Raw genomic sequence first — 230,686 nt, 5'->3', positions numbered from 1 at the left:
CAAATAAAATGCAGGGTGCGGTCAACGCCTTTAAACTCGTCGAAGGCTAGATGCTCCGGCAAATAATCATAGCTGCTATTAAACTGATGCGAGCAAGAGCCCAGCACTCTTTGCACCGTATTGACAGAGACATTGTTTTCCCGGGCAATGCTGGTCATTGAACGGTCTTCTGTTAAGGCACTGAGAATTTTAAGCTTTGCAGGCTGGGAAATACAGCAGTATTTGCCTACCAGGTCAGATTGAGCCATTGAGCGTTTATTGCAGGTGCGACACCAGACTCTCTGCTTAAAAAGTCTAATAATGACTGGCTGACCGGCATTGGCAGCAGGATAGCGGATTTCGGTTTTCAAACGGCCATTGTGCCGTAGCTCCTGTGAGCCACAAAAGGGACAACTGGGCTGCAATAAGACAGCTTGGTAAACCTTCTGCTTATAGCCGTTAGCCAAACGGAAGAAATAATCTTCAAAAACAATGTTTTGATCTTTAATATCAAGAGCAAATTTAATATAATTATTAAAAGAGGACATAATTCAAACCTTCTATAAAATATTGGGTGAAGTTAATATTTTATTACAAGAAGCAAGAGGAAGATGTCCTCCTTTTTTATGCAATAAAAAACCTATTAACAGCTTACCACATGGATAAGTCATCAACAGGATAAATTATAGAGCCACTTAAATAATATAGTCGAGTTAATAACTCGGCTATTTTTATGCAAAAAAATCGATAGATAATGAAATGATATGAAACATAAACTGAATGTAAAACAACAAAAGTTTTGTGATGAGTTCAATTAGGAGTAGCAATGCAGCAAAAACCCGTTTCAGCTATTGGGGGAATGTTCTGTTGAAAATGAAAACCTTAAAAAACCAAAACGTTTTTCCTTAAAGCAAATTTAGTCTAAAGTAAAGGCTTAAAAAAAGTTGTAGTACACAGAATAGTATTGCAGCTTATTTTAGTAACTTAAATGAAGGGTTAAGATTCATACTTTTTTGAGCTCTAGTAAAATCGTCAATAAACTCATCAATCGCTGTGTGCTTTAAATAGTAATAGCATAATTGTTTATAACCAATATTCTCCACTTATATCACGATTGAGTTTATCAAGTATATAGACTCCAATTAAAACTCTTTTTTGATTTTCTGAACAACTTTCAAAGGACTTATCATCCCTCTAAATTACCGATGTATCAACGCCTTTTACTATGAAACTATTCTATTAGCTAAATATCTAAGATTAGCCCACTTGCACGTCTGCTTAAAAATATGAAGTCTAATATGAAGTTTTTTAGCTCATTTTGAGCTAGTTTCAGAAAACTTGAAAAAACAAAAATGCCTTTATACCAGCGTTTAAGCCATCTGATATAAAGGCAAAATCTTCTTTATCGGGAAAACAGGATTCGAACCTGCGACCTCTACGTCCCGAACGTAGCGCTCTACCAAGCTGAGCTATTTCCCGTTTATTAAAAAAACTCACCGCTTTTGGTGAGTCTTTTTTCTAGAGCGGAAGACGGGATTCGAACCCGCGACCCCCACCATGGCAAGGTGATGTTCTACCACTGAACTACTTCCGCAAGACAAATATCATTATAGCAAACCAATCTCATTTTGCAACCTTTTTTAGTAAAATAAATCCGTAAAATAAGTATTTTAACGGGAAAGCTTGTCAGCTTAGAGTTTATATATGTAACTTTTTTAGATTTTACGCTTTTTAGATGCAATTTTTTTACAAAAAATACTGGTAGTCAGCAAAATAAAAGTGAGTCTTAAAAAGTTTCTTCTAAGGCTCACTTGATTTTTAGGGAAATGTAATATGTAATACTAATTTAAGGAAATATAATTCTATAATCTACTGAATCATAATTGAAATCAAACTCAACTATAAAAAGTATCTTCTGCTGAATGGCTTTAAAATGTAAATAACTAAAAGTTGGATCAAGATAGCTAATTATAGTAGCAACAGCTAATCCATGACTGCCAATAATTATATCTTGATTATTATTTTGCGATTCAGTCAATCCTGTCGGTCATTATCCAATCTCATAGTATTTTATTATTACTCAATTTTAATTTTTGATTTGCTTTTTCAAATCTGGCCATTTCCTCTTTCCAGTTGATTACTTCACAATGTAGATTACCATCTGGTTCAGCGAAACAAGATACTATATCACCTTTGTAGCTATCGCTTATTTTTAAATTAGCTTCAATAATATCAAGCTTTAAACTTCTTTTCTGAAATTCTCCTGCCTTAACTACTTCAGGCTCTAGATTTTTCTCTCTGTAAAAAAGTTTATCACCGGCCTTCTTAACCCCATAAAATTCCAAACTTATTGATTTATCACTCAGATTGTATGCTATAAAATAAATTTTTTTTGGACCTGGTTCATCAATATTTTGACCATGATTTATTTTTAACCTTGACTTTCTTCCAGTTGCTAACCACAATGAAACAACTACAGCTGCCCAAGTACCCAGGCCACTAATCCACTCTATCAATAAACTAATTGAGTTTGATCGTGAAAACAACATGATTAAAATTCCAATCGATATACCAGTTGAAAAAACAATAGCAAAAATAATTATTTTCTTTTTATTAGCTTTAATATTTTTTCTTAAAGTATGATACTTAGCATATATTCCATCTTTAGAACTAATACCTAAAATAATTCCAAAGATTACGAAAAATATTGCCATGAAGAATATCTTTAAATCCAAACTGCTCATTCCTTTGATAAAAATATAGCTTAATTATAAGAAAAATCCCTTATTCATACAATTTAGCATGAATAAGAGACTATTTTTTATAGCTTTTTACAAATTATTTTTCTATTTGGTGTATTTTTAGTACGCACACCTCTTAATTTACAATAATTTGAAGACTAAAAGTAAACTTAAACTTCTCTTGTAAAATGCCTGAGAAGCATTAAGTTAGTATTAATCCCTCTTGCTCTTTTTCTTCAAATCTTCTTTAACTTCACGGTCAATATCTTCGACCTTCTCAGGACGCATTGTTGGGAATAAAAGAACATCCCTGATTGCAGGTGCATCTGTCAAAAGCATCACCAATCTATCGATTCCAATGCCCAAACCACCTGTTGGCGGCATACCATATTCCATAGCACGCAGATAATCTTCATCAATCATATCAGCCTCATCGTTTCCGGCTTCACGTTCTGCCATTTGCGCTTCAAAACGTTCACGCTGGTCATCTGGATCATTTAATTCAGAAAAGGCATTACCATATTCTTCGCCCATGATGTAGATTTCAAAACGATCGGTGAAGCGTGGATCATCGGCATTTTTCTTAGCCAATGGTGAAATTTCAACTGGATGACCATATACAAATGTTGGGTCAACAATTGTTTCTTCACAATATTTTTCAAAGAAAGCGTTAATGATATGACCAACTTTCCAGAAACTTTCAACCTTGATGTCGTGGTCTTCAGCAATCTTGGTAGCTTCTTCAACACTCATCTTTTGCCAGAAATCTACGCCAGTCTTCTCTTTAATCATATCTACCATATGAACGCGACGGAAAGGTTTGCCCAAATCAATGTTTGTACCTTGATAAGTAACCTTACCATCTTCTGATACGACTTTGGCAGCTGCACGAATAATGCCCTCGGCTTCATCCATGACATCATGGAAATCCCAGTAGGCACAGTAAGTCTCAAGTTCAGTGAATTCTGGATTATGGTGAGTATCAATTCCCTCATTCCTGAAAACACGGCCGATTTCATAAACTCTTTCCATATCACCGACAATCAAACGCTTTAAAGGTAATTCCAGAGCAATTCTCATGTACAAGTCAATGTCTAAAGCATTATGATGAGTGATAAATGGACGAGCTTCAGCACCACCTGGAATGTTATGCAGAACCGGGGTTTCAACTTCCAAAAAGTCCTTGCTGTTCAAATAATCGCGGATAGCTTGGATAATTTTAGTTCGATTTACAAAACGCTCGTAACTTTCACGGTTAGTAATTAAATCAAGATAACGTTGACGATAAATTTGCTCAACATCCTTTAAACCATGATATTTTTCAGGTAAAGGACGCAAAGCCTTTGATAAAAAAGTGACATGAGTAGCACGGATTGTCAGTTCGCCCGTGTCAGTTTTCATAACTTCACCGTCAATACCTAAGAAATCACCGATATCAGACTTCTTGAAAATCTTATAGTTATCTTCGCCAACAATATCTTTTCGAACATAAATCTGTATTTTGCCTGTGCGATCATAAAGATCAGCAAATCCAACTTTGCCCTTACCTCTTTTAGCCAGCATTCTGCCTGCTATTTTAGTCTTAGGCAATTCTTCATTCAGTTCATCTTTATCATCTTCAGCGTACTTTTCATTCAATGACCGTGCTAAATCTTGTCGATCAAACTTTCTCATTCCAAAAGGTTCGATACCGTTTTCTCTTAATTCATCTAACTTTTGGCGTCGAACGATTAATTGGTCATTCATTTCATTTTTAGCCAATTACATTTCCTCCATTATTAATTTACTTACTTCTGACAGCCCTTTGTTCTTGCCTTTTTTCATAGTCTCCAACAAAATTGTCAAGCAAATCATAAACTTCTTGTGCTGTCCAAACTTCATTTATTTTAGCACGAGTACGTGCAGAGCGGGGAACTCCCTTTAAATAATAGGCAGCTTGTTGACGAAATTCAGGTACAGCAATTTTTTCCCCTTTTAATTCAACCAAACCTCTAAGTTGGTGCTTGGCAGTTGCTACACGCTCACGCACTGTTTGTGGCTCTAGTTTCTCACCAGTTTCCAAATAATGCACCATGTTTTTAATAATCCAAGGATTTCCTAATGCGGCTCGGCCAACCATAACTGCAGTTGATCCGATTTCATCAAGCGCCTTCTTTGCCAGTTCTGGTGTTGTAACATCGCCATTAGCAACAAAGGGAATATCGAGCACTTGAGCTACATCATGCAATGTTTCCCAATCAGCTTCTCCCATGTACATTTGCTTACGGGTTCTGCCGTGCATTGCTATCATGCTGGCACCTGCTTCTTGAGCAGCTAAAGCATTTTCAACTGCAAAAATATGCTTGCGATCCCAGCCAATGCGCATTTTCACAGAAACTGGCTTTTGCACATTTTGTACAACTTTATGCACCATTTGGTAAATTTTATTAGAATCAAGGAGCCATTTAGAACCTGCATCTGTTTTAGTAACCTTGGGAACCGGACATCCCATATTAATATCAATAATATCAGCAGCAGTATGCTGGTCAATATATTGTGCTGCTTCAAGAAGAGTATCCTCAGTTCCACCGAATATTTGAATACTCATAGGATGTTCTCGCGGATCGACTTTCATCATTGACATAGTTTTCTTATTACGATAAATGATGCCATGATCCGAGATCATTTCACAAACAACTAAACCTGCTCCAAATTCCTTACAAATCATTCTAAAAGCAGAATTTGAAACTCCAGCCATTGGAGCAACCACAACACGATTGGGAATAGTTATATCACGAATTTTCCAACTATTATCCACTAAATCACCCTTTCAAAACACCATAATATCTTAACAAAAAGGATTCTATAAGCAAAATTCATGGTACTTTTCGTAACAAAAAGTTAACTCTTGATATATATATAAAGCTTTAATTACTTTTCGATAAAAAATTTTCCAGGTGCAACTCTATTATAATAACGCAAAAACGGTTTTTTGCTAGCTTCATCAACTGAAATGTTAATTACGCCAGCATTTTGTATTTCACCAACCAAAGTTATTTTGGGGATTCCTAAAACATTCTGAACCAATGAACGTGAAGCTGTTCCGTGAAAGACCAGTAAAACTGACTCGTCTTTGTGATTATTGATTAAGTCATGCCAGAAATCCATTAATCTGTCTGCTAAATGTTGATAGGTTTCACCAGTACAATAATCACTATAATTTTCTTTAAAATAGCCTAATTCATCAAATACTTGAGGATACTTTTCAATTATTTTGTGAACATCTTGACCATCCCAGTTGCCATAGTTCATTTCGCTTAAACGGTCATCAACAATAATTTCATGCTTGCCTTGATTTAAAATTTCTGCAGTTTCACGGGCTCTTTTTAAGGGGCTGCTATATACACAATCAATTTTATTAATGTCAAAACTATCTCTTAAGTTTTCAGCCTGTTTTTTACCTTTTTCATTCAGTGGCAGATTTGTTCCTGACCCGTTAATACCAAAAGTTTTATTAGTATCTGTTTGGCCATGACGAACAATATACACATTCAGCATTTAATATTCTCCTTTTCTTTTCATTCATCTCTTTCATTATAGCAAAATTGGTACTGACCGCATCTTTAATCTTAAAACACCTATGAACTATAATGCTATTTGGTTGAAACTTAAGTTAGTCTTTTTTAAGATTAACAACTTCATCATAATATTTCAATTCTGCAAAACGGTGTACAACACTAATTATTGTAGCATTCGGTAAATATTTTTTTATCATTTGGTAAACAATAGTGATTGTATTTTCATCTAAATTACTGGTAAATTCATCTAGCAGTATTATTTGTGGTTTTGATATAATTGCCCTTAAAAATAAAATTTTTTGCTTTTCGCCGCCAGAAATTTTATTTTTAAAATCTCCAGGTGTCTTAGCTGTTAAGTCCTTTTCAGTATGAATCAATGTCTTTAAATTGATTTCTTCAATCAATTTGAAGACTTCTTCAATTGCAACTTTATTATTTGGATAACAAATGTTAGCCATAATTGAGCGATTAAATAATTGAGCACTCTGAGGTAAATATAATAATTTCGGCTGCTTGGCAAAAGGCAAAATAATTTGTCCGGATTGTGGTTGATAGAAACCAGTTAAAAGTTTAAGCAGCGTACTTTTACCAGTTCCATTTGGTCCTCCTAATGCAGTCATTTTACCTTTTTTAAATTCTAAGTCCAAATTTTGGAAAACGTCTTGCTTATTTTTATAGGAATAGCTGATTTGCTTAAAAGCAATTGTTTTTGCATTTTGATCAAACTTAAAAGCTGACAAATTTTTAGTCGCATTTTCCCCGTATTCCAGTTCCGACAGACCAGAACGAATTCTGTTGAGAAATTCTTCAATCGCTAAATACTGGGTGCCAAAACCAGACAAATTAACAATAGAATATAACAGAATCAGGATCAAAGAGAGTGCCTGATTTTCTTTAGTGCCAATTAAAAATTGCCCTAAAACCGTAATAATGCATGCCAAAATCACAATTAAAAATTGCTGGAACAGAGAAGCCTCGTTAGTAATTTTTTGAACTTTGATAAAAGTCTTTTGTTCATCATTCAAGATTTTATCCATATTCTGTTCTTCAAAGTCTTTAGAATTAGTTGCTAAAATCGTTTCTATGTTACTGTAATAATCAGTGATATATTCATTGACTTTTGAAGCACTTTTTAATGATGCCGCAACATTATCCCTATTTTTTCGCGCCATCCACACCGAAATCAACATATAACTAACAAAGAAAAATAAATATAAAAAACCCACAAAGATATTTTGTATACCTAACATTATTGTGTACATAATAAGCATAACAGACATTTGCACTACAACTCCAAGTCCGGATTGCTCCAACTCTCGACATGCAAATGAAACATCTTTAATGTAGCTTTGAACCTTTCCCACTGGTTTATCAGAAAAGTAGCTAAAAGGCTTATTAACAACTGACTCCCATAAAATTTGTTTAGAAAACTTTCTTACAGCTTGAATAAATGAATTATTGCAACTATTTATTAACGGCATCATCATCAAAGAGACAGCCAGGGCGAGTACTAATAATATTTGACAATTTGTGCTTAAACGGGCCTGAAATAATTCAGTAATCAAATACGGTTGTGCAAAATACACGGAATAGGCAAGAAAAAGAAACACGCAAAAAAGTGCTATTTTTGGTATTCCAATTCTATTAATTACCTGTCGTAGATATTTCTCAACCAATTTTCTTTTCCTTCAAAATTCTAACTAAAATAAATCAAAACATACTTATCACTAATTTGACGATATCTTATTAATTAATTTTAGTCAAAATATTTTTTAATTCTTCTTCAGAATAATGGTACTTATTGCCACAAAAACTACAAGTCAGCTCGGCTCCGTGATCTTCATTTATCATGGCTTCTATTTGACTTTTCTTCATTGTTGCTAAAATCTTACCATACTTTTCTTTAGAACAATCACACTTGAAAGCAACTTCATCTTTTTCTAAAATCTTACAGTCATCACCTAAAATCATGGTTGCTAATTTTTCAGGAGTCAGGCCATCTAGAAAGGCTGTAGAAAGTGCAGGTAAATTGTTGATTCGATCAATAGTTTTCGTAATTAATTGGTCTGAAGCACCAGGCAAAGCTTGTAGCATGAATCCACTAGCTTCACCAATAGTATTATTAGGGTTAACAAATACAGATAAACCGACAGCTGATGGTATTTGCTCTGATTTTGCCAAATAATAGGCAATATCTTCAGCAATTTCCCCAGAGACAATAGGTACTTGACCCGTATAGGGTTCCTTTAAGCCCAAGTCTTTAGTTACTTCAAGCCAACCTTGGCCAACTGCTTTTTTAACATCAATATGACCATTCTTTTTTGGTGGTAATGCAATGTGAGGATTTTTAACATAACCCTTAACAGTTAAATCTGATTTAGCTGTCACAATCGTGGGGCCCACGGGTCCATTTCCTAATAGTCTGACTGTTAGCTCTTCCTTATCTGTAAGTTCTGCTCCTGCTAGTAAAACTCCTGCTATTAAACTACGTCCAAGAACAGCAGAAGAAGCTGACCAAGTATCATGACGAGTTTGTGCCTCTTGAACCAAACCTTTGGCAGTTATTGTTAGCAGACGTAAGTTTTTCGATTTATCAATGGCCTTAATTAAATAATCATTCATTTTATTCTCCTAAAAAAATAGAGCCCAATTGTAGGCCCTATTACTTATTCTTGAGGATGATCATGATCATTAGCTGACTGATCAGTACCGCTAGAATCTTGTTTTCCTGTAGAATCTTCATTTTCAGATTCTGAAGAATTTAACTTATGCTCTTTTTCTTCTCTATCTAGCTCTGATTCTGTTGGAAATTCATTCTTTTCCGGATTCTCAGGATTACTTTCTTCTGCTTCCTCATTCTTTTGGGCAGGTGATTCTAAAGAATTATCTCTTTCTTCCTGTGCCTTTTCAGAATTTACAGTGTTCTTTTTCTGAGATTGATTTTCTTTCTTTTCAGCAGCTGCTTTAGCTTCTTCATAAGTTGAAGCCTTGGATTCACTAGGATATTCCTGTTCGGTCTTTTCAGGCATCTTGCCAGTTGTGTAAAGAGACATAATCTGCTTTTCATCTAGAGTTTCATACTTAAGCAGAGCTTCAGCAATAATGCGATGTTTTTCGCGATTATTTTTCACAATCTCAACTGCTTTAGCGTGAGCTTCGTCAAGTAACTTCTTAACTGCCTCATCAATTTTAGCAGAAGTTGCCTCACTATAAGGTTTAAAGCCATACGGATTGGTTTCGCCTTCTTTTTCCAGTTCTACCATACCTAATGAATCTGTCATTCCGTAATTAACTACCATACTGTGAGCAATTTGTGTTGCTTGCTCAAAGTCGTTAGAAGCACCAGTTGATTGATCACCAACTACTACCTCTTCACCAGCACGTCCACCCATTAAGCCAACGATTTGTTCCATTAACTGCTTCTTAGTTAACAGGAACTGGTCATCTTTAGGCAACATCAAGTTATAGCCACCAGTTCTGCCATGGGGCACAATAGTTACTTTACGGACTGTTCTTGAATCACTTAAAACTAACCCGCAAATAGAGTGACCTGCTTCATGGAAAGCAACTCTGCGCCGTTCTTTTTGAGAAATCATGCTATTTCTCTTAGCAGGACCAGCAATGACACGGTCTTCAGCTTCATCCAAGTCTGCAGCAGTAATATTTGTACCATTGCGTCTTGCAGCAAGAAGAGCAGCTTCATTAAGTAAATTGGCCAAGTCGGCTCCGACAAAACCTGGCGTCTGGCGTGCAATTTCCTTTAAGTCAACGTCATCAGCCAAGGGCATATTCTTGGCGTGAACACGTAAAATAGCTTCACGACCGCGAACATCAGGCGTACCGACTAAAACTTTTCTATCAAAACGGCCAGGCCGCAACAGGGCTGGGTCTAGGACATCAGAACGGTTAGTAGCTGCAATAACGATTACGCCTTCATTACCTTCAAAACCATCCATCTCAACTAACAATTGGTTTAAAGTTTGTTCACGTTCATCGTTGCCGCCACCACTGGCATTACCGCCACGTCTACGCCCAATCGCATCAATTTCGTCGATAAATATAATACTTGGCGCATTTTTCTTAGCATTGGTAAACAGATCACGTACACGACTGGCACCAACACCAACAAACATTTCAACAAAGTCAGAACCTGAAATTGAGAAAAATGGTACATTCGCTTCGCCCGCTACGGCACGAGCAAGCAAGGTTTTACCAGTACCCGGAGGGCCCTCAAGTAAAACGCCGGAAGGAATTTTAGCACCAAGTTTAGTAAATTTAGCCGGGTTCTTTAAAAACTCAACTACTTCTACTAGTTCCTGTTTCTCTTCTTCTTCACCAGCAACATCAGAAAAACGAACTTTATTTTTCTTTGGATCCTCAGGTTTTACATGAGAGCGCCCAAAGTTCATAATGCCGCCGTTGCCACCTCGGCCACCGCCGCTTTGACTGACCATCATCCAAAGCATCACGATGAAGAGAATAGTCGGTACCAGCATCACGATTGTGGAAATCCAGTTTCCAGACTGTGACTCACCTTGAGTCGTCATCTTAGTGCTGCTCTTTTGAGCTAATTCTTGAACTTTAGACACGCTCGAATCATTTTGCAACATTGTAGTTGAAAAGCGTGATACTTTTGAGCCTGAATTGCCATTAAAAAAGTCAAAACTGTTTTTTGACTGGCTTTTACTTTCCTGTGTTTCCTTATAACTACCTGAAACAGTATAAACACCATTTGCAGGCTGAACGTTAAAATTTTTAACTTTTCCCTTGCGCAAATCACTGACAAATTCTGAGTAGCTGATATTTTCACTGCTACCAGAATTATCTGATCCACCAAGTGCCCAGTTGATTCCTCCTAATAACAAGAGAAAAACAACTATATAGAAAAGACCATTTGAAAACAGCCGATTCCGGTTATTTTTCATAAAAAACCTCCACAAAGTTTCTAGAGATATACGAATAAAAGTTTATCACAAAATTAGGTTGTGCTCTAATAATTTAAAATTTCTTATTAAATGTCTTCATACAAAAAGTACTTTGTCTCATTGGAGCCGACCATTTGATTAGAGTAAGTTCTCTCAATAAAAACGACTTTATCACCAACATAAATAGTTAAGCAATAGGGTCGCAATATATTTGGAATACTACTTTGAGCAAATTTTTTCTTACTCTTTGTGTGATTACCATTTTGCAATAACAATTTTGTTCCGGGTCTGATTGAACCCACCCAAATTTGTTTTTGATTTTCTGCAACAAACTGACCAATTAATTTTTGGGATCTTTTTGGTTCAAGTGAAATCAAAAATTTACGATTATTAAAAGAAAATTTTTGACCGATGCTGACTTTTTGGGATATTGGTAAAGAAGGTAATTTATTAAAAAGATAAAAAAAGCCTTGATAAGCAATTAAAGTGAAATTGGCCAAATTCTTATTAACTCGTTCATGCCATTTATGCCAAATAAAGTTCTGCCAAAATGCAGTTTTTTCGCCACTAGTCAAATCTTCTAATGCGCTTGTTTGCAAACGGTAAGCTATACCTAAAAATGGTTCCGGTTGCTTTAACTGAGCAAAGCTTTTATTTGCTATTGCAGTTAACAAACTAACTTGTTTACTAAATCTAAGAGCATTTCGACCAACTTGCTTGTTTTCCTTTTTGAGTAGTGGTATTACATGGTGCCGTAACTTATTTCGTAAGGTATCATCTTCATTGTTAGTCTTATCAATCACGTAAGATATTTGTCGTTTATGATCGTATAACAATAAATCCTCTTTTTTCTTACTTAAAAGTGGCCTTAATAAGGTCATACCTTGAATTTTGCTAATTGGCTTTAAACTGTTCATTTCACTAGGATAACCAGAACGTATAAACTTAAGCAAAATATTCTCAAGCAAGTCATCCATATGATGTGCTGTTAATAAATAATCACCCTGATGTTGCTGCATTACCTTTACCAAAAAATGATAGCGGTACTTTCTGGCAGCAGCTTCTATCCCAGTGGCGGGATGTAAATTTTGAGGCCAAATTTCATTGACTAACTGAATATTTTTATTCTTGCAATATACAGAAATTACTTTTTTCTCTTCCAAAGAATCTGACCTGAGCTGGTGGTCTAAATGGGCTGATATCAACTTAAATTGATATTGTTTCTTTATTTGATAAAGCAGATCGAGCAGAGCCAAAGAATCTGGTCCTCCGCTAACCGCAACAACGAGGGTTTTACCGGTTAATGACAAATGATTTTCTTTAAAAAAGTTATCAATTTGCATAACTAACCAAATCTTTTTCTAATTTTTTGATTTCTTTTTTAGCATCAGATACTGTTTTAGACAATACTCTAGTAAAATCAGCTTTTTTAGTGTCTGAAAAAGGATTAGTATGATCAATTAAATCAGGATCATTAACTCTCATTTTAGAGAGACCAATTTTACCTTTATAGTTATGAATAATCACTAGTCGTATCTGCTCACCAACATGATAATTGCCTTTTTCACGCAGCCAATTATTGCCAAAATCACTATGGTGAACTAATCCCGTCTTATGATGAGAAAGCGTAACAAAAATCCCTAAGTCACTAACGTTATTAATAGTCCCTGTCACTCTCTGTCCAACTTGGTATTTCATTAATTATTATTTTTTCCTTCAGGTAAATTGTAAATTGTTTCGTTTGGTTTAGAATACAAAAATTTGAACCGCACTAGTTTAGCCACGTAATCAGGATCTTTCAAATCGTTTCTTTTTGATATTAAAACTTGCTTTTGATTATTTATTTTTTTAAGAGACTTCTTGGAAGTTTGTACCTGACTATTAATATGCTCAGTTTGAGCATGAGTAACTCCAATTTGCACGCCTAAAAATGCAAAAATAGCCACAAAAACAGCGATAATACGATTTCGCCTAACACGATGTACTTCTTTTTCTCTTTTTTCCTGCTTACGTTGCAGACGAGCAACTTGCTCTTCCGGACTAAGTGAATTATATATCCGTGGACCGTTCATAATTTTGACCTCTATTACCAAAAACAAATATTATTTTAATTATAACAAGACCACTTATAAATGTCATTAAAGATAAAAACTAATTTAGCAATTCGTATAATTCACTTGCTTCGGCTTTTTTCGTAGTTTCTTTAATAGCGCAGACTTTTGCTTTGACTTCCTTTGAGCCATACCCAACTTCAATAGTATCTCCAATTTTGACATCATAGCTGGATTTTACTACATGGTCATTTACCTTGATTCGACCCTGATCTGCCATTTCTTTAGCTATTGGACGCCTTTTAACTAATCTTGAAACTTTTAAAAATTTATCAATTCTCATTTCATTCTCCTTATTTTTGTATGATATCACTGACTGCTGACATAAATGTTACTAAATTAGCAAATAATTGCCGGTGATGGATATTTTCGGGCAATTCCAACAATACAACTAGTCTTTTTGCTGGAGAGAGGCTGATTTTAGCCTTATATGATACATGTTCTAGAGCTTTAAAAATATTTGGTCCCTGCAACTCACTAGATGCTTCTTTAGCAAATTCAACTTTTACCTCATGATCATTAACTTTAGTAATGTTGCGTGCTTGAGCAAAATCTGCTTCAGCTTTTAGCTGTGAAACAGCTAGCAGATTTTCTACAGGCTCAGGATAATTGCCAAAACGATCAATTAATTCATCTTGAATTTGTTCGATATCAGCAGTACCAGCCGTTTTGATCTTTTTATAAAACTCTATTTTTTCCTCCTGGTCGCTAATGTAGTCATCAGGAATATATGCTTCAAGCCCTAAATTGATTTCAGCATTACTTTTTTTAACTTTCTTTTTACTTTTACGGTTTTTAATTGCATCAGACAGCATTTGAGAATATAAATCATAACCAACACTATCAATAAAGCCATGCTGCTGTGCTCCCAACATATTGCCAGCTCCACGGATTGATAAGTCTCGCATAGCAATTTTAAAGCCAGAACCCAGTTCAGTAAAATCGCGAATAGCATCCAACCTTTTTTCACCGACCTCAGTTAAAACTTTATTAGGCTGGTATAAAAAATAAGCATATGCTAAACGAGCACTGCGTCCGATTCTGCCACGCAATTGATACAACTGACTTAAGCCATAATGATCTGCATTTTCAATCAACATAGTATTGACATTAGGCATATCAATACCAGTTTCAATGATTGTTGTAGTAACTAAAATATCAAATTCCCTGTTTAAAAACCGATACAAAATATCTTCCATTTGATTTTTGCTCATACGGCCGTGGACACTAACAATTCTAGCACTCGGCATTAGATTCTCTAATTCTGTTACTACGTCATCGATGTCACCGATATGGTTATGCAGGTAAAAGACTTGACCACCGCGCGCAATTTCCCTCATACAAGCTTCTTTTACCACGCTCGGTATCTGTTCCATCACGTAGGTTTGAATAGGATAACGATTGGATGGTGGAGTTTCCATGACTGACAAGTCTCTCACGCCAATCATCGACATGTGCAGAGTCCGTGGAATTGGCGTTGCAGTCAAGGTTAAAACATCAATATTTGCTTTCAGTTCTTTTAGCCTTTCTTTGTGCTTCACGCCAAATCTTTGTTCTTCGTCAACAATGAGCAAGCCTAAGTCTTTGAATTTTACATCTTTTGAAAGCAAACGGTGCGTTCCTACCACTAAGTCAATCTTGCCTTCTTTTAAGCCTTCCGTTATCTTTTTAGCTTCAGCAGGGGTTTGAAAACGAGAGAGAACAGCATAATTGACGGGAAAATTTTTAAACCGGTCCTGAATCGTTTCATAATGCTGTTGCGCCAAGATTGTTGTAGGTACTAAAAAAGCCACTTGCTTGTTATCTTCTATTGCCTTAAATGCTGCTCTTAAAGCTACTTCAGTTTTACCAAAACCTACATCCCCCACAAGCAAACGATCCATCGGTTTTTCCTGCTCCATATCGTGTTTAATTTCTTTAATTGAGCGCAGCTGATCAGGCGTTTCAACATAAGGAAAAGCATCTTCAAATTGTCGCTGCAGGTCATCGTCTTTAGAAAAAGCAAACCCCTTTTCAGATTCTCTTTTTGCATACAAATCAATTAAGTCATCGGCTATATCTTCAACTTTAGATTGCACTCGGCTCTTGGTCTTGGCCCACTCACTACCGCCAAGTTTATTGACGTGTGGCCTCTTGCCCTCTGAAGAAACATACTTTTGCACCAGTTTCAGCTGATCTGCCGGAACAAATAACTGATCACCATGCTGGTAAGTAATGGTAATATAATCTCTTTTTACACCATTATTTTCTAAGGTTTTTATTCCTTCAAAACGTCCAATTCCGTGATTAACATGAACAACGTAATCTCCTGGCTTTAGTTCAGTGTAACTCCTTAATCTTTGAGCATTCTCCATAGTTTTGACTCGTCGACTATGGTGAGTTACCTTATTAAAAAGTTCTCGCTCAGTTAAATAAACTAAGTTATTATTAGGCAAACTAAAGCCGCTGGCAAAACCGCCAACGCAAATTTGAGTTTGCTTTTCCATTAAGTCGTTTGACTGTACAACGGGGACATCCATGCCGAACTCAGCCATTGTTTGACTGATTTGTTTGGCCCTTTTGTTGTTATCGGCTTGTAAAATTACTGTCTGCCTTTTTTTCTGATATGAATTTATTTCAGACTTGATCAAAGGCATTTGACTGAAAAATTGCTGAGGCTCTCTAGTCTGCCAATCAAATAACTGTCCTAGTTTTATACGGCCGATACTGCGCTGAAATAACGAAAAATAGATATGATTATGTTTGTCTTGTGACCAATTTTTATGAAAATCACTGCGCAATTCTTGTCCCGGAATCATTGCTCCTGTTTTCAATTCATCGTCAATGAAACCTGCATTTTGTTCATCGACAGACTTAACAGACTGCTCGATTAAAGGCCAGTCATCCAGCATTACTATGCCTGAGTCTGACAAATAATCTAATAAATTTTTAGGTTCAGCTATTAAAAAGTCTGTCAAAAAAGCATAGTTTTGCGGTAAAGACCCATTCTCCAAATCATCTAGGGATTCTGCAAAATGATTCTTAACATCTTTTTCAGGTGCAGGAGAATCTGCTATTGCTTTTCTTATCTTTTGTGCTGCTTGTTTAAAATTATTAGCAGAAAAAACTCGATCTTGGGCGGCAGTTACAACTAATTGGTCAATTTGTTTTTGACTACGTTGACTAGCTAAATCAAATTCCTTAATAGTGTCAATTTCGTCGCCAAAAAATTCAATTCTAACTGGATTTTCGCGATCAAGAGGATAAACGTCTAAAATGTCTCCTCTTAACGCAAACTCTCCCGGTTTAGCGACCAGATTTTCACGGCGAAATCCTACCTGCACAAGCCAGCTGGTCAGTTCAGCCAGGTCATATTCATCTTCTGGAGCGAATTTGCGTCTTGCTGCCTTATATTTTTTGGGAGCAGACAGCTTATATTGCAGTCCCTGTGGTGTAGCAACGATAATGCCCGGTTTTTGACTTAGTAAAAAATTAAGTGCTTGAATGCGACTGCTTAATTCATCAGGTGAAGTAACAGCAGTTTGAGTTGCAATTGATGCGTCTACCGGAAAAATTTGCACACTATCTTCTGGCATAATAGCATTTAATTCACTGTAAATTTTTTGTGCTTTATTTTCGTTTTCCTCCAGCAAAATTAGCGGCTTATTTAAAGTCTTTACTATTTGACATAAGAGCAAGTCAAAAGCACCGGCATTTGCTCCGGTGATTAATGAATTTTTTACATTGCTGACGTTGGAAATAAAATTTATCAGATCATGATCTTTTTCGATAATATTTGTTAAAAGCATTTTTAATTATATTTATTCATTAAATACTGCGAGCTTTTTCCAGCAATAAAGTCAGTTATGACTTCACTAGCCGTCGTAAAAGCTTCATCCATCAACTTTTTTTGTTCAGTATTAAATTGTGATAAAACCCAGGAAACAACGCTTGCTTCTGTGACATTATCAGGATGCCTAATACCAATTTTCAGCCTGTTGAAGTCGTTAGTACCCAAATCACGTATAATACTTTTAATACCATTATGACCCCCAGATTTGCCATTTGCACGGATGCGGATTTTCCCTAAAGGCATATCCATGTCATCATGAATAATCAAAATATCCTGTGGATCTACTTTGAAAAAGCGGGCAAATTGCGCAACTGACCTTCCAGAATCATTCATGAATGTTTGAGGTTCAAGCAGGATGACATCAACACCAGCAATCTTCTGTTTGGTATACTTTCCTTCAAACTTTTCTCTTTCAAGTGTTAGGCTATTTTTTCTTAAATAATAATCTAAAGCCATAAAGCCAGTATTATGTTTTGTTCCATCATATTTTTTGCCTGGATTGCCCAGACCTGCTATAATTTTCATCAAATTTCCCCTTATTTTTTATCGTAATAATAATAGCACAATCGACTGATTTAATTTTTGCAAAGACTATTACACTTTGATTTCATTAGCTAATTTAGCTTTTTAAATTGTACTGCAAGTGCTAAAATCATTTTGAATAGTTATTTTCCTTTCATATTTATTTAATCCCTGATTTGTTTATGATATAATTGTTGGGATTATTTTTACAACGGAGGCAGTTTCATGCTTATCAAATCTTTAGTTATTAAAAAAGATTACTTAACTACAGTTAACGAACACGCTACGCTTGAAGAAGCATTAAAAATTCTGGAAGATTCCGGGTTTAGATGTGTACCGATTTTAGATGATACCGGCACTATTTTCCGCGGTAATATTTATAAAATGCACATTTACCGCCATAAATCCCAGGGTAAGGACATGAGCCTGCCAGTTACGTATTTATTAAAAAATGCTACTAAAACCATCAAGGTTAATTCACCATTTTTTAAAGTTTTCTTCACAATCAAAGACTTACCTTATATTTCAGTTTTAGATGAAGAAAATAAATTTTATGGTATTTTAACCCACTCAAGACTGCTTGACATGTTATCAGACGCTTGGAATGTGAAGACAGGATCGTATGTACTTACAGTGCTAACTGATAATTCTCGTGGTAATTTGGCTAAAATGACCAAAATTATCAGTAAATTTTGTGCAATAGCAGGTGTGATGAGTTTGGATGCATCTACAGCCGGTGAAACAGAAACGGACAATGCTGTGAGACGTATCTTGTTTACATTACCGGCAGGACTTACTGAAGATACCTTAAAAGAAATTGTTAGACGGCTTGAACGTAAAAGTTATGTAGTTGCTGAAATTGAGGATCTTCAAGCTGGAATGACACTGATGAGCGATGAAAATCCTGGTGTTTATATCAATCAAGAAGATCAAAATTAAACCTCATCATTATAAAAAGCACATCACCTTGATGTGCTTTTTTGCTTGTCTCTGTAATTAATTATAGTATTTTCGCGGCAAGCGATCATCCAGTAAACACGCAACTTCATAATGAATGCTATCAACATAATCTGCTGCTTTTTTGATACTGTTTGGTGCATCTGGATCATTTGAAATCAAAACTACTTTTGTTCCTACAGGCATTTCATAAGGCAATTGCACCATCAATTGATCCATGCAAACGCGACCAACGATAGGACAATATTCAGTCCCCACCTTAATTTTAAAGCCCTGAAACTTACGAATGAAGCCATCCGCATAACCAACTGGTACCGTCCCGATATCCTCATCTTGCTCAGCAATATACGTTGAACCATAACCTACACCCTGACCCTTATGAATGGTATGAACTTGCACTAATTCACTTACAAAAGACATTGCTGGTTTCAACTTGATTGCGGTTTTTAAATCCGGGCTTGCCGGATTTGATGACGGGTTTAAGCCATAAATGCCAATACCAAAACGGACTAAATCACTATGAACTTTTTTATTAAAAAGACTGGCGGCAGTATTATCAACATGAATCCATCTTGGCTTTAATTTCAATAGTTTTTTAAAATGTTCGAAGCGATCAACTTGACTCAGAAAGTAGGAATCATCATTGCTGTCCGCAGAAGCAAAATGGGTAAACATTCCTTCAACGTTAAAATTCGGATTATTCAACAAAAAATTGTTTGCAGCAAGAAATTCTTCATCTTCGCTAAAGCCAATGCGTCCCATGCCAGAATCCACCGCTAAGTGAATTTTTAATTGCAGATGGTTCTGACTTAGTTCTGGTTCAGCTTCTTGCAGCCATTTTAAATTAGGAACTGCCAAAGAAATACCATTGACAGCAGCTAGCGAAGCATATTTTTCAGGAGTCACGCCCAAAACTAAAATGGGCTGGACTATCCCAGCTTGTCTTAGTTCTAACGCTTCATCTAAAATAGCAACGCAAAAGCCGCTGACACCGACTTTAACTGCTTCTTGAGCAACTCGTACTGCCCCATGGCCGTATGCATTTGCTTTAACTACAGCAAACAACTTTTGTTCAGGTTTTAAATGCTTAATTTCTTCTTTGATATTCTGTCTGATTGCAGCTAAATCAACATATACCGCTGCAGGTCTATGAATTCCAGGAACCATTTTTATTTCTCCAAAACAATTAATGTAACTATTTCATGTCTATCATGAGTGATACTGGGAAAAATCTTACCGTTAAATTTAGTCGATGTCGTGACGGGGTGCCCTAATTCATCCCACAACGTTTCTACATCCTGCAAACCAACACCTTTGCCAAAGCCTGTTCCGATAGCTTTGACAAAGGATTCCTTGATAGAAAAGCGACCACCTAAATATTCCGCTTTACGTCTACCTGAGAGTTTTTGGTACTGCTCGAATTCTTTGGGAGTTAATACTTTACGAGCAAAATTATCCCCTTTAGCAATAATTTTTTCTACACGTTCAACTTCAACGGCATCAATACCGACTCCAACAATCATTTTCTTTTCCTCGTAATATTAAAATATTATATAAAAAAAGAGTTGTAAATTACCACAGCTCTTTTTTAGTAAAAACATTAATCTTTTTTGTTTTTGATAACAAAACTTTTTCCATTACCTGAGCGGCGAGAATGTCCTCCGCGATAATTGCCACGGCCACGGCTACGGTTATGGTCACCACGATAACCACGACTGTTCCTTCCGCGGCTATAACGACCACGACCTCCACGGCCATTGCCCTTATATGGCAAAGGCTTTTCCGAACTGATTTTGACTTCAACATTTGAAGAGTCCTTAGACAAGTTCTTCAAAAAGGCAGATACCAAATCAACAGCAGAATAATTCTCTAATAATTCGTTGGCATCATCGGTATATTTGGATAAGTCCTCTTTCATAATGTCTTCAATCTTGGACTTAGCGACCTTCAATTGACCGCGTAAGGCTTGATCATCAGAAGGTGGCCGCAGAGGCGTCATCTTTTTCTTGGTTAACTGCTCAATAGTCCTCATATAGCCAATTTCATTTGGCGTAACAAAAGTGATAGAACTTCCATTTTGACCAGCACGCCCTGTACGACCAATGCGGTGAACATAAGAATCAGGGTCCTGAGGAATATCATAATTGTATACATGTGTTACACCGGAAATATCCAGACCACGTGCAGCAACATCTGTTGCCACTAAAATATCTAACTTGCCAGCGCGAAATCTCTTTAACACAGTAAGTCTGCGCGCCTGAGAGAGATCGCCATGAATTCCTGCGGCATTATATCCTCGTGCCTGCAAACCTCTGGTAACTTCATCAACGCGTCGTTTCGTTCTGACAAAAACCACTGCTAAATCAGGACTTTCAACATCAATCAAACGGCACATAATATCGAATTTTTCTGAATCCTTTGCCCGCACAAAGTACTGGTCGATCAGGTCGGCAGTTAATTCTTTAGTCTTAATGCGGACAATTTCTGGGTTATTCATGAACTTTTCACTAATGTTCAAAATTGGCTTAGGCATTGTGGCACTAAATAATAAAGTTTGTTTACGGTTTTTAACATAACTTAAAATACTTTCAATGTCTTGGATGAAACCCATGTCTAACATTTCATCAGCTTCATCTAAAACAATGGTATTAACATTTTCCAAATCAATCGTTTTACGTTTTAAATGATCAAGCAACCGTCCTGGTGTACCTACTAAAATTGCAGGCACATGGTTCTTAAGGGAACGAATCTGCCGACCAATGTCAGCACCGCCGTATACAACTTGCACCCGAGCATGCTCGTCACGCCCCAGCCTGAAAAGTTCCTCCTGAGTTTGAATAGCCAATTCACGAGTCGGTTCAATAATCAATGCTTGAATGACCTTATTATGTTTGTCTAAATTTTGTAAGATAGGAAGTGCAAACGCTGCAGTCTTACCAGTACCGGTTTGAGCCTGTCCAATTACATCCTTGCCCGCTAAAGCTAGAGGAATTGTTTGCTCCTGAATCGGCGTTGCTTCTTCAAAGCCTGAACGCTTAATCGCTTTTAAAAGCTCATCTTTTAATCCTAATTCTGAAAATTTCACTAAATTCTCCTTATCTAAGCCGTTCTACTACTTTTTCTAGGTGCATCCCGTGGGAGCCTTTCAAAACAACAATGTCGTTCGGCTTAATATCATTTTTTAAATCTGCAATCAATCGTTGCATCTGATCTTGTGGGTAATAATGCAAGTTTTTAGGCTGATAACTTTCCTTCAGCGCATTCGCCAAATGCGCCATTTCTGTACCATATAAATAAACTTCATTAATCACTTGGGGATCAAGACAATCTGCTAGACCAGCATGAAGATCAGCTGACCTGTGCCCTAATTCTAACATATCACCCAGAACAGCGATTCTGCGACTACCTGCAGGTACCTGAATTTGACCAAAACTGGTTATTACAGCACGTACAGCTGTCGGATTGGAATTATAAACATCACTCATAATGTCTTCTCCAACATCGCCTTTTTCCCATTCCATCCTATCAGCAGTGGGAGTAAATTTTTCCAAAGCACTAGCTATTTCTTCATCACTTTCACCAAAATGTCTGCCAACGCAAAGGGCCGAAAGTGCGTTAGAAACATTGTGCTTGCCAATCATGGGAATAGTAAATTTATGATCAGAGTTATTAATCGTAAAAGTAGCATGATGTTTGTAGCTGCGATAGCCCGTTGCATAGACTGTATCATTTTTGGCAAAACCAAAAGTAACTTTATTTTGTGATATTTTAGCTGCTCTTTCACGCAGAAGTGGTTCATCACCATTATATATTAGTTCGCCATCTTCACGTAAAAAGTCGGTAATTTCCATTTTAGCATCGGCAATTCCTGCACGTGAACCTAAAAATTCAATGTGAGCTTCACCAATCATCGTGATAACTGTAACGTCCGGATGGGTCAATTCACTTAATTGGTGCAGCTGTCCAGCATGATCCATACCCATTTCTAAAACCAAAATTTCTGTATTTGGTTTCATGTCTAAAATAGTCATGGGGACGCCAATTTCATTATTAAAGTTGGCATCAGTTTTATGAACATTAAATCTCTTGGCTAAAACAGCTGCCGTCATATCTTTAGTAGTGGTTTTACCATTTGATCCAGTAATACCAACAACAGTGGGGTTAACCTTATTTAAGTAGTATTGTGCCAGTTCCTGCATGCTAGTTAACGGATCATCAACTTCTAAAACTGCAATACTATCAGGTTTATTAGTATGGCCCTTTTGCCACAATGTAGCACTTGCCCCATTGCTAATTGCACTATTGATAAAATCATGACCGTCTCTATCGCCCTTTAGCGGTACAAATAAGCCGCCAGCGGCGATTTTTCTAGAATCAAAGGCAACAGAAGTAATAACGGTCTGATCATTGCCTTCACACTTTGAATTTATTGCTTTGGCTATTTCTGCCAGTTGCATTTTCATCTTTTTATCTCCTAGCCGAAAAGAGTTTTTTTGCTAAAGTATTAATTATACTCCTTATTTAAGTAGTATAACAATTATGCTTTACATAAAAAAGCAGCCCCAATGGGACTGCCTTCCACCAGATTGAAGATATTACTTGTTGTTCATGCCATACTTCTTGTTGAACTTTTCGATTCGACCATCGGCCTGAGCAAACTTTTGCTTGCCAGTGTAAAATGGGTGAGAATCTGAAGTGATTTCAACACGAACTAGTGGGTAAGTTTTACCTTCATAATCCACTGTTTCTTTTGGCTTTAATGTTGAACCAGCAACAAATTTAGCACCAGTTGCTGAATCCATAAAGACTACCTGTTGGTAATCTGGATGAATATCTTGTTTCATATTTATTACTCCTTTGCCATGACTCCTATTTCAAGTCATAGATTAATCGATTAACGTTTAATACCTTATCATTTTTGATAATAAAATTCAAGACTTATTTATTATAGCAGCTGCATCAATTTAAAACAATGTCGCTCGGCTTAACTTCTTTGCCAAAGTATGGTTTTAGTTCCTTATTGTAATCATCAGTAAAGAATTTTTTATTTGCTAACTTAGTAATTTCTTTATTCGTCCAATTTAAAAGAGACTTATTACCTTTTTTGACTGCAGGAGAAATGAATTGATTAGGTCCGATATTTTTAATTCCAACAGTGTAACTAGGATTCTTCTTTACCCAAGCATAAAGATATGAATTATCATCTGCTAAAGCGGCAGCACGCTTATTTTTAAAAGCGTTGAATTGCTGCGTTTTAGAGTCAAACTTGAGTAAATCACTGCCACCCTTTTTAGTAAAATAATTTTCTGCTGTTGTGCCCTTGTTAACAATCAAATTTTTACCCTTTAGCTGAGAAGCGCTTGTAATTGGTGCATTCTTAGGAGAAATAACTCCAACCGATACCTTCATGTATGGCTTAGCAAAGTCAACAACTTGTTTACGCTCAGGTGTTTCTGTAAAGTTAGCTAAAACGATATCAGCTTTATTTGAATTAAGAGTATCTACGCGATTATTGGCATTAACCTGGGTAAATTTTACTTTGACACCCATATCCTTAGCCATTTGCCGGGCAAGACGCACATCGTAGCCTAAGCGATTGCCATGATCATCAACCCAGCCGTAAGGAGGTAAATCGCCAAATACGGCAACCCGTAAAACGCCCCGCTTTTTAATCGTAGTCACGCTGCTTTCATTGGCATTACTGCTATTATTTTTTGATGACTTGATACCAAAAAATGCGGCAACCGCAATAATTAAAACTACTAAAACACCAATAATAATATTTCTGCTTTTATTTTTCTTCATTATTTACTCCTTAAAAGTCCATACTAGTCAAGAAATCACGAGCACGATCTGTTTGGGGATGTTCAAAAAATTTTTTACCAGGTGTATTTTCCAAAATTTTCCCCTCTTCTAGAAATAAAACCTGATCTGCTATTTGGCGTGCAAAGTTCATTTCGTGGGTTACGATAATCATTGTCATATGATTAACACGTGATAAATCAGTCATAATCTGTAAAACGCCTCGAACCATTTCTGGATCAAGAGAAGCGGTAACCTCATCAAAAAGCATTACTTCGGGATGCATTGCCAACGCTCTGACGATAGCAATTCTTTGTTTTTGCCCACCAGACAATTCACGAGGATAAGAATCAACGTATTTTTCCAATCCTACTCGTTTTAACAGTTGCAGAGCCTCTTTTTTGACTTCTTCTTCTGATCTTTTTTGTACTTTTACCGGAGCCAGTAAAACATTTTCAAGAACCGTAAAGTTAGGGAATAAATCATAACTTTGAAAAACCATGCCGATTTTTTGGCGTAAAACCTGCCAATTTTTAGCATCAGTCTTAATCTTTTGTCCTTTAAAGTAAAGTGAGCCACTTTTAAAATCTTCCAAGCCGTTTAAGCATCTAATTAAAGTACTTTTACCAGAACCGGAGGGACCTAATAATGTCAGCACTTCACCTTGATGAAGGGTAAAGCTAATATCATGTAAGGCTTGCCAATCACCATAAAACTTGTTTAGATGTTCAACGCGTAAAACTTCTTTTGTCATTTATCTCACCTGTCCTGCTTTGCTGCTAGCCGTTTAGACCATACTGATAATGGATAATCTATTACGAAATATAAAAAGAAAATCAGACCGTAAATCCAAAAAACAGCTGTCGGATATTTTTGGTTATTAGCTTCAATAATCTGTTGTCCAATCGCGATGACATCCATAATACTGATCATCATTAATAAAGAGGTAGTTTTAATTACTCTTGTAGCCAGATTAATAGTTGCCGGTAACTCAAGCTGCACGGCTTGGGGCAATAAAACGTAGCGAAAAAGTTGCACTTTGCTCAAGCCCAAGGCTAAACCTGATTCTTTTTGAGCAATAGGAACTGATTCTATTGCTCCACGAACGATATCACTAAACTCAGCAGCAACCCATAGGGCAAAGGCTAAAACTGCCATCCAACTGGCAGGCCAACTGATGTGAAAACTGCGCGGTAAAATATAGTAGAACAAAAATAATAGTACAATGGTGGGAACTATCCTGAAGAATTCCAGATATAGCCGCAAAATAAATCGAATTATTTTATTGGGTAAAGTGCGCAATACACCAAGGAATGTACCTAAAACAAGACCAATAACCAGACTAACGCCTGCAATCCAAACAGAAGTCCACAAGCCTTGTAAAATTCTGCTAAAGTTGTTGCCGGCAAAGAAAACATTAATCGCCGAATGTGCCATAGCGTACCTTCCTTTCTAAATAAGTTAACAGTACAATAACCGGAATTAAAATAATTGCGTAGGCAATCACCAAAATTAGCAAATACTCATTTGTCCGGTAATACATTCCAATTAGGTCCAGAGCTGTATTGGTTAATTCAGGAATAGCAATTACTGAAAAAATAGAAGTCTCTTTAATCAGGAATATAATGTTTGCTGTTAAAGCAGGCATACTTAGCGCAAAGCCTTGCGGAAAGACGACATAATGGGCTAATTGCAAATTGTTCATCCCTAAAGCTTTACCATCATCAATCTGGGTTGAACTAACCCCGGCAAAACCACCTGTAAAGCCTTCAGCCATATATGCTCCACCAAGAAATACCAGACCAATGATTCCGCATGTTTGAGCTGACATTTTTAGTCCAATAACTGGAAAAGCATAGTATAGGAAAAACAATTGAATTAATAAAGGTGTATTTCTTGCTAACTCTACATAAGCTGTTATTAGTTGACTCAAAATTGGTACTTTGAAATATTGGATTAAACTGCAGAAAATTCCCACTACAATAGAAAGAATTATTCCAACAGCAGACAACCAGATAGTCAACTGAAAAGCTTTTGCAAAAATAGGCAAACTTTGATTAATAATTTGCCAGCTCATTTTTAACCTCCCCTGCAGTACTTAAATGGACTCGTAAGTCTGCTTATTTGTCACAGTAGTTCTAACAAAACAAAAGACCTGCAAATACTTTATTCGCAGGTCCTAAATACTTATTGTTTTAAATTGGAGCGCGAATACTAACAAAAACAATTATTTTGCAAATAATTTAATGAAATACATTTCGTTTCAATTCTTTGCCTTTGTCTCATTAACTGCACTTCTTTCTAAAACAACTATCAGTGTTTCTTATGCTATGCTTTTACTTACTTTTTGTCAATGACTTTGCTTAATATTACTCTCATTTTCTATCTTTTGGCTAATAAAAAACGCGCTTGTTTAGCGCGTTTGGTCTATCTATTTTGATCTTTTTAAGCCTGTGATTTTTCTTTGATTGCCTCAGCAGATTTTTCCAACAATTTTTCTTCATTAGAAGTTAGTTGTAAATTAATTTTGTGAACTATACCTTTTCGGCCAACAATTGCAGGATAAGACATGTAAGTACCGTACTTTTCTTGGTAACTTGATACAGGCAATTCTGTCCGTGAATCCGTTAAAATGGCCCGCACAATTCTCACAGCAGCAGCCGAGACCCCATAATTAGTGTAATGCTTGCCCATAAAGACATTTTGACCACCAAATCTGATTTCATCTTCTAAATCACTGGGCTGCCATGATTCATTTTTAGCCAATTCAGTTAATGGCTGTTCAAATACTTTTACTGTTGACCAGGCTGTAAACTGAGTATCACCATGCTCACCCAATGCAAAACCGCTCACAGAACGAGGATCAACATTAAACTTTTTAGCAACAACTTTTTTCATTCTTGCTGTATCAAGTAAAGTACCAGTGCCCAAAACTTGTTCTTTGGGCAAACCAGTTAGTTGCTGGTAAAGACTGGTTATTGCATCTACTGGGTTAGAAATAACAATCAGAATACCGTTAAAGCCGCTATTTTTGATAGATTCAGTTATCGGGCTTAACTGTTTTTTATTATATTCAAGTTCTTGGAAACGGTCACCCTTTGTTTCTAATGATATTTTTCCTAAAGTACTAATCACAATGTCAGCGTCTTTTAGTGCATTATAATCATTAACAATGATGTTGGTATGGTATGGCAGGTTGGCCATTGCATCTTCAAAGTCAATTGCATCAGCGTTAACTTTGCCCTCATTAACATCGATCATTACTAAATCATCGACTAAACCTGAAATAATCAATTCATGAGCGACGGTACAACCAACATGACCGTCTCCAATAATACCTATTTTTGTTGTCATAATTAAGTGCCTTTCTTTTTAAAACTGTTGAAATAACTCAGCAAACTCTCAATTACTCTTTTATTATACTAAAGATAGAGTTAAAAAAGGCGTTTTCGCTATACCAAATAAAGTAATCTTAATTTCTGAAATTAAATTCAAAATCTAGTCGTTATTCATCAACTTTAATATCTTTTACGTAAGGAATAGCGGGTTGAGCACCGTATTTTTGCACAGTAAGTGACGAAGCTTTATTAGCAAAAAGAACCGCATCTCTTAAGTTAGAAAAATCTGGCTGCAATAAACTTGTCATTGCACCAATAAAAGTATCTCCAGCTGCTGTAGTATCAACAGCCTTGACCTTAAAAGCCGGAACAGGTTCTCTTTGATTTTGATAGTCGTAAAATGCGCCTTTAGCACCGATTGTAATAATAACTGTTTTTACGCCCTGATCATGTAGCTTGGCAGCAGCCACTTGCGCAGTTTTTTCATCAGTCACCTTAATTCCAGTGATCGTTTCAGCTTCTGTTTCGTTTGGAGTAATGATATCAGTAAGTTTTAACAAATCAGCAGGGATTTTAGCCATTCCAGGAGCTGGATTTAAAATTGTTTTTACACCGGCATCATGAGCAATTTCGAACCCTTTTACTGTTGCAGCAAGTGGAGTCTCAAATTGTGCAATAAGGAAGTCAGAACTTTTAATCAAATCCTGATTCTGCTCAACTTCAGCCGGGCCAAAGGCATAATTAGCACCAGCATAAATAGTAATAGAATTCTGACCACTATCATCTACTGTGATAAAAGCTTGTCCAGTTGATTCTTTTTTAGCTGTGATAATACCTTGGGTATTAATGCCTTCACTCTTAAGTAAGCTCAGCATTTCTTTTCCCGGCGCATCGTCACCTACACCACCAATAAAGCTAACTTCACATCCTGACCTTGCCGCAGCAACCGCCTGATTTGCTCCTTTACCGCCTGCAGCTGAATAGTGTCCGGAAGCATGAACAGTTTCACCTGGTCTGGGCATTTGTTTGACGCGTAAATTAGTATCTAAATTAATACTGCCAATAACTGTAACTTTATTCATTTAAACTCTAAAACCTCTTAATTAGCATAATTTTCAAATAATTTATTTCTACCAAAAATAATAACACATTTGAAATTACCCTCAAATGTGTTATTAATTTTATTTATGTATATCCCCTAAAATATTATTTAGGCAAAGATTTAATCTCTGTTTGTGAATTAACCTGACTCATACTAGTTTGATCAAATTCAATATTCTTATTATTTAAAATGATCACAATTACATCGGTTTCCTTGCCCGCTTCTTTTGCCTGCTTAAAGTCGAAATTGGCAAAAACTGCGTAAAGCTTTCAGAAAAGATTTTTTAATTTTCAAATCATCATCTTTTAATTTTGTCTACCAAAGCATATAATTACTTTTATCATTCAATTTAAGTAAGGTAAAAATATGAAGAGACAACTTAACTTTTTCGCTGCTTTAGCAACTGTCATGGGCACCATGATTGGTGGCGGGGCTTTTTTCAAAATTGCTAACATTTCGGCTTTAACTCATAATGCCTGGCTAAGTATCATAGTGTGGCCCTTTGCCGGCTTAATTACTCTAATGGCAGGATTAAGCATAGCTGAATTGGCATCAATATATCCCAAAGATGGTGGACCTGTCAGATATCTGGAAGAAATATACGGTCCCAAAGTTGCTTTTCTGTTTGGCTGGTCATTAATAATTGTCTATTATCCGGCAAATATCGCTGCACTTTCAATCGTGTTCGCGACCCAACTAAAAGAAATACCACATTTTAAAAACTTATCTACTACAGTGATCGCTTTAATCGTGATGCTGGCGATACTTTTAATCAATTGGATCGGGTCAAAATTGAGTGGTCAGGTACAAAAAATAACTTTGGTTATTAAGCTCTTGCCGATTGCTGCAATTATAATCTTTGCTTTGTTTTTTAGTGGGCCTAATCAGCTGGCAGGTGCCCCAGCGCCTAAAATAACATCTGCTTCAGGAGCAATGGCCTTCGGACAAGCTCTTTTAGCTGTGCTTTTTGCTTATGATGGCTGGTTAAGTATCGGTAATTTAGCTAGTGAAATCAAAAATCCCGCAAAAACTTTAGCCAAAGCTATTATTTGGGGACTTTTTGGAGTAACGATCATATACACGCTTCTTAACTGGAGTTATGTTAGAGTTATTCCGTGGTCAAAAGTTGTAGGTAATCAGACAACAGCTCTACTTACCGCCAAAAAATTATTTGGCAGTGTGGGAGGCACTTTGGTTGCTACCGGAATTTTAGTTTCAGTGTTTGGTGCGATTAACGGCCACCTTCTTTTAGGATCCAGAATGCCTTACGTTTTAGGCAAAGAAAAGAAATTGCCAGCTGCAAGCTTTTTCAGCAAATTAAATTCCAAAACTATTGTACCTACCAATAGCATGATTTTTGAATGCGTCATTGCAACCATTATGATTTTTTCTGGTACATTTGATTCATTGACCAACATGCTGGTTTACGTTTCCTGGATTTTTTCGATTTTATTATTTTTAGGTGTCCTTATCTTACGCAAAAGGCAACCAGATCTTTTACGACCGTACAAAACTCCCTGGTATCCCATTCCACCGATTCTAGCCATTTGTGGTGCTTTATTTATTGTTGTTACCACTACCCTAACCCAACCACTTTTGTCGCTTATAGGCATTTTACTGACTCTTAGCGGCTGGCCAGTTTATATTTATGTACAAAAGAGAAATCGAACTTAAAAGCATAGTTATATTGCGTGTAAGCACTTATACTTGGAACTCTCTTACTGAGTTAACAAAGCTTTTAAGTGCTTGAGAATGATTGTTTTTTAAGTAAATCATTTGCATAGAATAATTCTGATTTTGTTTTTGTGAATGAAAACGACGATAAACTATTTCTGAATCAGGTTGCATTATATGATCAATTAATCCTTTTGGTATATACGCTATTCCTTGATTTAAAGCTGTACTCGTCATTAATTGTTCAATTGATGATACCCTTTTAATTTCATATTTAGTTTCGCTTTTATGCAAAGTTGCTGTGAAAGTCTTTCGCATAAAATCTGAATTTTCATTGCTGTAATAAAATAAAGTTCTACCTTCTAAGTCCTTTTCATCAATATATTTCTTTTTACTTAAGCTGTTTTCTTTGCTTATGCCTAAAACCATCTCATTTGAGTAAACCGGTAAGAATTCATAAAGAGAAGCTTGAGGAATGTTATATGAACCATAATGATTGATGTAAGCACAATCAAGTTTATTTAAGACAAGATCAGCAAGAATATGTTCAACACTTTCTTCTACCGTAATAAATCGAATTTCAGGTAGAAGTTTTTTTCTTTTATAATTGATAATTTCTTTTTCCATTATATAAGCATCAAAAATGGAGAAATAACTCAGATAAAGAGTGCATTCGTCCGAATTTGAAATATTTTGCAACTCAGAAATTGTTGAATCGAAATTATTAAGATATTCCTGTGCCCTACCAGCAAAGTACTTTCCTGCTGCTGTGAGAAGAATACTATTAGTAGTACGGGTAAATAATTTTACTCCAATTTCGTTTTCCAATCGGGAAATCTGCCGTGAAACTGCTCTTTGAGTAACGTAACGTTCCTCTGCTACTCTGCCAAAACTGCCCTGTTGGACAACTGCCAAAAATACTTTTAATTGTTCACTGTCCATTTTACCTAACCTTTCACCTGTACATTTGTGTTCTACTCACGTCTAAATTAACTATAACACCACTTTGATGTAAGCGATTATAATTTTTATGTAAAGTTTAGGAGGATAAAAATGGAAGTTAAAGATAAATATGATGTAATTATTGTCGGTGGTGGTGCAGCTGGTTTTACAGCTGCATATGAAGCAAGCCACAACGGTTTGTCAGTTTTAGTAGTTGAAAAAGGCAGAAATACTGGAGGTAGTGGAGAATACATTGAAGGTGCTTTTGCAGTAGATTCATACTTGCAAAAGCAGCATAACGTAAAACTAACAAAAGAAGATGTCCTATCTGAAGAGCTTAATTACTCTCATTACCGCGCTGATACGCAAGTTTGGAAAGAGTATATCGATGCTTCAGCTGGAATAATAAAATGGCTAAAAGATTTGGGTGTCGAATATTTAGATGTTGCTCCCTTAGGTAGTGGTTACAGGACATGGCACTTATTCAAGGGCTTAGGTAAGTCGGTAATTCATGATGTTTTGGAACCAAAAGCTAAAAAGCAAGGAACAGATGTCATTACATCAACTGAAGTAACCAAAGTCAATTTGAGCAATAACGGACAGGTTGAAAGTGTGAATATTGAAAGTTTAGCAGATCACTCTACTAAAACTATTAATACTAAGGCTGTTGTTTTAGCAACAGGTGGATACCTAAATAACAAGGAACTAATCAAGAATGAAACTCATTATGATGTCGATCAGCTTATCCCAGTAAATTCTGAAAAAAATACTGGCGATGGTTTACAACTTGCCTGGAAAGTAGGAGCACAAAAATATGCAATGGGTACAGCAATGCTTTTTGGCGGTTATTTAAAAGACCATACTAAGCCGGGTTATGTTTACCGCTATTCCGAACTTAATGGCGCTGCTGATCAGCAATCATTACTTTGGGTAAACGAGAATGGCGATCGCTTTGTTAACGAAGAAGTTGTAGACAATTTCGCGTTGGCAGGAAATGCTTTATTTACTCAAGGTAAAGTATTTACAGTTTTGGATCAAAGTACGATAGATCATTTGGCAAATGATAAGTTATACAAGCCAATGGGCACTTGGGATTACCATGATACTAAACTGCCTCATCTCAAAGAAGAGATGCAAAAGGCATTTGCAGAAGGTGCAACTTATCTTACAAAAGCTGATTCAATAAATGAATTAGCAAATAAAGTCAATTTAACTAACCTAGAAAAAACTGTTGACCGTTACAATCAGCTTGCTCATAGTGGCGAAGATGTTGATTTTGGTAAAAAAGCGGATTTCATGATTCCAATTGAAAATGGTCCTTTTTATGCTATAGAACTTGGAATTGGAGCTTTTTGCACAATGGGAGGATTAAAGACAAATACTGAACACAATGTTATAGATCAAAGTGGCAAACCAATTTCAGGTTTATACGCAGCAGGAAACGATGCTGCTGGAATGTTGATTGGTGATACCTATGGACCTAACATGCCAGGTACTGAGGCAGGATTTGTCTTTTATTCTGGTAAACATGTTGCTGATGTTATTTATCAGCAAATAAAAGGATAATTAAAATATAAAAAACGAGTCATATTGATGTGACCCGCTTTTTGTATACCATTTTATATTATAATCATGCTAAAAGCAGTTTATTAGTTAAAAATTCTGGCTTTTATATATTTCAAAGTTATTTATTTTTTCGCATTTCTTTTTTTAATACTAGAATTTATTTCTTTTACAGTCTGCACCTGTGATAAAATAACGATCAGCCAAATAACAATATAAGCTAATATAAATACGCCAATCAGCCAAAAATTAATCGGCCACTTATTTATCCAGGACATTAACAACACTAATAAAAATGTTCCTATAATATGAACGCTAAAAGCAATAGCAGGCGGCACATCCATTGCAAAAATCATTGATAAAATTCCTATTAATCCAGAAATAATAAAAACGGAAATAACACCTAAACGAGTAGGAACATCAGGAGAAGCAAAAGTCAATATTATCAAATAAGTAGCCGCACCAAAGCCCACACCGGTAAAGAAATAGTTAATGAAATTACTTAATTTTCTCATTTTAAAGACCCAACTCTCTTTTTAATGCTGGCAAATACAATCTGGAAACATCAGCTTTTAGATTATTTTTTAAAAGTGCGATCATATTTCCTGCAAAACCTACTTCTATCGATTCCAGAAAATTAATATTGATAATGCCATGTTTTGAAACCTGGATAAACCCGTCACCCAGTTTTTCTAGTACCTGATATAATCTACCAGTTGTTTTTATCATGTTTTTAGTAGTATAAAACGTAATATCTGTTGTCTGGATTTCTACTTTGATAATTTCTGTTCGTTTAATAGTTACTATTCTGTCTTCCACTTTAACTGGTAAAAGATCATATCTTTTTTCACCAAATTTGTGCAAATAATTAACTAAATCATTAACTGCTTCACTTTTTTGAGCTGCTTTAATTTCAACTTCGATTTCCTGTTCATTTAAATCAGAATCCGTTTTAAATTCAATTTTCACTTTACTTATTGCTCCTCCTATCAGTGATAAAAGAAAGCAAACCAATTACTAAAATTAGTATTGCAATCATTAATAGTAAAACGAGCATGTTATTTAGCCGCCAATTATTCATCTTAAATTGTATTCCTAAATAATTTGTTAAATGCAGTTTTACATTAGCAGGAAAAGTGGCCAGTGTCTGCTTAAGTAAAAAATATCTTAAAGCAGCTGCTTCATAACTACTTGGTACTAATTTTACCAAACTTTGTGCTTGGGAGACTAATATCCCATATGGCAAATAGGTCGCTACAGCAAAACCAGCAGCAGCTCCTAAAACAGCGGAAAGTCTGCTAAAAGTAGTACTGGAATGCATGAAAAGCACGATTATTTCATCTAATAATGTAGCTGCAATTGCACCTACCAAGATATACAAAAGTCCGGGTAAATAAGCTGATTGAGGAATCGTAATATGATCAACTAATGAAAAGTATATTGCCATTACGATAAAGGTGATGATTTGCATAAAAAAGCTGACTGTTGTTCCTGATAAAATGTAAGCAAAATTTTCTGCAAAGCCTGATATGCCTGTTAATTCAAAATCAGCGTCAGCTCGACTTTCGCGGTCACTTACTTGTTGACCTAAGGCTTGAAAAGCCGTAGTAATACCAGAAACCGCAACTATACCCGCTATCATCCATAAATCCAATATCTTAGTCACATGAGGCAATTGCTGCCAATTACTTCTTAAATTATTTTGCAAAAAGCCAATATAGATAAAAAAAGAAATCAGTGCACCCAAGCATGACATGAATACAGCAGGAATGTTAGAGAAATAAATTTTCAAATTTCTACGAAATAATGCAAACATTTAATGTATCTCCTTTCCGGTAATCTGAAGGAAGGCATCATTGATTGTTCCTTTGCGATATGAAAAATCGATAATATTTTCTTGATTGTTTTTTAAAATTTCAATTGCTTCTTGAGGGGATAATATGTCAATCGCAACTTGATTTTGACTGAGTCGAATAACTTTTTGTTTAATCTGTAAAATTTTGGTTTCCTTAACAGTAAGAATCAATTTATTAGGGGCAAATTCCGTCTTAATTTCAGCTGCAGAGCCACTGGCAAGAATTTTACCGTTTTCCAAAATATACATTTGGTCAGCATTTTCTGCCTCCTCTAAATAATGAGTTGTCAAAAAAATAGTAAGGTTTTGTTGCTGCTGCAGTTTAGTCAATAATTTCCAAATAGCATTTCTTGTTTGGATATCAAGTCCTGTAGTTGGTTCATCTAAAAAAAGCAAATCCGGATTACAAATCAATGCTCGAGCTATGTCTACCTTTCTTTTTTGACCACCTGATAAAGTGCTAAATTTTTGATTTAAAAATTCTTTGATGCCGATCAAATCAATTAGGTGTTCAAGCCACTCATTAGAAAATTTACGATACATCTGTGCCCTTAAATAAAGGTTATCCTTGACTGTTAAAACATTATCTAAAACGCTATTTTGAAAAACTACTCCAATTTTAAGATTTGAGGCTTTTGAAATGATACCTGAAGTTGGTTTTAATAGTCCTGTTAACATATTTATTGTGGTTGACTTGCCTGCACCATTCGTACCTAAATACGCCACTAATTGTCCCTGCTTTATTTGAATATCAGCTTTATTAACGGCAATTTTATTACCAAATTTTTTAGTTAACCCTTGTGTTTCAATTAACATAGCGACACCTCTTCCTTAATTTGAATTAAGCATACTAGTTCAAATCAAATTTGTAGCGCCTATTACAATAAGAGACAAAATAGTAATCACAAAAAGATAAAATTAAGACACAAAAATAAAAAAGGTGTTGATCAAATTTTGGTCAACGCCTTTAGTGTTCAAAATTAACTTATTTACTTAAATGAATCTCGCGGTCAAATAAACTTTGCAGTTTTTCATCGAAATTATGCGCGATAAAAATGACAGTACTCGGCATTTTAAGGAGTTCTTGCAAGATTGCTCTGGTTCCCTCCTGATCAATTGCACTTGTGCCTTCATCAATTAACAGAATCTTACTGTCATGTATCTGCGCGCGCGCCAAAATAATTTTTTGCCTTTGGCCACCTGAAACATTCAGTTTTTGCAAATTTACTTTGGTTTCTATACCCTGAGCAAATTGAGCCAGATCTGGTTTTAACCCAACGGTAACTGCAGCGGGTTCAGCTAGCTGGTTTAACTGAGGGTCAAACATCGTAATATTGTTTTTAATGGTGCTGGGAAATAAAACAGGATCTTGTGCAATGTAGCCAATTTTAGCCAAATCAGGTTTAATCACTTTTCCCTCTTGATCCTTAAACACTATTTTTCCCGAACTCGGTAGCAAAATCCCTAAAAGCAGCTTAAATAAAGTTGACTTGCCTGCACCGCTGTCACCTGATAGCAAAATTTTTTCGCCATAATTGACAGTGATATCAGGGAACTTTAGAGTTTCACCATTAGGAAAACTAATTGCCAAATCTTTTGTACTAAAAGCAAAAGGTGCCACTAAGTTTTGCCCATCAGTTTTTACTGACAAAGTCGCTGCTGTAACTTTATTTCTTAAAGTTTTACTGCCCTTAATTAAGCCAAAATAGAATGGCAAGTATTCGATTGCCAGCGAAATATAATGACTAAAATTACCGATAACTGCAATCGCACCAAACGTGACCAGACCGCTTTTAATTAAAATACCTGTCCAGACGAACAAAATCAGGATCATAATTTGCGCAACACCGTTGGTAATAATGGACAGAACTTGTTGTTCTTGTGTCTGTTTGAGGTTGGCTTTTTCTAAATCCTGCGCGCCCTTATGCATCACACTAGATAATTTATCACCGGCAAGATAACGCTCTAATTCAGCAATACCGCTCAACCATTTTTCAATTAGATCCAAATACTGTCTATTTTGATGAGAAACCTTTTCCGTTGCTCTTTGCAACGGCTTTTCAATTATTTTAGGTAAAACGATGGAAACTGCTACCGAAATTAAGATGAGCAGCAACAAACTCCAGTGCATCGTTAGCAGGGCAATTACGGAGAAAATAACATAGCCCAGAAAATTGCAAATGACCGGAATTAAGTTAAAAGACTGATCATTAACCGTATTAAGATCATTGGTCAGGCGGTTTTTAACTTGCGAAGTTTGATGATTCTTACGATCATAATAGATGTGACTCACTATTTTGCTTCTTAAGTTGTGATTAAATTCTTGAACTTGTCGTGTCAGTAAATATTCGGAACCCCAGTCAAAAGCATACGATGAGAGATAAGCTAATGTAGTAAAAATGATGATTAACAGCCACACTTGACCGTCATGCTGGCGCAAGGCGGTAAATTCCCACATATTTAAGTAAGATGCCCCGATTAAAACAAAGGGTTGTAAGAAACTAAAAAGCACAATGAATATGAAACGAATTCGATTGGAATGAAAAAAGTTTTTAAAAGTCATCGTTTCTCTCCTTCTGGCTTGCTAACCGAATCGTTTTATCAAACATATTTTTAACCTCAGAATTAAGATTATGAGCAATCATGATCACGGTCTTGTTAGTGTGAGTCAGGTCAGCAATAATTTGCATAGTTGCTTTACTATCAATGGCACTTGTCGCTTCATCCAGCAAAATAATTTCATCAGCGAAAACTTCTGATCTGGCTAGGATAATCTTTTGCCTTTGACCACCAGATAAATTGTTTTTATCCAAATCAACTTGGGTATCAGTTCCTTGGGGAAACCTTGCAATATCGCTCTGCAATTGCACTTTATTAATTAAATTAGGCACTTGATCCAACAATTGTCGATGAAACATCACGATATTTTCCGCAATTGTTCCTGGAAATAATTGCGGATCTTGAGCAATGTAACTGATACGTTTTAAATTTGGTTGAAAAGCTTGCCCTGCTTTATTTCTGAAAATAATTTGCCCTTGATAGGGCTTGATCTTACCCAAAAGAGCTTGAAAGAGTGTTGACTTGCCAGTTCCACTGTCGCCTGCAAGCAAAACTTTTTCACCCTTATTGACCACAAAATCGGGATATTTAATTATTGGACCATTAGGATATTTAAGCGCCAAATTTTTAATTTCAATTTGGGCAATTTGAGCAGATGACCTATTCGGTTTGGTTTTAGTGTTAGAAATCAGACTAGCAGTAGTTTGATTGATATTTTTAGTGGATTTAATCTTGACCGCAGCACTTGTAATAGAGGACACAGCTGAAAAAATACCGAAAGCAAAAGAAGTCGAAGCTAATGCCGCCCCAATTTTTATTTGCCCAGTTAAAAACAGGATGCCCGCTAAAAAGGCGATCGACATTTGCCCTAAGGTATTGCCAATTCCATTAATTGTATTAGAAGCACAGTTTTTATTGGTTTGATTGACTTTAGATTTTTCTAACTTCTCAGCGTAGCTGCTCAATTCTTTATTTAGGATCGTCCATGCATGATACCGCCGCAGTTCATTTAAGCCATTGATCCATTCACCGATACCAGTAAAAAAAGCGCTAGTATTTTGCATCACTTTTCTACTTGCCTCTGAAGTCATGCGCGCCATTATTTTGGGTAAGCTTAAATCTATTAGAACAAAAGTTGCAGTTAGTAAAACAAAAGACCAATTTAAGCTAAAAAGGACGCCAGCAGAAAGCAAGATAATGAATAAATTGCTAAGAACATTAACCCACGGCAGAGCAAAATCGCTGGTCAAAGTATCGAGATTGCTTTGCAGATAGTTCTGCATTTGCGCCACAGTCGCATCGTTTTCAGTATAAAAATGGTCTACCATTTGCCCTCTTAATTGATCAAGATATTCCTGAATCTGAGCGTTAAAAAGGTAAGTCGCTAAAGGCAGAATAAATACACCACAAACTACTGGGATAAATTCAATTAATTGCCAGCGAATGTAAACTGGCAAATTGCCGACACTTAATCCATTAACTGCAAATTGAAAAAAATATTGGTCAAGTGAGCCGGTAACAGCGAAAATAAAATAAAGTAAAATAATAAAAATTGCTCGTTGTTTATTAGAGCCAATCAGTCCCCTTAATGTCATATGCTTGCGTCTTTCATTTAATGCTAAATCAATTTTATTAAATTTATCTAATAATAAAATGAATGAGCAAGGGTGTCAAATTAGCAAACAAAATATAATCGCTGGTTATAAATAAAAACTAATTCCAATGAAAAATTAGTTTGAAAGTGTTTACTTTTTGATTTGTTGGTTTACAGTAATGACGGTAATTAAAAGGTTTTTTACTTTTTTGGTAAATTCTTACTTTCTGAAGTGTATTGTTAAAATTATTAGCCACTCTATTTTTAAAAAATTTGAGTCATTAAAAAATGCTCAATTATAGTTTTAACTATAATTGAACACTCTTTATTTTATTTGCATATAAATTTATTCCGATTTCGAAATAACATTATCTAACTTGCTGGTGTCACTTAAATTCGCATTTAAAAATTCCTGATTATCAACTGGCAAATGCAATTCAAAGTTTTCTATTGGCTGAACGCTGACTGTTACATCTTTCATTGTAGCTGCCAAAACATGACCGCCAAAGCTTAAATCGTCGGCCAAAAAGTGATTGTGAAATCCTGAAACTCCAACACCTTGAAAAACAGTTGGTGTGTAATAAGTAATCATTGTGCCTGAAATATTTTCAGCTTCAAACTCTACTTGATTTTCAGCTATTTTTCCCAGAGACGGATAAGGCTTATGAGATTTTTTAGAAGACCTTGTACGAATTTTTTGGAAAACACCTTTAGTCAATATTGCGAAAAATTGATTTTGGACGTTATTTTTGGTTAAAACATCTTTTAGCATTTCTGTTAATTCGACATTTTGGTATTCTTTGAATTCGTGATAATCCGCAAAACTAACGTCAGCATAAGTCACTTTAAAATCATCTGGCAGTTTCACAGCTGGACCACTAACATCTATTTTGTAACCAACACCGTCTAATATCACTAATTCACCATCAACGCCATCACCAGTTCCGATACCAATATTGCCATGTTTTAACAATTCTCGCAGCGGTAAAGTACCTTCCAATAAACCTTCAACTAGCATTTGCATTGTCCCGTGTTGAAATAATGTGTTTTTTGTCATATTTGCTGCTCCTTTTTTCAAAAACTTATATATAAAAACAACCAGAACAAGATTAGTTTTTACAAATTAGTTTAGCACCAATTTGTTTTCAAATTATTATGTCTGATTGTTTTTCAACTCTTGATATTTTTAGTTTAGTAAATAATTAGCGCGGTCTAAAAATTCAAATGCACAAATTGATTTTTTCAAAGAAATCATTCATGTCAATGCAACCAACTTCTAAATCATCGCACACATCAGGTATTTTTGCAGCCTTATTACCATTTGGATTATGCAAATTAGGATTACGAATTTCGCTTGTTACAATTGTTAAATTTTCTTCTTTTGCAATAGCAATAAGCCAAGGATCTGCAATTTTCTCATGTGCCCATCCTCTGTCAGCTGATAAAGCTTCTTCTTTATAATATTCACAGTCATCAATATATTGTAGTACTTGTGCCCATTGCATTGCATAGTTTTTATGGTTTATTATTTCTTTTAAATAATTTTTGTCCAACCATTTTCTAAAATTAGTGTCTTGGTAGTTTTCATCAACCACAATTTCGGGAATGGCAACATATTTATTTAAAATGGCGGGTAGCTTAGCCCAAAAGCTTGGAAAATACTTTACCCGATAATACCGTTCATAAAAATTTATATAGATATTAGTATCCAGCAAATATTTTTCCATTACATTCTGCCCCCCGTCAGAATCTTAAACGACTTATAACTAACACCAACAATATTAAAAGCATCCGTATAAGTAATCTTATTTTGTTTTATGGCATTTTCAATATAATGCACAAAAGTCTGATCAAAGTGAAACCTGATATTATTATCATAATTTCCGCCCTTAGATTTTTTGCTTGGCGGAATTTTTGCAAATTCTTTTTCTAACTGTGAAACCTTTTCATCATATTCTTTTTTTGTCAAAATGTTCATATCATATAATCTACGTACAATGACAAATTTACTAACAGGAAATTTGTGAGCTAAAAATTCAATATCGTAGTTATTTAGTTTTCTAATTTCTTTATCTGGCAGCAATATTTCGGCTGTAACTTTATTAACAAAAGCTTCTGTGCGATCAAACTTGTATGATTCTGCATCAACTAAACTGAGTATTTCTTCCTGATCAAGAAAAAGATGAACTAATTCATGAACAAGTGTAAATAATCGACCTGCTTCGCTATCCTTAGAATTAACGAAAATAATAGGTGCTTTTTTGTCACTTAAGACAAAACCCCTGAACTCATCTAGCGACAAACTTCGATGCGTGTTGCTTTTTACCGATCCATTAAAGAAGATAAAAATGCCTATTTGACTCATTTTATCTCTAAAATATTTCAACGCATTCTTTCCCACATTTTTCTGATAGTTAATCGGAATATTGAGATAATTGCGAATATCATCTACAACTTGCTGATACTCACTTTTAACTGAATATTTTCCAATAAAATCAAGTTCATAATCTATTTCATTTCGGAGAAATTCCTGCTTTGTTTGCATTTCAATAATCGTATCTCTAAGTTCATTACTAATCTTTTCAATACGATTTGAATTAATCGTTCTAAATTTAAGTGTATTCTTATTGGCCTCAACTGGATCTGAAAGTAGCAGCAAACCAGTCGGCACATCAATAAGTTTAGCAATTTTTGAAAGTTGATTAAAAGTAGGGTTTTTACTGCCATCTAAAAAAGCATCAATGTTCTGAACTTTCATTTGTAAATAATCTTTGGAAACACCAGAATTATCAATATAATAAGACAAAGTATGTGGATTTATGCCTAATCTAGTTACCATTAAAAACACCTCCCTTATTAATACGCATTTATACTTTTATTTTCCTAAAAAATTCACATTAATGCAATCTTTAAAATTATTTTGTGATATTAAATTTGTTTTAAACAACTAATGAACTATTTTAACATTTTTTATAAATTAAAAATATTAAACACGCTCGCTCATAAAAATTATGAGTGAAAATAAAAAGCTTTGAAAGCCTAGTAGCTAGCAAAGCTAATTTATCTTATTATTCCCATTCAATCGTTGACGGTGGCTTACTGGTGACATCGTAGACTACGCGGTTAATATTTGGCACTTCATCAACAATACGCGTTGAAATCTTTTGCAAAACATCCCATGGCAAGCGAGCAAAATCAGCGGTCATCCCATCAATTGACGTAACGGCACGAATACCAATAGTATAGTCGTAAGTGCGACCGTCACCCATCACGCCCACGGATTTGATACCGGGCAAAACGGTAAAGTATTGCCATACTTTTTCCTGTAAACCGGCCTTTTTAATTTCATCCCGCAGGATTGCGTCACTGTCACGCACCAGTTTGAGTTTATCCTCAGTTACTTCGCCAATAACGCGAATGCCAAGACCAGGTCCTGGGAATGGCTGCCGCCAAACTAAATCATGCGGAATGCCTAATTTTTCGCCCAGTTCACGCACTTCATCCTTAAATAACTTGCGCAAAGGTTCAATTAATTTAAAATGCAGATCTTTAGGTAACCCACCAACGTTATGGTGCGACTTGATTGTCTGGGCAGTATTAGTGCCACTCTCAATCACATCGGTGTAAAGGGTGCCTTGGGCTAAAAAGTCCACATCCTTAATTTTCTTTGCTTCATCCGCAAACACCTCAATAAACTCTTTACCAATGATTTTACGCTTTTGCTCCGGATCGGTGACACCTTTCAGTTTATTTAAAAAGCGTTCTTGGGCATTTACCCGAATAATGTTAACGCCTAAATCACGGTTCAAGGCAGCCATTACTTCATCGCCTTCATTTTTGCGCAACATACCGTGATCCACAAAAATAGCCGTCAGCTGGTTGCCAATCGCTTTGTGTAAAAGGGTGGCAGTAACGCTAGAATCTACCCCACCAGATAAACCCAGAATTACTTTTTTATTACCTACAGTTTTTCTAATTTCAGCAATTTGCAAGTCAATAAAATCGGTCATTGACCAATCAGCTTTAGCGCCGCAAACTTTAAACGCAAAATTACGCAAAATATCAAGACCATACTGCGTATTGCGCACTTCCGCATGGAACTGAATACCATACATTTTAGCTTGATCGTTAGCAATAGCTGCAATCGGGCAATTCTTACTTGAAGCGACCGTTTCAAAGCCAGCAGGCGCACCAGTGACCAAATCACCATGACTCATCCAGACGTATTCATCTTTAGGCAAACCGGCAAATAAAACAGAGTTAGTATCTTCAACTTCGATGTCGGCACGACCATATTCCGAATTAGCAGCTTTTTCGACCTTGCCGTTTAAATAAGAAGCCATTAGTTGCATCCCGTAACAAATGCCCAGAATAGGTATGCCCAACTTAAAAATTTCAGGGTCAACTTTCAAAGCATTTTGGTCATAAATACTGTTAGGACCTCCCGAAAAAATAATGCCCTTGGGGTTAATCTGCCTTATTTGGTCCATACTAATATCATGGGGCAAAAGTTCAGAATAAATACCAAAATCCCGCAACCGCCGTGTAATTAATTGATTATATTGACTGCCAAAATCGAGCACAATAATCTCATCAAAATCACTAATATTCTTTTTCACCGACATCCAAGCTCCTTTACTAACCTTCTTCAATACAATATCAACTTTACTAAGAAATAGTTCAGTGGTCAACAATTTTTTAGCGTTATACTATTAGTTCACGAATATTTTTAAAAATAATTATATAAATAATTCGAGATTCACTTTTAAAATTGGTCTTGCACATATTATGCGACTCTGTTACAATGCTTGCAACAGGAAATTAAATATCTATATATTGCCGTAATGAGGTCGGCAGTTTCTACTCAGAACCGTAAATTCTGAACTATGGATAATTTGGCATTTTGTGTGGCTATTTGCTGCTTTAAAGGGCTTTTTTTACCATAGTTTTGGTAGAAAAAGCCCTTTTTGTGATGAAGGAGGAAAAAGTGAAATTATTAGAAGACCGGATTCGTAGTGACGGAGAAGTTTTACCCGGTAACGTTTTAAAAATCAACTCGTTTTTAAATCATCAGGTAGATCCCGAACTAATGAAGAAAGTGGGAGAAGAATTTAGCCATTTATTTAAAGACAGTGGCATCACAAAAGTTTTGACTTGTGAAGCTTCTGGAATCGCTCCCGGAGTAATGACAGCCTACGAATTGCATGTGCCTCTGGTGTTTGCCCGCAAGAAAAAACCTGCAACACTCAATGACGCGGTATATTGGGCAGATGTTTATTCTTATACTAAAAAAGTCACCAACCAGATTTGTGTTGAACAAAAATTTTTGGATCAAGATGATTGCCTGCTAATTATTGATGACTTTCTGGCAAACGGCGAAGCAGTTAAAGGCATGATTAATATTGCTAACCAAGCTGGTGCTGAAGTAGCTGGTGTCGGTATCGTAGTCGCAAAAACTTTCCAGGGCGGTAGCGACTGGATTAAAGAACACGGTTATCGCCTCGAAGCCTTGGCAGAAATCGACAGTTTAGCTAACAATCAAGTACATTTCGTGGGAGAAAACTAATGGCAGAAAAAGAAGTTAGCCAGCAAAAAGCAGCTGTTTTAGGTTTACAGCACCTGTTAGCAATGTATTCCGGGGCAGTCGCTGTACCCCTTCTAATTGGAAATGCATTAAAATTTTCTCCTGCACAAATGACTTACCTTGTTTCAATTGACATTTTCATGTGCGGCTTAGCTACGCTATTACAATTAATGCGCAATAAGTACTTCGGCATTGGTTTTCCAGTCATTTTGGGCTGCGCCATTCAAGCAGTTGCCCCATTGCAAATGATTGGTCAAAAATTCTCAATCAACGACATGTATGGTGCCATCATTGTTGCCGGCATTTTTGTAGTTTTAATCTCAGGCGTTTTTGCTAAAATTAAAAAATTCTTTCCTCCCGTCGTAACAGGGACTTTAATCACCACTATAGGTTTAACACTTGTTCCAGTGGCAATTCAAAATATGGGTGGTGGCAATTCTGCTGCTAAAAGTTTTGGCAGTGGTCAAAATCTCCTTCTGGCTTTTTGCACCATGTTCATTATCTTGGCACTGGAAATTTGGACTAAAGGATTCATCAGGTCAATCTCAGTTTTAATCGGCTTAGTTGCTGGAACAGTAATTGCAGCCTGTATGGGACTAGTCTCATTCACTCCTGTAGTGGAAGCATCTTGGTTTCACTTACCTCAACTGTTCTATTTTGGAGTACCGAAATTTGAATGGTCTTCCAGCCTGACAATGATCATTATTGCTTTAGTATCAATGGTTGAGTCTACTGGAGTATTCTTTGCAATTGGTGATCTTTTGCACCATGATGTGACCGAAGAAGACTTGAAAAAAGGCTATCGTGCTGAAGGCATCGCCCAAATTTTTGGCGGTTTATTCAATGCTTTTCCTTACACTACTTTCTCTCAAAATGTTGGTCTTCTGCAATTATCTGGTATTAAAACCAAGCGTCCGATTTATTGGGCAGGCGGCTTACTCATGGCTATGGGATTGTTGCCTAAAATCGGTGCCATGGTAACAATCATTCCTACCCCAGTTTTAGGTGGTGCCATGCTGGTCATGTTTACCATGATTGCTGTTCAGGGCATTAAGACTTTAGCTAAAGTTGATCTCAGTGATAACAATAATGTATTAATTATTGCCATCTCAATTGGACTTGGACTTGGTGTTACTATTTATCCTCAATTTTTCAAAAACCTGCCGGCTACTGTCCAATTATTTCTAAGTAATGGGATCGTAATTACCAGCCTGTCAGCTACTATCCTGAATTTCTTACTTAAAGGAGGTGATAGGAAGGCAAAACAAAAAACTCAAACTGCAAATATCATGTAAATAAAATTGTTTTTACCCTTGAGACAATTTTGTTTGCACCAAAAAAGTATCTTCTCTGTTAAGAAGATACTTTTTTAATTTGTAAATATCAAAGCATTCATGTTTGCCTTGTCGCTATTTTTCTTTCTGATGCCTAAAAATGAAAAACAAGTTGCCAGCATTTGTTCACCAATTTGCTTAAATGACTTGTCAGCAATTTTTTCAGTATATTTCATAATTCCAATCGCAGTTATAAAAATAAGAAAGATTGCGTCAAAGGAGTAACTGCTACTTCTTCACCACATTTCCTATATCCATTTATAAAGGAAGCAATTAGTTTTAGATTTAACCTGAAATCTTGGTAAAAGAGTTTAATGAAGTCCTGATAATTTACCCCCATGCGAGCGCGCTCAAAATCAATTAAACTCAGTTGACCCTCAACAATTTTATAATTACGTAAGCCTACATCCCCATGTAAAACAGTAGTGGCATGAGCCTTTAGGTCTTCTTCAATATCCGCTTTTCTCGTTGTAAATAAAGCTAACACTTGCAGCAGTCTGCTTTTAATTTATTCATTCTGCAAACTGTTACTGTCAAATTTTGCTTTCTCAAACAGCTGATTATTAAGGTATATTCCAGAAAACGGTTTGACGTTTTGGTGAAAACGAGCTAACTGCATTCCCATGTCAAATGCCATATCAGGAGTGATTTCTTCTTTAATATCAATTGGCGCCAAATCTTTCATGACTAAAACAAATTGTTTCGTCTGCTTGACAACAAAAGTGTCTAATACACGAGTATTCAGTTGCTCATTAACAGCTTTTTCGGTTAAGAATTTACCTTCTTGAGAAAAAACCTTAATAAAAATCACTTGTTTATAAATTTCACTATAACCAAAAAAGGTGCTGTTTAATGACTGATGTGTTATTTGGGTTAAGGTCACCTTTAATTTTTCCTTTAAAATTTCCTTAGTTTGCATATGTATATCTCTTTTAGTCTTTAGGCTTTCTATAATTCTTAATTCAAATTGGTTCACTCGCTTTTCTTGCCAATCGAGGTAGCAGTAAGCAGAGACAAAAGACCATTGACTTATAATGATTAGCCCGCTAATCACAATAATGCCCATAACAGAAACTGAAATAGCTATCACGATTGATTGTGATGGCAACTTTTCAATAACTATTAAAATAAGAAGTAAACCAACGGACAAAAATAAAGTTACTATACCACTAATATAGTTTGTTCACAGCATTAATTCCATTCACGTTCATCATTATGTTACATATTGGCTGGATAGCTATCGCTCTTTCAATCTCATATGCGTCTGTAGTTAAGATCTAGCTTTTTTCGCTCACACTTTTTAAAACTTTGCAAAACAATAGTAATAGTATGATAGTCAGTCTTAAAAAGAAAGGGAGATTTTAGGAAACCCCAAATAAAACTATCGAAGTAATCACAAATGTTTTTAAAAATGCATCATAAACAATGTTTTTCTTTGTATTAATCATTTTATTCTTCACTCTTATATAAGAATAATTCGTCAACCGTTACCTCTAATATCTTAGCCAACTGAAAAGCGAGTCCTAAAGATGGGTCATACTTATCATTTTCAATAGCGTTGATCGTTTGCCGAGTAACATGAGCAGCTTCGGCTAATTGGGCCTGTGAGTATCTCTGCTCTTTAGGCAATTGAGCAATTCTATTTTTCACTAGTTCACTCTCCTTTCAAACATATTTGACATTTCATTTATAGTAAAACATCTTTTACATATTGAGCCAACACCAAAAAATATATTTTAGTTAAAATCTTTAAATTGAAAAAGTAATAATAATTTAGGTTTAAGTTTACTTATTTTTTTGCAAACAACCCGTTTTTTTTAATACAATATAGATTAAGTAATTTTGAAAGGACAGATAAGATGAAAAAAGCAGAATGTACGACTATTCTTGTCGGTAAAAATGCCACCATTGACGGCTCAGCTATGATTGCCAGAAGTGAAGACGGTGGCCGTGAAATAATTCCTGAAGGTTTTGAACTTATTACACCGGAAAAACAACCCAAGCATTATGAAAGTGTCATTAGTCACCAAAAGATTGATGATGAGGACTTAGCAGAAAAGCCTCTGCGTTATACCAGTGCGCCTGATGTCTCCGGTGAAAGCGGCATCTGGGGTGCAGCCGGAATTAACTCAGAAAACGTAGCAATGACTGCTACTGAAACTATTACCACAAATGCACGTATACAAGGCATTGATCCCCTTCTTGCAAAAGGAGGTCTTGGTGAAGAAGACTTTGTTACTTTAACATTGCCTTATATTCACAGCGCCCTTGATGGTGTTAAGCGCATTGGTTATTTACTGGAAAAATATGGCACTTATGAAATGAACGGTATGGCTTTTGCCGACCACGATGAAGTTTGGTACCTGGAAACTATTGGTGGTCACCACTGGATTGCACGCCGTATTCCTGATGACGCCTACGTTGTTGCTCCTAACCGTTTAAACATTGATGAATTCCACTTTGGTAAAGATGGTTTCTTGGCAGATGATACCTTAGAAGACTTAATCAAGGAATACCATTTAAATCCTGACCGTGAAGGTTACAACATGCGTCATATCTTTGGTAGTTCAACTATTAAGGATGCCCACTACAACAATCCGCGCGCTTGGTTTGTTCACAATTACTTTGATCCAGAATTCGGCGGCAAGCCAACTGATCAGGATCAACCTTTTATTTGCCACGCAAACCGCAAAATTAGTATTGAGGATATTTGTTTTGTTGAAAGTTCACACTATCAAGATACCCCATTTGATCCCTATGGTGATCAGGGTACCCCTGAGCAAAAGAAAACCTACCGTCCAATTGCACTTAACCGCAACTTCGAAACCCATATTTTGCAAGTTAGAAATGATGTACCCGAAGAGATTGCAGGTGTGCAATGGCTTTGCTTTGGTCCAAATACCTTTAACAGCTTCGTCCCATTCTACACGAATGTCAACGACACGCCAGCCAGCTTCCAAACTGGTCCTAAATTTGATTTGAACAAGATTTTCTGGTTAAACAAATTAACAGCACAATTGGGTGACACTAATTTTAAAGTCTACGGTGAACTTGAAAATGACTTTGAACAAAAATCATTAGCACAGTGTCACTTCATTCAACACGAAACTGATAAAAAAGTTGCAGGTCTGTCAGGCAAAGAAGCTGAAGACTTATTAACTGAGGCCAACCAAAAGATGGCTGATCAAGTTTATAACAATACTATTGAACTACTGGGTAACATGGTTAATGAAGGTCATAACCTGGCAACACTTAAGTTTGACTTGTTAGACTAATCTAATATTCAATCTCTAAAGAAGACTTAAAAAGGCTCAATTACGTTAATTAACGCTGTTGAGCCTTTTATATTGCTTATTTTCGCAAAAGAAATACAAATTTTTATAGAATTGTCATTACCTAATTCTTATTTGATAAACATCAGGATCCACAAATTCTTCACTACACTGAACCATCTTGCCATCCTGATTTTTAAGTACATTGTCAATATTTAATAATGAACAGCCAAACGGCTTAGCCAACAAATCAGATAATTCTTTATCAGCTTCAGTTGCACTGACTAATGTTTCTTGAGGACTTAATTTTTTAATAAGTGGATTCTTTTTTAATGCTTTATATAAAGATACTTCAATGTCACTTTTTTGCAAAAATTCATAGAATGGAGCCAAAATATAACTATCATCAACAATTACTGGTTGTTCATCAAGAAACAAGACCCTTTTAATATTTAAACAAGTTGATGAATTTAAGCGAAAAATGTTTTGGATTCTGCGTGATGGAATAATTTGGGCAAAATTGATTATTTTTGATGAAGGTAAAAAGCCGTTCTTTTTAGCCGTGTATGAGAAGCCTTCTACAGAATTAAGCCGCAGAAGCTTTTTTACTTTTCCAGGTTTCCTGACATAGCTGCCATTACCTTGAATTTTTTCGATTAATCCTTCTGTTGCTAATTGATTAATTGCCTTTCTTAAAGTTACGCGACTAACCCCAAATTCACCTTGTAATTCACTTTCGGTAGGAAGCTTGGAATCGACCGGATATTCACCATCCTGTATTTTTTGCTTTAGTTTTAACATTACTTGATAATACAAAGTATTTTTTGCTTTCATTCTTTTGAAAACCAACTTCACTTCAATTAAAATTACTTAACGTTATTTGCTTTAGTTATTAAAACATCTTTTGTATCTGGATAATTCCTAACATTAAGGTCCTTACCTTGACTAGTATAAAGTAGATAAGCAAATAATTGTAATGGTATACAATATTCTAACGGACAGAAATCTGCATCGTTTAAAAATGATCCTTTTAATACGTGTTTAGAAGATATTCCCTCTTGTGAACCAATAGAATATGCATGATCAGTTTGTTCATTCAAGACTTTGAAAAGCTTATTAGCTCTTTCATAGCCATAATTTACTGATGCAACAATAATAGTATATGTTTCTTCATGCATTGAAGCAATAGGACCGTGTAAAAATTCTTCTACTTCGAAAGGTTGGAAATAATCTCTAACGGTTTCTAGAGATTTTAATGCACCTTCCATAATTGTGCCTTTATTATTACCATAACCCAATAAGTAGCCGTGATGGCAGTTTTTCAAATCAGCTGAGTTTTCTTCAAACCAATTCTTGCTTTCTTTGATAATTTCATTTAAGTTATTGACCGTTTTTTCCAGACGATCAATATATTCGTCATATTCTTTAACGGTCAATTGGCCCGCCTTTTTAGCCGCTTCAAGTGCAATTAAATAAAAGGTAAGAATTGATGCACTATAACCTTTTGTTTTAGGGCCAACGTGCTCAAAGCCGCAGGCCAAAACAATCTTGTTTTGCGCTACTTGTGAACAAGAATTATCCCGATCTTCAGTAATCACAAAATTATCACAATTCAGGCTGTTTGCTCTCTCTAAAGCTGCAATTGTGTTAGTGCTCTCTCCTTCTTGGGTAATAGCTATGACTAGATCAGCACTTGTGGCCAACTGTTCATAATGAGCAAAATTATATGAATTAACCGTTATTATATGCTTTTTCAATATTTTTTCCATAAAAGGCTGTGCTGTAATGCAAGAATTGAAAGATGTGCCTGAACCAACCAAATAAATATTTTGGTATTTATTCGTATTATCTGCAAAAGTTTGTGCAAAATTGCTATACAATTGCTCCCTATTGGCAATCATTTTTTTAAGTGTATCTTCTGTTTCAGCAATATAATCAATCATTGACCAAGTTTTCATTATTAATTATCCCTTTCTTTAATAGCAAGTTTTACTTAAAAATTCCGAAATATTTGAAAATTATTCCAAAGGCAAAACAACCGATCATAATCCAAGATGTTTTTACATGCTTTTTTTGCAGTAACCAGTATATGAAAAATGTAACTGCTAATGGCAATAAATCTGGACATATTTGATCAACAATACTTTGTAGATTTAAAACTGTTTTACCTGACTTAAAGACATAAGCAAACTTGATATTAACCATTGAAGCTATCATACCGCCAATTACTGTCAGTCCCATGACAGAAGCAGCATTAGTCGCCTTTTGGAAACCACTGCCACTAGATAAAGAATCAATTGCTTTAGTTCCCAGATCATAGCCAAGAAAGAGGCCATAATATCTGGTCAAAAAATGAGGAATATTGTACAAAATCAAAAATAAGATTGGGCCTAAGATATTTCCTTTTAAAGCTAAAGTAGTGCCGACACCAGCAGCAATAACTCTAAAAGTCCCCCAGAAAAATGTGTCTCCAATTCCTGCCATTGGCCCCATCAAGGCTACTTTGATATTGTTAATAGTCGAGATGAAAAAGTTGGAATTAGTAGCCGCCTCTTCTTCCATTGAAGCTGTAATTCCTAGTATAAAAGGAGACATAGCATAAGTAGTATTGTACACTTCGGACTCTCTGGTCAATGCTTTACTCAAATCTTTTTTATCAGGATAGAGCTTTTTTAACACAGGAATAATTGAATATGCGAACCCAGGAGCCTGCATTCGGTCCATACTATAACAAGCCGGTAACAAAAAGGCACGCCAAAATACTGACATTAAATCTTTTCTGGTTAGCTTTTTTCCTTTAAACATTTCTTCTTTAGATTTCATTGTCTTCTGTCTTCCCTTCGACTCCACTGCTGTTAGATAATAATATTAATGCTGCAATTACTGCACCAACCATTGCGACTCCAATGTTAGTAAGTTTAAAGAATGCTACCAAGATGAAACCCAAAAATAGGTATGGAGCAAATTTTTTGGTAAATGTCAGTTGCATAAGCAATGCAAAACCTAATGCTGGTAAAATACCTGCTGCTAAGGCAAAACCACCAGTAAGCCAATCTGGAATAAATTTCACCAGAGATTTAAATACTGGTGCACCTAAAAGCATAGCTACCAAAGCGATCAAGAATGGGAAAATAAAATAGTTAAATAATCCCAGCCATTGATTTCTTTCCATCGTTTTAGTATCGCCTCTGCCAGCAGCTTCTAATGACTTTTGACTTAAAATTTGATTTAAAGGCACATAGGTGATGTATTTTGTTGCCATTGCAAATGCAGCAATTGGCATTACCAAAGCAAGTGCAAGTTTAGGGTCAGTATGCGATTGCAATACTAGTGCAGTACTAAGTGCACCACCCAAAATAACATCAGGTGGTGCGGCATTGGCTCCAATTCCTACAACACCCATTGAAAGAAGTTCAATTTGAGCTCCCAAAATTAACCCTGTTTTAACATCTCCATAAACTAGCCCCACCAGCGTACAAATTACAAGTGGTCTTTCCATCATGGTCATACCGAAAAGTCTTTCATCAATATGTCCAATTCCTGCAATTAACGCAACCAAGAATGACTGAATCATAGTCTTCCCTCTTTCTTTTCAAACATAACTATTGTTTATCAGTAATACTTTTAAAAGTATCTGACAAATCTTCAAATTTATGGTTAGGCGTAGGTTGCATACCGACCTTTATTCCTTTAGCCATAATCCTTTCAAATGAACCAATATCCTCCAATGTTAAATTTAAATTATCACGAATCATTGGTGCATTTTTTCTTATTCCACCAATAGTAATCTTTTCAACCCCATTCACATGCTCACAAATTTTTTCAGCATCAAACGGATTATTAGTTAAAACCATCACACGATAAGAACTATTTTGCGGATTATTTAAAAATTCAATAGCGCCATCAATTGTTCTAAAACCGATTTTGGTACTCGTTGGCACAGCCAATTTCATAGTACTCCGACGAATTTTATCGTTAAAAACCGCATCATTCGCTACTAAAACTACATTTGCTTGTACTCTTGGAATCCAAGTCATGACAACTTGGCCATGTACGAGTCGATCATCCATATGCATTGCTACAATCAAAATAATATCCTCCTGTCTATAAATAATACCTTTTAAAACATATTATACATATTTTAAATGTTTTTACAATATTTTATTAATAACTATTTAATTTTAAGCCATAAAAACCCTCTAGATTGTGAAGTGCAACTAAAAAGTTAGACATTTTAATATTACGCAAGACTCAATGCACGATTTCGATATTTGATCGGGGTCGTGTATTTTAGTTTGTTTGATCTTCTAATATGATTGAACCAGTAAACGTAATCATGCAGTACTTCCCGCATTTCTGCTAGTGAACTGATCTTAATGCGGTTGAGCTTCTCCCGTTTCATTAGGTTGAAGATGGTTTCTCCCGGTGCATTATCGTGGCAATTACCCTTGCGCGACATGCTTTGCTTAATCTTCATCTGTCTTAGTTTGGTCTGATAGCCGCTGTGGCGGTATTGAAAACCCTGATCTGAATGCAAAATAGGCTGGGCTGTTTTAGGCAGCTTGTGCTTAAGCTCTGCCAGCATATCATAAACCAGCTTCATGTTAGGCGAATAGCTGACTTGACAAGCCAGTATTTCCAGTGAGGCCTCATCAATGACCGGTGAAATATAAACCTTTTTGCCTGTGGTCAGCTTGTATTCGGTAATATCCGTGTGTAAGACGTGGTAGGGTCTGGTTTCATTAAACCGCTGCTTTAAAATGTTTTCCTTGATTACGCCTGCAGGGCCCGCATAAGAACTGTAGCGTGCAGTGCGCCTACTGTAGACTCTGGTCTTTAGTCCCAGCTGCCGCATCAGCTTGCGCACGGTATTGGGCGCATAGCTAAAGCCTTGATCTAAGAGTGCACCATGCATACGTCGATAACCGTAAGTCTCATCACTTTCTTGGTAGAAGATAGACTTGATTACGCCTTTAACAGCAGCGTATTTATCTAATCGGTTCAATCGGTGACTGCGGTTGTCGTAATAAGTTTTGCGGTTAAGGTGCAGCTTGGCAAGCAAAAGCTTTAACGGCACCTCAGGTCGCTCAGCCCGAATCTCCACGACTATTCTGGTTTTTTGCCGGTTGGTGAGCGTGGATATCGGGCAGCCACTTTTTTTAGGATTAAGTTATCCAATTCTAAGTCGGCTTTTTGTGCCTCTAGCTCAGCAACCTGACGACGCAATTGTTCTACTTCGGTTAGCTTCTTAGTGGGTTTAAGCTTCTTCTGACGCTTCTTTTTAGTCATGGTTGGTGGTCTCCCCTTGGATTTTGGGAGCAGCCCAGAGTAGCCTGCAGCCTGATAAGCCGCCAGCCATTGTCTTACTACTGACCGCGAAAGATTAAAAACTGCAGCTACCTGGAGTACTCCCATGTGATGTTCATGATAGAAGCGTACCACATTTAGCTTGAATTCAGGCAAATAAGTTTGTCGGGTGTGAGTAACCTTTAAAGCGGCTAAGCCATGTTTACGGGCACGTTCTGCCCAGGCCCTAATCTCGGTATGATCAATGCCGTATTCGCGTTCTAGTTTAGCTAAAGAGGTTTGGTGGGATAAGTATTTACTGCAAATTTCCATTTTCAAAGTAGTTGAATATTTAGTCATGAAAAAAGTGCTCCTAATAGTCAGATTAATGTCTAACTATTATGGAGCACTTCAATTGTACAGATTTCATCTAGAGGGCTGTCTAATAACAATATTTTTTTAATTGGTTGATGTTTACTTCATTAAAAATATAACAGAACAAAATTTACAGATTTATTTAGTTATTTTGGTACCATGCCCAAATGACCCCTTTTGCCTAATCGTTTTAGCAGCTGCTAGAGCAGCTTTAGTTAGGCTCTCATTTATATCTTCTTCTGAAAGGTTTTTTAAATTTTTAGCTTTAGTGAGCAAATAGACAACTAAATTGGCAAAAAAAGTATCTCCTGCACCCATAGTATCAATAGGCGTAGGATCATACTGAACTTGGCCAACATACTTTTTCTTTTGATTACAGTCAAATAGTAAGGGAGGCTTACCGCCATTTGTAAATAAGACCAAGGCTGTATTAAGTTTAATGCATTGCTTTAATATTCTTTCCAAATCATCAGCTTTTGCTTCCGATAAAGAAAATTGCGCAATATCAACATTTTTAGCTACTTGATCTAAATATTCAGCAGTATGATATTTGGCCATTTCGGAAAAATCATAGGCAATTATAATTCCTCTTTGGTGAAGTTTAGCAATAACATTTTCAGAATTTGCATGGCAAGCACTATAAACTACAAGTGCCGAATCCAGCATTTTTAATAAACCAGGTTCATCTAGTGATGGCAACTGCCTGGTGCCTCTTATACTGTCAATAAATTGACGATCCCCATCCACAATGTTTACAAAAGTCTTTTCGGTTTGGGCATTAATTCGATTGCAAAATGATGTATTTACGTTTTCATCTTTTAAACTATTTAAGATTAATTCCCCATCATCATCTTTTGCCAGACTACCAACATAGTATGAATCAACAAGTTGCTTTGGTGCAAAAACAGAAAAGTTTACTGCATTGCCCCCAGGATATTTTACATTTTGGTTTTGATAGTAATCTACTACATTATCGCCTAACCCAACAACGTACTTCTTTGACATCTTAAGCAGCTCACTATCTAATAATCTACCACTCGATAATAGCGACGCTTAGTTAGAGGATGATTTCTAATATCTTCCAAATGTAAACTCACTCTGCGTAAAGCGGCCCACATTACTGAAGGTTCAACTATTGGTCTAAATTTCGCTGAAATATGGGGTAAAGTAAATTCTTTCATATCAAACTTGGTAAATTGGTCTGTATATTTAGTAGCAAAGTTAGCCACTCGCTCGTCTAGCGGCCTCGTCGCTCCTTCTGATTCAAGCAGCACCACTGGAACATCTTTATCAACCAATTCAAATGTACCATGAAAAAATTCCGGAGAACTAACTGATTTGGTTCTAAGCCATTGCGATTCTTCTAATACACACATTGAATAACTATATGTCGTTCCCCACAGGTCGCCAGAGCCAACCCATATTTGGTAGTCGACATTTTGATATTTTTCTGCAAATTTTTTTGCCTTACTGTCAACCTCTTGGGCAACAACATTCATATCTTCTGGCAATGACTTAAGTTCATTAGCAAATTTTTCATAATCATTAAATTCATTATTCACTTGCATAATTTTGCCAATCAAGAAATAAAAAGCTAATTCCTGAGGATGATAGCCAAAAGTATTAACGGCATATGTTGAGTGCTGTGCTAGTGGCGTATTATCTTTGTTAACAATTGAAATAGTTCGTACACCCAATTGTTCCATCTTTTCAGCCAAAGCAACAGTTTCCTTAGTATCACCTGATTTAGAAAGTAGAATAATTATACTATTTTTGTTTAGTTTCTTACTTCCTACAGCTAAAAAGTCCGCAGCTGTCAGCAAATAGCTGGGAATTGATGACTTACTTTCCATCCAATAGTTAAATGGCTGCATCACAGCATTTGAACCACCAGAGGCAGTGAAAAATATATTACTAATTCCTTCTTTTTGCACTTTCAGAGCAATTTGTTCAATGTCAGCCCGTAAGCTATATGCTTTTTTTCCTTCAGTTACAAACTTTTCAGCGTCAAACTTTAACATTACAGTTTTCCTTTCTTCTATGCCTTTAAAATTCCTAAATAAGCCATTAAAATGCCGAATACAAAAATTCCGACTAATATAGTAATTGTTGATACCTTTTTCTTTAATAACCAATAAATAAACAGCACACACGCAAGAGGCAACATATTCGGTAAAACACCGTTAATCATAGCGTTCCATGTTTGGGCATCATTTCCCTGACCAAGCTTACCTGCAACGGTGATTGTTACCATACTTGCCGACATTCCGCCAATAACCATCAAACCAAGAATTGATGCGCCATATGCAAATTTTTCAAGCAAACCAGAAGACTCGGCACTCTTTAGCATTGAAGCTCCCAAGTCATATCCTTTGACTAAACCAATCCAGCGTACTAAAAGTGCGGGGACGTTGTAGACTAACAAAAATAATATTGGACCTAAGATACTACCTTTTAATGCAAAAGAAGTTCCTAAGCCAGTGGCTAAAATTCTTAAAGTGCCCCAAAAGAATGAATCTCCGATTCCTGAAAGAGGTCCCATCAAAGCAGCTTTAACATTATTTATTGATTCCGGATCAAAATTATCTGGGTTTTTGGCATTTTCTTCTTCCATTGCTGTAGTAATTCCCATTACCAACGTAGAAAGTGGTGGTGAGCAATTGAAAAAAGCCATATGCCTTTGAAGGGCCTCACTTCGTTGCTTTTTTTCTGGATATAACTTGTCTAGAACCTTATTCATGGCATAGCTATAGCCCATATTTTGTTGTCTTTCAAAATTCCAAGAAGCTTCTAATGTGAGAGAACGCCAAAATATTCCTTTTAAATCTTTTCTAGTAATGGCTTTTGTAGCAGAATCAAAACTCATTATCATCATCCCCTCCTGGATTATTATTTAACTTATTAGCATCAATTTTATTTTCAAGATGCAGCACAATGTACATTAGGCAGAACGCAAAGATGGAAATTCCCAAAATTGGTATTTTTAAATAACTGTACAATGCAAAACCAAGTACAAAGTAAATCGCCACATTTTTCTTTAAAATCATTTCCAACAATAAAGCAAAACCTAATGCTGGCATTATTCCAGCTGCAACATTTATACCATTTTGAACAAAATCAGGGATCATATTGAGCAATTTTGTCATTACTGGGCCACCTAAGTAAAAAGCAAGCCCGACAAAAATCGCTCTCGGTATACATTTGACTGTGATAAAACCATACATGTTCATTCTGCTCAGATGTCTACTATCACCTTGTTCAGCATATTTATCGCCCTTCTTTAAGAATATAGGTAAAATTACAATCGTTAATAAATTGTCAATAATCAAATACAGTGCAGCAACCGGAAAGGCCAAAGTAATGGCAAAACCAGCTCCTTTGCCTGTTGATATTGCAAAGGCTGTACCCAAAACTCCTCCAGCAGGAACATCTGGTGGCCTAGAAGCGCCAATAGTAATTGCACCCATGAATGCCAGTTCAATAGTTGCACCCATTATGATCCCAGTCTTTAAATCGCCCAGTACTAATCCAGTTAGTGCTCCAGTAACAAGTGGTCTAGATAAGTTACTAGTTCCAGTTAACCAGTCAGCTGGAGCAAGAGCTGTAATTAAGGCCAGCAAGATTGATTGAGTCAATGTGTTCATTTTTTAAACCTCCTTTTTAGTATTTATAACCGTTTAATCAAATCTATTTTTTTATCTGTTGGTACCATTTGGGCAAATATTTCTATGTTTTTTTGTGCTAATTGTTTGAGATCAGATATATCTTTATCATTTAAAAAGACTGAAGAAGTTATTTGGACAGAACCAGTAGTTTTACTAGTTCCACCAACATTAAGTTCCTTTATTCGTGGGCAACCGTTTAACAATTGGTAAGCATCACTAACCGTTTTTAAAACGATGAAAAGACGGTATTTATCAGTAACACCTGAATTTATTTGCTTAACAGAATCAGCAATAGTTTTAACTACGACTTTTACACCTTGGGGTGCTGCTAATTTTAATGCAGTCATTTGCATATCATTATTTGCAGCTGCATCGTTCGCAACCAAAATACAATTAGCGCCAATAGCAGAAATCCAAGAAAATGCAACTTGCCCATGAACAAGTCTATGGTCTACCCTTGTCCCAATAATCATTGTTTTCTACTTCCTTTTTTAAAATTCATCTCGTTTGATATCAAGATTAAGTTCATTACAAAATTTAACGCTGTCTTTTGCGCTTTTGATTGATCTTTTTATAATTTTATTGATATTATCTTGTGACTTTTGTTCTATTTTTAAAACTAATTCAATAATTAAAGGCAAAGATAAACCAGCAATTAAATACAGATTCCCCTCTTTATTCAAATACTTCATCCAGTTATTATTAACGCTGCCACCAAAGATATCAGTACACACTATAATAGTTTGCCCACGATTTTGATTTAAGTAATCTACTATCTTCTTTTCAATATCATCATTGCCATCTACATACGCATTGATGTAATCGAGAAATTTTACATCACCAACTATCATCTTGGCCGACTGGACAACGCCTTGTGCCATTGTCCCATGACTCATGCATAAAATTTTCATTTTTACCATCGGCTCCTTACTAGATCTTTATTAATTGACTAACTAAAAACTGAGGTTTTAATCAAATTAATAAGGGATTCTCTTGTAATACCTACGAACAGTCAGGGGATGCTTTCTTTGATCTGAAAGATATGCACTAACTCTTTCCAAAATTGTAGCTAATACGATAGGGGAAATAATCTTTCTAGTTTCATTTGAAATATCCATTTGATAGTCTTTCGTATCGATCACAGTAATAGTATCTGTAACTTCTGGTAAGAAGTGACGAACACGATCTACAATTGGTCTTGAAAAATCCTCTCCTTCAAAGACAATGACACTAACACCCTTTTCAACTAATTCCAGTGTTCCATGGAAAAAGTCTGCAGCCTGTACAGGTCTGGTTTTTATCCACTGCATTTCTTCTAAAATACACATACCGTAATAATATGCTTCAGTAAATGAGTCTCCTGCACCAGTAATAATGTGATATGAAGTATCTTGAAATTTCTGAGCAAATTCTTTCGCCATAGGTTCTGCCTGTTGTTTTACTTTTAATAATTCTTCAGGCAATCTGGCAAAATCTTGGAAATAAGAATCATATCTTTCAGTTGTAATTTCACCCTTTTTTAACATTACTCGCAGAACTATCATCAAGCCCTGTAAATAATAACTTTCAGAACTCGTATCATCCAAAACATCATTATAAACAGTGTAGGTTGCCTCTTTTTCAAGTGGTGTATTTGGACTGCCAACAAGTGCTAATGTTTTAACATGCTTCTTATTGCAAAAATCAACTAGTTCTATTGTTTCTTTAGTTGTTCCAGATAATGATGGAATAACAACTAATGATTTGCTTGAAAAAGTTTTATTGGGAGATGCAATAAATTCAGCTGCTAAGACTCGCTGAAATGGAAAAGTACTTCTAGTCCTTGCAAATTCAATAGTAGAGTCAAACAAAATCCCCACACCACCAGAGCCGATAAAGAAGATATTATCAATTTCAGGTAGTAATTCATCAATAATATTATTGATATTATCCTTTTGCTTTACTGCCCCTGTTTGAGTCTTCAAAAATCTGTTTTTATCAAAGTTAAACATTTTATTCCTCCTAAAAATTACCTTTGGTTAACTTTTACGAGTAAAGATTAGCATTTATATTACAATGTGTCAATATTTTGTTGACAATATTATTTACCAAAGGTAACATATAATTCGTAAGCGATTACAAATTGAAGGGAGTAAAACATGATTTCACTATTCAGAATTGATGACCGTCTTATCCACGGACAAGTTGCAATGGCTTGGTCTAAGGCAGCTAACGCTGACATAATCATAGCAGTAGACAAGACAGCAGCTAATGATCAATTACAAAAAATGGCTTTACTTTTAGCCAAACCATCGGGGGTCGAAGCTAAAATAATTGATCCTAAAGATTTTGGTAAAACATACCAGGAGGTAAAAGAAAGTAAAGTTATGGTAGTAGTTGGCAATCCGATTGATGCCAGCAAAATAGTCAAAGAACTAAAAGGAAAAGAAAATTTTGAAATTAACTTAGGTAATCTAAAAAGTGGTGATAATAAAGAAAAAATTTCTGGATCTATTTATGTAACTCCAGAAGAAAAGTCAGCATTAGAAGAGATAAAAAAAGATGGCTTTAAGATTTACATTCAAGGCACACCAACTTCGAAGAAAGATTTTTATTAATTTAATTCTAAATTAAGTTGAAAGGGATGAATTTAAATGATACTAAAAAATTTACTTATAGCTCTTGTTGCTTATATTTCGCAACTTGATGAAAGATATCTCGGGGCATCAATGATGAATCGGCCTATTATTATTGGGCCTGTCGTGGGTCTTATATTAGGCGATTTACAAAAAGGCATTGTCATTGGTGCAGCTTTAGAAGCAATGTTTATTGGTATAGTTACAATTGGCGCAGCCTTACCACCTGATGTTGGAGTAGCCAGCGCAATCTCAACGGCCTTAGCAATTCAAAGTGGTGCTAGTACCAACGTTGCGGTAACTTTAGCAATGCCGTTTGCCATAGTTGCTCAAGGCCTTAACATGCTGGCCTTCACACTTAATTCTTACACTATCAAAAAAGGCAGAGACGCAATTAAAAGACATAATTTTAAGAGTATGCAAAGATGGCATTTTTTCCCATTAATTCTTAGATTGCCTTCTGGAATCTTGACTTTTTTAGTACTTCAACTAGGAACAAAAGCTGCGCAATCTTTGATAGCTTTATTACCAACAAAGATAATGATTTCTTTTTCAGTCGCGGCTGGTCTGCTTCCAGCAGTTGGATTTGCAATGCTAATACAAATGATGATGGATAAAAAAGTTGCACCTTACTTCTTTATTGGTTTCATTCTTAGTTCATATTTAAAGATGCCGGTAATTGGAGTCTCAGTATTGGCTTTACTTATTGCACTTTTAATAACTCAAAAAAATAATGCAACAAGGAATAATCAACAGTAAATAGAGGTGATTTTTTATGGCTAAAAAGAAATTAACAGTTAAGGATTTAAATCGGGTATTCTGGCGCTCTTTTGCATTGCAAGGATCAGAATCTTATACAGACATGCAGGGAATGGGCTATACTTTTTCAATTTTGCCAGCTCTTAAAAAGATTTATGCCGGCAATGATGATAAACTCTACGAATCTGCATTACGAAATACAGCTCTTTTTAATACGACTCCCCACATAGCTACATTTATTATGGGAATGTCATTAGCCCTGGAAGAGGAAAACTCTGTTGACCCAGATTTTAACGTTGAGGCAATTTCTTCCTTAAAAGCGGCATTGATGGGCCCTGTAGCAGGGATCGGAGATACTTTATATTGGGGAACATTTAGAGTAATTGCTGCAGGAATTGGTCTTTCTCTTGCTACTCAAGGTAATATTTTGGGACCGATTCTCTACTTTTTAATCTATACTACATTACACTTTATTGGCCGCTATGGTGGAATAAGGTTAGGTTATAGCATGGGTGCCAAGGCAATGGAAAAAGCTTATGAAGGAAATTATCTTGAAAAATTTACATTAGCTGCTTCTATTGTTGGTTTGATGTCCATTGGTTCTATGACCTCTTCATTAGTTAACTTTAAGATTTCTGCAATATTTAAAACTGCTGGTGGCACAATTAATGTGCAAAACATTCTTAATGATATCTTTCCTGGATTACTGCCTCTTGGCTTGACTTTTTTAATGTATTACCTGTTAAAGAAAAAGGTTAAGGTAATCTGGTTAATCTTAGGAATTTTCGTCCTGGCTATTACAGGAGTTTATCTAAATATCCTAAAGTAAAGAATTGTTATTAATAAAAAAATGTGCAAAACGCATTATTTGCTGTTTTACACATTTTTTTCTTTGTTCAATTGAAAATCACTAAATGAGTCTTATATATGATAGAATTAATATTTACTATATTAGTTTACCTTTGAAAAAGAGTATTAAAATAGGATAGAGCTAGTTATCTTGCTAGGAACTACTATTGAAGTATACACTTAAATATATAAGAAATTTTGCTAAAATTAAATGAAATTTGTTAGTTTATTTAGATTAACTGTTTTGTCAATAGCTATGCTTGTTATATAATTCTACAAGTTACAAAGCTGGAATCAGGTTCCAAAATTTATACTCATATTGGGTGTGGTTATTAATGATATATAAACAAATAAAAGAAAAGATTTTCAATCAATACATTAAAGTGGCAGACAAAACCGGTTTAATTCCTTCTGAAAGAAGTTTATCAGAAAAATACGAAGTAAGCCGGCCAACTATCAGAAAGGCCTTAACTTCATTAGAACAAGATGGTCTGATAACTAAAGACTATGGTCGAGGCTATATAATTAATCAAACTGCATCTGGCCAAGATAAATATGTAGATCATGAGCTAAGTACATTTATTGGCTTTTTTGAAGATGCCGAACACCAACAAAAACCAACGTCTTCGAAAGTTTTACAACAATCGGTAGAATATGCGGATGAAAATATTGCTAAAAAGCTAAATCTTGAAAAAGGCGATCCTATTTTTGTTCTGTCAAGAATACGTTATATAAAAGAAACACCAATGTGTGTTGCTAGGTCCTATATTCCTCTTAAATTTGATGGCAACTTAATAAATCAGGATTTTAGTAAAAAATCTTTATTTACAACTTTAAAAGACAATGGACTTAAATTAAATAAAGCTAAACGTACAATTGAAGTTGTTAGAGAGGAATCGCCAGACTATCTTTATTTAAAGATAGACAAAAGTGAACCAATTTTAAAGTTTACCAGCATAGGCTATACCAAAAAAGGTATTCCATTTGAATACGAGGAATCAAGATATCCTGCCTACAAAGTAAAATTTGAAAGTACTGTTTGTTAGAATTGATAATCACATAAAACAAAAAAGTTCTTAACATATGATATAGTTTCTAAATTTAGGACAAATTTGGGTATCATATCAATATTGTGTTTAAGAACTTTTTTTACAGTTATTCTCTTAATAATCTTTTTGCCAAAGCAAAGTCACCAACAGTAGCAGAACCATTATTCACAATTTCTGGCATAGTAATATATTGCTCTAATGGAGGTACGTGGACATAATCGTTTAGTAATTTCGCAAAATCACGTCGCACTTTTTCTAGAAACTCTTCACTGGTAACGCCACCGCCAAAGACGATTTTATCTGGACGTAAAATCAAAGTAACTTGCAAGGCAGCCTGTGCTACATAGTAGCTCATAATATCCCAAACAGGATCAGAAAGCGGCACATCTTTACCCGATTTATTTAGGCGTGCTTCAAAGGTGGGACCTGAAACTAAACCTTCCAGGCAATCTTTGTGAAAAGGACAAACACCAGCAAAATCTAAATCATCTGGATGGCGCTTAACTTTAACGTGTCCCATTTCGGGATGACCTAAAGAACCTACCAATTTACCGTTAATAATAGCTCCGCCACCTACTCCGGTGCCGATTGTGTAGTAAACAAGAGAGTCAACATCTTCATTTGATAACTGTGACATCACGTATTCGCCACAAGCTGAACCATTAACATCAGTAGTAAAAAATATTGGCACTTTAATTGTTTTTGTCAAAAATCCGACAAAGTCAGTATTACTCCAGCATTTTTTTGGAGTATCAGTAATGAAGCCATAATTAGGTGCCGTTTTCCGTATTTCAATTGGCCCAAAAGACGCAATACCGATGGCATCAACTTTAAACTGCTTAAAGTAATCTACTGTTTTCTGTAAAGTTTCTTCAGGTGTTGTAGTGGGAAAAGTAGTTTGATCCTTTATTTGATAATTCTCATTGCCAATTGCACATACAAATTTTGTACCACCGGCCTCAATTGATCCTAGTAACATTTATATCTCCTTAATTGACCTTTCATTTTAATTACTTTTTTATTATAACTCTCAATCAGAATCTAAAAAATTTTTCTCAAATAAAAAGCCTGCTCAATAGTATATTAAACTAATTTGCAGGCAAAAATTTTACAGTCTTTGGCAGACTTCAAAAATTTCTTTATTTGGTCCATAAAAATTAAAATATTTAATGCCATTTTCCCAATAAGGCAAACTTTGAATTCCGTTTTCAACAAACTGTACATTTAATTTTTTAACTTCAGCAAATGCACGATTTATATCATTAGTATCAAGCGCAATATGATTTATTGCTCCTACTTTTTCTGGAGCTTCTTGAGGGGATTCCCAACTCTCAAGCATTAATGATCCTAACTGATAAAAACCCACTCGACTACCTTGATTATCTTCAGTATTCACCAACTTAAAACCTAAGCTTTGATAAAAATCTCTACTTTCATCAAATTTTTTTGTTGGAATACCTACATGTTGCAAGCCATTAAAAATCATTTCATTACCTCAAACTATCTGACAGTATCTTGCCATTCAGTGTAATACTTAATATTAGAAACAGCAACTTTGCCCTCAGTTACAAAAAAGCTGAGTTCTTTTCCTGTTTTATGATACATTCTCGCACTTAGAGCGATATTGTTAACATAGATTATGATAATACTACCATCAACAATTAACTTAATATCATATGTTTTGCCTTTTTCAAGTGAAATTGGGCGCTCTAAACCAACATCAAAATATTGTGGCCACGGATAATTAGGAGTTCTGGAAAATTTAAGTGCATGTTCGGGCTTAGAAACCTTATACTGATATCCTTCTCTAGTTTCATCGTTAACAAAAGCTTTCATGCCAAATTCTTTAGTATCTTCTAATACTTCGACTTGTGCTTCAACTAAGAACTGCTCCGGAACTTCATTAATTACAGTATGCTCGTTTTTACCGTTGGCTTCTCCCATTTCAAAAGACGGAATAATTTCAACTTTTGCAAAATTATCAATTATTGTTTGCGGCAGGGTTACACCTAGTGTCTTATCTTTTCTTTGAACAATCTGATGAGGCACAAAAGCTCCACCCCAATCCCAATTGCCGAGATCATCATTATTCTCTTTTGTTGCCACCCAGCCACTCAAATATCGACCTGCTTTTTCATTGCCAACTGACCTGGCAGCATAATATGCTTTACCATCAAAGAACTCATCGTTTAACGAATGCCAGTTACCAAATAAATGTTGACTAATTCTATACTTTGTCCGCTTATCCTCTGAGTACTCTGAAAATAAAAGGTACCAATTATCTCCTATTTCAAATAAATCTGGCATTTCAATCATATTGAACTCATTAGGTGTCCAAAAGTCTCCTTTAAATGCCCAGTTTTTCATATCTGGAGATTCAAAATATACCAATCTTCCCGTTGGCTTCTTTTTATCACTCGGAAGTCTAGCACCCAAAACCAAAATATAGGACTTGTGCTCTGCAGAATAAACAACTACTGGGTCACGCCAGTCATTATGGTCATATCCAGATTGTGGTATTAAACTGCTGGCTTTACCCATTTTATTCCAATGAATTAGATCTTTACTAGTAGCAGTCATCAAGATTTCTGAAGTTTTTTTGGCTAACTTTGCCTGACGGTTATGCCCGGTATAAAAAGCTATTTTGTCATCTTTTCCCTGTGTGACACTACCAGCATATATAAATTGATCTGCAGCATCATGCGGACCTTTGGGTAAAACCTCGCCATAATCCTTAAAATTTACAAAATCTTTAGTAGTTACGAGTGACCAGCCAAAAGGATCAGTTAAAGGTTCAGGCTTACGAGTGTCTCTTTGGTGGAACAAGTAAAAAGTTTGATCTTCTTCATTAAAAAATGGCATACAGTCGCCAAACCAACGATCTTCTGGTTTATAAAATATTTTTTGCATATCTAATAATTTTCCTCTATTCGTCTTCAGCCTTTTTAGCATTTTCCATATTAAATCTGATTAAAGCAGACATAGCAGTAATTTTTACAATAACTTCGTTCATATTTTTACCCTGCATCCGCATATTTAATGTTTCCACAAGTACTGGTAAGTTTACCCCACCAAATAATGCAAATTGATTGTGCCAATTCATACTTCTTTTGGCTAATTCATTAAAAGGAGTTCCCCCAGCAATATCACAAAATATAATTGTGGGCTCATTCATGTTGGGTGCAATAACTTGGTCTATTTTTTGGGAAAAAGCGTTTATACCCTGATCACCTAGATTGATTGTTTTTAAATGATCTATTTTACCAAAAAAGGATTTCAATACTCTTTCAAACTCGGTAGCAAGATTACCATGTGTAGCAATGATAACGTTAAACATTAAATTCAAATCCTTTTTAAATATAATCTTTTAAATAAACGGTAGGACTCTGTGGTGTAGGTATTACAGTGACCTCAACTCCACGGTCTATCAACTTTTTAAATGCATCTTTTTCTTCTAGAGTTACATTAACCGAAGGACGTATACGTTCTGTTCCATCTCTTTGTGCCAGATTACCAACGTTTACTGATTTAATTGGTAAACCATTATCAATCAGGTAATTAACATCCATCGGAGATACACAAATTAATAAAACACGTTGTCCCTTATATTTTCCATTTTTGATATTAGTTAAAGCTTTCTGTCTGCCTAAAATTGATGTACTTACATTAGCTGGTGCAGCAAGTCTCACAACCGTTTTTCGCATATCATCATTTACAATACTGTCGTTAATTACCATGATTCTTGTGGCGTTCAATCGACCGCTCCACTGCGTAGCCACTTGGCCATGAATCATCCGATCATCAATTCTTACGTGAATAATTCCTTCCATGCTTTCTGTCATCTTGCTTACCCCTAAGCTAAAACATGCATAGCATTCAACGCTACAGAAACAACCAGTACAATTAGAATTACGTAAAGAGGTTTTACCTTTTTACCAAGCAGGTAATATATAAGAGCAACAACAGCTGCAGGCAACAACCCAGGCATAATCTGATCTAATATGCTGTTTCCAGTCATTGTCAGCTTTCCCTGTTTAAAGGTAAATGCCAAATTAACCTTAACCATAGTTGCAGCTAAGGCACCAACAACCATTAGTCCCAGCACAGATGCTGCGTTTGTCAGAGCTTTTAAAGTGGTATTTAATGAGGAAAGCATTTTGGTTCCAGATTTATACCCTACATTAAATAATGGATAAGCTGTTAGACGTAATAATATTGAAGCAACAACCCACATAATACAGCCAAAAGCATTACCATGTAGTGCCATATTAGCAGCGATTGCGCCAAAAATAGTCCAAGGAATAGTGACAAACAAGCTGTCTCCTATACCAGCTAAAGGCCCCATTAATCCAGTCTTTAAAGCACTTACTGCTTCAAGTGATTCAGTTTTGCCTTTTTCTTCCATACCTACATCAACACCCATAATAAATGGTGCTGTGTATGGGGTAGTGTTAAAGAATTGCAGCTGGGTTTTAATAGCAGTCTTCTTACCCTCTGGATCATCTTGATAATTTTCTTCAATGAAAGGCAACATAGCATATGTATACCCTAGACCTTCATATTTTTCATAGTTTAATGATGTTGCGCCGAATACTATCCAGCGATTCATTACTTTTCTATAAATGTTTTTCATTTTACTCATCTTCGTTAGCTCCCCCATTTACAGTTTCTTCAGTTGTACTTTGTTTTTTTGATTGATTTTTATATAGGATTAACGCAATGGCAAAACCAATTAAGGAAATACCGATAATCGGCATCTTTAAATAAATTGCTAAAACAAAGCCAATAATTAAATATGAGAAGTAATCTCTGGTCGGTAAATATTGCAATAGCATTCCAATACCAACTGCTGGCAATATCCCTGCAGCAGTCTTAAGACCTCCTGAAAGCCAAGCAGGAATATAATTAATGAAGCTACCAACAATTTTAGGTCCTAAAATTACTGTTAAAAGAACAGGAATACCGGAAACAAAACTAGTAAACAATGTAGCAAGATACTGCATCCAGTTAATCATGCGGTAATTTCCCTGATCGGCATATTTTTCGGCCTTCTGTTGACAAAAAATATTTGCTGACCATTTTAGAACATCAACCTGAACGATGAGCAAGGCAATTGGAATCGCAAGTGTGATACCAATTGCAGCAGACTGCTTTGTTGCAATAGCTAAGTAAGTACCAATTAAAGCTGCTGTCTGATAATCAGGAACAGAAGCGCCACCAAAACTGGTAATTCCAAGTGTCATTAACTGCAGGGTACCACCAATATATAGTCCTGTTTCTACATTACCCATAATCAAACCTGCAATTAAGCCAGCAACAACTGGTTGAGAAATTCCAAGCTTAGGTCCCTCTTTATCAAAGTTAATTATAAAACCGTATATCACGATTAAAATATTACGTAATAGCATTTTTCTCTCCTTCTCGAAAAATAGTAAATAATCAAATTAAATTTACTTCGCTCCAAAAGTTACTTAGCAATAACTGTGCCAAGATTGCAAGAGAAAAATAAACAACCCAATAATGCAGTTGTAACCTGGTTTTATTGTCTGTTAAATATTATTTGATCAACATAGATTAACTCTGACCTGGGAATTTTCACACTATAATTATCCTTTATCACACTAAATGCGGAATTAATTTTTTCAAGGTCCTGACCATGCTCCTTTGCAAATTGTTCTTCAAACTCTGGATTTAAATTATTTTCTTCCTTCCTGATTAACCGCTCAATCAAATAGCTAACATGAACGTATAGCGTAAATTTCTTTTGGTTTGATAGTGCTAATGAAAATTGCCGTTCAAGTTCTTGAATAAAAATAGTAATATTTTCAATAACTTTTGGTGCATCCAAAATAGTAACCATGTTGATTGTTTGTTCTAAAGAAAAATTTTTGACTAAATTATTTGAAATAGTATTAATTTCATCATTTGAAAATAAACCTGCAAGCCATTTTTTTAATTCCTCAGTCCCATTATCAGATAATATTTTTTCCAAAAGAATGAAATCAATCCCTTCAATTTCGGGATTTTCAGTGCCTATGATTCCCACAATGTCATACATTCTTTTGATTACCTCAACTTTATGGGCATCCTGCAAAGCCTGAAAATCATAAGGAATAATTTTAATTTTTTTCGTCGATGGCAGGCAGCGTCCCAGCAGTCGAGCAACGTGCGTGGCAGTTCCTATTCCTGAATAGCAAGTGGTCAATATTGCTTTAGTCTTATTTTTTGCAGGATATGTTAATTTAATATCCAGTTGACTTATTTTTCTAGCATTTTCACTTATTTCTCTAAAACTGCGTTTCTTTAAAATACTCTCTCCTACTTCTAGAGCCAGTGGAGTAGAAACATTGTTCATTAGCAAAATCGGAGCATTTATCTGACGGGGAAAGAGTTTTTCTATTTCTTTTAAAGATCCCATATCTACTAAAATAACTAGCCCATGTGAAATATCATTATTTTCACTATAATCAATAATCTGGTTAGCTATTTGTTGGGTACTGACATTAATTGGCATGTCAAATGCATCTAAAGTGTGTGCATTAAGCAATCTATTAACAACATTGGCAATACTACCCGCTGTGGCGTAGCCATGGGCAATGACAATTGCTTTAATTAAACCCGTTTTAGTAATTATTTCTAATTTATTCAGATAGATAGTTAATAAAATATAATCAATTTTATTTAGATCAATATCAAGATTATCCTTAATCAAAGTTATCAAACGAGTAACATACTGGTAAACATCAGAATATCTCTGCTGTACATCCTTATTAAGTTGAATCAAATCCTGCATGTTTTTCAATTCTGTATTATCTAAACGAATTTTTTGTCTTTCAAATAAATAATAGCTAACAGCATAAATTGCATTGCCACTAATTTTTAACTGATATGCATTTTTTAACTGGTCAAATAGTCTTTTGACGCTTTCAATAACATAAGATAAAAAAGGAATTTGTTTACTATTATCTTTTTCAAAAAGCAATGTATCAAATAACTGATAAACAATCTGTTTTAGTTTTGATTCGCACTTACGTAAATCATGGCTATTTTGCACATAAATCGATAGTATTCTTTTTAAACTATTCAGAAAAACCTTTTTTTCTGATGTGTTACGTGCTATTAAGTCTTCCAATTCAGTATCATTATTAATTACAATTGAACTGCTCTGCGCATGATAGGTATCAATCTTACTGTTACTCAAAACTTCATCAGGTAAAAATGAAGTCGTAATTGAAATTGCCTTTTTGCTTTTATTCTCTGCATTTGCTCTTGCAATTGTTAATTTAATTGCATTCTTTAAATCACCAATATTGCCTGTAGGTTCATAATTGGCAAGCATTTTCAAAACTTGACTACTTACATTAAGGGTCTTTCTAATTCTTTTCTGCTCATTTTTAAGTAAAGTGAAAACTAGATTTTGTCGTTCCTCTCTGCTTCTTTGACTTAGCGGTGGCAGAGTAATTTTAACTGGAATTCGGCGCATAAAAGTAGTCAAAAAATTAGTATCAAGGTCTGCTGTGGTGGCAAAGCATAATCTGACATTCACTTTTTTGCCTTTTTGCGTTTCTCCTACCGGATACACAATTCCTTGATCAAGATATGTAAAAAGTTTTTCTTGTCCCTTTGATCCCAATCTATGAACTTCATCCAAAAAGAGAATACCACCATCTGCTTCGACGAAAGCGCCATCATGATCAAAATCTGCACCGGTGAAAGCTCCTTTTTTATAACCAAATAAATTACTGGTTAATAATTCTGGATTATCTGCATACTGGGCACAATTTACAGTAATGAATGGAGCATTGGCCTCAATGAGCTTTTGTGTCCGACAAAATTGATTGATTAAACCAACTAAATAACTTTTACCAGTTCCACTTTCACCAGTTATAAGCAAAGGCAAACCGCCATTTGGATATAAAATGGCTGCCCGCACCCGTTCTATACTTTCTTTCAGGCTAGGATTTATTTGGGTAAGATTTTTTAAAATATCTCCATTATCATTTTCTCGTTCAATATCTGAAGCAGAATGATAGATATTTCTCTTTAAATGGAAATTATTCTTTTCAAACTCTACCTTATGAATAAAATGCACAGGTCGAGTTTCAATTTTGACTAATTTTTGTTCTTTTGTTAGTTGGTTTAAATACAAACTAACCGTATTGCGCTTTGCCTTCAAAGCCTTGGCAACTCCACCAGCTGTTAAATCCTCATCTAATTCTTGCAAATCAATTGTTTTGGTTTTAGCATCCAAATAACGTAAAATTTCATCTTTTAGCATGTTGACCTCTATATTTAAACAATTTGTTAAACCGCAAATACCTACAAACGTCATTGTAACTTAACTTTATTAATTCTTCAGAGCTTTTTTACTTCTAAAAAATGTGAATCATAGCTAATAAGAATTCTTTTGTCTCCTTTAACTAATTTTGGATGAATAGTAGTCGGCAAAAAAATTTTCTGATTTCTTTAGTGTGAAGAGGAGAGAATTAGTGTGAAAGAAAAAAAGACTTGAGACTCGAAAATCCCAAATCTTTGATTTATAAAATATTCTTATTGATAGCTCACCGGCTTATTATTTTTCAGGCACATCCTGAATTTTTACATCCGCACCAAGCAGGCGCAATTTTTCTTGGACACGATCATAGCCTCGTAAAATATTGCCAGCATTGTTGATAACAGTTGTACCATCGGCCATTAAACCGGCTATCATTAAACAGGCTCCCGCGCGAATTTCGCCAGCTGAAACCGTAGTACCATGAAGTTTAGCAGTAGGATGAACCAAAATAATATTGTCTTCAACCTTAATATCCGCACCCATTTTGCGTAATTGCTCAATGTGTCCAATTCTTTTGGGGTAAATTTGGTCGATGATGACACCTTCACCGGACTTAGCAGAAAGCAAAAGCGGTGTTACCGGCTGCTGTAAATCTGTCGCAAATCCCGGATAAGAAGAGGTCCGAATTTGGGTCATTTTTAAATCACCAGCGGGATAAACATAAAGCGAATCCTCTGTTGCATCAATTACCACACCCATTTCTTCTACTTTAGCTAAGTAAGAATCAAGGTGTTCTTCAATAATATTATGAATGCAGATGCCGTTGCCAATACAACCAGCAAGAGAAATATAAGTGCCTGCTTCGATTCGATCAGGAATAATAGTATGGGGAGTCTTAGCTTCAAGACGCTCAACACCCTCAATCCTAATAGAATCAGTTCCGGCACCTCTGATAACCGCACCCATATTATTCAAAAATGTGGCTAAATCAATTATTTCAGGTTCTTTAGCAGCATTATCAATAATAGTTTGTCCTTGAGCAGTAACAGATGCCATAATTATGTTCATTGTGGCACCCACCGAGGGCATTGCCAAATGAATTGTAGCACCATGCAGTCCATCTGCAGGTGAAGTAATTTTTATTTGATCATTCTCATTTTTTACACACGCGCCTAAGGCTTCAAATCCCTTAATATGTTGATCGATGGGGCGGGGACCAATATCATCTCCACCAGGGAAGCCCACAACAGCCTTACCAAAACGACCAAGAAGGGCTCCCATAAAGTAATAGGAAGCACGTAAACTCTTGATTTTACCACTTGGCAATGGGCTCATCTTAATGTGTTCTGGATTAATGCACAACGTCGTGTTGTGAAAATCACTTACGACATTCATTTCACTTAACAGATCCATTAAGTTGTCAACATCGGCAATCCTTGGAACGCCTTCCAAAGTTACTGGTGTACGCGACAAAATTGATGCTGGAATCAATGCAACAGTCGAGTTTTTGGCACCACCAATCCAGACATCACCCTGCAGGGGCTTTCCACCATGAATTATCATTTGCTTCATTGGCGAAAAAATCCTTTTCTATTTCGTTTAGTCATAATAATGTTATAGGAATTTAACAGAAAAAACAAGAGAAGACCTTCGCCTTCCCCAGCTCAAAAATCTGGTTTTTGTATTATCCAAATATGCCAATTAAAGCTTTTCTTCAGGAAGACCACTGGCAGCACCAATGAATGCTTTGTATAGACCTTCCGGTCTTTGAGGTCGACTCAAAAATTCTGGGTGATATTGGGCAGCGATAAAGAATTTATTTTTAGTCAATTCAATAATTTCAACTAAGTGGTTATCTGGTGATACTCCGGCAAAAGTCATACCAGCCTTTTCAAAGTCTTCACGATATTCATTATTAAATTCGTAACGGTGACGGTGACGTTCCTGAATAACATCTTGATTGTCATAAGCAGCAGCAGTCTTTGTCCCCTTCTTCAAAGTTGCAGGATAAAGACCTAAACGCAAGGTTCCGCCGATATTTTCTTCATCACGTTTGTCGGCCATAATGTCAATAACGTTATGCTTAGTCTTAGGATCTGCTTCAGTGGTGTTAGCATCTTGATAACCCAAAACATCACGCGCAAATTCGACAGTTGCCATCTGCATCCCTAGGCAAACGCCTAAAAACGGAATGTCGTTTTCCCGGGCATATTTAATTGCTGTAATCATACCTTCAAAGCCGCGTGAACCAAAACCGCCAGGAACGATTAAACCGTCTGATCCTTGCATGTAATCGGCAATATTGTCTTCAGTCACGTCTTCTGCCTGCACCTTATTAATTTTAACATCAGTATTGTAGGCGTAACCAGCATGCTTTAACGCGTCTGTAACTGAAATGTAGGCATCCTCAAGTTCAACATACTTGCCAACAAGAGTAATCGTGGTAGTGTGTTGTAAATTTTTAACCCGTTCATCAAGCCTTTGCCATTCCGCCATATCAGCTTCATCCTTAGGGCTCTTGAGATGTAAGAAGTCACACACTTTTTGGTCCATCCCTTGTTTTTGGAAAGCTAACGGCAGGTCAAAAAGGGATGGTGCGTTAATTGATTCAATAATGCGGTCAACCGGCACATCAGTAAAGTTAGAAATTTTATCTTTGTGCTCTTGATCAATTGGCATTTCTGCACGCAAAACCAACATATTAGGTTGAATTCCAATACTGCGCAATTCAGCAACTGAATGTTGGGTCGGCTTAGTCTTCATTTCTTGGGCCGCGTGTAAATATGGTACTAACGTACAATGAATGTACATTACATTTTCTTCGCCCACTTCACGCCGCATTTGTCTAATAGCTTCCATAAAAGGAGTTGATTCGATATCACCAACAGTGCCACCAATTTCTGAAATGACAACATCAGAATCAGTTGTCAGACCTGCGCGCATGATCTTTTGCTTAATCATGTCTGTAATATGAGGAATGACTTGCACAGTGGCACCGTGATAGTCCCCGCGCCGCTCTTTTTCTAGCACTTCTTTATAAATTTTACCGGTAGTAACATTCGAATATTTGCTCGTGCGTACGTCCACAATTCTTTCGTAGTGTCCTAAATCAAGGTCCGCCTCAGTACCATCATCAGTGACAAACACTTCCCCGTGTTGGTAGGGATTCATTGTTCCGGGGTCAATGTTAATGTAAGGATCAAACTTTTGCATTGTCACCTTTAAACCGCGGTTTTTTAATAATCGACCTAAGCTAGAGGCAGTGATGCCCTTACCTAGTGAAGAAACGACACCGCCAGTAACGAAGATATATTTTGTCATTAGCCCAAACTCCTTTGCAAAAAATAAGAATAATCAAAAATAAAAAAGCTCCCTCACGGGAGCTTAAACGCACATAACGTGCCCAAATAAAATACTATCTATTTTAGGACGCAAAGTCAAGAAAATTATTCGTCATCATCGTCGTCTTCATCATCATTCAATTCAGACAGCTGACCCTCAATGCCATCAGGCAGGTCTTCATCATCGTCATCATCGGTATTGACATATTCATCGTCATCGTCAAAATCATCCGGCTCATCATCAGCAGTAGCATCCAAGTCTTCGTCTTCCGGATCATCATTATCATAGTCAATGATATCATCACTACCTGTAGCACTTGCTAAAAAGGCATTAACTTTCTTATGGTGTGTCCGAGTATCTTCTTCATCCTCGTCTTCAGGGTGATTAACCTCTTCATCTACAGATTCATATGGAAACCATGAACGAAGAGCCCACACATTTTCACCCATCGAAATGAATTCACCATCGGTGTTCATGTCAGTGTAGAATTGGGGCAAACGTTCCCTTATTTCTTCATCGCTGACGCCTAAGTACTTTTGCACTGCATTAACAATATCGGCAAAAGCCATTCTCTTATTGTTATCTTCTAAAATTGCGCGAGCAACTTCAATCATTGATAATTCATTGCGATTTTTATTTTTAAAGTCGTTTAATCCCACAATGTATTCCTCTCTCTTAAACAGTCTTTCTTATTTTACTAGGCGTTCAAGTAAAAATCAATGTGACGGCATAATTACCTATTAAGTATAGACCACTATATAGGTTATATTCAATCTGAAGTTCTCTTGAACCATCATTTTTAGGGAAAAATTTAATAAATTCAGTCGTGCTTTGGAGATCCATTTGATAACCTTGAGCGACATAGCGACAGTCTTTGTGCTCACCAACAACAAAATGGAGTTGCGAGTAGTTATTTCTGTCAGTTCCCCGCCTAATAATCACATTATCTTCTTTAATTAATATCTTAACGGGAATTTTGTCATCTTCCAAATAAGAAACTCTGGTATTACCTGCAGATTCAATTAACTCGCCATCAGCTTTTTTCTTGAAAGTTTCACTTTCTTTGCCTTGAATTATTTTGCTAGTAAAATCGATTTTTACTTTAGTCATATACTTGATTCTTTGTAATAAAAAAGCCAACCATGTTGATTGACAAATATGTCTTGATTTTTTACTTAATTTTAGCAAAAAATATTATAAATCAAATTATTTTTTTAAGCCAGCAATTACTTTAATTAGTTTTTTTAGGTCTTGCCAGCAAAATATTTATGCCACCTATTATAATTAAGATCGCACAAAGAGCAATAATAAATTTTTCACCAACATAATCAAGAATTATGCCCGAAACAACAGACGAAATGGGGCCACCAATATTGGCAAAAGTTCTGACTGTGGTTAAGACGCGCCCTAAATAATTATCTGCTGTGGAAGTCTGAATGACAGATTCTGCGAGAACATTATGAATACTGGTAGCAGGACCAAAAAGAAAAAGTAATATACAAAGAAGTACCATGTTTTTTAAAGAAAACAACATTAAAATAAGCGGTATGGCGCTAATTGTCCAAGCCCAGCCAACTGTTATAATTCTTGCTTTCATTTTGCCGGCTATTATGGCTCCCAGTATTATTCCCGCCAGTATGCATATGTAGAAAGTACTATAAAGTGCCGGCTGCCCCGCTTTTGCGGCTATACGGGGTAAAATTAAAATCATTGCAGGTTGTGCAAACGAATAAAGCAAGCCGGACCAAAGATAGTGCAATAAAAAGGCATTTTTCTTAATGTAACTGTAGCCACTGAAAATCTTTTGCCAATATTTAGTTAGACCTTCTGCCTGGCTTTCTTTTTCTTTAACTGCATTATGAATAGGTATTTTTCTCAGAGCTGCAATTAACAATAAAAGCCCCAGTAAACTCAAGCAGGCACAAGCTAAAATAATGTCTCCGCTTGCCATAAAAGCCAGTAATGCACCAGAAAGTGCAGTACCACCAACATTTACCAGTTGATCCACGATATTAATCTTGGAAATAATACTGGTCATTTCTCTTTCATCCAGAAGAGATTCTTTTAAAATAGCGCGATCAGCGGGGTTAAAAAATTCATCACAAATTGATAGTAATCCAGCAATAATAATAGCTAAAATATAACTTTGGCTAAAATAAATAATCACAGCAGTTAGCATAAACAGTAAGACTACTTGTATCACCATGGAATAAATGCTGGTTTTCTTAAAAGAGTGACTGTCAATAAAAGGACCGTAAAAAATAGAAAGAGCAGCAGTTATTGTGAAAATAGCATTAGTAATGCCAACCATAGTTGAACTTTTGGTTTGAATTTGGATCCACCAAATAAAAACCATGCCGTAAAGCGAGTTGCCCAAGCCACTAACTAAGCGTGACAATAAGTATGGTTTTTTCTCTAACATGATTTTTCTCGTTTCGCACTAGTTCTGTTAAAATTCTATTTTAATTAAAAGCTAATTAAATATTTAAAGCAATATATTTTTTATTAATTAGGCTAAATTCTGTTAGAACTTGCGGTATCTTGCATGTCTTTTATCTAGTAAATCTACCAAATTTTCAATTTGAAATGTTTTTAGTTTTTGTCCTATTAAGTCTTTTAATCCCTGTGCTTGGTTTTCTAACACTTGTTCAGGTAAAACCCGTTCTACTATGCCCTGTTTCTTTAACCATTCCGGTTCAATGTGCATTATTTCTGCAGCCTTTGAGGCAAGTTTAGCATCCTTCCACATAATTGAAGCAAAACCTTCCGGTGACAAAACTGTATACATACTATGTTCCATCATCCAAACTTCATCACTGCAAGCAAGGGCCAAGGCTCCACCTGACCCAGCTTCACCAATAATAATAGTCAGAATTGGTACTTTTAATTGCAGCATTTCACTAATATTAGCAGCAATAATCTGGCCCTGGCCGTTCTTTTCAGCTTCTGCTCCCGGATAGGCGCCTGGAGTATTAATAAGAGTTACAATGGGAATACTCATTTTGGCAGCTGTTTTCATTACCCGCAGTGCTTTACGATAACCTTGGGGCAAGGGACTGCCAAAATTAGTTGCCATGCGTTCTTTTAATTCTTGTCCCTTATTAGTTGCAATGACGCAGACACTCATATCTTTTATGGTGGCAAAACCCGCGATTACTGCTGCATCATCACTACTTGTGCGGTCTCCGTGCATTTCAAAAAAATTCGGAAATAATTGAATTACCAGACGATGCATATTACTTTTATAGTCACTTCTTGCCCCATCCATAATGGCTAAAATTTTATCATTTGCCATGAACTTGAGCCTCCCATTTTTTTGCAGCAAAAATTTTAAGTATCTGACCTAGTTTTGCTACTTGCTTATCTCGGGGGACAATACTATCAATAAAGCCGTTTTGGTACGCATTCTCAACTGTCTGAAAATCTGGTGGCAGTTTCTTATTAATAGTCTGTTCAATGACTCTGCGTCCAGCAAAGCCTAATAAAGCTTTAGGCTCAGCTAAAATAATGTCTGCCTGCGAAGCAAAACTGGCAGTGACGCCACCAGTTGTTGGATCCATAATTACGCTGACATAAAGTAAATGTGCTGCGCGATGGTCATTAACTGCCTGCGAGATTTTAGCCATTTGCATTAACGAATGAATTCCCTCTTGCATTCTGGCACCACCTGAGGCAGTAAACAAAACAACGGGTAATTTCTTTGTAGTTGCTTTTTCAAACAAGCGAGTTATTCGCTCGCCAGTAGCTGTTCCTAGACTGCCCATTATAAACACCGGATCCATAATTCCCAAAGCAGTTTCGTAACCAGCAATATTTGCTTGACCGGTTAAAACCGCATCCTTAAGTTTAGTTTTGGACTGCATTTTTTTAATTGTAGCCTGATAATCAGGAAAATCGAGTGGATCAGTAGTCGCTAAATCCGCATCCCATTCCGTAAAGTCTTTTGTCAGCATCTTTAAGCGTGCTCTGGCAGTCACTCGAAAACCGTAGCCACAATTAGGGCACAGCTGATATTTACCGGCACGATGAAAATAAAATTTATTGCCACATTTAGGACAAATTCTAAAAATGCCTTTAGGAACATTTTCCTGATACTTTTTTAATGCACTGTGGGGATGACTTGCAAATCTAATTGCCATTAACCTGCGCTTCCTTTTCATTATGTCTTAGTTGCTGAAGATAATCGGGTAAAAATTCTTGATCTATATACGTTGTTAAATATGTACCGGTCTGAAATTTATCATCATTAAGCAAAGCAATCAAAAAATCGCGGTTAGTAACTAAACCTTTAATTTCAAATTCCGTTAGTGCATCAATCAAACGCTTAATTGCCATTTGTCTGTTAGCTGCATGTGCAATAATTTTAACAATCATCGAATCGTAAAATGGTGAAACGGTATCCCCACTGTTAACTCCACTTTCAATTCTAATGCCTAGACCACTAGGCAATACCATTTTTGCGATCTTACCAGCTTGGGGACAAAAATTTTTACTAGGATCCTCTGCATTAATGCGGGCTTCAATTGCAGCACCATGGACATGCACATCTTCTTGAGATATGCTCAAATCTTTGCCTGCAGCAATATTAACCTGTTCCTTAACGAGATCAATCTGAGCAACTTCTTCAGTAATTGAATGTTCAACCTGAATCCTAGTATTCATCTCCATAAAATAGAAATGATGGTCAGGATCCATTAAAAATTCGATAGTACCGACATTTTCATAATTTATTGCCTTTATTGCTTTAACAGTTATCTGTTGCAAATAGTCTCTTTCTTTTGCACTGATTTGTGAACAAGGCGTTTCTTCAATTACTTTTTGCTGGTGACGTTGCATTGAGCAGTCTCTTTCGGGAAGTGCCACCACATGTCCTGTTTTATCTGCCATGATCTGTACTTCGACGTGTTTGGCTGGGGAAATAATTTTTTCCAGATACATTCTATCGTCTCCAAAAGAAATTCTTGCTTCTTCTTGTGCCTGGTTAAATGCTTCTGTTAAGTCAGCAGCTTGAGTCACACGTCTTATTCCTTTTCCGCCACCACCTGCAACGGCTTTGAGCATTACGGGGTAGCCCACTTTATTTGCAATTTTGATTGCAGCTGCAGCATTTTTAACAATCCCATCACTTCCAGGAATAACAGGTATATCATTCTTGCGCATCATTTCCCGAGCGTTAGCCTTATTTCCCATTAAAGAAATGGTTTTTGCCTTGGGACCAATAAAAACTAAATGGCATTCTTCACACATTTGGGCAAATTCAGGACTCTCTGATAAAAAACCGTATCCTGGATGAATTGCATCTGCTTCCGTTAGGACAGCCGCACTGATAATATTTTGCATATTTAAATACGAATCGGCTGGTTGGGGAGAACCAATACATATTGCTTCATCAGCTTCTTTCACATGTTGGGCATGTTTATCGGCCGTTGAATAAACAGCAACTGACATAATTCCCATTTCGCGTAAAGCTCGAATTATCCTTATAGCAATTTCTCCACGATTCGCTATCAAAATTTTTTTAAACATAATGTCACACTTTACTGAATTGCAAATATTAGCTGAGCAGTACAGGCAACTTTATCTTTAACAGTTGCCTTGGCCTCACCAATCCCGGCATTTCCACGTAGCTTATCCAGCTTAACTTCTAAATTCAAAGTATCTCCCGGCTTAACCATTGTTCTAAAGCGAGCATTTTTGATACCACCAAAATAAACAGTTTTCCCTTTAAATTCCGGTAGTGTCAGCAATGCAACTGCACCAGTTTGCGCCAAAGCCTCAGTTATCAAAACACCCGGCATTACTGGATTACCCGGAAAATGTCCCTGAAAATAGCTTTCATTAATTGTGGTATTTTTTTGAGCAACAGCATATTTACCGGGCTCATAATCTAAGACCTGATCAATTAACAGCATTGGGAATCGGTGAGGCAAAATAGCCTGAATCTGCGCACTATCTAAAGTGTGTAACTTTTTTGGTTCACTCATATTTGCTTCCTTCATTCTGGAATAACCGTGATCAGTGGTTGATCATATTCAACCACTTGTTCATTTGTAACTAAAATTTTATCAATAGTCCCTGTAAAGTCGCTTTTAATTTCAGTCATCATTTTCATTGCTTCAATAACGCAAACCACATCACCTTTATTGACATGATCACCCGGTTTTTTATATTGAGGTTTTTCTGGACTTGCTTGTAAATAAACTATGCCAACAAGTGGTGCCTTAATTTTTAAAGTTTTCTCCTTGGGTGCAGCTATCTTGCCAAGTGGTTGATGAGCAGTTGCCTGCGTCTCTTTAGCAGCTGGTTGACCATTTGACCTTTCTTCCCCAATTTCTACCGGTGTAGCTTGACTTTTGTCAATCTTAATATGGCCACCTTTAAAGTCTAAATCCAGTTTGGTGATATCACTTTGATTAATTTCTGCGATTAATTTTTCAATTTCTTCAAAAGTCATTTAATCATTCCACCTTTTTAACGCAATCACCGCATTATGTCCACCAAAACCAAATGAATTGCTGATGGCATAATCTATTTTTTGTTGACAATTTTGTTTGTTGACCAAATTAACTTTGCACTCGGGGTCTTGCTGGGTTACTCCTACATTTATCGGCAATAATCCTGAATTAAGTGCCAAAATTGTGGCAATAGCTTCAACGGCTCCTGCTGCTCCTAGTAAATGACCCGTCATACTTTTAGTACTCGAAACTAAGACTTTGCTCTTTTGACCAAAAACCTGATTAATTGCTTTAGACTCAGCCCAATCATTTGCTTTGGTACTTGTCCCATGAGCATTGATATAGCCCACTTGCTCAGGACTAATTTCAGCTTCACTAAGAGCCAGTTCCATAGCTCTTGCAGCCTGGCTACCACTTGGATCAGGAGATGTAATATGGTATGCATCGGAACTAGTCCCATAACCGACAATTTCACCTAAAATATGTGCGCCACGACTTTGAGCATGTTCTAGCGATTCTAAAACAAGAGAGCCTGCACCTTCTCCCATCACAAAACCGTTACGATTTTGATCAAAGGGAATACTTGCTTTTTCAGGATCCGTTGTCGTGGACAATGTTGAAATTGCAGCAAAACCAGCTATTCCACTTTCATTGATTGCAGCTTCTGAGCCACCGGCAATCATGACATCAGCATAGCCATCTTTTATCTGTCTAAAAGCTTCACCAATTGCATTTGTACTGGAAGCACAGGCAGTCACAATTGTGGTACTGATTCCTTGGGCATGATAGCGAATAGAAATATTGCCTGCTGCCATGTTAGCGATTGAAGTAGGAATAAACATAGGCGAAACCCGATCCAGGCCTTTTTCGTGCCATTTAATGACTTGTTCCTGGATGGTAGTTAGTCCGCCAATTCCTGTGCCCCAAATTACGCCAAAACGTTCACTATTGGTATTTTTATCATCAATTCCTGCTTGTTCCATGGCTTGTGCAGTTGCATACATCGCGTAGAGTGTGAATGCATCCATGCGTTTAGTATCTTTTTTAGTTAAAAAAAGCAATGGGTCAAAATTGTCCAGTTGCCCAGCCAGGGTGACCCCACTTGAATCAGCATCAAAATAAGTAATTGGCTCAAAACCAATTTTTTGACTATTGAGTCCATCTTCAAAACTGACAACGTCATTACCAATAGGTGTTAAGGCACCCAAACCTGTAATTACTACTCTTGTCATTACTTACTCCTTACTGCATTGTCAATCCGCCGTCTACGGTTATTGTTTGACCAGTAATATAGTCATTTTGAGCTAAAAAAACGGCAGTTTGTGCTATTTCTTCAATTTGTCCCAAACGTTTCAGCGGAATTTCCTTAAGTAATTGCTGCTTTATTTTTTCACTAAGATTTCTAGTCATTTGTGTGTCAATCATCCCTGGGGCAATGGCGTTACAGCGCAAATTGCGCAGCGCTGCTTCTTTAGCAACAGATTTAGTTAAACCAATAATTCCTGCTTTACTAGCTGCATAATTAGCCTGACCAATGTTACCTGTTAAACCAACTACACTTGATAAGTTAATAAAACAGCCGTTTCTCTGCTTATACAGCGGTCTCAGTGACTGTTTAATGACATTAAAGGTGCCAATCAAATTGGTGTTAACTACACTTTGAAAGTCTGCTTTAGACATGCGATTGAGCAGTCCGTCTTTGACAATACCGGCATTATTGACCACAACATCTAGATGCTCAAAATGATTGATAATTTTGGCAATCATTTCTTTCACATCTTCTTCTTTTGTAACATCTGCGCTAATATCCATTACTTCAACATGATCTTTTTCAAACTGGTCGATGACTTCAGAACTAATTGGTTTGCGGGCATTTAAAACTATTTTTGCTCCCTGTTTGGCAAAAGCTTGAGCAATTGCCAGGCCAATACCACGTGAACTACCAGTGACCAAGACCACACTATCTTTTAATTTCATGAATTAAACTCCTTTAAAGCAGAAATCGTTTCTTGCATATTGGCCACGCTATCTGTTTGATAGGTGGGAACTTCTTTAAGAATTTTTCGTGCAAAAGAAAGCAAAGTTTTACCTGGTCCTAATTCAACAACAGCAGTTATATCTTGACTATGCTGAGCCAAAGTTTTTGCAAAATAGGTAGTCGAAACTAGCTGCTCCGTCAAAGTCGAAACAAGGTTGTCAGGTGCAAACTCTTTTTGGGTCGTAGTGCTATAAATTGGAAAAGTGCCATTATGCCAATCAACTTTTTGCAATTCAGTTTTCAAATCTCCTTGAATTGATTTCATTAATGGTGTGTGAAAAGCTCCGCTTACTTTTAGTGAAACTACACGCGCACCGTCTTTTTCAAGTTGCTCACGCAAATTTTGAACTGCACCTTTTTCACCACCAACAACAATTTGATTAGGAGTATTAACATTTGCTATCCCAATCAGACCTATTTTTTGGGCATCTTTTATAGCTAATTCAACATCTGCTAAAGAACTCTTCATGACAGCCACCATAATTCCTGGATTTTGACTGCTTGCTTGTTGCATAAGTTCACCGCGTCTTTTTATCAAACGAAGTGCTGACTCAAATTCTAAGTAATTGGCACAAGCAAGACCGCTATATTCACCCAGGCTAAGTCCGATACCTAATTTTTTAAAATCAGCATTTTCACTAATAATTTGGTACAAGCCGTAACTCATTGCCAAAATAGCGGGTTGAGCATAACGGGTTTGCGTCAGTTCATTTGCTTTATCTGGGTCAAATAGTAATTCGGCTAAGTCTAACTGCAATATCTTGCTTGCTTTAGCGATGATTTTCCGGTAGTGCGGTTCAGTTTGGTATAAATCATATGTCAGACCAGTTTTTTGAGCCCCTTGACCACTAAATAGTAAACAAATCATTTGCTTATCTTTCCCCACTTAGCAATTTGTCTGCTTGACTATAAACCTCAGCCAGAATTTCAGCAGCAGGTTGTTCCTTTTTTACCATACCGGCAATCTCGCCCGCCATAAATGAACCTGTTTCGCTATCACCGTCAATTACTGCTCTACGCAAACTACCAGTTCCTAATTCTTCCAACTTGTCATAATCAGGATGCGGCTTTAACGCCTCTTCCTTTTCAATTCCGATATACGTTTTAGCCATCTTATTTTTTAAAACCCGTGAAGGATGGCCTGCATATTCACCAGTAACTAAGGTACTGGCATCTTTGGCACGTAAAACAGCCTTTTTATAATTAGGGTGTATCTTTGATTCACTTGCTACTAAAAAACGAGTGCCCATTTGCACGCCCTCAGCACCCAACATGAATGCAGCAGCCATACCGCGACCATCGCCTATTCCTCCAGCTGCAATTACGGGAATTTTAACTGCATCTACAACTTGTGGTACAAGGGCCATCGTCGTTAATTTTCCGATATGACCCCCTGATTCCATCCCTTCGGCCACAACAGCGTCAACACCTACACGTTCCATCATTCTGGCCAAGGCAACGGAACCAACAACTGGGATTACTTTAATGCCAGCATCTTTTAACTTTTCTATGTATTTTGCCGGATTACCCGCTCCAGTAGTCACAACTGCAACACTGTCTTTATTTGCCAAAATAACCTTGACCACTTCATCTGCATAAGGCGAAAGCAACATCACATTGACACCAAAAGGTCTTTTGGTTAGAGATTTAGCTGATTCAATCTCGTCAGCCACTACATTTCCAGGTGCATTGCCCGAACCAATAATTCCTAAGCCACCAGCATTTGAAACAGCAGCTGCCAGCTTACCATCCGCAACCCAGGCCATGCCTCCTTGAAAAATTGGGTATTTAAGACCCAGTTCTTTCATAAATGGACTTAATTCCATTTGTTAACCTTCTTTCGCTGCCAGTTGTTTTTTAACAAAATCAACTAAATCCTGAACTGTTTCAATACCTTCTTCACTTTCAATCTTGATATCAAATTCATCTTCTAATTCATTAATCACTTCAAACACGTCCAGACTGTCAGCATTTAAATCGTTTTTTATATTGGATTGAGCTGTGACAGCACTTTCATCTTCTCCAGTTTGTGCAACAATAATTTCTTTTACTTTGTTAAAAATTTCTTCTTCAGTCATTTGATTTCTCTTTCTTAATAAATTATCTTTATCGTTTTTAAAAGCTTAAGGCAATACTGGCAACCGTCAGGCCACCACCAAAGCCACTTAATATTAGTTTTTGATTGCGTTTAATGATGCCAGAATTAACTGCTTCATCCAACAGTATTGGCACACTGGCAGCAGAAGTATTGCCATATTTTGCAATATTTTCCAAAAATTTTTCTTCCGGAATATTTAGATGCTTTGCTATTGCAGAGATAATGCGTCCATTTGCTTGATGGAGCAAAAACCACTGCACATCTTCCTTTTCCCAGTTTGCTTTTGTTAAAACTCGCCTAATGGAATTAGGTACTTCATGAGTAGCAAAGTCATAAACAGCTCTACCGTCCATCTCAAAGTATTTCTTGTGTTTTGCAATGCTATCTGAACTATACGGTGAACATAAAGGTTGGTATCCGGCAGTTAATTTTGTTCCCAGCTCTCCAAAAGTTGCCAAATCTTCAGCAACTATTCCTTCTGCTTGAGAATTTTTTTCAACTAACACGCCACCACTACCATCCCCAAAGAGAACAGCAGTTGAGCGCTCTTGCCAATCTATCAACTTGGACAAAACTTCTGCTCCGATAACTAATCCTCGTTGATAGGGGCCAGCTAGCAATTTATCCGCGATCGCCAAAGCATAGATAAAACCAGAACAAGCTGCATTAATATCAAATGCTAATGCATGACCAGCTTGCAGTTTGCCCTGCACAATTGCTGCAGTTGAAGGTGTCAGATAATCAGGCGACATAGTTGCCACAATAATAAAATCTAGTTGTTCAGGTTTGAGATTAGCTTTTTGTAAAAGCTGTTGACCTACTGCTAATGCCAAATCTGAAGTCTGTTCACCTTGAACTACATGTCTTTCTTTTATTCCTGTCCTTGAAGAGATCCATTCATCTGAGGTAGTCATTATCTCTGCTAAATCATCATTAGTAATTACCTTAAAAGGAACATAATGAGCAGTCTGACTAATTCTTAAGCCCATCAATTAACGCTCCTTTTATTATCAATTCGTGGCGGAAATTCAAGAAAAGCACGCAGGTTCAATAGCGCACGTTCGATAATTGCCACCTGTTCATTATCAAAGCCTTCAATAAACTTTTTTACCATATGGCGGTGAAATGAATCATGCGCCCGATAAATTAATCGTCCTCGACTAGTTAAACCCAATCGGATTATTCTGCGATCATCTTCACCATTTATTCGCATGACATAGCCCTTACGAACCAGGTTATTAACCATAGTTGACAACGAACCTGCTGTTACCATCAATTCACTTGCTACTTGGGAGCTGGTCTTATGTTCATACATGGTAATGGCATCGATCGCGTGCAATTCTCTTAGTGAAATATCTTTAAATTCACTTTTTCGCAATTCACGTTCTTCGACTTTCATAATATCCGAATAAACTGTGGACAAAAGATTATTGATGCGTTTTAAACTTGTCTCCAATAGCATCACCTCTTACTCAACTATATAATCTGTACTAATAAAATCTTGATACTCTTTTTTATAAACATATATAAAGCCATAATTCAAATTTTAATTCGAATAAAATCGCTTTATATCAACGACTAGCATCTCCTTTAAATACTTTTATATTCAAAATAAATTATTAGAGTATGATATGGTATTATTTACTAAATGTCAAACTCCTTTCTGCAATATTAATTTATTTGCGTTATCAAGGCAAGTGTTTCTTAAAAAACTCTAAAAATAAATAGTTTGAATCTCAAAGCATTTTTGCAAATTCAATTAGGTATAAGGATAGATTATTAATGAATAGTTCAAAAAAAGAAGCATATCTCAAAATATTGTTAAACAAATTTCAACTAGAAATTAATTGGTGGAGAAGTATTAATTCCACAAATTTGTATGCAAAACAAAAACTAGCTTCTAAGGGATATTTAGGTCCAGTGCTATACGGAAGTGATGAGCAAACCTCTGGCTACGGTAAACAAAGTCGTCACTTTATTTCACAAAAAGGTGGCATTTATTTATCACTTGTTATCAAAGTGCCGCAATTGAACTGGCAGAATCAAGGATTATTAACTACAGGTATTGCCTGGCAACTGCATTTAGCTATTAATGAGGTATTTCATGTAGAGACTCAATTCAAGTGGGTGAATGATCTGCTTTTTAAAGGTAAAAAAATAGCTGGTATCTTAGTTGAATTACCACAGCCCCAAGTTGCTGTTATTGGCATTGGCTGTAATCTTTACCAGGATCATTTGCATAATGAATTAAACACAGCTGGCAACTTACTAACAAAAATTCCCAGTGAAAAGCATATTTGCCAATTTATCGCTCAAATCATAAAAAATTTATTAGAATTTATTCCTCAATTTGATCAAAGCAATTTTCTGCCTGATTACAAAGAGAAGCTGGCACTAATGAATCATGACGTAGTACTGGCACTCGGCAAACAAAAAATAAAGGGAAAAGTGACAGACTTAACGCAACAGGCAAATTTAGTTTTAGAAACCGAAACAGGTTTAAAAAGTTTTAATGCTGGCGAGGTCACAAAAGTAAGAAATTTTTAGCAAACAAAAAAGACGAAATTCTTCGTCTTCTGATAAATCCTTATTAAAATTTCATAATCGATTTTAGCTTTTAGAATAGTAAAAAGATCTTTTACTTCTTCTTTGCTTTACTCAAGGAGTCTTTGACAGCTTCTTTTATTGCTCTGCTGGTTTCTGATGCTCCAGAAACAGCATCGACATCGTAGGTGTTTTGCTCAACCATTTTTTGAGGTAACTCTTTAACCGCTTTTGAGCCGTAGTCATCACTTTCAGTTTGCTTTAAAATTTCGACATCCACAATCTTGCCTGCTTCATCCAAGGTAGTTCTGACAACCACGCCATCTCCCATACCTTGATTACTGTATCCTAAATATTGATTAGGACCGACTTTAAATTTTTGAGCGCCTTCATCACTTGAGGCAACAAAATTATCATTAATTGGCGCACTAGTTAAATCCGTTGTACCGATTCTAGATAAATCCTGTTTAGTAGCAGCAGCATTTTCTCCAGCAATTTTACCAGAAATTAAGCAATCGGCAATATTACCACCGGTAGTATATTTATTAACAAATGGTGAACCTAATTCTCCTGCTTCAAACAAATGCGGAATTGGAGTCCCATTAGGATTTAGTACTTGAGCATGACCGTCACGCCGGCCGCCACCCTGAGTATTAAGCATATTTTGTCTCAGAGCAATTGCATAAAATGGCCCATTTTGACTAAATGCACGCAAAGTTGCAGGGTCGCGGTGATAAGCATAGTCTTTTCCTTGTTGCGCCATAAAATTGAACTCTGAAATTGTTTGAGACAAAATTTCGGGATCTTTACCAATTGCAGAAGCTAAATCAGCAATTGTATCAGCCTTAATAATATTATCCAAGAAATGAGGCACTTTAAGACCATCATTTGGTTCATTTTGAAGTTCTTCGTATTTTTTCTGATCAAAAATCATATAAGGATGGTTTTGATTCAACGGTACTACCCAATCACCATGATTATAAATATGACCATGTCGATTTAGTTCTGCTTCATTGAAGTAACGACTACCATCTTCACCAACAACGATTGCACTACCTTTTGCTATTTCTGACCAAAAGACATTTAAAGCATATGTCGAACGAATGCCTTCTTTTTGCCTTGGTGAAAGGCCATGAAATTGACCAAGTGATTCAAAAGACCGCATATTCCACAATTGAGCATTTACTTCTTCCAGCATTTTAATGCCATCACCCTTATTGTACAGAGAACCAATTGGTGACAAATAAGAAGACTGCAAAAATGTCTGGATCATTTCCTTATTATTTTCAAAACCACCGACCGCTAAAACTACACCGTTATTTGCTTTAATGTTGCGTAAGACATGATCTCGTTCAATTTGAGCACCTAAAACAATTTTTGAAGCTCCATCTTGAACTAAATGTTTAGCTGGACTGCTGTACCAAACAGTAATTTTTTCTGAACGATCTAATACTTTTTGGCGTAAAAGTTTCCACAAGGCGGCATCGCTTGTGCCATTATGAACTAAGTAATCATCATAAGAATCAGCACAAGGCAGTTCAGGATATTCAGTCACATATTTGGTTGAAGGAGTACCAGCCAACAATTTTTTCATACTTACTGGTTTAACACCCAAATATTTTTCAAAATATTCACTCATATTTGCCATCCCTTCAATTAAATTGTTGAAGGGTTCTTTGTCTGGCTTCAAAGGTGCCGCCAAGTTTTCATGGTACTTTTTTAAAGCCTCATAATCCGTACCAGCTCCTACCATTTGACCAGCGTAGCGTGTATTACCACCCTCATGACCTTCTGGCGCACTATCTACCAATAAAACTTTAGCACCACTGTCTGCCGCAAACCTGGCAGCTGTAGCACCAGCACCACCAAATCCTAAAACTATTACATCATAAACAGCATCCCATTTAAAACCGTGTTCATTATCCATTATTAAGCCTCCATATAAAAACCTCTGATATAGACAACTTAATTATAATTCTAAATTCAGATATTGTGAATAAGGTAACTAATACTTTTTTACATAGAAAAATAGGTAAATATGAGCATTTACCTATTTCGTTAATTTTTTATTTTGAATTAAATCTATGGTTCAGGTAAAATAATAATTACATTTCTCAACAAGTCCATATTTACACTCCCTTTCTAGTAAATTTCTTTATTAAATGATAGCTCTCAAATTAAAAAAAGTATCTATATTTTCATATTTGAAAATTTATTTTAACTATTCTTTTTACATTTACCTCATAACCAGATTCTTTCAATATATTCAAAATTTGTTTAGCTTCTTTTCTTTTTCCTGCAATTAAATCTTCATAAAATTTACCTAATATTTTTATAAAAGCTAATTCCATATTGCTTGGTAGCTGTTCAATATATAATAAAGCATCATGACAAAGTTCTTTTCTACCTTTTTTCATGCACCAGTCAATATAATTAATCATTAGGGCACTTATTGCTGATAGCATTTTTCTGTCCATTTTATTAAAATTCTGATATTTTCTAATCATATTCCTTACCAAAAATGATGCATCATCTACGTTATAAATTTGTATTAAATTTGCCATTAATATTATTCTATAATATTCATTTTCATCCGTGTCCTTTCGGAAAATCAATTTTTTAATCTTGCTTTTCTCAGCATTACTCAATCTTTTTAAAGCCTTATCATCATGAGTATTCGCTATCAATTTAGTAGCTAATACAGTATATTTTATGAAAGGAGTTTGTGGCTGAATTTTTTCAAATAATTTAATTATTGAATTAATTTCATAATCATCGTTGGCATAAGCAGCTTTCAAAAAACTATTCATTAGTGAAATTACTTTCCTTTTATTATCTTTTTCAAGCTTATAATCCCCTAAAAAACTTTGTGGACTCACATTATGCTTTTGCAAAATATCTAAAAAGTCATTTACTCCAATATCATTTAGTCCTCTTTCTACCTTTGAATAAAATGAAACAGAAATAACACCAGCTGCCATTTCTGTTTGAGTCAATCCTAATTCTTGACGTAAACTTTTTAATTTTTTACCTATATAGTTCATTTAATCTCCTATCTTTTTATGCTATATATGACTTCATAATTATGAGCACATTTGAGAAAGCTGGCAAAACTTATTATTTAATTTTAATAAAATAAGCTAAAAGAACAATGATGTTAAACTAATGAGTCTAAGTTTGTTATAATTTAAGGTATTAACAACATTTTAATATAACAGCTTTAGGAGATTTGACATGCCAAATTTTCATAACAGTAAACTTAAAAAAGAAGTAGTTTTAAGAGATCCAGTTCACGAATACATCCACATTGAAGACGAAGTTATACTTGATATTCTGAAAACTCAGGAATTTCAAAGAATGCGCAGAATTAAGCAACTTGGTCCTATTGCCTATGTTTTTCCTGGTGCAACGCATACTCGATTCGAGCATAATCTAGGAGTTTATGAGTTAACTCGCAGAATTTGTAATATTTTTGCAAAAAAATACCCATCGCAACGTTCAGGCGATGGACTTTGGGATGATAGTAACAGATTATTAGTCGAATGTGCTGGTCTCTTGCATGATATTGGACATGGCCCGTATTCACATACCTTTGAACACCTTTTTGGCACTAATCATGAAAAAATTGGGCAAAAGATTATCACTGACCCCAGTACAGAAGTTAACCAAGTCTTGCAAACAGTTTCACCGAATTTTCCTGCTCTTGTAGCAAGTGTGATAGCTAAAACTTATCCTAATCCCCAAGTAGTTAAAATGATTTCTAGTCAAGCAGACGCTGACAGAATGGACTACTTGCAACGCGATGCCTATTTCACTGGGGTTACTTACGGAAAATTTGATTTATCCAGAATTTTGCAAGAAATCCGTCCATACAGCGAAGGAATTTGCTTTACCATGGCGGGAATGCATGCTGTTGAAGATTATATTGTTTCTCGTTATCAAATGTATCAACAGGTTTATTTCCACAGAGTCGGGCGGTCAATGGAAGTTATTTTACAGCATTTGCTTGAAAGAGCAAAAATAATTTACAAGCAAGGTAATTTGCCGGTAACTCCTAGTTTAGCAAAATTTCTAGCAAATGACTGGACACTTGATGATTACTTGAAGCTAGATGATGGCGTAATGGAAACCAATTTTTCAATGTGGACGAAAGCTAATGACCCAATTCTCTCCGATTTAGCTATGCGTTATCTCTTCAGAAAGCCCTTAGCCAGCGTATGTATCAACCAAGAAACCAAAAATCTGTTGCCAAAATTAAAAGATTTAATCAAACAGGCTGGTTTTGATCCAAATTATTACACCGATACCAATTCAGCTTTTGATGAACCTTATGATGCTTATAAACCAACTGGTAAAAATGCTAACAGTCAAATTGAAATCATGCAAGACGATGGGCAATTAATCGAATTATCACATTTGAGTCCTCTCGTACGTTCATTGAATGGCACATTGCAGGGTGACGAACGTTTCTTCTTTCCTAAAATCATGATGTCAAATAGCGATGAACCCCAAATTTTTGACCCTTTATACCAAAAATTTCAGCGTTATGTTAAAAATGGTACTTTGCGATACTTGAGAAAGCCAAAAAATAAATAAACAGCTGAATCGCTGATTCAGCTGCTTTTACTACTTTTGTTATGATTTAAGTTAAAAGTATAATTCTTTTCAATCTTTAACATTTTTTACTAAATGAATTTCTCTGTCGAATAGCTGTTTCATTTGTTCATTAAAGCTGTGAGCGATAAAAATAACGGTAGCAGGAGTAGACGTCACTTCATGCAAGATTTGCATAGTAGCTTGCTGATCGATTGCACTAGTTCCTTCATCAATCAAAATTATTTCACTTTGATGAACTAAAGCCCGCACCAGAACAATTTTTTGTCTTTGCCCTCCTGAGATATTTAACTTGTTCAAATCGATTTTTTGATTTAATCCTTCATCAAATTTGGCAATATCACTTGCTAATTGTACTTTTTCAACCAATGACGGTAAAGCGCTCTTTAATTTGTCTACAAACATCGTCATGTTGTCAGCAATGCTCACCGGAAAAAGCACAGGATCTTGGGGAATATAGCCAATTTTACTCATATCTGGGTTAACCACAGCACCATACTTGTCTTTAAAAACAATCTGCCCTGAAGTTGGTTTGATTTGTCCGAGAATGAGTTTAAACAAAGTTGATTTTCCAGCTCCAGAATCACCAGTCAGAAGCACCTTTTCACCTGACTTAATATTAATGTCTGGAAAAATTAGGCTTTCACCATTAGGAAATTGCAAACTAAGATCATGGGTACTAAGTGATGCTGGAGTTGCTACTTCTTCAGCTTGCTCTTTTTTAACTGGCGCAGCCGTTTGGGCAATCTCCTGATTTAAAGTTTTGGAGCCCTTTATTTGCCCATATCGACTAACTATGATTTGAATACTTTGCCTTAAGTAGAGATTACAATTGCCTACTCCAGTGATTGCACCAAATGCTACTATTTTAGCTTGGAACAAATAACCCGTTAGTAAGAATAAAATTAATGAAAAAGAAACTGATACCAATCCATTAATTATACTTAGTAATTGCGTAATCCCATTTTGCTTGACATAAGCATCTTCTAGCTCTTTAGCTGCATCATTAGTTACTTTAAATAGTTTTCCTCCGGCAAAATAACGTTGTAGTTCTTCAAGGCCATTAAGCCACTTTTCTAAGCAATCGAGATATTGATTATTACTCTTTGAAATCTTGGTCATTGAATTTTGTAGTGGCTTTTCTAATAATTTTGGTAACAATAATGAAATAGCCACCATCAAAATAATTGTGAGAAGTAAACTCCAGTGTAATGAAATAAGCAGAACAATTACAGATACTAAATTAATAACACCACCAATTAGACCAAAAAATGGTGCAAAATAATTTTCTTGGCTCTGATTCAGGTCATTTGTTAATCGATTTTGAATCTGGGCAACAGAATGCTCTTTTTGATCCGCGTAAAAGTGAGATACAGATCTTTTTCTGATATGAAAATTAAATTCCTCTTGTTGTTTTGATAGAAAGAACGCATGCAGTCCTTGTATTAAATATTGAAATAAGAAAGGCATAAATGAAATGACATTTATAATTAAAAACTGTTGGAATTTCTGTTGCTGAATTGCTGTGGTTAAAAGCATAAGTATTTGTGTAGTTACAATTGGTAAAGTCCACTCTAAAACGGTAATCAAAATTAGTATCATGAAGCGTAAAGGGTTTTGCTTATAAAAGTCCTTAATTGTCATAATATCTTACCTCCTTTTTATTGCCTTATGTTTTCGTTAAGTGAATTTCTCTGTCAAACATTTCTTTCATCTGATCATTAAAGCTGTGTGCAATAAAAATTACTGTAGCAGAACTCGATGTGATTTCCCGCAAAATTTGCATTGTCGCTTGCTGGTCAATAGCACTGGTGCCTTCATCAATCAAAAAAATTTCACTTTGATGGACTAAAGCTCGTACTAAAACAATCTTTTGTCTTTGACCACCAGAAATATTCAATTTGTTTAAATCGATTTTTTGTTCTAAGCCATCATCAAATTTGGCAATATCGCCAGCAAGCTGAACTTTTTTAACTAATTGTGGCAGTGCCTGTTTTAATTTATCGGAAAACATAGTCATGTTATCAGCAATAGTTACCGGAAAAAGCACAGGGTCTTGCGGAATATAACCAATTTTACTCATATCTGGATTAATCCTTGCACCCTCTTTATCTTTAAATATGATTTGTCCAGAACTTGGTTTGATTTCTCCCAAGATGAGTTTAAACAACGTTGACTTGCCAGCTCCTGAATCTCCAGTCAACAGTATTTTTTCACCTTGTTCAATATTAATATCAGGAAACTGCAACCTTTCACCATTGGGAAATTGTAAATTCAGATTTTGAGTGCTAATCGCGACTGGTCTTACCTTTTTTGTAGTTTGCACCTTTTCTACTGGTGTCCCGGTTTTAGCAATTTCTTTATTTAGAGTTTCGGACCCCTTCATTTTCCCATAAGAGGTTACTATATACTGAATTCCCTGTCTCAAATACGATTGGCAGTTGCCCACTCCGGTAATGGCACCAAACACAACTAGTTTTTGTTGAAACAAATAACCAACTAATAAAAATAAAATCAAAGAGAAAATAGCCGATACTAGACCATTTATTACGGTTAGTAGTTGCATAACACCATTCTGTTTAACATTAGCATCTTCTAAATTTTTAGCAGCTTTACTCGTTACCTTAAATAATTTTGCACCACTAAAATAGCGTTGTATTTCTGCAAGTCCATTAAGCCATTTCTCCAAGCAATCTAGATATTTTTGGTTGGTCTTAGAAACTTGAATCATTGAATTTTGTAAGGGCTTCTCCAACAGCTTTGGCAAAAATAAGGAGATTAGTACCATTATTGATATGGTAACAAGCAAACTCCAATGTAATGAAACCAATAATATAATGGTAGAAATTATAATGACTACTCCTCCAATTAAGCTAAAAAAAGGAGTAATATAATTTTGCTGACTTTGAACTATATCATTCGTTAACCGGTTTTGAACTTGTGCTACTGCATGGTCTTTTTGATCTGCATAAAAATGTTTAGTGGTTTTATCTCTGATTGCAACATTATATTGCTCTTCCTGCTGAGATAAAATGTATTGTAACAGCCCTTGCAGTAGATAATCTCCCATTACACATACAAAAGCACATACATTAACAATTAAAAATATTTTAAAATTGCCTTGTTGAATTGCCGTAGTTTCTATAATACTGAATACAGTACCGATAATTAATAGTGCATATAAACAAATATTGATTAAAAGTAAAACAATAAAGCGTAAAGGATTTATCCTATAAAATTCTTTAATTGTCATTTTGATTACCTGATTTTTTATTTGATTTTAAATTGATTTGATAATCAAACTTGTCTTTTAGTTCCGGACTGAAGTTATGTGCAATCATTAAAAGTGTTTTATCGGTATCGAGCAAATTGCCAATAATTTCACTGGTAGATTTACTATCAACTGCACTAGTTGCTTCATCAAGTAACAAAAATGGTTCATCATGAATTTCGGCCCTGGCCAAAACTACTTTTTGTCTTTGTCCACCTGATAAATTGCCTTGATCTAAATCGACCGTTGTATTAATTTGATTTGGAAACTTGGCTAAATCTGGCACCAATTGAACTTTTCTAACAGCTTCTTTTAGTTTGCTAACCAGTTTGCTGTTAAACATCGTAATATTATTTGCAATAGTATCAGGAAAGAGCGTTGCATCTTGTGCTATGTAACATAGTCGAGCTTTTTGAGGCGATATTTTAGTCCCGTCTTGAGCAGTAAAGAAGACCTCACCAGTTTTGGGCTTAAGTTGTCCCAGAAGGACTTTGAATAGAGTTGACTTACCTGTGCCTGAATCTCCTGAAAGTAAGACCTTATCGCCTTTATTAATAGTAAAATCAGGATAAGATATACTTTCTCCATTTTGATATTGCACTTTCAAATTGTGACATTCAACACCATAAACAACCGTTCCAGGCTTCTTTTCAGGTATTGGTTTTGTTAAATCAGCAATTTCCTGACGTAACTTTTTGGTTGATCTCATTTGCGTCATTGCGTTGATAACTTCCCAGAGACCATTAAAAATGGTCGAAGCAAAGCTACCTGTTATAAACCAATCACCCAAAGTGATTATATGCTTAAAAAATAGTAGTCCACTGAATAAACTTGACCCAATTTGACCAATAGCATTACCTAAGCCGTTAATACTAATCGAGATCCCTTGTACTTTTTTTCTATAAACATTGGCTTCTGCCAGTTTCCGACTATCTTGACCAAGTGCTCTATCTAGTCGGCCACTTGCACTGTATCTGCGCAATTCACTTAAACCAGAAAACCAATTTTCAATTGTATTTAAAAGCTGCGCGTTTTTCTTGGCTGCTGCGGCTGTGGAATTAGATAACTTTTTTGTCATAATTTTAGGTAGAGTCAACACAATAATTGCCGCTACAGCAACAAATAAAATTAATGACCAGTGAAGAGTTATTAATGTACCAATTGCGAAGATAAGACTTAACAAGTTGGTCCAAATTTGAATCCAAGGCGTAGCATAATCGTCTGTTAAAATCTTGAGATTATTGCCTAACTCATTTTGTATTTCTGATACCTTATAACCGCCAGAATTGTAATACCGCCGCATTATTTGGGAACGAATATTATGTAAGCATTCTTGAACTTGCTTGTTAAACAAAAATGTTCCCAATGGTAAGGACAAAACAGTAAAGATTGAGACAATAAAATCAATGACTAACCAAAATACAAATCTGTCCCAGTTGCCTCTTGTTAAATCATTGATTGCATATTTAAAAAGGTATGTTGCCAATGTTCCACAAATGGCATAACATAAGAAAATAATTAGAATGAAAATTCCTCGAAAAATATTGGTTTTAAAAAGATCTTTAAGTGACATTGCTCTTTTATCCTTTCATCTTTGGTATGTTTTTATTAAACTTTAATTTTATTTTAAATGCAATAGGATTTCACTAAGGGGTCAATAAAGCAGACTAAGTGGTAATTTTGTCAAACTAAAAGATCTGCTTAAGTTAAGCAGATCTTGGTAAATTTTATAATTTATTAATGTTTATCTTTTTCGTATCTAGTGTTAAATAAAGGACTGAGTGGTTCATGTTTTTGAATGCATTTGATTGCATCCCCAATAAGCGGACCTACTGAAACTAGAAGAGTTTTTTCCAACTTCTTTTCTACTGGCTGATTAATAGAATCAGTTAGAACCAAATTTTTAATCGGAGAATCATTCAATCTTTGAATAGCTGGACCTGACAAAACTGCGTGCGTAGCACTGGCATAAACTTCAGTAGCCCCAGCATCTATTAACGCTTGTGCAGCTAGGGTTATTGTTCCTGCTGTATCAATCATGTCATCAATAATAATAGCGCGCTTACCTTTAACGTTACCAATGATATTCATTACTTCTGAAACATTTGCGCGAGGACGACGCTTATCTACAATCGCAATAGGTGTCTTCAAAAACTCAGCCAGTTTGCGAGCACGGGTTACTCCACCATGATCAGGTGAAACGACAACAGCATCTTCTTGCAAATTGTTTCTCAAAAAGTAATCAGCAAGTAATGGTGCACCCATTAAGTTATCGACCGGAATGTCAAAAAATCCTTGGATTTGTGGTGCATGCAAGTCCAGTGACAAGACTCTAGTTGCTCCAGCTTCTTGCAACATGTCAGCTACTAACTTGGCAGTAATTGGTTCACGTGGTCTAGTCTTACGGTCTTGTCGAGCATAACCATAGTAAGGAATCACGATATTAATTGTTTGTGCACTAGCGCGGCGCACAGCATCAATCATGATCAACAATTCCATTAGGTTATCATTAACCGGTACACTGGTTGACTGAATCAAATATACATCCTTACCCCGAACAGATTCATCAATGTTAATTTGAATTTCACCATCGCTAAAGCGTTGCACGCTGGACTTACTCAAGGGTACCCCCACCCGCTGTGCAATTTTTTCCGCCAGCGGAACATTGGAATTGAGGGCAAACAACATCATATTGTCTTTATAAGACATAATTTCCTCCGTATTAAAATTGTTAACAACTTATTATTTTACCAAAAGTTGTCTGAAAAAGTTACTTCTAATATTATTATTCAACTTTAACGAACGACATTCAAGCCCTGAATCTTAGTTTATGTAGTAAATTAAGGTAATTGCTATTCTGAAAAAATTATCCACATCAAATTTAGCCTTTAAGCACTTTTTGTGCTTGCAAATAAAAAATATTTTCATCAGACGTTTTAGCTATATGAATATTGTTTTATTGCCCATTTAGCCATTTTAGGATACTTTTACTTGATCAAAAAGTCATTGAAGAAATATTTTTACTTTGCTAAAATTCAAAATGTAAACAAATATCTATCTATATAATGTCGAGATATGGTCGGCAGTTTCTACACGTGAGCCGTAAATTACGTACTATAGATTAAAGATGAAGAGAGCTTTTACGTTCTTCGGGATCTTTTTCTATGCACTAGAAAAAGATTTTTTTGTATTTTACTTTTGAAAGGGAGGCAAATATGAATAGTAATTTCCTTTGGGGCGGCGCTACAGCATCCTATCAGTGTGAGGGTGCCTGGAATGTTGATGATAAGGCTGAATCCATGTGGGACCATTATTTACATGAAAATAATTTAGAAAACGGTGATGTAGCTAGCGATCATTATCATCATTTTGAAGAGGATATCAAAATGATGAAAGATGGTGGTCAAAATGCATACCGTTTTTCTTTGTCTTGGCCGCGCATTATCAAAAATCGTGCCGGTGACATTAATCCGAAAGGAATTGAGTTTTACAATAAACTAATTAATTGTTGCCTTAAAAATGGCATAACGCCTTTTGTGACACTTTATCACTGGGATCTGCCACAGTACTGGCAAGAAGTTGGTGGCTGGCTCAATCTTGACACCAGCCGTGCTTTTGCCCACTACGCTGAAGTTTGTTTTAAAGCTTTTGGCGATAAAGTTAAACTCTGGACAACTTTTAACGAACCCAAATGGTTTACTGTCAATGGCTATTTGATTGGCAACTATCCGCCGGCTGAACATGATTTACAACACACGATCACTTGCGGTTTTAACGTGATGTATGCCAGTGCATTAGCTATTCAAAAATTTCGTCAGGGAAAATTTCAGGGACAAATAGGTATTGTTCATAGTTATTCACCAGTTGATGGCATAGATGATACGATTGAAACCAAAATCGCTATGCGGAATGCTGATAATTATGCTAACAACTGGGTTTTAGATACCGCTGCACTAGGTAGTTTCCCTATTGATTTGATAGCTAAACTTAGTGAGACTAATGATATTTCTTTCATGAAGCCTGACCTTCTAAAAACAATAGCAGAAAATACAGTTGATTTTTTAGGCTTAAATTATTACGCCCGTACGTTAGTGAAACCATATACCTCCGGCGAAACGAAAATGGTATTTAATAATTCCGGTAAAAAAGGTTCAACTCAAATGAGAATCAAAAACTGGTTTGAACAGGTAATGGATCCAAATAGTGAATACACTGAATGGGACACTGAAATATATCCGAAAGGGTTAGAGGATGGCTTAATTCGTGCATACCAAAAATATCATTTGCCTATCTTTGTTACAGAAAATGGTGTTGGTTTTCATGAAAATATTAATGTAAGTGAAGTCAAGGATGACTACCGCATTTCTTTTATGAATGATCATATAAATGCTTTGATGAATGCACAAGACAAAGGAGCTGATGTCAGAGGTTACTTTACCTGGTCCCCATTTGATCTGTATTCATGGATGAACGGGGTCGAAAAACGTTATGGCTTAGTGGCTGTCGATTTTTCAACATTAAAGCGTAAGCCAAAAGCTTCCTACTTTTGGTACAAAAAAATTATTAATTCAAATGGTAAATTGATTGAACGTAGGGAATACTAAAGTAGGAGATTGAACATGGAAACTACAAAAATTACTTCTTGGATGGATAAACACATTACACCATTTGCTAATAAAATGGCCAATCAACGTCATCTTGCAGCAATTAGAGATACTTTTATGACACTTCTGCCAATCACATTGTTTGGTTCAATTTTTGTCATAATCGGTGCTGCGCCACCTGTTACCAAACATAGTAATGGCTTACTAATAGCTTGGGCTCACTTTGCTCAAAAGAATGCTTTAACACTTTCTTGGCTAAGTTCCGTTTCGATGAGCGCAATGTCTGTTTTTATTTGCGTTGGTATTACCTACTTTTTATGCCAGCATTACAAAGAAAATCCTCTATCGCCTATTATGTTTTCTTTAGCAGGATTTTTTATGTTAGTTTTTGATCCTAAAAAACTCGGCTTCACTGGAAATTTTGCAGACATTAGTTATTGGGATGGCCGTGGAATTATAATTGCCATTTTGATTGCTATTCTAACAACGGAAGCGTACCACGCAATGCGTAAACACGATTTTGGTCGTATTAAGATGCCTAAAGGAGTGCCATCAGCTTTATCAGAAAGTTTTGCTTCATTTGTTCCAGCACTAGTTATTTTAGCAGTAGATGCAATTATTTTTATAATTTGTCAAGCAAACCATACTACAGCAGTTAAAGCCATTTACAGCTTCTTATCACCAAGTTTTAAGGTTGCAGACAGCTTGCCAGCAACAATCTTTTTAACTATTTTAGTACAGCTCTTTTGGTTTTTTGGTATTCACGATGCTGCACTCGCTGGTATTCTGGGACCAATTCGTGATGGTAATCTCTCTATCAATGCTAGCGCTAAGTTAGCAGGCAAAGCACTACCGAGAATTTTCACTACTCCTTTTTGGGTTTACTTTGTTATTATCGGTGGCTGCGGTTCTGTCTTAGCTTTAGCGATTATAATGTCATTTTCGAAATCTAAGCAACTAAAAACAGTGGGCAGAGTAGGTTTAATTCCAGCACTATTTGGAATTTCTGAGCCTATGATATTTGGTACCCCGTTAATGCTAAACCCCATCTTTTTCATTCCCTTTATTTTTACTTCCACGGTTAACGCTATCTTAAGTTACCTTTCAATGTCATTTGGACTTGTGAAAAAGACATTTGCACTATTTTCATGGCAAATGCCAGCGCCAATTGGAGCATTTTTATCAACTATGGATTGGCGGGCTCCGATATTAGTAATATTATTGATTGTAATTGATGGCTTAATGTATTACCCATTTATGAAAATTTACGAAAGAAGCTTATTAAAAGAAGAAAACAGTTAGTAACAGAGCTTTAATTAAATTTCTTATTCAATTAAAAAAATTAAATTCTATTGAGAACTAATTTCCAATATGCAAGCGAAATTAGTTCTTTTTATTTGAAAACTTTCTCTCCTTATAGTTAACATTAGAAATTTTCTTTTATATATTATTTGGAATTAAAAAAAGTGTTCCTTATAATTATAGCTTTAGCTATTAAGGAACACTTAACTGAAATTTTTAATTCAAACTATTTAAAACGTCACTTACAATACCATGATGTTCAGTTAACAATTGTGCAGCTTCGTGCTTACTTTTACCCGTTTTAGCCATCACTATTGCAAGAGCAACATCATTGTCTGCTTTTTTTAAAAAGCTTAGAGCTTTAGCAGTCGGAATTGCTGCCGTTTCACTAATAATACGGCAAGCACGATCAACTAGCTTATCATTGGTTGGTTGCACATCAACCATCACATTTTGATAAACTTTGCCTTGTCTGATCATTACACCAGTTGAGATCATATTTAAAATCATTTTTTGAGCAGTACCGGCTTTCATACGGGTTGAGCCGGTTATCACTTCAGGACCAACCACAGCATTAATCGCAATTTCGGCGATTTGACCTATCACTGAATTTGGCACACAAGCTACAGCTATAGTTAGAGCTTGGACTTTAGCGGCATGTTTTAACCCGCCAATAACATAAGGAGTTCGGCCACTGGCAGCTAAGCCAATAACAATGTCATTTGCCGTTAATTTAAGATTTTTTAGGTCGGCTTCTCCCAGTGATGCTGAATCTTCTGCACCCTCTACAGCAGCAAACATAGCTTTTTTGCCACCTGCAATTAAGCCAATTGCTCTTTCCGGCTTAATACCGTAAGTCGGAACTAGTTCAGCTGCATCAAGCACGCCTAATCGTCCACTAGTTCCAGCACCAATATAGATTAAGCGTCCTCCAGCAGAGTATCTTGTGGAAGCTTGATCAATTGCTTTAGCAATTTGATCGCTCTCTCCTGCTACAGCAAGAGCTACTTTTTGATCTTCAGCATTAATTGTTTTGACCATTTCCAATGTAGACATCGTATCAATGTGCGCTGTTGCGGGATTTCGTGCTTCGGTTTCTAAGTTTTTAATTTCCATATTTTATCCGTAAATTAATTTGTTTTTACAGTTGCAACAATCTGATTTGCAGTTACCTTGCCTGTAGCAACAGGAGAAATACTTGCTACATCCTCCATATTGTTAATCATTACCATCACGTCTGTTGGCTTGCCCGCAGCTTTAATAGCTGGAACATCCATTTGAGCAATAACGTCACCACGTTTAACATACTGTCCACTTTTTACTTTTATTTCAAATGGAGCACCCTTTAATTCCACAGTGTCAATTCCAAAATGCAAGACTAATTCCAATGGACCTTGATCTGATTCCATTGTAACTGCGTGTTTCGTATCCATAATTGTTAAAATACGTCCATCAACTGGAGCAACAATTTTACCATCATTATCAGGAATTACAGCAAAGCCGTCTCCCAGCATTTTTTGAGCAAAAACATCATCTTTTACAGCAGATAATTCTTCCAATTCACCATTCACAGGACTGGCTAAATTAACTGCCACACTTTCGTGACTTGTTTTATTATCCTCGGGATTAACGAAAGAGCCATCTTCATTTTTAGCAACTACAGCGCTTTTAGGTACACCAAAGAAATAAGTTAGAATAAAACCGCCAATATAAGCTGCTAATAGACCAATACAATAATTTAATGCTTTATTGTGGGCAATTAACGGAATTAAGGCAATACCAGATGTACCAATAGCAATTGAGCCGACATTGCCGAAGGCTCCTAAAACGGCACCACCAATACCACCACCTAAACATGCAGTAATGAAGGGACGGCCTAAAGGAAGAGAAACACCATAAATTAGTGGCTCGCCTACTCCTAAAATTCCGACGGGTAAAGCTCCCTTAATTAGTTTAGTTAATTCTTTGTTCTTACGACATTTAACCCATAAAGCAATTGCAGTACCTACTTGTCCAGCACCAGCCATTGCTAAAATAGGCAATAACGGCGTATAACCCATCTTTTGAATCATTTGCAAATGAATTGGCGTTAAAATTTGATGCAGGCCAAACATAACCATTGGTAGGAACACTGCACCTAAAATAAAACCGGCAATAGGTCCACCAACCTTTAAGACCCAGTTAATTCCGCCAATGAGTGAGTTTGAAACCCAACCAGCAAAAGGCATAATGATAAAAATGGTAATTAGGCCCATTACTAATAAAGTTAAAAATGGTGTGAAAATAATATCAACTGAATCAGCCATGTATTTGTGGAAGAATTTTTCAACATATGACAATAGCCATACTGCAAGCAAAACTCCGATGATACCACCCTGTCCGGCAGCTAACGGCTGACCATTAAAAATATTTGGTATTACCATAGGAGCTACCACACCAGGCAGCATTACCACACCGCCGATGATACCACCAAGTCCAGGTGTGGCATTAAATTCTTTAGCAGCATTAATACCAACATAAATATTTAAGTAGGCAAATAGCCCATTAGCAATGACACCTAAAACGGTGATGCCTAAGTTCCAGCTTGCCGGCAGCATTTTGGCTGTCAACATATTTCTTAAAATACCTGATACACCAGAAATTAAACCGGCACCAACAAATGCTGGAATTAAAGGTATAAAGATAGCCGAAATATGTTGCAAGACAATACGCCACCAAGTTTGCTTTAAGCTGGCTTTATGGGCTGCGTGGACTTCTTCAGCTTTCTCCATAACTTCGCTCTTGTCTTTTTGATAAGAACTTTCCTTAGCTGTTACATCTGGAAAAGGATCATTTTCATTTACACCAGCTGCATTAACCATACTTTGAGCAACTTTGGCATTTACACCAGGACCTAAAACCACTTCCAGCGTTTCACCATCAACTACTCCCAAAATGTCTTTAACTTGTTTTAAACCAGCTAAATCCACTTTAGATTTATCCCTGACCGTAATTCTCACTCTGGTCATACAATGGTATAAAGATTTAACGTTTGCGATACCACCAATATGATCATAGATTTCTTGGCCTATTTTGGAATATTTATCTGTACTCATTTTTTCCTCCTTTTTTAAAGACAAAATAAGTATATTATTTATTAGACCAATTTGCAAATTATGATAATTAATTATTAAAAATCATGTTTTAATGGATTATACCAATTCAATAAAGATAGTAGCTTATTTCAAACACTAAGTAAATTTTATTCACCTGCAGCAATGAAAATGATGCTTTGCCCTGCACCTATTTGGTTCAAAAGTGGTAAATCTTCAGCTACCACGTGTCCTAAAACATTAATTTTTTCATCAGCAGGTAAATCACGCTTAGTTATTTGTAATTCACCTTGATAACGCAAATATAATTTATTATCACATGTAATTGTTCCTTTTGATCGAGCTTCAGGATTTCCCTGGGGTGCAACATCAAAAAGCTGACGGCTACGCCCCTCCGTTAACCTCACTACATCACGCGCTACATCTGGACGATTATGCCATTCAGAATTAAATAATTCAGGCAAGTTTTTATCAATGCGAAGTGTAATAATCTGCTGTTTAATATAATTTTTAAAACTATCAATCATTTGCGGTGATAAAGAGGCATCCCCAATAAAAACATGGTCACAGGCTAAGCGTCTTAATTCCAACATTGCAGCTAAAGGATTCTCTCCTCTTTGCTTTTCAAGAGTTGGCAATCCTGCATGAATTGGACCACGTAAAACAGCATCACCTGCCACAAATGCCATTGTTTCTAAATTCATGTGATGTAACCAATCATTTTTCGCTTTTAACCAATTTGAATCTAAACCGGTTTCTGGTCGCGGATAAAAATTATGCCAAGCTTGCAAATTTTCGAAGTTGGCACCATGCTCTCGTAAAGCTGTGACGTCATCTTCATTGATAGTACTGGCGTTCAGAGCAATTGGCATTTTCTGTGAAAGCTTTGCTATAGTAGCTGGTGAAACACCATCGTCTATTCTCAGGCCAGTCAAGCCCAAGCTGGCAATCTGCTCTTCATTTTCAAGTGCAAGTCCTAGCCTTGCCATACCACTTTCAGAAACGTCAGCAATGACAGAAGTTTCTAAGTTCTTACACCATTTAGTCAGCTCTGCTAATCTGTTTAATATTACTTTGGGATCATCTTCAGGAATATGTAATGAAGTAAAAATAGTTGTTAATCCCGCATTGCGCATCGCAAGTATATAATTATAATCATCAGCCGTTAGATCACGGTTTAGATAAATCGAAAAACCCAGCATTTATTCTATTTCTCCCTTAGTGTGAAATCACTTACATGGACCATTATACTATTTTATTTTGTTAAAACATGTACACAAACAAAAAGCCGTGAGTTAATTTGCTCACGGCTTAAATATTTAAGCTAAATGAATTAGCTTTGCTTCATTATAAACGTACTCCAAGGTTCAATAGATTTTAACAAGTCTAAGTCATCGGGATGTAAGTGTCCTACAAGATTACGTCTGCCATCATTAGCAAACGGCGTTAAAACAACTTGCAGTTCTCCTTTATACCGAGGATATTGATCATTAACAACAACTATATCTCCTCTCGCAAAAGAGGCTTTGTCATTATTATGAGCTGGAATTTTTTCTTTGGCATAAACAACACGAGGTTGGGTGTCGCGTAACAGAAATGCAGATGCATCACCGCGGTACAAATGAGGCTCTTTTAAGCAAATCGTTTGCTCAATTGGTAAGACATCATCTTCAAACACAATTTTCAAAGTAGGATATGCACTGTTAAAAGCATTTGCTGCAGCAGCCAACTCATTTTCACTGGCAAAAGCATTGCCAATAATAATGTCATCAATCATTTTGCTCAAGCGTAAGTGAGTAACCTGACTAAAAATATTTCGGTGACGATCGCTTTCAAGTGTCGGTAAACCCTCATGAACAGGCCAAGGACCGAATTTAGCGTTTTTAGATGAAATAAACGCAGCAGTATGCAATCCATAATCACGATACTTTTGTGAATATTCATTAAAAATCCTTTCACTTAAGCCCGTATATTCTTGTGGATAAAAGTTATGACAACCAATTAGGTTATCATTCTCCGGATCATAAGCCATAATACTGTCAAGATAATTTGTACCCCGACTCATATTTAGTTCAATCTTGAGTCCATATTGATTACGAGTCATGGCAGCTTCTTCCATGCCGCTAAAGCCCTCATCTAACCGCAAGCCCCAGACGCCTAAGTTATGGAAAAAAGCAAGATCATTATAATCAATTTTTAGTTCTTTAAACAAAACGGGATTAATATCGACTACAGTTTTAAAACCCAAATTGTTTGCATAAGCAACATCTTTTTTTAACTTGGCAAGTATATCTTCACCACTTGCACTTTTTAACTGCAAAAGTGAGGTAAAAATTCTCCTGTAGCCATATTTATGAGCTAAATACATATATTCTTTATCGCGCTCAAATGTACTTTGCTCGGGATAAAGTGAAATACCCAACTGTTTCATAAAATTATTGCTCCTTAAACTTTATTAACTTTTTCAGGATCGACGTTATTAGAAGCAATTACAAATGGTACATAAATCAAGAAACCAACGACCATATTAACAATTTGTAAAATAACTGAACGCCAGTCAATTGTAGCAATGATAGCATTAAGAAACGGTGGCATTGCCCAGGTTGTCTGTACAGCAACTCGATTAACCAAGCCAAGACTTAAAGCACCATAGGCAATTGATACCATAACTAATGGAGCAAGAACAAATGGAATAATATAAATTGGGTTTAAAACAATTGGCATACCAAACATCATAGGTTCATTAATGTTGAAGATCCCAGGTACAAGTGAAATCTTAGCAACGGCACGTTCATCTTCACGCTTTGAAAAGGCAAGAACGGCTAAGATAAGTAACAGTGTTGAACCAGCACCACCGATCCAAACATAAAGGTCAAAGTCACTTCGAGTCCACATGTAAGGTAATGCCTTTTGCATCTTATGGGCATTTGTATTGGCAATCAGTGCTGTAGTCCAAATACTTTCTGTAACCGGAGCCAAAACATTGGTGCCATGAATACCAAAGAACCAAAATAGTTGAACTAGAAATACTATCAGTAGCAATGAGCCATAACCTTGACCCATCTTCATTAACGGCTCTTGAATTGTCTTGGCAATTAAGTCAATCACTGTCGTGTTTTTAAGACTGAATAGATAGTTAATAATACCAACAACGAACAAACCAGCGGTTGCGGGAATAATGCCTGTAAAGGCATTGGAAACTGCGGGTGGAACGCTGTCAGGCATTTTAATAGTAATATGTTTCTTTACTAAAGCAATATAAACTGCTACAGAAATAGCGCCCATAATCATTATGGTAAAGAAGCCGTAAGCTCCAAAGTACTTGTTAAAGTTAAACCAGCCCCAAGAACTGATATTTTTACCAGTAACAGCTACATTAGCAGCAGTTAATGTTTTTAGATCGCCCTTGGTAAGAGTAAGAGCATTTTTCAAATCAACTGAAAAGCTTTGAGGCAAGCTCATAATAAAGGTACCTAATGTCAGCAGGCCCCCTGCGATCGGTTCAACTTTATATTGGACACACATGTGATAGCCAAATGTAAAGGCAAACAGCAATCCTAAAATTGCAGTTGAGCCTGTCCACACCAACGCATTGATATTGATAAGCCATTGCATTGAATTAACAACGCCTGTCCATCCTAGGTTAGTGGGAACATCCCTAAAAATAGCATTTAATACACTAGCTACTGAACCAGCCAGCATAATAGGCATAATAGAGATAAAGGCATCACGCAGTGCAACAAGCCAGCGAACAGAGCCGATCTTAGCCGCAACAGGAACGAGATGCTTGTTTAGCCAGTTAATTATAGCATTCATAATAATTCCTCCTACTAATATTTCACTACACTTGCATTATACCATAGCAAATGGAAACGTTTACCGTTTTACAGTTGGAAATTGTTGTGGCTGTATGTTTGTTGGCTTTGGTCTACACCAAAATAGTTCAATATTCTCTAACTGACTTTAATTAGACAGTCAAAATGGTATATACCATATTTTTTTACTAATAAACTACACTTTTTTAAGTATTATTTAATAAAGTAGACCTTCATTGTTTGCCATCCTCAATGATAAAGACTTAGATTTATATTTTATCTTTAAACGGACGGAAGGTTTCATGCTTAGTTGAATATTCCACCACTTTTTTCATTTTATTGCCGGAGAACTCTATTAAAGAAACGCCATCGAAGCAATATTCTTCTTTTTCTGCAGCATCAAAATACCAAGTAACCACAAATTTACCAGTATCAGTTTGATCAATTTTATAAATATCCCATTTTAAAACTGTCTGCTCCTTAGACTTCGAATTAATATAGGCTTTTAACTCATCTAATCCTTCATAAGTAGCACCATAACATTCACGGTAATAGACATCTTGGCTAAACCAACTATCAAGATTAGAAAAATCTTTTTTAAGCCAAGAGTTAAAATAATCTCTGATAATTTGTTTGTTTTCTATAGTTTGACTGGAATTTGATAACATAATATTTATCTCCTAATTTTTAATAAATTAAGTCTACATTTATTTAATAAGTAACTGATTTTCATAATTCACCTGATTAAACATATAGTTTAATGCCTAATAATCGTGTCTTAATTCTTTTTGGCAGTTGCAAAATGCACTGTGTCTAAGGGCCTAATCATCCTCTTTTGATAATTACCATGGTACAGCATACCTGCTTGCACATATAAACTACATTGTTGAACTTTGATAATAACTAAATGGCATAAAATTACCGTCTCCTAGCGAATTAACCCTACTCCAAGAGATTTGAAAACGATAGCAGTTGATCCCTAAATCAGCATATAAATTCAGATCTTCAGGATAGCGGTGATATTCATCGATTGCTATATCCCAAATTGAACTGCCATCTTTTGCTCTATAAGTATCATAAACTGACTTACCCTTGCCTCCTTCTTTGACAGCTCTTTCAATTTGCATACTAGATGTAGAGCTGATCCGCAGAAAGTTTTTTTGGAAAACCTTTTTTATCATTTCTAATCTCATTCATGAAACGTTTCAATAACAATATATAAAATGGTTTTATTAAGTGAAGTACTTAACTAATTCACTCCAAAACCATATAAAAAACGACATCTGCAAAAGATGTCGTCTTATTTTGATATGTAAGTGCACTACTTATTTACTGTAGCATAGTCTGAAATATTTAGAGTTTGCTGGAAACCATTAGCACTCGTAACAGTCAATACTGTATTATTGTTACTAAACTGAACGGCACTTTTATCAACGCCGTTGACAATGGCAACCAAATCAACTATTTGATTAGATTCATTGATAGTCAAATTTTTCAAATCATTAACTACTACCTTTTTGCCATTTAGAGCAGCCTTCGCATTATTTATTTGGTTTACTATATCACTAACTTGGGCTACTGTTGCAATAGCTGTATTAACTTGACTGCCGCTTGAAATGGCTGAATCATAGGCATTACGCAGAGCTTTTGCAGAAAGTTTATATGAATCACTCGCTTTAACTGCTGCGTCTTGAGTTAACAAGTCTTGTAAAGCTTTTTTATCAGTTGAAGTAGCAGTAACAGTCTCACCTTTAGCTGTATCCGGTGTATTGACTGGCTTTAATTTAACACCACTAACTTTACTAATATCGTCTTGCTTAATATAACCGTTCTTGTCACTTTGTAATTTGTAGAACAATTCGGCCTTATTATCATCCTTTACCCAAATGTATCTTAATTCGGTAACCCGTGCTCTGTGGCCTTTCGCAAAAGTTTTGGTTGGTTGTACCACACCCTTGCCGTTATACACATTAGTAGTACGAGCTAAAGTAATTGTTGTGATATCCGTATCATCTTCTGGCTTAGAATTTGCCGGCTGCAATTGTTTACCAGAAACTATACCAACGTTATTTTTCTTAACCCATTGATCTTCACCAGGGAAGTTATCGTCTTTAATACGATAAAACAGTTTTTTGCCAATATACTTGAGTTGATCAACTGTGATTTTTTTATCTTTTCTAATTAAAGTTTTAGTCGAGTGACCATTACCATCATAGATATAGGCATTATGACTTAATGTGATTACTGTAGGATCATTCTGGTTGTCACTTGGTGAATTATCATCCTTATTTGGCTTTTTATTAACTGGTTTTAACTTAGCGCCTGTAGTTTTTCCCACGTTAGCTGCCTTAATAAACTGGTTGCTTTGACCGCCTATTCTGTAAAACAACTTTTTACCGATATAAATAAGTTGGTCAACCGTAACTGTTTGGCCCTTTTTTATCTTCTTTTTCTCGGTTTTACCTTTTGCATCATAAATGTAGGCATTATGCTTTATATTAGCTTTCGTTGTAGCGGCAGGTTTTACAACCTTCTTACCATTAACATAGCCAACGTTGGCTGCCTTAACGTAGGCATTGCCACCCAAATTATAATATTCCTTATTTTTGATTGTAACTTTGCCATTATACGTTAAAGTGATGCCTTTACCAATTTTAGTATTCTTAGCACTACCCATATAGGTCTTCAATCTCTTGCCATTTTTGTCATAAACATAAGCATTATGACTCAACTTAATCGTATTTTGCTTTGAATTGTTGTTTTTCTTCGTAGCAACCTTGTCAGCAGCTTGAACAACAGTAAATTGACCTGCTCCTATTACAGGGCTAACACCAATTAACGCAGCAGCCGATATCATCATAAATTTATGACTAAATTTCATTTTACTTCTCTACCTCGTTATTTATAAAAATCTATCAATACATAATATTGTATACTAAAAAATGCCTGATACAAATAAAGTAAAGCATTGCTTACCTTTTCTTAATACTCTTGCATAAATGTAATATAACTGCAAAAATCATTTCACTTATTTTACAAGTTGCAATTTTTAATTAACTCACAGATTTTGTTTACTACCTAATTTAAATATAAATTTAAGCCATTAAGCGCAACTACTTATTATATATTCATAAATACTATACTAAAATACTTTTATAATAGTTATCCCATTTTTGAAAAATGTTTTTTGTTATTTTTACTAAAAATATTAATATTAAGGTACTCTTTGTTATATTAATTTTTTTCTTGCCATTATTGCTTCAATTTGTTTTATTCTATATTTTATTAATTTTTTATAGTTTATTTTGTAAATTGTGTTATTTATAAAATAATACAAAATAAAATTCAAATATTGACATTTGATAAATTGTCAAGTAAATTTATAGTTGTATAGTATTTAAAATAAGAAAGGACATACAAATATGCTAGGAAAGAATAATAACAATGAACGGGTGAAAAAAATGGCAATGCAAGATAAGCAAGACCATTTCTCAATTCGCAAGTTGAGTATTGGTGCCGCTTCTGTATTGCTTGGCTTTACCTTTTTTGGTTTAAATAGCAAGACAGTTAAGGCTGATACTGTTATTCCAACTCAACAAACTGAAGAAAATACCAAAACTCAAGAGAATATTTCACCTCAAGATACTACCACTCCTCCTGGTAGTATTAGTGATGCTCAAAATTCAACTACTGCTGTTAAAGCAGAAAAAACCAACAAGCCAGAAGACGGACCAAATTTGGCCACATTTTCTGGCTTGAGTTCGTTTTTAAGAGCTACTAATAGTGATAACAAGCAAGGTGACTCTGCTAAATCAGACAAAACGGAAAATTCCACTGACAAAGCTGACAAAAATGATCAGCCAGATCCTGCCACTAATACTGAGCAAAATAGCAACCACAGTCAACAAGATCAACCTACTGACCAAAAACCTGGTGACACAACAGACAGTCCAAATACAGCTGATATAACAAATGAAGATCAGACTGATGCAGATCAAGACATTGATACTACTCCAATTAATACTATGGCGCAGGAAGACTCCAGTCCAACCAGAAGTGTAAGTACTTGGGAAGATTTTGTTACAGCCTATCAGAATATCAATGTAAGCGAGATTGATATTACAGCTGACATTCGCTCCAATAAGGGTAATGGACGTGACCCTTTAAACTTTCCAGGAAGGAAATTATTAATTAAGTCTGCTGGAGATGCTAAATATACTATAGATTTTAGAAGTATCCATCCCAAAATTAAGAATAATACCATTGGTGATATTACCTATGAAAATTTAACACTCATGAGTGCTGATTACTTTGGTGTAGTTAATACTCATGGGGGAAAGTCAGCAAGAGTAACTTTTAGGAATATTGATTTTAAAGGCTCACAATTATTATATACTGATAGTAACACCGACATTATTTTCGAAGGCACCATCAATGCAGAAACCGTTGAAATGCCCATGGAAACAGGCGGAGTAAATGATGGCAGTAAGCAGCAGTTGCTAGAATTTACTAAGGATAATAACAGCATTACTTTTAAAGCTGGCTGTAAGTTCACCGGTGCAACATTTGGCGGTACCCTAATTGAAATGAAAGGGAAAAACAATGTGCTTAATGTTGAAGATGGAGCCGATGTTACCCTTATTCCACTTAAGACATATAACGGGAAAAATGGTGCCAATAATGGTCAATACACAAGACCAATCAATGCAATCTATATTGAAGGCGACAGCCAGGTAAATGTTAACGGCACAGTAAACATTCGCATTGGTGAAAGTAGCGGACTTAAGTATGATGGTGTACAAAATGCTGGTCAGGCAAGAGCAATTTACCTAGAATCTAAAACATCAAAAGTTAACATTGGTAGAGGCGGCACTATTAACGTCAACACAAACGGCAATATTTCTACTAAAAATGGCCAGCACTTAATTTATGTAGGTGGTGATTTTACCATTCATTCAGGCGGCGCCTTAAAAATTACCGGTGAAAACATGGGGAATTACTCAGGTACGTTAGTACAGATTGACGGTAAAGCCAATGTCCAAAACGGTGGCTTTGAAATTCAACTGGTTGGTGATGCGGGTACTGGAGCAATTAAACTGGTTGATGTTGCAAAAACTGGTCAACTAATTGTTAATAACCCTACTTCTCTGGTTTTGGACGCTCATTTGAATACAAACGACGCAACCAGCGTTATAGGTGATAACAAAATCACAGTCACCAATGTGCGACAGTTATTAAACCTTAATGATATTTTAGGTCAAACAAATGGAAGTCAGAACAATTTAGTGTTACCCCCTTTTCACGTTCTACAGGTTGAAAAGGCTAATAAAACAATCGCTGTTAATAAACTGGAATTATTAAACGGCATGAGAAAATTTGACCTTGAACAAGTTAAAAAGGACAACCCTAAACTTGGTGAAATCCTTAATAAGCTACAAAAAATTAGTAAACTCCTTGCAGATAACAATCATAAAACTTATGATGAGCTCTTTGATGCTGTCATTGAAGCGGCTTTTTCCAATAAGGATAATCCAGGCTACAATAACATCAGATTTATACCGGCTAACCCAAGTGGTTTCTTAGACATAGACCCGGCAAACGTTACAGTAACTGATCAGGAAGATGGTTCGAAGATCATCAAGGGTCAGGTATTAAACTATGTTCCCTCAAATGACGGTCCAGCTAGTGACGGCTTCTTCCAAAGTGTATTACCAGGTGGTACTGAGGCCTATGTTTTAGCCAGTTTCAAGGATAGTGGCGTTTACAAAAATGGTCAGGCTATTATTGATTCATCAATACCTAACCCTTATGCAGACACTATTGACACATACCGCGGCGAAGCAAATGACTTGGCACTTTTACCGACTAAATTTGCCGCTCAAGTTGCTGCAGATGGCACTTTTACCATTACACTTCCTCCTGAAATTACCACCAAGATGGCTAAAGACGCTACCATTCAGCTAACTCCTCATGCGAACTTTATTGATTATAGTCCATTAGACATTGCTGATGGTATTCGCCCTACTATAGTTAGTCTGGGGATCAAGCCTTTTAGTGAAATACAACAAGAGGCTGCTCAGGCAATTAAAGATGCAATTAGCACAGCTAAAGCCAATAAGCCAAAAAGTTTAACTGAAGATCAGGAAAAAGCATTTACAGATGCAATGAATGAGGCTGCCAAGTATGCTGCCAATATTCGGGATGACAATTATGAGTCTGATAAATCAGTTTACGGAGTACAATCTTCCAAAACTGCGATCAGTGAAATAAATAATAGGAAAAAGACGGCTTTAGACATAGTGGCAAAGGCTGTACAAGCAGCTAAAGGTCAAGCAGACTTTGAAAAAGCAAAATCTGATGCAATTACGAAGTTAACTCAACAGGCCAATGATCAAATTTCTAAGTTTCCTTCACAAGCACAAACAATAATTAATGCAAAAGATCAAGCCATAAGCAATGTACAAGCACCTGAAACAAATAACACTAATATTGAACAAGTTGTCAATGATGGTATTACTGCTATTAACCAGGCGGGCAAAGATTATCGTGATAATGTTAAAACCGATATTAATCAATCTATTACAAAAGCCGAAAAGGCAATTGATGAAGTCGCTAAAGACGAAAATGTCAAATCGCCTGTTGACGAATTAATTACCGGCTTAAAAGACAGATTAAAAAGACCAAAAGAAATTGTCGCCACTGATGGTGATCTTGATCAAGACGATAATGAAAAAGCCATTGATAACCACCAAAAAGAAGCAAAGGATGCAATTCAAGGTGTACAAGATACTGTTGATGCTATCAAAGCTTTAGAAGAAGCTGCTAAAAAGCAAATAGCTCAACATGCAGATGATAAAGAGGACATCCAAGGTGCTTTAAATCAAGCTATCAAAGATATTATTAACAGCAGTAACCCTAAAGATGACGTTAACAAGGGCCTTGACAATATTAATGGTACACATGCCAACAAGGAAAGAGAAAAGGCAGCAAATGATATTAGTGAAGCTGCTGCTAAAGCGATAGAGCGGATTAAAAACTCTGGTTTATCTGAAAATGAGCAACAGCCATACCTTGATGAAGTAAAGCAAGTGGTTGCTGATGCGACAGCTACCACTGGTGATACCGGTAAATCTATATACGGCACTGATGACGATGAAATTATCAATAAGAGAAAATCTGCTGCTGAGAGTTTAATCAATAAAGCTGCTGCTAAGTCTGAAATTGTTGGTTATACCAAAGGCTATGAAAATATCTTAGGCAAAGTAGAAAAGGCCGAGACAGCTATGAAAGATGCATTAACTGCAATTGATAGAATTGAAGATAATGCTGATAGCAGCCAGAATATTACTCAAACTGTAAAAACGGCAAAGGATAATATTTTAAATGCATTTAAAGAAGGCGCTAAAGCTCAAGTTAAGGCTGATGCAGATACGGCTAAAGGTAATTTAGGAGTTGCCAAAGAAACTAACATTGATAGCGCAGTCACCAATGCTGGTAAAACGATTGATAGTCACAGTTCCGCTACTGACATCAAGCAAGACATTATTGACGGTAAAAAGAATGTTTTAGACGCGTATAAATCTGCTGCTAAGAATCAACTGGAAGCAGCCAAAAAAGCCGTTGTTGATAAAATTCAAAAGAACCCTAATTTAACGGCTAAAAATAAAGATGAAGCTGTAAACAAAGCTAATGACTTGCTTACTGGAGATCAGGGCTATAATGGCCGCATTGATAAGGGAGAAATTCTAGCAGATGTTGATGAAGCTACTAAAGAAGGTACTGCTGCATTAAACGATTTACTTAATGAACAGAATCTCAAGGGTCAACGCAATCAGGCTATAACAGATATTCAGAATGCTAAAGACAAAGCCATCTCCACGATTACCAATGATAATAATCTGAGTGCTGAAGACAAGACCAAGTATCAAGATTTAATTAATGCTGCCGCTGATACTGGTATTGCTAATGTCACTCAAGATGATAATGAAACTGCAATTGAAACTGATAAAAACAATGCTATTAGTAATATCACAGACTATCTGGAGAATGCTGCTAATGCTGGTACAAACAATTTAGACCAACAGCGCCAAGCAGCAATTACAGAAATTGAAAATGCAGCTAAAGCAGCTAAAAATAAAATTGATAGCTTTGACGATACTGATTTAAGTCCAGAAGCTAAACAACATTATAAAGAAGCTATTGATAAAGACTTTAATAATGCCAAAGCTTTAATTAATGCCGCTAAAGACATCGACGGTGTTAATTCCGCCAAGCAAGCTGCTAAAGACAGTATTAACAAGGATTTGGCTGCTGCACAATTGATAGTTGCAAAATCTCAGGCAAATAAGGCTTTGCAAGCTGAAAGAGAAAAAGACTTAGGTATTATCAACCAAGCTTTTGAAGACAACAAAATTGATGGCGACCAAAAAGATGCTCTAACTAATAAGATTAATGGTTTCTATGAAACAGCCGTAGGCAAAGTCTATAACGACTTCACCACCGAACAGGTAGTCAAAGATAGAGATGACGGTATCGATGCTATGGCCAGTGTTGCTGGAAGTATTGCCGACGAACAAGCAAAGTTCTTAGAACAACAAAAAGATGATGCTTTAACTAACGAAGATACTGGACTTAATGCCCTGGCAGAAAAAATTCGTGCAGATATCGAAAAGGATCCTAACCTCTCTGGAAAAGAAAAGAATGGCTACTATGACGAAATTGATAATGCTTTAACAACAGCAAAAACTAATATTCAAAATGCTGATACTAAAGAAGAAATTGATTCTGCAGCTAATGCTGGTCGAGAAGCACTAAATAAGATTCGCGATAAAGCAGCATTACAGTCTAACAGAAACGCCGCTCTGAAAGAATTACTGGGTGTTTATAACGAAGTCAACGATAAAATTTCCGGCTTACAGAATGTCAACAGTACGACTAAAGAAGGCCTAATTAAACAGTTAACCAATTACTATGATGATGCAGTTGCCAAAGTAAAGAACGCTGCCATTGATCAAGTTGATACTGAGAAGCAAGAAGGCATCGATAATATGCGTAAGGTAATCAGGGATGCCCAAAGCCTTGATACCAATATTAATATTGCCAAAGAAGATATCGATAATCATGCTAAGCATGCAATTGATGAAATTAATCAGTCTTCAATGTCGGATGCTGACAAGACAGAGACTATCTCAAAAATCAATAATGAAAGAGATAAAGCTAAACAGAATATTGAGTCACAAAAGACTAATGAGGCAGTTGACAAGGCTAAAAAAGATGGTAGAGATGCTATTGATCAAGTCGTAGCAGATGCAACTACTGCCGATTTGGAAGATGCCAAAAATAACAGCGAAGATACTATCAACAGCGCTGCTCAAGAAGCAATTAACAGGCTAAATTCCTCCTATAATTCTCTGAGCGCTGAAGAAAAAGCAGACGCTAAATCACAATATGATAAGGCAATTACGGACATTAATCAGGCTGCTAATAGTGCCATCAGCAAATTACAAAACGTCAAAACCAAAGAGGATGTCAATAAACTCACTACCGATGCTATTACTGCAATCAATAAAGCTGAAGCTAGTGGCAACTTGGCAATTACCAAAGCCCAAGCAAGAAAAGCTATTAAGGATGTCGCAAGCGAAGTCAAGAGCAGTCTAAAAGATAAGGCAGATCAAGAAAGTGTTGACTCAATCGTTGGGACTGCTAATACAGCAATTAATGCCGCCCAAGATAGTGGCACAGTTTTGGGTATTCGGGATACTACTATTAAACAAATAAGGGCTATTAAGGCAACAGCAGAATCCAATGATGCTGACAAAATTAAAAAAGCTAAAGAAGAAGCTATTAATGCACTTACTGATGAACTTAACGGTAAGCATAAAGCAGATGGTTCCCTTGATCCTGAAGCCCCCGGAATTTTAAATCAAATTGATCAAATCAAAGGTTTAAGCAAGGAAGAAAAGGACAAGTATCAGAGTCAGGCAACAAACGCATGGAAAGAAGCTGTTAACCAGGTTAACGGTCAGCAAAAGGTTACCGACATAGAATCTGCTACAATAACTGGAATAATTAACATTGATAAAGCTTTGAGCGATGCTCAACTGCAAGCCGCTAAAAATAATGCTAATAAATACCTAGATGATATTGCTAAAACAGCTGCAGATGAAATCAATAAAATAGACCAATCAGCTTTAAGTGATGAAGAAAAAGCGAAACAGATCGATTTAATTAATTCAAATAAAGATACAGCTAGCAAAAATATCAACAAGGCGCAAACTCCAGCTGATGTAGAACAAGCCAAACAGGCTGGCGAAGATGCGATTAAAGGCATTGTGCAAAATGCTAAAGATAATGCTACTTTATTGCAGGAACAAAATGCCGCATACAATGCACTGGTTGAGCAAGCTAAGAAACTGAACCAGCGCTTAAACGATGACCTGTTGCACAATAAACTTGATCAAAATCAGGTTGATGAGTTAAGCAATGCTATTAGCGCAGCTTTAGGCTCAGCTAAAACAAATATTTCTGCTGCTACTGATCAAGATAAAATCAATGCTGCTAGGAGTAAAGGTGAGTCTGCTCTTAACAACATTAGCAGTGACATTGATAAAGAAGAAGTCTTAACCAAAGCTCTAAATGATCTGCAAACTGCTGCCACTAACGCCAAGGCCAAAGCTGATGAAGCTGAAGACAGCGATGCTGCTAACCAAATGAAAACGCAAATAGATCAAGAGCAAAAGAAAGCTGCTGCAAAGATTAATGCCGCTAGAAATAATAAGCAAAACACTATTACACAAATTCAAACAGCTGCAAATGATGGCATTGCCACAATTAACAAATTGGGTGAAGACTTTGATAAGAAAAATCAAATCGTTAAGGGTTTGAAAGAATATGCCACAAATGCCAAGAATGAGATTGATGGTTTAGGCTTAGCAGGCAGTGATGTCGCTACTGGTTATAAAGATATCGATCAGGCATTAAATGATGGCATTAGTTCAATTTATGGCGGTACAAGTGATAAGCTGTCGCAGTTAGAACAAGAAGCCAAAGCTAATATTGACCAGGCCAAATTGCCTAGTCAATTAACTGCAGAAAAGAATAAGTTGATTAACAAGTTTAAGAACTATGTTAACAGTAAAGGAAAAATTGAAGATGTTGCAACCAACCTAGAGCAAAATCAAATTGACTCATTGCAAAAGCAACTTGACGAAGCCATCAAGAGAACCATTGATAAAATTGCAGGTGTTAAACTTGAAAATAATTACGAAGATGCACTAGCACAAGCTCAACATGCCGAGAAAGGAACTGCCACAGATGATTTCGGTGAAACAGAAGTCGACCGTATCTTCCAAGTTGCGCAGGAAAGTGCAGACATAGTTAAGGCTAAACAAGATGCAATCTCTCAGGTAGAACAAAAACAAAAAGAAGCTAATGATGCAATAGACAAATCAGGTTTATCGCCAGAGGATCAACAAAAGCAGAAAGAGCAAATTAAAACTATTGTTGACCAAGCGAGAACTGATATTAACTCCATTTCACAATCTGAAGAAAATGCTGAAGAAAAGATAAATAACAGTAAAGAGCAAGCTATTTCCGATATCAATGCTATTAAAGATCAAGCAGCCCTAGCTGGTAAAAAGACAAAAGCTGAAGGTATTCTAAAGGATAAACAAACTAAGGCTCATACCGTAATTGATCAATCTCAATTAACTGCCGAGCAGAAGAAGGCAGCTAAAGCTGCAATTGATGATGCTTATCAACAGAGTTTCCGGGATATAGAAAAAGCTACAGCGATTAGCGACATCCCAGATGAAGCAAATATTGGTCAAAATATTGATCGTCTTTTAACTAAACCTGAAACTGGTACTGAACCAGAATGGTTTGATCATGAACAAAAGAATGCCCTTGAAGGTGCTGAAGGCGTAGATGGCCTTAACAAAGCATACGGCAAATTAAAAGACAGACTGAAAGATAAACTGTCTCAGGAATTGATAGATCGTATTGACAAGCAAATAAAAGCCATTAACAATGCTACTGATATTCCAACTGCTAGTGCAGCTTATGATGAAGCAATGACTATCATCAACAAGGAAAATGCTAAAGCTGACATTGATGAAGAAGCTGATAAAGTTAATAAGGAAATTGATGGGAATGATAAACTATCTACTGAATCAAAAGACAGACTAAAAGAGCAAATCAAAGATGATAGCCAAAAAGCCAAGGATAAAATTGATGCAATCAATGCTCCTAAAGGTGATACATCTGGCAAGAAGGAGCAAATTGATAAAATCACAGAAACCGCTAAAGATGATATTAACAGCGCTGGTAATGCCGCTAAGGATGAATCCAACAATTCGCTTAAAGAAGAGGCAAATAATGAATTAGCAGATAAACACCAAAAAGCAGTCGATGAACTAAAAGACAAATTTGGTGAAAATGCCGATACCAGCAGCGTTGATAAAGCCTACAAAGAACATTCACGTGTCAATGGTAATTCACCTGCAGATATCGCAGCAGATAAGATAGCAGCTGAAAAAGAAATAGCCAAGAGTTCAGTAACTGATACTGCTACCAACGCTAAGAATCAAGTTGATAAATTAAAGCATCAAGATGGCAGCAATTATACTGATACTGAAAAACAAGTAATAAAAGATCGCATTGATCAGGAAGTAGCTAAAGCTAATACTGATAAAACCGGCACAATCGATCAAGCTCAAGACTCAAATGCGGTAGAAACTGCCAGAAAAGATGCAGTTGACAAGATAAGCAGTATAATTGTAGCCGATAGTAAAGAACTTGATGATGTTTTAAACAACAATAGAAAAGTACAAGAAGAAAGACTAAAAGCCGCCTATGATTCCGCTGTTAAAGCTCTTAAAGACAGGTTTAAGGATAAAGCAAACACTACCAGCATTGATAAAGCATACGAAAATGCTAAAGATGCCCTCAGTGATCCTGCCAACGCGGATAAACTTGCCGCAACAGAATTAGCAGGTGAAAAAGAAATAGCTGCTGGAGCACTGACGGAGGCTCAAAAAGCTGCAACAAGTGAAATTCAGTCCTCAGGCAAATATACTGAGCAGGAAAAAGAGACTGTTATTAAACAAATTTCTACTGATATGACAACAGCAAAAGATGCTATCAATCAGCCTAAGGTTAATGACAGTAAGACAATTACCAAATTGCGTGATGATGCTATTAATCAGCTTTATCTCGATGCCACTGATCCTGAAATGATTGATCATATTCTTCATGGCAATGACAATAGTCAAGATAATGACAATAATCATGGCGATGACAACAACCATGATAATGACAATAATCATGGCAATGACAACAACCATGATAATGACAATAATCATGGCAATGATAACAACCATGGCAATGACATTAATACTGGTGGCGGTTCTGCCTCTGCTCCAGTTACTCCTAACCCTGTTAATACTGGCGACAAAGAAGAAAAAGAAGAACCAGAACTTGATTTAAGCCATAGCGAAGAATTGGCGTTAATGCATAATGCTTACCTATATGACGAAAGTGGCAAGCGTGCAAATAGGATTGTATTAGGCGCTGGCTCAATCATTACTTCATACGGTACAAAAGAGATTAACGGCAAAAATTATTACGTTCTAGTTGACAAAGGTAATAAGAACAAAATTTACTATGTCGCTATTGGCAATGTCGTTTCAACCAGTCAAAAATTAAAACATAATGCCTACGTTTACAATAAACATGGCAAACGTGTCAAGAAAGCAGGTGTGTTAAGAAAAGGCAACAACATTAATACTTATGGTGATGCAGTAACCATTCGGGGCAAGAAGTACTTTATTATTGCTCAAAACCGTTTTGTTAAAGCTGCAAATATTGCAATTCAAAAAGCTGCTGTTGCAGCTGTTACCGCAGCCCCGATCAACGAGCCAGTGACTGAAAAGCCACAACCGGTGGTCGAAAAAGCTATTATGCATAATTCATATTTGTATGATGAACAAGGAAAGCGTGCCAATAAGTTAGTCATTCTTGCTGGTTCAAGTATAAATACTGTTAACAAGAAATTGATTAATGGTAGGTCATTTTATGAACTGGAAGATGGTCTATTCATCGCTGCTGCTAATATCGATTCCAAAAAGATCAAATTAAAGCATAACGCTTATATCTATAGTCAGCATGGCAAGCGGATTGGTAAAAAAGTTTTAAAGAAACGAAAAGCAGTTAAAACTTATGGCGATCCTGTCAAAATAAACAACAAGAAATACTATATTATTGCTAAAAATAAGTTTGTTAAAAAAGCTAATTTTAAATAATTAAGTTTAGTTTAACTAAATAGCTCCAGAAGTTTGAAACTCTGGAGCTATTTTTTGATTATGCTGTAAACAAAATAAGCTGGAATCATCTTCCAGCTTATTTTAATCTTATTTCCAGTTCGGATCATCAGACAGAGGCAATTTATGCCAATAATCGGGCTTATTTACCTGACGACCACGAGCAATCGCCATTTCATATTTGGCCACATCTTTGGTAATTGTTGAATCTGCTGCCACAAAGGCATGATCAGCAATATTAACGGGTGCAACTAAAGTAGCACCGGAGCCAATAAAAGCACGATCACCTACATTGCTATGATCTTTTTTGACACCATCATAATTAGCAAAAATAGTACCGCAACCAACATTGACATCTTTACCCAAAGTAGCATCCCCAACGTAAGTCAAATGACCTACTTTAGAATTCTCGCCAATTTCAGCATTTTTAATTTCTACAAAGTTACCAATATGGGCGCCTTTTCTAATGATTGCTTTTGGACGTAAATGGGAATTAGGACCAACGTCTGAAAAATCATCCATCTCAGCTTGTTCAACTGTTGAAGAAGTTACAGTAACATTGTTACCAACTTGGGAATCAATAATCCTGGAGCCAGAAGTTATTACACAGTCGCTCCCAATTTCAGTATTGCCTTTAATCACGACATTGCCTTCAATCAGGGTATCACAGCCAATTTTAACATCCGCATCAACATAAGCTGTATCGGGATCAATGAAAGTTACACCATTTGCCATATGCTTTTTATTGATCCTTTTTTGCATAATTTTGGTGGCCTGAGCCAAAGCAGAGCGGTCGTTAACCCCCAAGCTTTCGCTGAAGTCCGGCATTTTATATGCACCAATTCTTTGCCCTTCGTTACGCAAAATTTCCAGAACGTCAGTTAAATAATATTCTCCTTGCGCATTGTGATTATCGACCTTTTTTAAGGCACTAAATAACAATTGATTGTCAAAACAAAAAACGCCAGTATTGATTTCGTTGATTTTTAATTCACCTGCTGTAGCGTCTTTTTGTTCAACAATTCTTAAGACATTATCTTGGTCATCCCGGATAATGCGACCATAGCCATAAGGATTTGGAGCTTGAGCTGTCAAAACAGTAGCCGCATTACCTTTACTTTGATGGTAATCAAATAATTTGTGAAAAGTTTGACTTGTAAATAGTGGTGTATCACCTGTAATTACTAAAGTAGCGCCCTTTTCTGCTGCTAACTCATCTGAGGCAGTTAAAACGGCATCACCTGTACCAAGTTGCTTTTTTTGTAAAACAAACTCAGACTTATCGGCGAGAACTTTTTTAACTTCTTCTGCACCATTACCCACAATTGTAACTATTTTGTCTGGCTTTATTGCTTGCGCTGCCTCAACAACGTATTCAACCATTGACTTGCCACATACTTGATGTAAGACCTTGTACAATTTTGATTTCATACGGGTCCCCTTGCCCGCTGCCAGAACAATTACAAACTTTTTCATTAATTTTAGCCTCTTTTATTTTCCTAAATTATTATTATATTTAGTATATCATCTTATAAACTAAAAGCGGTCAAAATCTGTGTGCGCAATTAACGAACCTGGCTCTGCCACAATGACTTTCTTTTTGTCGTCAATTCTTTTAATTTTTACTAAAGAAAGATGACCTTCAATTAATTTAACATCATCAAAATCTGCTTCACATAAAACGCAAACACCAGCAATGTTACCATTAAATTCTCTAACTAATTGCTGCATTCCTGTTAAAGTTCCGCCTGCCATCATATAGTCATCTATCAGCAAAACATTAGAATTTTCTTTTAACACTCTAGTTGGCAATTCCATTTTAGAAACACGATCAAGTGAAGAAGAAATATAGTTTACTGAAACTGTCGCACCTTCTGTGACTTTTGAACGCTTACGTGCAATGATAAAAGGCACATTTAAATAGCGGGCAACTGCCTGTGCTAAAGCAATCCCCTTAGTTTCAATAGTCATTACAACATTAATGTCAGAATATGCATACCTGGTAGCAATTAACTTGCCAATCTTATCCAAGTCTTGTGGATTGCCAATGATATCGGACAGATAAACAAATCCTCCCGCTAAAATACGGTCAGGATCCTCAATGCGATTTGCCAATTCATTTAAATATTTCTGAGCATGCTTTTTACCCCAAAAAGGAATATAGCGCACTCCTCCAGCTGCGCCAGCGACAGTTTCTAAGATACCATCTTGATTATTTGCTAAAGTATGTTTCAAAATCGCAAGATCTTCCGAGATCGAAGACTTTGCTGCACCATATCTTTTTGCAAAAAATGGCAGCGGAATTAAGTCATGTGGTCGTTCCATCAAATATTTAGTCATGTCAACTAATCTCTCTGAACGTTTCATAGAATTACCCTCCTATTGTTTGTCTTTTGCCAGTTACTACTATACACTCAACCATAAAAAAAGGCACTAACATTTTACCAAATGTTAATGCCAAAAAGTAATTTCTAGATAATCGCTTTAGTCTTACTGCACAGCGTCATCAAATTTTAATGTGATATTTTTGGTTAACAAATCCGTATAACTATAAGAAACATGTTCAAAATTATTTGAATCTTGATCCAAATCAACTACAAAAACTGCGGGAAAAGTATTCTTTAAAATTCCACGTCTTTTTGTAACTTTCTTACGTCCGGCTCTTGCAACTACAGTCAACGAATCACCCAAATGTGAATCCAGCTTACTCTTAATGGTCATAATAGATGTTGGCAATGAAAACAACTCCTTTGGGTTGAATTATACCACTTTATTATTATTTTTTCAATTCTTTTTAAAAAGTACCACAGAATATTTTCGTCAATTTTTAACTGGCACACTTGCAGCAATTTGGACAAATTGCTTAAGAGTTAGCTGTTCTGGGCGAATTTGAGAATCGACTCCTAATGACTTAATTAAATGTGTTCGATCATCATTGTTTGGTATGAGTGCTTTCAAATTGTTATTTAATGTTTTCCGCCTTTGTGCAAAGCACATCTTAACTACCCAATTAAAGTGCTGAGGATCAGCTATATCAATTTTATTTTCCGCAGGTAAAGGCTTTAAAACCACGACACTGGAGTCAACTTTTGGTCTGGGAATAAAAGAAGAACTCTTTACGGTCATAAATGATTGAACAGACATTTCTGCTTGAACGGCGATCGTTAAGGGGCCATATTCTTTTGTCCCTGAATGAGCACTTAAACGGTCTGCCACTTCTTTTTGCATCATCAGCGTCAAGCTGGCAAATTTTAATTCAGAATTATTAAGGAAGAAAATTATCGGAGTGGTAATGTAATAAGGAAGGTTAGCCACAACTTTGATTGGCTTGCTTAGATCAAAGAAATCACCCAAATCCTGCTTAAAATCAGCTTTTAAGATGTCTTTCATTTTAAGCTTAAACCGGACACTCAGTGGTGCTCCAGCAATTTTTGCCGGTAGTTCGTTATGCAATATTTCAGGAAGTTTTTCATCTATCTCATAAGCAAAAACCTTCGCTCCTGCCTTCAGCAATTGTTCGGTTAAAGACCCAATTCCAGGGCCAATTTCGATTACCTGGTCATCTTTTTTAATGTCAGCCGCTTGCACAATACCTTGAAGAGCATCCAAGTCTACTAAAAAATTCTGACCCAAGCTTTTTTTAGCTCTCATAAAATAGCGATTAATAATTGCCTGAGTTCTAACAGGAGAACCAATAGGAATCTCAGTGTTCATCTTGAACCTCCTCAACAGCTTGCTTAAGTTCAGCAAGTGAAATACCAAAAGTTTGTAAACGATGATAAAACTGCTTGCCATTGCCATAGCCAATACGGAGTTTATTGCCAACTAATTCACGCAATTTACGAGAATTAGGGCCACTTGCTAGGCCTAGTTTTTGATATTTTGCTTTCGTAAGATCACTTACCGGCTGTTTTTTTTCATGTAAATCACTCAAGGCTTTTGTTAAAGCCTCTTTTGATGCATGTTCAACGCCAAGGGAGCCTTTTTTATGCGGCTCGCCTTCTTTACGAGTGATAAATGCTTGTTTAGCTGTCGGTACTGCCTTAGTCACTATGCGCCTTATCCGTTCACCATTTAAGTCAGGATCAGTCAAGACGATAATATCTCTTTTGTGAGCTAATTTCTGCAACTGTATCAGCACTGTTTCAGGCACATCGGAGCCGTTAGTTTCAATTGTTTCAATACCCGGAAAAAATTGCTTAAGCCGAATAGTATCGTCTTTTCCCTCAACAACTACAACAGCATTAAAATGTTTTTTAATTAAGTCCATAGACCCTCATCGTATTTGCATATGTTGCCTGAGCAACTTCTTCTAGCGGAAGACCTTTTAATTCAGCAATTGCCCGGGCCACATAATAAACATTTGCAGGTTCATTTTGCTTGCCTCGATACGGCTTAGGAGTGAGATAAGGTGCATCGGTTTCAACCAACAACCGTTCTAAAGGAGTTTTTTGAGCTGCTTCATGTACCTCCACGGCTTTAGTAAAGGAAACAACCCCAGAATAAGAAAAATATACATTCAAATCTAAGAATTTGGTCAGCCATGAAATGTCACCGTTAAAACTATGCAAAATTGCACCATATTCCAAATTGCTGTTTTTTAGTATTTCGTAGCAATCGCTAAAAGCATCCCTAGTGTGAATATCAACAGGCTTTTTTAATTCATGTGCTAGTTCAACCTGTCTTGCAAAAACTTCCCGTTGCTTTGCTCTTGGAGATTCATCCCAATAATAATCAAGGCCTACTTCACCTAAGGCAACCACACCAGGCAGTTGTAACTGCTCGATCAATAAATCTTCTGCTTTTTGGTCATAATCTTTAGCAACATCAGGGCAATAGCCAACCATCGCATAAACTTGAGTAAAACGCTGACTTAAATCAATCGCGCGCTTGTTAAAATCAGGATCCTGCCCTGCACAAATTATTTTGGTCACACCCAGTTTTTGTGCCCGGTCAAGATAAAACTCTTCTTTACCGCGAAAGGGCTCATCTTGTAAATGGGTATGGTTATCAATTAACTCCATTAACTTAGTTCTGCCCCGATTTCGTGCTCGTCACCAACCAAGGCTAATTTGACTGCACCATTTTTCTCACTGGACAAAAGCATACCTTGACTCAAATGACCCAGCATCTTACGTGGCTTAAGATTAGTTACGGCCAAAACTTTTCTGCCAAGTAATTCACTGGCATTAGGATAATATTGCCGAATACCACTTAAAATCTGTCTTTCATCACCATTGCCAAAGTCCATTTGGAACTGCAGCAATTTCTTAGACCCTTGAACAGGCTCAACAGATAAAATTTTGCCAACTTGAATTTTAACCTTAGCGAAATCGTCAATTGAAATTTCTTTATCCTGACCTTGTTCGCTACGGCTTTCCTTCTTAGGTTTAGCTTTTGCCATCTCATCTTTAATGTATTTAATTTCTTCTTCAGGCTTAACTCTTGGGAAAATTGGTTTTGGATCAGAGATGACTTGAGTTTTCCAAGAACAGGCACCAAACTCTAATTTCTTTTGTTCATCATTGTTCCAGTCTAGACCTAATTGTCTGAACATTTCAACTGGGGTTCTGGTCATAATTGGTGCAATTAATAAGGCAATAATTCGCAGGCTCTCTGCCAAGTTTGACATTACACGAGCTAGAGCAGCAGATTTTCCTTCCTTGTTTAAGTTCCAAGGCATAGTTTCATCAATATACTTATTAGCACGATTAATAAACTTCCAAATATCCTCGATTGCCTGAGTAAAGTGCAAAGTATCCATTTCTTTTTTGTAGCTGGCAATAACTTCTGCTGCTGTTTGGGCCAAATCCTTACCTAAGTCATCCTGCTCTTGCGCAACAGGTTCAACTTTTCCATTTTGATACTGATTGATCATTGAAACAGTTCTGTTAAGCAAATTACCTAAGTCGTTTGCTAAGTCATAGTTAACACGCTCAACAAAGTCCTCGGGGGTAAAGACACCGTCAGAGCCAAACGGCAAAGCACGCATCAAGTAGTAGCGCAAAGCATCTACACCGTAGCGATTAATAATAGATTCAGGATAAACCGCGTTACCCTTTGACTTGGACATCTTGCCGTCTTTCATTAATACCCAGCCGTGACCAATGACGTGCTTAGGTAACGGTAATCCCAAAGCCATCAACATGATTGGCCAGTAAATAGTATGGAAGCGCACAATTTCTTTACCTACAAGATGAATGTCTGCAGGCCAATATTTCTTAAATAATGAATCATCATCTGAACCGTACCCCAATGCAGTAATATAGTTAGATAAGGCATCAATCCAAACATAAACAACATGTTTAGGATCACTTGGTACTGGAATACCCCAAGAAACAGTAGTTCTAGTAACTGAGAGGTCTTCAAGACCCGGTTTTAAGAAATTGTTGACCATTTCCTTTTCGCGAGAATGAGGCAGGATAAAATCAGGATGATCTTGGTAGTATTGGTAAAGCCTATCAGCATATTTACTCATCTTGAAAAAGTATGAAGGTTCCTTAACAAGCTGCACTTCGTGACCTGATGGGGCCTTACCACCAATCACATTACCATCATCGTCTTTATAAACTTCAGCCAATTGTGATTCTGTGAAGTACTCTTCGTCTTCTACTGAATACCAGCCAGTATATTCATCAAGGTAAATATCACCCTGTTTTAACAGTTGTTCAAAAATCTTCTGGACACCTTTTACGTGCTCTTTATCAGTTGTCCGGATAAATTTGTCGTAAGAAATATCAAGGCTTTTCCACAACTTTTTATAAATAACAACCATTTTATCCACAAATTCTTGCGGTTTAACCCCTTGCTTTTCAGCTTTCTGTTCAATTTTTAATCCATGTTCATCAGTACCGGTTAAAAAGAAGGTGTCGTAACCCTGACTACGTTTGTAGCGTGCCATCACATCTGCTGCGATAGTAGTATACGCATTACCAATAGTCAATCGACCAGACGGATAGTAAATTGGTGTTGTAATATAGAAAGTTTTTTTATCAGCCATTTTCATTTTCTCCTTAATTTTTGTTTAATTATATTATACTACACCAACAAAAAAGCGAATTCCTTACGGAGTTCTCTTTTTTAGTAGATATTTAGCATTTTGTGCTTATTTTTAGATTAAAAACTTTTCACCTTTTAAATAAAAATGCTTGATAACTGTAGTCAGTAAAATATATAGAACAAGTATAGCAAATACTACCCACATGAATTCAATTGGCATCTTGCCAAAACCCAGCTTTGTTGCTAGGAATGAAAATGGAATTAAAGTTCCAATTACTCCTGCACCAAATGTAGCCAATGTAACTGCTGGTGCTGCGTGCTGTTTAATAAACGGCAAACGCGGATCACGCAGTGCGTGAATAACCATTTCTTGAGTCCAAAGTGATTCAATAAACCAACCAGTGTGGAAAAGAGCCACAAATGCTACTTTTTGTGTTGCTCCTAGTGCGCTATAATTGCCACCGACTAATTGGGGGCAAATTACAAAGAATAATAGGGCAAATGTCAAAATGTCAAAAACAGATGAAGTTGGACCGAAATAAAACATAAATTTAGGTAGCTTCTTAGTTGACCATGTTCGTGGTTCCTTTAAAAACTTATCAGACATATCATCAAATGGCAGTGCTAGACAACTAGTTCCATAAAGTAAATCGAGAACTAACAGTTGCAATGGCAGCATTGGCAGGAAAGGCAAGAATGAAGAAGCCACCATAATTGACAAGATATTCCCAAAATTGGAAGAAAGAGTAATCTTAATATACTTCATAGTATTGCCAAATACTTTGCGCCCAATTCTTACGCCTTCTTCTAGTACATTCAAATCCTTATGCAGCAAAATAATATCAGCTGATTCCTTGGCGATATCGACAGCTGTATCAACTGAAATTGAAACATCGGCTGCTTTCATCGCTGGCGCGTCATTGATGCCATCACCCATGTAGCCTACTGTATGACCGTTTTTCTTTAGCAGGTTAATGATTTTGGTTTTATCTTCTGGTGATAATTTGACAAAAATGTTGCACTCTTCCACCATTTTAGCTAATTCTTCTGGTTTCTTACCCTCTAAATCTGCACCTGAATAAACTGTATCAACATTTAAACCCACCTGCAGACCCACAGTTCTGGTAACTGCCTCATTGTCACCTGTTAAAATTTTAACGTTGATACCATCATATCTTAGACGTGCCAAAGCATCTTTAGCACTTTCTTTAGGCGGATCAAGAAAGGCCAGATAGCCACATAAAATAAGGTCATTTTCATCTTTAACCGAAAATTCCCCAACAGGAGCAGGATTACGCTTGTATCCCAGCATGATCACGCGCAAGCCGTCATCATTCATGTCATTTACTTTAGCCATTACCTTTTGCTTACGTTCAGGGGTTAAAGGCAGAATCTGACCGTCAACTTCAAGCTTGGTAGCAACAGCCATCATTTCTTCTGAAGCACCCTTTGTTACTAACAGGTGCTCACCATGTTGCTCATCAGAGTTTTCCACAACAACACTCATGCGCCTTCTGGAAAAATCAAAGGGGATTTCATCGATTTTATTGTAATCACGCTGAATTTCACTGATGTCCAGTTCATCGCCGGCAGCTTCAATAATTGCTTTATCAATCAGATTTTTCATCCCTGTTTGGTAGTTAGAATTGAGGTAGCCTAACTCCAAAATACGCGGATTTTCTCTTAAGTTGAGATCATAATGGCGTTCCAAAACTACTTTATCCTGCGTTAATGTTCCCGTCTTATCCGTACACAAGATATCAGCAGAGCCGAAGTTCTGTATTGAATTCATCTTTTTAACAATGGTGCCCTTTTTTGACATCTCAATTGACCCCTTGACCAGATTGGTGGTCACAATGACTGGCAGCATCTCAGGGGTTAAGCCAACAGCTGTAGCAATTGAGAAAATCAAAGCATTGACCCAGTCACCTTTGGTAATGCCATTAATGATGAAGACCAAAGGAGCAATGATGGCAGTCATGATAATCAATAATTTAGAAACATTTTTGATACCAATGTCAAAGGTAGTATTCTTAACATCATTATGTGAAATATCATGAGCCAGTTTGCCGAACATGGTTCTTTCACCAGTAGCAAAGACAATGCCCAACCCCGAACCGGATACGATTGTTGTGCCCTCGTAGAGAATGTTGGGGTAATCAAGATAGTCGCGATCAGCACCAATTTTCGGCTTTGAAGTTGCAATCTTTTCTACCGGATTTGATTCACCATTTAATGAACTGGATGAACAAAAGAGGTCCTTACTAGTCAAAAGACGCATGTCTGCCGGTACCATGTCACCAGCAGCCAGGCGAATTACATCACCAACAACTACTTCACTAGTATCAATTTCCTGGTCTTTGCCATCACGAATAATATCTGTTGTGACAGAAACCATTTTCAATAGTGAATCTACCGCATTTGAAGACCTAACGTTTTGGACAAAACTGGTAATACCAGAAATTAAAACCATTGTTAGCATAATTGCAACGGTTGTCAGATCTTTTTCACCTGCTGGCACAAAAATATAATCAGTAAACAAAGACAAAGTTGCTAGAACTAGCAATACTAATGTAAAAGGAGTAATAAAAGCTTCAGCTAAAAAACGCAACTTAGAATTATGTTTATTTGAAGCAATAGTATTAGAACCGTATTCCTCCCTATTTTCTTCGGCTTGCTTGCTGGTTAACCCGTTACTGCTCGCATGTAGCCTCGCCAAAGTTTCTGATCTGCTTTCCTTGGCAATTGCCTTTACCAAAGCCAAATCCTTGTTGCTAGTTGTGCCATTTGGTTTTTTCAGCATTATCCCCACTCCTCATCACAGAATTATTCAAACAAACTAAAAAAGGGCCGCCTTTGCTAACCGCTTGGCGTCCCTTTTCAACAGGTATTATTATACTCATCGTTCAGTTTTAACACTACGTGACGTAAGTCTTACAGCTAGCTATCTGGTTTTCGCCTTATATCGACGAAAACTATTTGACCCGTTGGCATCTCTGGATGTTTCCGGGCGATAGCATTTGTTCACGTAGGAGTCTCACCTAACAGTTTATTTGTTGTTTATTTAATTTGCATTGTGAGTGTAATACATAACACATGATAAAGTCAACATTTTTATCTTTTTTTATTTATCTTTTTTTAGGTTCAAATTGTTTTTGAAGAAATAAATCAAACCGCCAATTAATAAAGCAAGCGCCAAGGCTATAGGCAGGGCCAACCTGTGAGGGTGAGAAAGCTGTGCCCGCTCATCACTGGACAAATCATACTTATCCAGTGAATATTGGTAACGTTGATCAATAGTAGTGGCACATGCTCTAAATACAAAACGCAATCCTTCATTAAATTTCTTTTTATTAGTGCTACGCAATTTATCGGATTGTGAACGAATGATATTGCCGCGCACATCGGCTGAAAATGCGCTGTGCAGGTCTTTACTGGAGTAAATTTGCACATTGCGCTTTTTATTTTTAGTGCCAACAACAATAAAAACCGTCCGCTTATACTTATTTAACTTTGCCGGTGTTAAGTGATCAATCCGATTCACCGTTTTAACAATAATTTGTGGCTGCTCACTAGTCTGAAAATAACGATCATTTTTCGCCAAAATTAATTTACTGGTTTCCCGCTCAAGCAGATTGCTGTTATCTTTAATATTAGGACTTGCAAAACCGGTCATTGTTAGAAAAATACCAATTAAAGCAGTAAATAATGCTAGTTTAGTTTTCAGCGTCTTCCAGTTTATGGGCCAATTGCTCCACATATTGCCGATCGATCTTAATTTGTTCATAAGGAACCCCGCAATCTTTAAAAAGTTTAATCGCAAGTGGGCTGTCATTATAATCGAAGTAGTAATTAATTTTTTTAACTCCAGCCTGCACTAACGCCTTAGCACAATTATAACAGGGAAAGTGTGTAACATAAATTTCTGTGTCATCAGTTGAAACGCCGTTACGTGCACATTGGATCAGTGAATTCATTTCAGAATGAATGGTGCGCACACAGTGCCCGTCAACCAGTTGGTGACCAACATCATCGCAATGAGGCTGTCCCGTAACAGAACCGTTATAGCCTGTGCCAATGATCCGATTCTTTTTCACTAAAACACTACCCACTAATGCCCGATCACATGTCGAGCGCTGAGCAATTACTAGGGCCTGCATCATAAAGTACTGCTTCCAGGGAATTCGCTTACGCATTTTTTTACCTCTTAAAATAATTCAAACCGATTGCATCCCTTACCTCCTGTAAGGTCTGATTTGCGACTTCGTTTGCTTTTTTAGAGCCCTCAATTAACATATCATAGACAGCAGATGTATTCTGTTCGTACTTAGCGCGCCGTTCACGTATTGGAGTCAGTTCTTTTTCCAATACTGTATTTAAATAACGCTTAATTTTGACATCACCCAAGCCGCCTTTTTGGTAATCTTCTTTTAATTGCGCTACCTTATCCTTGTCAGGATCAAAAATATCAAGGTAGGTAAAGACAGTGTTACCCTCAACTTTGCCTGGATCTTCAACATGAATGTGCTGGGGATCAGTATACATTGACATTACCTTTTGTTCAACGGTCTTGGCATCGTCAGAAAGATAAATAGCATTATTTAAGGATTTAGACATTTTGGCATTACCATCTAATCCGGGTAAGCGCCCTTCGCCCTTTTCTGGAAAGTAACCTTTTGGTTCTACTAATACATTGCAGTTATAAACGCGGTTAAAAGTACGCACTATTTCACGCGCCTGCTCTAGCATTGGCTCCTGATCATCACCAACCGGCACCAAAGTTGCTTTAAAGGCTGTGATATCTGCTGCTTGTGACACTGGATAATTTAAAAAGCCAACGGGAATGGAATCATTAAAACCCTTTTGCTTGATTTCAGCTTTAACAGTCGGATTACGTTCCAAACGGCTAACTGTAACTAAATCCATATAATAGGCCGTTAATTCAAACAAGGCAGGTATTTGTGATTGAATAAAAACTGTAGAAATTTCAGGATCGATGCCAACTGCTAAATAGTCCAGCGCTACTTGAATTAAACTTTTTTGGATTTTTTCAGGATTACGCGCATTATCAGTTAATGCTTGTGTATCAGCTATCATGATAAATGGGTGATATTCACCTGAGTTCTGCAATTTAACCCTGTTTTTTAACGAGCCAATATAGTGTCCCACATGCAATTTCCCTGTTGGGCGGTCACCTGTAAGGATAACTTTCTTTTTCATCATACTTTACCTTCCTTAAATAATTAAAATCTTTTTAATGTAATAATTATATTAATTCTACCAAAAATCATGCAATGATTAAATACGGAGGAAAAAATGTGCAATCAATTTCAGCTGCCAAGTTTAGCAGAAATTAAAAAATACTTAGTAAATGACTTAAATTTGCCTTTAGTAGAACCGGCAAGCAATTTGCCTCAAAACCAGAACATTTTTCCTAAAGGTCTTGCTCCCGTTTTGGTTTATGCTGATAACCAGTTGCAGCTACTGCCCAAATCATGGGGTTATCCTAGTCCGTATGATCAAAACAAAGTCATATTTAATGCGCGAATTGAACGCTTTTTTGAAGAAAAACGGTCAATGTGGGATTCTTCTTTTGCCAAATCTCGTTGCATTATTATTGCCAGCCATTTTTTTGAATCAGGGCATAATACTTATTCCGCCGAAAATGGTCATACTTACCATGAACGCTTTAGTTTCAAGAATGCAAACGGTGCATTAACACTAATTGCCGGAATTTATCAAAAGGATCATTTTTCAATGGTTACTACTCAACCAAACAGAACTTACGCTGAAATTCATAACAGAATGCCTTTAGTTATCCAGGCTGCTGAATTGCGCCAGTGGCTATTTCAGAATTTTTCATCTTTAGTCGACCGTAGTCAGTTGCAACTCGATTCTGTTAAGCTACCACCTAAAAAGTAACAATAATATCTCCAATTTAATTCAAATAGCTTTTCACTCCTACTTATTATTACGCAAATTCAGACTGAAACTCTTAAAAAATGACGCTACTTTAAGAAATTTTTCCTTCTCCTAGCAGCTACTTGTAAAATTTTAAAAAACAAAACTTGGTTTCGAAAACGAAACATGGTAAACTGTTTGAGTAATGCGGGTATAGTTTAATGGTAAAATGTTAGCTTCCCAAGCTGAAGATGCGGGTTCGATTCACGCTATCCGCTTAAATAAAAAGCAATGGCTTTACTAGCTATTGCTTTTTTGTTTATCAAATTATTAATGTAAGGCTATTATATCTATTTTATTCATATAATATTTAAATATACTATAAACATATATTAATTTATTTTTATATAATTATAAATAATTTAGTGTTAATATAAATTTAGGTATTATTTTTAAAATTAATGTCAGTTTGGTTCTGGTTTTAATTTTGTAAGGTCAAAAGGTATAATAATGAATTCAAAATTTAATTTACACGGCAAAGAAAAAATAATATTAACTAGTGTCGCTACAGCAGCTCTAGGTTTAATTGCTATGAATCCTGCTGTCATTAAAGCTGATACTGCAGTAGCTAAACCCTTGACTACAAAAAGAAAAATAATTAATAAGCATAAAAGTAAGCACAAAGAGTTTTATCAAAATACTAACAGCTTAAAAAACAAGAATACAGGAACTATGTTAGCTAAGGAAGAGGATCCTGAATCAGTAATGACTGGTGAGTGGGACGGATTAAAAGTAACACTTGATGTTGATGCACGTGTATGCACTATTTCAGGAGGGACTATTACTGATCCTGATCAACTTATTCCCTATATTCCCAATACATTCGGACTCGCTGAAACATTAAAGTTTGATGGTCCGTTGAAAATTATTGGTAAAGCAAACGGGATATTTTCTGACCTTGCTTACACTACTAAAATTGAAGGTTTAGAAAATATTGATACATCTCAAGTTACCAGTATGAGTCAAATGTTTAGTGGATGTGAGAAGTTAAAACAACTTGATTTAAGCAGTTTTGACACCAGAAACGTTAGGAATATGTATGCAATGTTTCAAAATTGTAAAAGTCTTACCAGCTTATCCCTTAAAAATTTTGATACGACCAAAGTTAATGAAATGACTAACATGTTTAATAATTGCACCAATCTATCCAGTTTAGATCTTAGCAGCTTTAATACTTCTCAAGTTAACAGTATGTTTAACATGTTTGGCTATTGTACTAGTCTTTCCAGCCTAGATCTTAAGAATTTTGATACTGCTAAAGTGCTTGAAATGTCAGCTATGTTTAGCAATTGTATTAACTTAAAAACTTTGGATATCAGTAATTTCAATACGCTTTCTGCAAAGAAAAGTTACATGCTAGCCGGAGCTTCTAATTTGAATACTTTAATTTTAGGGCCAAATTGTTCTCTTAAAAATACTGCACTAGATAGACCTGGCTTTTGGCTAAATGTTGGCAGCGGCACTATGGAGCATCCTGAAGGCAGCAAACATTGGACATCCAAGGAATTAATGTCCAAATATACGGGTGAACAAGATCATGATACTTATGTTAGAACAAATTCTGCAGTTATAGAGCACTTTCTGGATGAATCAGGAAAAAGCATAGCTCCGGATAATGCTTTAACTGGAAACAGTGGTGATCCATATTCCAGTAGTGCCAAAGACATTAATGGCTATATTTTAAAAACTAGTCCGGCAAACACCAAAGGAACTTTTTCTGACCAAATTCAAGAGGTTACTTATATTTATGCTAAGAAACCGAAACAAACCGGCTCCCACTATATTGGAGAAGGAGTCGTTACAGTTCATTACCAAGATGAAAATGGCCAGCAGCTTGCTCCTGATCGGGTTCTAACCGGTAACGTCGGAGATGGTTATCTTACGCAAGAAGTAAAATTGACTGGCTATAATTTGACTCAAAGACCAAATAATGCCACTGGTTTCTATACTGATAGACCACAGAGTGTTACCTATATTTACTCGCAAAACGTCACAAACCGGACTGCAGTGAAGAGAACAGTTTTTCATAATTCCTACCTGTACGACCAAAATGGTAGCCGTAAAACTGGCGAATACTTTACGGGCAAGACTATTTGGACTTATGGTACTAAAGTTATTCAGGGCAAGAAGTATTACGAATTAGGTCAAAATAACTATATTAAGGCTACTAACGTCTCGGGTGTTAAGCGCAAGCTCAGGCGCAACAGCTACGTTTACAGTAAAGCAGCTAAAAAGTTGCAGCGTAAAGCCTTAAAGAAAGGGCAAAAAGTTAGAACTTATGGCGCAGCCGTTAAGATCCAGCAGAAGTTATATTATATCGTAGGAAAAAACCAATACGTCAAAATGAGTAACTTTTAATAAATATTACAAGTAAAAAAATAAGAGTCAGGAAATTTTTTCTGACTCTTATTTTAATTTCAATACTTTACGTCATAATCATTAGGAGGACCCCATTTAAAATTGCTAAATAAATCGGCATCCATAAGGTTTGCGTATAAAGGTATGACCAGGCAAAAAGGGCTCCAAAAATTATATTAATTAGTAATAATGGCAGTGAGCTTTGCCAATTAAGTAAACTAAACAGAAGCCCTGAAGTTAGTATTCCTAGAATTGCAGCTGAAACAGTATTGCTCCTAAAAGCATAATTGAATAAAAAGCCGGTAATTAAAAATTCTTGCAGTATTGGTAAAACGATGCCAATTGCAACTACTAAAAACCAGTAGGTCACTACTCCTTCATGATGCAAATATGCAATTTGAAAATTATATAATTTAAGTCTGCCATAGGATTGCAACCAGGAAACACTGATACGCAATGCTGTTACCACAGCAGTCAAACCAACGATTAAGCCAAAGTTGCTAAGCCAGGATCCCGCAAAACTACGGTCAAAAAAGCGTTGTTCCCTATTAAAACGATAAATAAAAAACAGTGAGACCATTAACGAGATAGTTGCAAATAAAATTAGATCCCAAATATGAATTGGTGAATTAGCAGTAACTAACTTAATCACCCCGGCAACCATCAAATAGCTAATAAAATAAATAAGATAGCGTATTATGTTGCCTTGCCTTGATGCTGGTGTATTCACAAAAATTACCTCTATACTATTATGTACCTTACAAGTTCCATATTATAGCAAAAAAAGATATCTATATAAAATATCAAGGTAATTTTTCTTAATCTACACTGATATTATTTATATCTTCTAAAGCAATTTTTTGACCGTCAACAATAATGTCGTCTTCACTGTAACCATTGACAAAGCCGCAGATATCAGCTGGTAATTGATTATCACTGTTCATAACTTTAACCTGCAGATGTACCATGCGGTGATTGCCATATGCTTTAAGCAGCTGCAAGCTTATTTCTTCTATACTCATAGTATCTTTAGCAGGGTGCTTTACGCTGCGCTTTTGCTTATCTTTATTAATTGCCATAGTATGATCGCTCAAAAAGAAACCCTGCCACTTTTTCATTTTGCGATCTTGGTAGTTTTTAAAAAAATCTTGAACTACTTTATCAAAATCATTCATATGCATTTCCGCCATTGTGTCCACCAACTAGGCTGCTACGCCTTATCGCCGTTGCACCCTTAGACAGACTTGAGGCTTTTACTAAACTGGTAAAACCATATTTTTTCCTAATTTTGTCAACAGTTATATTTATTGTGTGCTTTTTAATTTGCTGCGTCGCGGGAACAAAAAAGGTTAGTTGCTGACAATTATCTGGTGTCAAGCGGCTACAATTAACTCCTAAGGCTCGGACCGTTTCTCCACGCCAGTTTTTACGAAAAAGTGCCAGTATTTCTTCAACCAACAAATCATTATCGTTAGTGGGACAAATTTTTTGCTGCACGTTAAAGCCTTTGCGACTGCCATCTTGTTCATACTTAGAAAAGCCAACAAACAAGCTAATACAGCCTGCTTGCAATCTATGTGCCCTTATTCTGGCACCTACCTGCTCGCCAATTTCACGTAAAACTATTTCAATTTCTCGCTGATTTGTATAATCACGGTTTAAGATCTGAGAATTACCGTAATTTTTCATTATGGGAAAATATTCTTCACTGATAATGCTGCGATCAACTCCCCAGCTAATCGCAAATAACTGTTCGCCAATCACGCCAAACTCATTTTTTAAAATTGCTGGATCGGTGTGTGCCAGTTCATACATATTATTAATATGCAAACGGCGCAAACGGGCAGCTATTCTTTTGCCAATTCCCCAAACTTCTTCCATATCTTTAATTTGCCAAATAGTATCCGGTACATCGATATAATGCCAGTAATCAATCATTGAGCGGCGGTGCTTGGCCGATATGTCCATTGCCAGTTTTGCCAGCAAGGGATTCTCTCCAATCCCGCAAGTAGTATAAAGACCAATCTTATTTTTAATTTCAACTTGTATTTTGCGTGCAACCAGATAAGGATCATCCCCAAACAAACGCCATGATTTAGTCATATCAATCATGCTCTCATCAATTGAATAAACATGGATATCTTCATCGGCTGCATACTTCTGAAAAATCTCCAGTACCTGCATACTACGTTTGATATATAAATTCATATGTGGTTCTGCCAAAATGAGATCCGGTGCATCTTTTTTTGCAGGTAAATCGCGCACCCGCATGACATTGGTTAAGCCATATTTTTTCTTCGCTAAAGGTGAAGCCGCCATAATTAGCCCCGAGCCGTAATTTGTATGTGGCTGATGCGAAACAACCGCTAATACAGCTTTCATCGGGTTTAGTCCTAATTGCAATGCCTCACAACTAGCAAAGAATGATTTGTTATCAATCATAAAAATTAAACGATGAGGTTCATAACGATAATCATACATTGCTCTCACTTCCTATTGCAAACTTATGTTCGCTAAAATAAATTATACAAACACAAGTTCGAATAATCAAGCAAAAAATTATTTAATCGCTTTAATCGTTACCCGATACTCTCCAGCTGGTGCCACTACTTTCACGGTTTCACCAACTTCTTTTTTCATAATTGCCTGCCCTAACGGTGAATCAAAAGCAATTTTACCAGCAGCTATATCAGCTTCCATACGACCAACAACTTGATAGGTTTCAGTTTCTGGATCATCAGCAAATTTTAAAGTAACAGTTTTACCCAAATCTACTTTGCCATCAGCTTTTTTTTCAATAATTTCTGCATATTTCAACTGTTTTTCTAAGTAGCGCAAACGACTCTGCAGGTGACCTAGATCACGTTTTGCCTCTGTATATTCGGTATTTTCAGACAAATCACCCAAAGAGCGTGCCTCCTGCAGAATTTTAATTCTTCGAGGTCGGTCCTTTTTCAAATCAGCAATTTCATCTTTAATTTTTTGGTAACCCTGCGGTGTCATTTTTTGATAATAAACCAAAATATTCTCTCCTATTTTTTTGTTTTCAATATTATCCACAAGCTATAATTACTGTTATATAGGCTTTAGTTTTTATAAATTAGCACTCTAAAAATAATAGTGCTAATTATTTCCCTTTTATGAATCTGCATACTATAATAATAATTGCAAGGAAGAAATGGAAGTCTTCTGATACAAATATATAAATTTCGAAAGGAAGTTTTTTACTATGGCAAATGATATGATGAATCGGCACAATGATTTATTCGATGCGATGAACGATTGGTTTGATCTTCCAAGAAAATTTTTCGATGATAACGAAGTAGCAAAATTAATGCAATCAGATGTTGTTGAAAACGACAAAGAATATGTAATCAAAGTTGATATGCCCGGAATGGATAAGGATAAAATACACCTAAATTACAATAATGGTATTTTGAGCGTATCCGGTTCAAGAAAGTCATTTAAGGATATGTCTAAGGACAACAGCATTATTCACCGTGAAAGAAGTGAAGGCCACATTTCACGCAGCTTCAGATTACCAAACGTAGTTGCAAGTGACATTCATGCCAAATACGATAACGGTGTATTGACAATTACCCTGCCAAAGCAACAAGCTGGCGCAAGCGATAACTCAATCCAAATTGACTAATTGTCTTCAAATTATCAAAGTATATTAACTCACTGAAATAATAGAAAGTCTATTTAAATTTGTCTGAACTGTTTTTAAAATAAAACTTTTCAGAAACAATAAAATAAGCCAACCAGATCACAGTCTGATTGGCTTATTTTGTTTCTAACTTGTTTAAGGGTTTTTGATCACGCAAAAATAGTATTAAAGTTCTCAGAGACAATTGATCTCTTTTTTAAATAGTTTTAGTCTAATAATAATTTTAATATAGCTGTTCTTGCTGCTTGGTCATTACTAAATACCTAGTCTGCTAGAGCAGAGGTTTACTTCATCTTTTAATCTTTTTTATCCTCAAGATTATTAACTGCTAAATTCAAATAACCAATGGCGCAACAAATATTTTTCTTAACGATTTAGATAAAACCGCGGCACCAATTTTAGCAGATGCTATTAAAAGCATGTCGCAGAATTATCAACAAAGTGTTCAAAATATTCCAGCATAAAATACAACAGAAAATACTCAAGATATGATTGTAGAATTAAAACAATTAAAGAGTTAGTTGATGAGGGAATAATGACTGAAGAAGAATTTTCGGCTAAGAAGAAACAAGTTTTAGGATTATAAAGCTAAAGCGTGGTCAGCTATTGAACTCGTTTTTCTTTTAGATTAAAATATAAGGTAATTTAAAAATAGATTAAAAAAGGAGAATATATATTATGGCTCACAAACTAACTGTTCAAGAACTAGAAGAGTTTGCGAAAAACTTTAATGAAAAACCGCAAAATCAAGTTGTGGCACGGGCTGCTCAAAAAAGCGGTGTTTTAACAGCATCTTACAATGAACGTGTTCAAGGCGAATTGACCCGCGTATTTTCAACAGAGCTGGATACTGAAAATGTTACTAACCAGCGCCAATCAGGTCGTTGCTGGGAATTTGCTACCTTAAATATTTTACGGCATTATTTTGGCAAAAAATATCACTGCAAGAATTTTACTTTCTCACAAAGTTACAACTTTTTCTGGGATAAAATTGAACGGGCAAATATTTTTTATGACAATATTTTAGCTACTGCTGATGAACCGCTTGACTCCCGTACCGTAAAAGCATATTTAGACAGTGCCGGCGGAGACGGGGGTCAATTCCACATGGGTGCTGCTTTAATTGAAAAATACGGTGTTGTGCCTTCCTATGCAATGCCTGAAAGTTTTAATACCAATAACACTGCCGGTTTAGGTAAAGCTTTGGGCGATAAACTGAAAAAAGACGCTCTGGTTTTACGCAAATTAAAGCAAGACGGTAAAGATGATGAAATAGAAAAAGCCCGTAAGAAGTTCTTAAGTGAAATTTACCAAATAACAGCAATTGCAGTTGGAGAACCACCTAAGAAATTTGACTTGGAATACCGTGATGATGACAAGAAATATCATTTGGACAAAGATTTAACTCCACTAGAATTTTTGCATAAATACATGGGCGATGTTGACTTCAATGATTACGTTGTATTGTCTAATGCACCAGATCATGAATATGATAAGCTATATGGTCTGCCATTTGAGGATAACGTTGAAGGATCATACCGCATCAAATTCTTGAATGTCCCAATGGAATACTTGGAAACTGCAGCTGTTAACCAATTAAAAGATGGTGAAGCTGTTTGGTTTGGTAATGATGTTGGTGAACAAAGCGATCGTAAAAAGGGATATCTTGACAGCGACTTATATAAACTAAGTGATCTCTTCGGTGTTGACCTCAAGATGTCCAAAGCTGACCGCTTACGTACCGGTGCCGGCGCTTCAACTCACGCTATGGCTTTTGTTGGTGTTGATGAAGATGGTGGCCATGTGCGTCAATGGAAAGTTGAAAATTCCTGGGGCGAAAAGAACGGTGACAAAGGTTTCTTTGTTATGAATAATGACTGGTTCAATGACTATGTTTATGAAGTTGTTGTCCACAAAAAGTACTTGACACCAGAACAAGTAGCTATTGCTGAGGGTCCAATTACAGACTTACCAGCTTGGGATTCACTAGCTTAAGCGAATTTATAACTAATAGAAAAAGACGAAGTTCAAAAACGAATTCCGTCTTTTTTATATTATAAATAATTATTTACTTGCCACGTAATAATAGCTCATCAAATTTTTTAAAGAATAAATCTTTATTTGCTTTAGTTACCAAAGTAATTTCGCGTCCATTAGGATCATCTTCCATTCGTCCTGCAGCCAATCCCTGTGTAACCACCTTTACCTTGTGCTTTTCAGAGGCCAAAACGACTTCCGGATAAAGAGCACTAATTGTCGTTAATACATCCCAAAAATAAAGTTGCGAGCTTGGAATTGGGGGATTAACCAGCAGACAATAGCCTTGCGCAACCAAGTCTACAGCTGGATGTTCACGCAAACTTGCCCAATGCATTCTTAATTCATCAGTTAATGGTAATTCTTCACTACTTTCAAGGCCGATAATTTGCATAGGAATATTTGATTTCAGAACCCTATCAACAGCAAACGGATCCCAAAAGGCATTCCATTCTTGCGTACCATCAACGTTAACCTGAACAACATTACCATGACCATCAAGAGAACCGCCCATCCAGTATAGCTGCTCAATTTTATCCGCAATTTTAGGATTAGTATCCAGCGCACGAGCCAAGTCGGTTAAAGGTCCCGTCATAACTAAAGTTACAGGCTGACTTGCCGCCATAATTTTTTCGACCATATCTAAATGGGCAGGCTTTTCTGCCATTTTAGTAATCATTTTGCCAGATTGATTTAATAATGGTAAAAAATCAAATGAATAAGCAGCTTTACGCCATTCTTCTGGAAATTGGTTAACAGCCCGTGAATTTGACTTAGCAATTTCTATTTGGTCACCGCGTAAGTTAAATCGGTCCGTCATTTTACGGCATACTTCAACAGCCGGGTCAACGTAACCATCCGCATCAATTGCACTGACCCCAATTAATTTAATGTCTGGAGCCAATAAAAGTAACAAATATGATACTAAATCATCAATATTACCGTCATGATTAAAATAAATTTCTTTCATTATTCTTTCCTATTTTGACTTAATATAGTTCTGACCATCTGCTGCAGGAGCAACAGATTTTCCAAAGAACAAAACTAAAACTAAAATGGTAATTACGTAAGGAGCAATCTGCATATAAACAGCAGGAATGTGACTAAAGAATGGTAGCTGATTGCCAATAATACTGATACTTTGAGCAAAGCCAAAGAAGAGCGAAGCCATCATTGCCCCTAGTGGGTTCCATTTACCAAAGATCATGGCTGCTAACGCCATAAAGCCTTGTCCCACAATAGTAGAAACTGAAAAATTGCCTGAAATTGCTTCCGCAAAAACTGCTCCGCCAATTCCGCCTAAAAAGCCGGATATTAGCACGCCAGCGTAGCGCATACCATAAACATTGATCCCTAAAGTATCAGCTGCTTGGGGATTTTCACCACAGGAACGCAGACGTAGACCAAAGCGAGTTTTATACAAAATCCACCATAGTGCGATTGACACAATTATTGCCAGCCAGGCAGGTGCAGAAGTATTTTGAAAGAAAATTGGTCCAATGACAGGAATATTAGCAAGGCCAGGAAAACTAAAGTAGCCGAAACTCTGAGTAATATTTTCAGTTTGACCTTTATCATATATAGCTTTGACTAAAAACACTCCTAATGGTGGCGCCATAAGATTGAGGACAGTCCCACTGATGATGTGATCAGCGTGAAAATTAATGGTCGCTACAGCATGGAGCAGCGAAAACAATAAGCCAACAATACCTCCGACAAGAAGACCAATCCAAGGAGTTGCTTTACCAAAAGTAGAAGCAAAAGTTAGGTTAAACACAATGGCAGAAAAAGCGCCCATTGTCATTATTCCCTCAAGGCCAATGTTGGTAATACCTGAATTTTCACTATAAACACCGCCTAAAGCGGTAAAAATTAATGGTGCTGAATAGACAAAAGTCGATGACACAATTAAAGCTAAAATCGTAACTAAATTCATGAATTTTGTCCTCCCTGGGTCTTTGTAGAACTCACCGTAACGTTATGTGGTTCAGCTTCTTCAGTCGCTGTGTCTTTCTGAGTTTCTTTAACCCTTTTAGTTTTAAACAGTAATCCAATGACATACTGAATAGCAACAAAGAATATGATAGCAGCAATTACTATTGAAACAATCTCATAAGGAATACCGGCAATAGTCTGCATCCCTAAGCCACCAATTTTTAAAATTGAAAATAATAGTGAAGCCAGTAAAATGCCAACGGCCGTCCCGCCACCAAGAAGAGCAACGGACAGACCATCCCAGCCGATATCTAAGCTAGTTGTTTGGGTGAAATAATTTTGATATGTACCAAGACCTTGAACAACACCGCCTAAGCCGGCAAAACCACCTGATAATAGCATAGACAGCATGATATTCTTTTTGGCAGACATTCCGGCATAGCGACTAGCTGCAGCATTAGTACCAACCGAACGAATTTCAAAACCTGTAGTAGTTTTTCTCATTAAATACCAATATAAAAAAACTGCAACCAAAGCAATAAAAATACCCGCATTAATCCGCGAATCGCCAAACATGGAACTGAGCCAATCAATCTTCAAACTGCCGTTAGCAGTAATTGTTTTAGTAGTATCCGTATCAATGCGCAATTTTGCTGACATTACTTGCTGCATTAAATATTGACAGGAATAAAGCACAATATAGTTAATCATAATGGTTGTAATTACTTCGTTAGTACCAAATTGAGCACGCAGCCAGCCGGCAACACCGGCAACAAGTGCACCAGCAATAATACCGGTAATTACAGCCAGTGGCAGTAAAAATACTTTAGGCATGTTCGGATTAGCCAAAACTACCCAAATAGATGACAGCCAACCCGCTTGTGCCTGACCGGGCAAACCAATATTGAAAAAGCCAGCAGTAGAAGCAATGGCAAATCCAATAGCAGTGAAAATCAGGGGAGTTGCTTCACGAATCGTTTCACCTATGCCGTTCATGTTTCCTAACGCACTGGAAAACATTGAAGCATACGCTTGAAACGGATTGTAGCTCCAAACCAGCATGATGATTGCTCCGACTAAAAAGCCTGCCAAAATAGAAATGATTGGTACTAAGATTTTCTTGGTTTTTAGTGTTACTTTAAGCAAGTGCGCTGCCTTCTTTCTTAACGCCGGTCATTAATAAACCTAATTCTTCATCGCTAGTATTTTCTGGCTTGACTTCACCAGAAATTCTACCATCGTGAAGTACAATAATACGATCAGACAATTGCATTATTTCATCAAGCTCATATGATATTAACAAAATTGCTTTGCCTTGAGCTCTTTCGTTTAAAAGCTGATTATGAATATATTCAATCGCACCAACATCAAGGCCACGGGTCGGCTGAAACGCAATAACTAAATTACTGTTGCGACTTAATTCACGGGCAATAATGACTTTTTGTTGATTACCACCAGATAAATCACTCACAGGCATTCTTTCGCTGGTCGTTCTGATATCAAATTGCTTAATCAATTTCTGGGCATGTTCGTGAATGACATCGTAGTGCATGACGTTGTGACGTGAAAATGGCTCTTGATAATAAGTTTGCAGGGCTAAATTATCAGAAACCGAAAAAGGCAGAATCAAACCATATTTTTGCCGGTCTGCTGGAATATATGACACGCCCTTTTCGGTTATTTGCCGTACTTTATGATTAGTCATGTCTTCGCCGTCAATTATGATTTTGCCAGAATCAACGTGTTGCAAACCGGTTAAGGCCCTGACAAGTTCATCCTGACCGTTACCGTCAATACCAGCGACTCCCAAAATTTCGCCAGCATGCAAATTAAAAGATAGCCCTTTAACTACAGCAACATTTTGCTTGTTTTTTACATGCAGGTCTTCAACTTGCAACATTGTGCGTCCAACTTTTTCTGTGGGCTTATTAACCTGCATATTAACGTGACGACCAACCATCAATTCTGCCAGACGATTGTTATCAACGTTAGCAACGGCAAATGTGCCCACGCTTTGACCAGCACGGATAACAGTTACACGATCAGCTGCTCGTTCAATTTCTTCCAGCTTGTGCGTGATTAAAATAATTGATTTACCCTCTTTTGCGAGTTCATGCAGAATTTGAATGAATTCAGTAATTTCCTGCGGGGTTAAAACGGCAGTAGGTTCATCAAAAATCATGATGTCAGCACCACGGTAGAGAACTTTCAATATTTCTACTCTCTGCTGTTGGGCCACTGTGATCTCACTAATCTTTTTCTGAGGATCAACGTTTAAGTTATAGCGCTCAGATAAAGTTTTAATCTGCTTTTCAGCCTTTTTGAAATCCAGTTTAGGTCCCTTGGTTGTCTCATGACCCAAAATAATATTTTCCAAAACTGTAAAAGACTCCATCAACATAAAGTGCTGGTGTACCATACCGATACCTAGATCTTTTGCGATAGTCGGATTTTTAATATTAACCTTTTGCCCGCGGACTTTGATTGTACCTGAAGTGGGCTGAATCAATCCTGATAAAATACTCATTAGAGTCGATTTACCAGCACCGTTTTCTCCTAAAAGAGCCAATATTTCGCCCTTTCTTAAAGTCAGATTAATATCATTATTGGCTTTAAAACCATTAAAATCCTTCACAATATGGCGCATTTCTATTACGTTCGTCATATCTTCCATTTTATGTAAATTTCCTTTTTCGTAAAAAACTCTTTGCATAAATTTACACAAAGAGTTTTAATCAATAATTTACTTTAATTTTGCGCTACAGTAATTTTTCCGGAAACTATTTGTTGTTTGGCCTTTTCCACTGCCAGCCATGCCTTTGGTGTAAGGTTGCCCTTAGTAATGGAAACACCATTGCCTTTTAAGGAGTAGACAAGATGCTTTCCTCCTGGAAACTTCCCTTTAGCCGCATCGTCAGCCAAGGATTTAGTTGCAACGTTTAGTCCCTTCAATACTGAAGTTAAAGTAAAGTTAGCCTTTTTGCCATCCTTAGTTTTATAGTTACCTAGATTCTTCTGGTCAACATCTACACCAATTACCCAAACCTTGTTACTTTCTGGTTTAGTTTGATTTAGGGCCTTAGCTTCTTGAAAAACGCCGTTACCAGCATTTCCTGCAGCTTGGAATACTACATCACATTTATTAGCATACATTGACTGTGCAATTGATTTAGCTTTATCGTTTGAAGTAAAGTTGCCGATATATTGGACACTAACACTGATTTTTTTATGCTGAGCTTTAGCAGCGTCTCTTACGCCTTGCTTGAAACCAGCTTCAAAAGTATCAATAATAGCGGACTTGGCTCCTCCGATAAAACCAACTTTGTTAGTTTTAGTTGAATAAGCAGCAGCCACACCACCTAAATATGATGATTCGTTACTCTTAAAAGTTACTGAAGCCACATTTTTTTGACCAGTAATCACATCGTCAACAATTACAAAATTTTTCTTAGGATTCTTTTTAGCAGCAGCTTTAACCGAATCTTTTAACATATAGCCAATACCAAATATTGTTTGGTAACCAGACTTAGCAGCTTGATTAAAGTTAGGCGTATAGTCAGTAGCACTGCTAGATTGGAAATACTGATAGCCTTTACCTTGCTTGAGATTATGTTCTTTACCATAATCTTTAAAGCCGGCCCATGCAGCCTGGTTAAAGGACTGGTCGTTAATACCATTGCTATCAGTAATTAAAGCAATACTGTCTTTCTTGTTCTGATTGCTTGTTCCCTGCTTTTTTCCCGAGCAAGCATTCAAAACTAAAGTAAATGATGCCATTAAAAATCCTAATGACAAAAATTTCGTAAATTTCTTACCCATTAATTTTACCCTCCACAAAATACGAACTTTTCATAGTTAATATTATAATAAAATACGCATTAGTTCAAGAAATATTTTTTTGTGGTTGATTATAGGTAAAAATGTTGGCATATTGCGAACTATTTACTTGGATGAATTGGCACTTTGATATTACCCTTAATAATTTCTGTACGAGCTTTACGTGAATATTGCCAAGCTTTTTCACTAATTTGTCCGCGTTTGATCGAAACCCCGTTAGTTTTTAAACCATAAACCAGTTGTTGACCACCGGGGAATTTACCTTCATAAGCACGGTTAGAAATGTCTCGGGTTGCTACATTGACACCGGTAATTACAGAAGTCAAAACGAAGTTATCTTTTTTGCCATCTTTTGTCTTATAATTACCCAAATGAGATTGATCAGAGTCAACACCAATAGCCCAAACCTTTTTGGCAGCTGTTCTCGTCTGGTTAATTGATTTGGCTTCTTGGAACAAGCCATTGCCAGCTAATCCGGAAGCATGGAAGATAATATCAGCCTTTTTAGCATACATTGACTGGGCAATAGCTTTTTCTTTGTCGGAACTCTTAAAATCGCCCACATATTGATTTAACAGCGTGATCTTTTTATGCAATTTTTTGGCTTGATCATTAACACCTTTAGTAAAACCGGCATCAAACAAGTCTATAATATTGCCGTGAGCGCCACCAATGAAACCAATGACGTTGGTCTTTGTTTCCGTTGCTGCTACAACACCAGCTAAGTAAGAAGCTTGCTCACTCTTGAAATTGGCGGAGGCCACATTCTTCTGCCCCTTAATTACTTCGTCAACAATAACGTAGTTCTTTTTAGGATTCTTTTTAGCAGCAGCTTTGACAGCATCTTTTAAGCTATAGCCAATACCAAAAATTGTTTGATAACCAGCTTTGCTTGCTTGATCAAAATTGGGTTCAAAATCTGCAGCACTGCCAGATTGAAAATACTGGTAGCCATTACGTCCCCGGGTAAGATTATGATCCTGACCATATTCTTTAAAGCCTTGCCAAGCAGACTGATTGAAAGAATTATCATTAACACCAGCAGTATCAGTAATTAGCGCAATGGAGTGCTTAGCACTGCTGCTCGAATTACTACTACCTCCCTGCTTTTTACCTGAGCATGCTGTAAGCGCTAACCCTGCAGCAACTGCTACTGCACTAATGGAAAAGAATTTTCTAAATTTTGACTTCATCTTGTGACCTCCTAATTTTTTACACAGTAATTAACATACCACATCTGGTAGTATTGTCAAAAGTCCACTACAAGATAAAGTATTGATCTGATAGCATTCCTGTTTTTTCATGAAAACGAAACTAAGCTTTACTCATAATGTTTTGTATACCACAAATAAAAAAGTTGAAATTTTCGTATAGAACTGGTTAAGCTGCTAAATCTTCGGTCAGTTTTAGTGTTAAAATTGCAAACTTCTATTGTTCATGAATCAAGGTATAATAAACAGAAAAGTTAATTTGTTACGGAAGAAATAAAATGAAGTTATATCAAAATTTTTTCGAATCAAAATTAGGAACACTGACTCTTTTGAGTGATGAAAAAAATTTATTAGGATTATGGTTTAACGGGCAAAAATATTTTGGTGCCGGCTATGATTTGAGTGTTGCCGAAATTTCTGTAACTAGACCTATTGGGCAAGCTCAAAAATGGCTAACGAACTATTTTGCTGGCCAAACTCCTGATCCATTTGCTGTACCAATTAAACCCAATGTGTCTACTTTTAGTCAAAAAGTGCTCAAAGAACTACAAAAAGTACCTTATGGTGAAGTAACCACTTATAAAGAATTATCTAATCGCGTACAAAAAGGACAAAATAAGATAAATTTGGCGCGCGCTGTTGGCAATGCAGTCAAACATAATCCAATTAGTTTAATTATTCCCTGTCACCGTGTAATTGGCAGTGATGGGTCTTTAACTGGTTATGCTGGTGGCCTTGAACGCAAGAGGACACTGTTAAAAATGGAAAATCCCCAATTCAAATTTTCTAGGCAACTAGACTTGCTATGATTTTTAATGTTCGTGTTTTAAAAAAGAGCAAAATAAAAAGCCGCATAAGGCTATATGCAGCTTAAACATTCCATTCTGTCATAAATTCTTTAACATAACCACGCATAAATTCCGTTCTTTTTTGTGCTTCTTTTTTACCTCCAGCAGTATTCATTAGATCAGCCAAGTGAAACAGTTTTTCATAAAAATGGTTAATTGTTGTTTCTTTATGCTCACGATACTGATCATGACTTACCAGCTTTTGTGGTTTGATTCTGGGGTCGTATATCACATTGCCATGAGCACCGCCATATGTAAACGCACGGGCGATGCCAATTGCACCCAAGCTTTCAATGCGATCAGCATCTTGCACATACTCTCCTGATACTGGCAACTGATAATGATGCTCTATATTAGCGGAAAAAGACATATGTTGCATAGTGAATAAAATATCTTTGACTTCTAGGGAAGTAAAACCCACCTTAGGGAGCAGTTCTTTAATGTTGGCAAGAACCTGATCAGGATCAGCACAGATTTTTTCATCAATAGTATCGTGTAAATATCCCGCAGTTTGAATAATAGCCACCATGCGGCTATCTTCATGCGCATCGGGATTATCCTGCAAATACATTTTGCTGGCCAGATGAGCTACTCGTTGTCCATGATAAAAATCATGCCCTGTTTTTTCATTTTGCAGCTGCTCTTTAACAAAATCAGTTACTTTAGTTATATCCAAATTTATTTCCTTTCTAATTGTAAAATACTTTTTATAAAATTGATCATTTCCATAGAAGCTTTACTTCTATTTAGATAAATTTAAAGTCCTTTAGGCGCCAATATGCTTAATTACTTCTTACTTTGTAAATTGTTATTACCCTTTTATATTAAAAAAAGATAGACATTAAATATAGTAAATCATACTACTAATCTAACAGTCTATCTTATTTTATTAATTTAACCAATTTATTTTCTAACGAGCAAGCAAAGACGTTAAATCATCCCGCTTATCTTTTAACTCGTAATCAAATATTTAGCTTTTTATGGGCGGGCTTGAATTTATGACTCTTAGTAATTGTACCAATGTGATCATAAGTCACTGTTGCTCGTTTAAATTGACTTAAATCTTTGGTTTTAATATAACTAACAATCAATTCACCATTTGCGACATAGTTATAAAGGGGATAATAATTTTCGTAAGTATTTGTCCCATCAACTCTGAATTTAATCGGTGTACGCCCAATCCAAAAGCCTTTATGTTTTCCTTTGGCTTGACCATCTTGCTTCAAAGAAACAGTAAAGGTAGCATCTTCCTTATTACTATAAATAATATTTTCTTTAGTTAATGTCTTACCATATTGATGATCAGTTTCACTATAACCATTATAAGCATTGGCCAAAGATCCATTGTAATCATGAACTACAGCATGTCCTTTTTTAAACTTGTAGCCATAAGGCACCTGACAATATGCTGCTGGTATTATATATTTCTTTTTGCCATCTTTTTCCTTAATATTACTAATAAAGTAGCGTGTGCCGTTGATAGTTCCCGCACCTATAAAAATATCCCAATCATCAACTCCAGGATCGGATCTAGTTTCCAATAGTTTATGTGACGTTAAATGGCGATATGCTTGAACATTATCGCCAGGGACAAAGCTGGCGTACCATTTCCTCTTCTTAATGTAATGGACGCCAGACTTTTTAGAAAGCTTCTGCAGCTTGTTATAATCCTTGGTCGTAGCAACTGGCAGAGATTTTGCCAAAATAGGTTGGTCGCTTACGTCTAATGCAGCAAAACCGATAGTTAACATCGTACTTGCAATTAACATTTTCTTGAATAATTTAATCTTCTTCATAGCAAATAAACTTCCTCACTTAAAATCTATGTTAATAATTTTCCTATTATAAAATTTACGCCTTATACTATTAGTTATATAATTAGCCAGTAATTTAGGCAATATCAAAAAGCAAATTAATTAAAGCCACTTCCCAGATTTGAACTGAGGACCTCCTCCTTACCACGGCGGTGCTCTACCTCCTGAGCTAAAGTGGCAAATCAACAATAATAAAAAAGCATTCAACTTTCATAAAGCGAATACTTCAAATAATACTATATCTATTCGTTGTCTGCAATAAATCTTACGGCGGTGCCATAAGCAACAACAGATTGCATGTCCCCACCAATCGAACCTGAATCAAAGCGCATCATTACGATTGCGTCTGCTCCCTTATCCTCTGCAGCTTGACGCAGTCTTGCTAAAGCTTGACTGCGTGAATCTTCAAGCATTTTGGTATAACTGTGAATTTCACCACCAACTACGGATTTTAATCCTGCACCAAAATTTTTAACAAAATTTTTGGACTGAGTAGTCAGACCAAACACTTCACCAATAATTTCATATTTTTTACCAGGTATATTTTCGGTAGTAGTTACTAAAATTTCTCTGTGGGCCATTTTTACTCTCCTATTTGAACATTCGGATAAATATTTTACTAACATAATAGTATGAAATCACCGCATTTTTTTGTCAAATCAGAGTTACTATTTTAGCAGCTATTTCTGGCGGCATTAAATTAATCTTTGGCAGCTCTTTAATGACTACCCATTCTGGTTGATAAACATTATAGCTGCTCGAGCGCTCTCTTTCTTCACCACTGATTTTAGGTGCAGCAATATATGGGATTTTAGCATAAAAGAATTCTTCATACTCTTTTCCTTCGCATTTAAAAAAATGTATCAGGTCAGCTGACTTTAGGTGAATATTTAATTCTTCAGTTATTTCCCTGATTGTAGTATCTACTGGAGCTTCATTGTTTTCTGCACCACCACCTGGTATTACCCAGTAGTTACGACCATTTTTTAATCTGTGAATCAATAAAACAGCCTTATTTTCTTTATTATAAAGTATTACCCGTGCACGCATTTTATCCTCCTCTTTAAATACAGAACAGAAATTAAAGTGCTTTTTATTATACACTTTATAATTTACAACTAAAAATAGTCTGTTGCTATCTTTGCAACAGACTGTTTTAGACTAATCTTTAATTGTAACTAAAGTATATTTTCTTTTACCTTTGCGAATAATGACATATTTACCATCAAATGCCTTAGAAGGATCAACTTCAAAATCTACTGACTGCTGGCGGTCACCATTCACATAAATTGCTCCATTGGTAACATCTTCTCGAGCCTGGCGCTTAGAGGGTTCGATTTTGGTGTCAACCAAGAAGTCTACAATATTTTTGTTCTGAGATGTTGATTCAGCTGCAGGTGCACTCTTTAAACCCTGCTTAATCTGCTTAACTGACAGATTTTTAATATCTCCGGAAAACAAAGCATCTGTAATCATTTCTGCTTCTTTTAAGCCTGCTTCTCCGTGAACGAATTTTGTTACTTCTCTAGCGAGCGTCTTTTGCGCTGTCCGCTTCCACGGTTCAGCTTTTACTTGCTCCGCCAAATCATCGATTTCTTCATGACTAAGAAAAGTAAAGTACTTCAAGTACTTAACAACGTCACGATCATCCTGATTGATCCAGAATTGATAAAATTCATAAGGGCTGGTTTTTTCTGGATCAAGCCAAACAGCTCCACCAGCAGATTTACCAAACTTGGTACCGTCAGCTTTCAACATTAATGGGATGGTTAAGCCAAAAGCCTGCCTATCTGATCCCATCAATTTATGAATCAAATCAATCCCGGCTGTGATGTTGCCCCATTGATCACTACCACCAATTTGCATTTGAACGCCATAATTTTTATTTAACTGGTAGAAATCAATGGCCTGTAAAATCTGGTAAGAAAACTCGGTAAAGGAAATACCATTTTCTAAGCGACTGGCAACAACGTCTTTATTGATCATGTTATTAACTTGGAAGTGCTTGCCATATTCACGCAAGAATTCAATTAAACTTAATTTATCAAGCCACTCGGCATTATTAACAATTTGAAAGTTATCAGTCCCAAATAATTTTTCCATTTGCTTAGTCAGAGCCACTTCGTTTTCATGCAATTTTTCTGCACTAAGGAGTACTCTCTCTGACTTACGTCCAGACGGGTCACCAATTGTTCCTGTACCGCCCCCAATCACAATTACAGGGTGATATCCAGCCAGTTGAAATCTTTTCAAAATCATGAAAGGAATAAGATGCCCGATATGTAGTGAATCACCAGTAGGATCAGTGCCGCAATAAAGAGCTAAGTTGTCGTGATCTTGTAAATATTTGGTCAGTCCAGCTTCATCAGTCTGCTGGTTAATCGCTCCACGCCATTTTAAGTCTGCTAAAATATTAAAATTTGCCATCTTTCTTCCTCCAATAAAAAAGTCCCTAGATTCGTTTAGGAATCTAGGGACGACTAAATACTTTTTCAGCCGTGGTACCACCCACGTTCGCACTTTAACGACAAGTGCCTTAATGACGGTCTTTACGGGAACCACCCAACTTGTATTTCGCTACCCTTGACCTGTCTAGCTCACACTAACCGCTAGTTCTCTGAACGCTGAATCAAGCTGCTACTTAAATTTGTTATAAATGATAATACTCATTTTTTCTTAATAAGTCAATACAATTTTGTTACTTATAAAAGCCTTTAATCTTTAAGCCATAGGCCTTCCCAGCTGTCATGTCATATTGAATAGCCTCATAATCGGCTAAAACTTCCTGCTGTTTCTTAGTCAAGTATTTCGGTTCTATTACTTGTCCTTGGCGTCCAATTAACTCAAAGCCTTTATCGCCTTTAAAGTTGATTGTTATTGCCGGTAATTTCTTATGAACTTCAGTCAACAGAGCCTGGTAAGGAGTAACTTTCGAATCTGTCTGTTCCAACATCATTGCAATAAAGTCACTTGAGCTGACGAAATTATTAGCCTTGCGTGGCAGTCTTGTTTTAGCACCGTGTTGCCGTGCATACTTGTTCGAATAGATAAAGTAACGCGTCGAGTGCATTTGAACTGGATATTTGGCAGTATAACTTTGAGAAAGAATGCTTGGGTAGTGATCACCGTAAAAGACCAAGGTAATTGGCTTTTTAATCTTATCTATCTGCTTGATGAATTGTTTCACAGCTTGATCAGTATATTGCGTGCCTTTGACATAAGTGGCCATCTGATCGCGGACAGCAGGAGACTTAAATAATTCTCCCGAAATCTTGCCCATATATTCATTATTTGGATACCAATTATTATATGGCATGTGATTTTGAATTGAAATCAGGTTAATAAATTGACCACCGTTACGTGAATTGATTTCTTTTAGACCATTTGCGTAAGTCGTAAAGTCTGAGTTATAACCACTCTTTCCTAATTTCTTTTGGTCAATAATCTTATATTTCGAACCCAAAAAGATAAACTTGTCAAATTTAAACCTATGATAGTCTTCTTGTCTGGAGTAATACGTTCCAATAAACGGGTGGACTGCAGATTTATAATCAAAATTCATCCCTATTGTAGGATAGAAATCATAATTAGGTACCACTTGAACGTAAGGCGTCAAGGTAGATTTAAACATTCCCATGTTTAATCCAGTTAAAGTTTCCCATTCCATGTTGGCAGTACCACCGCCATAACCAGCACTAAGCATGTTGCCGTATGTCGAACGGGACTTCATTGATTGAATAAATTTAACTGGATTTGGAACATCACGGTCAAGCCTAAAAGTAGGGAAAGTACTTGGATCAACAAAACTTTCACTCAAATTAAAGACAATAGTTTGATCTTTAAGAGTATTCTTTCGCTTCTTATTTATCTTGGCAGCAACTTTTTCATATTTATTGTTTAACTGCTTGATACTTGTTTCCGAATATCCTTCAGGCTGATCCATAATTTGCAAATCAATATAATTCAAGAAATTAAGTACAGGACCATTTACCTGGATATCACGCTCTGGATTACGGAACCTTTGTTTATTATCAAAGCCGCGATTAATATGATAGATAACACCACCGTCATGGTTAAAGCGCAAAGGTGTGACAAATAATAATAAGCTTAAAAGTGCCCAAATACCACGTCTCTTCCATGATCCGCGCTTTTTAACAGGGAATTTTAACTCTAAGAAAATATCAAGCGCAATAACTACAATAAGTGCAATTAAAATTACAATGACAGTAGTCTTACCGATCATTGGAATTAAGGTTTTCCAATTGACAATTTCGCTGATTTCAGTTGGATAAATTGGTTCACCACGAAGTAAGAGCTTAATCTTATTGGCAACAGCCCAACCAATCGCGATTATGCTGACTAAAATGTTCGAAGTCCAATAACGAGTGGTTACAAAGTAAAAGACAGAGAATAGCGCATCTAAGAAGATGGTAGTCAAAATCATGGCAAAAAACTTGGTGCCCAGAAGATAAACTATCGCATTAATTGTAGAAGCAGTACTAATTTGAATTCTTAAGTTATCAGATTCAATTAGGAAAGAACCAAAACTTAGAATATAAAACCAAGCCCAAGTAAGCAAATTAACCCTGTTAGTAACTACAAACTTAGTAAAGACTGCCCATACTTTTTCGCATACCTTAGCTAAATTAGGTTCGTTATCTAAATAATTAATTATTTTCGCAAACGGATTGATTTGGAATAAATAGCGCTCAAGTAACTGATACCAAGCAATCACAATTAGCAACATAATAATAAGCATTATCAACTTATTAATCATTGATGAGCCAGTAAAATGGAATGCTCTCATAAATCTTGGTGAAATTGGCGAATCCATAATCATAATTACTGGAATAAAGAAACGCATCTGTTTTTTATTAAAAGTCATAATAACTTTTTTAAATAACAAGAAAACAGCTACTACCAGTAAAAACATGAATGGAGACGAAGGATTGTTTAAGAACTCCCTGTTCCAATCACCACCTCCGTTACCGGAAATAATTTGTGACCAGTAAACAGCATCGAACCCAGAAACACCGATTATCACAATGAAGAAGGAAAGAAAACCACTAATTAAAGATAGAGTTAACAATTTTTTGCCAATATGGACATTAGCTAAAAACATGCCCCAAGCAAAGAACAAAACCAAGTAAAGACCATATAGCGAATATTGAAATGACAGGTTGCCAGCACTTAAAGCAAAACCGAGTAGGGTTAATAAACTCAACACCAGGAGATTTTGCTTAATTGTCAATTTATGCAAAAAGTCATACAAATGTGGCTGAATTAACAAACAGAAAATCAAACCAGAAAACAAAACAGATGTACTGGTAATGATCGGAAACAGCATCCCCCATACACGCCACATATTAAAACGAGCAGGAACTATAAAGAAAAATAAAATGTAATAGACGATTAAGGTCACACTGGCTAATAACCAGTATTTAAAACTTTCGCTAACACTTTGTTTTTTCTTACTGTAAACAGCACCAAATATCATGGGAATAATCATTAAAGTCGCATTATGCAACATATTTGGCATAAAACGGACAAATGAAAAGTGTGCTCTAGCAGCAATTCCCTTCAAGTTGAACATTTGGACCAGCATGAACAGAGTTGCTACCAGCAGACAGATTATCTGGATGGCTTTTAAAGATTTTTTATTTTTATTCATATTTCTAGTTATTTTCCTCACTAAAAATGATGCTATTAATTATCACGCTTAATACCCAACTTTTTCTTAATTGAGTATAAAACATCCACCCTTTTTGCCTTTCCGGCAAAAAAGTCACGAAGATCATATCTAAATTTATAGACCATAACCATCGTCATAATCAATAATACAATTCCGGCTTCCTTAGTTGTTAAAAATTCATATAAACTGAACAATATTATAAAAATTATTGGTGGAACCGTCAAATTTTGTAATATTATCAACAGGAAAAAGGCAATTAACAAAGTTACTGCGGCTAGCGGCGTATCATATAGCGCTGCTACTATCACAGCGACCGTTACACCCTTACCACCATGAAAATGTTCCCAAAAAGGAAAGCAGTGGCCTAGCATTAAGCCCAAGCCTGCATAAAGCAAAGCAATATTATCTGAGAAAAAACAGTGTACTATTAAAAGGCAAATAAGAGTTTTTAGTATATCGCCAATACAAGTTAATATACCCCATTTTTTACCAAACACAGCTCCGACATTTGCAGTTCCCGGATTACCTGAACCCACCTTTGTAGGATCTTGATGCAAGGCAAAGCGACAAATCAAAACCGCAGTAAGAAGGCAGCCAAACCCATATCCAATAATGATTGACCACAAACGCATTATCAATAGTCACCTTCTTCCTGGTAACTTTGATCTTGATAGTCCTCATATATGTGATATTCTTGGCTATCAGGGTTTTTAAAACTGAAGCCATCAATTTTATTACGCTTATTCTGATAAGTTTCATTATTATTTACAGCTGCTTCAGATAAACCAAGTTCTGCTCGTAAGTAATCTGATACTCGTTGTAATTCTTTAGTAGATTGCACCTGATAAGAAGAGCCATCTATTGTGGCATTGTGTCCATGAAGATAATCATTTTTTACGTTTTTAGTAGAATCACGATAATTGAAGGCGATCTGACGCAATGCATCAAAGGGTAAATTAGTTTTAAGATTCCCCGAAACTGACGACAATACTGAATCAATGCGCGTTAAAGTATTAATTGAAACTGATTTCTTTATGATAGTAGTAATCACTTGACGTTGGCGCTTTTGACGACCATAATCACCTTCTGGATCATCATAACGCATTCGTGAATATGCCAAAGCACCACCACCACCCATGTGAGTCAGCTGATTTTTCTTAAAAATATAACCACCATATTCAAAGCTCAAAGTAGGCCTAATATTAATACCACCAACATCACGGATGAGGCGCATAATGCCCTTCATATTTACTAAAACATAGTACTTAATTGGTACATTGACTAACTTGGACACGCTTTTCATCGACATGGCAGCCCCACCAATGGGATAAGCTGCATTTATTTTTTTAACTTGAAATTGGTCAGCACCGACCATTTGAGCCATAGTGTCTCGCGGAACCGACATTAAGGTATAGCGCTTCTTTTGTGGATTAACAACAGCAATAATAATGGTATCGGTGTTGCCTATCTTGTCTTTACGGTCAAGTGCTCCAGTATCGCTACCCATTAACAGCACTGCAAATTTTTTCTTACCGTTGAATTCACCATTTTTAATCTGCACACCGTTTTTAGCATCGTATGCACTATCTACTGTATCTTTTGTGCGAAAATAAATATATGCTGAATACACACAGACTGCCACAGCCAAAAACGCAATAAAACATAATAACCACGCTAAAACACGCCTTTTTTTATGGTAATCTTTTGCATGTAATTCAACCCGACTTTTATCCGGATGATTATCGTTGTGATCCATAACTTTTACTTACCCAAATTTTAATTACAATGAGTACATTATAGCAAAAAAAACAAGCCACTGCCGGTTTGCCTATTGTATCTTATTAAAATCATTAATTTATTTAATTCAAGGCTAGGGTTAATCTTAAATCTTCGTCACTGTCACTAGCCAGCGTAGCTGCATCATATGCAGCACTAATCTGGTCGTTCTCAGCCGTTAACGTAAAGTTAGCAGAAGCTATAGTTAAATTGCTTTTATCTTTGCTTAATACAATTTCGTTAGCATTAGTATTCACTTTCCAACCCGAAAAAACTGGTATCACGAATTTAACTGAAAAAGGCATATCTTTATGAGAATTATTTTTCAGATAAAATTTTATGCCAATTCCATTTCCTTCTAACGCGTATGTTAATACAGCTTCAAAATGAAACGGGAACTTTTTATAACTCGAATTATCATCAATCAAAGCCAAACTAACACGTGAATCTCCCTTGTCTACAACTGTCCAGGGCAGGATATCTGCTAGATTTTCCTCTAGGTCAGCTCCTCTAAAAATAACTTCTAATGCTTTTTGCGCGTCAACATCTTTCAAATAATCAATTTGACTATTCAGGGCAATCAAGTTAACTAACCTGGCACCCTTTTCAGAAACCGCCACGCGCAAAACAGAACTTTCAATTGTTTGCATAATTTACTCCCAAACTTTTTCTCTTTCAAAAATAGCACTCAAATAGTGTTATTGTCAATTTGATCAGAATACAAAATTATTTGCAATTTCAACTTTTTATTTCAATCAAATTATTGAAAAATTATACTTAAATTTTCAAAACATGATATAATAATGTGCTTTTTGGATAGCATTTTAATTTAAAGTTTATTTTAAAGCATTTTTACCAAAAGAAGCCAAATTTATTAGCAAAATTTATTTAGATATATTATAATTAACTTGTTCCCGAGAATTATAATAAAGTTTTTGGAACAAGTTAATAAAAAGGGCATCCCAAGAAATTGGGGTGCTTTTTTTATATATTATATTTCGTAATTAATGCGATCACGCGAAGCTTCGGTTAGGTCTGCAGAAACTGGTGCAACAAATGAGCCATCATCTGGCAATTCAATATCACTAACCTTGCTGACCTTGGGTAATACTGCTTTATTATAAAGGCGACTGGCAAGAGTGTCAGCTGCCATTTTCATTGACTCACGCAAGCCCTGCCCTTCAGTTATTCCACCTTTAACATCAGGGAAACTAATTACATATATATCATTTTCCAGTGGCTTAAAAATAGCTGGATACGTCACAACTTTATGGTTCATCCTAAACCTCCTCGTTTTGCTCTTTCCTTCTATCATAATATACCCAAATTGCCAAAAAGAAGAAATAATTATTAAAAAATTATTTTTTAAAATAAAAAAGAGTTGGATTTTATAATTTTTGAGATAACTACAAAATCTAAAAAATTTGGAGTCATATCAATTTGCAACACTTTTTTATATTTAATTATTTATTATTTTTAAATAGTCTCCATCCACTCAGAAGAACGGTAATTAAACAAATTATCATTGAAATAATAAAGACCACATGCATACCATAAATAAAAATTTCAGGTTGCTTAGGTAGATAAGCCGTGACTCTTGCCCCTTTTGCGTTGCTCATTGCCGCAAATAATACCGTCGTAGCACTTGATATACCAATGACCATTCCAAGATTACGAGAAAGGGAATTAATACTGCCTGCAATGCCTAAATCTTTTTGTGCGACTGAACTCATAACTAAAGAATTGTTTGGGGAACTGAATATGCCACTGCCCAATCCCATAATTGCAATACTAATTATGAACAGCCACAAAGGTGAGTTCAAGTTGCATAATGTATAACCAATCTGACTGATTAACAATAACACCAGACCAATAAAAGTAATCAACTTAGGACCGATTTTATCAGATATAGAACCTGCAACCGGGGCAGCAAATAATTGAACTACAGGTAATATCATTAAAATTAAACCGGTTTTCCCCGGTGACAAGTGACGGGCATTTTCCAAATAAAAAGGAGTGACCACATTAAAGAAAAAGTTAGTAATAAAAATTAATAATGCACAAAGCAGACTAACTGAAAAATCAGGATTTTTGAATAATTTAAATTGCAATAATGGGTTTGCTACATGATTTTCAACGTAAACAAACCAGATAAAACTGACCAGACCCACTAGCAACATTAATAAAACCGGTAAAGAACTAAAGCCAAGCTGCTGTCCTAAAAAGATCCCTCCAAACAAAGTAATCATACCTAAAGCAAAGCTGAAGGAGCCGGCTTTATCTAAAGCAGATTTAGTAAAAGTAATGTCCTTAGGCAGGAATATAGCCCCAATTATTGCAGCTATCAGGCCAACAGGAACATTTAACCAAAAAATATAAGACCAGGAAAGGTGACTTAAAATTAAGCCACCAAGTCCGGGACCGGCAATGGAACCCAAAGCAACAAAAGAGCCGATTGTACCTAATGCCTTTCCTCTTTCAGTAGCCGGAAAAATTTCAGTAATGATTCCATTATTAGTAGCCATGGTCATGGCAGCACCAAAAGCCTGCAGTGCCCTGGCCAGCAATAAAAATATTAGATTAATTCTAATTCCTGATAAAAGCGATCCGGCAATAAAGAATATAGCTCCTAGGCGAAAAACCTTTATTTTGCCGTAAGTGTCACTTAATTTGCCAAAAAATAAAATAAAGCTGCAGACTACAATCAAATAAAGCGATACCACCCATTCAGATTGACTCATGGGGATGTGTAAGTCCTTACTGATCACTGGCAAAGCAATATTAACTATTGTACCGTCTAAAGTTGACATGAATGTAAAAAGTCCCACAGCAACTAATATCCACCAGCGATTTTTTTGTACCTTTTGATTAGATTGGTAGTTTAACGTTTGTGCCATTTTAATTCTCTCCATTTCAAAATTTAGTTAGGTACCTTAATAGATTGAATTATACACCTTTTTTTCTATCTGCCAAATAAAAAAGCGACCACTTATTATGTAGTCGCTTATCCTGAGTAGCAGGTGAATAATATAAGTAATCTAAATTGACAAAAGTAACTTACGAACCTCTTGCGGACTATGAGCGGTAAGCAAATGCTTAACATTATCCGGATTTCTAACTATATCAACTAATTGTTCTAAAGCTCTTTCATGTTCTCTTTTTTGTCCTGGTGACAAGATAAACATACAAACGATGGTAGCTTTTTGCTGGCGAATTTGGATACTAAGAGGCTTATCCAATAAAATTAACGATAGTCCTACTTTTTTATTACTATTGCTTGGCGCAGCATGAGCCAAAAAAATGTCATTGGAAATAAGCATATATGGTCCATACTGCTTAATCAACTTAACAATCTTTCCAAAATAATCATTATCGACTATATTATTTTTTTCCAGTAATTGACAGCCCATTTTTAAAACTTCCTGCCAATTTAAAGTATTATTATGAACAAATTTAATTCTATCAGCAGGTAATAAATTGCCTAAAGTTGGTAAGCCAAGTTGATTATTTTCATTAATTGCCGGTGAAATAAACTTATCAAGACTTAACCGTAAACCGTTAACGTCTTTCACATCTGCATATTCGTTAATAATTGATAAAAGATTGCTTACTGTACTTTTATTATGTTCAATTTTCTGCGGAACTTTTTGACGGAAAAAATTTTCGATAATACTCTCATCATGCTTAGTTAAGACTGCTTTAACTTTGATAACCGGAATTGGATAAATCTTTTCCGGCAATATAGCAGTACTAATAATTAATTTTGCTTGATATTCATGTTTAAAAATCAGTGGTAAATCTCGAATTTCAAGTGGCAGCGAAAATTTAATTAAAGGATACATTTTACTGAGTTCATGATAAAGCATTGCTGATGTGCCAATTCCACTTGTGCAAACAACCAAAACTTCAGCCAGTGAAGCCCTTTTTATTTTATCCTTGTTTGATATATCTTGATATCCCTTAGTATTAACTGAACCAAAATAAAGACATATTAGTGCTACTTCTTCACTAGGTAATCTTTTTTGTAAATATTGCTCTAAAGGTGCACAGGCAATTGCAGTAAACTTAACCAATTCTGGATATTGACGCTTAATTTCATTAACTTCACTAGAAGAAAATGGTATGTCAAATTTAACTCTAAAAAATGTAGCATATAAATGGTTACATAAAACTTTAGTAAACAATTTGTAAGAAATTTTTTGTTCTGTTAATTGCTCATAGCGAAAAATTATTTCCTGAGCTATTTGATCTAAGTCCTGATATAAAGAATCATTTACACAGTTGACTTCAGTGGCTTGCGAGCATAAAACTATTTTACTTAAAAAGACCACTTCACCTTCAGTGATTTTTTTACTTGTAAGAAGATAGAGCAGATATTTACAGTTAGCTAAAACATTAGTTGTATTGTTAGCTATCCAATCGTAATCAGCTATAGTTTTAACATAACGATCATTTTTAATTCTTGAATAAATAAATACCAAAAGATAAGCCAGTTGTTGAACAGAATTTTCAGAAAAATTCATTTGGAGATTTTGCTGAATATCCTCAACTAGCTCTCTAGATTTAGATACCGGAAAATTCAAGCGTTCTATATACTTATAAACCAATTTATTATGCTGCATCAATAATTCATAAATAGTAATGCGAATAGCTGACTCACTGCAATTTATTTTATGTCCTAGGTGTGAGCTAACAATTTTTAGTCTTGGGAAATATTTATTAACTGCTTTAAAGTCCTTAATAATTGTATTACGAGAGCAATTGAATTTTTGTGCCAATTTGTTAATTGAAAGATATTTATTCTGATCTATCAGCAATAAAACAATTACAGTCCGACGGTCTAAAGCATCCAAAGGTACTTCCAAATTATGAGCTGACGTTAAATCACCTATATTAGAACCAGCTATTATACTTTTTTTGGCCTTATCGGTTATCTTATATCCGTAACGTGGCACATTAATTACTTCATCAAGATGGTTCTGTATTAGCGTATTATTGATGGTTTTTAACCAATTAAAAGCTGTTCGGCGCGAAATCTTAAACGTTTCCAGAATCTCTTTTAAACTCACAAAATCCGGTGCTTGAAGTAAGTATTTAAAAAGCCTGCTAGCCGGCGTCATGGCATAATCACTTGTTGCCATGTTAATCACCCTTTAAATTTAGTAACATAGCAATTCACCGCAAAAAAGTTAAAGACCTAATTTATCAACTACTTCATCAATAACATTATCAATTCCTATATTAGTTAGAAGTGGCAGGCCATTAATAACTGGGATTTTAACAGCGTCATTATCATATTGAGTAGTAGTAATAACTAAATCATATTCAGGTGCTAAAGACTCAATCTGTGCAACTGACGATTGTCCTAAAGAATATTCATCAGTTGAAATGCCGCGATTGCTTAATTCTTCCTGTAATTTATTCATAGCGGTAGTGCTAGTAACAACGCCTGCACCGCAAGCAACTAAAATTTTTTTCATTATTTTTCTCCTTGCTTAAACAATTATTTTTCTTTGGTATTTGCTGCCATCTGATTTTCTTCAGCGATAATCTTTTTCCTGTTCCACCAGCAAAGTCCTACGATCAGAATAATGCCAATTGCATAAGCTGCAATCTTATAAGGGGCAACTTGAACTATCAACCAGGGATATGGGTTGGAACCATAATCAATACTTGAAATCAATGACGAACCTTTTGGTATAGCAAAATGAGCAGCACGAGCACATTTGGTAATAAGTGGTGCCAAATTAGTACCAATCCACAAACCAATGACGACATTAATGGCACCAATAATAAATGATCTGAAAAAGTCACCGTGAGTAACTGAAACTATTAATGGAAACATAAAAACAAAACCTACTAAACCAATAGTTGGCAGGAATTGGTTCCCAGGTAAAATAAACGCAAACAATAGAGCAACAGGAATCATTAGCGTAGCACAAGCCAAAACTACTGGACTACCGATACCGACAGCTGTATCCATTCCGATATAAATTTTTCTTTTACCTGAAAATTTCTTTTGAGTAAATGCCTGAATGGCGTTTGAAACTGGTACAACTCCTTGTAATAATAAAGCTGCCATTTTTGGTGTAATAATCATCACGGCAGAAAGAGTAACGCCCATTAACATGATTTTACCCAGTTTAGTGGCGATAGTCATCCCCGGAATGAAGCCATATGCCAAAATTCCAATAATAATACCAATAGCAAAGCCTAAAAGTGTTGGTTCACCCCAAGAACCGAACTTTTTGTTAAAGTCTTTGGCATCCATATGAATTTTATTGACGCCAGGGATTTTATCAATAATCCAGTTAAAAACAATTGCTACTGGTACAAATGAACCAGCGTAACCGTGAGGAATAGAAATTCCTGGTAATCCTAGATATTTTTCCGAAAGTGGTGCAGTTCTGTCAGCAGTAACCATAATTACGATCATGTTCACACTTGCTAAAAACAAGCTGAGTACAATGTCTTTGGTTAAAGCATATACTAAAGAGCCACTAAACGCGAAATGCCAAAAGTCCCAAATATCAACGTCAATAGTTGACGTTGTTTTTGTAACCAACATCAAAACATTAATTGCTATTCCTAAAGGAATCATACTGACTCCGACTGCAGTACCATAAGCAATTGCTGAAGCTGAAGGCCAGCCAACGTCAATTACTTGTAAATTCAGATGCATTACTTGAATCATGTTTTTAATTGCCGGATTCATAACATCAGTCAAGATTGAAACTGTAGCATTTAAACCGATAAAGCCAATTCCAACCATTAGGCCACCACGCAATGCTTTGGTAAACGGCACTCGCACGCACAAACCAAAGATTAACATAATAATTGGAATTAGGACTGTTGGACCTAAACCAACTATATACATAATGAAATCAATAACAGGTTTCATAATAACTCCCTCTCTTTATTTTTAAATATGCTTAGAAACAATTTGAAAAAGTTCCTGACTATCAGTCAGCTTTTGCAAATCACTTAAAAGCTTTTGATTTTGAAATAATGTCATTAACTTTTGCAACATCTTAACTTGACTGTGCGGGTCTTTTAATGCCAGCATCACAACAATCTGAACATCCAAGCTTTTCTTAGTTTCAGCCATATTGTGAAATGGTACTGGCTGATCCAAAGTAGCAAAAGCTATTGCTGCTTCATTAACGTACTGTACATCTGTATGAGGAATTGCCACAGCAATTTTGCCACTGGGCAAACCTGTCGGATGAATTCTTTCCCTTTGCATAACTGCATTTTCAAAAGTATTTTTAACCTTACCGTTAACTTGCAGCTTATTTGCCAGAAAATGAAGTACTTCATCAGCTGTATTTACTTTGACATGTGCAAAAACTAATTCTGGAAGTAAAAGTTCCATTTATTCACCTCCTTTATTCGGTAATTTTTAATTGTGAGAAAAAGATTTCGCACTAGTCTGACCATAGTAAGCATTAGCCCCATGCTTCCTGTAATAATGTTTATCAAGCAGGTATTGTGGCAGTTCGCAATTTTTTCTTGTCAACTGCAAAGTGTGATAATCTTCCTCTGCGACAACTTCTAAAACTTTGGCATTATATACTGCCTTGTCAGGCGTTGTTCCCCAGCAAAACGGCCCATGCTGACTAACCAACGCAGCAGGAGTTGCTTCATAATCTAAATGGCGTTCTTTAAATGTACGCACGATTGTTTTTCCTGTGTTTCCTTCATAGTCTGCTGCAATTTCTTCTTTGTTCAGTGCATCAGCTGCTGGAACATCAGTGTAGAAGGTATCGGCATGGGTAGTATTGAGTGCCGGTATGTCCATTTTTGCTGCCGCAAAAGCTACTGCCCACGGTGAATGAGTATGAACAATGCCACCAATTTTGGAAAAGTGGTTATATAAATAGGTATGAGTTGGAGTGTCACTTGATGGATTCAGCTTGCCTTCAACTACCTTACCGGCTAAATCGACTACTACCATATCCGCAGGTGTTAATTTGTCGTATTCAACTCCTGAAGGCTTAATAACAAATAATCCCTGCTTGCGGTCAATACCAGAAACATTGCCCCAAGTAAAAGTAACCAAACCCAACCGGGGTAACTGCATGTTGGCTTCATATACTTCTTTTTTTAATTGCTCTAGCATTACTTAGCCTCTTTCTAGATGTAATCGTTCTCAACCAATATTCAAGCACGACAACAGAATAAGCAAAAGTCAAGGTTATCCATTATTTCTGGTGCAATTAGTTAACTAGATATTTGGACAACAAAAAAGCACACCGATTAGGATGTGTCTATTTACTTTTGTATTTTCTATAATAAAGAGTTACATAATAAAGAGTTACGGATTCTCGCTTTAATTGCGTCTTGTTCTGATTTAGAATAAATTGCATTTGCACAATTTTGTCGGTAACTCGTCTGTAAAAATGAAAAACTTTAGAGTTTTGCTTACTAATAATTTTTATAACCAGCATACGTATAGTAGCCCAGTTTTCGTAAACGAGACCTTGAGTATCTTTGCCTTTTTTGAGGCACTTAACTGTTGTAACTTTACTTCTTCTTTTTGGTAAACTAAGCGATTTGTATTAAAATTGAACTATTATAAACCCGAAAGAAGAATGAAACATGTGGATTAATAATTTTTAATTTTTAAAAATTAATACTAATAACTTTATGTACAGAAAGAGAATTAAATGATTGATAATACTCCACGAAAAACCAAAGCATTTATTGCCGGCGCCAATTTAAATGATCCCAATTTTGACTACTACATGAGCGAACTGGCCAACCTGACAGAAGCAGCAAACATGGAGGTTGTAGGACAAGCTCGACAAAATGAGGAGCATATAATTGCTGGCACTTATTTTGGCTTAGGAAAAATCAATGAAATTAAGGATATGGCACACGGTTTAAAAGCAAAAGTTCTAGTACTTAATGATGAATTGACGCCAGTTCAAATTCGGAACTTAGAGAAATTAACTAAATTACGAGTAATTGATCGTACCGAATTAATTTTAGAAATATTTTCAAGTAGAGCACGCACTAAGCAAGCAAAACTGCAGGTTCAACTGGCACGCTTGCAGTATGAATTGCCACGATTGCACCCATCAGAAAATACCTTAGACCAGCAACGCGGTAATGGTGGCTCAACTGGCGGCGGCTTTACCAACCGTGGTGCTGGTGAATCCAAACTGGAATTGAACCGGCGTACTATTGGTAAACAAATTTCTATTATAAAAAGGGAATTGCAAGCAATTGATAAGCAGGAACAAATCAAAGCCAAAAGGCGTAATCAAAACCATATTCCAAAAGTAGCACTTGTTGGTTATACCAATGCCGGCAAATCAACCACAATGAATGGACTGCTAAAAGAATTTTCTAAACATAGCGATAAACAAGTTTTTGTGAAAAATATGTTATTTGCCACATTAGATACAAACGTACGCAGAATAGACTTAGAAAATAATTTTAGTTTTATTCTTTCAGACACAGTTGGTTTTATTTCTAAATTACCTCATAATTTGATTGAATCTTTTAAAGCTACTTTGCAAGAAGTTAAAGATGCCGACTTATTGATAAATGTTGTTGATGCCTCTGATCCCAACATGATCCAAATGATTCGCACCACGCAAAATGTGCTCAATGAAATTGGTGTTAAAAATACTCCGATGATCACTGCCTACAATAAGGCCGACAAGTCGCAGCGAAATTATCCCCAAATTGAAGGCAGCGGCATTTTATACTCGGCTATTGATACTAAATCGATTGAAACCCTTGCTGACTTAATAACGAAGCGTATTTTTTCCAATTATAAAAAAATTAATTTGCTGCTGCCTTTGTCTGCTGGGAAAATCTTATCTTATTTACACGAAAATGCCCAGGTATTAAAAGAAAGTTATCAAAATGATGGCGTTCATATTGCTGTACGACTGTCGCCCACAGAGCAAGCTCAATTTGCCGGTTATATTGTCTAGAAGAAAAGCGGTATTTAAAATAACATAAAATAAAAAGATTCTCACTTTGCTATGAGAATCTTTTATTTTAATATAAATTGACATTAGGAAAGCAAATCAAAGTCAATTTGATCACAAATTTTGCCAGTTAATTACTGGAGAACACGCTTTGCTACACAAGGATAAAAATATGAACTGATTGACTGCAATACCACGCCTTGTTCCGGCGTTGCAGCACTAATGTACTGGTTATTTCCAACATAAATGCCAACATGATAAGGAGCATCTGTCGAGCCCCAATATAATAGATCTCCAGGCTGCAACTGGCTCATTGCCACTGTTTGACCAACTTTTACCTGGTCAGTTGTTACTCGTGGTAATTTTACACCACCAGCTTGATTATACACATACTGCACCAAACCAGAACAATCATAATTATCTGGACCGTTGCCACCCCAGGCATAGCCCTTACCTAATTGACTTTCAGCTAAATTGACTACAGCCTGAGCACGCTTTGAAACATTGTCAGAAACACTATTATTAGCTAAATTAATTGTATTTACGTTATTTTTATTGCTCTTCTTTTTAATAACATTGTTTAAATGGGGAACAACTACTTTTTGTTTTTGGATCTTTTGTTTTTTTGGTATTTTTAATGCTTTCTTAGCTTTTACCTGTTTATTTTTCTTTTTTGATACAGCAGGTTTTACTTGTTCACGAGCGGTTCTCGCATCAGCTTTAGTTTCCAGGTCCTCAGTGTAGCGAGCTTCAATCCACTCACTATCACCAATCATATACCATAGCTTGCCCTTGCGATCAACCGCTGTTTTAGCAACATTCCACTTGCTCTTATTTTTGGCACGAAAACTTATTAGTTGTCCACCTTCATAATTCGTCCAAATTTTGACATTTTTATTGGGCAAACAACTAATTTGCACCCGCTTGACAGGTTCTTTTAATGTAGCAGCATCCACGGCTTTTTGTGGAGCAGTCACAGCAATTCCAGTTAGCGTCAATGCTGCAGCAAGTCCCATTTTCCAAAAGTTACACTTCATCAGATCGGTTTCTCCTTCAAAATAGCAAAAATGTGATCATAAATCAGTATTCAATTTTTATTTTAGACGCTTTAAATATTTAATCAAGTTACACTAATCAAACAGTACTAAAAAAACACTTAGAAATTTTCCAAGTGTTTTAATTTATTCAAAATATCTTCTTTTATTCAAGAACACGTTTTGCAACTGACGGATAGAAATAAGAACTTAAATTTTCTTTCACAACCCCTTGAGCCGGAGTAGCAGCATGAACATACTGATTGTCACCAACATAGATACCTACATGATATGGTGCTGTTGAGGAACCCCAGAACAAAAGATCACCCGGTTTTAAATTTTGCAGGGAAACCTTTTTGCCCTGCTTAACTTGTGAATAAGTTGTACGGCTTAGATTTACGCCAGTAGCCTTGTTATAAACATATTGAGCTAAACCAGAGCAATCAAAACCTTGTGGTCCGTTTCCGCCCCAAGCATAAGATTTACCAACCTCGGCTTTTGCCAAATCAGCAACTTTTTCTGCCTGCTTTACACTCTTTTTCTTAATAGTTCTAGCTTGAACTTTCGCAATTTTAGTTCCCGGCTTGACAGTATAACGAGCCTGAATCCATTGACCCTCACCAATTTGATACCAAGTGTTGCCTTTTTTATCAATTGCTCTGCTCAAAACCCGCACCGTTTTACCATGCTTAATTCTTTTACCAGTAAAAGCCGGATTTTCATAATTATCCCAAACATTAATGCCGTATCCAGGAACATAATTGATTTTTAGCTTGTTTGTAGCTGCTTTAACATTAGTAGCCGCAGAACTAGTATTAACTGCATTCGCAATTCCAAAGCCAGTAATAGTTAAGGCCGCAGCAGTAGTAAATTTAACCAGATTACTTTTAACTTTCAAAACCAAAATCCCCCCGTATTAGCATCAAGTTGTTTTAAAATTAAGTTCTATTTCTATGTTACAAAATCAATTTTACACGCATATTGTTACAATAAGGTTACAATAATAATACCGGTAAGTAAAAAAGCCCTTTCAGCTCACTGTAACTGAAAGAACGTACCTACAATTTTTAAAATACAGAATCAGAGTTTAATTAGTCTAATATACGCTTTGCAGCGGAGGGATAGAAATATGCACTAAGTGATTGTTTTAAAACACCTTGACTTGGGGTAGCTGCATGAACAAATTGGTTATCTCCAACATAAATGCCAACATGATAAGGGGCAGCGGAAGAACCCCAGAAAAGCAAATCGCCCTTCTTCAATTTTTTTAATGAAACTTTTTTACCTTGTGTTACTTGAGAATAAGTAGTTCGTGGTAAAGTTTTATTTCCAGCTTTTTTATAAACATATTGTACTAATCCAGAACAATCAAAAGAATAAGGACCTGTAGCACCATATACATATCCTTTGCCAACCTGTTTTTTGGCTAATTTAGCTACGGCTGTCCGCTTTTTGGTCACTGCACTGGCACTGACATCATTCACTGTAGTAGCACTAACTACTGTTACACTAGTTGCACCAGTGAAAAACAAAGCTATGACAGTTATTAATCTAATTAATATCTTTGAATGTCCGTGTTTCAAAATTAAACTCTTTTCTAATTCATATGCGAAAATTGTTCGTAAATATAACAAATGATAGTTGGAAATCACTCGTCCTATTTCTTCGACATTTTCTATAATACTCATTCAATGTTACACGTTTGTTTCAAACGAGCTACAAAACGTTAAGAATTTTATTTTTGAAACAGGGACTTTTTTACAAAAGTAATTTAATTAGTTCAGTGTTTTTCTGAGGCCTGTGACAATGGTGAGGAGTTTTTTTTCAGTCTTCTGCCAGTCATCATTAATTAATACGTGGGCATCTTTTTTAAGGTTATCAGGTAACACATTTAGTTCACTGCCGCTTAATCGCTCTTTAATTTTATGAGGATTATCGCCTCTTTTTAGTAAACGTTCAGCAAGCATTTCTTTAGAGCTGGTAGTAATGTATAAAAAATAAACTTGACTATTGATTGCAGCTAAATATGAAGCAGCTCCCTTAATATCAACAATCAAAGATACTACATCATGGTCCAGCCAGGCATTTTCTAACGCTTCTCTGCTCGATCCATATTGGTATGAGCCGTATTTAACGTGCTCAAAAAAATGTAGTTTTTTAAAACTGGCATCAGTTTCAAAATGATAAGAATTTTCGGCACTTTCTCCCGGTCTAATTGGCCTAGTTGTGTGAGTCAAAACTCTGGGAATATCGAACTTATTTGCTAAATATTCTGAAATAGTTGTTTTACCGGCTCCACTCGGCCCGGCAATTAAAATTAATTTTTGCAAAATCCAAGCTTCCTTTACTTGAAAACAATTCGCTTTTATAATAATATCTTTCTATTATAATGAAACATGGGTGAGAGAGGAAGTAAAATTTATTATGAAAAAAGCAGATGTGAAAGCAGATGACATTCTTAGCGCCAAATCTGAAGAAGAGCTGACCAAGCCTTTTCTTGGTAAAGTGGAAAAAATTTACGAAAATTCTGCCCTGCTAAAAATTATTGATTATGATCCGACTGATAAGACTGCAGTTAGTGACTTAAATCAAAAAATAGTAGTCAATTTTAAGAATTTAAAGAGCGTTCCTAAAAAGAAAATTAAGGAAATTCAGGCTTTGGCCAAAAGTGATGTTAAAGTAGAAAAAATTAAAAAAGCTGCTAAAGAAAAAGCAAATACGGATAAGAAGAAAGATTAATAGCTATTTTTTAATTAAGAAACAGTGAATAAAGATTCACTGCTCTTTTTTTTTGCTGCGTTTTTGCCTAAAATTAAACCATGAAAATATTTATGATATGGAGAAAAAAGTGAAAGAAAAAGCAAGAACTGTCTTATTTTGGTTCATTTTAATTCAACCTTTTTTAGATTTATATTGGTTTTATCACGGCACTCTAGCCAATATTTTACCATTTACTCTGCCTACCATTATTCGTATTTTAGCTGTGGCAACTTTAGTTTGCCTTTATTTTAGTTCGAAAAATTCCTGGCAGAAACTATCACGGGAAAAGTGGCTGCTAGTTTATATTGTTCTTTTAGCCATCTATTCAGCACTGCATTTAGTGCATGTGCAACACTTTACCAGTGTCAGCCCCAACAATTATGGCTACACTGCCAGTGGAGAAATCTTTTATTTAATTAGAATGATGCTGCCTTTAACAGTGCTTTATTTAACTGATGAATTAGATTTTAGTCAAAAGCAATTGCAACTGGTGATTGAAGGCATTTCAGGACTCTTTTCAGGTACTATCGTTCTTTCCAACCTTTTTGTTATTTCTCTTAAATCGTACGAAACAGGAACGATTAGTGCCAATATTTTTGAGTGGTTCTTTAATCCTAATATTGGTTATTCGCACATGGCCTCTAAAGGTTTCTTCAACTTTACCAATATGATCTCAGCCGTCCTCTTTATGTTGCTGCCACTTATGCTTTACTATCTTTTCACTTCATTTAACTGGCACACCATTATATTAAATGTAGTGCAAGCTCTGGCAATGATCGAAATCGGCACCAAAGTGGCTGCTATTGGTCTGATCGGAGGAATAATCATTGGTCTCATTCTGTTTGGCCTACATAAATATTTGATTAAAGATATAAAAAACGGTGGCAAGGCGTTTTTAGTTGCATGCTTAATTGAAGTAGGATCACTAGTGATTTTACCTTTTGGTCCTGCAATTCAGCGTTACAATTATGAAATTTACCTGGCTAAGCAGTCCGACCACGACTTAACTGATGAAAAAAAGGAACTAGCTGCAGGCTTACAAAAATATCCTAGTGGTGAAAAAAGAGCTGATTTTTTACGTTACTTTATCAAGAAAAATTATCAGGAATATGCTCTTAATCCCAAGTTTGTCTTTAAAAGCTATCCTTACCAATACGACCCCGAATTTTGGCTTAAAATTATGAATGAACCGGGCCAAGCGCGAATGGAAAATCGTCACATTGAAAAGGCTATGCTTAATCAAGTAGTCAAAACCAATAATAATAAACTAGATAAATTTTTGGGCATATCATACATTCGAGAAAACAACATCTTTAATTTAGAGCGCGATTTCGCCGCTCAAATATATTCTTTAGGCTGGCTGGGGATGCTCTTGTTTGTCGGACCATATTTGGCAGTACTAATTTATGGAGCATACAGATGGCTTAGATATAAGACAGCACGAACCTATTTAGCCAGTTCTTTAATTGTTTCCAGCAGCTTTATTTTACTGGCCGCCTTTTCTTCTGGTAATGTAGTCGACTTCTTAACAGCCAGCTTTATTCTCGCCTTTGTCGAAGGTAATCTATTAGTTCAAGTTCGTAAAAAGAAAAACATACGGATTTCCAGTTAATGTAAAATTGTAGATTTATCACAGTTTAAATTTGAGATAAGGGACTAAGTGCCACAATCGGACTTAGTTTCTTTTTTTTCGCCCATTAGAAAACCCCGAATTTATTCAATTTCGGGGTTTGAACTAAGTTAGTTGCTTAAATTTTACTATTTATTCATTGTATCTGCTAATTCTTTAAACCATAAAGCACTCCTTTTAATGTAACGCTTCTGCGTTTTGAAATCGACATAAAATAAACCATAACGCTTATTGTAGCCGTTAGCCCAGGAAAATTGATCTTGCAGTGACCATACAAAGTAGCCTTGAACATTAACACCCTCACTGCGCGCCTTCAAGAGGGCTGCGACGTGTTGATCAATAAAATCAATTCTGGGAGTGTCATCAATAATCTTATCTGGGCTGACAAATTTATCCTTATAGCCTAAACCATTTTCAGTAACATAAATTGTTTTGCAGTTAGGATAATCACGACTAATACGCTTTAATGTGTCATAGAGGCCCTGTGGGAAAATATTCCAGTCCCAGTCAGTTGTTGGGACTCCCGGCTTTTTAACAGTTTCTCCTACTCCTTTAAACTTAAATGAAGAAGTGCCCTTGTCACCTGTACCATTAAAGTGGTTCTCACTTTCACCATGATATGCCTTAATAAACTGATTTTGATAATAATTCAAACCAAAAATATCGTTTTGCTTTGCTGCCTTAGCCAGAATGTCCAAGTCACCGTCTTGAATATCTAAATGCGCGTTATTTAAACGCAATATCTCATTAATTGATGCCATGGTATCGTCTGAATAATAGCCTAAGAACGTTCCGTCAAGCAAAAATTTGTTCAAAAACGCGTCTTGCAATTTAGCTGCATGTTTATCTTCAGTGCTGGTTGATATTGGATATACTGGTTGAATTACATGAATTAGGCCAATTCTGCCTGGTAAACCCATCTCTTTATATAAATTAACTACTCTGGCATGTGCCACTAATTCATTATGTTCGGCCTGAATTGCACTGGTGACGTCAAAATGATGATTTGGTGGAAAAGTACCGGCAATGTATTGTGAATATGCTAAAGAAATTAGTTCATTAATAGTAAACCAGTTTTTTACTTCTTTAAATTCATTAAAGCAAAACTTAGCATAGTCCACAAAATAATCAATATTCTTGCGGTTTAACCAGTCACCATTATCAAATAAAGTTTTGGGACTATCAAAGTGATGCAAGCTAACATATGGCTCAATACCATTATCCAAACATTCCTTAAATAGTTTGTGATAATAATCTACGCCACTTTGATTAACTTGACCGTGACCTTCAGGAAAAATCCTGGTCGAGGCAATTGAAACGCGAATTGCATTTAAGCCATATTTTTTGGCAAGCCTAATGTCTTCTGGATACCGGTTGTAAAAGTCACTGGCAGGATCTGGTGAAAATCTGCCCTGCTTTTTGAGGTAATCATCCCACATAGTTTTGCCCTTGCCATCAACTTGAGTGCTACCTTCAACTTGATAAGCTGCAGTGGCACCACCCCATACGAAATCGTGAGGTAATTTTTGTACTCTATTTAATAAAGTCATTTTAATCTCCTTTATTCAGAAATGTTAGCAATTATCAGATCTAGACACTTGTCAGCATGTTGCGTCATATCAATATATTGCTTTCCGGTAGTCGTAATCATCTTAGCGTTATTCTTATCGCATTCTTTTTTCAGTTCATCTTTCATCGCATTCATTTGTGGTGCCAAAATAACGATGTCCATTCCTGAAAGCAAATCATGGTGAGCACCAAATGAAGTAGCGGCCACTGCTAACGGTAGATTATTTTCAGCAGCTAACTTGTTTAAGGCTTTGGCTAAAATACCACTGGTACCACCACCAGCACAAAGTACGAGAACATTCAGACTTTTACCATCTTTTGTTTTTGCTAAAGGAATCTTGCTTATACTTGCAACATTATTTTCTGATCCTGAACTACTTGAATTATCTGTTTCCGCATTATTATTAGCATTAGTTTCGATTTGAGCTTCATTAGCCGCACTGTTTGCGCCAGCATTTTCTTTCGCTGCTTCTTCAGCACATTTTTGAATGTCATAAGCTTTAAAAAACGGGTAGTACATTACAACATCTACAACTAAAAGCAAAATTGCCAAAATAATTGAACCTACTGAGAACCCAGTACCCATTATTAATCCAAGTGTTCCTGGTGTAGTCCAAGGAAGGTTATAAATAAAACCAGGCATGTGGAAGAAATCAACAAATATCTTGAAAAGCCAGACGTTGGCAATTGGTGTCAAAATGAAGGGGATAAAGAAGACCGGATTCAAAATTAATGGCGCTCCAAATAAAATCGGTTCATTGACCCCGAATAGCACTGGAATTGAAGCAGCTCGACCAACCGCTTTTAATTCCTTGGACTTAGACATGAAAGCAAACATTAATGTAATAACTAAAGTAGCACCAGTACCACCTAAAGTAGCAACAAAATATTGCGTACCCTGAGCCAAAATTCTGTTGGCGCCAGCAATATTGCCAGCTTTCCAAGCCGACAAGTTTAATTCAACATTGCTTAAATAAATAGCAGTGACTGCTGGCTCAACAATGGATGGTCCCTGAATTCCGATGAACCAGAAGAAAGCCATCGCACCATATACTATTGCCAGACCAAAATACCCGTCTGCTGCAGTAAATAAAGGTGATAAAACCTGAATTATCCAAGCAGCTAAATTGGTTCCAGTCATAGCTCTAAAGGCTAAAGAAAAAATCCAGAAGAAAAATGTACTAATTGCAAAAGGAATAATATTCTTAAAAGCTCCTGCAATATTTTGTGGTACTGCATCTGGTAATTTAATTGTGATGTTATGCTTAAAACATTGATAGTAGACGTTAGGCACTATAAATGCTACTAAAAAAGCACAAATTAAGCCTTTAGTACCGATCATCGCAACTGCAAAATACAGATTATTCATTTTATCAGTTAAAGTGTCAACAGCAACTAAAACAAAAGAAACTTGAGCTGTAAATTGCACACCTACTGTTGGAATCTGGTCTGTTTTGGGCAAGTCGAGATTAAATGAATCAGTTAAAGCCTTGGCAACTGATGAAGAAGCCATCAAAGCTAAAACGCCCATTGACATGTTGTAAAACATGTTTAAAGCATTAGCCACTTTAGTGGGCCAGGCAAAGTGCCAAATTAAAGGCACATTTGCTATTAATAAAAAGATACTTGAAAAGATAATGATTGGCATTAAAGCTATAAAGCCATCTCTTACCGCACGCAAATATTTATTGGCAGCGACTTTTTGAAAGAACGGCTGCGCTTTCTCTATTTGCTTAATTACAGCATTCATTTTTAAACCTCTTTCTCGCTTAATTACTTATTTTTTAATTCATTCAATTCCTTTAAAGCGGAATTATACTTTTCATATAAATCAATAAAATACTTTGCCTCATCCCTTAGCAGCATTGTAGTCATCAAAGTATCCTGTCCATGGCTCATAATAAATGTAGTTTCCATTTCTTCACCACTAGCCTCTTTACTCATTAATTTTGTTTGTGCATTATGAGCATCATTTAGCGAACTATCTGCACTTTTGACTAATTCTCTTGCTTTATCGTAGTTGCCACTTCTGGCTTCATCTAGAGCTTTAATTAGTGCAGTCTTGGCATCACCTGCATAAGCAACTATTTCAAAACCGGCCATTGAAATTTCTTCCTTGGTTACCATATTTTTTACTCCTTTTCTTTTTGCCCCAATATTTGATGAATATGAATGATAAAATACACTCTTTCTGCATCAGAAGGATGAAAATCAAATTCAGCGTCTAACGCCTGAAAGATTTCCTGAGTTATATGATACGAACGTGGATATGCTTTGATCATGTCACATTCAATCTTCTTATCAATAGAATCTTTCTTTTCTGGTGGTCGCCAGAGCCTTTTAGCCAGATACTGCAGATGAATAAGAAATCGCCTGAAACTATCCCTATTTCTGCTGTTCTGATAAACGTTATTATTGTCTAGCACATTGAGCACTACATTAATCAATTTAGAGGTGTCAAAAATATATTTTGATTTGCCTTCATGCTTTGCAATGCCATTAGGAATCTTGCTATTGATAAAATGAAGAGCTATGCTTTTAACCTCTGAATTTGGAAACTCAACGTCTAACTTATTGTTAATAATCCCAAGTGCTTCTTTTGCTATTTGATATTCTTCAGGATACTTTGCACTTAAATCCGGGATCTCATTTTCCTTGTACCTTCCTGCCAAAAGCAATTTATAAGCTCCATTTATATGTTCACTTAATGTTAAATAAATCGAATCATAAACTTGGAAATGATAATTTATTCTTGCATTTTCAATAACTGCAAAAACTGCTGCAATTATGTCTGCCGGAATATTATGAAATAAATAATTAAACGATTCTTTATCCTTCTTATTATCTAAATAAAAAATCTTCTGAATTTTACTAGTATCAACATGTCTGTTTTTTCCTTGTTCAAATCCCACTCCCTTACCGAAAACAATTGCTTCTTGTCCTTTCCCAACATCAACTAAAATGCTGTTATTATTAAAAATTTTTTTAAGGCGCATATCTTTGTTCCTTTTTTACGAAAAAAAGAGACTACTAGTAATAGCCGATGAATAATATAAAATTCATCAGTTTTACTAGTAGTCTCGCCTAATTTGATAGTAACAATCTACTTAAATTTTCAATATAAATAAAGGATAGCACACTTTTAAAATTATGCAAGCGCTTTATTTAAGTTAATTCTACTTTTCTTTGATAAATGATGAATCCGGAATCCTAATTAAATAGTAGCGCGTAGCGTTATGCCCAGCGTGCATTCCGATCCCATTCTGCCAAACTTTTTTATAGTCGGCTGTATAGATAGCAACATAAGCACGCTGATATTTACGATCCATTTTCTGCAACTCTTTTTTATCATAGGGAATTTTTGCGGCATTCAAATCCAAGGGGCTTTTGCCATATGCAACGGTAGCAAAATCGCTGGATACCTTAATTTTCTTACCTGGTCTGTAATAGGTAAAAGTCTGAGTACTAATCCTTTTCTTTTTCGAATTAATAGTTACGTAACTCGAATTACCTTCCCCAGTGTTCATGACAATGGGTTCGTAAGTAATGTGCGCTGTTATTTTGCTGGTATCTTCAAGGTCAGGATTATCCAGCATCGTTTTGTTAAAAAGCCAGCCAATACCGACTATTAAAACAACTACTTCAATAACATCGACTAGAAAATTAGGCCAGCTAAACTGCCTGTGCTTCTTGATAATCATAGTAATTCGGCGCTTGCGAATATTTTGCACAACAAAAACTAGATACAGAATAATAATTACCCATAACAAAACTCCAAGTAGATTCCAGCTAACCATAACGGACCTCCTGCTTCTTTCTCCATTATATTGTAAAAAGTATCTTTTGAATAGCTGAGCTTAAAAATAGCATTATTAAAGCAATAATTAAAAACCGTTCCCTATTAAAAAATAAGGATTTCTATTTAGTCTTTTTGGTAGTTTTTTTCTTAGTTTTATCAGTTTTCTTAGCAGCTGGCTCTTTAGTAACCGACTTCTTTTTGATTGAAGTCGAAGGCTTTTGGTATTCACGTACCTGCTTAATTTTTTCCTGCATTGCATTTGTCAGTCTGTCTACAATAACCGTTTCATCTTGTTCAATTTCTTCTTCTGTTGCTATCTGGTCAATTCTAAACCCTGATGCATTTAAATATTCTGATTTAGTTTCAAAATAAATGGCCACAGGATATTCTTTACCTTCTTCGAAAAAATTAGCAATCTTTTTGTAGTTACTATAAGGCAAATTAATAATATTACTTTCTAAAGCAAAGGCAACTGGTCTCTGCCCGCTTATTTCAAGTGCAACATGACTTAATGAGCTATGCTTAAGCGCAGCTCTGGTTTCTTCAACTAATTTAGCCGCTAACTCTTGTATTCTGGCTTTTGACTTACTAATTTCTGCATATTTAACAGTTTCTAAGTCTTCAATATAATCTTGTTTTTCTATTTTTGTAGTTAAATCTGTTAAGCTTATTTTCAAATTAAAAACCCTTATCTAAATTTATCAAATTTTATCAGTCTTTTATACGATACAAAAAGTTTTGTTTAAAAACAATTTTTTTATTTCTTTTAAAAATATTTTTTTAAAAAACACTTTTGCTATTCAATGTTAACAAAAAATGGTCAAATGCTGTTTTTATTCAAAGAAAACCACTGTTTAAGCAGAATTTTTGCCAATATTAAATAACACTTTGCTCTATGAAATTTTGAAAAAGCGCTTTTATAAATTATTATTAAAAAAACTTAACTTTATCTACTTTACAAGCGTTTTCACATAGAGTAAATTTAACATGTAACTAAAAATTTTTCACTAAATTTTTTAACTGAAAGGTAGACGAATATGTCAGATAAAGTTTACACAGATTATTTCTATAATTCCGAAGATTTTGATAAAAATCACGAAATGGGATACAAGGATCTTCACATTCCTGAAGGTGTTGAAGCCCAACCTTTAATTGTTCCACCAGTATTAGAGCCTGATAAACAAGAAAACAATGATGTTTGGTACACAATTGATTCCCAGGAGGGTGACTTCCAATTTTTGCCAGGTAAAAAGACTCATACTTGGGGCTACAACTTCCCAGTTCTTGGTAAAACTATGGTTTTGACCAGAGGTCAACACGTTCATGTAACTTTGAAGAACAGCTTGCCAGAGTTAACTACATACCACTGGCATGGTATGGAACTTCAAGGTCCTGGTAACGATGGTGCTTGCCACTCACCAGTTTATCCAGGTGAAGAAAAGCAAATTGACTTTACTGTTAAGCAACCAGCAGCCTTAACATGGCTTCACGCTCACCCATGTCCATCAACAGCCATGCAAGTTTGGATGGGGCTGGCAATGGGTGTCGTTATTACTGACGCCAACGAAGCTAAGTTACCAATTCCTAAGACATACGGCAAGGACGAGTTCCCAATTATTTTGCAAGACCGTATTTTCCACGAAGATAACCAATTTGACTACAAGGCAGACTACAACGCAATGGGTATCTTTGGCGACACTCCAATTATCAATGGTGTTGTCCGTCCATACGTTGATGTCACTACTCAAAAAGTACGTTTGCTCTTCTTAGGTGGTTCTAACCGTCGTGAATGGCGCCTGCACTTCAGCGATGACTTGGTAATGACTCAAATCGCCGGCGATGACTCATTCTTGGAGCACCCAGTTAAATTGACTAAAGTCTTAATTGGACCAGGTGAGCGTCAACAAGTAGTTGTTGATTTCAGCAATTACAAAGAAGGCGATGTTGTCAACCTTTACACTGATGACTTCAAGTTGGTTGAATTCAGAATTCACAGCTATGAAAAAGATGACAGCGTAATTCCTGACACATTGTTCAAACCATACGATCCAGTTGTTAACCCTAACTCACCAATTCCTCATGTTACTATGGACAACCACAACATGATCAATGGCAAGTTGTTCTCAATGGAAAGAATTGACATGAAGCAGGAATTGATGAATGCTGAATACTGGGATGTAACTAACACTAACGATAAAGTTAACGGTATGTTGCACCCATTCCACACTCACGGTGCCCACTTCTTGGTTGTATCACGCAACGGTAAAGAGCCATATCCAAACGAAAGAGGCGTTTACAAAGACACTATCGAAGTAGCACCTCAAGAAACGGTTCGCATAAAGGTTTACTTCCAAAACACAGGTGTCTTCATGTACCACTGCCACATTATCGAGCACGAAGATGCCGGTATGATGGCGCAAATTCAAATTGTTGATCCAAAAGAACCAGACAAGAAATATCATTTGATGGACATGGAAACTTTGACTAAGGCTTTTGCTGAAGAAAGAGGAGTACCTGAAGACGAAGTCTTCTGCCCAGGAATGGACGTTGAAGGTATGGCAGTTAAGGGTGAAGATCACAGTCTTGATGCTTTATCAAGCGCAACTCACCACTAATTACCGCTTTCAATAAAGAAAAAATAAAATTTAGCAAAATCGCTCATTAATTTGAGCGATTTTTTGCTTTTAATAATCATCCTATGTTTAAATAGCTTTATGAAAAAGAAAAGATTTTCCATTAAAGCAATTTTGATACTACTACTGGTTATTTTTTCTCTAGGTTTAGTTTTTACAATCTTTAACTCTACAGGTGTTAAAGACCGCTATGACTGGTTAACCCTGAAATCATCCCAGAAGCTAGATGTTCCCCTAGAAAATCAATATCCAGATCTGCCTAATGGTTGCGAAGTAACTTCTCTGTCAATGCTTTTACGCTATTATGGTATCAAGGTAAATAAACTAAATTTGTCTGAAAACATAAAACACGTTTCTTCATATACCGATAATGGCAAATATCGGGGCAATCCTCATGTTGGCTTCGTTGGTTACATGAGTCAGGCAAATGCAGGATGGTGCGTTTATAATGAACCGCTAGAACAAGTTGGGCTGAAGTATACTAACCGAATTAAGAATTTCACGAATCATGATTTTATCCAAGTAATAAAATTGGTGTCTGATGGTCATCCAGTTCTAATTATCACTACCACCAATTTTAATCATGTTAGCGACATGCAAACGTGGCAAACAGCTCAAGGTGAAGTCCATGTGACTCCGTCTTCACATGCTTGCGTTATTACCGGCTTTGATAAAAAGGCAAAAATCGTTTACGTTAATGATCCCTTTGGTCATAAAAATAAGGCAATTCCGTGGAGAAACCTGGAAAAAAGTTATAACCAGCAAGGTAAACAAGCATTATATCTAGAATAGAAAAAAGAGCAGATTCAATTAAGAATCTGCTCTTTTTCAAATCGAGGCCCGTTAATAATAACAGGTGACTACTTCTGTTCACATCAGGTTGGTCAACCGCCAGCACTTCCCGTGCCTGCCACTTAAGGCGGACGTCCTCATACAAATACGCATCTCGCGTTTTTGTCGACTCGCATTAATTATTATACTTATCTGAGTGACGTTTGTAAAATTTTTTTATTCTGAAGAAAATTTCCACACACATGTTCGACAAGAGCATCCCCAAAGCAATTGAACCTGTTACTATTATTACTCTTAAAACTGCATCATTTGCACCCCTGAGGTTGCCGGATGTTAATTCACGCACAGCCTGATATGCTGGAACACCTGGCACTAAAGGCACAATCGCTGGGATATAAAAAACTGTAGCCGGGCATTTTTTCATTCTGGCAAAAACTATCCCTAAAATACCAATAGCAAAAGAGCCAAGTAAATTGGATAATAACCGACCCATCGACGCTCTCATTGCCAGCCAATAAATAATCCAGCTAATAATTCCACTCACGCCGGCCAAATTAAGTACTCGTCTCGGGACATTGATTGTTAAAGCAAAGCCAGCCGAAGCAAGGTAGGCAAAAGCAACATTAATTGCTATTTCTAACCAAAAAGGCATTTTTTAAGCTCCTAAAAATTTCAAGACAATACCAACTCCGCCGCCCAATGCAAATGCTGTAAGCAGAGCCTCACAAATTTTCACCATTCCTGAAAGAATGTCACCTTTAAATAAGTCTCGCAGTGCATTTGTCAAAGCAAGACCCGGAACAAGCGGCATTAATGCACCAGTTAGAATATGGTCAATAATCATTTGCGGAAAAAGTTGAACTAAACCGGCTGCAATTACCGTCATAATCAGAGCTGCAACAAGTTCAGCCAGGAATCTTACGTTAGTAAAGCGTTTAAAATAATAAAATGAAAGAAATCCAATAGCCCCCACGATAGCCGCGGCCGGAAAATCAATCCAATCATAATTATTCATGAACAATACCATGAGCGTTGCACTTAAAATTGCGGCACCAATTGTCTGCAGCCATATAGGGAAATTAGGATAACCTCCCTTTGCCATCTTGGTAACTTCTTTTCTGACCTCTTGCAAAGTTATTTTTTTATCTGCAAAAGCTCGCGACAAGGAATTAATGCGGTCAACTAGTTCTAAGTTGATATTGCGCTCATGTACGAGAGTACTCTGGCAGTAGTTACCGTGATCTAAGCTCATAAATACACCAGTTGGCACCACAAAAACACGTGGATCCGGTTCACCAGCGCTTTTAGCAATACGCAACATTGTATCTTCAACCCGATACATTTCGCTGCCTCCTTCAATCATTAATTCACCGGCAGTTAAGCAGGTCTCAAGCAAATCTTGGTAAAATAATTCACCTGGTCTAGCACTCATTTTTCACCTCAAAGTTTGTTCATAGTCTCAATATCAATAGTTTTATCAACCCAATTGCCTTGGAAAAAATCACGTTCATGGCTCACGATAATCACTCCACCAGGAAATTTGATGATAGCCTGTCTTAATGCATCTTTAGAATCACTGTCCAAATGATTGGTTGGCTCATCCAAAAATAATAAATTTGCAGGTTCAAATAACATTTTTGCGAGTTTGACTTTTTCTTGTTCGCCACCTGATAGTTTTTTTAAAGGACTCATTGCTTGTTGAGCAGTAACGCCTAGTTTTGCTAGAGCCCCTCTTAATTCTTTGGGTTTTATGCGTTCAAAGTTTTCCTGCAAATATTGCAGAGGCGTCATATTGTTATTCGGCCAAGTTAATTCCTGTTTAAAGTAGGCAATTTTAGCAGTTTCAGACAATTTATAGGTACCAAAAATCGGATCAAGTTGCCCCAGTAATGTTTTTAAAAGCGTTGACTTTCCAATGCCATTAAAACCGGTAATAGCAACTTTTTCATTACCCCCAACCGAAAAATTGAACGCTTCTTTGACTAACGCCTGATCATAACCAATTACTAAATCCTGCGTTTGCAATAAAAGGTTGGCTGCTGTAGCCACATAAGGAAATGCAAAGTGCGGTTTATGGTTATTTTTAGGTGGATTTAGTACATCCATTTTTGCAAGTTGCCGTGCCCGTGATTTTGCGCTTTTTGAACGGGTACCAGCCTTATTTTTGCGAATATAAGCTTCTGTTTTGGCAATCTTACGCTGCTGGTTAGCATAAGCCTTCATATACGTTTCGCGATTAGCTTCTTTTTGACGCATTGCCTGTTTTAAAGTCCCAGTATAACGCGTTATTGTGCCGATATCTATATCAATGATACAATTGGCAATTCTGTCTAAAAAGTCATAATCATGGCTAACTACGATAAAAGCACCGGCAAAATTATTCAAATAATCAACGAGCCAATCTATGTGTGAAACATCAAGATAGTTCGTCGGCTCATCTAGCAGCAATACATCTGGTGTTTGCAAAAGCAATTTAGCCAAAATAATTTTTGACCTTTGACCACCTGACAATTGACTCACATCATGATCATATCCCAGCTCTGCCAGACCTAATCCCGATGCAACGCGCTCAATTTCGGTATCAATATTATAAAAATTATTTTCTTCTAAATAGGTTTGCATTTTACCCGCTTTTTCTAGTAAAGAACTATCACCCTCAGTTGCATACTTTTCATACAACGAACTTAACTCTTTTTCTTTACGATAAAGTGGTGCAAAAGCTGTACGTAAAAACTGGCGAATTGTTACCCCCGGTTTCAACTTGGCATACTGGTCAAGGTAACCTATAGTAATTTTATTTTGCCATTTAATTTGTCCTTCATCAGGTAGTATTTCACCAGTTAAAATTTTAATCAAGGTTGATTTACCAACCCCATTTTGACCAGTCACACCCATATGATCCTCTTTGTTGAGTACAAAACTGGCATTTTCATATAAAGTTTTATCTTCAAAACCTTGTCCCAAATTTTTAACTGTGAGTAAGCTCATTGTGCATCTCCCTAAATATCAATATAAATTGTACAAAATAAAGTAAAACTACCCTCAAATTCTTGCCTTTGCTAACATGCACAATAAAAAAGTGGGCTATTTGCCCACCTTTTCCTTTTTTTCTTGTTCATATTTCTGCAAGGAGTCCAATACTTTAGGCCAATAACGCTTAGGTAAAATCAACTGCAATTTATCATTATATATTGGAAAATCGCTTGCTTTCATTCCAGTAATTTTAGCTAAATCCTTATCAGATAAATGATATTCCCGTGCAATTCGTTTAATTTCAACGGAAGCATGACCACGAAACCATGAAAAAGCAAAGAAAATTAAGGCAAATATACTTGCTGCTAATATAGCAACTGGTAAATTCCAACGAAATGTACGCAAACAAATGAACGCTATCGCAATAAAAGCAATGAAGGCTGATATTGTACTATAAACAGCCAGGAACATAGATTGCTTACGCATATTCTTTATCCTCCTTTGCCCGAACGTTATTGACCTGCAGAATTATCACCACTGGTTCCGGTTCCTGAAGAATTGTTAATTGATTCATCAGTTACTACCGAACGATAAATCTGGTAGTTAGTAAACGGACTGGGATCTTTCCACTTAATATTATTATTCTGCTCATTTAATTTATTGAGTTTCGTTTCATCATTATCCAATACTTTTTTATCCAAGTCAAGATTGGTACGTATCTTGTCCGAAGCCTTTTGCAGCTCCTCAGTTGATGCTACCTGAATAGAGGCTCCATTAATCCAGGCATCATGACCCTGAATATAACCACTGGCAATATTTTGCGAACAGCCTCGATATGTCAGTGCTAAAGCTAACATGTCATTAAATGTAAGGTTGGTTTTGACATATTTTGAAAAAATCTTAACTAACTTGCGGTAATTGGTAATTGAATCCACAGAAACTGCTTTATGGACAACAGCAGTGATAACTTGTCTTTGACGCATTTGCCTGCCGTAATCGCCTCGAGGATCGTCATGGCGCATTCTAACATAGGCAACAGCATGACGACCATTTAAATGTTGCTTACCCTTGTGAAAATCACACCAGTCATATGAGAATTTGAACGGCACTTTAACGTCAACGCCGCCAACAGCGTCAACTAAGCTCTTTAGTGCTTTCATATTTACTTCCACATAATAATGAATGGGGACACCAATTAAAGCTGAAACTGTTTTCATTGATGCAGAACTGCCACCAACACCATATGCTGAATTAACCCGAAACATATTGTACTTGTTTCCAGGATCACCTAATATATTAGTAAGGGTGTCTCGAGGGATCGAAGTCATTGTCGATTTATTTTTTGCTGGATTAGCAGTAGCTAAAATCAAAGTATCCGAATTACCTTTATCATGACGGCCTTCAAGTCCTTGATCAACTCCCAGAATTAAAACAGAAATCGGCTGTCTGTTGGCAATTCGTGCAGATGTCGCATAATTGCCGCCTTCGCCATCTATAGCGCTGTGTAAAGCAAAATACATGTGAGCTAGCCAAGCTAGGCCGCAGCTGACGCACAGAACTGCTACAATACCACAAATCCGAGCGAAAACGCTGCCTTTAAAGGCTTTGGCAGGTTCTGCTAGAGCCATATTTCGATGAAGATTTAAAGAAGAATGCCTTTTATGGTAATCTTCTCTGCGTTTTGAATTTGGATTCATTCCTCTATTTAAGCCCTTTCGTAGTTTTCATCTATATATTTTTAACACTTTCAAACTTGAATTAAAATAATATCAATTATAATTAATAATATCTTATTTTTTAATCTTTAGTATAATTTAATTAAATAGCTAAAAAGGAGATTTTATATGTCGATTCCTAAACGTAATGAAGTCCCAGAAAATCTAAAATGGGACTTAACCAGGATATTCAAGTCTGATACTGACTGGGAAAATGAATATACACGTGTTAAAAAAGAAATACCAGCTTTAAGCACTTTAAAAGAAAATTTTACCACTTCTGGTGCCTCTTTATATAATAGTATTACTCAGATTTTGACTGTTAGCCGTAGATTAGAAAAAGTCTATTCATATGCTACTTTAGCAAGTGATGTTGACACTGGTAATGCTCATTATCTGGGTTATGTAGCCCAAGTACAAGGTCTAGCAAGTCAATTTGAAGCAGCTACTTCTTTTATGAATCCAGCAATTTTAAGTCTTTCAGCAGAAAAACTGCGTGCTTTTGAACGCGATGAGCCTAAACTAAGTAATTATAAGCACTTGCTTGACCAAATTACCAGACTGCGGCCATATACCTTATCTGCACCTGAAGAAAAATTAATTGCAGATGCAGGTGATGCTTTGTCCGCTTCTGAAAATACTTATAATGTCTTAACTAATTCTGATATGGAATATGGCTATACTCAAAATGATAACGGTGAAATGGTTCAACTTTCCGATGGCTTATACTCACTGCTTATTCAATCTCAAAACCGAAAAGTGCGTCAAGATGCTTTTGCTTCCATGTACGCTACTTACGGCCAATTTGAAAATTCCCTGGCAGCAACTCTTTCTGGTGCTGTCAAGGAGCATAATTACGATGCCCGTGTTCACCACTATCCATCAGCTCGTGAGAGTGCAATGAATGCAAACGGGGTGCCAACAGTCGTTTACGATACTTTGATAGATGAAGTTGATAAACACCTCGACTTACTACATGAATATGTAGCTTTACGCAAACAAATTTTAGGCTTAAAGGACCTGCAAATGTGGGATATGTACGTTCCATTAACTGGTAAACCAGCATTGAGCTATACTTTTGAGCAAGCTAAAGCAGAAGCTAAAAAAGCATTAGCACCCTTAGGAGAGGACTATTTAAAACAGGTCGACTATATTTTTAACAATCGCGTAATTGACGTGGTTGAATCACAAAATAAAGCTACCGGAGCATATTCTGGTGGCTGCTATGATACAGATGCATATGAATTGCTCAATTGGGAGGACAATGTTGATTCATTATACACATTAGTTCATGAAACAGGACACTCCGTCCACAGTATGTACACTAGACAAAATCAGCCGTATGTTTATGGTGATTATCCGATCTTTGTTGCTGAAATAGCTTCTACAACTAATGAAAACATCCTGACAGAGTACTTTTTGGCACATATTACCGATCCTAAAACACGCGCCTTTGTTCTTAATTACTACCTGGACTCTTTCAAAGGAACCTTGTTTAGACAAACGCAGTTTGCTGAATTTGAACAACAAATTCACGAAATGGACGCCAATGGTGAACCTTTAACTGCCGATCGTTTAGATGATATTTACGGTAAAATTAATCAACGTTATTATGGTGATGCAGTAGAACCTGGCGGAGAAATTGCTAAAGAATGGGCCAGAGTACCTCATTTTTATTACAATTTTTATGTTTATCAATACGCTACAGGCTTTGCCGCAGCCGCTGCCTTGGCAAACAATGTCGTTCATGGTACTGCCGAGCAACGAAATGCCTATTTGAACTTTTTAAAAGCTGGTTCTAGTGACTATCCTACTGAAATCATGAAAAAAGCTGGAATTGATATGACGAAGCCTGATTATTTAGAAGAAGCCTTTAAAACTTTTGCCAACCGTTTAAGCGAATTTAAGAAAATTGTTCAAAATAATTATGACTAATACTTGCATCTTTTAGTTATAAATAATATAACTGGTATGTAAATAATAATTTCTTACATCAAAAGCCACTCCTATTTTTAAGAAGTGGCTTTTTTCTGTTATAAAAATATTAATGATAGTCAAAAATCAGGCCAATGAGTGCCAAAACCGCCAGGCTAATTCTTGGTATAAACGACAGCCATCTAAATAAGCATTTACTTCTATAAACTCATTTGGTTCATGATCAGTAGTTCCAGCTCCCGGTCCCAGAATAATAATAGGAAAATTCCCAGCTTGAATATATTCTGATGCATCTGTAGCAGCAGTTCCTGCAACAAATTCGCTTGGCCTGCCAATTTCTTGCTCAACAACTTTCTGAGCTATCTGAGCCAATTTAGTTTTAGATTGGTCAGGTAAAGGTACTTCAGGAAAACTATATCTGATTTTTAATCGCGCACCTTTTTCGTTTAACTCAGAAACTATCTGTTCAAGTTCAGTATATATTTGCTCATTGGGATATTTGGGCGTCGTCCTGATATTGCCGGAAAGCCAAGCAGTGTCGGGAACAGAATTAATTTGACTGCCACCCTGAATTTGACTAATCACATGAGTAAAAGAACCTAAAACTGGATCCTTCTTTTGATGACTATCCATTAATTGCTGCGCTGCTTGTGCAAATTCAATCAGTGGCATTATAGCATTTTGACCTTTTTCTGGAGTCGAAGAATGAACGCAAATACCTTTAGAATAAATGTAATAGTCAATAACACCTTTATGGGTCACACGTACGTCAAAGTTGGAGGGTTCACCAATAACAAGTCCGTCTAAATCAGAAGCATAGCCTTCTTTAGTTAACTGAGCTGCCCCATATTCACCGGTTTCTTCACCTACAGAGGCTAAAAGTCTAATACGTCCAGGCAGTTCTCTCTCACTATTAAGTAAATCAAGCATTGCAACAATCATTGCCGCCAGACCGGATTTCATATCGCTCGCACCACGCCCAAATATTTTTCCGCCTTTCAAAGTGGGCGTAAACGGATCAGTATGCCAATTAGCCAAGTTCCCAGCTGCAACAACATCTTCATGCCCTGAGAAGCCTAGCAGCGGACCATGATCCCCAATAGTTACTACCAAATTATCTCTGCCGGAAGAATAAGTAAGTCTGTGAATTTCTACTGGATATCCGCTAAACAATGATGTGATATAATCAGCTATCAGACTTTCATGATCATTTGCCGAATTGATTGCTAACAAGTCAGTTAATATTGTAATCGCCTGTGCTTTTTCCACTTACTTTCTCCCACCTAAGCTTCAAGAACTTTTGCCAAAAAGTCCTGCGCACGCGGAGTTTGTGGCTGAGCAAAAAATTGCTGTGGTGCGGCTTTTTCTTGAATATAGCCGTCTGCCATAAACCAGACTTCATCCGCTACATTTTTGGCAAAGCCCATTTCATGGGTTACAACTACCATAGTCATTCCCTTTTGGGCTAAGTCCTGCATTACTTTTAAAACTTCGCCTACCATTTCTGGGTCAAGTGCTGAGGTGGGCTCGTCAAAGAGCATTACTTCGGGATCCATCGCTAAGGCACGGGCAATGGCAACTCTTTGTTGCTGGCCACCTGAAAGATTGGTTGGAAAGGCTTCTGCTTTATCAGCCAAACCGACCTGATCTAACAGCTCCATTCCCTTAGCTTTAGCTTCACTGTCACTCATGCCCTTGACTTTCATCGGCGCTAATTTAATATTTTCAATAATATTCATATGGGGAAACAAGTTGAACTGCTGAAAAACCATTCCCATTCTTTCACGCAGCTTATCAAGCTGGTCTTCACTTAGAGCAGTTAACTCCTTATCCTCAAAAATCACTTTGCCGGAAGATGGCTGATCTAATAAATTTAAGCAGCGCAAAAATGTACTTTTGCCTGCACCTGACGGGCCAATCAAGCAGATAACCTGACCTTCATTTACTTGAGCATTAATATCTTTTAGGACTTCATTACTGCCAAACTTTTTTTGCAAGTGTTCAACTTTAATTACGGGTTTTGCATTAGTCATGATTCATTTTCCTTTCAAATACTTTCATTAAGCTGGACAAACCAAAAGTAATGATAAAGTATAAGATCATTGTGATTACCAATGGCATAACTCCACGATAAGTGTCAGCCTGGACTACACGCGATTGATAAATCAAATCCTTAACGCCAATTACTGAAACTATTGAACTTTCCTTAATCAGGGAAACAAATTCATTACCCAATGCCGGCCAAATATTTTTCATTGCCTGTGGCATAATAACATAACGCATAGTTGCTGTGCGTGATAGACCTAAAGAGCGAGATGCTTCAGTCTGCCCCACAGCAATTGAATTAATACCCGAGCGAATTACCTCTGCTACATAAGCTGCAGAGTTAAGAGAAACGGCAATTATACCTGACAGTAGAGCCGGAATGTTTACTACTACCCCCAAGCCAAAGTAAATGAATAATAATTGCACCATTAACGGTGTGCCCCGAATAAATTCTACATAAGCTGTCGCAATCGAACGGGCAATTTGGTTATGACCTAAGCGCATAAACGCCAGTATCGCCCCTAATAAGAAACCAAAGAATACTGATATAGCAGAAATAAGTAAAGTGTACCCGACCCCGGCTATAAAGAAGTCTTTATAGGCCCACATTGAATTAGACGCTTTGACTTCCTTTTTTGTCTTACCGGCTGTTAAATATTTTCCAGCTTTGGGTAAATAATCTTTATCAATCAAATCTTTTTGTTTAATCTCTGCTATTGATTTATTAGCAGCTTTAACTAAACTATTGGCTCCTTTATGAAAAGCAACAGAAGTAGCAGATGACTCTGTCTTGAGGCCTGCCGGAATCACCATAATCCCGTCGGTATTTTGCGCAAAGGCTTCGGCTGTCGCCTTATCAACTGAAACTGCATCAACCTTATGCGTTTTTAAGCCTAAAACTAAGTCGTTATATTTATCCATGGTTTTCAGTTTGACATTTTTGGCCTGGTTTTTGATCATTGTGGCCTGCATACTGCCAGTTTGAGCACCAATTGCTTTGCCTGCAAAAGACTTATAATTATGATATTTGCCTTTATCCTCTTTTCTTATCAGTAATTTTTGATCGCTTCTATAGTATGGCTGACTAAAGGCAACGCTTTTAGCCCTCTTAGGTGTTGCGTTCATTCCGGCAATGACCATGTCAATTTTACCAGTTTCAAGGCCCACTAAAAGAGAGTCAAAGTCCATTGGACGCACTACGAGCTTAACCCCCATATCATGAGCAATTTTTTGCCCTATTTCAACATCCATACCAACTATTTTTGATTTGCCCTTAATATTTTTGACAAACTCGTAAGGAGGATAATCTGGACTAGTCCCCATGACTAGCTCACCTTTTTGCTTGACTCTTCGTAGATAATTGTCGGTTCTTTGTTCAGTTTGTCCTTTATCAGCAGCTGCTGCATTCTGGGGTAACAAGGTTAACATCATAAATGCTATCAACAAAGTTTCAAGCAATTTCCACGCTTTCTTCATAATTTTCCTCCATTATTATTTTTATTATGACAATTATAAAGATATAAAAATTAAATTACAACTATTAATTAAAAGCAATCATTTTTTAAGCAATAAAAAAGGCCCTGCATGTCAGTTAAAGCACCTAATATATGCAGAGCACTTTTTACTACTTAAAATTAAAAGCTAATTATGCTTGGGAAGCACCAGTTACAGCGTCTGAGTCATCTTCTTTTAATTGATTCTCAGCTGTTACAGGATATGGCTTAACTCTAGTAGGATCAGTATTTGACTTCAAGTTATCAGCAGTGTAATTAATATGGGTAATCTTGGCGTGTTTAACGTCTTCAATTGTCTTGCAGCCAGTCAATTGCATATCAATTAACAATTCTTGGTTCAATTGTTCAATAACAGATTGCACACCCTTAGCGCCACCAAGAGCAAGACCGTACAAGTATGGACGACCAACACCAACCATATCAGCACCAAGTGCCAAAGCCTTAAAGACATGCGAACCACGACGAACGCCTGAGTCAAAGACAATCGGAACACGGTGGTTTACAGCTTTAGCAATCTCTGGCAACATATCAATTGTTGCAGGACCACAGTCAACTTCACGACCACCATGGTTGGTAACATAAATACCATCAGCGCCAGCACCCATAGCTAAGTAGGCATCTTCTGCACAAACAACGCCTTTAACAAATACAGGTAAGCCTGACATTTCCTTAATGCGTCTAACATCTTCTGGGCCGATCTTTTGAGCTGAAGAAGCATACATCTGTGCTACAGTTTGGCCTTCACCCTTTGCTCCTTGATAGCGAGTAAAGAAGTCTAGTGGAACAGGGTAAGCAAACTTAGTTCTCAGGTTAGCTTCACGAAAGCCTGATACCAAAGCGTCTACGGTCAGGAAAATGCCCTTGTAGCCAGCCTTTTTAACTGCATCAAAGACCATCTTGTTGAAGCCCCAATCTTTACTGAGGTAAAGCTGGAAGAAACGCGGTGCATTTGGAGCTGCTGCTGCAATCTCTTCTACACTCTTATTAGCATAAGTACTTGATGCAAACAAGGCACCTGCTGCAGCTGCACCCTTTTGAGTAGCAATTTCTGCATCTTTGTGTGCGATACCATGGCAGGCAATAGGTGAAATCATTACAGGTGTCTTCAATTTCATACCCATAAATTCAGTATCCAATTTAGGATTATCCATATTGGTCAAAGCACGAGGCACAATCTGAAAGTGATTGAAAGCAGTGGTGTTATTACGCCAAGTCCACTCGTTTTCTGATCCTGAAGCAATATAGTAGTATGCTCCTTCTGGCATAACCTTCTTTGCACGTTCCTCAAGTTCATCGAGGTTAATCATTTTTAATGTTTCGTCACGATCACTTTGGGGAAAACCGTTATAATATGATGTCATTTTTAAGACTCCTTCTTTATTTAATATTTCCAATTTCTATTATACATGTAAATGCTTACAAAAGTTAGTGAAATTTTAAAATAAATGTTTAAATAACGGGATTCCCACTGTATGTTTTTTCACAAAGTCAAGTAAAAACAATAATTAATGTTATTTTTATGTTAATAATTACTACAAGCTATGCTTAATAATATGAGTGAAATATGTAACAAGATAGACCGCAACTTCAATAACAGCTATAAAAAAAGTTACTGGTAGATTCGTAATATAGCCCAAATATAAACCAAGCCAGACGCCGATCAGGGCAAAAAAGACGGACCAGCCAATCATTGCAGGAATTGTTTTACCCAAATAGTTTGCAGTGGCTGGCGGCAGAGTTAACAAAATAAAAACTAAAAGTGAGCCCACAATTTGTGCACCAATTGATACCGACATCGCCAGAGCAATCAAAAAAATAACACTGATAGCACCAGTTTTTACTCCATGTGCCAACGCACCAATATGGTCAAATGAATCGAAATTTAATGAGCGCTGAATGCTAAAAATCATCAATAATACAATTATAGAAAGAGCTATAAGCTGGATCACGCCCTGATGATCGACACCAATAATACTGCCAAATAAAATATTCGTAGCATAGTTGCTGTTAGCCCCAGAAATGGCAAGAAAAAGCACTCCTAAGCCAGTAAACAGAGCAGAAATAGCACTAATTGAGGATTCCTTTTGTTCACTATGAAGTGACAATTCCCCAACACTAATAGAACCCAAGAGAGTGAATAAAAGCATTCCCCACAAAGGTCCAATTCCCAGCCAAACAGCAAATGCAGCACCTGCAAAGCCAATTTCGGAAAGCGTGTGTGCTAAAAAACTAAAATTACGTGCGACTACGTAAACGCCGACAGTACCACAAGTTATCGCAATAAAGGTACTTGCTAAAAATGCATTTCGCATAAAACCATATGCAAACATTATTCATATGCCTCCTTAAACTGGGACATTTCACCATGTTCAATTTGACCATGATTTAAATATAAATAGTTTTGCATATACTTGTGAGCTAATGATATATCATGAGTTACAAACAAAACTGTTATTTTATGCTTTTCATTCAAATGTCTGATCAGCTTCATCAGCTCATCTTTAGCCATAGGGTCAAGACTTGCCGTGGCTTCATCTAAAATAATCATATTAGGATTATCAAGCAAAGCTTGGGCTAAATATGCTCTTTGTTTTTGACCGCCTGAAGCTTCCCCCATACGAGTATTTTTAATTTGATATAAATTTGTTTCCTCTAACTGCTTTTTTATTGCTTCCTTAGTTCGGCTGTTTTTAATAATGGGTGCATTCAAACCTACAAAAGCTTCAATTGATAATGGATATTCAGCATCTATATTGCGAAACTGAGGCACATAACCCAGACGAACATCATCTGCAAATTTAAAAGATCCCGAGCTAGGAGTCAACATCTTCATTAGAATATTTATTAAAGTAGTTTTCCCCGTGCCATTAGGACCTAACAGTGCAGTCAATGAGCCCCTTTTTAACTTGAACTTTAAGTTCTCAAAAACATTATTTTTATCAAATCTCATTGAGAGATTATTAACTTCTAAAATATCAGACAATTTGTATTTTTCCTATATTATCTACTTAAAATTGCCCACTTTGACAAATTGATTAACATCAATTGGGTAATATTTACGACCCTTAATCTTAACGCGACCGCCATATGTGCGCACATAATTGCCACGATATAGCTTGTTTGTACCAACCCGTTTGCCTTTGCCATCGTAAATATAGGCATTGTGACTTAACAGACGCAATTTACCCTCAACGTTGCTGGCAACGACAAATTGATTAACGCCTATTTGCAAATACTTTCGTTTTTTAATAGTTTGATTGCCATAAATCGTTAACTTAGTGCCAGCCTTTTTAGTTGATAAATCAGTTGCCACACCATTTTCATCATAAACCAGTGCATTATGAATCAAGACTTTGGTAGCAACCGGCTCAGGCAGGACAGCAGGCTTTTTAGCGGGTGCTGCAGGTGCTGGTGAAGTTACTGCAGCATTATTAGCTGGCGTTCCTTGATCATAATAATATTTAACCAGGTCAAAGAAATCATCCATTGAATAACCCCATTTGGCAAAGTAACCATCAGGGTCTGTATGATCAGTACCACCCAAAAATGTAGATACAGCATGATGAGACCAAATTGTCCCTTTACCATCATGAACAGCGTTGTCAGGTACTAAATTATATTGGTGTAAAATTTGTGCAACATAAATAGCATCATTATTCACGCCTTTGGCAAAATCAGCCAGATTGTTTTCCTCACATAGCTCTACCTGAACAAAACGGTTGTTAGCAACAGGACCTGCACCCCATACGCCGTAATCTGGGCTTGTCATTTGAATGACACCTGTTTTATCCACAAAAGCATGAACATAAGAATAAATATTCATCCATTCGCGGTTAAAATAAATACATTCATTACGTGCAGTAGCATTGGGTGTAGCGGTTTCGTGAATAACAACGCCTTCAGGCTTGCCGTTGCGATAATTAATCGGATTAGCAGCAGAAAAATCGTTATATTTAATGCCCTCTTGCGCTAATACTTGTTCCGCATAAGTTACACCGCCAAAACTATTTTGTTTAGCAGTATCATTAATTGTACTTGCTTGTACCATCGTCGTCTCTGGAGCAGCGACAGTTGCAATACTTGCTCCTAAAGCTAAAACGGCAATTAATTTTTTCATTTTCAACGCCTCATAACAATCATTTTCGGACCACTTCAGCCAGATCCTGATAACTATCATTCATCCAATCAAGATAATTAGTATTATCCGGAATGGTCTCTCTTACTTTTAAGATACGAATATTTTGCTTTTTAGCTAACTTTAGAAAAGTGTCTACTGTAGAACTTGAAGTTTGTTCATTGATCACAAAAAATGCAATTTTCCGTTTCTTAATACCATCAGTCATTTTTTGAACAGCCGCTGGACTCGGATCTGTATTATTTTGGATAGCTTTCTCAAAATCTTCATTTGCGACTTTAATATTGACAGAACTTAATGCATAGTCAAAAACTGGCTCACTGACATAAACGGGCTTTTCAACGTGGTGACTTAATTTAGCAGAAGCCCTTTTAATACGGGCAATTTCAGCTAAATATCTTTTCGCGTTTTTTCTATAATAATGAGCATGCTTTGGATCCTTTTTGCACAAGCTCTTAACTAAGTAATTAACATACTTGGTGGGCATAGTCAAATCAAACCAAATATGCGGATTATCACCTTTTTTTAAACCCATCAGGTCTTCACCAACGCGAACCGGCTTTTTGTCAACTGAAGAGGCCAATTTATCCATCCAACTGTCGTAACCTAGGCCATTTTCTATTACTATGTCTGCGTTAGATAGAACCTTAGCATCGTTAGTAGTAGGTTGAAAATCGTGAGGGTCAATTGCTGATTTTTTAATAATTGCTTCTGCTTTGCCATATTTACCAACTATATTTTGGGCAATGTCAGAATAGACATTAGTCGTCGTCATAATTGATATCTTACTGCTTTTGTGTGACTTTTGTGAACATGCACCTAATGTTAAAAGAACTATGCCTAATAAGGTAACTGCAGCAAATAACTTTCTAAATTTAACAAATTTCAATATTGTTGTCATTCCTTTTCGTATTTAAGTGTAGTTTTTAAGTAATAAGGCAACTTTTTAATTGCAGTACAAAATAAAAGTTACTTACAATTAATAACCATTATACACTAATTAGGGATTGCTTTAAAAGCAACGCCTTATTATAGTTTTGTTACAGTTTCATTGCTTTAAAAAATAAATTTATGGCAATCAAAAAAGCACACGATTCATTCGTGTGCTTTTAGAGTAAGTAAACAAACAACTATTAAAAATATAAATTACAACCCAATTAAGTGGGCAAAAACTGGAACTAACAGATTATCTACTAAAGCTGTGGCCACAACTGCCACTGCGGCAGTAGCTCCTTGCACAGAACCCATTTCCAAAGCAAAAGCTGAGCCAATAGTATGTCCTGCAGAACCTAAACCCAAGCCAGTTCCTAATGGGTCACTATTCAAGTTAAACCACTTAACTAATTGCTTACCTAAGGCATAAATTACTACAGCATTGAGTATGCATGCCATAGCAGTAACTGAAGCATTTCCCCCGATAGCTTTTGTTATTGGCATTGCCACTGCAGTAGTAGCAGACTGACTTAGCATTGACTTTATTCCGACAGTATTTAAACCAACTGCTTTAGCAACAAGTGTTATTAAGGCCATTGAAATTAGCGTACCGAAAACCAGCCCTAAAAGAATTACCAGCCAGTTTTTCTTTACAACATCATTACGCTTATACAATGGTACTGCGAAAGCAATTGTAGCTGGGGTGATGAACCAGAAAATAATGTCGCCACCTGGTTTATAAGCTTTAGCATAAACAGTAGCTGTTGAAACGTCAAAGCACTTAGCAAGGATAATTAGAATTGCTATTCCCAAAACCATTGCTACAAAGAGTGGTTGAAAAAGGAAAAAACCTTTTGATTTTTTGAACAGCCATTGCCCGGTTAAAAATACAATTAATGACAGGAAAACTCCAAATAATGGATTCGCAATATATTGCATTATTTAACATCCCCTACTTTTTTGTGATTAATAATAGTTAGTTGATTATTAGTTACTTTTCCTATAACCCAACTAAAGAACTTAGTTGTATAAGCAGTGACAACTAATAAAATGATTGTAGAAGCTATTACCACTATAATCAGTTGGATTCCCTGTTCCCGCATAATCTTTAAATTTGCGGCTAATGAAATTCCAGAGGGAACAAACATAAAACCAATTAGTGAGATTAGTGCGCTACCAAAAGAATCAACCCATTCAACTTTAATTACATGGACGGTTAATAAAAAATATAGCAAAACTAATCCTATTACTGGAGTCGGTACGGGAAAAGACTTTGGCATCAAATCAGAAATTACTTGTGCCACAAACAAAATTGCAGCATAAATAAACATTTGTACTAAAATTGGAGCTGATTTTGTTTTTTCTTTTTTCATAAGATTGATTTCCTTTCTCATTTTCAGCTTTCTTGCTTTCAAGTAATAAGATAATAGCAAATACGATTTTTGTAAGCGATTAACTCGTGAATTGCAAAAAATGACCTGTGAACTGCACTAAAGCAAATTCACAAGTCACAACAAATTAGAACACTATTTACAAACCTAATTTTTGGTTCAATTCTTTGCGGTAAGATCGACCTACCTGAACTCTGGAATCATTATTCATAATCAACATCAATGTATGATTAAACCAGGGCTGAACCTCCTTGATATCTTCAATATTTACAATTGCATTTCTATGTACTTGTAGAAAACATGGATCCGTTAATCGTTCCTTAAGCCAGGCCAGTGTTTTGCGTGTTTCGTATTTTTGATTATTTGTTTCAATTGTTAATACACCGTTATTAACCGTTGCTGCTATTACTTCCAGTTTCTTAATAACTACGTTGCGATCTTGAAGCTCAATACTAAGAACGTCACTGCCCGCTTTTTGCGCTTGCACAGCATTGTTATTTTGACTGTTTAAAACTTTCACAGCCTTTTGCAGTGCCTGATCAACCCTCTCTTGTTCGAATGGTTTCAGAACATAGTCCAGTGCACCAACATCAAAAGCCTTCACAGCATAGTTGTCGTACGCAGTAGCAAATACAATCATCGGTGAATAACTCAGTTGTTTCAATTCATCGGCCAACTCAAAGCCATTTTCTTCATTAAGTGAAATATCTAAGAATAGCAAGTCAATTTTATATTTAAGCAAAGTTCCCTGTGCTTCTTTGATATCTTCTGCTTCATAGAGTTTAATATTTTGTTTATTTAAAACTGAACTTTTTTTGATCAAATAAGATAATTCAGTGCGGGCTAATGGTTCATCATCAACTACTAAAATTCTCATTTTTAGCTCCCTCTTAACCTTCAAAATCATTTTTTTCAGCTTGTTTTAGTGGTATCTCGGTTTGAAAAGTCGTTCCCTTCTCACCGGTTTTGATATGCAATTGACTATTAGTGCCATATAGGCCTATCAGCCGTTTATTCAAATTATAAAGTGCTGTACCGCTACCGCCAGATTCACTTATTGGTTCTTGACCCAGCCTTTTTAAAATTTCCGGTTTAATACCTACACCATTATCACTAACTAAAATCTGTAAGTAATCATTTTTTTGACTTAAATTAATGACAATTTTGTTCCCAGTTTTTCTACCTTTAAAAGCATGCTTGATAGCATTTTCCACAAAAATTTGTAAACAAAATGAAGGCAGCAGCGTACTATCAGGCACACTAATTTGATAATTAATTGTAAATTTATGTGGAAAACGCAACTCTTCAATTCCAGTATAAGCACTAACATACGTTTTTTCCTGCTTAAGTGTAATTTCTTTTGCCTGACCATTTTTCAAGCTTAATCTAAAAAAGGTACTAAGCTGCATTAAAGCTCTATGAGCCTCGCTAACGTTAACCCTCATTAAGGCTCCAATTGTATTGATTGCATTAAAGAAAAAATGCGGATTAATTTGCACTTGTAATGCCCGTATTTCTGCTTCATTTACCAAGCTGGTCTGCTGTTCTGCAATACCAATAGCCAGTTGTCCAGAAAAAATCATAGCCAAGCCGCGAACCAGATTTTCTTCGACCACAGTCATTTCTTGTTCAGCACAAAAGTACAACTTTAGTGCTCCAATCGTTTTTTTGTTTACTTGCAGTGGACAAACGATAGCGGATGTTAATGGGCAATTCGGATGAGGACAACCAATTTCTTCTTTTGAATGAGCCAGTTTTTCATGTCCTGAAGCAATAACTGTTTTAGATAAATCAGTTATTACCGGCTCACCAGCAATGTGGTGATCCTGACCCGCACCAACATGAGCTAATACATTAACGCGATCAGTTAAGCCCACAGCATCAAAGTTAGTATATTTTTTAATGATTTTGCAAACATGCTGAGCAGAATCAAAGTCCAGGCCATGACGAAAATAAGGCAAAGTTTTATTGGCCAGTTCGAGGACATCTTTGGTCTGAACCGCACGTAACTGTCGTTCATTTGATAAATAAGTTTTTAAAATTTCAATGAACAAGCAAGAGCCAATTGTGTTTAACAATATCATGGGTACAAAAATTAATTTGATCAAGCCGAAACCATGGAATGCAAAAATAAAGGCCATCTGAATTAGTTCTGCTAAAAAAGATAAAACTGCTACCCAAAAAGTTGACGGGTACAAATTATTTTTCTTAACCTTATCACCTAAAACGCCAATTAAATATCCGATTAGAACTGAACTGACAATATAAAAATAATCCGAAAAGCCACCAAAAATCACACGGTGTAGCCCACCCACTAAACCAACTAGAAGTCCTACATAGGGTCCAGCAGTCAGACTGGCGGTAGTGATAACTAACATCCTGGTATTTGCTATTGAGTCAGACTGGGGTAAGCCGGTAATAATCAAAGGAGTAATAATTTCCTTAGAACTCGAAATTTCTACACCAGTGAGATTGGCAATGACAACGAAGAGTGAAAAAATAATAAATAGCCAGATTTGCGATTTTAAGGTTCTTTTTTCAATTAAATCTCTAAAAAAGCGCATGTTAACAAGGAGAAACGCCAGAATCATAATAATACCCAGGCGTTCTGATAATAATATGAATAGATTGAACACGTTTTTCTCCAATCCGTAAACTAAGTTAGAATTTACCTTTTATATCATATAAGTATGACAATTTTTTCAGCTTACGCAATAGTAATCGCATTCAACTGCTCAAAATAATACTTGAAATGGTGAAATCTGCGCCTTAAATTCACAAAATAAACTAGATAAACTTGCTTTAGGCGGATATCTTATGAGTACAAAAAAGCACCAAGCTGCCTATGTAGCTTGATGCCAATTTTTTTAATATTAATAAAAGTTCAACTTGATTATTTATCTTCTTGTTGGTCAACGGGCTTTTTCCACAGACCTAAAATTACACCCGCAACAATGGAGCCAATAATAGTAGCAACGAAGTAAAGCACAATGTGGTTAGCAAGTGGAGATACCCAGAGACCACCGTGAGGTGCAGGAACGCCAATGCGCCATAAGCCGACTAGAGCACCACCGACAGCAGAACCAATAATACATGAAGGCAAAACGTGTCCAGCATCTGCCGCAGCAAACGGAATAGCACCCTCAGTAATGAATGAAAAGCCTAAAATCCAGTTGGTTAAACCAGCCCGGCGTTCATCCAGAGTGTATTTATTCTTAAAGAAAGTCGTACCAATCGCGGTCGCAAATGGTGGTACCATGCCCCCAACCATTACGGCAGCCATCATCACAGCTGCAACAGTTGAATGAGGATCATTGGCAAAAGCACCGGAAGCAAAGACGTAAGCAGCCTTGTTGAAAGGTCCACCCATATCAATTGACATCATGGCAGCTAAAATAGTTGTCAAAACTACTAGGTTGCCCGTACCCATTTGGTTTAAGAAATTAGTAATGGCAAAGTTAACGGCACTAAAGATTGGGTTAACAATGTAGTACATGATCAGGGCGATGAAGAGCAGACTCAAAATTGGATAAATGAGCATTGGCTTCATCCCTTCAAGAGACTTCGGCAACTTGGCAAACAATTTCTTTAAGCCGACTACCAAGTATCCGGCAATAAATCCTGAAGCCAGACCGCCTAAGAAACCGGCAGGAGATTTGGCATTAGTGACCACATTGGCAACATAAGCACCACCGTAGGCACCACTATAAACTGTGGCCATAAAGCCGCCGACAAAACCGGGCATTAAAGCAGGCAAGTCACCGATTGATTCAGCGATGTAACCTGACAAAATTGGCACCATGAAGGCAAAAGCCATGTTACCGGCATTATTTAAGAAAATGAATGCAGGGGACTTTGGACCACCAGCATAGTTTTCCACAATAAAGGAGATTGCCATTAAAATACCGCCACCGATAACAAATGGCAACATGTGGGAAACACCGTTCATTAAGTTTTTGTAGATTGAACCCCAAACGCCTTCTTTAGAGTTGTCACTATCGTCACTGCTCTTTTCACCGTTTGAATGGTAAACGCTGGCTTTAGAATCCAGAATGTTGTCAATCAATTCGTCAGGCTTGTTAATGCCGTCAACAACTGGACGAGAAATTAATGGCTTACCATCAAAGCGAGGCATGTCAACTTTCTTGTCCGACGCAATAACAACACCTTGAGCGCGGCTAATCTCATCGGCAGTCAATTTATCCTTGACACCTTCTGAACCGTTGGTTTCAATGCGCACATCAACGCCACGCTTTTTACCGGCCTTGATCAAAGCCTCTTGAGCCATATAAGTGTGGGCAATACCGTTAATACATGCAGTAACGCCGACAATCAAAGGTTTTTCTTCCTTATTAGATTTATTTGTACTTGCAGCCTGCTCCTTTTCAGCTTGCTTGTCTTGATCTTTTTGCTTTTCAGCATCTTCAAAAAGCTGGATAACTTCTTCAGGAGTTTGCGCTTTTTTAAGAGCACTAACCAGATCAGGATCAATTAACAAACCGGATAATTTAGCTAAGGCTTCAAGGTGAGTATTGTCAGCGCCATCAGGTGCAGTAATCATAAAGAATAAATGAACCGGTTGACCATCAAGCGAATTGTAGTCAATTCCCTTTTCACTTTTAGCAAAAAGCACGCGCGCCTTGTTAATTGTCTTGTTACGGGCATGGGGCATCGCAATTCCATCACCAATACCGGTGGTAGATTCATTTTCACGTGCCCAAATTGACTTAATGAATTCATCTTCGTCATTGACGATGCCGGTTTTGACTTCCAAATCAGCCATTTCCTTAACAGCATCTTCTTTATTAGTCGCTTTAAGCGACATAATCATGGATTCAGGAGCCAAAATATCTTTAATTTTCATTTTAAATTCTCCTCAAATTACGAAATTTCTTCAACATTAATTTGCGGCAAGACCGCATCAATCTGACTTTTAACAGCAATATCTTTAGTAAAAGCTGTGGCAGCACCACAGGCCATACCAATACGGAAACTTTCGGCCGGATCCTTCGTTTTAACATAAGTACCGACAAAGCCAGCTGTCATTGAATCTCCAGCTCCAACCGAATTAACGGCTGTTCCAACCGCTGCTTTGGCATGATAAAAGTGCTTAGGTGTAATTAAGTAGCCGCCTTTACCAGCCATGGAGACCATAACATTTTGTGCACCCATGTCAAGCAATTTGCGCGCACACTCAAGCATCTCCTGATCTGACTTAAATGTAGTTTTGAATAAATCAGCTAGTTCGTGATGATTGGGTTTAATTACTAGCGGTTTATAACTCAAAGTATCAAGCAAAGCCTGACCAGTAGTGTCAATTACAAATTCTGCTCCTGCTTCTTTAATAATAGGCAAAAGTTCTTTATAAAAATCAACTGGCAAGCTTGGTGCTAAGGAACCACTCAAAACCACAATGTCACCTTTTTGCAAATCGCTAAGGCGTGCTTTAAAAGCAGTTATTTCCTGATCTGTAATATTAGGACCAGCGGCATTAATCTCTGACTCCTCTTCTGCATGTACTTTGACGTTCACGCGAGTCACATCAGAAATAGTGACAAAATCATTAACTATGCGGCGCTGGTTTAGCTGACGTACCAACTCTTTTCCCGTAAAGCCGCCAACAAAACCCCAAGCCGTGTTATCAATATCTAACTGGTTAAGAATTTGGGAAACATTAATTCCCTTGCCGCCAGCCAGAAACGTGCAGTTATCAGCACGATTAACTTCACCACGGTTAACCTGCTCTAATTGAATTACATAATCTAAAGCAGGATTAACGGTAACCGTATAAATCATTAGCAAATCTCCTTCAAATTAATTTTAGCGGGCAACAATTTTTTATCTTTTGCACTTAAAGAAGTAGTAAGAACTGTTACATCCTTTACTTGTGCAAAAGTCGCAAAACTGCGCTCACCAATTTTAGAAGTATCGGTCAAAATGTATGCCTGATCGGCCTGAGCAATCTCTATTTTCTTAATTGCTGCTTCTTCAGTATCGGGTGTAGTCAAGTTCCCCTGGCAATCAAGTCCATTGGTGCCAACGAAACTGGTAGAAAAGTTCATTTGCTGCAATTGCTTTAGAGCTGTTTGCCCCACCACAGCATGAGTATTTTCTTTAATCCGACCACCTAAAAGTATAGTCTCAATTCCATGATTAAGGGCACAAAGTGCAGTTTCTAAACCATTTGTGACAATCGTTACTCCTGGAATCATGGCAATAAAAGGAACCATTTCATAAGTTGTCGTACCTGCGTCAATAAAAATATAATCATCTTTATGGACATAGTTTTTAACAGCATACTGAGCGATTAGCTTTTTATCATTATGATTCATAGAAAAACGAATGTGTTGAGACACATCATGAGTGAAGCTTTTGATTGACTGCGCACCACCATGTACCCGTTTAATCAGACCTTTTTCTTCCATCTGGTTAAGATCACGCCTAATTGTTGATTCGGACGTTGAAGTCATTGAGCAAAGATCACTCACTCGACACAAGCCATGCTGATTAACGTAGTCTTCAATCACTTTTTGCCGTTCCTGCGTTAACATACATTTCACCTCCAGACAGTATTTTATTCGCTTTAAAAATTAAAAGCAATCATTTTCAATCATAATTCATCATTTTCTTGCAAAAGCGTTCATTGATAGTGAAATAAAGATAATCATAGCCGACGTTAGCGTCAATTTACGATAGAGATATCAGCTATTACATAAAAACAGGCAATGTAACAGCCACAGTTTTTTACATATCCATTTTAAAACTGTCAAATTGGTCCAATCACGAGTGTGGTAAAATTAAAATATTACAATATTAAAAGAAAGGCTATAAATTCAGTCATGAAAGACAAGCAGTCACCAGCACCAGCTTCCAAGATCTCTAGCAAACACCACATGAGAATCCACTGGAAACAATTTTTTAAAAGCTCAGATGATACTTTAGTCAAAGATATTACATTGGTAGAAAAAGGATCTTTAGTCGGTAGAGTCGGCATAATGTTGCTGCAATGCGGAACGGGAGCCTGGCGAGTTCGTGATTCAATGAATACAATTGCAAGAGCACTCAAAATAACTTGCTCGGCAGATATTGGTTTAGTAACTATTAGCTATACCTGCTTTGATGTTGACAATAAATCTTATTCACAAACACTTTCTTTACCAGTAACAGAAGTGAATATGAACAAGCTCAACGAGATGGAAGATTTTGTCCGCAAGTTTGAGAATGAAAATGAACATTGGACAATTGGAGCAGTTCATCATAAGTTAAATCAAATCGAACGCCACACTCAAAACTATCCTTTAATCGTTTCCGCTTTGAGCGCCGGCCTGGCCTGTGCCAGTTTTATTTTTTTACTTGGTGGTGGCCTGCCAGAAATGTTTTGTACATTTTTAGGCGCCTTTGTTGGTAACTATTTACGCCAATTAATGGGTAAAAAGAAAATTACTCTTGTTGCCAAAATTACTGTCGGTGTGGCTGTTTCCTGTGCCGTGTATTTCCTATGCTTTAAATTAGGAGCAACGATTTGGGGCTGGAGCAATAATCATGCCTATGGCTATATCGGTTCAATGCTCTATGTCATTCCCGGTTTTCCTTTTATTACATCTGGCCTTGATATGTCGAAACTTGATATGCGTTCAGGACTTGAAAGACTGACCTATGCTATATTAGTCGTCATGATTGCATCAATGGTGGGCTGGGGCATGGCTACGATGCTCAACTTATCGCCGGGTGCTATGCCAAAACTAAATCTTAATCCGCTTTGGTTAACAGTGTTCAGAATAATTGCCAGTTTTTGCGGTGTTTTTGGCTTTTCAATTATGTTTAATGCTAAATTATCAATGGCAACAGTGGCTGCCGTGATTGGTGCTCTAGCAAATACCCTGCGTTTAAGTCTAGTTGAATTTAACCATGTGCCAGCTGCTCTAGCAGCATTCACCGGGGCCTTATTAGCAGGACTAATTGCCAGTTTTGTACGTGATAAAGTTGGTTTTCCCCGTATTGCAATCACCGTTCCTGCAATCGTAATAATGGTTCCCGGTTTATACATGTACCGCGCTGTCTTTAATTTTGGCATTACTAACATTAATGTTGGTGCTTATTGGATTATGGATGCTTTGATGATTATTACTGCCCTGCCAATCGGTTTACTTACCGCTCGCATTTTAACAGACGCAAAGTGGCGCCATTGCGACTAAAATACTTAACTGGAATTTTTAATTATTTTACCTAACTAGATCTTTAGTTAGGTATTTTATTAGGAACATAAACTTCATTAATCCTTATTTTTGTTCGTTTTTTACTCTATTTTTATTATTAAAATTGTGCTAAACTAAGATAACAAATTAAAAACAAGAACATTATTAAGGAGGATTATATGAGTTCAGTCGTTACACCAGAATTTACCCGAGGCTTGCCTAAAGCCGAATTGCACTTGCATATTGAAGGTACTTTAGAACCTGAATTGAAACTGAAATTAGCTAAACGCAATCATGTCGATATAGGTCAAACTACAATTGAAGATGTCCAAAAGACTTATAATTACCATGATTTGGCATCATTTTTAGCTGTGTATTATCCGGCAATGAATGTATTACAAACTGAAGAAGACTTTTATGACTTAGCTTGGGACTACTTAACTAAGGCAGCTGCCAATAATGTGCGGCACGTTGAACTCTTTTTTGATCCCCAAGCTCATACCAGTCGCGGCATCCCCTTTGAAGTCGTTTTAAACGGACTTTATCAAGCTACGATTGATGCCAGAGCTTTAAATGTCGACGCTCATCTAATCATGTGCTTTTTACGTGATTTTTCAAAGGAATCAGCTAGAAAAACACTGCAGGAAGGTCTGAAATACAAGGATAAAATTATTGGCATTGGACTTGATTCTGATGAACACAATAATCCTCCTCTAAAGTTTGCACGTCAATTTGAAGACGCAGCCACTGCTGGACTGCACATTACCACTCACTGTGATATTGATCAAAAAGATTCAATCGAACATATCCGTCAAGCTCTAGAAATTATGGAAGTTGAACGTCTTGATCACGGCACCAACATCGTGGAAGATCCAGATTTGGTAGAATTAGCAGCCAAAAGACAAATTGGCTTGACTTCTTGTCCATTGTCTAACACTTATGTATCACCAGAGATGAAGGGTAAAGAAGTAATTGACCTTTTGAATGCAGGAGTCAAAGTATCAATTAACTCGGATGATCCTGCCTACTTTAAAGGCTATATTAGTGACAATTACTATGCTTTAGCGCAAAAATATCATCTTAGCCAAGATCAAGTAGTACAACTAGCAAAGAATTCTTTTGAAACCTCTTGGATAAGTCAAAGGCAAAAGCAATTATATCTAGATGAAATTGATCAATTTGTAAAGGCAAACGCATAATTTAAGAATTCAAGCAAAAAGGCCAGCTCTTATTAAATGAGTTGGCTTTTTCGCTGGTATAATGTTTTATTTTATTTCTTAGAAATTATTTTTTTGATTATTTTACTTCTGAGCCGCAATTGCTTTAATTGCATTGCGTCCAGAAAAGATGCAATATCCCGCATGTGTTCCCGGAATATTAACACCGTAAGTGTCACCATAAAGAACTGCAGAGCCATCGCCACCAATAGCATACAAACCTGCAATAGGTCTGCCTTTGGTATTCAAAACTTCGTTATTGGTGTTTACGCGTAGTCCATCACCTGTAGTGTATGCACCTACACCTAATTCGATAGCATAGAATGGGCCTTCGCCATCTACTGGCAACATGTATTTAGCCGGTTTATGAAAATCAGTATCTTCACCATTTGCTGCCATTTCATTATAATGCTTGACGTATGCCACTAGGTTAGGGGTATCAATTTCTTGAGCTAATTCCTCCAGCGTTGCAGCTTTATGCAAATATTGACGACCTTCTTTTTCAGCTTGGGCAATATCATCACGCAAAGTGGGATATCTGTCTTCTGGAACAAATGGCTTCATGGATCTTGGATAAGACTTGTCAGTAAAGTCATCCAAGATCTTTTGGCTAAAGATGCAGAAGACGCGGTCTTGACGGTTCATTGAATTACCTTCATTAGCCCAGTTGACCACAGCTGCACTTTCGTCGACAAAGCGCTCTCCCAGTTCGTTAACCCACATTTGCGGTTGATCACAAACTGAACTCCAGATAGCAGTTCCCCACAATTTAAATGATGGGACTGTCTTATCTTTCAGCTGACCGCCAAACATCATTGCCATTCCAGTAAAGTACTTCTTAGCACCTAACTTCCAAGCAAGTCTCAAACCATCTCCAGTGTTTTTACCAGAGTTAACTGGAATAATATTGTCTGGATTTTGGTGAGGCGTACTTTCTAATAGTTTTTGGTCATTTAAATAACCACCGGTAGCAAGCACAACATTTTTGGCAGTAACTATTTTAGTAACTTTTTCAACCACATTGGTCAGTGTTACATCAAAGGTGTGGTCAGAATTTTGCTTTAAGTCAGTCACTCTAGTTAGGATAGCTATTGTAATGCCTTTTTTCTTAGCATATGGCTCCAAACCGTTGTGAATGGCATCATGACCCTTGCCTTTAAACAAGTGCCAAGTTCTAGCTCCAGAACCTAGATTTGCTACCATTTCAATTTCAGCACCATGATCTTCGAGCCAGGAAACATTTTTGCCGGCATTGGCAATGTATTTTTGCCACATCTTGCCGTCTGCTTTGTAGTGCGAATAAGTTAACTCTTCTTTGAGCAAATCATCCTTATCAAGAGTTGCATTATCTTTCTTTTGCATTTCGGAATCAGCAGCAAAAACTCCTTCAACATAATTACCAGTACCGCCTGTTGTTTTACCTTTTTCAACAAGCAAGGTTTTCAAATTATTATCAACAGCTTCATCTGCAGCAGCAAAGCCTGCAAGTCCTGCCCCTACAATCACTACATCATATTTTTCTTGTGTCATAGTTTATTCCTCTAGTAAAAAATCATGTACAAATCAGCTAATTCATACATGATTTTTGCCATAATCTACTTACCAGCTTTGGCAGTTTCAGCAGCATCGATTCCGGCTAGTCTACCAGAAATATATGCAAAGCCTAAAGTACCACCTTCAAAATCAACGTAGGCCTTACCATACATTCCTGAGGCATCGGCACCAGCTACATAAAGGTTCGGTACTGGTTCACCATTTGGAGCTAAAGCATGCATTTTTTCATCAATGGTTGCACCACCAAGAGTGCCCAAATTACGAGCGATGAATTTCACAGCGTAAAAGGGACCCTGCTCTACTGGAATCATTCTCTTAGTATCAGAGAAGAACAAATCGTCTTCGCCTTTCTTCTTAGCGTTATTGTATTGCTCAACTGATTTGGCCAAATTATTTTTGTCAACACCCATCTTTTCAGCTAATTCTTCGATAGTGTCAGCAACAAAAATAACATTGGTTGAAGCCAGTTTATTCAATAATGAAGTAAAGTCGGTCTTTTCGTGTTCATGTTTGATACTTTCTTCAGTATCAGTTGGGAAGTTAAATTCCATGTAAAACTGACGATGGTTCTTCCACTTGCCGTAATGATCTTCAATTGCGACAGTTCCGCCTTCTTTAATCTTATCCAGCATTGCCTGGTCAAAGACAACAAATTCAGTTTGTTGTGGTTGTTCTGACAATTCTGCACCATGAACAGCGAAATCAAGTGCATGAGTTTCACTGGCATAACGTTGACCACGGTTGTTAACACGCAAGTTAGGAAAATCAGCTAAGGCATTGACAGGCATCCAGTTTGGACCAACAAGTTTAGCCATTTCGCCAATATCCTTGTCACTAAAAGTTTGCCAGAAGTAATGAGTAGAACCATTAATATGGTGAGCAGTACCTGCATTCCAGGCCATGTTCAAGCCATCACCAGTGTTTTGCAAAACTTGACCTTGGGTGCTGACATCGCCAAGATACTTCTTGCGCATTTCAGGACTGCCACCAAAGCCACCAGTTGCAATGACAACTTTCTTAGCATTAACGTGAATGGTTTCTTCATCGCCTTCAGCAATTAAACCAGTAACTTTGCCTGCACTGTCTTGCAGCAATTTTTTACCGGCAAAGCCAAAGTACATCTTGCCACCGATTGACTTGAATTTTTCAATTAGTTTGGTTACGGCCTTAGTACCGCCTTCTTGATAGCCATGAAGAGTAGCTGGCATGCCAATATGGTCATAACTACCGCCTGTACCAGCATCAACCAATTTCATGATTGCGCCGTTTTCATTCAGCCAGTCAACCGTCTTACCTGATTCGTCAATAATGCGGCGTACAAGAATTGAGTTCATGTAGCCTTGAGAAGCATCCATGTATTCGTCATAGAGCCACTTCTTAGATACAACTGCATTTTGATCTTTTTGTTGTTGACTGTCACTGGCAAACATACCACCAGCAAAAGTAGTTGCACCAAGTGGAGAAATGGTTTTTTCAAACAAAGCTACACTTGCACCATGTTGACGAGCTGCTAAAGCAGCTGCCACACCAGCACCACCGGCACCAACTACTGCAACATCAACGTCAATAGTTTCTTCCTTCTTGCCAGCAGTTTGACCACCATTTTCTTTAAGGGCGTCAAAGTCGACTCCTGCCTTGTTCAGAGCTTCTTTAACGCCTTCAATAATACCGTGTGAAGTTTCAGAAGCACCAGAAACAACGTCAACATCGACTGATTGCTGATCCACAATTTTTTGCGCCATTTTCTTAAATGCGTTATCAGCCAAACTGTCGGGAGTATATTTATCTAACGGTTTAACATTTACTATCTTGTCTGAGTCAACCTCTACTTCAAGGTTGATTTGACTTTCCTTACCTTGACCAGAACCGGTATACTTTCCTGGGTTCTCGGTTATTTTTTTTGTCATATAAATGACCCCTTTCACTTTAAAAAATCTTATTCAGCATGACGACGAGCAGCGTTTGCGTCTGGTAAAACTGCCAATACGATAATTTGTACTACAAAGACAAGACCTTGAATAATAAAGGTTAATGCATAGTTCTTACCAGCAATTGAAGAAATAATAACTGGAAGGAAGAATGATAATAGCAGTGATACTGTACCAACAAGTCCACCAGCACTACCAGCGTTCTTAGGACCGATTTCTGGGAATGTAATTGGCATAGCCTGCATAATTGGACCAGTCATAGCGCCAAATACACCGCCAAGGATTAGTGCAATGCTTAATGGCATTCCTAATGGAATATACCAAGTTATGGCCATCAACAGACCACCAAGAGCAGTAATAACAATCATCATTGGTTTAGCCTTTTTGGCCTTATTGATAATTGCTGGGCCAAAGAGTGAACCTGCTAAACTACCAATAGTAGCAACAGAAGCAACCACACCAGCAGCTGCAGGAGTCATTCCCCTGGCAGCGAATGCTTGTGGCAAAATGCCTGAGAAGGCCTCACTCGCACCCATACCAAAGCCAACAGCTAAAGCAACATACCAAGTTTTCTTACTTTTAGCAGCAGCCTTGAAGAATTCAAATGATGACTCAGATTTGCCTTGTTCTGTTTGGGGTTGTGGAACTTCTTCACCCTTAGGAGTGTCTTTAACAAAGATTATCCAGCAAACAGCTAAAACCAATAGTACAGTTGATGAAAAGATATATGCCTTTTCAACAGTTGGGAACAAAGAACTGGTAGCTTGGGAAAGCATAATTCCGACACTGGCAGAAGCAAAGAAGACACCCATAGCTGTATTAGTATCTTGTTTAAACCAAGTACCAAAGATTTTCAGAGTATTAGCATTTAGCAAAGCCATATAAACTCCGAAAAGTAACAGGGTTATAAACATTGTGATGAAGTTATTAGCAAAAAGGCGACCATATGCACCAAGTACTGAGATAACCAAACCGACAGAAACAATTTTCTTAGCTCCGAACTTATCGGCAAGAGAGCCGGCAGGAATACTTAAGAAAACTGCAATAAGCATTGGTGCCATTAATAAACTTTGAAATTGTGCTGGTGAAATATGCAGTGCTGGCATAATTTGAACAGCTAAAGCAGAAATCTGAAATTGAATGTAACTACTAATTGCGTCAAGCAAAGCAGCTATTGCTAAGATTACCCACCTATAATTTGAAAGTTTAGGTAACTGTTTTTCATCCATAATATATAAAAACTCCTTTATGATAAAAACTAATTTTCAGCAGCATATTGTCCGGCTAAACGACCAAAGGTCTGGGCGTGACTGCAAGTAAGGCCAGGAATTCTATCTGGATAACTGCCCCAGAAGAAGCCACCACTGGCGTTACCGGCTGCGTATAGGTGAGGAATTGGATCACCATTTTTGTCAATGACTTCCATCTTAGTATTGATCCGTAATCCATCCAGAGTAGCAAGTAAACGACCACCCATGATGACACCATAGTATGGCGCTTTATCTACTGGGAATAACCTGAACTTCTCTTTACCAAAGTCGGTATCAACGCCTTTTTCACACATCTCGTTATAACGTTTAACACTGTTAACCAGGTTATCTTTTGGCAAATTCAATTTTTCAGCTAATTCTTCAATCGTATCAGCTTTCTTAACCATACCGTCGTCAATTCTGCGTTGAATTTCTTCTTTGTTTTCCTCAGTATTGTAAATACCAGGCCAGCCTAAACGAGAACATCCTTGGGTTCTGAAATCTGCCAAATGATCCATAGTATCTTCAGACCAAATTTGTGCTTCCAGGTATCCTGGTTGCTTAGCCATTGCATTAATATCAAATTGGTAAGGAACACTTTCATTACCGAAGCGCTCACCTTTGAGATTGACTTTAAGCATAGGATAAGCACCCATCCAGAAGTAGCCTGGGTCTTTAAAGTCAATGACATAATGGTCTTCAGCCTTAGTGCCAACAGGAACTGCTCCACGATCAAAAATGATTTCAGCTGGTTCCTCATCGCGAGCGGCGCCGACTTTAAGACCAGCAAGAATACCTGAGCCATCGTCACGAGGTCCATCTGAATAAACATTCTTCTTGTAGCCAAGTGGATCCCATTTCTTCATCAATTCAACATTGGCACCGTAACCGCCAGTACAAATGATGACACCCTTATTTGCTTTGTACTCAGTCTTTTCGCCACTTCCGCGATCGCTGGTAATTACACCAGTAACTGCACCATGATCATCTGTCACTAATTCTTCTAATTTAGTATTGTACTTAAGAGTTACTCCTAATTCTTTAACTTTATCAATTACCCAGTCGCCATAATGGGCCCAATCATTATCAGGAGTAGCAACATCTAATTCCGTATTGAAAGCAGTATTAACAACAGTTTCATAGTGAGCATCTGGTTGTGCTTTTAAAATGCCCCCATTTGGTTTCAAAATATTATCTTCCAGCCAATTGGCTGTTTCATCTGTATGATTTGCCCAAGTCCACAGTAAACGTTCATCAACGTTATCTTGGAAGAACAAGGTTAAAAAGTTCATTAGTTTAGCTTTATCAACTTTAATTCCTGCTCTTCTTTGAGCGTTACTGTCCAGCGCAGCAAAGAATGAACGGAATAAAAATCTTGAACTTCCTTGCTTGTCAATCAGGAGAACTTTTGCTCCTTTTTCAGCAGCGGCACAAGCTGCCATAGCGCCAGCATTGCTGGCACCAGCAATAATGACATCATAAGTATTTTCCATTTTTATACCTCACTTCTTTAAACAAATCCTTTAACCGTTTTCATAATACTATGAATCAAGTGAATTTATGCACCATATTTAGAATTAAGAATTACTAAATGGAATACAGAACATAACAATTTAAAAAGGCAAAATAAAAAATGCTTGTAAGATCAACGTTTAAGTGCTAATTACAAGCATTCCAAAAACAACTTTTATTTGTGCATTACTTATTTTTATCCTCAGATAAATATTCGTTTATTGCTTTTTTTAATGTACTGGCCACTTTTTCAAGTACAGAATCGTTAGTAAAGCTTTCCATGTATGCAATTCCATATGGGGAAATATCATGATAATCAATAGGAATATATTTAATTCCCTCTGATTGATAATCTGCAATGAAGTTAGGCAAAATGCCATAACCCCACCCACCTCTAACATAAATATCCATGGCCAAAAAATCTTGTACAAATTTGATATGTTCCATGCCTAATTTATTGATCAAAGTAGTTTGAAAATTCAACTGTACATTTAAAGAACTGTTAGGATCAAGTAAAAACACGTCACGATCGAATAAATCAGTGATAGCAATCTTAGACTTTTCCGCTAAAGGAGAACCTTTCGGGCAAGCTACAACTACTTTGCCCTGAACCATTGGTTCGAAGCGAATATCTTCAACGACATCAACATCTTCTCGTGCAATTGCACATAAATCAACGTGATGGTTGAGAAGTTCACCGATAGAATTGTTGAGTACAAAGACAAACTGGATATTCAAGTTACTACCGGATTCACGCAATTTACGCAAAAAAATGGGCAGAATTTTTTGTTCAAACGGTGTATCGCAGACTCCTATTCTTAAAAGAGTTTCAGGATCATTCTTTTTGCTTTGCAAGTATGCTACCGTGTAATCCATATCATCTACCACATTGCGCGCAACACGATAGAAATACTTGCCGGCGCTCGTTAAGGAAATACGGTGATGAGCACGATTGATTAAAGTTACCCCCAGTGTATCCTCAAGATCCTTAATATTTTTAGAAACTGCCGACTGGGAGAAATTTAAGCGCTCAGCTGCAATAGTAAAACTGGAATTATCTATGGCCTTAATAAAACAGCGTAATTGAGTGAAATTCATTTTATTACCTCATCAAATAATTTTGTTTCTACGTATATTATACTAAAAATTAACGAACTTAAAAAAGACTGTCCTATTAGTTACTGCTTTGAACTATACAAAAGGGTCATTTAATTTTAATGACCCTTTTTAGCAATACTTACTACTTTATTTTACTTAGCGCATCCCTAACTGCGTCTTTGAGACCGCGTGATGAACTCGAAGCACCACTGACTGCATCAACATCAACAGTATTTTCCTGAACCATCTTAGAAGGCAGAGTCTTAATGGCTTTCAAACCATAGTCATCCGACTCAGCCTGTTTCAAAACTTCAATATTCTTTAGGTTCTTTTGCTCATCAACAGTTACCCTGACAACTATTTCATCACCCATGCCTTTAGTAGATTTACCAATGTATTGGTTCTCTCCTGTTTCATAGGTTTCATGTTTAAGATCTGAAGTTAAATGCTTTTCATGCATAGTAGCACCGCTTGCTGCATCTGTTGTTTCATCAACCTTTGGTTTAGCCGCATTTTCTCCAGCAATTTTGCCCCAAATTAAACATTCTGCCAGATTATTACCGCCCTGATATTGGTTAGCACAGATACCGCCAAGTTCACCAGCAGAATAAAGATTAGGGATAGCTTTGCCTCTGGTATCCAAAATTTCCGCATTCTTATTTCTTCTTGGACCACCTTGAGTGTTAAGCATTGTCTGTTCTAGCTTGACAGCATAAATCGTATTACCAGCAAACGCACGCAAAGTAGCTGGATCTCTTCTAAATTCGGGATCGTCTTGTTCTTGACATGCTTTATTAAAACGATTGAGAGTATCAGACAAAACTGCTGGATCAACCCCAATTTTATCGGCTAGTTCGGAAACGGAGTCAGCCTTGATAACATTTTCTGTGTACGGCTTGTAATCGCCAATGATTTTATCGTTATCCAACTCCTGCTTTTTGGTTTCATCAAAAATTAAGTATGGGTGTTCTTGGTTTAGCGGTACTTTCCATTGGCCGTGATTCTTGATGTGACCGTGACGATTTTCTTCTGCTTCATTAAAGTATCTGGTACCGTCATCGCCTATAACAAAAACACTGCCGCTAGAAACAGCTTCATTTTGGACTCCCAACATTAAACGGCCACGTTGGCCTGCTGGAACTGCAAAAGCCATGCCATGAAGCAGGCCTACAGATTCATAATTATGTAAATGCCAAAAATCAGCACCAACTTCCTGGGCCATTCTCAGCCCATCACCTTTGTTATAAAGGCTGCCTAAAGGTGCCAATCTCTTGGCGCCAATAAAGTCTTCAATCATTCTTTGGTTATTTTCAAAACCGCCGGTAGTCAGTACGACACCATTTTTAGCTTGAACCTTTAATAGTTTACCATCGCGTTTAATAACCACGCCGTAGATCTTTTTGCTTTCCGGATCTTGAACTAGTTCTTCGGCAGGTGTCCCATACAAAACATCAATTTTGTCTTGTCGCTTTACTACCTGCTCCTTTAAAATCTGCCATAAGGCAGCATCAAACCAATGTTTAGTTACAGAGGTTAAATCATAGGACTCTGAACCTGGAAATTCCGGATATTCTATGATAGTAATACTTTTATCAGTAGCATATTCCTTAGCACTATTTGGCTTAACACCCAAATATTTAGAAACATATTCAGGAATGTGCACCATACCGTCAACATAAGTATCAATCATATCTTCGTCAAGTTCCATTGGCGCCGTTAGTTTTTGATAATACTTTTTCATTTCATTAAAGTCATCGCCAGAACCAATTAATTGAGCCGAATAACGAGTATTACCGCCTTCATGACCCTCTGGAGCCGAATCAACCAGCAGTACTTTAGCATCATGGTCAGCTGCAAACCGTGCTGCAGTAGCACCAGCACCACCAAAACCTAAGACAACAACATCATAATTTGCATCCCATTCAAAGTTTTTATGATAAATCATATAAATCTCCTCATTAATTAAATCGTTTTCATTTAACAAGTTAATTTTATCACATTATTTTTTAACAAAATAATAAATTCACAAAGCAATAACTAATTATTAATAAATGTAATTTAATTCATAATTACTGTCAAAATAACTTGACTTAAAGCACACATTAAGTACTAAAGTAATCATATAAATAAGGTAAAAAGGAGAATCAATATGGGCAATCACAAAGATGATGTGCAAAATGGTATTTTTGCTTTGGGTGAAAAGAATACTGCTTATCAAAAATATTTTATTGGCCAAAGTTACCTGCAAAGCTTGGTCAATGATCCTAAGATTAACGTAAGCGTCTCAAACGTTAGTTTTGAACCGGGTTGTCGCAACAACTGGCACCAGCATATGGGCGGCTTTCAAATTTTATTAGCTACCGCTGGCGAAGGCTGGTATCAAGAAGAAGGCAAGACTGCACGTAAATTACATCCGGGAGATGTAGTAGTTGTTCACGACGGTGTTAAGCACTGGCATGGTGCTACCAAAAATAGTTGGTTTGCGCATATTGCTATCACTGCGGGAACACCAAAATGGCTGGAGCCAGTCACAGATGAAGAATATGAAAAATTGGAGGATTAAAAAATGAAAAAGCAAACAGCCGGTAGAGATAACTTAGGTGATTTTGCACCTAAGTTTGCGGAATTGAATGATGATGTTTTATTTGGTGAAGTCTGGTCAAGAGAGGATAAGTTGTCTGCTCGTGACCGTAGTTTAATTACCTGTGCCGCATTAATGGCACAAGGAGCTTTTCCCCAACTCAAATCACATATGATTATTGGAAAAAAGAACGGCATTACGAAAGACGAAATGGTCGAACTGATTACTCATTTGGCATTTTATTGTGGCTGGCCGAAGGCTTGGTCTGCTTTTGATTTAGCAAAAGAAATTTTCACTGATTAAAACCTTTAATTTAAAGCAGCTGGCCTTTTTGAAGTGACACCCAAATTTAGGACAAATTTGGGTGCTATTTTATGTCTAAAATCTATGGTCTTTAACGGTTTCTGCATCCCTAATTTTATGCTAACCTGTAGAAGTATTAATTAAAGAAATTACAGGAGCAAAAACCTATTATGAGTAAAAAAATTCTGATCTTACATACTGGTGGCACCATTTCAATGTCAGAAGATAAAAATGGAAAAATTAAGCCTAACAGTCAAAATCCCTTGACTGACCTCTCTTTAAACGTTAATGACGATGTCCAGATAGTTACTGAAGAAATTTTCAACTTACCTTCTCCTCATATGACACCAGAGCGCATGTTGCAACTTTCTTTGCGTATCCGCCAAGCAGAAGCCGAAGGTTTTTTCGGGGCAGTCGTGACTCACGGCACAGACACCCTGGAAGAAACAGCTTTATTTTTAGATTTAACCATTTCCAGTAAAATGCCTGTGGTAGTAACCGGAGCTATGCGCTCTTCTAATGAAATTGGCAGCGACGGACTGTACAATTTCAGAACTGCAATCATGGTCGCCAGTTCTGATGCTTCTATTGGCAAAGGTGTTGTAGTTGTGATGAATGATGAAATTCATCCTGCCCGTTATGTTACGAAGACCCATACTACAAATGTTGCTACTTTTCGCACCGCTACATTTGGTCCTATAGGAGTTGTATCCGAAGGTCACGTTAATTACGTGCAAACCATCAATCCCCAGCAACACTTACCAATTGACCACATTATTGCAAATGTTTATTTAGTAAAGGCCTATGCAGGAATGGGACCAGAGATCTTTCAAGCTTTAAACAAGCCATCAACAAATGGGTTAGTAATTGAAGCTTTAGGTGCCGGTAACATGCCACCGCAAACATTACCTGAATTGCAAAAACTACTTGATAATGGAATTCCCCTGGTATTGGTTTCCCGTTGTTTTAACGGTATTGCTGAACCAGTTTATGATTATCAAGGTGGCGGTGTCGGATTAGCCAAAATGGGCATTATCTTCTGCCGCGGCCTCAATGGACAAAAAGCCAGAATTAAGCTCTTAGTTGGTTTAAGTGCTGGTCTGAAAAATGAGCAATTAAAGAAATACATTAATAATTAAATCAGCAATGAAAACCATCTTCATAAAAGATGGTTTTTTCTTGCAAAAATTGGTAATTATTTGTAAAATGACCGTTGGTCATTATTGAATGAAAGGAGTATATCTGCCATTATGTATGTCTTGACTCCCAAAGAAAAAGAAGCAAAAAAACAGCTAATTGCAGCTGCTGCCAGCAAGTTATTTCAAAAAAATGATTTTAACCAAATATCTATGGCGCAAATTGCCAGTGAATCTGGCGTGGCAAAGGGCACACTATTTAATTATTTTAAAACTAAAGAAAATATCTTTATGTACTTATTGCTTTCTGGTTACCAAGATTACCTCACGGAAGTTCTTCAGCGTTTTCAAAAAACTAAAAATATCACTTCTTGGGCTGATTTTTCCTCTTTTATACTAGAGCAAAACCATTTGTTAATCAGTCAGAGGACAGATTTATTACGTCTTAACGCGTTACGTGGTCCAATTTTAGAAACTGCCGCTGACAGAGAACAGACATTGGCTGGTCGCGAAAAACTCTATGAAATAAACAGGAAACTGGGACAAGCAATAGCCGAGAAAATTTCACTGCTTAGCGTTAAGCAAGCCAGTCACCTTTTCATCATTCAAAGTGCAATTATCAGCGGACTAATGAATATGATGAACCTGGATGAGTTTCACCACGATCAATTACCCGTTGATTTTAAAGTTTTTCAAATCGACCTCGAACAAGAAGCAAATCAATTAATGCTCTTTTATTTACAAGGCATAGAGCAAAAACTGGAAGGAGCAAAATAAAATGAAACTTGCTAATATTAGAAATTTTGCCATAATTGCTCATATTGATCATGGTAAATCAACATTAGCTGACAGAATTATGGAACAAACTGATACTGTGAGCAAAAGACAGTTAAGTGACCAACTTTTGGACAGCATGGAAGTTGAGCAGGCGCATGGCGTGACAGTCAAATCAAGATCAGTGCGTAACTTTTATCAAGCGGATAACGGTCACGAATACGAATACAATTTAATCGATACTCCAGGGCACGTTGATTTTTCTTACGAAGTTTCTAAAAGTCTGGCTGCAAGTGATGGTGCTATTTTACTGGTCGACGCAACTCAGGGTGTACAAGCACAAACCGTAGCCAATTTGCGTTTAGCTTTAAAACATAATCTGACTATCATTCCGGTGATTAACAAAATTGACAATGCAGCGGCAGACGTAGAAGCAACAGAAGCTCAAATACGTGCCTTAAGACCAGAATTTGCTGATGTGGATATTTTAAAAATTTCTGCTAAAACAGGAGAAAATGTTCATCAAGTATTAGAAGCAATTTACCAAAAAATACCGGCTCCTCAGGGAAAACCCGATGCAACACTTAAGGCACTGATTTTTGACTCACAGTATGATTCATATCAGGGAATTATCGCGGATGTCAGACTAATTGATGGTCAGTTAAAGAACCAGCAAAAATTGCAGCTAATGCAGGGCGACAGCACGTTTAATGTGCAAGCAGTAGGGATTTTCACCCCAAACATGCAACCAGTAAAGGAATTAAATGCGGGAGAAGTCGGCTATATTGTGACTGGAATTAAAGATGTTGCCAGTGTCCAGGTTGGCGATACCTTAACCACTGCAGAAAATCCTACTAAAAATGCCATTCCCCACTTTAAGCCAGCGCAATCAATGGTTTATGCCGGTTTTTATCCTAAAGGAGATACCAGTTATGAAGCCTTAAAACAAGCTATTAGTAAGCTGGCTCTCAATGATTCCGCTTTTCATTACTCTCCCGAACAGTCTGAAGCTCTTGATGCCGGCTTTCGCTGCGGTTTCTTAGGCATTTTTCACTTGCAAATAATCCAAGAACGACTGCGGGATGAATATCATGTGGAAGTATTAACCACTGCACCGAATGCAACCTATCACGTTTATCTCAAGCAGCCTCAGCCTAAGCAGGAATATCTCACAATCACCAATCCAGCGAAATTTCCTGACTTTTCTGAAATTGATTACGTCACTGAATCTTATGTCAAAACAGTCATTACTACGCCCAATGAATATTTAGGAGCAGTCATGAAATTATGTGACCAGCATTTTGGGGAAATGGTTGACTTGGATAATCAACAAGATTTAGTCACATTAACATACAAACTGCCAGTTTCCGAAATTGCCTATGACTTTTTCAACAGCTTAAAATCAATTACTCATGGGTTTGCGACGCTTGATACCGAATTTCTGGATTATGAACTGGTTGATGTAGTCAAAATTCAAATTCAGATCAACTATGCCGCTGTTGATGCTCTCGACATTATTGTGCCACGCCAAAAAGCCGATTTGATCGCCCATAAGTTGGTCAAAAAATTAAAATATACGGTTCCACGTCGTCTATACCCGATGCCGGTGCAAGCAATGGTGGAAAACAAATCAATTGCGAGAGTTGACGTGCCGCCTTTACGTAAAAATGCGGCTGTAAACGGTGAAAAAAGAAGCATCTCGAAAAAACAACAACTTTTACGCAGACAAAGTTTAAACAAAAGACAAGCTGTTAAAAGCGATATCAAGTTGCCCCAAAGCGTCTTCGATGCCATTTTAAACATTAATGAGCCGGATTAAAAAAGAATAAACTAAAAACGCGAAATTTAAATCTCTCGCGTTTTATTTGTTTAATTTATTTATTCTTAATTTCTTTTTGCACGATTAGCATCTGGCAAAGCCAAAACAAAGAATGCAGTTGTAAAGGCTAAGACAGCTTGAATCATAAATGTTAGGGCATAATTTTGCCCGGCAATTGAAGAAATCACAACAGGTAAAATATACGATAGTAAAGTAGATGTCATACCAACAATACCACCAGCGCTACCAGCATACTTAGGTCCTATTTCAGGGAATGAAATAATCATTGATTGTAAAATTGGACCAGCTGAAGCTCCAAACAATCCACCAAGTACTAGGTCTACAACAAGAAGACTGTTACCTGATAAGTATGCAACCATAAACATTGCCATGGCCGAAATAGTCACAAAAACCACCATAATAGGTTTAGCTTTTTTCATTTTACCAATAATTGCAGGCCCCAACATAGCTCCAACCAAGCTACCAATTTCTGCAACAGATGCAATTGCATTAGCACCAGCCGGTGTCATTGCTTTGCCATTAATTAAAGCTTGAGGCAAAATTCCAGTAAAAGACATAGAGGCAGCTTGACCAATACCACCGGCAATTGCAACTAGCCATGTCTTTTTACTTTTAACAGCAATATTAATATATTTTGTCACTGGTTCTGAAGGAGGAACTTTTTCTCCTTTAGGGGCGTCTTTAATAAACAGTACCCAACAGATTGACAAAACAAGTAGCAGTGTTGAGGAGAACATATAAGCTGCCTTAACACTAGAGAATAACGGTCCCGTCAACTGTGAAAGAATAATTCCAATGCTCGCTGAAGCAAAGAACATACCCATCGCTAAATTAGTATCTTGTTTAAACCAAATACCAAAAATTTTAATTGTATTTGTACTTAAAATCGACATGTAAACGCCAAACAGTAATAGCATGACCATCATCATAGCAAAATTAGTTGCTATTAAACGGCCGTAGGCACCAATAACTGAAATAATGCATCCTACAGTTACAACCTTTTTAGCACCAAATCTATCTGCCAAAGATCCTGCAGGTAAACTTAGAACTACGGCTACCAACATAGGTGCCATCAGTAAACTTGAAAATTGCGCAGTAGAAATGTGTAAAGCTGGCATAATTTGTGTTGCAAGTACTGAAACTTGGAATTGTATATAGTTACTTGCTACGTCCATCAAACATACTATTACTAAAATTACCCAACGGTAATTAGAGAGACGAGGCATTTGTTTTTCTTCCATATTAATGAATACTCCTTCTAAAGTAAATTAATTTTCAGCTGCATTCTTACCTGCTAAGCGACCAAAAGTTTGGGCCCGACCACAAGCAAGACCAGGAACTCGATCAGGATAACTACCCCAGAAGAAACCTCCACTCGCATTACCGGCAGCATAAAGATGAGGAATAGCATTACCGTTTTTGTTCAAAACTTGCATTTTAGTATTTATTCGTAATCCATCAAGAGTAGCAAGAAGGCGTCCACCTATAATGATTCCATAATATGGAGCCTTAACTATAGGAAATAATCTAAAAGCCTCTTTGCCAAAATCATCATCACGTTTTTGTTGGCACATTTTATTATATCTTGTAACACTAGCTACCAAGTTATCTTCTGGTAAATGCAACTTTTCAGCCAATTCCGCAATTGTTTCGGCTTTTTGTGCTGTACCATCATCAAGTCGACGTTGAACCTCAGCTTTAGCACCTTCTGTGTCATAAAAGCCCGGCCACCCATAACGTGAACAGCCAAGAGTATGGAACTCCTTAAGATGGTTCATCGTTTCTTCATTCCAAATGACAGCTTCTAAATAGCCTGGTTGCTTTGCCGCACTATTGGTATCAAATTGATATGGCTCACTTTCATTACCAAATCGTTCACCTTGCAAGTTAACTTTCAATAAAGGATAAGAGCCTAGCCAAAAGTAACCAGAACCACGATAATCAACTACAAACTGATCTTCAGCTTTTGTTCCCACTTTGACGCCGCCACGATCAAAAATCGTTTCAGCTGGTTCTTCATCGCGAGCGGCTCCGGCTGCTAAACCTGCAAGAATCCCGGATCCATCATCGCGTGGACCATCAGAGTAAACATTTTTCTTTAAAGCAAATGGGTTCCATTTCTCCAATAGCTCCTTATTAGCGCCATACCCACCTGTGCAAATAATGACACCTTTAGACGCATGATATTCAGTTTTTTGACCACTATGACGATCACTAGCAATAATTCCGATAACTTTGCCATTTTCATCGGTTAGTAACTGCTCCAACTTGGTATTATATTTTAAAGTAACTCCTAGTTCTTTAATCTTATTAATCATCCATGAACCATAATGGGCCCAATCAGTATTTTTGCCATTCGCAATTACATTTTCGACAGGAAAAGCTGTATTAATCATAGTTTCATAGCTCGCATCGGGTTGAGGCATAATATGTCCACCGTTAGGTTTTAACACGTTTTCCTCAAGCCAATTTACTGCTTCTGCACTATTATTAGCCCATGTCCACAATAGTCGCTGGTCTACATTCGCTTGGGCAAATAAAGTTAAAAAGTTTATTATTTTTGCTTTATCTAATTTAATACCGGCCTTTTTTTGTGCATTACTGCCAACCGCAGCAAAAGAAGAACGATACAAGTATTGTGAATCTCCCATTTTATCAATCAATAAAACTTTTGCACCTTTTTCAGCTGCAGCACACGCAGCCATTCCACCAGAATTACTTGCTCCTGCTATAATTACGTCATAATTGCTTTCCATTTTTTACCAACTCTTTCTTTAAATATATTTTGTGCACACATTTAAAGTAGCATGCAATTTGGGCATTTAAGCAAGCACATTAAAATGTAAAATAACAAACTGGAATGCTTGAAAATTTTGTAATTATTGCAGAAAAATAGCTCGTCAATCTTTTATTTATAGATTAACGAGCTTTTTTAATCCCTAAAAAACTATTTATATAATCAAATGGTTCTTTTTACTGCATTTTTAAAAACCTGAACTACTTTATCAATATCAATGTCTCTAACAGCTGACTTCATGTATGCAATACCATACGGTGGTATCTCAGAATAATCAAGGGGCAGATATTTAACATCACTTGCATGATAATCTGCAATAAAATTAGGTAAAATACCATAGCCCCATTCAGCTTTGACATATATCCCCATTTTAAAGAAATCACTTACGAACCTTATATCTTGAACATTCATGCTTGCTATCAATTTATTTTGAGTTTGAAAGCTTAAAGAATTTGTTGGATTAAATAAGAACAAATTTTGTTTTTGTAAATCTTTTAAAGTTACCTTTTCTTTTTTACTAAGTGCAGAGTTTGAAGGACACATTACAACAAAATGTCCTTTAATTAATGGCTCAAAACTGATATTTGTAATTGCTTCTACACTATCACGTGATACAAGGCAAATATCTACATGATGATTTAAAATTTCAGAAATAGAATAGTTCAATACATCCATAAAACGTATATCAAGATTGCTATCAATTTTATGCAAGTCATGTAAAACAATTGGCATTAATTCCTCTTCTAATGGAATGTCACAAACACCTATTCTTAATGAATTTCCAATTTTACTTTTATTACTTTTAAGATAATCCTTGGCATAATCCATGTCATCAACCACATTACGGGCAACTTTATAAAAATATCTTCCGGCATCTGTTAAAGAAATCCTGTGATGCTCTCGTACAATTAGAGTAACTTCAAGTTCATTTTCCAAGTCTTTAATATTTTTGGAAACAGCTGGCTGTGTGAAATTGAGTGCCTCTGCTGCAATAGTAAAACTCGAATTATCAACTGCTTTAACAAAACAATGTAACTGTGTAAAATTCATTTCTTAATCCTGCTCATAACTATATTTAAACTAATTATATAACTATTGAAAGGCTTTTCACAAGTTACTTATGTTTATAACATCACATCTTAGTTCTAATACAAATTCCATATCCATATATTGTATAACAATGACCAGCACTAAAATTGGTGCATACTCCATTGTGTTTAACTTGAGCAATATACTCTACAAAATATTAATTTCTCTAATCTAAATTTTTGGATTAATACGCCCTTAAAAACTCATAAAAGATAAGATATCTAAGTCGATTGAAGCATGATAGCATGTATGCTATTATGCAAATTAAAAAAGATCATGCAAAAAATATTAGAAAAAGAGTATTAAAGAGAAATAAAAATGAAAACTGAAACAGAAAAAATGCTTGATGAATTAACAAAAGACGATCCAAAATTAAAAGAATATGCTGAACAATATGGTCGGAAGCTTGACCATGCTGTCAAAATTCACAAATAAACTGTGGCTACTAAAAAATTCCTAACCGTGAAAGTTAGGAATTTTATTTTTTAACTTAAAATTAGTCGTCTAATTTTTCTTTGTTAGTGACATTCAACTTGTCATCAAAGGTGTAAACTACTGGTTCACCGGTCTTCATTTCCAAGTTCATAATATCAGCATCAGAAATGTTTTCGATGTACTTAGTCAAGGCACGAAGTGAATTACCATGAGCTGCAATAATAACGTTCTTGCCAGCTAACAGATCTGGAGCAATGTGGTCTTCCCAGAAAGGCATAACTCTTTCCAAACAAACCTTTAAGTTTTCAGTCCGAGGAATGATGTGGGGATCAAGATCGGCATAACGACGATCATGAACTTGGCTGTATTTAGAGTCATCCTCAATCTTTGGTGGCAAAACATCATATGAACGACGCCAAATGTG

The 230,686-nt window shown here is 36.5% G+C and carries 202 protein-coding genes, 4 tRNA genes, 1 pseudogene and 3 riboswitches (2 of these 210 cut by a window edge); of the genes and pseudogenes, 35 read left to right on the top strand and 172 right to left on the bottom strand.

The window, feature by feature from the left end; all coding sequences use genetic code 11:
* The 16 genes and pseudogenes from AAA926_RS07080 to pth form a co-directional block, all read right to left on the bottom strand.
* A pseudogene (locus tag AAA926_RS07080) lies at window positions 1-527 on the bottom strand (ISL3 family transposase); it reaches 735 nt to the left of the window's first position.
* An 857-nt stretch (window positions 528-1,384) separates the two neighbouring features.
* Window positions 1,385-1,458 (bottom strand) — tRNA-Pro (locus AAA926_RS07075).
* Between the two features lie 43 nt (window positions 1,459-1,501).
* Window positions 1,502-1,573 (bottom strand) — tRNA-Gly (locus AAA926_RS07070).
* 466 nt (window positions 1,574-2,039) lie between these two features.
* Window positions 2,040-2,714: a hypothetical protein gene (locus tag AAA926_RS07065; RefSeq protein ID WP_338212221.1), complete on the bottom strand. Its 675-nt coding sequence runs from the start codon at window positions 2,712-2,714 to the stop codon at window positions 2,040-2,042.
* Between the two features lie 219 nt (window positions 2,715-2,933).
* Entirely contained in the window at window positions 2,934-4,481 is a 1,548-nt protein-coding gene (lysS, locus tag AAA926_RS07060; protein ID WP_338212220.1) for a lysine--tRNA ligase, read from the bottom strand.
* Window positions 4,482-4,503: 22 nt separating this feature from the next.
* On the bottom strand, window positions 4,504-5,517 hold the full coding sequence (dusB, locus tag AAA926_RS07055) for a tRNA dihydrouridine synthase DusB (RefSeq protein ID WP_338212219.1): 1,014 nt from the start codon (window positions 5,515-5,517) through the stop codon (window positions 4,504-4,506).
* A gap of 113 nt (window positions 5,518-5,630) precedes the next feature.
* The gene (locus AAA926_RS07050) at window positions 5,631-6,257 is read right to left on the bottom strand and encodes a histidine phosphatase family protein (RefSeq protein WP_265893199.1); all 627 of its coding nucleotides are present in this window, start codon (window positions 6,255-6,257) and stop codon (window positions 5,631-5,633) included.
* A gap of 115 nt (window positions 6,258-6,372) precedes the next feature.
* The gene (locus tag AAA926_RS07045) at window positions 6,373-7,953 is read right to left on the bottom strand and encodes an ATP-binding cassette domain-containing protein (RefSeq protein ID WP_338212218.1); all 1,581 of its coding nucleotides are present in this window, start codon (window positions 7,951-7,953) and stop codon (window positions 6,373-6,375) included.
* Between the two features lie 70 nt (window positions 7,954-8,023).
* The gene (gene hslO / locus AAA926_RS07040) at window positions 8,024-8,899 is read right to left on the bottom strand and encodes an Hsp33 family molecular chaperone HslO (protein WP_338212217.1); all 876 of its coding nucleotides are present in this window, start codon (window positions 8,897-8,899) and stop codon (window positions 8,024-8,026) included.
* A gap of 44 nt (window positions 8,900-8,943) precedes the next feature.
* Entirely contained in the window at window positions 8,944-11,202 is a 2,259-nt protein-coding gene (gene ftsH / locus AAA926_RS07035) for an ATP-dependent zinc metalloprotease FtsH (protein WP_338212216.1), read from the bottom strand.
* Window positions 11,203-11,288: 86 nt separating this feature from the next.
* A complete protein-coding gene (tilS, locus tag AAA926_RS07030) occupies window positions 11,289-12,545 on the bottom strand; it encodes a tRNA lysidine(34) synthetase TilS (protein WP_338212215.1) in 1,257 nt (418 codons plus the stop codon).
* Window positions 12,535-12,900 (bottom strand): S1 RNA-binding domain-containing protein, encoded by a 366-nt coding sequence (locus tag AAA926_RS07025; RefSeq protein ID WP_338212214.1) that lies wholly within the window; start codon window positions 12,898-12,900, stop codon window positions 12,535-12,537. The genes tilS and AAA926_RS07025 overlap by 11 nt, the downstream gene beginning before the upstream one ends.
* Window positions 12,900-13,277 (bottom strand): FtsB family cell division protein, encoded by a 378-nt coding sequence (locus tag AAA926_RS07020; RefSeq protein ID WP_338212261.1) that lies wholly within the window; start codon window positions 13,275-13,277, stop codon window positions 12,900-12,902. The genes AAA926_RS07025 and AAA926_RS07020 overlap by 1 nt, the downstream gene beginning before the upstream one ends.
* 76 nt (window positions 13,278-13,353) lie before the next feature.
* Window positions 13,354-13,596 (bottom strand): RNA-binding S4 domain-containing protein, encoded by a 243-nt coding sequence (locus AAA926_RS07015; RefSeq protein WP_338212213.1) that lies wholly within the window; start codon window positions 13,594-13,596, stop codon window positions 13,354-13,356.
* A 10-nt stretch (window positions 13,597-13,606) separates the two neighbouring features.
* Window positions 13,607-17,101, bottom strand: a complete 3,495-nt coding sequence (gene mfd, locus AAA926_RS07010; protein ID WP_338212212.1) for a transcription-repair coupling factor — start codon at window positions 17,099-17,101, stop codon at window positions 13,607-13,609.
* 2 nt (window positions 17,102-17,103) lie between these two features.
* On the bottom strand, window positions 17,104-17,670 hold the full coding sequence (gene pth, locus AAA926_RS07005; RefSeq protein WP_265893192.1) for an aminoacyl-tRNA hydrolase: 567 nt from the start codon (window positions 17,668-17,670) through the stop codon (window positions 17,104-17,106).
* Between the two features lie 222 nt (window positions 17,671-17,892).
* Here pth and cbpA point away from each other — a divergent pair, with 222 nt between their 5' ends.
* Entirely contained in the window at window positions 17,893-18,606 is a 714-nt protein-coding gene (cbpA, locus tag AAA926_RS07000) for a cyclic di-AMP binding protein CbpA (protein ID WP_338212211.1), read from the top strand.
* Window positions 18,607-18,663: 57 nt separating this feature from the next.
* On the opposite strand, the gene alr is transcribed toward cbpA, so the two are convergent.
* The 11 genes from alr to rbsK form a co-directional block, all read right to left on the bottom strand.
* Window positions 18,664-19,791 (bottom strand): alanine racemase, encoded by a 1,128-nt coding sequence (alr, locus tag AAA926_RS06995; protein WP_338212210.1) that lies wholly within the window; start codon window positions 19,789-19,791, stop codon window positions 18,664-18,666.
* A gap of 2 nt (window positions 19,792-19,793) precedes the next feature.
* Window positions 19,794-20,147 (bottom strand): holo-ACP synthase, encoded by a 354-nt coding sequence (acpS, locus tag AAA926_RS06990; protein ID WP_338212209.1) that lies wholly within the window; start codon window positions 20,145-20,147, stop codon window positions 19,794-19,796.
* Between the two features lie 77 nt (window positions 20,148-20,224).
* Window positions 20,225-21,709: a degradosome RNA helicase CshA gene (gene cshA / locus AAA926_RS06985; protein WP_338212208.1), complete on the bottom strand. Its 1,485-nt coding sequence runs from the start codon at window positions 21,707-21,709 to the stop codon at window positions 20,225-20,227.
* 10 nt (window positions 21,710-21,719) lie between these two features.
* Window positions 21,720-23,087 carry a UDP-N-acetylmuramoyl-tripeptide--D-alanyl-D-alanine ligase gene (locus AAA926_RS06980; RefSeq protein WP_338212207.1) on the bottom strand — a complete coding sequence of 456 codons (1,368 nt, stop codon included), beginning with the start codon at window positions 23,085-23,087 and terminating at the stop codon, window positions 21,720-21,722.
* Between the two features lie 132 nt (window positions 23,088-23,219).
* A complete protein-coding gene (locus AAA926_RS06975) occupies window positions 23,220-23,468 on the bottom strand; it encodes a type B 50S ribosomal protein L31 (RefSeq protein ID WP_034981446.1) in 249 nt (82 codons plus the stop codon).
* A gap of 115 nt (window positions 23,469-23,583) precedes the next feature.
* Window positions 23,584-24,429 carry a transporter substrate-binding domain-containing protein gene (locus AAA926_RS06970; protein ID WP_265893186.1) on the bottom strand — a complete coding sequence of 282 codons (846 nt, stop codon included), beginning with the start codon at window positions 24,427-24,429 and terminating at the stop codon, window positions 23,584-23,586.
* Between the two features lie 10 nt (window positions 24,430-24,439).
* Complete coding sequence (locus AAA926_RS06965) at window positions 24,440-25,180, bottom strand: amino acid ABC transporter ATP-binding protein (RefSeq protein ID WP_338212206.1); 741 nt, start codon at window positions 25,178-25,180, stop codon at window positions 24,440-24,442.
* 5 nt (window positions 25,181-25,185) lie between these two features.
* A complete protein-coding gene (locus tag AAA926_RS06960; protein WP_338212205.1) occupies window positions 25,186-25,863 on the bottom strand; it encodes an amino acid ABC transporter permease in 678 nt (225 codons plus the stop codon).
* Window positions 25,844-26,503, bottom strand: coding sequence for an amino acid ABC transporter permease (locus AAA926_RS06955; protein ID WP_338212204.1), 660 nt, complete (start codon window positions 26,501-26,503; stop codon window positions 25,844-25,846). Before AAA926_RS06955 ends, AAA926_RS06960 begins: the two co-directional genes overlap by 20 nt.
* 368 nt (window positions 26,504-26,871) lie before the next feature.
* Window positions 26,872-27,780 carry an L-lactate dehydrogenase gene (locus AAA926_RS06950; RefSeq protein WP_338212203.1) on the bottom strand — a complete coding sequence of 303 codons (909 nt, stop codon included), beginning with the start codon at window positions 27,778-27,780 and terminating at the stop codon, window positions 26,872-26,874.
* Window positions 27,781-27,931: 151 nt separating this feature from the next.
* The gene (gene rbsK, locus AAA926_RS06945) at window positions 27,932-28,846 is read right to left on the bottom strand and encodes a ribokinase (protein WP_338212202.1); all 915 of its coding nucleotides are present in this window, start codon (window positions 28,844-28,846) and stop codon (window positions 27,932-27,934) included.
* Window positions 28,847-29,232: 386 nt separating this feature from the next.
* Here rbsK and AAA926_RS06940 point away from each other — a divergent pair, with 386 nt between their 5' ends.
* Entirely contained in the window at window positions 29,233-30,540 is a 1,308-nt protein-coding gene (locus AAA926_RS06940) for an APC family permease (RefSeq protein ID WP_338212201.1), read from the top strand.
* A 27-nt stretch (window positions 30,541-30,567) separates the two neighbouring features.
* Here the strand turns inward: AAA926_RS06940 and AAA926_RS06935 are convergent, their stop codons facing one another.
* The gene (locus AAA926_RS06935; RefSeq protein WP_338212200.1) at window positions 30,568-31,482 is read right to left on the bottom strand and encodes a LysR family transcriptional regulator; all 915 of its coding nucleotides are present in this window, start codon (window positions 31,480-31,482) and stop codon (window positions 30,568-30,570) included.
* 111 nt (window positions 31,483-31,593) lie between these two features.
* Here AAA926_RS06935 and vprA (AAA926_RS06930) point away from each other — a divergent pair, with 111 nt between their 5' ends.
* The gene (gene vprA, locus AAA926_RS06930; protein ID WP_338212199.1) at window positions 31,594-33,048 is read left to right on the top strand and encodes a vinyl phenol reductase; all 1,455 of its coding nucleotides are present in this window, start codon (window positions 31,594-31,596) and stop codon (window positions 33,046-33,048) included.
* Window positions 33,049-33,170: 122 nt separating this feature from the next.
* On the opposite strand, the gene AAA926_RS06925 is transcribed toward vprA (AAA926_RS06930), so the two are convergent.
* From AAA926_RS06925 to guaA, 10 genes are all read right to left on the bottom strand, one after another.
* Entirely contained in the window at window positions 33,171-33,560 is a 390-nt protein-coding gene (locus AAA926_RS06925) for a DUF3021 family protein (protein ID WP_338212198.1), read from the bottom strand.
* Window position 33,561: 1 nt separating this feature from the next.
* Window positions 33,562-34,014 (bottom strand): LytTR family DNA-binding domain-containing protein, encoded by a 453-nt coding sequence (locus AAA926_RS06920; RefSeq protein WP_034981503.1) that lies wholly within the window; start codon window positions 34,012-34,014, stop codon window positions 33,562-33,564.
* Between the two features lies 1 nt (window position 34,015).
* Window positions 34,016-34,861, bottom strand: a complete 846-nt coding sequence (locus AAA926_RS06915) for an ABC transporter permease (protein ID WP_338212197.1) — start codon at window positions 34,859-34,861, stop codon at window positions 34,016-34,018.
* Window positions 34,862-35,716 carry an ABC transporter ATP-binding protein gene (locus tag AAA926_RS06910; RefSeq protein ID WP_338212196.1) on the bottom strand — a complete coding sequence of 285 codons (855 nt, stop codon included), beginning with the start codon at window positions 35,714-35,716 and terminating at the stop codon, window positions 34,862-34,864.
* A 169-nt stretch (window positions 35,717-35,885) separates the two neighbouring features.
* The gene (locus AAA926_RS06905) at window positions 35,886-37,463 is read right to left on the bottom strand and encodes an ATP-binding cassette domain-containing protein (protein ID WP_198180024.1); all 1,578 of its coding nucleotides are present in this window, start codon (window positions 37,461-37,463) and stop codon (window positions 35,886-35,888) included.
* Window positions 37,453-39,054 (bottom strand): ATP-binding cassette domain-containing protein, encoded by a 1,602-nt coding sequence (locus tag AAA926_RS06900; RefSeq protein ID WP_198180022.1) that lies wholly within the window; start codon window positions 39,052-39,054, stop codon window positions 37,453-37,455. Before AAA926_RS06900 ends, AAA926_RS06905 begins: the two co-directional genes overlap by 11 nt.
* 345 nt (window positions 39,055-39,399) lie before the next feature.
* Complete coding sequence (gene budA / locus AAA926_RS06895; RefSeq protein ID WP_198180020.1) at window positions 39,400-40,110, bottom strand: acetolactate decarboxylase; 711 nt, start codon at window positions 40,108-40,110, stop codon at window positions 39,400-39,402.
* 163 nt (window positions 40,111-40,273) lie between these two features.
* Window positions 40,274-40,780, bottom strand: a complete 507-nt coding sequence (locus AAA926_RS06890) for a DUF4411 family protein (RefSeq protein ID WP_198180018.1) — start codon at window positions 40,778-40,780, stop codon at window positions 40,274-40,276.
* The gene (locus AAA926_RS06885; protein ID WP_198180016.1) at window positions 40,780-41,892 is read right to left on the bottom strand and encodes an ImmA/IrrE family metallo-endopeptidase; all 1,113 of its coding nucleotides are present in this window, start codon (window positions 41,890-41,892) and stop codon (window positions 40,780-40,782) included. Before AAA926_RS06885 ends, AAA926_RS06890 begins: the two co-directional genes overlap by 1 nt.
* Before the next feature lie 229 nt (window positions 41,893-42,121).
* Entirely contained in the window at window positions 42,122-43,678 is a 1,557-nt protein-coding gene (guaA, locus tag AAA926_RS06880; RefSeq protein WP_338212195.1) for a glutamine-hydrolyzing GMP synthase, read from the bottom strand.
* A 184-nt stretch (window positions 43,679-43,862) separates the two neighbouring features.
* A riboswitch (purine riboswitch) is annotated at window positions 43,863-43,960 on the top strand.
* 80 nt (window positions 43,961-44,040) lie between these two features.
* On the opposite strand from guaA, the gene AAA926_RS06875 reads away from it, so the two are divergent.
* Together AAA926_RS06875 and AAA926_RS06870 are read left to right on the top strand one after the other, a co-directional pair.
* Window positions 44,041-44,619, top strand: coding sequence for a xanthine phosphoribosyltransferase (locus tag AAA926_RS06875; protein WP_338212194.1), 579 nt, complete (start codon window positions 44,041-44,043; stop codon window positions 44,617-44,619).
* On the top strand, window positions 44,619-45,932 hold the full coding sequence (locus AAA926_RS06870) for a nucleobase:cation symporter-2 family protein (RefSeq protein WP_198180010.1): 1,314 nt from the start codon (window positions 44,619-44,621) through the stop codon (window positions 45,930-45,932). The genes AAA926_RS06875 and AAA926_RS06870 overlap by 1 nt, the downstream gene beginning before the upstream one ends.
* 74 nt (window positions 45,933-46,006) lie before the next feature.
* Here the strand turns inward: AAA926_RS06870 and AAA926_RS06865 are convergent, their stop codons facing one another.
* From AAA926_RS06865 to AAA926_RS06850, 4 genes are all read right to left on the bottom strand, one after another.
* Entirely contained in the window at window positions 46,007-46,147 is a 141-nt protein-coding gene (locus AAA926_RS06865; protein ID WP_338212193.1) for a hypothetical protein, read from the bottom strand.
* 14 nt (window positions 46,148-46,161) lie between these two features.
* Window positions 46,162-46,458: a phosphotransferase gene (locus AAA926_RS06860; RefSeq protein WP_338212192.1), complete on the bottom strand. Its 297-nt coding sequence runs from the start codon at window positions 46,456-46,458 to the stop codon at window positions 46,162-46,164.
* 21 nt (window positions 46,459-46,479) lie between these two features.
* Window positions 46,480-47,121: a hypothetical protein gene (locus tag AAA926_RS06855; protein ID WP_338212191.1), complete on the bottom strand. Its 642-nt coding sequence runs from the start codon at window positions 47,119-47,121 to the stop codon at window positions 46,480-46,482.
* A gap of 299 nt (window positions 47,122-47,420) precedes the next feature.
* A complete protein-coding gene (locus AAA926_RS06850; protein ID WP_338212190.1) occupies window positions 47,421-47,621 on the bottom strand; it encodes a helix-turn-helix transcriptional regulator in 201 nt (66 codons plus the stop codon).
* A 209-nt stretch (window positions 47,622-47,830) separates the two neighbouring features.
* Here AAA926_RS06850 and AAA926_RS06845 point away from each other — a divergent pair, with 209 nt between their 5' ends.
* A complete protein-coding gene (locus AAA926_RS06845) occupies window positions 47,831-49,246 on the top strand; it encodes a C69 family dipeptidase (protein WP_338212189.1) in 1,416 nt (471 codons plus the stop codon).
* 117 nt (window positions 49,247-49,363) lie between these two features.
* Here the strand turns inward: AAA926_RS06845 and AAA926_RS06840 are convergent, their stop codons facing one another.
* The 13 genes from AAA926_RS06840 to AAA926_RS06780 form a co-directional block, all read right to left on the bottom strand.
* The gene (locus AAA926_RS06840) at window positions 49,364-50,077 is read right to left on the bottom strand and encodes a GntR family transcriptional regulator (RefSeq protein WP_338212188.1); all 714 of its coding nucleotides are present in this window, start codon (window positions 50,075-50,077) and stop codon (window positions 49,364-49,366) included.
* Window positions 50,078-50,109: 32 nt separating this feature from the next.
* A complete protein-coding gene (locus AAA926_RS06835) occupies window positions 50,110-51,201 on the bottom strand; it encodes an SIS domain-containing protein (protein ID WP_338212187.1) in 1,092 nt (363 codons plus the stop codon).
* Window positions 51,202-51,232: 31 nt separating this feature from the next.
* A complete protein-coding gene (locus AAA926_RS06830; protein ID WP_081945388.1) occupies window positions 51,233-52,066 on the bottom strand; it encodes a PTS system mannose/fructose/sorbose family transporter subunit IID in 834 nt (277 codons plus the stop codon).
* Window positions 52,056-52,817 carry a PTS mannose/fructose/sorbose/N-acetylgalactosamine transporter subunit IIC gene (locus AAA926_RS06825; protein WP_034981518.1) on the bottom strand — a complete coding sequence of 254 codons (762 nt, stop codon included), beginning with the start codon at window positions 52,815-52,817 and terminating at the stop codon, window positions 52,056-52,058. Before AAA926_RS06825 ends, AAA926_RS06830 begins: the two co-directional genes overlap by 11 nt.
* Window positions 52,818-52,845: 28 nt before the next feature.
* On the bottom strand, window positions 52,846-53,331 hold the full coding sequence (locus AAA926_RS06820; protein ID WP_046332497.1) for a PTS sugar transporter subunit IIB: 486 nt from the start codon (window positions 53,329-53,331) through the stop codon (window positions 52,846-52,848).
* A gap of 152 nt (window positions 53,332-53,483) precedes the next feature.
* Window positions 53,484-54,889 (bottom strand): IS3 family transposase gene (locus AAA926_RS06815; RefSeq protein ID WP_369792500.1). Its coding sequence is split into 2 segments (ribosomal slippage): window positions 53,484-54,406 and window positions 54,406-54,889, totalling 1,407 coding nucleotides; the frame shifts between segments, so codons are not numbered across the junction.
* Window positions 54,890-55,042: 153 nt separating this feature from the next.
* Window positions 55,043-55,909 carry a PfkB family carbohydrate kinase gene (locus AAA926_RS06810; RefSeq protein ID WP_265893157.1) on the bottom strand — a complete coding sequence of 289 codons (867 nt, stop codon included), beginning with the start codon at window positions 55,907-55,909 and terminating at the stop codon, window positions 55,043-55,045.
* Window positions 55,910-55,926: 17 nt separating this feature from the next.
* Window positions 55,927-56,925, bottom strand: coding sequence for an SIS domain-containing protein (locus tag AAA926_RS06805; protein ID WP_338212186.1), 999 nt, complete (start codon window positions 56,923-56,925; stop codon window positions 55,927-55,929).
* A 17-nt stretch (window positions 56,926-56,942) separates the two neighbouring features.
* Window positions 56,943-57,770 carry a PTS system mannose/fructose/sorbose family transporter subunit IID gene (locus AAA926_RS06800; RefSeq protein WP_338212185.1) on the bottom strand — a complete coding sequence of 276 codons (828 nt, stop codon included), beginning with the start codon at window positions 57,768-57,770 and terminating at the stop codon, window positions 56,943-56,945.
* The gene (locus AAA926_RS06795; RefSeq protein ID WP_198212968.1) at window positions 57,760-58,548 is read right to left on the bottom strand and encodes a PTS mannose/fructose/sorbose/N-acetylgalactosamine transporter subunit IIC; all 789 of its coding nucleotides are present in this window, start codon (window positions 58,546-58,548) and stop codon (window positions 57,760-57,762) included. The genes AAA926_RS06800 and AAA926_RS06795 overlap by 11 nt, the downstream gene beginning before the upstream one ends.
* 23 nt (window positions 58,549-58,571) lie before the next feature.
* On the bottom strand, window positions 58,572-59,042 hold the full coding sequence (locus AAA926_RS06790) for a PTS sugar transporter subunit IIB (RefSeq protein WP_198212966.1): 471 nt from the start codon (window positions 59,040-59,042) through the stop codon (window positions 58,572-58,574).
* A gap of 18 nt (window positions 59,043-59,060) precedes the next feature.
* The gene (locus AAA926_RS06785) at window positions 59,061-59,480 is read right to left on the bottom strand and encodes a PTS sugar transporter subunit IIA (protein WP_052697100.1); all 420 of its coding nucleotides are present in this window, start codon (window positions 59,478-59,480) and stop codon (window positions 59,061-59,063) included.
* A gap of 66 nt (window positions 59,481-59,546) precedes the next feature.
* Complete coding sequence (locus AAA926_RS06780; protein ID WP_338212184.1) at window positions 59,547-60,560, bottom strand: SIS domain-containing protein; 1,014 nt, start codon at window positions 60,558-60,560, stop codon at window positions 59,547-59,549.
* A gap of 147 nt (window positions 60,561-60,707) precedes the next feature.
* Here AAA926_RS06780 and AAA926_RS06775 point away from each other — a divergent pair, with 147 nt between their 5' ends.
* The 4 genes from AAA926_RS06775 to AAA926_RS06760 all read left to right on the top strand — a co-directional run bounded on the left by AAA926_RS06775 (window position 60,708) and on the right by AAA926_RS06760 (window position 63,838).
* Window positions 60,708-61,166 (top strand): PTS sugar transporter subunit IIB, encoded by a 459-nt coding sequence (locus AAA926_RS06775; RefSeq protein ID WP_338212183.1) that lies wholly within the window; start codon window positions 60,708-60,710, stop codon window positions 61,164-61,166.
* A 36-nt stretch (window positions 61,167-61,202) separates the two neighbouring features.
* A complete protein-coding gene (locus AAA926_RS06770; RefSeq protein ID WP_338212182.1) occupies window positions 61,203-61,943 on the top strand; it encodes a PTS mannose/fructose/sorbose/N-acetylgalactosamine transporter subunit IIC in 741 nt (246 codons plus the stop codon).
* Between the two features lie 16 nt (window positions 61,944-61,959).
* A complete protein-coding gene (locus AAA926_RS06765; protein ID WP_338212181.1) occupies window positions 61,960-62,772 on the top strand; it encodes a PTS system mannose/fructose/sorbose family transporter subunit IID in 813 nt (270 codons plus the stop codon).
* A gap of 355 nt (window positions 62,773-63,127) precedes the next feature.
* Window positions 63,128-63,838 carry a GntR family transcriptional regulator gene (locus tag AAA926_RS06760; RefSeq protein WP_338212180.1) on the top strand — a complete coding sequence of 237 codons (711 nt, stop codon included), beginning with the start codon at window positions 63,128-63,130 and terminating at the stop codon, window positions 63,836-63,838.
* 109 nt (window positions 63,839-63,947) lie between these two features.
* Here the strand turns inward: AAA926_RS06760 and scrK are convergent, their stop codons facing one another.
* The 25 genes from scrK to AAA926_RS06635 all read right to left on the bottom strand — a co-directional run bounded on the left by scrK (window position 63,948) and on the right by AAA926_RS06635 (window position 87,511).
* Entirely contained in the window at window positions 63,948-64,820 is an 873-nt protein-coding gene (gene scrK / locus AAA926_RS06755; RefSeq protein ID WP_338212179.1) for a fructokinase ScrK, read from the bottom strand.
* Between the two features lie 129 nt (window positions 64,821-64,949).
* Window positions 64,950-65,327 (bottom strand): VOC family protein, encoded by a 378-nt coding sequence (locus AAA926_RS06750; RefSeq protein WP_265893148.1) that lies wholly within the window; start codon window positions 65,325-65,327, stop codon window positions 64,950-64,952.
* 14 nt (window positions 65,328-65,341) lie between these two features.
* Window positions 65,342-66,751, bottom strand: coding sequence for a GH32 C-terminal domain-containing protein (locus tag AAA926_RS06745; RefSeq protein ID WP_338212178.1), 1,410 nt, complete (start codon window positions 66,749-66,751; stop codon window positions 65,342-65,344).
* 16 nt (window positions 66,752-66,767) lie between these two features.
* A complete protein-coding gene (locus AAA926_RS06740) occupies window positions 66,768-67,178 on the bottom strand; it encodes a PTS sugar transporter subunit IIA (protein ID WP_338212177.1) in 411 nt (136 codons plus the stop codon).
* A 16-nt stretch (window positions 67,179-67,194) separates the two neighbouring features.
* The gene (locus AAA926_RS06735) at window positions 67,195-67,683 is read right to left on the bottom strand and encodes a PTS sugar transporter subunit IIB (protein ID WP_338212176.1); all 489 of its coding nucleotides are present in this window, start codon (window positions 67,681-67,683) and stop codon (window positions 67,195-67,197) included.
* Between the two features lie 11 nt (window positions 67,684-67,694).
* Window positions 67,695-68,483, bottom strand: a complete 789-nt coding sequence (locus AAA926_RS06730) for a PTS system mannose/fructose/sorbose family transporter subunit IID (protein WP_265893142.1) — start codon at window positions 68,481-68,483, stop codon at window positions 67,695-67,697.
* The gene (locus AAA926_RS06725; RefSeq protein ID WP_265893140.1) at window positions 68,476-69,249 is read right to left on the bottom strand and encodes a PTS mannose/fructose/sorbose/N-acetylgalactosamine transporter subunit IIC; all 774 of its coding nucleotides are present in this window, start codon (window positions 69,247-69,249) and stop codon (window positions 68,476-68,478) included. The genes AAA926_RS06730 and AAA926_RS06725 overlap by 8 nt, the downstream gene beginning before the upstream one ends.
* A gap of 131 nt (window positions 69,250-69,380) precedes the next feature.
* A complete protein-coding gene (locus tag AAA926_RS06720; protein ID WP_338212175.1) occupies window positions 69,381-72,119 on the bottom strand; it encodes a sigma 54-interacting transcriptional regulator in 2,739 nt (912 codons plus the stop codon).
* Window positions 72,120-72,413: 294 nt separating this feature from the next.
* Window positions 72,414-73,688 carry a UDP-N-acetylglucosamine 1-carboxyvinyltransferase gene (gene murA, locus AAA926_RS06715; protein ID WP_338212174.1) on the bottom strand — a complete coding sequence of 425 codons (1,275 nt, stop codon included), beginning with the start codon at window positions 73,686-73,688 and terminating at the stop codon, window positions 72,414-72,416.
* Window positions 73,689-73,817: 129 nt separating this feature from the next.
* On the bottom strand, window positions 73,818-75,437 hold the full coding sequence (gene pyrG / locus AAA926_RS06710; RefSeq protein ID WP_034977913.1) for a CTP synthase: 1,620 nt from the start codon (window positions 75,435-75,437) through the stop codon (window positions 73,818-73,820).
* A gap of 125 nt (window positions 75,438-75,562) precedes the next feature.
* Window positions 75,563-76,117 carry a DNA-directed RNA polymerase subunit delta gene (gene rpoE / locus AAA926_RS06705; RefSeq protein ID WP_198179987.1) on the bottom strand — a complete coding sequence of 185 codons (555 nt, stop codon included), beginning with the start codon at window positions 76,115-76,117 and terminating at the stop codon, window positions 75,563-75,565.
* Window positions 76,118-76,163: 46 nt separating this feature from the next.
* Entirely contained in the window at window positions 76,164-76,568 is a 405-nt protein-coding gene (locus tag AAA926_RS06700) for a YwiB family protein (protein WP_265893136.1), read from the bottom strand.
* Between the two features lie 121 nt (window positions 76,569-76,689).
* Window positions 76,690-77,880 carry an MFS transporter gene (locus AAA926_RS06695; RefSeq protein WP_265893135.1) on the bottom strand — a complete coding sequence of 397 codons (1,191 nt, stop codon included), beginning with the start codon at window positions 77,878-77,880 and terminating at the stop codon, window positions 76,690-76,692.
* Between the two features lie 102 nt (window positions 77,881-77,982).
* Window positions 77,983-78,753 (bottom strand): acetyl-CoA carboxylase carboxyltransferase subunit alpha, encoded by a 771-nt coding sequence (locus tag AAA926_RS06690; protein WP_265893134.1) that lies wholly within the window; start codon window positions 78,751-78,753, stop codon window positions 77,983-77,985.
* Window positions 78,743-79,597 (bottom strand): acetyl-CoA carboxylase carboxyltransferase subunit beta, encoded by an 855-nt coding sequence (locus AAA926_RS06685; RefSeq protein WP_265893133.1) that lies wholly within the window; start codon window positions 79,595-79,597, stop codon window positions 78,743-78,745. The genes AAA926_RS06690 and AAA926_RS06685 overlap by 11 nt, the downstream gene beginning before the upstream one ends.
* Entirely contained in the window at window positions 79,587-80,984 is a 1,398-nt protein-coding gene (locus AAA926_RS06680) for an acetyl-CoA carboxylase biotin carboxylase subunit (protein ID WP_338212173.1), read from the bottom strand. Before AAA926_RS06680 ends, AAA926_RS06685 begins: the two co-directional genes overlap by 11 nt.
* An 11-nt stretch (window positions 80,985-80,995) precedes the next feature.
* Window positions 80,996-81,442 carry a 3-hydroxyacyl-ACP dehydratase FabZ gene (gene fabZ, locus AAA926_RS06675; RefSeq protein WP_338212172.1) on the bottom strand — a complete coding sequence of 149 codons (447 nt, stop codon included), beginning with the start codon at window positions 81,440-81,442 and terminating at the stop codon, window positions 80,996-80,998.
* A gap of 11 nt (window positions 81,443-81,453) precedes the next feature.
* Window positions 81,454-81,912, bottom strand: a complete 459-nt coding sequence (accB, locus tag AAA926_RS06670) for an acetyl-CoA carboxylase biotin carboxyl carrier protein (RefSeq protein WP_198179977.1) — start codon at window positions 81,910-81,912, stop codon at window positions 81,454-81,456.
* Window positions 81,913-83,145 carry a beta-ketoacyl-ACP synthase II gene (fabF, locus tag AAA926_RS06665; protein ID WP_198179975.1) on the bottom strand — a complete coding sequence of 411 codons (1,233 nt, stop codon included), beginning with the start codon at window positions 83,143-83,145 and terminating at the stop codon, window positions 81,913-81,915. It lies immediately after the preceding gene.
* 10 nt (window positions 83,146-83,155) lie between these two features.
* Window positions 83,156-83,890 carry a 3-oxoacyl-[acyl-carrier-protein] reductase gene (gene fabG / locus AAA926_RS06660; protein ID WP_198179973.1) on the bottom strand — a complete coding sequence of 245 codons (735 nt, stop codon included), beginning with the start codon at window positions 83,888-83,890 and terminating at the stop codon, window positions 83,156-83,158.
* Entirely contained in the window at window positions 83,887-84,819 is a 933-nt protein-coding gene (locus AAA926_RS06655) for an ACP S-malonyltransferase (RefSeq protein ID WP_198179971.1), read from the bottom strand. Before AAA926_RS06655 ends, fabG begins: the two co-directional genes overlap by 4 nt.
* A gap of 4 nt (window positions 84,820-84,823) precedes the next feature.
* Window positions 84,824-85,777, bottom strand: a complete 954-nt coding sequence (fabK, locus tag AAA926_RS06650) for an enoyl-[acyl-carrier-protein] reductase FabK (RefSeq protein ID WP_198179969.1) — start codon at window positions 85,775-85,777, stop codon at window positions 84,824-84,826.
* Between the two features lie 3 nt (window positions 85,778-85,780).
* Entirely contained in the window at window positions 85,781-86,029 is a 249-nt protein-coding gene (locus AAA926_RS06645; RefSeq protein ID WP_034977944.1) for an acyl carrier protein, read from the bottom strand.
* Between the two features lie 37 nt (window positions 86,030-86,066).
* Entirely contained in the window at window positions 86,067-87,038 is a 972-nt protein-coding gene (locus AAA926_RS06640; protein WP_370466804.1) for a beta-ketoacyl-ACP synthase III, read from the bottom strand.
* Entirely contained in the window at window positions 87,038-87,511 is a 474-nt protein-coding gene (locus AAA926_RS06635; RefSeq protein WP_198179965.1) for a MarR family winged helix-turn-helix transcriptional regulator, read from the bottom strand. Before AAA926_RS06635 ends, AAA926_RS06640 begins: the two co-directional genes overlap by 1 nt.
* Before the next feature lie 320 nt (window positions 87,512-87,831).
* On the opposite strand from AAA926_RS06635, the gene AAA926_RS06630 reads away from it, so the two are divergent.
* Window positions 87,832-88,596, top strand: a complete 765-nt coding sequence (locus AAA926_RS06630) for a biotin--[acetyl-CoA-carboxylase] ligase (RefSeq protein ID WP_198179963.1) — start codon at window positions 87,832-87,834, stop codon at window positions 88,594-88,596.
* 91 nt (window positions 88,597-88,687) lie between these two features.
* On the opposite strand, the gene AAA926_RS06625 is transcribed toward AAA926_RS06630, so the two are convergent.
* On the bottom strand, window positions 88,688-90,520 hold the full coding sequence (locus AAA926_RS06625) for an FAD-binding protein (RefSeq protein WP_198179961.1): 1,833 nt from the start codon (window positions 90,518-90,520) through the stop codon (window positions 88,688-88,690).
* 271 nt (window positions 90,521-90,791) lie between these two features.
* Window positions 90,792-91,637 carry a helix-turn-helix domain-containing protein gene (locus tag AAA926_RS06620; RefSeq protein WP_198179959.1) on the bottom strand — a complete coding sequence of 282 codons (846 nt, stop codon included), beginning with the start codon at window positions 91,635-91,637 and terminating at the stop codon, window positions 90,792-90,794.
* A gap of 190 nt (window positions 91,638-91,827) precedes the next feature.
* On the opposite strand from AAA926_RS06620, the gene AAA926_RS06615 reads away from it, so the two are divergent.
* On the top strand, window positions 91,828-93,189 hold the full coding sequence (locus AAA926_RS06615; protein WP_198179958.1) for an HD domain-containing protein: 1,362 nt from the start codon (window positions 91,828-91,830) through the stop codon (window positions 93,187-93,189).
* 69 nt (window positions 93,190-93,258) lie between these two features.
* On the opposite strand, the gene AAA926_RS06610 is transcribed toward AAA926_RS06615, so the two are convergent.
* The 4 genes from AAA926_RS06610 to AAA926_RS06595 all read right to left on the bottom strand — a co-directional run bounded on the left by AAA926_RS06610 (window position 93,259) and on the right by AAA926_RS06595 (window position 99,187).
* Window positions 93,259-94,851, bottom strand: coding sequence for an ATP-binding cassette domain-containing protein (locus AAA926_RS06610; protein WP_198179956.1), 1,593 nt, complete (start codon window positions 94,849-94,851; stop codon window positions 93,259-93,261).
* A gap of 25 nt (window positions 94,852-94,876) precedes the next feature.
* A complete protein-coding gene (locus AAA926_RS06605) occupies window positions 94,877-96,460 on the bottom strand; it encodes an ATP-binding cassette domain-containing protein (RefSeq protein WP_198179955.1) in 1,584 nt (527 codons plus the stop codon).
* On the bottom strand, window positions 96,450-98,051 hold the full coding sequence (locus AAA926_RS06600; protein WP_198179954.1) for an ATP-binding cassette domain-containing protein: 1,602 nt from the start codon (window positions 98,049-98,051) through the stop codon (window positions 96,450-96,452). The genes AAA926_RS06605 and AAA926_RS06600 overlap by 11 nt, the downstream gene beginning before the upstream one ends.
* A gap of 164 nt (window positions 98,052-98,215) precedes the next feature.
* Window positions 98,216-99,187, bottom strand: coding sequence for a ribose-phosphate diphosphokinase (locus AAA926_RS06595; protein ID WP_198179953.1), 972 nt, complete (start codon window positions 99,185-99,187; stop codon window positions 98,216-98,218).
* Window positions 99,188-99,516: 329 nt separating this feature from the next.
* Window positions 99,517-99,615, top strand: a riboswitch (purine riboswitch).
* 78 nt (window positions 99,616-99,693) lie between these two features.
* Here AAA926_RS06595 and AAA926_RS06590 point away from each other — a divergent pair.
* Together AAA926_RS06590 and AAA926_RS06585 are read left to right on the top strand one after the other, a co-directional pair.
* Entirely contained in the window at window positions 99,694-101,082 is a 1,389-nt protein-coding gene (locus AAA926_RS06590) for a glycoside hydrolase family 1 protein (RefSeq protein ID WP_338212169.1), read from the top strand.
* A 15-nt stretch (window positions 101,083-101,097) separates the two neighbouring features.
* Window positions 101,098-102,384: a PTS sugar transporter subunit IIC gene (locus AAA926_RS06585; RefSeq protein ID WP_034977971.1), complete on the top strand. Its 1,287-nt coding sequence runs from the start codon at window positions 101,098-101,100 to the stop codon at window positions 102,382-102,384.
* 216 nt (window positions 102,385-102,600) lie between these two features.
* Here AAA926_RS06585 and murQ read toward each other — a convergent pair whose 3' ends face one another.
* From murQ to AAA926_RS06545, 8 genes are all read right to left on the bottom strand, one after another.
* Window positions 102,601-103,500 (bottom strand): N-acetylmuramic acid 6-phosphate etherase, encoded by a 900-nt coding sequence (gene murQ / locus AAA926_RS06580; RefSeq protein ID WP_198179952.1) that lies wholly within the window; start codon window positions 103,498-103,500, stop codon window positions 102,601-102,603.
* 14 nt (window positions 103,501-103,514) lie between these two features.
* Entirely contained in the window at window positions 103,515-105,479 is a 1,965-nt protein-coding gene (locus tag AAA926_RS06575) for a glucose PTS transporter subunit IIA (RefSeq protein WP_198179951.1), read from the bottom strand.
* Between the two features lie 146 nt (window positions 105,480-105,625).
* Complete coding sequence (locus tag AAA926_RS06570; protein ID WP_198179950.1) at window positions 105,626-106,678, bottom strand: DUF871 domain-containing protein; 1,053 nt, start codon at window positions 106,676-106,678, stop codon at window positions 105,626-105,628.
* A gap of 131 nt (window positions 106,679-106,809) precedes the next feature.
* Window positions 106,810-107,907 (bottom strand): DUF871 domain-containing protein, encoded by a 1,098-nt coding sequence (locus tag AAA926_RS06565; RefSeq protein WP_198179948.1) that lies wholly within the window; start codon window positions 107,905-107,907, stop codon window positions 106,810-106,812.
* 14 nt (window positions 107,908-107,921) lie between these two features.
* Window positions 107,922-109,292 (bottom strand): PTS sugar transporter subunit IIC, encoded by a 1,371-nt coding sequence (locus AAA926_RS06560; RefSeq protein ID WP_198179946.1) that lies wholly within the window; start codon window positions 109,290-109,292, stop codon window positions 107,922-107,924.
* 268 nt (window positions 109,293-109,560) lie between these two features.
* Window positions 109,561-109,959: a nuclear transport factor 2 family protein gene (locus AAA926_RS06555; protein ID WP_198179944.1), complete on the bottom strand. Its 399-nt coding sequence runs from the start codon at window positions 109,957-109,959 to the stop codon at window positions 109,561-109,563.
* A 210-nt stretch (window positions 109,960-110,169) separates the two neighbouring features.
* Window positions 110,170-110,472 (bottom strand): family 1 glycosylhydrolase, encoded by a 303-nt coding sequence (locus tag AAA926_RS06550; RefSeq protein ID WP_370466802.1) that lies wholly within the window; start codon window positions 110,470-110,472, stop codon window positions 110,170-110,172.
* A 140-nt stretch (window positions 110,473-110,612) separates the two neighbouring features.
* Window positions 110,613-112,172: an SLAP domain-containing protein gene (locus AAA926_RS06545; RefSeq protein WP_338212168.1), complete on the bottom strand. Its 1,560-nt coding sequence runs from the start codon at window positions 112,170-112,172 to the stop codon at window positions 110,613-110,615.
* Between the two features lie 580 nt (window positions 112,173-112,752).
* Here AAA926_RS06545 and AAA926_RS06540 point away from each other — a divergent pair.
* Window positions 112,753-123,591 (top strand): SLAP domain-containing protein, encoded by a 10,839-nt coding sequence (locus tag AAA926_RS06540; RefSeq protein WP_338212167.1) that lies wholly within the window; start codon window positions 112,753-112,755, stop codon window positions 123,589-123,591.
* A gap of 108 nt (window positions 123,592-123,699) precedes the next feature.
* Here the strand turns inward: AAA926_RS06540 and glmU are convergent, their stop codons facing one another.
* The 11 genes from glmU to trpS all read right to left on the bottom strand — a co-directional run bounded on the left by glmU (window position 123,700) and on the right by trpS (window position 135,828).
* Complete coding sequence (gene glmU, locus AAA926_RS06535; protein ID WP_265893082.1) at window positions 123,700-125,085, bottom strand: bifunctional UDP-N-acetylglucosamine diphosphorylase/glucosamine-1-phosphate N-acetyltransferase GlmU; 1,386 nt, start codon at window positions 125,083-125,085, stop codon at window positions 123,700-123,702.
* A 60-nt stretch (window positions 125,086-125,145) separates the two neighbouring features.
* Entirely contained in the window at window positions 125,146-125,976 is an 831-nt protein-coding gene (gene purR, locus AAA926_RS06530) for a pur operon repressor (protein WP_198179926.1), read from the bottom strand.
* 123 nt (window positions 125,977-126,099) lie between these two features.
* A complete protein-coding gene (locus AAA926_RS06525; RefSeq protein WP_046332563.1) occupies window positions 126,100-126,345 on the bottom strand; it encodes a Veg family protein in 246 nt (81 codons plus the stop codon).
* Between the two features lie 84 nt (window positions 126,346-126,429).
* Window positions 126,430-127,323: a 16S rRNA (adenine(1518)-N(6)/adenine(1519)-N(6))-dimethyltransferase RsmA gene (rsmA, locus tag AAA926_RS06520; protein ID WP_265893081.1), complete on the bottom strand. Its 894-nt coding sequence runs from the start codon at window positions 127,321-127,323 to the stop codon at window positions 126,430-126,432.
* Window positions 127,313-127,879: a ribonuclease M5 gene (rnmV, locus tag AAA926_RS06515; RefSeq protein WP_265893080.1), complete on the bottom strand. Its 567-nt coding sequence runs from the start codon at window positions 127,877-127,879 to the stop codon at window positions 127,313-127,315. Before rnmV ends, rsmA begins: the two co-directional genes overlap by 11 nt.
* Window positions 127,866-128,633, bottom strand: coding sequence for a TatD family hydrolase (locus AAA926_RS06510; RefSeq protein WP_265893079.1), 768 nt, complete (start codon window positions 128,631-128,633; stop codon window positions 127,866-127,868). The genes rnmV and AAA926_RS06510 overlap by 14 nt, the downstream gene beginning before the upstream one ends.
* Window positions 128,633-130,609, bottom strand: a complete 1,977-nt coding sequence (gene metG / locus AAA926_RS06505) for a methionine--tRNA ligase (RefSeq protein WP_265893078.1) — start codon at window positions 130,607-130,609, stop codon at window positions 128,633-128,635. Before metG ends, AAA926_RS06510 begins: the two co-directional genes overlap by 1 nt.
* A gap of 111 nt (window positions 130,610-130,720) precedes the next feature.
* Entirely contained in the window at window positions 130,721-133,411 is a 2,691-nt protein-coding gene (mgtA, locus tag AAA926_RS06500) for a magnesium-translocating P-type ATPase (RefSeq protein ID WP_338212166.1), read from the bottom strand.
* Between the two features lie 87 nt (window positions 133,412-133,498).
* Window positions 133,499-133,664: riboswitch (M-box (ykoK) riboswitch) on the bottom strand.
* Between the two features lie 68 nt (window positions 133,665-133,732).
* Window positions 133,733-134,368 carry a TPM domain-containing protein gene (locus AAA926_RS06495; protein ID WP_370466820.1) on the bottom strand — a complete coding sequence of 212 codons (636 nt, stop codon included), beginning with the start codon at window positions 134,366-134,368 and terminating at the stop codon, window positions 133,733-133,735.
* The gene (locus AAA926_RS06490) at window positions 134,325-134,804 is read right to left on the bottom strand and encodes a deoxycytidylate deaminase (RefSeq protein WP_045928576.1); all 480 of its coding nucleotides are present in this window, start codon (window positions 134,802-134,804) and stop codon (window positions 134,325-134,327) included. The genes AAA926_RS06495 and AAA926_RS06490 overlap by 44 nt, the downstream gene beginning before the upstream one ends.
* 4 nt (window positions 134,805-134,808) lie before the next feature.
* Window positions 134,809-135,828: a tryptophan--tRNA ligase gene (gene trpS, locus AAA926_RS06485; protein WP_198180080.1), complete on the bottom strand. Its 1,020-nt coding sequence runs from the start codon at window positions 135,826-135,828 to the stop codon at window positions 134,809-134,811.
* Between the two features lie 96 nt (window positions 135,829-135,924).
* Between trpS and AAA926_RS06480 the strand changes: the two genes are divergently transcribed.
* The 3 genes from AAA926_RS06480 (at window position 135,925) to AAA926_RS06470 (ending at window position 138,927) form a co-directional block, all read left to right on the top strand.
* The gene (locus AAA926_RS06480; RefSeq protein ID WP_338212165.1) at window positions 135,925-136,530 is read left to right on the top strand and encodes an SOS response-associated peptidase family protein; all 606 of its coding nucleotides are present in this window, start codon (window positions 135,925-135,927) and stop codon (window positions 136,528-136,530) included.
* 186 nt (window positions 136,531-136,716) lie between these two features.
* Window positions 136,717-136,787, top strand: a tRNA-Gly gene (locus AAA926_RS06475).
* Window positions 136,788-137,019: 232 nt separating this feature from the next.
* On the top strand, window positions 137,020-138,927 hold the full coding sequence (locus AAA926_RS06470) for a BspA family leucine-rich repeat surface protein (protein ID WP_338212164.1): 1,908 nt from the start codon (window positions 137,020-137,022) through the stop codon (window positions 138,925-138,927).
* A gap of 67 nt (window positions 138,928-138,994) precedes the next feature.
* Here AAA926_RS06470 and AAA926_RS06465 read toward each other — a convergent pair whose 3' ends face one another.
* The 4 genes from AAA926_RS06465 to greA form a co-directional block, all read right to left on the bottom strand.
* Window positions 138,995-139,657: a CPBP family intramembrane glutamic endopeptidase gene (locus AAA926_RS06465; protein ID WP_338212163.1), complete on the bottom strand. Its 663-nt coding sequence runs from the start codon at window positions 139,655-139,657 to the stop codon at window positions 138,995-138,997.
* 88 nt (window positions 139,658-139,745) lie between these two features.
* Window positions 139,746-140,117 carry a hypothetical protein gene (locus AAA926_RS06460; RefSeq protein WP_338212162.1) on the bottom strand — a complete coding sequence of 124 codons (372 nt, stop codon included), beginning with the start codon at window positions 140,115-140,117 and terminating at the stop codon, window positions 139,746-139,748.
* Window positions 140,095-141,408 (bottom strand): Y-family DNA polymerase, encoded by a 1,314-nt coding sequence (locus tag AAA926_RS06455; RefSeq protein WP_198179908.1) that lies wholly within the window; start codon window positions 141,406-141,408, stop codon window positions 140,095-140,097. The genes AAA926_RS06460 and AAA926_RS06455 overlap by 23 nt, the downstream gene beginning before the upstream one ends.
* 78 nt (window positions 141,409-141,486) lie before the next feature.
* The gene (greA, locus tag AAA926_RS06450) at window positions 141,487-141,948 is read right to left on the bottom strand and encodes a transcription elongation factor GreA (RefSeq protein WP_338212161.1); all 462 of its coding nucleotides are present in this window, start codon (window positions 141,946-141,948) and stop codon (window positions 141,487-141,489) included.
* Between the two features lie 208 nt (window positions 141,949-142,156).
* Here greA and AAA926_RS06445 point away from each other — a divergent pair, with 208 nt between their 5' ends.
* The 3 genes from AAA926_RS06445 (at window position 142,157) to AAA926_RS06440 (ending at window position 144,592) form a co-directional block, all read left to right on the top strand.
* Complete coding sequence (locus tag AAA926_RS06445; protein WP_034978036.1) at window positions 142,157-142,579, top strand: Hsp20/alpha crystallin family protein; 423 nt, start codon at window positions 142,157-142,159, stop codon at window positions 142,577-142,579.
* A gap of 553 nt (window positions 142,580-143,132) precedes the next feature.
* On the top strand, window positions 143,133-143,183 hold the full coding sequence (locus tag AAA926_RS09875) for a hypothetical protein (protein ID WP_419144892.1): 51 nt from the start codon (window positions 143,133-143,135) through the stop codon (window positions 143,181-143,183).
* A 92-nt stretch (window positions 143,184-143,275) separates the two neighbouring features.
* Window positions 143,276-144,592 (top strand): C1 family peptidase, encoded by a 1,317-nt coding sequence (locus tag AAA926_RS06440; protein ID WP_338212160.1) that lies wholly within the window; start codon window positions 143,276-143,278, stop codon window positions 144,590-144,592.
* Between the two features lie 73 nt (window positions 144,593-144,665).
* Here AAA926_RS06440 and AAA926_RS06435 read toward each other — a convergent pair whose 3' ends face one another.
* The 6 genes from AAA926_RS06435 to AAA926_RS06410 all read right to left on the bottom strand — a co-directional run bounded on the left by AAA926_RS06435 (window position 144,666) and on the right by AAA926_RS06410 (window position 151,599).
* On the bottom strand, window positions 144,666-145,604 hold the full coding sequence (locus tag AAA926_RS06435; protein ID WP_338212159.1) for a nucleoside hydrolase: 939 nt from the start codon (window positions 145,602-145,604) through the stop codon (window positions 144,666-144,668).
* Window positions 145,605-145,613: 9 nt separating this feature from the next.
* Complete coding sequence (locus AAA926_RS06430) at window positions 145,614-146,570, bottom strand: ABC transporter permease (protein ID WP_046332576.1); 957 nt, start codon at window positions 146,568-146,570, stop codon at window positions 145,614-145,616.
* Window positions 146,567-147,715, bottom strand: a complete 1,149-nt coding sequence (locus AAA926_RS06425) for an ABC transporter permease (protein WP_338212158.1) — start codon at window positions 147,713-147,715, stop codon at window positions 146,567-146,569. Before AAA926_RS06425 ends, AAA926_RS06430 begins: the two co-directional genes overlap by 4 nt.
* Complete coding sequence (locus AAA926_RS06420; protein WP_338212157.1) at window positions 147,708-149,243, bottom strand: ABC transporter ATP-binding protein; 1,536 nt, start codon at window positions 149,241-149,243, stop codon at window positions 147,708-147,710. Before AAA926_RS06420 ends, AAA926_RS06425 begins: the two co-directional genes overlap by 8 nt.
* Window positions 149,244-149,317: 74 nt before the next feature.
* Window positions 149,318-150,388, bottom strand: coding sequence for a BMP family lipoprotein (locus AAA926_RS06415; RefSeq protein ID WP_338212156.1), 1,071 nt, complete (start codon window positions 150,386-150,388; stop codon window positions 149,318-149,320).
* Between the two features lie 119 nt (window positions 150,389-150,507).
* Window positions 150,508-151,599 carry a BMP family lipoprotein gene (locus AAA926_RS06410; protein WP_338212155.1) on the bottom strand — a complete coding sequence of 364 codons (1,092 nt, stop codon included), beginning with the start codon at window positions 151,597-151,599 and terminating at the stop codon, window positions 150,508-150,510.
* A gap of 296 nt (window positions 151,600-151,895) precedes the next feature.
* Here AAA926_RS06410 and AAA926_RS06405 point away from each other — a divergent pair, with 296 nt between their 5' ends.
* Entirely contained in the window at window positions 151,896-152,426 is a 531-nt protein-coding gene (locus AAA926_RS06405) for a methylated-DNA--[protein]-cysteine S-methyltransferase (protein WP_338212154.1), read from the top strand.
* Window positions 152,427-152,487: 61 nt separating this feature from the next.
* Here the strand turns inward: AAA926_RS06405 and AAA926_RS06400 are convergent, their stop codons facing one another.
* The 17 genes from AAA926_RS06400 to AAA926_RS06320 form a co-directional block, all read right to left on the bottom strand.
* Window positions 152,488-153,141 carry an HD domain-containing protein gene (locus AAA926_RS06400; protein WP_338212153.1) on the bottom strand — a complete coding sequence of 218 codons (654 nt, stop codon included), beginning with the start codon at window positions 153,139-153,141 and terminating at the stop codon, window positions 152,488-152,490.
* A gap of 286 nt (window positions 153,142-153,427) precedes the next feature.
* Window positions 153,428-154,261, bottom strand: coding sequence for a hypothetical protein (locus AAA926_RS06395; protein WP_338212152.1), 834 nt, complete (start codon window positions 154,259-154,261; stop codon window positions 153,428-153,430).
* A 124-nt stretch (window positions 154,262-154,385) separates the two neighbouring features.
* Window positions 154,386-154,458: transfer RNA gene (locus tag AAA926_RS06390), tRNA-Thr, on the bottom strand.
* 63 nt (window positions 154,459-154,521) lie between these two features.
* On the bottom strand, window positions 154,522-154,860 hold the full coding sequence (locus AAA926_RS06385; protein ID WP_338212151.1) for a heavy metal-binding domain-containing protein: 339 nt from the start codon (window positions 154,858-154,860) through the stop codon (window positions 154,522-154,524).
* Between the two features lie 73 nt (window positions 154,861-154,933).
* Window positions 154,934-155,329 carry an NUDIX domain-containing protein gene (locus AAA926_RS06380; RefSeq protein WP_338212150.1) on the bottom strand — a complete coding sequence of 132 codons (396 nt, stop codon included), beginning with the start codon at window positions 155,327-155,329 and terminating at the stop codon, window positions 154,934-154,936.
* Between the two features lie 111 nt (window positions 155,330-155,440).
* The gene (gene tyrS, locus AAA926_RS06375) at window positions 155,441-156,706 is read right to left on the bottom strand and encodes a tyrosine--tRNA ligase (RefSeq protein WP_338212149.1); all 1,266 of its coding nucleotides are present in this window, start codon (window positions 156,704-156,706) and stop codon (window positions 155,441-155,443) included.
* 271 nt (window positions 156,707-156,977) lie between these two features.
* Window positions 156,978-159,950, bottom strand: coding sequence for an LTA synthase family protein (locus AAA926_RS06370; RefSeq protein WP_338212148.1), 2,973 nt, complete (start codon window positions 159,948-159,950; stop codon window positions 156,978-156,980).
* 35 nt (window positions 159,951-159,985) lie between these two features.
* Window positions 159,986-160,606 (bottom strand): glycerol-3-phosphate acyltransferase, encoded by a 621-nt coding sequence (locus AAA926_RS06365; protein WP_198180077.1) that lies wholly within the window; start codon window positions 160,604-160,606, stop codon window positions 159,986-159,988.
* The gene (locus tag AAA926_RS06360; RefSeq protein ID WP_265893060.1) at window positions 160,606-161,727 is read right to left on the bottom strand and encodes an LCP family glycopolymer transferase; all 1,122 of its coding nucleotides are present in this window, start codon (window positions 161,725-161,727) and stop codon (window positions 160,606-160,608) included. The genes AAA926_RS06365 and AAA926_RS06360 overlap by 1 nt, the downstream gene beginning before the upstream one ends.
* Before the next feature lie 103 nt (window positions 161,728-161,830).
* Window positions 161,831-162,397 carry an aldose epimerase family protein gene (locus AAA926_RS06355; protein WP_265893059.1) on the bottom strand — a complete coding sequence of 189 codons (567 nt, stop codon included), beginning with the start codon at window positions 162,395-162,397 and terminating at the stop codon, window positions 161,831-161,833.
* A gap of 341 nt (window positions 162,398-162,738) precedes the next feature.
* On the bottom strand, window positions 162,739-163,026 hold the full coding sequence (locus AAA926_RS06350; RefSeq protein ID WP_187153967.1) for a type II toxin-antitoxin system HicB family antitoxin: 288 nt from the start codon (window positions 163,024-163,026) through the stop codon (window positions 162,739-162,741).
* A gap of 184 nt (window positions 163,027-163,210) precedes the next feature.
* Window positions 163,211-164,644, bottom strand: a complete 1,434-nt coding sequence (locus tag AAA926_RS06345; RefSeq protein ID WP_338212147.1) for an MFS transporter — start codon at window positions 164,642-164,644, stop codon at window positions 163,211-163,213.
* A 141-nt stretch (window positions 164,645-164,785) separates the two neighbouring features.
* Window positions 164,786-166,888: a BglG family transcription antiterminator gene (locus AAA926_RS06340; protein WP_338212146.1), complete on the bottom strand. Its 2,103-nt coding sequence runs from the start codon at window positions 166,886-166,888 to the stop codon at window positions 164,786-164,788.
* Window positions 166,889-166,936: 48 nt separating this feature from the next.
* A complete protein-coding gene (locus tag AAA926_RS06335) occupies window positions 166,937-167,227 on the bottom strand; it encodes a PTS sugar transporter subunit IIB (RefSeq protein ID WP_265893056.1) in 291 nt (96 codons plus the stop codon).
* A gap of 23 nt (window positions 167,228-167,250) precedes the next feature.
* Window positions 167,251-168,648, bottom strand: coding sequence for a PTS galactitol transporter subunit IIC (locus tag AAA926_RS06330; RefSeq protein ID WP_265893055.1), 1,398 nt, complete (start codon window positions 168,646-168,648; stop codon window positions 167,251-167,253).
* Window positions 168,649-168,669: 21 nt separating this feature from the next.
* On the bottom strand, window positions 168,670-169,122 hold the full coding sequence (locus AAA926_RS06325; protein ID WP_338212145.1) for a PTS sugar transporter subunit IIA: 453 nt from the start codon (window positions 169,120-169,122) through the stop codon (window positions 168,670-168,672).
* Between the two features lie 27 nt (window positions 169,123-169,149).
* Complete coding sequence (locus tag AAA926_RS06320; RefSeq protein WP_338212144.1) at window positions 169,150-169,869, bottom strand: L-ribulose-5-phosphate 4-epimerase; 720 nt, start codon at window positions 169,867-169,869, stop codon at window positions 169,150-169,152.
* 547 nt (window positions 169,870-170,416) lie between these two features.
* Here AAA926_RS06320 and hflX point away from each other — a divergent pair.
* Window positions 170,417-171,697 carry a GTPase HflX gene (gene hflX / locus AAA926_RS06315; RefSeq protein WP_338212143.1) on the top strand — a complete coding sequence of 427 codons (1,281 nt, stop codon included), beginning with the start codon at window positions 170,417-170,419 and terminating at the stop codon, window positions 171,695-171,697.
* 131 nt (window positions 171,698-171,828) lie between these two features.
* Here hflX and AAA926_RS06310 read toward each other — a convergent pair whose 3' ends face one another.
* The 4 genes from AAA926_RS06310 to AAA926_RS06295 all read right to left on the bottom strand — a co-directional run bounded on the left by AAA926_RS06310 (window position 171,829) and on the right by AAA926_RS06295 (window position 175,058).
* Window positions 171,829-172,731: a C40 family peptidase gene (locus tag AAA926_RS06310; RefSeq protein WP_338212142.1), complete on the bottom strand. Its 903-nt coding sequence runs from the start codon at window positions 172,729-172,731 to the stop codon at window positions 171,829-171,831.
* A 163-nt stretch (window positions 172,732-172,894) separates the two neighbouring features.
* The gene (locus tag AAA926_RS06305; protein ID WP_198179861.1) at window positions 172,895-173,626 is read right to left on the bottom strand and encodes a C40 family peptidase; all 732 of its coding nucleotides are present in this window, start codon (window positions 173,624-173,626) and stop codon (window positions 172,895-172,897) included.
* 193 nt (window positions 173,627-173,819) lie between these two features.
* Complete coding sequence (locus AAA926_RS06300; protein ID WP_198179859.1) at window positions 173,820-174,416, bottom strand: C40 family peptidase; 597 nt, start codon at window positions 174,414-174,416, stop codon at window positions 173,820-173,822.
* Between the two features lie 87 nt (window positions 174,417-174,503).
* A complete protein-coding gene (locus AAA926_RS06295) occupies window positions 174,504-175,058 on the bottom strand; it encodes a guanylate kinase (RefSeq protein WP_338212141.1) in 555 nt (184 codons plus the stop codon).
* Between the two features lie 94 nt (window positions 175,059-175,152).
* On the opposite strand from AAA926_RS06295, the gene AAA926_RS06290 reads away from it, so the two are divergent.
* Both AAA926_RS06290 and AAA926_RS06285 read left to right on the top strand, forming a co-directional pair.
* Window positions 175,153-175,467: a DUF2187 domain-containing protein gene (locus AAA926_RS06290; RefSeq protein WP_198179855.1), complete on the top strand. Its 315-nt coding sequence runs from the start codon at window positions 175,153-175,155 to the stop codon at window positions 175,465-175,467.
* Window positions 175,468-175,576: 109 nt separating this feature from the next.
* Entirely contained in the window at window positions 175,577-177,100 is a 1,524-nt protein-coding gene (locus AAA926_RS06285) for an O-antigen ligase family protein (protein ID WP_338212140.1), read from the top strand.
* A 146-nt stretch (window positions 177,101-177,246) separates the two neighbouring features.
* On the opposite strand, the gene lacG is transcribed toward AAA926_RS06285, so the two are convergent.
* The 6 genes from lacG to AAA926_RS06255 form a co-directional block, all read right to left on the bottom strand.
* Complete coding sequence (gene lacG, locus AAA926_RS06280; protein ID WP_265893047.1) at window positions 177,247-178,668, bottom strand: 6-phospho-beta-galactosidase; 1,422 nt, start codon at window positions 178,666-178,668, stop codon at window positions 177,247-177,249.
* 11 nt (window positions 178,669-178,679) lie between these two features.
* Window positions 178,680-180,437 (bottom strand): PTS lactose transporter subunit IIBC, encoded by a 1,758-nt coding sequence (locus AAA926_RS06275; protein WP_338212139.1) that lies wholly within the window; start codon window positions 180,435-180,437, stop codon window positions 178,680-178,682.
* A 23-nt stretch (window positions 180,438-180,460) separates the two neighbouring features.
* A complete protein-coding gene (locus AAA926_RS06270) occupies window positions 180,461-180,814 on the bottom strand; it encodes a PTS lactose/cellobiose transporter subunit IIA (protein ID WP_265893045.1) in 354 nt (117 codons plus the stop codon).
* 5 nt (window positions 180,815-180,819) lie between these two features.
* Window positions 180,820-181,683 carry a PRD domain-containing protein gene (locus tag AAA926_RS06265; protein ID WP_338212138.1) on the bottom strand — a complete coding sequence of 288 codons (864 nt, stop codon included), beginning with the start codon at window positions 181,681-181,683 and terminating at the stop codon, window positions 180,820-180,822.
* Between the two features lie 180 nt (window positions 181,684-181,863).
* A complete protein-coding gene (locus AAA926_RS06260; protein WP_198179851.1) occupies window positions 181,864-182,484 on the bottom strand; it encodes an LVIS_2131 family protein in 621 nt (206 codons plus the stop codon).
* A 121-nt stretch (window positions 182,485-182,605) separates the two neighbouring features.
* A complete protein-coding gene (locus AAA926_RS06255; RefSeq protein WP_198179849.1) occupies window positions 182,606-183,163 on the bottom strand; it encodes a polysaccharide deacetylase family protein in 558 nt (185 codons plus the stop codon).
* A gap of 360 nt (window positions 183,164-183,523) precedes the next feature.
* On the opposite strand from AAA926_RS06255, the gene AAA926_RS06250 reads away from it, so the two are divergent.
* Window positions 183,524-185,101 (top strand): multicopper oxidase family protein, encoded by a 1,578-nt coding sequence (locus AAA926_RS06250; RefSeq protein WP_198179847.1) that lies wholly within the window; start codon window positions 183,524-183,526, stop codon window positions 185,099-185,101.
* 99 nt (window positions 185,102-185,200) lie between these two features.
* Window positions 185,201-185,911, top strand: a complete 711-nt coding sequence (locus AAA926_RS06245) for a C39 family peptidase (protein ID WP_338212137.1) — start codon at window positions 185,201-185,203, stop codon at window positions 185,909-185,911.
* Between the two features lie 175 nt (window positions 185,912-186,086).
* Here AAA926_RS06245 and AAA926_RS06240 read toward each other — a convergent pair whose 3' ends face one another.
* The 5 genes from AAA926_RS06240 to AAA926_RS06220 form a co-directional block, all read right to left on the bottom strand.
* Complete coding sequence (locus AAA926_RS06240; protein ID WP_198179843.1) at window positions 186,087-186,563, bottom strand: threonine/serine exporter family protein; 477 nt, start codon at window positions 186,561-186,563, stop codon at window positions 186,087-186,089.
* A gap of 3 nt (window positions 186,564-186,566) precedes the next feature.
* Window positions 186,567-187,343, bottom strand: a complete 777-nt coding sequence (locus tag AAA926_RS06235) for a threonine/serine exporter family protein (protein ID WP_338212136.1) — start codon at window positions 187,341-187,343, stop codon at window positions 186,567-186,569.
* 8 nt (window positions 187,344-187,351) lie between these two features.
* Window positions 187,352-188,899: an ABC-F family ATP-binding cassette domain-containing protein gene (locus AAA926_RS06230; protein ID WP_338212135.1), complete on the bottom strand. Its 1,548-nt coding sequence runs from the start codon at window positions 188,897-188,899 to the stop codon at window positions 187,352-187,354.
* A 96-nt stretch (window positions 188,900-188,995) separates the two neighbouring features.
* A complete protein-coding gene (locus tag AAA926_RS06225; RefSeq protein ID WP_198179837.1) occupies window positions 188,996-189,370 on the bottom strand; it encodes a hypothetical protein in 375 nt (124 codons plus the stop codon).
* Between the two features lie 26 nt (window positions 189,371-189,396).
* Window positions 189,397-190,581 (bottom strand): LCP family protein, encoded by a 1,185-nt coding sequence (locus AAA926_RS06220; protein ID WP_198179835.1) that lies wholly within the window; start codon window positions 190,579-190,581, stop codon window positions 189,397-189,399.
* Between the two features lie 147 nt (window positions 190,582-190,728).
* Here AAA926_RS06220 and pepF point away from each other — a divergent pair, with 147 nt between their 5' ends.
* Window positions 190,729-192,534: an oligoendopeptidase F gene (gene pepF / locus AAA926_RS06215; protein ID WP_198179833.1), complete on the top strand. Its 1,806-nt coding sequence runs from the start codon at window positions 190,729-190,731 to the stop codon at window positions 192,532-192,534.
* Window positions 192,535-192,660: 126 nt separating this feature from the next.
* Here pepF and AAA926_RS06210 read toward each other — a convergent pair whose 3' ends face one another.
* The 15 genes from AAA926_RS06210 to AAA926_RS06140 form a co-directional block, all read right to left on the bottom strand.
* The gene (locus AAA926_RS06210; protein WP_198179831.1) at window positions 192,661-193,803 is read right to left on the bottom strand and encodes an ArgE/DapE family deacylase; all 1,143 of its coding nucleotides are present in this window, start codon (window positions 193,801-193,803) and stop codon (window positions 192,661-192,663) included.
* 14 nt (window positions 193,804-193,817) lie between these two features.
* Window positions 193,818-194,567 carry an amino acid ABC transporter ATP-binding protein gene (locus AAA926_RS06205; protein WP_198179829.1) on the bottom strand — a complete coding sequence of 250 codons (750 nt, stop codon included), beginning with the start codon at window positions 194,565-194,567 and terminating at the stop codon, window positions 193,818-193,820.
* Entirely contained in the window at window positions 194,560-196,056 is a 1,497-nt protein-coding gene (locus tag AAA926_RS06200) for an ABC transporter substrate-binding protein/permease (RefSeq protein ID WP_198179827.1), read from the bottom strand. The genes AAA926_RS06205 and AAA926_RS06200 overlap by 8 nt, the downstream gene beginning before the upstream one ends.
* 169 nt (window positions 196,057-196,225) lie before the next feature.
* The gene (locus tag AAA926_RS06195; protein ID WP_045928621.1) at window positions 196,226-197,455 is read right to left on the bottom strand and encodes a lactate oxidase; all 1,230 of its coding nucleotides are present in this window, start codon (window positions 197,453-197,455) and stop codon (window positions 196,226-196,228) included.
* Between the two features lie 171 nt (window positions 197,456-197,626).
* Window positions 197,627-198,424, bottom strand: a complete 798-nt coding sequence (locus tag AAA926_RS06190) for a metal ABC transporter permease (protein WP_046332611.1) — start codon at window positions 198,422-198,424, stop codon at window positions 197,627-197,629.
* Window positions 198,424-199,044 carry an ATP-binding cassette domain-containing protein gene (locus AAA926_RS06185; protein WP_338212260.1) on the bottom strand — a complete coding sequence of 207 codons (621 nt, stop codon included), beginning with the start codon at window positions 199,042-199,044 and terminating at the stop codon, window positions 198,424-198,426. The genes AAA926_RS06190 and AAA926_RS06185 overlap by 1 nt, the downstream gene beginning before the upstream one ends.
* Window positions 199,045-199,098: 54 nt before the next feature.
* The gene (locus tag AAA926_RS06180; RefSeq protein WP_370466797.1) at window positions 199,099-200,217 is read right to left on the bottom strand and encodes an SLAP domain-containing protein; all 1,119 of its coding nucleotides are present in this window, start codon (window positions 200,215-200,217) and stop codon (window positions 199,099-199,101) included.
* Window positions 200,218-200,230: 13 nt separating this feature from the next.
* Complete coding sequence (locus tag AAA926_RS06175) at window positions 200,231-201,130, bottom strand: metal ABC transporter solute-binding protein, Zn/Mn family (protein ID WP_370466796.1); 900 nt, start codon at window positions 201,128-201,130, stop codon at window positions 200,231-200,233.
* A 245-nt stretch (window positions 201,131-201,375) separates the two neighbouring features.
* On the bottom strand, window positions 201,376-202,101 hold the full coding sequence (locus AAA926_RS06170; protein WP_338212132.1) for an LrgB family protein: 726 nt from the start codon (window positions 202,099-202,101) through the stop codon (window positions 201,376-201,378).
* Window positions 202,101-202,535, bottom strand: a complete 435-nt coding sequence (locus tag AAA926_RS06165) for a CidA/LrgA family protein (RefSeq protein ID WP_338212131.1) — start codon at window positions 202,533-202,535, stop codon at window positions 202,101-202,103. The genes AAA926_RS06170 and AAA926_RS06165 overlap by 1 nt, the downstream gene beginning before the upstream one ends.
* A gap of 157 nt (window positions 202,536-202,692) precedes the next feature.
* The gene (locus AAA926_RS06160; protein WP_338212130.1) at window positions 202,693-203,430 is read right to left on the bottom strand and encodes a LytTR family transcriptional regulator DNA-binding domain-containing protein; all 738 of its coding nucleotides are present in this window, start codon (window positions 203,428-203,430) and stop codon (window positions 202,693-202,695) included.
* A 13-nt stretch (window positions 203,431-203,443) separates the two neighbouring features.
* The gene (locus AAA926_RS06155) at window positions 203,444-205,144 is read right to left on the bottom strand and encodes a LytS/YhcK type 5TM receptor domain-containing protein (protein WP_338212259.1); all 1,701 of its coding nucleotides are present in this window, start codon (window positions 205,142-205,144) and stop codon (window positions 203,444-203,446) included.
* A gap of 302 nt (window positions 205,145-205,446) precedes the next feature.
* Window positions 205,447-207,417, bottom strand: a complete 1,971-nt coding sequence (locus tag AAA926_RS06150; RefSeq protein WP_338212129.1) for a PTS fructose transporter subunit IIABC — start codon at window positions 207,415-207,417, stop codon at window positions 205,447-205,449.
* A 17-nt stretch (window positions 207,418-207,434) separates the two neighbouring features.
* Window positions 207,435-208,349 (bottom strand): 1-phosphofructokinase, encoded by a 915-nt coding sequence (gene pfkB, locus AAA926_RS06145; protein ID WP_338212128.1) that lies wholly within the window; start codon window positions 208,347-208,349, stop codon window positions 207,435-207,437.
* On the bottom strand, window positions 208,349-209,104 hold the full coding sequence (locus tag AAA926_RS06140) for a DeoR/GlpR family DNA-binding transcription regulator (protein ID WP_338212127.1): 756 nt from the start codon (window positions 209,102-209,104) through the stop codon (window positions 208,349-208,351). The genes pfkB and AAA926_RS06140 overlap by 1 nt, the downstream gene beginning before the upstream one ends.
* A 288-nt stretch (window positions 209,105-209,392) precedes the next feature.
* Here AAA926_RS06140 and AAA926_RS06135 point away from each other — a divergent pair, with 288 nt between their 5' ends.
* Together AAA926_RS06135 and add are read left to right on the top strand one after the other, a co-directional pair.
* Window positions 209,393-210,748, top strand: coding sequence for a threonine/serine exporter family protein (locus AAA926_RS06135; RefSeq protein ID WP_338212126.1), 1,356 nt, complete (start codon window positions 209,393-209,395; stop codon window positions 210,746-210,748).
* A gap of 179 nt (window positions 210,749-210,927) precedes the next feature.
* Window positions 210,928-211,947, top strand: a complete 1,020-nt coding sequence (gene add / locus AAA926_RS06130) for an adenosine deaminase (RefSeq protein WP_338212125.1) — start codon at window positions 210,928-210,930, stop codon at window positions 211,945-211,947.
* Between the two features lie 102 nt (window positions 211,948-212,049).
* Here the strand turns inward: add and vprA (AAA926_RS06125) are convergent, their stop codons facing one another.
* The 6 genes from vprA (AAA926_RS06125) to AAA926_RS06100 all read right to left on the bottom strand — a co-directional run bounded on the left by vprA (AAA926_RS06125) (window position 212,050) and on the right by AAA926_RS06100 (window position 221,252).
* The gene (gene vprA / locus AAA926_RS06125; protein ID WP_338212124.1) at window positions 212,050-213,495 is read right to left on the bottom strand and encodes a vinyl phenol reductase; all 1,446 of its coding nucleotides are present in this window, start codon (window positions 213,493-213,495) and stop codon (window positions 212,050-212,052) included.
* A 65-nt stretch (window positions 213,496-213,560) separates the two neighbouring features.
* Window positions 213,561-215,426, bottom strand: coding sequence for an FAD-dependent oxidoreductase (locus AAA926_RS06120; RefSeq protein ID WP_338212123.1), 1,866 nt, complete (start codon window positions 215,424-215,426; stop codon window positions 213,561-213,563).
* 29 nt (window positions 215,427-215,455) lie between these two features.
* Window positions 215,456-216,676 carry an MFS transporter gene (locus tag AAA926_RS06115; RefSeq protein WP_338212122.1) on the bottom strand — a complete coding sequence of 407 codons (1,221 nt, stop codon included), beginning with the start codon at window positions 216,674-216,676 and terminating at the stop codon, window positions 215,456-215,458.
* 29 nt (window positions 216,677-216,705) lie between these two features.
* Complete coding sequence (locus AAA926_RS06110) at window positions 216,706-218,190, bottom strand: FAD-dependent oxidoreductase (RefSeq protein ID WP_338212121.1); 1,485 nt, start codon at window positions 218,188-218,190, stop codon at window positions 216,706-216,708.
* 205 nt (window positions 218,191-218,395) lie between these two features.
* A complete protein-coding gene (locus AAA926_RS06105) occupies window positions 218,396-219,307 on the bottom strand; it encodes a LysR family transcriptional regulator (RefSeq protein WP_338212120.1) in 912 nt (303 codons plus the stop codon).
* 142 nt (window positions 219,308-219,449) lie between these two features.
* The gene (locus tag AAA926_RS06100; RefSeq protein WP_338212119.1) at window positions 219,450-221,252 is read right to left on the bottom strand and encodes an FAD-binding protein; all 1,803 of its coding nucleotides are present in this window, start codon (window positions 221,250-221,252) and stop codon (window positions 219,450-219,452) included.
* A gap of 204 nt (window positions 221,253-221,456) precedes the next feature.
* Between AAA926_RS06100 and AAA926_RS06095 the strand changes: the two genes are divergently transcribed.
* From AAA926_RS06095 to lepA, 5 genes are all read left to right on the top strand, one after another.
* The gene (locus tag AAA926_RS06095; RefSeq protein ID WP_338212118.1) at window positions 221,457-221,870 is read left to right on the top strand and encodes a cupin domain-containing protein; all 414 of its coding nucleotides are present in this window, start codon (window positions 221,457-221,459) and stop codon (window positions 221,868-221,870) included.
* Between the two features lie 3 nt (window positions 221,871-221,873).
* Window positions 221,874-222,191: a carboxymuconolactone decarboxylase family protein gene (locus AAA926_RS06090; protein WP_034978182.1), complete on the top strand. Its 318-nt coding sequence runs from the start codon at window positions 221,874-221,876 to the stop codon at window positions 222,189-222,191.
* Window positions 222,192-222,361: 170 nt separating this feature from the next.
* Entirely contained in the window at window positions 222,362-223,330 is a 969-nt protein-coding gene (locus AAA926_RS06085) for an asparaginase (protein ID WP_338212117.1), read from the top strand.
* A gap of 111 nt (window positions 223,331-223,441) precedes the next feature.
* On the top strand, window positions 223,442-224,104 hold the full coding sequence (locus AAA926_RS06080; RefSeq protein ID WP_338212116.1) for a TetR/AcrR family transcriptional regulator: 663 nt from the start codon (window positions 223,442-223,444) through the stop codon (window positions 224,102-224,104).
* A gap of 1 nt (window position 224,105) precedes the next feature.
* The gene (gene lepA / locus AAA926_RS06075; RefSeq protein WP_338212115.1) at window positions 224,106-225,920 is read left to right on the top strand and encodes a translation elongation factor 4; all 1,815 of its coding nucleotides are present in this window, start codon (window positions 224,106-224,108) and stop codon (window positions 225,918-225,920) included.
* A 65-nt stretch (window positions 225,921-225,985) separates the two neighbouring features.
* Here the strand turns inward: lepA and AAA926_RS06070 are convergent, their stop codons facing one another.
* The 4 genes from AAA926_RS06070 to AAA926_RS06055 all read right to left on the bottom strand — a co-directional run.
* A complete protein-coding gene (locus tag AAA926_RS06070; RefSeq protein WP_338206800.1) occupies window positions 225,986-227,182 on the bottom strand; it encodes an MFS transporter in 1,197 nt (398 codons plus the stop codon).
* 27 nt (window positions 227,183-227,209) lie between these two features.
* Window positions 227,210-228,697, bottom strand: coding sequence for an FAD-dependent oxidoreductase (locus AAA926_RS06065; protein WP_338212114.1), 1,488 nt, complete (start codon window positions 228,695-228,697; stop codon window positions 227,210-227,212).
* Between the two features lie 203 nt (window positions 228,698-228,900).
* Entirely contained in the window at window positions 228,901-229,788 is an 888-nt protein-coding gene (locus tag AAA926_RS06060; RefSeq protein ID WP_338206798.1) for a LysR family transcriptional regulator, read from the bottom strand.
* A gap of 535 nt (window positions 229,789-230,323) precedes the next feature.
* A protein-coding gene (locus AAA926_RS06055; RefSeq protein WP_034978190.1) for a 2,3-diphosphoglycerate-dependent phosphoglycerate mutase crosses the window boundary here: on the bottom strand, window positions 230,324-230,686 show its 3' portion. 330 nt of this gene lie beyond the right edge of the window; the window shows 363 of its 693 coding nt (coding positions 331-693); its start codon lies off the right edge, out of view; the stop codon is at window positions 230,324-230,326.

This window comes from Lactobacillus juensis (genome assembly GCF_036246285.1).
GTDB classification, from domain to species: domain Bacteria; phylum Bacillota; class Bacilli; order Lactobacillales; family Lactobacillaceae; genus Lactobacillus; species Lactobacillus juensis.
This window is presented reverse-complemented; position numbering and strand designations above follow the sequence as displayed.

What these genes read in the sequence shown, in the direction of transcription:
- AAA926_RS06865 (WP_338212193.1), bottom strand. Translation starts at nt 46,147, where the DNA reads ATGAAATATACTGAAAAAATTGCTGACAAGTCATTTAAGCAAATTGGT.
- AAA926_RS06845 (WP_338212189.1), top strand. Translation starts at nt 47,831, where the DNA reads ATGAAAAAAGCAGAATGTACGACTATTCTTGTCGGTAAAAATGCCACC.
- AAA926_RS06200 (WP_198179827.1), bottom strand. Translation starts at nt 196,056, where the DNA reads ATGAAGAAAGCGTGGAAATTGCTTGAAACTTTGTTGATAGCATTTATG.
- AAA926_RS06420 (WP_338212157.1), bottom strand. Translation starts at nt 149,243, where the DNA reads ATGGAAGATATGACGAACGTAATAGAAATGCGCCATATTGTGAAGGAT.
- AAA926_RS06685 (WP_265893133.1), bottom strand. Translation starts at nt 79,597, where the DNA reads ATGGCAATTAGATTTGCAAGTCATCCCCACAGTGCATTAAAAAAGTAT.
- AAA926_RS06690 (WP_265893134.1), bottom strand. Translation starts at nt 78,753, where the DNA reads ATGGCAAATGATAAAATTTTAGCCATTATGGATGGGGCAAGAAGTGAC.
- AAA926_RS06940 (WP_338212201.1), top strand. Translation starts at nt 29,233, where the DNA reads ATGAAGAGACAACTTAACTTTTTCGCTGCTTTAGCAACTGTCATGGGC.
- AAA926_RS06550 (WP_370466802.1), bottom strand. Translation starts at nt 110,472, where the DNA reads ATGATAAAAAAGGTTTTCCAAAAAAACTTTCTGCGGATCAGCTCTACA.
- fabK (WP_198179969.1), bottom strand. Translation starts at nt 85,777, where the DNA reads ATGGAATTAAGTCCATTTATGAAAGAACTGGGTCTTAAATACCCAATT.
- AAA926_RS06060 (WP_338206798.1), bottom strand. Translation starts at nt 229,788, where the DNA reads ATGAATTTTACACAGTTACATTGTTTTGTTAAAGCAGTTGATAATTCG.
- pyrG (WP_034977913.1), bottom strand. Translation starts at nt 75,437, where the DNA reads ATGACAAAATATATCTTCGTTACTGGCGGTGTCGTTTCTTCACTAGGT.
- AAA926_RS06935 (WP_338212200.1), bottom strand. Translation starts at nt 31,482, where the DNA reads ATGGACAGTGAACAATTAAAAGTATTTTTGGCAGTTGTCCAACAGGGC.
- AAA926_RS06925 (WP_338212198.1), bottom strand. Translation starts at nt 33,560, where the DNA reads ATGAGAAAATTAAGTAATTTCATTAACTATTTCTTTACCGGTGTGGGC.
- tilS (WP_338212215.1), bottom strand. Translation starts at nt 12,545, where the DNA reads ATGCAAATTGATAACTTTTTTAAAGAAAATCATTTGTCATTAACCGGT.
- AAA926_RS06105 (WP_338212120.1), bottom strand. Translation starts at nt 219,307, where the DNA reads ATGAATTTCACTCAATTACGCTGTTTTATTAAGGCCATAGATAATTCC.
- AAA926_RS06585 (WP_034977971.1), top strand. Translation starts at nt 101,098, where the DNA reads ATGGAAACTACAAAAATTACTTCTTGGATGGATAAACACATTACACCA.
- AAA926_RS06750 (WP_265893148.1), bottom strand. Translation starts at nt 65,327, where the DNA reads ATGATTTTTAATGGCTTGCAACATGTAGGTATTCCAACAAAAAAATTT.
- AAA926_RS06840 (WP_338212188.1), bottom strand. Translation starts at nt 50,077, where the DNA reads ATGAAAGCAAAAAATACTTTGTATTATCAAGTAATGTTAAAACTAAAG.
- AAA926_RS06070 (WP_338206800.1), bottom strand. Translation starts at nt 227,182, where the DNA reads ATGGAAGAAAAACAAATGCCTCGTCTCTCTAATTACCGTTGGGTAATT.
- AAA926_RS06355 (WP_265893059.1), bottom strand. Translation starts at nt 162,397, where the DNA reads ATGCAAACAATTGAAAGTTCTGTTTTGCGCGTGGCGGTTTCTGAAAAG.
- AAA926_RS06120 (WP_338212123.1), bottom strand. Translation starts at nt 215,426, where the DNA reads ATGACAAAAAAAATAACCGAGAACCCAGGAAAGTATACCGGTTCTGGT.
- AAA926_RS06725 (WP_265893140.1), bottom strand. Translation starts at nt 69,249, where the DNA reads ATGCTATTACGTAATATTTTAATCGTGATATACGGTTTTATAATTAAC.
- AAA926_RS06655 (WP_198179971.1), bottom strand. Translation starts at nt 84,819, where the DNA reads ATGATTTGTTTACTATTTAGTGGTCAAGGGGCTCAAAAAACTGGTCTG.
- AAA926_RS06620 (WP_198179959.1), bottom strand. Translation starts at nt 91,637, where the DNA reads ATGAACTATATAGGTAAAAAATTAAAAAGTTTACGTCAAGAATTAGGA.
- AAA926_RS06235 (WP_338212136.1), bottom strand. Translation starts at nt 187,343, where the DNA reads ATGAGTGCTAGACCAGGTGAATTATTTTACCAAGATTTGCTTGAGACC.
- AAA926_RS06915 (WP_338212197.1), bottom strand. Translation starts at nt 34,861, where the DNA reads ATGTTTGCATTATTTCGTAGAAATTTGAAAATTTATTTCTCTAACATT.
- fabF (WP_198179975.1), bottom strand. Translation starts at nt 83,145, where the DNA reads ATGACAAGAGTAGTAATTACAGGTTTGGGTGCCTTAACACCTATTGGT.
- AAA926_RS06110 (WP_338212121.1), bottom strand. Translation starts at nt 218,190, where the DNA reads ATGGAAAATACTTATGATGTCATTATTGCTGGTGCCAGCAATGCTGGC.
- add (WP_338212125.1), top strand. Translation starts at nt 210,928, where the DNA reads ATGAGTTCAGTCGTTACACCAGAATTTACCCGAGGCTTGCCTAAAGCC.
- AAA926_RS06490 (WP_045928576.1), bottom strand. Translation starts at nt 134,804, where the DNA reads ATGCGTAAGCGAATTCCCTGGAAGCAGTACTTTATGATGCAGGCCCTA.
- AAA926_RS06970 (WP_265893186.1), bottom strand. Translation starts at nt 24,429, where the DNA reads ATGAAGAAAAATAAAAGCAGAAATATTATTATTGGTGTTTTAGTAGTT.
- AAA926_RS06730 (WP_265893142.1), bottom strand. Translation starts at nt 68,483, where the DNA reads ATGAGTAAAATGAAAAACATTTATAGAAAAGTAATGAATCGCTGGATA.
- pepF (WP_198179833.1), top strand. Translation starts at nt 190,729, where the DNA reads ATGTCGATTCCTAAACGTAATGAAGTCCCAGAAAATCTAAAATGGGAC.
- AAA926_RS06350 (WP_187153967.1), bottom strand. Translation starts at nt 163,026, where the DNA reads ATGAACCATAAAGTTGTGACGTATCCAGCTATTTTTAAGCCACTGGAA.
- vprA (WP_338212124.1), bottom strand. Translation starts at nt 213,495, where the DNA reads ATGACACAAGAAAAATATGATGTAGTGATTGTAGGGGCAGGACTTGCA.
- AAA926_RS06760 (WP_338212180.1), top strand. Translation starts at nt 63,128, where the DNA reads ATGATATATAAACAAATAAAAGAAAAGATTTTCAATCAATACATTAAA.
- AAA926_RS06830 (WP_081945388.1), bottom strand. Translation starts at nt 52,066, where the DNA reads ATGAAATCTAAAGAAGAAATGTTTAAAGGAAAAAAGCTAACCAGAAAA.
- acpS (WP_338212209.1), bottom strand. Translation starts at nt 20,147, where the DNA reads ATGATTGTTGGAGTCGGTATTGATGCCGTTGAAGTTGAACGTGTAGAA.
- AAA926_RS06185 (WP_338212260.1), bottom strand. Translation starts at nt 199,044, where the DNA reads ATGAGATTTGATAAAAATAATGTTTTTGAGAACTTAAAGTTCAAGTTA.
- pfkB (WP_338212128.1), bottom strand. Translation starts at nt 208,349, where the DNA reads ATGATTTATACGGTTACCGTTAATCCTGCTTTAGATTATGTAATTCAA.
- cbpA (WP_338212211.1), top strand. Translation starts at nt 17,893, where the DNA reads ATGCTTATCAAATCTTTAGTTATTAAAAAAGATTACTTAACTACAGTT.
- AAA926_RS06470 (WP_338212164.1), top strand. Translation starts at nt 137,020, where the DNA reads ATGAATTCAAAATTTAATTTACACGGCAAAGAAAAAATAATATTAACT.
- AAA926_RS06790 (WP_198212966.1), bottom strand. Translation starts at nt 59,042, where the DNA reads ATGATTATTGGGACAAGGGTAGACCATAGACTTGTTCATGGGCAAGTT.
- AAA926_RS06380 (WP_338212150.1), bottom strand. Translation starts at nt 155,329, where the DNA reads ATGCGTGCACGGGTAATACTTTATAATAAAGAAAATAAGGCTGTTTTA.
- AAA926_RS06780 (WP_338212184.1), bottom strand. Translation starts at nt 60,560, where the DNA reads ATGTTTAACTTTGATAAAAACAGATTTTTGAAGACTCAAACAGGGGCA.
- AAA926_RS06565 (WP_198179948.1), bottom strand. Translation starts at nt 107,907, where the DNA reads ATGAAACAGTTGGGTATTTCACTTTATCCCGAGCAAAGTACATTTGAG.
- AAA926_RS06980 (WP_338212207.1), bottom strand. Translation starts at nt 23,087, where the DNA reads ATGAAAATGCAACTGGCAGAAATAGCCAAAGCAATAAATTCAAAGTGT.
- AAA926_RS06800 (WP_338212185.1), bottom strand. Translation starts at nt 57,770, where the DNA reads ATGAGTTTTGATTCTGCTACAAAAGCCATTACTAGAAAAGATTTAAAA.
- ftsH (WP_338212216.1), bottom strand. Translation starts at nt 11,202, where the DNA reads ATGAAAAATAACCGGAATCGGCTGTTTTCAAATGGTCTTTTCTATATA.
- AAA926_RS06955 (WP_338212204.1), bottom strand. Translation starts at nt 26,503, where the DNA reads ATGAGCTGGCAAATTATTAATCAAAGTTTGCCTATTTTTGCAAAAGCT.
- pth (WP_265893192.1), bottom strand. Translation starts at nt 17,670, where the DNA reads ATGAAAATTATAGCAGGTCTGGGCAATCCAGGCAAAAAATATGATGGA.
- AAA926_RS06360 (WP_265893060.1), bottom strand. Translation starts at nt 161,727, where the DNA reads ATGGATCACAACGATAATCATCCGGATAAAAGTCGGGTTGAATTACAT.
- AAA926_RS06480 (WP_338212165.1), top strand. Translation starts at nt 135,925, where the DNA reads ATGTGCAATCAATTTCAGCTGCCAAGTTTAGCAGAAATTAAAAAATAC.
- mfd (WP_338212212.1), bottom strand. Translation starts at nt 17,101, where the DNA reads ATGCTTTTAACAAATATTATCGAAAAAGATCATGATCTGATAAATTTT.
- AAA926_RS06325 (WP_338212145.1), bottom strand. Translation starts at nt 169,122, where the DNA reads ATGGAACTTTTACTTCCAGAATTAGTTTTTGCACATGTCAAAGTAAAT.
- AAA926_RS06115 (WP_338212122.1), bottom strand. Translation starts at nt 216,676, where the DNA reads ATGGATGAAAAACAGTTACCTAAACTTTCAAATTATAGGTGGGTAATC.
- AAA926_RS06805 (WP_338212186.1), bottom strand. Translation starts at nt 56,925, where the DNA reads ATGTTAAAGTTTGACGCTGAAAAGTTTGTAACTGAAGGAAAAAAAGCA.
- AAA926_RS06960 (WP_338212205.1), bottom strand. Translation starts at nt 25,863, where the DNA reads ATGGCACATTCGGCGATTAATGTTTTCTTTGCCGGCAACAACTTTAGC.
- AAA926_RS06140 (WP_338212127.1), bottom strand. Translation starts at nt 209,104, where the DNA reads ATGTTAACGCAGGAACGGCAAAAAGTGATTGAAGACTACGTTAATCAG.
- AAA926_RS06510 (WP_265893079.1), bottom strand. Translation starts at nt 128,633, where the DNA reads ATGGAGTTAATTGATAACCATACCCATTTACAAGATGAGCCCTTTCGC.
- AAA926_RS06770 (WP_338212182.1), top strand. Translation starts at nt 61,203, where the DNA reads ATGATACTAAAAAATTTACTTATAGCTCTTGTTGCTTATATTTCGCAA.
- lepA (WP_338212115.1), top strand. Translation starts at nt 224,106, where the DNA reads ATGAAACTTGCTAATATTAGAAATTTTGCCATAATTGCTCATATTGAT.
- AAA926_RS06600 (WP_198179954.1), bottom strand. Translation starts at nt 98,051, where the DNA reads ATGTCACTTAAAGATCTTTTTAAAACCAATATTTTTCGAGGAATTTTC.
- AAA926_RS06640 (WP_370466804.1), bottom strand. Translation starts at nt 87,038, where the DNA reads ATGGGCTTAAGAATTAGTCAGACTGCTCATTATGTTCCTTTTAAGGTA.
- AAA926_RS06720 (WP_338212175.1), bottom strand. Translation starts at nt 72,119, where the DNA reads ATGCTAAAAGATGAAATTTTACGTTATTTGGATGCTAAAACCAAAACA.
- AAA926_RS06405 (WP_338212154.1), top strand. Translation starts at nt 151,896, where the DNA reads ATGAAGTTATATCAAAATTTTTTCGAATCAAAATTAGGAACACTGACT.
- AAA926_RS06090 (WP_034978182.1), top strand. Translation starts at nt 221,874, where the DNA reads ATGAAAAAGCAAACAGCCGGTAGAGATAACTTAGGTGATTTTGCACCT.
- AAA926_RS06195 (WP_045928621.1), bottom strand. Translation starts at nt 197,455, where the DNA reads ATGACATCATATTATAACGGTTTTCCCCAAAGTGATCGTGACGAAACA.
- metG (WP_265893078.1), bottom strand. Translation starts at nt 130,609, where the DNA reads ATGGCTGATAAAAAAACTTTCTATATTACAACACCAATTTACTATCCG.
- AAA926_RS07015 (WP_338212213.1), bottom strand. Translation starts at nt 13,596, where the DNA reads ATGAGAATTGATAAATTTTTAAAAGTTTCAAGATTAGTTAAAAGGCGT.
- AAA926_RS06560 (WP_198179946.1), bottom strand. Translation starts at nt 109,292, where the DNA reads ATGAATGCTATAATTAACTGGCTAAACAAGCATCTCGTTCCTGTTGCG.
- alr (WP_338212210.1), bottom strand. Translation starts at nt 19,791, where the DNA reads ATGGTTCCTGGAATTCATAGACCTGCAGCGGTATATGTTGATTTAGCT.
- rsmA (WP_265893081.1), bottom strand. Translation starts at nt 127,323, where the DNA reads ATGAACACTGAGATTCCTATTGGTTCTCCTGTTAGAACTCAGGCAATT.
- AAA926_RS06300 (WP_198179859.1), bottom strand. Translation starts at nt 174,416, where the DNA reads ATGAGTATTATAGAAAATGTCGAAGAAATAGGACGAGTGATTTCCAAC.
- hslO (WP_338212217.1), bottom strand. Translation starts at nt 8,899, where the DNA reads ATGAATGATTATTTAATTAAGGCCATTGATAAATCGAAAAACTTACGT.
- AAA926_RS06965 (WP_338212206.1), bottom strand. Translation starts at nt 25,180, where the DNA reads ATGACAAAAGAAGTTTTACGCGTTGAACATCTAAACAAGTTTTATGGT.
- AAA926_RS06460 (WP_338212162.1), bottom strand. Translation starts at nt 140,117, where the DNA reads ATGGCGGAAATGCATATGAATGATTTTGATAAAGTAGTTCAAGATTTT.
- AAA926_RS06885 (WP_198180016.1), bottom strand. Translation starts at nt 41,892, where the DNA reads ATGGTAACTAGATTAGGCATAAATCCACATACTTTGTCTTATTATATT.
- AAA926_RS06910 (WP_338212196.1), bottom strand. Translation starts at nt 35,716, where the DNA reads ATGTTAATTGAAACACAAGGGTTAACTAAAAAATTTGGTAATAAAATT.
- AAA926_RS06100 (WP_338212119.1), bottom strand. Translation starts at nt 221,252, where the DNA reads ATGATTTATCATAAAAACTTTGAATGGGATGCAAATTATGATGTTGTT.
- rbsK (WP_338212202.1), bottom strand. Translation starts at nt 28,846, where the DNA reads ATGAATAAAGTTACAGTTATTGGCAGTATTAATTTAGATACTAATTTA.
- AAA926_RS06795 (WP_198212968.1), bottom strand. Translation starts at nt 58,548, where the DNA reads ATGAACACATTGACTCAATCAATCTTGCTGGCCTTAATTACAGCTCTT.
- budA (WP_198180020.1), bottom strand. Translation starts at nt 40,110, where the DNA reads ATGACAAAAAACACATTATTTCAACACGGGACAATGCAAATGCTAGTT.
- trpS (WP_198180080.1), bottom strand. Translation starts at nt 135,828, where the DNA reads ATGAAAAAGAAAGTTATCCTTACAGGTGACCGCCCAACAGGGAAATTG.
- glmU (WP_265893082.1), bottom strand. Translation starts at nt 125,085, where the DNA reads ATGAAAAAGTTTGTAATTGTTCTGGCAGCGGGCAAGGGGACCCGTATG.
- mgtA (WP_338212166.1), bottom strand. Translation starts at nt 133,411, where the DNA reads ATGCTGAAAAAACCAAATGGCACAACTAGCAACAAGGATTTGGCTTTG.
- AAA926_RS06615 (WP_198179958.1), top strand. Translation starts at nt 91,828, where the DNA reads ATGCCAAATTTTCATAACAGTAAACTTAAAAAAGAAGTAGTTTTAAGA.
- AAA926_RS06595 (WP_198179953.1), bottom strand. Translation starts at nt 99,187, where the DNA reads ATGTCTTATAAAGACAATATGATGTTGTTTGCCCTCAATTCCAATGTT.
- AAA926_RS06905 (WP_198180024.1), bottom strand. Translation starts at nt 37,463, where the DNA reads ATGACTTTTAAAAACTTTTTTCATTCCAATCGAATTCGTTTCATATTC.
- AAA926_RS06320 (WP_338212144.1), bottom strand. Translation starts at nt 169,869, where the DNA reads ATGCTAGAGCAATTAAAAAAAGAAGTATATGAAGCCAACATGCAGTTA.
- AAA926_RS06440 (WP_338212160.1), top strand. Translation starts at nt 143,276, where the DNA reads ATGGCTCACAAACTAACTGTTCAAGAACTAGAAGAGTTTGCGAAAAAC.
- fabG (WP_198179973.1), bottom strand. Translation starts at nt 83,890, where the DNA reads ATGAAATTAAAAGATAGTGTGGTCTTGGTCACTGGTAGTTCACGTGGT.
- AAA926_RS06430 (WP_046332576.1), bottom strand. Translation starts at nt 146,570, where the DNA reads ATGAATTTAGTTACGATTTTAGCTTTAATTGTGTCATCGACTTTTGTC.
- AAA926_RS06335 (WP_265893056.1), bottom strand. Translation starts at nt 167,227, where the DNA reads ATGAAAAAAATTTTAGTTGCTTGCGGTGCAGGCGTTGTTACTAGCACT.
- AAA926_RS07050 (WP_265893199.1), bottom strand. Translation starts at nt 6,257, where the DNA reads ATGCTGAATGTGTATATTGTTCGTCATGGCCAAACAGATACTAATAAA.
- AAA926_RS06610 (WP_198179956.1), bottom strand. Translation starts at nt 94,851, where the DNA reads ATGACAATTAAGGACTTTTATAAGCAAAACCCTTTACGCTTCATGATA.
- AAA926_RS06240 (WP_198179843.1), bottom strand. Translation starts at nt 186,563, where the DNA reads ATGCCTTTTTGGTTAGAAATAGCAATTAATGTTGCTTTTGCCTACCTT.
- AAA926_RS06605 (WP_198179955.1), bottom strand. Translation starts at nt 96,460, where the DNA reads ATGACAATTAAAGAATTTTATAGGATAAATCCTTTACGCTTTATTGTT.
- AAA926_RS06330 (WP_265893055.1), bottom strand. Translation starts at nt 168,648, where the DNA reads ATGAAACCTGTTATTGATTTCATTATGTATATAGTTGGTTTAGGTCCA.
- purR (WP_198179926.1), bottom strand. Translation starts at nt 125,976, where the DNA reads ATGAAACGTTCAGAGAGATTAGTTGACATGACTAAATATTTGATGGAA.
- AAA926_RS06170 (WP_338212132.1), bottom strand. Translation starts at nt 202,101, where the DNA reads ATGCAATATATTGCGAATCCATTATTTGGAGTTTTCCTGTCATTAATT.
- murA (WP_338212174.1), bottom strand. Translation starts at nt 73,688, where the DNA reads ATGAAGCAAATGATAATTCATGGTGGAAAGCCCCTGCAGGGTGATGTC.
- hflX (WP_338212143.1), top strand. Translation starts at nt 170,417, where the DNA reads ATGATTGATAATACTCCACGAAAAACCAAAGCATTTATTGCCGGCGCC.
- AAA926_RS06160 (WP_338212130.1), bottom strand. Translation starts at nt 203,430, where the DNA reads ATGAGAATTTTAGTAGTTGATGATGAACCATTAGCCCGCACTGAATTA.
- vprA (WP_338212199.1), top strand. Translation starts at nt 31,594, where the DNA reads ATGGAAGTTAAAGATAAATATGATGTAATTATTGTCGGTGGTGGTGCA.
- AAA926_RS06775 (WP_338212183.1), top strand. Translation starts at nt 60,708, where the DNA reads ATGATTTCACTATTCAGAATTGATGACCGTCTTATCCACGGACAAGTT.
- AAA926_RS06310 (WP_338212142.1), bottom strand. Translation starts at nt 172,731, where the DNA reads ATGAAGTGTAACTTTTGGAAAATGGGACTTGCTGCAGCATTGACGCTA.
- AAA926_RS06370 (WP_338212148.1), bottom strand. Translation starts at nt 159,950, where the DNA reads ATGAATAAAAATAAAAAATCTTTAAAAGCCATCCAGATAATCTGTCTG.
- AAA926_RS06095 (WP_338212118.1), top strand. Translation starts at nt 221,457, where the DNA reads ATGGGCAATCACAAAGATGATGTGCAAAATGGTATTTTTGCTTTGGGT.
- AAA926_RS06220 (WP_198179835.1), bottom strand. Translation starts at nt 190,581, where the DNA reads ATGAATCCAAATTCAAAACGCAGAGAAGATTACCATAAAAGGCATTCT.
- AAA926_RS06345 (WP_338212147.1), bottom strand. Translation starts at nt 164,644, where the DNA reads ATGGCACAAACGTTAAACTACCAATCTAATCAAAAGGTACAAAAAAAT.
- AAA926_RS06275 (WP_338212139.1), bottom strand. Translation starts at nt 180,437, where the DNA reads ATGAATGCTGTAATTAAGCAAATAGAGAAAGCGCAGCCGTTCTTTCAA.
- AAA926_RS06190 (WP_046332611.1), bottom strand. Translation starts at nt 198,424, where the DNA reads ATGTTTGCATATGGTTTTATGCGAAATGCATTTTTAGCAAGTACCTTT.
- rnmV (WP_265893080.1), bottom strand. Translation starts at nt 127,879, where the DNA reads ATGGACTTAATTAAAAAACATTTTAATGCTGTTGTAGTTGTTGAGGGA.
- AAA926_RS06495 (WP_370466820.1), bottom strand. Translation starts at nt 134,368, where the DNA reads ATGTGGAGCAATTGGCCCATAAACTGGAAGACGCTGAAAACTAAACTA.
- AAA926_RS06135 (WP_338212126.1), top strand. Translation starts at nt 209,393, where the DNA reads ATGAAAGACAAGCAGTCACCAGCACCAGCTTCCAAGATCTCTAGCAAA.
- AAA926_RS06245 (WP_338212137.1), top strand. Translation starts at nt 185,201, where the DNA reads ATGAAAAAGAAAAGATTTTCCATTAAAGCAATTTTGATACTACTACTG.
- AAA926_RS06150 (WP_338212129.1), bottom strand. Translation starts at nt 207,417, where the DNA reads ATGAAAATTAAAGATATTTTGGCTCCTGAATCCATGATTATGTCGCTT.
- AAA926_RS06825 (WP_034981518.1), bottom strand. Translation starts at nt 52,817, where the DNA reads ATGATTCAGTCATTCTTGGTTGCGTTAATTGCAGGAATTGGACATATT.
- murQ (WP_198179952.1), bottom strand. Translation starts at nt 103,500, where the DNA reads ATGGAAATTAAAAACTTAGAAACCGAAGCACGAAATCCCGCAACAGCG.
- AAA926_RS06635 (WP_198179965.1), bottom strand. Translation starts at nt 87,511, where the DNA reads ATGCTATTGGAGACAAGTTTAAAACGCATCAATAATCTTTTGTCCACA.
- AAA926_RS06575 (WP_198179951.1), bottom strand. Translation starts at nt 105,479, where the DNA reads ATGAGTACAGATAAATATTCCAAAATAGGCCAAGAAATCTATGATCAT.
- AAA926_RS06765 (WP_338212181.1), top strand. Translation starts at nt 61,960, where the DNA reads ATGGCTAAAAAGAAATTAACAGTTAAGGATTTAAATCGGGTATTCTGG.
- scrK (WP_338212179.1), bottom strand. Translation starts at nt 64,820, where the DNA reads ATGTTACTAGGATCAATTGAGGCCGGTGGTACAAAATTTGTATGTGCA.
- AAA926_RS06415 (WP_338212156.1), bottom strand. Translation starts at nt 150,388, where the DNA reads ATGGGTAAGAAATTTACGAAATTTTTGTCATTAGGATTTTTAATGGCA.
- accB (WP_198179977.1), bottom strand. Translation starts at nt 81,912, where the DNA reads ATGACTTTTGAAGAAATTGAAAAATTAATCGCAGAAATTAATCAAAGT.
- guaA (WP_338212195.1), bottom strand. Translation starts at nt 43,678, where the DNA reads ATGTCGGTGAAAAAGAATATTAGTGATTTTGATGAGATTATTGTGCTC.
- AAA926_RS06890 (WP_198180018.1), bottom strand. Translation starts at nt 40,780, where the DNA reads ATGGAAAAATATTTGCTGGATACTAATATCTATATAAATTTTTATGAA.
- AAA926_RS07025 (WP_338212214.1), bottom strand. Translation starts at nt 12,900, where the DNA reads ATGAAATACCAAGTTGGACAGAGAGTGACAGGGACTATTAATAACGTT.
- AAA926_RS06155 (WP_338212259.1), bottom strand. Translation starts at nt 205,144, where the DNA reads ATGATTCTGGCGTTTCTCCTTGTTAACATGCGCTTTTTTAGAGATTTA.
- AAA926_RS06205 (WP_198179829.1), bottom strand. Translation starts at nt 194,567, where the DNA reads ATGACTAATGCAAAACCCGTAATTAAAGTTGAACACTTGCAAAAAAAG.
- AAA926_RS06950 (WP_338212203.1), bottom strand. Translation starts at nt 27,780, where the DNA reads ATGACAACAAAAATAGGTATTATTGGAGACGGTCATGTTGGTTGTACC.
- AAA926_RS06745 (WP_338212178.1), bottom strand. Translation starts at nt 66,751, where the DNA reads ATGCAAAAAATATTTTATAAACCAGAAGATCGTTGGTTTGGCGACTGT.
- AAA926_RS06645 (WP_034977944.1), bottom strand. Translation starts at nt 86,029, where the DNA reads ATGACTGAAGAAGAAATTTTTAACAAAGTAAAAGAAATTATTGTTGCA.
- AAA926_RS06435 (WP_338212159.1), bottom strand. Translation starts at nt 145,604, where the DNA reads ATGAAAGAAATTTATTTTAATCATGACGGTAATATTGATGATTTAGTA.
- AAA926_RS06695 (WP_265893135.1), bottom strand. Translation starts at nt 77,880, where the DNA reads ATGTTAGAGAAAAAACCATACTTATTGTCACGCTTAGTTAGTGGCTTG.
- AAA926_RS06870 (WP_198180010.1), top strand. Translation starts at nt 44,619, where the DNA reads ATGGCAGAAAAAGAAGTTAGCCAGCAAAAAGCAGCTGTTTTAGGTTTA.
- AAA926_RS06680 (WP_338212173.1), bottom strand. Translation starts at nt 80,984, where the DNA reads ATGTTTAAAAAAATTTTGATAGCGAATCGTGGAGAAATTGCTATAAGG.
- AAA926_RS06175 (WP_370466796.1), bottom strand. Translation starts at nt 201,130, where the DNA reads ATGACAACAATATTGAAATTTGTTAAATTTAGAAAGTTATTTGCTGCA.
- lacG (WP_265893047.1), bottom strand. Translation starts at nt 178,668, where the DNA reads ATGACTTTATTAAATAGAGTACAAAAATTACCTCACGATTTCGTATGG.
- AAA926_RS06540 (WP_338212167.1), top strand. Translation starts at nt 112,753, where the DNA reads ATGGCAATGCAAGATAAGCAAGACCATTTCTCAATTCGCAAGTTGAGT.
- AAA926_RS06785 (WP_052697100.1), bottom strand. Translation starts at nt 59,480, where the DNA reads ATGAAAATTTTATGCATGAGTCATGGGACAATGGCACAAGGCGTTGTC.
- AAA926_RS06085 (WP_338212117.1), top strand. Translation starts at nt 222,362, where the DNA reads ATGAGTAAAAAAATTCTGATCTTACATACTGGTGGCACCATTTCAATG.
- AAA926_RS06625 (WP_198179961.1), bottom strand. Translation starts at nt 90,520, where the DNA reads ATGGATAATGAACACGGTTTTAAATGGGATGCTGTTTATGATGTAATA.
- AAA926_RS06700 (WP_265893136.1), bottom strand. Translation starts at nt 76,568, where the DNA reads ATGACTAAAGTAAAAATCGATTTTACTAGCAAAATAATTCAAGGCAAA.
- AAA926_RS06080 (WP_338212116.1), top strand. Translation starts at nt 223,442, where the DNA reads ATGTATGTCTTGACTCCCAAAGAAAAAGAAGCAAAAAAACAGCTAATT.
- AAA926_RS06225 (WP_198179837.1), bottom strand. Translation starts at nt 189,370, where the DNA reads ATGCGTAAGCAATCTATGTTCCTGGCTGTTTATAGTACAATATCAGCC.
- AAA926_RS06340 (WP_338212146.1), bottom strand. Translation starts at nt 166,888, where the DNA reads ATGGCAACAAGTGATTATGCCATGACGCCGGCTAGCAGGCTTTTTAAA.
- AAA926_RS06445 (WP_034978036.1), top strand. Translation starts at nt 142,157, where the DNA reads ATGGCAAATGATATGATGAATCGGCACAATGATTTATTCGATGCGATG.
- AAA926_RS06410 (WP_338212155.1), bottom strand. Translation starts at nt 151,599, where the DNA reads ATGAAGTCAAAATTTAGAAAATTCTTTTCCATTAGTGCAGTAGCAGTT.
- AAA926_RS06570 (WP_198179950.1), bottom strand. Translation starts at nt 106,678, where the DNA reads ATGCTGGGTTTTTCGATTTATCTAAACCGTGATCTAACGGCTGATGAT.
- AAA926_RS06290 (WP_198179855.1), top strand. Translation starts at nt 175,153, where the DNA reads ATGAAAAAAGCAGATGTGAAAGCAGATGACATTCTTAGCGCCAAATCT.
- AAA926_RS06065 (WP_338212114.1), bottom strand. Translation starts at nt 228,697, where the DNA reads ATGGAAAGCAATTATGACGTAATTATAGCAGGAGCAAGTAATTCTGGT.
- AAA926_RS06975 (WP_034981446.1), bottom strand. Translation starts at nt 23,468, where the DNA reads ATGAAACAAGATATTCATCCAGATTACCAACAGGTAGTCTTTATGGAT.
- AAA926_RS06590 (WP_338212169.1), top strand. Translation starts at nt 99,694, where the DNA reads ATGAATAGTAATTTCCTTTGGGGCGGCGCTACAGCATCCTATCAGTGT.
- AAA926_RS06165 (WP_338212131.1), bottom strand. Translation starts at nt 202,535, where the DNA reads ATGAAAAAAGAAAAAACAAAATCAGCTCCAATTTTAGTACAAATGTTT.
- AAA926_RS06395 (WP_338212152.1), bottom strand. Translation starts at nt 154,261, where the DNA reads ATGAAGAAGATTAAATTATTCAAGAAAATGTTAATTGCAAGTACGATG.
- AAA926_RS06545 (WP_338212168.1), bottom strand. Translation starts at nt 112,172, where the DNA reads ATGAAATTTAGTCATAAATTTATGATGATATCGGCTGCTGCGTTAATT.
- AAA926_RS06900 (WP_198180022.1), bottom strand. Translation starts at nt 39,054, where the DNA reads ATGACATTAAGGGGACTGATTGGCTCTAATAAACAACGAGCAATTTTT.
- AAA926_RS06740 (WP_338212177.1), bottom strand. Translation starts at nt 67,178, where the DNA reads ATGTTTAACGTTATCATTGCTACACATGGTAATCTTGCTACCGAGTTT.
- AAA926_RS06735 (WP_338212176.1), bottom strand. Translation starts at nt 67,683, where the DNA reads ATGACAGAAAGCATGGAAGGAATTATTCACGTAAGAATTGATGATCGG.
- tyrS (WP_338212149.1), bottom strand. Translation starts at nt 156,706, where the DNA reads ATGGCAAATTTTAATATTTTAGCAGACTTAAAATGGCGTGGAGCGATT.
- AAA926_RS06250 (WP_198179847.1), top strand. Translation starts at nt 183,524, where the DNA reads ATGTCAGATAAAGTTTACACAGATTATTTCTATAATTCCGAAGATTTT.
- AAA926_RS06555 (WP_198179944.1), bottom strand. Translation starts at nt 109,959, where the DNA reads ATGTTATCAAATTCCAGTCAAACTATAGAAAACAAACAAATTATCAGA.
- AAA926_RS06810 (WP_265893157.1), bottom strand. Translation starts at nt 55,909, where the DNA reads ATGTCAAAGAAGTACGTTGTTGGGTTAGGCGATAATGTAGTAGATTAC.
- AAA926_RS06230 (WP_338212135.1), bottom strand. Translation starts at nt 188,899, where the DNA reads ATGAGCTTACTCACAGTTAAAAATTTGGGACAAGGTTTTGAAGATAAA.
- AAA926_RS06455 (WP_198179908.1), bottom strand. Translation starts at nt 141,408, where the DNA reads ATGTATGATTATCGTTATGAACCTCATCGTTTAATTTTTATGATTGAT.
- AAA926_RS06260 (WP_198179851.1), bottom strand. Translation starts at nt 182,484, where the DNA reads ATGGTTAGCTGGAATCTACTTGGAGTTTTGTTATGGGTAATTATTATT.
- AAA926_RS06265 (WP_338212138.1), bottom strand. Translation starts at nt 181,683, where the DNA reads ATGCGCCTTAAAAAAATTTTTAATAATAACAGCATTTTAGTTGATGTT.
- fabZ (WP_338212172.1), bottom strand. Translation starts at nt 81,442, where the DNA reads ATGAGTGAACCAAAAAAGTTACACACTTTAGATAGTGCGCAGATTCAG.
- AAA926_RS06385 (WP_338212151.1), bottom strand. Translation starts at nt 154,860, where the DNA reads ATGGCCCACAGAGAAATTTTAGTAACTACTACCGAAAATATACCTGGT.
- AAA926_RS06270 (WP_265893045.1), bottom strand. Translation starts at nt 180,814, where the DNA reads ATGGTAACCAAGGAAGAAATTTCAATGGCCGGTTTTGAAATAGTTGCT.
- AAA926_RS06630 (WP_198179963.1), top strand. Translation starts at nt 87,832, where the DNA reads ATGAATAGTTCAAAAAAAGAAGCATATCTCAAAATATTGTTAAACAAA.
- AAA926_RS06835 (WP_338212187.1), bottom strand. Translation starts at nt 51,201, where the DNA reads ATGAAAACTTGGTCAATGATTGATTATATTGCTGAAACAGAAGATACA.